This window comes from Verrucosispora sp. WMMA2121 (assembly GCF_027460185.1).
In the GTDB taxonomy this organism is placed as follows: domain Bacteria; phylum Actinomycetota; class Actinomycetes; order Mycobacteriales; family Micromonosporaceae; genus Micromonospora; species Micromonospora palythoicola.
Genome location: NZ_JAPZBH010000004.1, coordinates 1,029,058 through 1,259,743 on the forward strand (window position 1 = coordinate 1,029,058; position 230,686 = coordinate 1,259,743).

At 71.1% G+C, this 230,686-nt stretch carries 208 protein-coding genes, 4 tRNA genes, 5 pseudogenes and 1 riboswitch (2 of these 218 running past the window's edge); of the genes and pseudogenes, 71 read left to right on the plus strand and 146 right to left on the minus strand.

The annotated features are described in order from the left end of the window. On the plus strand, positions 1-756 hold the 3' portion of the coding sequence (locus tag O7605_RS05445; RefSeq protein ID WP_269738186.1) for a GNAT family N-acetyltransferase. The gene continues 300 nt to the left of window position 1, outside the view; the window shows 756 of its 1,056 coding nt (coding positions 301-1,056); its start codon lies beyond the left edge, outside the window; the stop codon is at positions 754-756. A 9-nt stretch (positions 757-765) separates the two neighbouring features. Here O7605_RS05445 and O7605_RS05450 read toward each other — a convergent pair whose 3' ends face one another. The 3 genes from O7605_RS05450 to mshB form a co-directional block, all read right to left on the minus strand. Then, positions 766-1,230, minus strand: coding sequence for a hypothetical protein (locus tag O7605_RS05450; RefSeq protein WP_269738187.1), 465 nt, complete (start codon positions 1,228-1,230; stop codon positions 766-768). Between the two features lie 78 nt (positions 1,231-1,308). Further along, on the minus strand, positions 1,309-1,746 hold the full coding sequence (locus tag O7605_RS05455; RefSeq protein ID WP_269738188.1) for a hypothetical protein: 438 nt from the start codon (positions 1,744-1,746) through the stop codon (positions 1,309-1,311). 14 nt (positions 1,747-1,760) lie between these two features. Next, the gene (mshB, locus tag O7605_RS05460) at positions 1,761-2,720 is read right to left on the minus strand and encodes an N-acetyl-1-D-myo-inositol-2-amino-2-deoxy-alpha-D-glucopyranoside deacetylase (protein ID WP_269738189.1); all 960 of its coding nucleotides are present in this window, start codon (positions 2,718-2,720) and stop codon (positions 1,761-1,763) included. An 86-nt stretch (positions 2,721-2,806) separates the two neighbouring features. Here mshB and O7605_RS05465 point away from each other — a divergent pair, with 86 nt between their 5' ends. The 7 genes from O7605_RS05465 (at position 2,807) to O7605_RS05495 (ending at position 12,721) form a co-directional block, all read left to right on the plus strand. After that, complete coding sequence (locus O7605_RS05465) at positions 2,807-4,954, plus strand: S9 family peptidase (RefSeq protein WP_269738190.1); 2,148 nt, start codon at positions 2,807-2,809, stop codon at positions 4,952-4,954. Between the two features lie 97 nt (positions 4,955-5,051). Next, on the plus strand, positions 5,052-5,600 hold the full coding sequence (locus O7605_RS05470) for a Uma2 family endonuclease (RefSeq protein ID WP_269738724.1): 549 nt from the start codon (positions 5,052-5,054) through the stop codon (positions 5,598-5,600). Between the two features lie 32 nt (positions 5,601-5,632). Next, positions 5,633-7,069, plus strand: a complete 1,437-nt coding sequence (locus O7605_RS05475) for a TldD/PmbA family protein (RefSeq protein WP_269738191.1) — start codon at positions 5,633-5,635, stop codon at positions 7,067-7,069. A 73-nt stretch (positions 7,070-7,142) separates the two neighbouring features. After that, positions 7,143-8,627, plus strand: coding sequence for a TldD/PmbA family protein (locus tag O7605_RS05480; RefSeq protein WP_269738192.1), 1,485 nt, complete (start codon positions 7,143-7,145; stop codon positions 8,625-8,627). Positions 8,628-8,886: 259 nt separating this feature from the next. Further along, positions 8,887-9,693 carry a hypothetical protein gene (locus O7605_RS05485; RefSeq protein ID WP_269738193.1) on the plus strand — a complete coding sequence of 269 codons (807 nt, stop codon included), beginning with the start codon at positions 8,887-8,889 and terminating at the stop codon, positions 9,691-9,693. Between the two features lie 11 nt (positions 9,694-9,704). Further along, positions 9,705-11,651, plus strand: a complete 1,947-nt coding sequence (locus O7605_RS05490; protein WP_269738194.1) for a fumarate reductase/succinate dehydrogenase flavoprotein subunit — start codon at positions 9,705-9,707, stop codon at positions 11,649-11,651. Beyond that, entirely contained in the window at positions 11,651-12,721 is a 1,071-nt protein-coding gene (locus O7605_RS05495) for a succinate dehydrogenase/fumarate reductase iron-sulfur subunit (protein WP_269738195.1), read from the plus strand. The genes O7605_RS05490 and O7605_RS05495 overlap by 1 nt, the downstream gene beginning before the upstream one ends. Positions 12,722-12,862: 141 nt before the next feature. Here the strand turns inward: O7605_RS05495 and O7605_RS05500 are convergent, their stop codons facing one another. Continuing rightward, a complete protein-coding gene (locus O7605_RS05500) occupies positions 12,863-13,306 on the minus strand; it encodes a (deoxy)nucleoside triphosphate pyrophosphohydrolase (protein WP_269738196.1) in 444 nt (147 codons plus the stop codon). A gap of 183 nt (positions 13,307-13,489) precedes the next feature. On the opposite strand from O7605_RS05500, the gene O7605_RS05505 reads away from it, so the two are divergent. The 4 genes from O7605_RS05505 to O7605_RS05520 all read left to right on the plus strand — a co-directional run bounded on the left by O7605_RS05505 (position 13,490) and on the right by O7605_RS05520 (position 15,980). Beyond that, entirely contained in the window at positions 13,490-13,795 is a 306-nt protein-coding gene (locus O7605_RS05505; RefSeq protein WP_099849832.1) for a 4a-hydroxytetrahydrobiopterin dehydratase, read from the plus strand. A gap of 39 nt (positions 13,796-13,834) precedes the next feature. Next, complete coding sequence (locus O7605_RS05510) at positions 13,835-14,197, plus strand: PH domain-containing protein (protein ID WP_093405480.1); 363 nt, start codon at positions 13,835-13,837, stop codon at positions 14,195-14,197. Between the two features lie 237 nt (positions 14,198-14,434). Beyond that, positions 14,435-15,169 carry a class I SAM-dependent methyltransferase gene (locus O7605_RS05515; protein ID WP_269738197.1) on the plus strand — a complete coding sequence of 245 codons (735 nt, stop codon included), beginning with the start codon at positions 14,435-14,437 and terminating at the stop codon, positions 15,167-15,169. Positions 15,170-15,257: 88 nt separating this feature from the next. Further along, the gene (locus O7605_RS05520) at positions 15,258-15,980 is read left to right on the plus strand and encodes a SanA/YdcF family protein (protein WP_443083874.1); all 723 of its coding nucleotides are present in this window, start codon (positions 15,258-15,260) and stop codon (positions 15,978-15,980) included. A 315-nt stretch (positions 15,981-16,295) separates the two neighbouring features. Here the strand turns inward: O7605_RS05520 and O7605_RS05525 are convergent, their stop codons facing one another. The 4 genes from O7605_RS05525 to O7605_RS05540 form a co-directional block, all read right to left on the minus strand. Further along, positions 16,296-16,664, minus strand: coding sequence for a hypothetical protein (locus O7605_RS05525; RefSeq protein WP_269738198.1), 369 nt, complete (start codon positions 16,662-16,664; stop codon positions 16,296-16,298). Between the two features lie 41 nt (positions 16,665-16,705). Continuing rightward, positions 16,706-17,791 carry a redox-regulated ATPase YchF gene (gene ychF / locus O7605_RS05530; RefSeq protein WP_269738199.1) on the minus strand — a complete coding sequence of 362 codons (1,086 nt, stop codon included), beginning with the start codon at positions 17,789-17,791 and terminating at the stop codon, positions 16,706-16,708. 76 nt (positions 17,792-17,867) lie between these two features. Beyond that, entirely contained in the window at positions 17,868-18,869 is a 1,002-nt protein-coding gene (locus O7605_RS05535; RefSeq protein ID WP_269738200.1) for a hypothetical protein, read from the minus strand. Between the two features lie 302 nt (positions 18,870-19,171). Further along, a complete protein-coding gene (locus tag O7605_RS05540; protein WP_269738201.1) occupies positions 19,172-19,657 on the minus strand; it encodes a hypothetical protein in 486 nt (161 codons plus the stop codon). Positions 19,658-19,806: 149 nt separating this feature from the next. Between O7605_RS05540 and O7605_RS05545 the strand changes: the two genes are divergently transcribed. The 5 genes from O7605_RS05545 to valS all read left to right on the plus strand — a co-directional run bounded on the left by O7605_RS05545 (position 19,807) and on the right by valS (position 28,643). Next, positions 19,807-21,225, plus strand: a complete 1,419-nt coding sequence (locus O7605_RS05545) for a DNA-3-methyladenine glycosylase 2 family protein (RefSeq protein ID WP_269738202.1) — start codon at positions 19,807-19,809, stop codon at positions 21,223-21,225. 68 nt (positions 21,226-21,293) lie between these two features. Next, positions 21,294-21,809: a methylated-DNA--[protein]-cysteine S-methyltransferase gene (locus tag O7605_RS05550; protein ID WP_269738203.1), complete on the plus strand. Its 516-nt coding sequence runs from the start codon at positions 21,294-21,296 to the stop codon at positions 21,807-21,809. Positions 21,810-22,277: 468 nt separating this feature from the next. After that, positions 22,278-24,146 carry an ABC transporter ATP-binding protein gene (locus O7605_RS05555; RefSeq protein ID WP_269738204.1) on the plus strand — a complete coding sequence of 623 codons (1,869 nt, stop codon included), beginning with the start codon at positions 22,278-22,280 and terminating at the stop codon, positions 24,144-24,146. Beyond that, positions 24,143-26,020, plus strand: a complete 1,878-nt coding sequence (locus O7605_RS05560) for an ABC transporter ATP-binding protein (RefSeq protein ID WP_269738205.1) — start codon at positions 24,143-24,145, stop codon at positions 26,018-26,020. Before O7605_RS05555 ends, O7605_RS05560 begins: the two co-directional genes overlap by 4 nt. Positions 26,021-26,078: 58 nt before the next feature. Beyond that, positions 26,079-28,643, plus strand: a complete 2,565-nt coding sequence (gene valS, locus O7605_RS05565) for a valine--tRNA ligase (RefSeq protein WP_269738206.1) — start codon at positions 26,079-26,081, stop codon at positions 28,641-28,643. A gap of 95 nt (positions 28,644-28,738) precedes the next feature. Here valS and O7605_RS05570 read toward each other — a convergent pair whose 3' ends face one another. The 4 genes from O7605_RS05570 to O7605_RS05585 are packed head-to-tail and all read right to left on the minus strand — an operon-like array spanning position 28,739 to position 32,184. Continuing rightward, entirely contained in the window at positions 28,739-29,449 is a 711-nt protein-coding gene (locus O7605_RS05570; protein ID WP_269738207.1) for an ABC transporter permease, read from the minus strand. Further along, positions 29,449-30,393, minus strand: coding sequence for an ABC transporter ATP-binding protein (locus O7605_RS05575; protein WP_443083899.1), 945 nt, complete (start codon positions 30,391-30,393; stop codon positions 29,449-29,451). Before O7605_RS05575 ends, O7605_RS05570 begins: the two co-directional genes overlap by 1 nt. 2 nt (positions 30,394-30,395) lie before the next feature. After that, entirely contained in the window at positions 30,396-31,277 is an 882-nt protein-coding gene (locus O7605_RS05580) for an ABC transporter permease (protein WP_269738209.1), read from the minus strand. Next, positions 31,270-32,184 carry an ABC transporter ATP-binding protein gene (locus tag O7605_RS05585; RefSeq protein WP_269738210.1) on the minus strand — a complete coding sequence of 305 codons (915 nt, stop codon included), beginning with the start codon at positions 32,182-32,184 and terminating at the stop codon, positions 31,270-31,272. Before O7605_RS05585 ends, O7605_RS05580 begins: the two co-directional genes overlap by 8 nt. A 221-nt stretch (positions 32,185-32,405) precedes the next feature. Here O7605_RS05585 and O7605_RS05590 point away from each other — a divergent pair, with 221 nt between their 5' ends. From O7605_RS05590 to galT, 5 genes are all read left to right on the plus strand, one after another. Continuing rightward, on the plus strand, positions 32,406-34,001 hold the full coding sequence (locus O7605_RS05590; RefSeq protein WP_269738211.1) for a glycosyltransferase family 2 protein: 1,596 nt from the start codon (positions 32,406-32,408) through the stop codon (positions 33,999-34,001). Between the two features lie 46 nt (positions 34,002-34,047). Beyond that, on the plus strand, positions 34,048-34,620 hold the full coding sequence (locus O7605_RS05595) for a DM13 domain-containing protein (RefSeq protein WP_269738212.1): 573 nt from the start codon (positions 34,048-34,050) through the stop codon (positions 34,618-34,620). Between the two features lie 196 nt (positions 34,621-34,816). Then, positions 34,817-36,346 (plus strand): adenylyl-sulfate kinase, encoded by a 1,530-nt coding sequence (gene cysC / locus O7605_RS05600; RefSeq protein ID WP_269738213.1) that lies wholly within the window; start codon positions 34,817-34,819, stop codon positions 36,344-36,346. 91 nt (positions 36,347-36,437) lie between these two features. Then, the gene (locus O7605_RS05605; RefSeq protein WP_269738214.1) at positions 36,438-37,226 is read left to right on the plus strand and encodes a DeoR/GlpR family DNA-binding transcription regulator; all 789 of its coding nucleotides are present in this window, start codon (positions 36,438-36,440) and stop codon (positions 37,224-37,226) included. Beyond that, the gene (galT, locus tag O7605_RS05610; protein WP_269738215.1) at positions 37,223-38,299 is read left to right on the plus strand and encodes a galactose-1-phosphate uridylyltransferase; all 1,077 of its coding nucleotides are present in this window, start codon (positions 37,223-37,225) and stop codon (positions 38,297-38,299) included. The genes O7605_RS05605 and galT overlap by 4 nt, the downstream gene beginning before the upstream one ends. 343 nt (positions 38,300-38,642) lie before the next feature. On the opposite strand, the gene O7605_RS05615 is transcribed toward galT, so the two are convergent. Together O7605_RS05615 and O7605_RS05620 are read right to left on the minus strand one after the other, a co-directional pair. Beyond that, a complete protein-coding gene (locus O7605_RS05615) occupies positions 38,643-39,860 on the minus strand; it encodes an NADP-dependent isocitrate dehydrogenase (protein ID WP_164447792.1) in 1,218 nt (405 codons plus the stop codon). Positions 39,861-40,044: 184 nt separating this feature from the next. Further along, positions 40,045-40,443 carry a VOC family protein gene (locus tag O7605_RS05620; protein ID WP_269738216.1) on the minus strand — a complete coding sequence of 133 codons (399 nt, stop codon included), beginning with the start codon at positions 40,441-40,443 and terminating at the stop codon, positions 40,045-40,047. Positions 40,444-40,525: 82 nt separating this feature from the next. Between O7605_RS05620 and O7605_RS05625 the strand changes: the two genes are divergently transcribed. Then, on the plus strand, positions 40,526-41,299 hold the full coding sequence (locus tag O7605_RS05625) for a TetR/AcrR family transcriptional regulator (RefSeq protein ID WP_269738217.1): 774 nt from the start codon (positions 40,526-40,528) through the stop codon (positions 41,297-41,299). 68 nt (positions 41,300-41,367) lie between these two features. Here O7605_RS05625 and O7605_RS05630 read toward each other — a convergent pair whose 3' ends face one another. Continuing rightward, entirely contained in the window at positions 41,368-42,318 is a 951-nt protein-coding gene (locus tag O7605_RS05630; RefSeq protein ID WP_269738218.1) for a malate dehydrogenase, read from the minus strand. 80 nt (positions 42,319-42,398) lie between these two features. Then, complete coding sequence (locus O7605_RS05635) at positions 42,399-43,259, minus strand: bifunctional methylenetetrahydrofolate dehydrogenase/methenyltetrahydrofolate cyclohydrolase (protein WP_269738219.1); 861 nt, start codon at positions 43,257-43,259, stop codon at positions 42,399-42,401. A 508-nt stretch (positions 43,260-43,767) separates the two neighbouring features. On the opposite strand from O7605_RS05635, the gene O7605_RS05640 reads away from it, so the two are divergent. From O7605_RS05640 to O7605_RS05665, 6 genes are all read left to right on the plus strand, one after another. After that, a complete protein-coding gene (locus tag O7605_RS05640) occupies positions 43,768-45,372 on the plus strand; it encodes a peptide ABC transporter substrate-binding protein (protein ID WP_269738220.1) in 1,605 nt (534 codons plus the stop codon). A gap of 81 nt (positions 45,373-45,453) precedes the next feature. Further along, positions 45,454-46,392, plus strand: coding sequence for an ABC transporter permease (locus O7605_RS05645; protein ID WP_269738221.1), 939 nt, complete (start codon positions 45,454-45,456; stop codon positions 46,390-46,392). Positions 46,393-46,413: 21 nt separating this feature from the next. Further along, a complete protein-coding gene (locus O7605_RS05650; protein WP_269738222.1) occupies positions 46,414-47,370 on the plus strand; it encodes an ABC transporter permease in 957 nt (318 codons plus the stop codon). A gap of 7 nt (positions 47,371-47,377) precedes the next feature. Further along, on the plus strand, positions 47,378-48,415 hold the full coding sequence (locus O7605_RS05655; protein WP_269738223.1) for an ABC transporter ATP-binding protein: 1,038 nt from the start codon (positions 47,378-47,380) through the stop codon (positions 48,413-48,415). Further along, positions 48,399-49,427 carry an ABC transporter ATP-binding protein gene (locus O7605_RS05660; RefSeq protein WP_269738224.1) on the plus strand — a complete coding sequence of 343 codons (1,029 nt, stop codon included), beginning with the start codon at positions 48,399-48,401 and terminating at the stop codon, positions 49,425-49,427. The genes O7605_RS05655 and O7605_RS05660 overlap by 17 nt, the downstream gene beginning before the upstream one ends. 93 nt (positions 49,428-49,520) lie before the next feature. Continuing rightward, positions 49,521-51,890 (plus strand): putative bifunctional diguanylate cyclase/phosphodiesterase, encoded by a 2,370-nt coding sequence (locus O7605_RS05665; protein ID WP_269738225.1) that lies wholly within the window; start codon positions 49,521-49,523, stop codon positions 51,888-51,890. Between the two features lie 76 nt (positions 51,891-51,966). Here the strand turns inward: O7605_RS05665 and purH are convergent, their stop codons facing one another. Together purH and purN are read right to left on the minus strand one after the other, a co-directional pair. Further along, positions 51,967-53,538 (minus strand): bifunctional phosphoribosylaminoimidazolecarboxamide formyltransferase/IMP cyclohydrolase, encoded by a 1,572-nt coding sequence (purH, locus tag O7605_RS05670; protein ID WP_269738726.1) that lies wholly within the window; start codon positions 53,536-53,538, stop codon positions 51,967-51,969. Positions 53,539-53,541: 3 nt separating this feature from the next. Further along, a pseudogene (gene purN / locus O7605_RS05675) lies at positions 53,542-54,153 on the minus strand (phosphoribosylglycinamide formyltransferase); the annotation flags it as partial. A 154-nt stretch (positions 54,154-54,307) separates the two neighbouring features. Between purN and O7605_RS05680 the strand changes: the two are divergent. Together O7605_RS05680 and O7605_RS05685 are read left to right on the plus strand one after the other, a co-directional pair. Continuing rightward, positions 54,308-54,607 carry a CD225/dispanin family protein gene (locus O7605_RS05680; RefSeq protein WP_269738226.1) on the plus strand — a complete coding sequence of 100 codons (300 nt, stop codon included), beginning with the start codon at positions 54,308-54,310 and terminating at the stop codon, positions 54,605-54,607. A gap of 7 nt (positions 54,608-54,614) precedes the next feature. After that, a complete protein-coding gene (locus O7605_RS05685; RefSeq protein WP_269738227.1) occupies positions 54,615-55,319 on the plus strand; it encodes a DUF4190 domain-containing protein in 705 nt (234 codons plus the stop codon). A gap of 128 nt (positions 55,320-55,447) precedes the next feature. Here the strand turns inward: O7605_RS05685 and O7605_RS05690 are convergent, their stop codons facing one another. Next, entirely contained in the window at positions 55,448-56,740 is a 1,293-nt protein-coding gene (locus O7605_RS05690) for a cell division protein PerM (protein ID WP_269738228.1), read from the minus strand. A gap of 178 nt (positions 56,741-56,918) precedes the next feature. On the opposite strand from O7605_RS05690, the gene O7605_RS05695 reads away from it, so the two are divergent. Then, entirely contained in the window at positions 56,919-57,179 is a 261-nt protein-coding gene (locus O7605_RS05695; RefSeq protein ID WP_269738229.1) for a DUF4190 domain-containing protein, read from the plus strand. Positions 57,180-57,222: 43 nt separating this feature from the next. Here O7605_RS05695 and sucD read toward each other — a convergent pair whose 3' ends face one another. The 3 genes from sucD to O7605_RS05710 all read right to left on the minus strand — a co-directional run bounded on the left by sucD (position 57,223) and on the right by O7605_RS05710 (position 60,216). Beyond that, positions 57,223-58,110: a succinate--CoA ligase subunit alpha gene (gene sucD / locus O7605_RS05700; protein WP_269738230.1), complete on the minus strand. Its 888-nt coding sequence runs from the start codon at positions 58,108-58,110 to the stop codon at positions 57,223-57,225. 3 nt (positions 58,111-58,113) lie between these two features. After that, positions 58,114-59,292, minus strand: coding sequence for an ADP-forming succinate--CoA ligase subunit beta (gene sucC / locus O7605_RS05705; protein WP_269738231.1), 1,179 nt, complete (start codon positions 59,290-59,292; stop codon positions 58,114-58,116). A gap of 519 nt (positions 59,293-59,811) precedes the next feature. Then, positions 59,812-60,216 carry a cobalamin B12-binding domain-containing protein gene (locus tag O7605_RS05710; RefSeq protein ID WP_164447810.1) on the minus strand — a complete coding sequence of 135 codons (405 nt, stop codon included), beginning with the start codon at positions 60,214-60,216 and terminating at the stop codon, positions 59,812-59,814. A 471-nt stretch (positions 60,217-60,687) separates the two neighbouring features. Between O7605_RS05710 and O7605_RS05715 the strand changes: the two genes are divergently transcribed. Both O7605_RS05715 and O7605_RS05720 read left to right on the plus strand, forming a co-directional pair. After that, a complete protein-coding gene (locus O7605_RS05715; RefSeq protein WP_269738232.1) occupies positions 60,688-61,401 on the plus strand; it encodes a M23 family metallopeptidase in 714 nt (237 codons plus the stop codon). 278 nt (positions 61,402-61,679) lie between these two features. After that, positions 61,680-62,462, plus strand: coding sequence for a M23 family metallopeptidase (locus tag O7605_RS05720; protein WP_269738233.1), 783 nt, complete (start codon positions 61,680-61,682; stop codon positions 62,460-62,462). Between the two features lie 18 nt (positions 62,463-62,480). On the opposite strand, the gene pcrA is transcribed toward O7605_RS05720, so the two are convergent. Then, positions 62,481-64,883, minus strand: a complete 2,403-nt coding sequence (gene pcrA, locus O7605_RS05725; protein WP_269738234.1) for a DNA helicase PcrA — start codon at positions 64,881-64,883, stop codon at positions 62,481-62,483. A gap of 283 nt (positions 64,884-65,166) precedes the next feature. On the opposite strand from pcrA, the gene O7605_RS05730 reads away from it, so the two are divergent. Further along, positions 65,167-65,505, plus strand: a complete 339-nt coding sequence (locus O7605_RS05730) for a chorismate mutase (protein ID WP_408631960.1) — start codon at positions 65,167-65,169, stop codon at positions 65,503-65,505. 234 nt (positions 65,506-65,739) lie between these two features. On the opposite strand, the gene O7605_RS05735 is transcribed toward O7605_RS05730, so the two are convergent. The 8 genes from O7605_RS05735 to O7605_RS05770 form a co-directional block, all read right to left on the minus strand. Beyond that, on the minus strand, positions 65,740-66,750 hold the full coding sequence (locus tag O7605_RS05735) for an ABC transporter ATP-binding protein (protein WP_269738235.1): 1,011 nt from the start codon (positions 66,748-66,750) through the stop codon (positions 65,740-65,742). Then, positions 66,743-67,780, minus strand: a complete 1,038-nt coding sequence (locus O7605_RS05740; protein WP_269738236.1) for an ABC transporter ATP-binding protein — start codon at positions 67,778-67,780, stop codon at positions 66,743-66,745. Before O7605_RS05740 ends, O7605_RS05735 begins: the two co-directional genes overlap by 8 nt. An 85-nt stretch (positions 67,781-67,865) precedes the next feature. Next, positions 67,866-68,801 carry an ABC transporter permease gene (locus O7605_RS05745; protein WP_269738237.1) on the minus strand — a complete coding sequence of 312 codons (936 nt, stop codon included), beginning with the start codon at positions 68,799-68,801 and terminating at the stop codon, positions 67,866-67,868. Between the two features lie 72 nt (positions 68,802-68,873). Further along, complete coding sequence (locus O7605_RS05750) at positions 68,874-69,884, minus strand: ABC transporter permease (protein WP_269738238.1); 1,011 nt, start codon at positions 69,882-69,884, stop codon at positions 68,874-68,876. A 100-nt stretch (positions 69,885-69,984) separates the two neighbouring features. Beyond that, entirely contained in the window at positions 69,985-71,622 is a 1,638-nt protein-coding gene (locus tag O7605_RS05755) for a peptide ABC transporter substrate-binding protein (protein WP_269738239.1), read from the minus strand. A gap of 418 nt (positions 71,623-72,040) precedes the next feature. Continuing rightward, on the minus strand, positions 72,041-73,225 hold the full coding sequence (locus tag O7605_RS05760; protein WP_269738240.1) for a thioester domain-containing protein: 1,185 nt from the start codon (positions 73,223-73,225) through the stop codon (positions 72,041-72,043). 177 nt (positions 73,226-73,402) lie between these two features. Next, a complete protein-coding gene (locus tag O7605_RS05765) occupies positions 73,403-74,089 on the minus strand; it encodes a response regulator (RefSeq protein WP_164447933.1) in 687 nt (228 codons plus the stop codon). Next, positions 74,089-75,354: an ATP-binding protein gene (locus tag O7605_RS05770; protein ID WP_269738728.1), complete on the minus strand. Its 1,266-nt coding sequence runs from the start codon at positions 75,352-75,354 to the stop codon at positions 74,089-74,091. The genes O7605_RS05765 and O7605_RS05770 overlap by 1 nt, the downstream gene beginning before the upstream one ends. Before the next feature lie 171 nt (positions 75,355-75,525). On the opposite strand from O7605_RS05770, the gene O7605_RS05775 reads away from it, so the two are divergent. The 3 genes and pseudogenes from O7605_RS05775 (at position 75,526) to O7605_RS05785 (ending at position 79,120) form a co-directional block, all read left to right on the plus strand. Further along, the gene (locus O7605_RS05775; RefSeq protein ID WP_269738241.1) at positions 75,526-77,271 is read left to right on the plus strand and encodes a PspC domain-containing protein; all 1,746 of its coding nucleotides are present in this window, start codon (positions 75,526-75,528) and stop codon (positions 77,269-77,271) included. Further along, positions 77,268-77,450, plus strand: a pseudogene (locus O7605_RS05780) (hypothetical protein); the annotation flags it as partial. The gene O7605_RS05775 and the pseudogene O7605_RS05780, both read left to right, overlap by 4 nt. 422 nt (positions 77,451-77,872) lie before the next feature. After that, complete coding sequence (locus tag O7605_RS05785; protein WP_269738242.1) at positions 77,873-79,120, plus strand: phosphatidylserine decarboxylase; 1,248 nt, start codon at positions 77,873-77,875, stop codon at positions 79,118-79,120. 64 nt (positions 79,121-79,184) lie between these two features. Here O7605_RS05785 and O7605_RS05790 read toward each other — a convergent pair whose 3' ends face one another. The 4 genes from O7605_RS05790 to O7605_RS05805 form a co-directional block, all read right to left on the minus strand. After that, complete coding sequence (locus O7605_RS05790; protein ID WP_269738729.1) at positions 79,185-80,132, minus strand: CDP-alcohol phosphatidyltransferase family protein; 948 nt, start codon at positions 80,130-80,132, stop codon at positions 79,185-79,187. 363 nt (positions 80,133-80,495) lie between these two features. After that, positions 80,496-81,401: an NUDIX hydrolase gene (locus tag O7605_RS05795; protein WP_269738243.1), complete on the minus strand. Its 906-nt coding sequence runs from the start codon at positions 81,399-81,401 to the stop codon at positions 80,496-80,498. A gap of 125 nt (positions 81,402-81,526) precedes the next feature. Then, entirely contained in the window at positions 81,527-82,630 is a 1,104-nt protein-coding gene (locus O7605_RS05800) for an IS30 family transposase (protein WP_269737567.1), read from the minus strand. Positions 82,631-82,743: 113 nt separating this feature from the next. Then, on the minus strand, positions 82,744-83,691 hold the full coding sequence (locus O7605_RS05805) for an NUDIX hydrolase (RefSeq protein WP_269738244.1): 948 nt from the start codon (positions 83,689-83,691) through the stop codon (positions 82,744-82,746). Positions 83,692-83,835: 144 nt separating this feature from the next. Between O7605_RS05805 and O7605_RS05810 the strand changes: the two are divergent. Beyond that, positions 83,836-84,177 (plus strand): annotated as a pseudogene (locus tag O7605_RS05810) (PspC domain-containing protein); the annotation flags it as partial. Positions 84,178-84,399: 222 nt separating this feature from the next. On the opposite strand, the gene guaA reads toward O7605_RS05810, so the two are convergent. Both guaA and O7605_RS05820 read right to left on the minus strand, forming a co-directional pair. After that, on the minus strand, positions 84,400-85,956 hold the full coding sequence (guaA, locus tag O7605_RS05815) for a glutamine-hydrolyzing GMP synthase (RefSeq protein ID WP_269738245.1): 1,557 nt from the start codon (positions 85,954-85,956) through the stop codon (positions 84,400-84,402). A 144-nt stretch (positions 85,957-86,100) separates the two neighbouring features. Beyond that, a complete protein-coding gene (locus tag O7605_RS05820; protein WP_269738246.1) occupies positions 86,101-87,798 on the minus strand; it encodes an FAD-dependent oxidoreductase in 1,698 nt (565 codons plus the stop codon). Positions 87,799-88,011: 213 nt separating this feature from the next. Between O7605_RS05820 and O7605_RS05825 the strand changes: the two genes are divergently transcribed. Further along, positions 88,012-89,124 carry an LCP family protein gene (locus O7605_RS05825; protein WP_269738247.1) on the plus strand — a complete coding sequence of 371 codons (1,113 nt, stop codon included), beginning with the start codon at positions 88,012-88,014 and terminating at the stop codon, positions 89,122-89,124. Between the two features lie 28 nt (positions 89,125-89,152). Here O7605_RS05825 and O7605_RS05830 read toward each other — a convergent pair whose 3' ends face one another. The 3 genes from O7605_RS05830 to guaB form a co-directional block, all read right to left on the minus strand. Beyond that, positions 89,153-90,583 (minus strand): M1 family metallopeptidase, encoded by a 1,431-nt coding sequence (locus O7605_RS05830; RefSeq protein ID WP_443083875.1) that lies wholly within the window; start codon positions 90,581-90,583, stop codon positions 89,153-89,155. 65 nt (positions 90,584-90,648) lie between these two features. Next, complete coding sequence (locus O7605_RS05835) at positions 90,649-91,767, minus strand: GuaB3 family IMP dehydrogenase-related protein (RefSeq protein WP_269738248.1); 1,119 nt, start codon at positions 91,765-91,767, stop codon at positions 90,649-90,651. 37 nt (positions 91,768-91,804) lie between these two features. Continuing rightward, positions 91,805-93,367, minus strand: coding sequence for an IMP dehydrogenase (gene guaB, locus O7605_RS05840; RefSeq protein WP_269738249.1), 1,563 nt, complete (start codon positions 93,365-93,367; stop codon positions 91,805-91,807). A gap of 196 nt (positions 93,368-93,563) precedes the next feature. On the opposite strand from guaB, the gene O7605_RS05845 reads away from it, so the two are divergent. Further along, a complete protein-coding gene (locus O7605_RS05845) occupies positions 93,564-93,974 on the plus strand; it encodes a DUF5319 domain-containing protein (RefSeq protein WP_269738250.1) in 411 nt (136 codons plus the stop codon). A gap of 99 nt (positions 93,975-94,073) precedes the next feature. Here the strand turns inward: O7605_RS05845 and O7605_RS05850 are convergent, their stop codons facing one another. Then, positions 94,074-94,874, minus strand: a complete 801-nt coding sequence (locus tag O7605_RS05850) for a helix-turn-helix transcriptional regulator (RefSeq protein ID WP_269738251.1) — start codon at positions 94,872-94,874, stop codon at positions 94,074-94,076. A 252-nt stretch (positions 94,875-95,126) separates the two neighbouring features. Between O7605_RS05850 and O7605_RS05855 the strand changes: the two genes are divergently transcribed. Further along, the gene (locus O7605_RS05855) at positions 95,127-95,510 is read left to right on the plus strand and encodes a WhiB family transcriptional regulator (RefSeq protein WP_269738252.1); all 384 of its coding nucleotides are present in this window, start codon (positions 95,127-95,129) and stop codon (positions 95,508-95,510) included. A gap of 170 nt (positions 95,511-95,680) precedes the next feature. Here O7605_RS05855 and O7605_RS05860 read toward each other — a convergent pair whose 3' ends face one another. The 3 genes from O7605_RS05860 to groES form a co-directional block, all read right to left on the minus strand. Next, the gene (locus tag O7605_RS05860) at positions 95,681-97,393 is read right to left on the minus strand and encodes a molybdopterin-dependent oxidoreductase (RefSeq protein WP_269738253.1); all 1,713 of its coding nucleotides are present in this window, start codon (positions 97,391-97,393) and stop codon (positions 95,681-95,683) included. A 140-nt stretch (positions 97,394-97,533) separates the two neighbouring features. After that, positions 97,534-99,183: a chaperonin GroEL gene (groL, locus tag O7605_RS05865; protein WP_269738254.1), complete on the minus strand. Its 1,650-nt coding sequence runs from the start codon at positions 99,181-99,183 to the stop codon at positions 97,534-97,536. 72 nt (positions 99,184-99,255) lie between these two features. Beyond that, positions 99,256-99,570 carry a co-chaperone GroES gene (gene groES, locus O7605_RS05870; protein ID WP_089155197.1) on the minus strand — a complete coding sequence of 105 codons (315 nt, stop codon included), beginning with the start codon at positions 99,568-99,570 and terminating at the stop codon, positions 99,256-99,258. A gap of 393 nt (positions 99,571-99,963) precedes the next feature. Between groES and O7605_RS05875 the strand changes: the two genes are divergently transcribed. The 10 genes from O7605_RS05875 (at position 99,964) to O7605_RS05920 (ending at position 110,245) form a co-directional block, all read left to right on the plus strand. Next, entirely contained in the window at positions 99,964-100,764 is an 801-nt protein-coding gene (locus O7605_RS05875; RefSeq protein ID WP_269738255.1) for a helix-turn-helix domain-containing protein, read from the plus strand. Next, a complete protein-coding gene (locus O7605_RS05880) occupies positions 100,755-100,940 on the plus strand; it encodes a DUF397 domain-containing protein (RefSeq protein WP_269738256.1) in 186 nt (61 codons plus the stop codon). The genes O7605_RS05875 and O7605_RS05880 overlap by 10 nt, the downstream gene beginning before the upstream one ends. 211 nt (positions 100,941-101,151) lie before the next feature. Then, entirely contained in the window at positions 101,152-102,453 is a 1,302-nt protein-coding gene (locus tag O7605_RS05885) for a THUMP-like domain-containing protein (RefSeq protein ID WP_269738257.1), read from the plus strand. A gap of 44 nt (positions 102,454-102,497) precedes the next feature. Further along, positions 102,498-102,977, plus strand: a complete 480-nt coding sequence (gene ybaK / locus O7605_RS05890; RefSeq protein ID WP_269738258.1) for a Cys-tRNA(Pro) deacylase — start codon at positions 102,498-102,500, stop codon at positions 102,975-102,977. 213 nt (positions 102,978-103,190) lie between these two features. Continuing rightward, the gene (locus tag O7605_RS05895; protein ID WP_269738259.1) at positions 103,191-104,285 is read left to right on the plus strand and encodes a sugar ABC transporter substrate-binding protein; all 1,095 of its coding nucleotides are present in this window, start codon (positions 103,191-103,193) and stop codon (positions 104,283-104,285) included. A gap of 103 nt (positions 104,286-104,388) precedes the next feature. After that, on the plus strand, positions 104,389-105,207 hold the full coding sequence (locus O7605_RS05900) for an ATP-binding cassette domain-containing protein (protein ID WP_269738260.1): 819 nt from the start codon (positions 104,389-104,391) through the stop codon (positions 105,205-105,207). Then, positions 105,204-106,463: a sugar ABC transporter permease gene (locus O7605_RS05905; protein WP_269738261.1), complete on the plus strand. Its 1,260-nt coding sequence runs from the start codon at positions 105,204-105,206 to the stop codon at positions 106,461-106,463. Before O7605_RS05900 ends, O7605_RS05905 begins: the two co-directional genes overlap by 4 nt. Before the next feature lie 28 nt (positions 106,464-106,491). After that, positions 106,492-107,673 carry an ROK family transcriptional regulator gene (locus O7605_RS05910; protein WP_269738262.1) on the plus strand — a complete coding sequence of 394 codons (1,182 nt, stop codon included), beginning with the start codon at positions 106,492-106,494 and terminating at the stop codon, positions 107,671-107,673. A gap of 142 nt (positions 107,674-107,815) precedes the next feature. Further along, positions 107,816-108,553 (plus strand): DUF4142 domain-containing protein, encoded by a 738-nt coding sequence (locus O7605_RS05915; RefSeq protein WP_269738263.1) that lies wholly within the window; start codon positions 107,816-107,818, stop codon positions 108,551-108,553. 18 nt (positions 108,554-108,571) lie between these two features. Then, on the plus strand, positions 108,572-110,245 hold the full coding sequence (locus O7605_RS05920) for a copper resistance CopC/CopD family protein (RefSeq protein ID WP_269738264.1): 1,674 nt from the start codon (positions 108,572-108,574) through the stop codon (positions 110,243-110,245). Positions 110,246-110,263: 18 nt separating this feature from the next. On the opposite strand, the gene O7605_RS05925 is transcribed toward O7605_RS05920, so the two are convergent. From O7605_RS05925 to O7605_RS05970, 10 genes are all read right to left on the minus strand, one after another. Continuing rightward, complete coding sequence (locus O7605_RS05925; RefSeq protein WP_269738265.1) at positions 110,264-110,518, minus strand: hypothetical protein; 255 nt, start codon at positions 110,516-110,518, stop codon at positions 110,264-110,266. A gap of 13 nt (positions 110,519-110,531) precedes the next feature. After that, the gene (tsaD, locus tag O7605_RS05930; RefSeq protein WP_269738266.1) at positions 110,532-111,578 is read right to left on the minus strand and encodes a tRNA (adenosine(37)-N6)-threonylcarbamoyltransferase complex transferase subunit TsaD; all 1,047 of its coding nucleotides are present in this window, start codon (positions 111,576-111,578) and stop codon (positions 110,532-110,534) included. 8 nt (positions 111,579-111,586) lie between these two features. Further along, complete coding sequence (gene rimI / locus O7605_RS05935; protein WP_269738267.1) at positions 111,587-112,039, minus strand: ribosomal protein S18-alanine N-acetyltransferase; 453 nt, start codon at positions 112,037-112,039, stop codon at positions 111,587-111,589. A 23-nt stretch (positions 112,040-112,062) separates the two neighbouring features. Beyond that, positions 112,063-112,740, minus strand: coding sequence for a tRNA (adenosine(37)-N6)-threonylcarbamoyltransferase complex dimerization subunit type 1 TsaB (tsaB, locus tag O7605_RS05940; protein WP_269738268.1), 678 nt, complete (start codon positions 112,738-112,740; stop codon positions 112,063-112,065). A 143-nt stretch (positions 112,741-112,883) separates the two neighbouring features. Further along, positions 112,884-114,041 carry a glycoside hydrolase family 11 protein gene (locus tag O7605_RS05945; protein WP_269738269.1) on the minus strand — a complete coding sequence of 386 codons (1,158 nt, stop codon included), beginning with the start codon at positions 114,039-114,041 and terminating at the stop codon, positions 112,884-112,886. Positions 114,042-114,354: 313 nt separating this feature from the next. Then, positions 114,355-115,056 (minus strand): uracil-DNA glycosylase, encoded by a 702-nt coding sequence (gene ung / locus O7605_RS05950; RefSeq protein ID WP_269738270.1) that lies wholly within the window; start codon positions 115,054-115,056, stop codon positions 114,355-114,357. A gap of 60 nt (positions 115,057-115,116) precedes the next feature. Further along, positions 115,117-115,614 (minus strand): tRNA (adenosine(37)-N6)-threonylcarbamoyltransferase complex ATPase subunit type 1 TsaE, encoded by a 498-nt coding sequence (gene tsaE, locus O7605_RS05955; protein WP_269738731.1) that lies wholly within the window; start codon positions 115,612-115,614, stop codon positions 115,117-115,119. Then, positions 115,593-116,696, minus strand: a complete 1,104-nt coding sequence (locus tag O7605_RS05960; RefSeq protein ID WP_164447844.1) for an alpha/beta fold hydrolase — start codon at positions 116,694-116,696, stop codon at positions 115,593-115,595. Before O7605_RS05960 ends, tsaE begins: the two co-directional genes overlap by 22 nt. After that, positions 116,693-117,811: an alanine racemase gene (alr, locus tag O7605_RS05965; protein WP_269738271.1), complete on the minus strand. Its 1,119-nt coding sequence runs from the start codon at positions 117,809-117,811 to the stop codon at positions 116,693-116,695. Before alr ends, O7605_RS05960 begins: the two co-directional genes overlap by 4 nt. A 41-nt stretch (positions 117,812-117,852) precedes the next feature. After that, positions 117,853-119,322: an NAD(P)H-hydrate dehydratase gene (locus tag O7605_RS05970; protein ID WP_269738272.1), complete on the minus strand. Its 1,470-nt coding sequence runs from the start codon at positions 119,320-119,322 to the stop codon at positions 117,853-117,855. 195 nt (positions 119,323-119,517) lie between these two features. Between O7605_RS05970 and O7605_RS05975 the strand changes: the two genes are divergently transcribed. Then, entirely contained in the window at positions 119,518-119,814 is a 297-nt protein-coding gene (locus O7605_RS05975; RefSeq protein WP_269738273.1) for a type VII secretion target, read from the plus strand. Then, positions 119,811-121,412, plus strand: a complete 1,602-nt coding sequence (locus O7605_RS05980; protein ID WP_269738274.1) for an alpha/beta hydrolase — start codon at positions 119,811-119,813, stop codon at positions 121,410-121,412. Before O7605_RS05975 ends, O7605_RS05980 begins: the two co-directional genes overlap by 4 nt. Positions 121,413-121,456: 44 nt before the next feature. Here the strand turns inward: O7605_RS05980 and glmS are convergent, their stop codons facing one another. Further along, positions 121,457-123,370 (minus strand): glutamine--fructose-6-phosphate transaminase (isomerizing), encoded by a 1,914-nt coding sequence (gene glmS / locus O7605_RS05985; RefSeq protein ID WP_269738275.1) that lies wholly within the window; start codon positions 123,368-123,370, stop codon positions 121,457-121,459. A gap of 157 nt (positions 123,371-123,527) precedes the next feature. Between glmS and O7605_RS05990 the strand changes: the two genes are divergently transcribed. Next, positions 123,528-124,721 carry a pyridoxal phosphate-dependent aminotransferase gene (locus tag O7605_RS05990; protein ID WP_269738276.1) on the plus strand — a complete coding sequence of 398 codons (1,194 nt, stop codon included), beginning with the start codon at positions 123,528-123,530 and terminating at the stop codon, positions 124,719-124,721. 11 nt (positions 124,722-124,732) lie between these two features. Here O7605_RS05990 and O7605_RS05995 read toward each other — a convergent pair whose 3' ends face one another. The 8 genes from O7605_RS05995 to O7605_RS06030 all read right to left on the minus strand — a co-directional run bounded on the left by O7605_RS05995 (position 124,733) and on the right by O7605_RS06030 (position 131,445). Then, positions 124,733-125,710 (minus strand): hypothetical protein, encoded by a 978-nt coding sequence (locus O7605_RS05995; RefSeq protein ID WP_269738277.1) that lies wholly within the window; start codon positions 125,708-125,710, stop codon positions 124,733-124,735. 280 nt (positions 125,711-125,990) lie between these two features. Then, on the minus strand, positions 125,991-127,343 hold the full coding sequence (gene glmM, locus O7605_RS06000) for a phosphoglucosamine mutase (RefSeq protein WP_269738278.1): 1,353 nt from the start codon (positions 127,341-127,343) through the stop codon (positions 125,991-125,993). A gap of 133 nt (positions 127,344-127,476) precedes the next feature. Then, the gene (gene rpsI / locus O7605_RS06005; RefSeq protein WP_018784602.1) at positions 127,477-127,941 is read right to left on the minus strand and encodes a 30S ribosomal protein S9; all 465 of its coding nucleotides are present in this window, start codon (positions 127,939-127,941) and stop codon (positions 127,477-127,479) included. A 20-nt stretch (positions 127,942-127,961) separates the two neighbouring features. Beyond that, the gene (gene rplM / locus O7605_RS06010) at positions 127,962-128,405 is read right to left on the minus strand and encodes a 50S ribosomal protein L13 (protein WP_093411456.1); all 444 of its coding nucleotides are present in this window, start codon (positions 128,403-128,405) and stop codon (positions 127,962-127,964) included. Positions 128,406-128,614: 209 nt separating this feature from the next. Continuing rightward, positions 128,615-129,982, minus strand: coding sequence for a NarK family nitrate/nitrite MFS transporter (locus tag O7605_RS06015; protein ID WP_269738279.1), 1,368 nt, complete (start codon positions 129,980-129,982; stop codon positions 128,615-128,617). A gap of 107 nt (positions 129,983-130,089) precedes the next feature. Continuing rightward, positions 130,090-130,395, minus strand: a complete 306-nt coding sequence (locus O7605_RS06020; RefSeq protein ID WP_269738280.1) for a type II toxin-antitoxin system PemK/MazF family toxin — start codon at positions 130,393-130,395, stop codon at positions 130,090-130,092. Continuing rightward, complete coding sequence (locus tag O7605_RS06025) at positions 130,373-130,630, minus strand: hypothetical protein (RefSeq protein ID WP_155214581.1); 258 nt, start codon at positions 130,628-130,630, stop codon at positions 130,373-130,375. The genes O7605_RS06020 and O7605_RS06025 overlap by 23 nt, the downstream gene beginning before the upstream one ends. 32 nt (positions 130,631-130,662) lie before the next feature. Next, positions 130,663-131,445 (minus strand): class I SAM-dependent methyltransferase, encoded by a 783-nt coding sequence (locus O7605_RS06030; protein WP_269738281.1) that lies wholly within the window; start codon positions 131,443-131,445, stop codon positions 130,663-130,665. 147 nt (positions 131,446-131,592) lie between these two features. Here O7605_RS06030 and O7605_RS06035 point away from each other — a divergent pair, with 147 nt between their 5' ends. From O7605_RS06035 to O7605_RS06055, 5 genes are read left to right on the plus strand one after another with little or no spacing between them, the layout of a single operon-like run. Further along, the gene (locus O7605_RS06035) at positions 131,593-133,764 is read left to right on the plus strand and encodes a molybdopterin oxidoreductase family protein (protein ID WP_269738282.1); all 2,172 of its coding nucleotides are present in this window, start codon (positions 131,593-131,595) and stop codon (positions 133,762-133,764) included. Further along, a complete protein-coding gene (locus O7605_RS06040) occupies positions 133,761-135,206 on the plus strand; it encodes an FAD-dependent oxidoreductase (protein ID WP_269738283.1) in 1,446 nt (481 codons plus the stop codon). Before O7605_RS06035 ends, O7605_RS06040 begins: the two co-directional genes overlap by 4 nt. After that, complete coding sequence (gene nirB / locus O7605_RS06045; protein ID WP_269738284.1) at positions 135,203-137,725, plus strand: nitrite reductase large subunit NirB; 2,523 nt, start codon at positions 135,203-135,205, stop codon at positions 137,723-137,725. Before O7605_RS06040 ends, nirB begins: the two co-directional genes overlap by 4 nt. Next, positions 137,722-138,069, plus strand: coding sequence for a nitrite reductase small subunit NirD (gene nirD / locus O7605_RS06050; RefSeq protein WP_164447857.1), 348 nt, complete (start codon positions 137,722-137,724; stop codon positions 138,067-138,069). Before nirB ends, nirD begins: the two co-directional genes overlap by 4 nt. After that, complete coding sequence (locus O7605_RS06055; RefSeq protein WP_269738285.1) at positions 138,069-139,157, plus strand: uroporphyrinogen-III synthase; 1,089 nt, start codon at positions 138,069-138,071, stop codon at positions 139,155-139,157. The genes nirD and O7605_RS06055 overlap by 1 nt, the downstream gene beginning before the upstream one ends. A 40-nt stretch (positions 139,158-139,197) precedes the next feature. Here the strand turns inward: O7605_RS06055 and O7605_RS06060 are convergent, their stop codons facing one another. The 4 genes from O7605_RS06060 to O7605_RS06075 are packed head-to-tail and all read right to left on the minus strand — an operon-like array spanning position 139,198 to position 143,706. Continuing rightward, on the minus strand, positions 139,198-139,821 hold the full coding sequence (locus O7605_RS06060; protein WP_203997167.1) for a GTP-binding protein: 624 nt from the start codon (positions 139,819-139,821) through the stop codon (positions 139,198-139,200). Continuing rightward, complete coding sequence (locus tag O7605_RS06065) at positions 139,802-140,164, minus strand: DUF742 domain-containing protein (RefSeq protein ID WP_269738286.1); 363 nt, start codon at positions 140,162-140,164, stop codon at positions 139,802-139,804. Before O7605_RS06065 ends, O7605_RS06060 begins: the two co-directional genes overlap by 20 nt. A gap of 42 nt (positions 140,165-140,206) precedes the next feature. Continuing rightward, the gene (locus tag O7605_RS06070; protein WP_099849649.1) at positions 140,207-140,614 is read right to left on the minus strand and encodes a roadblock/LC7 domain-containing protein; all 408 of its coding nucleotides are present in this window, start codon (positions 140,612-140,614) and stop codon (positions 140,207-140,209) included. Beyond that, positions 140,611-143,706, minus strand: a complete 3,096-nt coding sequence (locus O7605_RS06075) for a sensor histidine kinase (RefSeq protein WP_269738287.1) — start codon at positions 143,704-143,706, stop codon at positions 140,611-140,613. The genes O7605_RS06070 and O7605_RS06075 overlap by 4 nt, the downstream gene beginning before the upstream one ends. 444 nt (positions 143,707-144,150) lie before the next feature. Between O7605_RS06075 and O7605_RS06080 the strand changes: the two genes are divergently transcribed. Next, positions 144,151-145,332: an ABC transporter substrate-binding protein gene (locus O7605_RS06080; protein WP_269738288.1), complete on the plus strand. Its 1,182-nt coding sequence runs from the start codon at positions 144,151-144,153 to the stop codon at positions 145,330-145,332. A gap of 21 nt (positions 145,333-145,353) precedes the next feature. On the opposite strand, the gene O7605_RS06085 is transcribed toward O7605_RS06080, so the two are convergent. Beyond that, a complete protein-coding gene (locus tag O7605_RS06085; RefSeq protein ID WP_269738289.1) occupies positions 145,354-146,214 on the minus strand; it encodes an ABC transporter permease in 861 nt (286 codons plus the stop codon). A gap of 98 nt (positions 146,215-146,312) precedes the next feature. Further along, positions 146,313-147,338 (minus strand): ABC transporter substrate-binding protein, encoded by a 1,026-nt coding sequence (locus O7605_RS06090; RefSeq protein WP_269738290.1) that lies wholly within the window; start codon positions 147,336-147,338, stop codon positions 146,313-146,315. A gap of 268 nt (positions 147,339-147,606) precedes the next feature. On the opposite strand from O7605_RS06090, the gene O7605_RS06095 reads away from it, so the two are divergent. The 4 genes from O7605_RS06095 (at position 147,607) to O7605_RS06110 (ending at position 152,292) form a co-directional block, all read left to right on the plus strand. Continuing rightward, complete coding sequence (locus O7605_RS06095; protein WP_269738291.1) at positions 147,607-148,395, plus strand: ABC transporter ATP-binding protein; 789 nt, start codon at positions 147,607-147,609, stop codon at positions 148,393-148,395. A 97-nt stretch (positions 148,396-148,492) separates the two neighbouring features. Continuing rightward, entirely contained in the window at positions 148,493-149,443 is a 951-nt protein-coding gene (locus O7605_RS06100; protein WP_269738732.1) for an LLM class F420-dependent oxidoreductase, read from the plus strand. Further along, positions 149,440-149,769: a cupin gene (locus O7605_RS06105; RefSeq protein ID WP_269738292.1), complete on the plus strand. Its 330-nt coding sequence runs from the start codon at positions 149,440-149,442 to the stop codon at positions 149,767-149,769. The genes O7605_RS06100 and O7605_RS06105 overlap by 4 nt, the downstream gene beginning before the upstream one ends. Before the next feature lie 78 nt (positions 149,770-149,847). Continuing rightward, positions 149,848-152,292, plus strand: a complete 2,445-nt coding sequence (locus tag O7605_RS06110) for a hypothetical protein (protein ID WP_269738293.1) — start codon at positions 149,848-149,850, stop codon at positions 152,290-152,292. A gap of 144 nt (positions 152,293-152,436) precedes the next feature. Here the strand turns inward: O7605_RS06110 and thiC are convergent, their stop codons facing one another. The 7 genes and pseudogenes from thiC to O7605_RS06145 all read right to left on the minus strand — a co-directional run bounded on the left by thiC (position 152,437) and on the right by O7605_RS06145 (position 158,628). After that, positions 152,437-154,029, minus strand: coding sequence for a phosphomethylpyrimidine synthase ThiC (thiC, locus tag O7605_RS06115; protein WP_269738294.1), 1,593 nt, complete (start codon positions 154,027-154,029; stop codon positions 152,437-152,439). A 14-nt stretch (positions 154,030-154,043) separates the two neighbouring features. Continuing rightward, on the minus strand, positions 154,044-154,832 hold the full coding sequence (thiD, locus tag O7605_RS06120; RefSeq protein WP_164447866.1) for a bifunctional hydroxymethylpyrimidine kinase/phosphomethylpyrimidine kinase: 789 nt from the start codon (positions 154,830-154,832) through the stop codon (positions 154,044-154,046). A gap of 259 nt (positions 154,833-155,091) precedes the next feature. Beyond that, a pseudogene (locus tag O7605_RS06125) lies at positions 155,092-155,776 on the minus strand (thiamine phosphate synthase); the annotation flags it as partial. Positions 155,777-155,847: 71 nt separating this feature from the next. Beyond that, a complete protein-coding gene (locus O7605_RS06130; protein ID WP_269738295.1) occupies positions 155,848-156,630 on the minus strand; it encodes a thiazole synthase in 783 nt (260 codons plus the stop codon). A gap of 5 nt (positions 156,631-156,635) precedes the next feature. Further along, positions 156,636-156,836 (minus strand): sulfur carrier protein ThiS, encoded by a 201-nt coding sequence (gene thiS / locus O7605_RS06135; RefSeq protein ID WP_269738296.1) that lies wholly within the window; start codon positions 156,834-156,836, stop codon positions 156,636-156,638. Then, positions 156,836-158,008, minus strand: a complete 1,173-nt coding sequence (gene thiO, locus O7605_RS06140) for a glycine oxidase ThiO (RefSeq protein ID WP_269738297.1) — start codon at positions 158,006-158,008, stop codon at positions 156,836-156,838. The genes thiS and thiO overlap by 1 nt, the downstream gene beginning before the upstream one ends. Next, the gene (locus O7605_RS06145) at positions 158,002-158,628 is read right to left on the minus strand and encodes a thiamine phosphate synthase (RefSeq protein WP_269738298.1); all 627 of its coding nucleotides are present in this window, start codon (positions 158,626-158,628) and stop codon (positions 158,002-158,004) included. The genes thiO and O7605_RS06145 overlap by 7 nt, the downstream gene beginning before the upstream one ends. Beyond that, a riboswitch (TPP riboswitch) is annotated at positions 158,623-158,732 on the minus strand. It overlaps the preceding gene by 6 nt. Before the next feature lie 352 nt (positions 158,733-159,084). Between O7605_RS06145 and O7605_RS06150 the strand changes: the two genes are divergently transcribed. Together O7605_RS06150 and O7605_RS06155 are read left to right on the plus strand one after the other, a co-directional pair. Beyond that, positions 159,085-163,752, plus strand: coding sequence for a ThuA domain-containing protein (locus O7605_RS06150; protein ID WP_269738299.1), 4,668 nt, complete (start codon positions 159,085-159,087; stop codon positions 163,750-163,752). Positions 163,753-164,041: 289 nt separating this feature from the next. Beyond that, entirely contained in the window at positions 164,042-169,846 is a 5,805-nt protein-coding gene (locus tag O7605_RS06155) for a ThuA domain-containing protein (protein WP_269738300.1), read from the plus strand. 69 nt (positions 169,847-169,915) lie between these two features. Here the strand turns inward: O7605_RS06155 and O7605_RS06160 are convergent, their stop codons facing one another. The 3 genes from O7605_RS06160 to O7605_RS06170 form a co-directional block, all read right to left on the minus strand. Continuing rightward, positions 169,916-170,866 carry an aldo/keto reductase gene (locus O7605_RS06160; RefSeq protein WP_269738733.1) on the minus strand — a complete coding sequence of 317 codons (951 nt, stop codon included), beginning with the start codon at positions 170,864-170,866 and terminating at the stop codon, positions 169,916-169,918. Between the two features lie 67 nt (positions 170,867-170,933). Beyond that, positions 170,934-172,613, minus strand: coding sequence for an ABC-F family ATP-binding cassette domain-containing protein (locus tag O7605_RS06165; protein WP_269738301.1), 1,680 nt, complete (start codon positions 172,611-172,613; stop codon positions 170,934-170,936). A gap of 47 nt (positions 172,614-172,660) precedes the next feature. Beyond that, positions 172,661-173,266 (minus strand): class I SAM-dependent methyltransferase, encoded by a 606-nt coding sequence (locus O7605_RS06170; protein ID WP_269738302.1) that lies wholly within the window; start codon positions 173,264-173,266, stop codon positions 172,661-172,663. Positions 173,267-173,388: 122 nt separating this feature from the next. On the opposite strand from O7605_RS06170, the gene O7605_RS06175 reads away from it, so the two are divergent. After that, complete coding sequence (locus O7605_RS06175) at positions 173,389-174,486, plus strand: hypothetical protein (RefSeq protein ID WP_269738303.1); 1,098 nt, start codon at positions 173,389-173,391, stop codon at positions 174,484-174,486. 34 nt (positions 174,487-174,520) lie between these two features. Here O7605_RS06175 and truA read toward each other — a convergent pair whose 3' ends face one another. The 58 genes and pseudogenes from truA to O7605_RS06465 all read right to left on the minus strand — a co-directional run bounded on the left by truA (position 174,521) and on the right by O7605_RS06465 (position 218,671). Further along, positions 174,521-175,351, minus strand: a complete 831-nt coding sequence (gene truA, locus O7605_RS06180) for a tRNA pseudouridine(38-40) synthase TruA (RefSeq protein ID WP_269738304.1) — start codon at positions 175,349-175,351, stop codon at positions 174,521-174,523. Between the two features lie 88 nt (positions 175,352-175,439). Further along, positions 175,440-176,000 (minus strand): 50S ribosomal protein L17, encoded by a 561-nt coding sequence (rplQ, locus tag O7605_RS06185; protein WP_269738305.1) that lies wholly within the window; start codon positions 175,998-176,000, stop codon positions 175,440-175,442. A gap of 34 nt (positions 176,001-176,034) precedes the next feature. Continuing rightward, positions 176,035-177,057, minus strand: coding sequence for a DNA-directed RNA polymerase subunit alpha (locus O7605_RS06190; RefSeq protein ID WP_013735931.1), 1,023 nt, complete (start codon positions 177,055-177,057; stop codon positions 176,035-176,037). A gap of 96 nt (positions 177,058-177,153) precedes the next feature. After that, on the minus strand, positions 177,154-177,780 hold the full coding sequence (rpsD, locus tag O7605_RS06195; protein ID WP_093403633.1) for a 30S ribosomal protein S4: 627 nt from the start codon (positions 177,778-177,780) through the stop codon (positions 177,154-177,156). Between the two features lie 13 nt (positions 177,781-177,793). Further along, positions 177,794-178,201: a 30S ribosomal protein S11 gene (rpsK, locus tag O7605_RS06200; RefSeq protein ID WP_013288613.1), complete on the minus strand. Its 408-nt coding sequence runs from the start codon at positions 178,199-178,201 to the stop codon at positions 177,794-177,796. Between the two features lie 132 nt (positions 178,202-178,333). Next, entirely contained in the window at positions 178,334-178,714 is a 381-nt protein-coding gene (rpsM, locus tag O7605_RS06205; protein ID WP_093403631.1) for a 30S ribosomal protein S13, read from the minus strand. A gap of 212 nt (positions 178,715-178,926) precedes the next feature. After that, positions 178,927-179,040, minus strand: a complete 114-nt coding sequence (gene rpmJ / locus O7605_RS06210; protein WP_012184307.1) for a 50S ribosomal protein L36 — start codon at positions 179,038-179,040, stop codon at positions 178,927-178,929. 91 nt (positions 179,041-179,131) lie between these two features. Beyond that, on the minus strand, positions 179,132-179,353 hold the full coding sequence (infA, locus tag O7605_RS06215; RefSeq protein WP_007073013.1) for a translation initiation factor IF-1: 222 nt from the start codon (positions 179,351-179,353) through the stop codon (positions 179,132-179,134). A 325-nt stretch (positions 179,354-179,678) separates the two neighbouring features. After that, positions 179,679-180,197 (minus strand): annotated as a pseudogene (locus O7605_RS06220) (DUF1707 SHOCT-like domain-containing protein); the annotation flags it as partial. A 102-nt stretch (positions 180,198-180,299) separates the two neighbouring features. Next, the gene (gene map / locus O7605_RS06225) at positions 180,300-181,151 is read right to left on the minus strand and encodes a type I methionyl aminopeptidase (protein WP_269738307.1); all 852 of its coding nucleotides are present in this window, start codon (positions 181,149-181,151) and stop codon (positions 180,300-180,302) included. Positions 181,152-181,239: 88 nt separating this feature from the next. Further along, entirely contained in the window at positions 181,240-181,893 is a 654-nt protein-coding gene (locus O7605_RS06230; protein ID WP_164447879.1) for an adenylate kinase, read from the minus strand. Next, complete coding sequence (gene secY / locus O7605_RS06235) at positions 181,894-183,216, minus strand: preprotein translocase subunit SecY (protein ID WP_269738308.1); 1,323 nt, start codon at positions 183,214-183,216, stop codon at positions 181,894-181,896. It lies immediately after the preceding gene. Positions 183,217-183,449: 233 nt separating this feature from the next. After that, positions 183,450-183,893 carry a 50S ribosomal protein L15 gene (gene rplO, locus O7605_RS06240; RefSeq protein ID WP_164447881.1) on the minus strand — a complete coding sequence of 148 codons (444 nt, stop codon included), beginning with the start codon at positions 183,891-183,893 and terminating at the stop codon, positions 183,450-183,452. Continuing rightward, positions 183,893-184,075: a 50S ribosomal protein L30 gene (gene rpmD, locus O7605_RS06245; protein ID WP_018784560.1), complete on the minus strand. Its 183-nt coding sequence runs from the start codon at positions 184,073-184,075 to the stop codon at positions 183,893-183,895. The genes rplO and rpmD overlap by 1 nt, the downstream gene beginning before the upstream one ends. Continuing rightward, positions 184,075-184,689 (minus strand): 30S ribosomal protein S5, encoded by a 615-nt coding sequence (gene rpsE / locus O7605_RS06250; RefSeq protein ID WP_093403623.1) that lies wholly within the window; start codon positions 184,687-184,689, stop codon positions 184,075-184,077. The genes rpmD and rpsE overlap by 1 nt, the downstream gene beginning before the upstream one ends. A gap of 34 nt (positions 184,690-184,723) precedes the next feature. Then, entirely contained in the window at positions 184,724-185,113 is a 390-nt protein-coding gene (gene rplR, locus O7605_RS06255; protein WP_269738309.1) for a 50S ribosomal protein L18, read from the minus strand. Beyond that, positions 185,110-185,652, minus strand: coding sequence for a 50S ribosomal protein L6 (gene rplF / locus O7605_RS06260; RefSeq protein WP_093403620.1), 543 nt, complete (start codon positions 185,650-185,652; stop codon positions 185,110-185,112). Before rplF ends, rplR begins: the two co-directional genes overlap by 4 nt. Positions 185,653-185,668: 16 nt before the next feature. Next, positions 185,669-186,076 (minus strand): 30S ribosomal protein S8, encoded by a 408-nt coding sequence (gene rpsH, locus O7605_RS06265; RefSeq protein ID WP_093403619.1) that lies wholly within the window; start codon positions 186,074-186,076, stop codon positions 185,669-185,671. Between the two features lie 97 nt (positions 186,077-186,173). After that, complete coding sequence (locus O7605_RS06270; RefSeq protein ID WP_007073023.1) at positions 186,174-186,359, minus strand: type Z 30S ribosomal protein S14; 186 nt, start codon at positions 186,357-186,359, stop codon at positions 186,174-186,176. Between the two features lies 1 nt (position 186,360). Further along, positions 186,361-186,930: a 50S ribosomal protein L5 gene (gene rplE / locus O7605_RS06275; RefSeq protein ID WP_093403618.1), complete on the minus strand. Its 570-nt coding sequence runs from the start codon at positions 186,928-186,930 to the stop codon at positions 186,361-186,363. Continuing rightward, positions 186,930-187,250: a 50S ribosomal protein L24 gene (rplX, locus tag O7605_RS06280; RefSeq protein ID WP_170863408.1), complete on the minus strand. Its 321-nt coding sequence runs from the start codon at positions 187,248-187,250 to the stop codon at positions 186,930-186,932. The genes rplE and rplX overlap by 1 nt, the downstream gene beginning before the upstream one ends. Continuing rightward, positions 187,247-187,615, minus strand: coding sequence for a 50S ribosomal protein L14 (gene rplN, locus O7605_RS06285; protein ID WP_007073026.1), 369 nt, complete (start codon positions 187,613-187,615; stop codon positions 187,247-187,249). The genes rplX and rplN overlap by 4 nt, the downstream gene beginning before the upstream one ends. 95 nt (positions 187,616-187,710) lie before the next feature. Further along, complete coding sequence (gene rpsQ, locus O7605_RS06290) at positions 187,711-187,989, minus strand: 30S ribosomal protein S17 (protein ID WP_093403616.1); 279 nt, start codon at positions 187,987-187,989, stop codon at positions 187,711-187,713. Further along, positions 187,986-188,222 carry a 50S ribosomal protein L29 gene (rpmC, locus tag O7605_RS06295; RefSeq protein ID WP_007073028.1) on the minus strand — a complete coding sequence of 79 codons (237 nt, stop codon included), beginning with the start codon at positions 188,220-188,222 and terminating at the stop codon, positions 187,986-187,988. The genes rpsQ and rpmC overlap by 4 nt, the downstream gene beginning before the upstream one ends. After that, on the minus strand, positions 188,222-188,647 hold the full coding sequence (gene rplP, locus O7605_RS06300) for a 50S ribosomal protein L16 (protein WP_007465292.1): 426 nt from the start codon (positions 188,645-188,647) through the stop codon (positions 188,222-188,224). The genes rpmC and rplP overlap by 1 nt, the downstream gene beginning before the upstream one ends. Positions 188,648-188,650: 3 nt before the next feature. Then, complete coding sequence (gene rpsC, locus O7605_RS06305; RefSeq protein ID WP_164447882.1) at positions 188,651-189,517, minus strand: 30S ribosomal protein S3; 867 nt, start codon at positions 189,515-189,517, stop codon at positions 188,651-188,653. Next, positions 189,517-189,972: a 50S ribosomal protein L22 gene (gene rplV, locus O7605_RS06310; RefSeq protein WP_164447883.1), complete on the minus strand. Its 456-nt coding sequence runs from the start codon at positions 189,970-189,972 to the stop codon at positions 189,517-189,519. Before rplV ends, rpsC begins: the two co-directional genes overlap by 1 nt. Before the next feature lie 40 nt (positions 189,973-190,012). Further along, positions 190,013-190,294, minus strand: coding sequence for a 30S ribosomal protein S19 (rpsS, locus tag O7605_RS06315; protein ID WP_013735950.1), 282 nt, complete (start codon positions 190,292-190,294; stop codon positions 190,013-190,015). Between the two features lie 12 nt (positions 190,295-190,306). Further along, a complete protein-coding gene (rplB, locus tag O7605_RS06320; protein ID WP_093403613.1) occupies positions 190,307-191,146 on the minus strand; it encodes a 50S ribosomal protein L2 in 840 nt (279 codons plus the stop codon). A gap of 12 nt (positions 191,147-191,158) precedes the next feature. Then, positions 191,159-191,461: a 50S ribosomal protein L23 gene (gene rplW / locus O7605_RS06325; protein ID WP_093403611.1), complete on the minus strand. Its 303-nt coding sequence runs from the start codon at positions 191,459-191,461 to the stop codon at positions 191,159-191,161. After that, positions 191,458-192,108 carry a 50S ribosomal protein L4 gene (rplD, locus tag O7605_RS06330; protein WP_269738310.1) on the minus strand — a complete coding sequence of 217 codons (651 nt, stop codon included), beginning with the start codon at positions 192,106-192,108 and terminating at the stop codon, positions 191,458-191,460. Before rplD ends, rplW begins: the two co-directional genes overlap by 4 nt. Then, positions 192,105-192,770, minus strand: coding sequence for a 50S ribosomal protein L3 (rplC, locus tag O7605_RS06335; RefSeq protein ID WP_164447885.1), 666 nt, complete (start codon positions 192,768-192,770; stop codon positions 192,105-192,107). The genes rplD and rplC overlap by 4 nt, the downstream gene beginning before the upstream one ends. A gap of 11 nt (positions 192,771-192,781) precedes the next feature. Then, on the minus strand, positions 192,782-193,090 hold the full coding sequence (rpsJ, locus tag O7605_RS06340) for a 30S ribosomal protein S10 (protein WP_007073037.1): 309 nt from the start codon (positions 193,088-193,090) through the stop codon (positions 192,782-192,784). Between the two features lie 349 nt (positions 193,091-193,439). Beyond that, a complete protein-coding gene (tuf, locus tag O7605_RS06345; RefSeq protein ID WP_099849588.1) occupies positions 193,440-194,633 on the minus strand; it encodes an elongation factor Tu in 1,194 nt (397 codons plus the stop codon). Positions 194,634-194,856: 223 nt separating this feature from the next. Next, positions 194,857-196,953 (minus strand): elongation factor G, encoded by a 2,097-nt coding sequence (gene fusA / locus O7605_RS06350; protein ID WP_269738311.1) that lies wholly within the window; start codon positions 196,951-196,953, stop codon positions 194,857-194,859. 74 nt (positions 196,954-197,027) lie between these two features. Further along, entirely contained in the window at positions 197,028-197,498 is a 471-nt protein-coding gene (gene rpsG / locus O7605_RS06355; RefSeq protein WP_093403604.1) for a 30S ribosomal protein S7, read from the minus strand. A gap of 1 nt (position 197,499) precedes the next feature. Next, positions 197,500-197,874 (minus strand): 30S ribosomal protein S12, encoded by a 375-nt coding sequence (gene rpsL / locus O7605_RS06360; RefSeq protein ID WP_013735958.1) that lies wholly within the window; start codon positions 197,872-197,874, stop codon positions 197,500-197,502. 474 nt (positions 197,875-198,348) lie between these two features. Further along, positions 198,349-198,720 (minus strand): hypothetical protein, encoded by a 372-nt coding sequence (locus tag O7605_RS06365; protein WP_269738312.1) that lies wholly within the window; start codon positions 198,718-198,720, stop codon positions 198,349-198,351. Between the two features lie 468 nt (positions 198,721-199,188). Continuing rightward, on the minus strand, positions 199,189-199,554 hold the full coding sequence (locus O7605_RS06370) for a hypothetical protein (protein WP_164447888.1): 366 nt from the start codon (positions 199,552-199,554) through the stop codon (positions 199,189-199,191). A 160-nt stretch (positions 199,555-199,714) separates the two neighbouring features. Continuing rightward, the gene (locus tag O7605_RS06375) at positions 199,715-203,602 is read right to left on the minus strand and encodes a DNA-directed RNA polymerase subunit beta' (protein WP_269738734.1); all 3,888 of its coding nucleotides are present in this window, start codon (positions 203,600-203,602) and stop codon (positions 199,715-199,717) included. A gap of 128 nt (positions 203,603-203,730) precedes the next feature. Next, positions 203,731-207,162 (minus strand): DNA-directed RNA polymerase subunit beta, encoded by a 3,432-nt coding sequence (gene rpoB / locus O7605_RS06380; RefSeq protein ID WP_269738313.1) that lies wholly within the window; start codon positions 207,160-207,162, stop codon positions 203,731-203,733. A gap of 568 nt (positions 207,163-207,730) precedes the next feature. Further along, positions 207,731-208,120: a 50S ribosomal protein L7/L12 gene (gene rplL, locus O7605_RS06385; protein ID WP_210829560.1), complete on the minus strand. Its 390-nt coding sequence runs from the start codon at positions 208,118-208,120 to the stop codon at positions 207,731-207,733. 55 nt (positions 208,121-208,175) lie between these two features. Continuing rightward, the gene (rplJ, locus tag O7605_RS06390) at positions 208,176-208,721 is read right to left on the minus strand and encodes a 50S ribosomal protein L10 (protein WP_013735964.1); all 546 of its coding nucleotides are present in this window, start codon (positions 208,719-208,721) and stop codon (positions 208,176-208,178) included. Positions 208,722-209,144: 423 nt separating this feature from the next. Then, positions 209,145-209,834, minus strand: a complete 690-nt coding sequence (locus O7605_RS06395; protein WP_269738314.1) for a hypothetical protein — start codon at positions 209,832-209,834, stop codon at positions 209,145-209,147. Beyond that, the gene (locus tag O7605_RS06400; protein ID WP_269738315.1) at positions 209,831-210,619 is read right to left on the minus strand and encodes an ABC transporter ATP-binding protein; all 789 of its coding nucleotides are present in this window, start codon (positions 210,617-210,619) and stop codon (positions 209,831-209,833) included. Before O7605_RS06400 ends, O7605_RS06395 begins: the two co-directional genes overlap by 4 nt. Positions 210,620-210,693: 74 nt before the next feature. Beyond that, complete coding sequence (rplA, locus tag O7605_RS06405) at positions 210,694-211,410, minus strand: 50S ribosomal protein L1 (RefSeq protein ID WP_093403592.1); 717 nt, start codon at positions 211,408-211,410, stop codon at positions 210,694-210,696. Between the two features lie 83 nt (positions 211,411-211,493). Beyond that, positions 211,494-211,925 carry a 50S ribosomal protein L11 gene (gene rplK / locus O7605_RS06410; RefSeq protein WP_093403591.1) on the minus strand — a complete coding sequence of 144 codons (432 nt, stop codon included), beginning with the start codon at positions 211,923-211,925 and terminating at the stop codon, positions 211,494-211,496. A gap of 197 nt (positions 211,926-212,122) precedes the next feature. Continuing rightward, positions 212,123-212,845 carry a transcription termination/antitermination protein NusG gene (gene nusG / locus O7605_RS06415; RefSeq protein ID WP_269738316.1) on the minus strand — a complete coding sequence of 241 codons (723 nt, stop codon included), beginning with the start codon at positions 212,843-212,845 and terminating at the stop codon, positions 212,123-212,125. A gap of 37 nt (positions 212,846-212,882) precedes the next feature. Further along, complete coding sequence (gene secE, locus O7605_RS06420) at positions 212,883-213,272, minus strand: preprotein translocase subunit SecE (protein WP_269738317.1); 390 nt, start codon at positions 213,270-213,272, stop codon at positions 212,883-212,885. Between the two features lie 211 nt (positions 213,273-213,483). Then, positions 213,484-213,556: transfer RNA gene (locus tag O7605_RS06425), tRNA-Trp, on the minus strand. 126 nt (positions 213,557-213,682) lie between these two features. Continuing rightward, positions 213,683-214,075 (minus strand): MaoC family dehydratase, encoded by a 393-nt coding sequence (locus O7605_RS06430; protein ID WP_269738318.1) that lies wholly within the window; start codon positions 214,073-214,075, stop codon positions 213,683-213,685. A gap of 1 nt (position 214,076) precedes the next feature. Beyond that, the gene (locus tag O7605_RS06435; protein WP_269738319.1) at positions 214,077-214,523 is read right to left on the minus strand and encodes a MaoC family dehydratase N-terminal domain-containing protein; all 447 of its coding nucleotides are present in this window, start codon (positions 214,521-214,523) and stop codon (positions 214,077-214,079) included. A 124-nt stretch (positions 214,524-214,647) separates the two neighbouring features. After that, positions 214,648-214,815 (minus strand): 50S ribosomal protein L33, encoded by a 168-nt coding sequence (gene rpmG, locus O7605_RS06440; RefSeq protein ID WP_093403583.1) that lies wholly within the window; start codon positions 214,813-214,815, stop codon positions 214,648-214,650. A gap of 132 nt (positions 214,816-214,947) precedes the next feature. Further along, positions 214,948-215,020, minus strand: a tRNA-Met gene (locus O7605_RS06445). A 25-nt stretch (positions 215,021-215,045) separates the two neighbouring features. Beyond that, positions 215,046-215,118: transfer RNA gene (locus O7605_RS06450), tRNA-Thr, on the minus strand. 92 nt (positions 215,119-215,210) lie between these two features. Further along, the gene (locus tag O7605_RS06455) at positions 215,211-217,736 is read right to left on the minus strand and encodes a putative bifunctional diguanylate cyclase/phosphodiesterase (RefSeq protein ID WP_269738320.1); all 2,526 of its coding nucleotides are present in this window, start codon (positions 217,734-217,736) and stop codon (positions 215,211-215,213) included. A 46-nt stretch (positions 217,737-217,782) separates the two neighbouring features. Next, on the minus strand, positions 217,783-217,935 hold the full coding sequence (locus O7605_RS06460; protein ID WP_269738321.1) for a hypothetical protein: 153 nt from the start codon (positions 217,933-217,935) through the stop codon (positions 217,783-217,785). 652 nt (positions 217,936-218,587) lie between these two features. After that, positions 218,588-218,671, minus strand: a tRNA-Tyr gene (locus O7605_RS06465). Between the two features lie 148 nt (positions 218,672-218,819). Here O7605_RS06465 and O7605_RS06470 point away from each other — a divergent pair. Further along, positions 218,820-219,314 (plus strand): YajQ family cyclic di-GMP-binding protein, encoded by a 495-nt coding sequence (locus O7605_RS06470; RefSeq protein ID WP_210829654.1) that lies wholly within the window; start codon positions 218,820-218,822, stop codon positions 219,312-219,314. A gap of 18 nt (positions 219,315-219,332) precedes the next feature. On the opposite strand, the gene O7605_RS06475 is transcribed toward O7605_RS06470, so the two are convergent. From O7605_RS06475 to O7605_RS06515, 9 genes are all read right to left on the minus strand, one after another. After that, positions 219,333-219,803, minus strand: a complete 471-nt coding sequence (locus O7605_RS06475; RefSeq protein WP_269738322.1) for a GNAT family N-acetyltransferase — start codon at positions 219,801-219,803, stop codon at positions 219,333-219,335. A gap of 236 nt (positions 219,804-220,039) precedes the next feature. Beyond that, a complete protein-coding gene (locus tag O7605_RS06480; protein WP_269738323.1) occupies positions 220,040-221,299 on the minus strand; it encodes an MFS transporter in 1,260 nt (419 codons plus the stop codon). A gap of 216 nt (positions 221,300-221,515) precedes the next feature. Then, positions 221,516-222,391 carry a zinc metalloprotease HtpX gene (htpX, locus tag O7605_RS06485; protein ID WP_269738324.1) on the minus strand — a complete coding sequence of 292 codons (876 nt, stop codon included), beginning with the start codon at positions 222,389-222,391 and terminating at the stop codon, positions 221,516-221,518. A 116-nt stretch (positions 222,392-222,507) separates the two neighbouring features. Further along, positions 222,508-223,980, minus strand: coding sequence for an NADH-quinone oxidoreductase subunit N (locus O7605_RS06490; RefSeq protein WP_269738325.1), 1,473 nt, complete (start codon positions 223,978-223,980; stop codon positions 222,508-222,510). Positions 223,981-224,002: 22 nt separating this feature from the next. Next, positions 224,003-225,544: a complex I subunit 4 family protein gene (locus O7605_RS06495; protein WP_269738326.1), complete on the minus strand. Its 1,542-nt coding sequence runs from the start codon at positions 225,542-225,544 to the stop codon at positions 224,003-224,005. A gap of 76 nt (positions 225,545-225,620) precedes the next feature. Next, on the minus strand, positions 225,621-227,567 hold the full coding sequence (locus O7605_RS06500) for an NADH-quinone oxidoreductase subunit 5 family protein (RefSeq protein WP_269738327.1): 1,947 nt from the start codon (positions 227,565-227,567) through the stop codon (positions 225,621-225,623). After that, positions 227,564-227,989 (minus strand): NADH-quinone oxidoreductase subunit NuoK, encoded by a 426-nt coding sequence (nuoK, locus tag O7605_RS06505; protein WP_269738328.1) that lies wholly within the window; start codon positions 227,987-227,989, stop codon positions 227,564-227,566. The genes O7605_RS06500 and nuoK overlap by 4 nt, the downstream gene beginning before the upstream one ends. After that, complete coding sequence (locus O7605_RS06510) at positions 227,986-228,522, minus strand: NADH-quinone oxidoreductase subunit J family protein (protein WP_269738329.1); 537 nt, start codon at positions 228,520-228,522, stop codon at positions 227,986-227,988. Before O7605_RS06510 ends, nuoK begins: the two co-directional genes overlap by 4 nt. Next, entirely contained in the window at positions 228,519-229,157 is a 639-nt protein-coding gene (locus O7605_RS06515; protein WP_269738330.1) for a NuoI/complex I 23 kDa subunit family protein, read from the minus strand. The genes O7605_RS06510 and O7605_RS06515 overlap by 4 nt, the downstream gene beginning before the upstream one ends. A gap of 95 nt (positions 229,158-229,252) precedes the next feature. Between O7605_RS06515 and O7605_RS06520 the strand changes: the two genes are divergently transcribed. Both O7605_RS06520 and O7605_RS06525 read left to right on the plus strand, forming a co-directional pair. Continuing rightward, positions 229,253-229,825, plus strand: a complete 573-nt coding sequence (locus O7605_RS06520) for a Uma2 family endonuclease (RefSeq protein WP_269738331.1) — start codon at positions 229,253-229,255, stop codon at positions 229,823-229,825. A 107-nt stretch (positions 229,826-229,932) separates the two neighbouring features. Next, a protein-coding gene (locus O7605_RS06525; protein ID WP_269738332.1) for a glutathione S-transferase family protein crosses the window boundary here: on the plus strand, positions 229,933-230,686 show its 5' portion. Its footprint extends 278 nt past the window's final position; the window shows 754 of its 1,032 coding nt (coding positions 1-754); it begins with the start codon at positions 229,933-229,935; the stop codon falls past the right edge of the window.

A 230,686-nucleotide genomic window follows, 5' to 3' on the forward strand; every position in this document is an offset into this window, starting at 1 on the left:
GCCGACGGCTGGACCGGGCGGGCCAACTCGGCCCTGCCGGTGGGTGATCCGGACCGTCCGCTGCCGGCCGCACTGGACGCGGTGCAGCGCTGGTACGCCGGACACGGCCGCCCGGCCATGGTCAACACGCCGCTGCCGCTGGCCGCGCCGGTCGGTGCCGAACTCGACCGGCGCGGCTGGGGCAGCCGCCCACCGGTGCTGGTGCAGACCGCACCACTCGCCGCCCTCCTCGCGGCCACGTCCGACGAGGCGATTCCCGCAGCGACCGGCGTCCCCGACCCCAGCCGCGACCCGGGTGACACCACCGGCACGGGCCGCCCGGCCGGCCCGGGAGGCACGGCCGACGCGGGAGGCGCAGTGGTCGAGTTGGCCGGCGCGCCGTCAGCGGACTGGCTCGCCGTCGCGGCCGGCCGCAAGGGCGGGCTACCGGACGCCGCCCGGCACGTGCTCACCGCCGTGGACCACATCCGCTTCGCCCACGTGTATCTCGACGGCGGGCTCGTCGCCGTCGGCCGTGGCACCGTGACCGGCCAGGGGCGCTGGCTCGGGTTGTGCCTGGTCGAGGTGCTGCCCGCCGCACGCCGGCAGGGACTCGCCGTCCGGCTGATCCGGGCACTCGCCGACTGGGCCGCCGAGGCCGGTGCGACGGATGCGTTCCTCCAGGTCGAGCAGAGCAACGCCGGCGCGGTCGCGCTCTACCGCAAGCTGGGCTTCACCACCCACCACACCTATCTGACCCGGATCGCGCCGCAGTGACCCCGCCGGTCAACGACGGACCACCCGGCGGGGCTTGGCCGCGGTGGTCTCGGCGTACCGTTGCAGGCTGCGCGAACGGTGGTCGCGGCCGAGGGTGACCAGCAGCAGGTAGCCCAGCATCGCCCCGACGGTGGTCGCCACCAGGTAGAGCCCGATCTGCGCGAAGAACGTACCGCCGCCACCGGCGAACGGGTTGTCGCCCACCAGCAGCGGCCCGACCAGCACGGTCAACCCGACCGCGATGCCGATCGCGGCGGCCACGTCGCCGGCCCAGCGGGCCAACGGACGCCGCGCGCCCCAGACGAATGCCACGCCGGCCAGCAGCAGACCGATCACCACGAACATCCCGAGCGACACCCGGTCGGCGACGGTGTCGTCACCGTCGAAGCCGAACCGGATGACCAGCCGGGCGACCACGTTGACCGCGAACAGTGCGATCGCGAGCACCCCGACCGCACGCCACCGCTGTCCCATCACACGCCTCCCGCCGTACCGCCCGCCCGGATGGCGGGTCTCCTGGCAGGAATATGTACCACCCGTCGCTGAGCGACGTCAGTACCGTCCGGGAGCCGGAGCCGGCGCGAGGATCGACCGGAACGCCATCACCGTGAAGGTCATCGCACCGCCCACCACCAGCGTGAGCCCGACCCAGTTGCCGACGAGCAGGACGTCGCCCTCACTGGTCCGGTCGGCGGCGATCACCATGATCGCCACCCAGGGCAGCGCCGGCAGCGCCACCGCCCAGCGGCGGCCCACGGTCTCGACGGCCAACCAGCTCAACGCGATGTTCGCGGCCACGGCCACGAGTACCGTGACGCCGATCAGGTGCCCGCCGATCCGAAGCGGGGCGAGCAGCAACTCCAGCACCGCGCTCAGCATCGCCGCCACGACGGCGAACCCGCCGCCGGCCACCCGCAGGCCGAGATCCAGCGGACGCCGCCACCTCCGGGCCGGGTGAGGCGGCTGCTGCTCCTGCGGTGCGACCGACATCGCGGCGGGCAGCGTCACCGGTGACCGGCCGGGGTGACCGGTCTACGGCCGGGACCGCCGACGACACCCGGGCGGCCGACCGAGTCCGACGCTGCGACGTCCACCCCGGCGAACAGATCCGACTCCCAGCCGTACGGACCGCTGCCCGCCCCCTTCTCCCCCACCGCCAGGGTGAAGTACTCCACCCCCATGAACTCGGCACCGAAATTGCCGGCGATCGAGTACAGCCAGGAGGTGGCCGGGATCTGAGTGGCGTGGGCGCGCATCGCCGCCTCCTTCGCGGCGTGCTGCTCGGTGGCGTCGATGCGGGCGGCGATCTGCGCGTCCGGCGTGCAGAACGGCAGCTCGGTGGCGTCACCGATGCCGGCGAACGGGTTGTCCGACGCCTCCGCGAAGTGCGTCATGCCGGCCTCCAGCACGCTCTGCGGCATCGCCGTCCAGTAGACCTTCGCCGGCGCGAGCCCCTCGGCGGCGGCCAGCTCCACGGCCCGCATGGTCACCCGGTGCGCCTGGATGTGGTCGGGGTGGCCGTAGAAGCCGTTGTCGTCGTACGTGACCACCACCTGCGGGCGGATCTCCCGGATGATCTCCAACAACTGGCCGGCGGCCTCGTCCAGATCGGCCCCCCAGAAGGCCCGGGGGTGCTCGTTGGTCGACAGGCCCATCATGCCGGAGTCGCGGTAGCGGCCGGCCCCGCCGAGGAAGCGGTGGTCGGTGACGCCGAGTTCGGCGCAGGCGGCGGCCAGCTCGGCGATCCGGTACCCGCCGAGCTGGTCGGCCTCGGCGGCGGCGAGCCCGGCCAGCTCCGGTACGTGGATCTCACCCTCCTCGCCCAGCGTGCAGGTCACCAGGGTGACGTGGGCACCCGTGGCCGCGTAGTGGGCCATCGTCGAGCCGGTGCCGATGGACTCGTCGTCGGGATGCGCGTGGACCAGCAGCAGGCGGCGGTCAGGCAGCGTCGTCACGACGGTCACTCTAACCGGCGGTTCTCGCCCACCGGCCCAGACGCGTCCGCGCAGGTCGCTCACATCGGGCCCGGTACCGGCCTACGATCTGGCCTGTGGACTTTCCCGAGCTGGCCGCCCGCACCCGCAGGTTCAGCCACGGGGCGCCGCGTGCCGTCGCCGTGGCCGAGGACGGTGCCCGGGTGGTCTTCCTACGCTCGGCCGGGCCGGAGGATCCGGCCGACGCGCTGTGGCTGCTGAACGTGGCGACCGGCACCGAACGGCTGGTCGCCGATCCGGGCGCGCTGCTCGGCACCGACGCCGACCCCGACGCGCTGAGCCCGGGGGAACGGGCCCGGCGGGAGCGGCTGCGGTTGAGTGCCTCCGGCATCGGCTCGTACGCCCTCGACGCCACCGGCCGGGTTGCGGTGTTCGCGCTGGCCGGTCGGCTCTTCCGGGCCGACCTGGTGCACGGCGACGTGATCGAGGTGCCCACCGTCGGGCCGGTGCTCGACCCCCGACCGGACCCGAGCGGGCAGCGGCTGGCCTACGTGACCGACGCCGCCGAGGGAGTCCGCCGCGGCGAGCTACGGGTGATCGACAGCGACGGCGCCGACACCATCCTGGCCGGCGAGGACTCCGGCGTGCTCTGGGGGCTGGCCGAGCACATCGCGGCGGAGGAGTTCGGGCGGCACCGCGGCTACTGGTGGGCTCCCGACGGTCGGTCGGTGCTCGCCGCCCGGGTCGACGAGACCCGGCTGCCCCGCTGGCACCTGCACGATCCGGCGCAGCCCGGCAGCCCACCGACAAGTGTCGCGTACCCGGTGGCGGGTGGCCCGAACGCCGAGGTCAGCCTGCACCTGCTCGACCTCGACGGCGGGTGGGTCGACGTGCACTGGGACCGGGAGACCTACCCGTACCTGACCGCGGTGCACTGGGGTGAGGGCGCCCCGCTGATCACCGTGCTGCGCCGCGCCCAGCAGCACGGGTTGGTGCTCGCGATCGACCCGCGTACCGGAGAGACCCAGGTGCACGCCGAGCTGGCCGACCCACGCTGGGTCGAACCGATCCCGGGCACCCCCGCGCACCTGCCCGACGGGCGGGTGCTGGTCGGTGGCGAGCTGGCCCACGACGGGTACGACGCGCGCTGCCTGTTCGCCGACGGCACCCTGCTCACCCCGCCCTCGCTGTACGTGCGCCGGGTGGTCGGCCGGCTGGCCGGCGGCGGCGGTCCGGCGGACCTGCTGGTCGAGGCGAGCGACGGCGAACCGAGCGAACAGCACCTGTTCCGGGTCCGGACCAGCATCGGCGGCGGGGTGGACGCCCGCCGGCTGACCAGCGACGCCGGCTGGCACGTCGGCGCGGTCGGTGGTGGCGTGCTGGTCATCGGCAGCGCCTCGCTGGATCACGCGGGCGTGCGGTGGACGGTGCTCCAGGGAGATCGGGAGGTGGGCACGCTGCGGTCGCTGGCCGCCACGCCCAGCTACTCCCCGCTGCCGCTGCTGGAGCGGGTGACCGACCGGCGGCTCCCCGCCGCGGTGCTCTACCCGGACAACCACGTCACCGGCCGCCGGCTGCCGGTCCTGCTGGACGTCTACGGCGGGCCGGGCCACCAGGAGGTGGTGGCCGCCCGCTCGGCCTGGCTGGAGCGGCAGTGGTGGGCCGACGCCGGTTTCGCGGTGGTCGTCACCGACAACCGGGGCACGCCGGGCATCGCCCCGTCGTACGAGAAGGCCATCCACCGACGGGTCGCCGACGTGGTCCTGCTCGACCAGGTGGAGGCCCTCACCGCGCTCGCCGGCAAGCACCCGGACCTGGACCTGGACCGGGTCGCGGTGCGTGGCTGGTCGTTCGGCGGCTGGCTGGCCGGCCTGGCGGTGCTGCGGCATCCGGAGCTGTTCCGGTGCGGCATCGCCGGTGCGCCGGTCACCGACTGGGCGCTGTACGACACCGCGTACACCGAGCGGTACCTGGGTCTGCCCGCCGACGGGGAGGACGTCTACGCGCACCACTCACTCGTGGAACTGGCCGCCGAGCCGGTCACCGACCCGGCACACGCCCGCCCGCTGCTGCTGGTGCACGGCATGGTCGACGACAACGTGGTGGCGGCGCACACGCTGCGGCTGTCGGCGGCGTTGCTGGCCACCGGCCGGCCGCACTCGGTGCTGCCGCTGACCGGCGCCACCCACATGGCCAGCGGCGGCCTCGCCGAACGCCTCCTCCGCCTCGAACTCGACTTCCTCCGCACCCACCTCGGCACGTGAGCCGCGGCTACGTTCGACGCCGCGCCACTCGCACGAAGGGTGCGACGATGGAGACGACCTGGCAGGCAGGATCCCGCAGAGACGAGCGGAGGTGACCATGACCGTGGCGGTGTTCGACCACGAGGGCCCGTGGACCGAGGAGGAGTACCTCGCCCTCGGCGAGACCTCCCAGCGCGTCGAACTCTTCGACGGGAGCCTGCACGTGACCCCAGCCCCCACCCCACGCCACCAGCGGATATCACGAAAGCTGGGCAACATCCTGGAAGCGGCGGCCGAAGCCGTCGGTTTGGAACTGCTGGAAGCGGTGAACGTTCGGCTGCGACCAGGACGCATTCCGATCCCGGATCTGGTGCTCATCAGACCGGTCAACCTGGACGACCCGTACATCGAGGCAGCCGACGTTCGACTTGTCTGCGAGATCATCTCGCCCGGCAATGCGGCAACGGACAACGTCCTCAAGATGCACTACTACGCCTCCGCCGGCATCGAGTGGTATCTGCTGGTCGAGCAGTCGACCGGCGGGCTCCGCCGCTATCAGCGGCGTGGTTGTCACTACGTCGAGCATCAGGCGGCCAGGCGGGGCGCAGTGCTCGAGCTGAACGCACCCGTCAAGGCGAAGGTCCGCCCCGAGGATCTCGTACCCTGACGGTTGTCAGTCGGCTGGCCTAGGGTCGGGCCATGAGCGAGTTCGGGGTGGCCGAGGTGGCCGTGCAGGCGGCGCTGGACGCGGGCGCCCGCTACGCCGACGTCCGGGTGATGCATCGGCGCTACGAATCGATGTCCGCCCGCAACGGCGAGATCGAGTCACTGACCCAGGACGAGAGCGTCGGCCTGGGTGTCCGCGCGCTTGTCGGTTCGAGCTGGGGCTTCCACGCCGTACCGGAGCTGTCGGACCGGGCCGCGCGCGACGCCGGCCACCGGGCCGCGCGGACCGCGGCGGCCAGTGCGCTGGTCCCGGGCCCGCCCGTCGACCTGGTCGCGGTCGACCCGGTCACGGCGAGCTGGTCCGCGCCCTGCGAGGTGGATCCGCTCGGCGTCTCCCTCGCCGTCAAGGGTGACCTGCTGGTGGCGGCCACCCGCACCATGGCCGAGCACGGTGCCGACCTCGCCGAGGGGCTCTACCAGGTCTGGGACACCGCGAAGTGGTTCGTCTCCAGCGAGGGGCACCGCATCGACCAGCGCATCCGCGAGTGCGGCGGTGGCATCTCGGCCACCTCCGTCGGCGCCGGTGAGACCCAACGCCGGTCCTGGCCGAGCTACCGCGGCCAGTACGGCACCACCGGCTGGGAGCTCGTCGACTCGCTGGAGTTGGGCGCGCACGCGGCGCGGATCGCCGAGGAGTCCCGAGCGCTGCTGACCGCACCGCTCTGCCCCACCGGCGAGACCGACCTGATCCTCGGGGGCGAGCAGCTGGCCCTGCAGATCCACGAGTCGGTCGGGCACGCCATCGAGCTGGACCGGATCCTCGGCTGGGAGGCGGCCTTCGCCGGCACCTCGTGGTTGGATCTCGCGCAGCTCGGCTCGCTGCGCTACGGCTCCGAGCTGATGACCGTCACCATCGACCCGACCATCCCCGGCGCGCTGGGCAGCTTCGGCTACGACGACGAGGGCTCACCGGCGGTCAAGCGCGACGCGGTGCGGGACGGTCGTTGGGTGGGCGTGCTGGCGGGCCGGGACTCGGCGGCCGTCGCGGGCCTGGACCACGGCGGCAGCGTACGCGCCGACGGCTGGGCGCGGCTGCCGATGGTGCGGATGACGAACGTGGGCCTGGAGCCCGGTCCGCACACCCTGGAGGAGATCGTCGCCGCGACCGACAACGGGGTGTTGATGGACGTCAACCGGTCCTGGTCCATCGACGACAAACGGCTGAACTTCCAGTTCGGCTGCGAGATCGGCTGGGAGATCCGCAACGGCCGGCGGGGGCGGATGGTGCGTAACCCGACCTACACCGGCATCGGCCCGCTGTTCTGGCGCTCGATGGACATGCTCTCCTCGGAGACGATCCCGTGGGGCACCCCGAACTGTGGCAAGGGTCAGCCCGGCCAGATCGGGCACACCGGGCACCCGGCGGCCCCGGCCCGCTTCCGCAACGTCCGGGTGGGGGTACGCGCATGACCGGTCGCCGACGGACGACCCGGCGATGCGCGGCGGTGACGCCGGACGGTGTCGCCGACCGCGAGGAGGCGGCGTGAGTGGCGCGCCGGTGCGGGCCGGTGACGCCGAGTTGGACCTCGCCGGCCGGGTGGTGGATCTGGTCACCCGGCTCGCCGGGACGGCCGCCCAGGCGGAGGTGACGGTGGTCCGGGCCGAGTCGGCGTTGACCCGGTTCGCCAACTCGGCGATCCACCAGAACGTGGCCGCCTCCTCCGTTGACGTCCGGCTGCGGGTCCACCTGGCCGGGCGTACCGCCGCCGGCAGCGGGAACGCGGTCACCGCCGACGCGTTGCGCGCGTTGGTGGAGCGGGTGCTGACGGCGGCCCGGTTCACCCCGCCGGATCCGGCCTGGCCGGGACTCACCCCCGCGGCACCGGTGGCGCCCGCGCCGGAATGGGATCCGGCGACCGCCCACGCCGGGCCGGACCAGCGGGCCGCCCTGGTCCGGGCGTTCGTGGCCGCGGCGGGTGGGTTGGTGACCGCGGGCTACTGCCGCACGGGTCACCGGGTCACGGCCTTCGCCAACTCGGCCGGTCACTCGGCGCAGGGGCAGGCGGCCGAGGCGGCGATGGACGGGATAGCCCGGGCCGGCGGTGCGGACGGCACCGCCCGACAGCACGTCGACCGGGTCGCCGATCTCGACGGGGCCGGCCTGGGGCGGCGGGCCGCGGCGAAGGCCCGGGCGGCGGCCCACCCGGTCGAGCTGCCACCCGGGCGCTACCCGGTGGTGCTGGAGCCGGCTGCCGTCGCGGACCTGCTGCAGAATCTGGCCTGGTACGGCTTCAACGGCCGACGGTACGCCGAACGTCAGTCGTTCGCCGTCCCCGGTACGGCCCAGTTCGATCGCGCGGTGACCCTGGTCGACGATCCGTTGGCGGTCTCGGGGCTGCCGTTCGACCTGGAGGGCACCCCGACCCGGGCACTGACCCTGGTGGACGCGGGCACCACCAGGGCCGTCGCCCACGATCGGCGCAGCGCCGCCGAGCTGGGGGTCGCCTCGACCGGGCACGCCTGGGCCGGCGGCGCCACGTTCGGCCCGATTCCGCGCAACCTACGCCTCACCCCGGCCGGCACGGCGGGCGCAGCCGACTCGTCGGGTGCCCTGCTGGCCGGGGGCCATGGGGTGGTCGATCCGGAACCGCCGGCCGCCGCCCTGGTCACCGGCGGCCCGGCGACGGACGGCGCGATCGGGGATCCGGACACCGCCGCCCTGGTCTCCCGGATGGAGCGCGGCCTGCTGGTCAGCGACCTCTGGTACACCCGGGTCCTGGATCCGTTGAGTCTGGTCGTCACCGGCCTGACCCGCAACGGGCTGTGGCTGGTCGAGGACGGTCGGGTGACCCGGGCGGTACGCGATCTGCGCTTCACCGAGTCGTACCCGCGGGCGCTCGCCCCCGGGTCGGTGCTGGAGTTGGGCCGGCGCGCGGTACGCCTGCCGGACCGGACGGACGGCGGCTGGTGGGCGGCGCCGTCGTTGCGGCTGGCCTCGTGGAATTTCACCGGCGGGGCATCCGGCTGACCGTTTGTCGATCTTTTCCGCACGCTCGTATATCGATCTTGACGAGAGGCTTTCCAAAGTGCGGGACACACGGGACACTGCCTTGCGCGGACGGCCCGCCTAGATCGGCGTAACGTGTGTCACTTAGCTGCTCCGGTACGCCGGCGCGGTCGTTGGTGTGCGCATGACGCGACAGGCGGGTGCGGGTTCGCCCGGGTCCGCGTGCCGCCCGTAAGTGTTCCGCCGCCCGTGACAGGGCCCCGTCAGGGAGACGACGCGAATGACATCATCGGCAACGAAACCGCGGGGTGTGCGCGCACGCGCCGCCATCGCGGCGAAGACGTTGCGGACGGACCGTTGGTGGTTTGCCCCGCTGATCACGGTCATCGGGCTCAGCGCGTGGGTAGCGTACGCGACGGTCCGGGTCTTCATGCACGACTTCTACTGGGTCGAGGAGTACCACTACCTGACCCCGTTCTACTCGCCGTGCGTGACGGACCGGTGCCTGCCGGAGGCCGCCCACTTCGGGCAGTACCTGCCCGGCTGGTGGATCATCCCGGACGCCGCGTTCACCCTGCCGTTCCTGCTGCTGTTCCGGCTCACCTGCTACTACTACCGCAAGGCGTACTACCGGTCGTTCTGGCTGTCGCCGCCGGCCTGCGCGGTACCCGACGGTCACGCCTCCTACGGGGGTGAGACCCGGTTCCCGCTGATCGTGCAGAACTCGCACCGGTACTTCTTCTACTTCGCCGCGATCATCTCGCTGATCAACACCTGGGACGCGATCCTGGCCTTCCACAGCCCCGAGGGCTTCGGCTTCGGGCTGGGCAACCTGATCCTGCTCGGCAACGTGGTCATGCTCTGGGCGTACACGATCTCCTGCCACTCCTGCCGGCACATCATCGGCGGGCGACTGAAGAACTTCTCCAAGCATCCCGTCCGCTACCGGGCCTGGGGCTACGTCTCCTGGCTGAACGTCCGGCACATGCAGCTCGCCTGGATCACGCTCGGCACGCTGGCCCTGACCGACTTCTACGTCATGGCCGTCTCCGCTGAGTGGATCTCCGACCTGCGGTTCATCAACTGAGGGCCCCTGACATGACGACCACTACCACTCGCATCGAACGACACCACTACGACGTCGTCGTGATCGGGGCCGGCGGCGCCGGCCTGCGCGCGGCGATCGAGGCGCGGCTGGCCGGCAAGAAGACCGCCATCATCTCCAAGTCGCTGTTCGGCAAGGCGCACACGGTGATGGCCGAGGGCGGCGCCGCCGCGGCCATGGGGAACGTGAACAGCCGGGACAGCTGGCAGGTGCACTTCCGGGACACCATGCGCGGGGGCAAGTTCCTCAACAACTTCCGGATGGCGGAACTGCACGCCAAGGAGTCGCCGCAGCGGATCTGGGAGCTGGAGACCTACGGTGCGCTCTTCGACCGCACCAAGGACGGGAAGATCTCGCAGCGCAACTTCGGTGGCCACGAGTACCCCCGACTGGCCCACGTCGGCGACCGGACCGGTCTGGAGCTGATCCGCACCCTTCAGCAGAAGATCGTCTCGTTGCAGCAGGAGGACAAGCGCGAGCACGGCTCGTACGACGCTCGGATCAAGGTCTTCTCCGAGACCACCATCACCGAACTGCTGCTGGACGGCGACCGCGTCGCCGGCGCCTTCGGCTACTACCGCGAGTCCGGCGAGTTCGTCCTCTTCGAGGCCCCCGCCGTGGTGCTCGCCACCGGCGGCGTCGGCCGGTCCTACAAGGTCACCTCCAACTCCTGGGAGTACACCGGGGACGGTCACGCGTTGGCGCTGCGGGCCGGGGCGACTCTGATCAACATGGAGTTCCTCCAGTTCCACCCGACCGGCATGGTCTGGCCGCCGTCGGTGAAGGGCATCCTGGTCACCGAGTCGGTACGCGGTGACGGTGGCGTCCTGAAGAACTCCGAGGGCAAGCGGTTCATGTTCGACTACGTCCCGGACGTCTTCCGCAAGCAGTACGCGGAGACGCCCGAGGAGGCGGACCGCTGGTACGACGACCCGGACAACAACCGGCGCCCACCGGAGCTGCTGCCCCGCGACGAGGTCGCCCGGGCGATCAACAGCGAGGTCAAGGCCGGTCGGGGTACGCCGGCCGGCGGCGTCTACCTGGACATCGCCTCCCGGTTGCCGGCCGAGGAGATCCGTCGTCGCCTGCCGTCGATGCACCACCAGTTCAAGGGGCTGGCCGACGTCGACATCACCAAGGAGCCGATGGAGGTCGGCCCGACCTGCCACTACGTGATGGGCGGCGTGGAGGTCGACCCGGACAGCGGTGCCGCGTACGGCGCGGTGCGGGGGCTGTTCGCCGCCGGTGAGGTCTCCGGCGGTATGCACGGCTCCAACCGGCTGGGCGGCAACTCCCTGTCCGACCTGCTGGTCTTCGGCAAGCGGGCGGGCGGCCACGCGGCCACCTACGTCGACCAGCTCACCGGCCGGCCCCGGGTGGCGGTGGCCGCGGTGGAGACCGCGGTGGAGACGGCCCTGGCGCCGTTGCAGCGGGACACCGGCGAGAACCCGTACACCCTCCAGCAGGACCTCCAGGCGGTGATGGGGGATCTGGTCGGCATCATCCGGCGGGAGGCCGAGTTGGCGGACGCGCTGGCCCGCCTGGCGGAGCTGCGCGAGCGGGTGGCGAAGGTCAGCGCCTCCGGCGGTCGGCGGTACAACCCGGGCTGGCATCTGGCGCTGGACCTGCGCAACATGCTCGTCGTCTCGGAGTGCACCGCGAAGGCGGCACTGGAGCGTCGCGAGTCGCGCGGCGGGCACACCCGCGAGGACTTCCCCACCATGGATCCGCAGTGGCGGCGGGTCAATCTGGTCTGCTCGCTGGTGGGCGACACCGTCCGGCTGGAGCGCAAGCCGCTGCCGAAGATGCGCTCCGAACTGATCGGCCTGTTCGACCGCGCCGAGCTGGCCAAGTACCTCACCGACGAGGAGCTCACCGAGTTCGACGCCCTCGTCGCCGCCGATGCCGCCGCCGCTGACGTCGAGAAGGAGAACCGCTGATGGGGACGAAGCGCCAGTTCCGGATCTGGCGGGGTGACGCCGAGGGCGGCGACCTGCAGGACTACACGGTCGAGGTCAACGAGGGCGAGGTGGTCCTCGATGTGATCCACCGGTTGCAGGCCACCGACGCGCCTGACCTGGCCTGCCGGTGGAACTGCAAGGCCGGCAAGTGCGGCTCCTGCTCCATGGAGATCAACGGGATGCCCAAGCTCGGCTGCATGACCCGGATGTCGACGTTCGAGGAGAACGAGACGATCACGGTGACCCCGCTGCGGACGTTTCCGGTCATCCGGGACCTGGTCACCGACGTGTCGTTCAACTACGAGAAGGCGCGGGAGACGCCCGCCTTTGCTCCCCCGGCCGATCTGGCTCCCGGCGACTACCGGATGCAGCAGGTCGACGTGGAGCGCTCGCAGGAGTTCCGCAAGTGCATCGAGTGCTTCCTGTGCCAGAACGTCTGCCACGTGATCCGGGACCACGACGAGAACAAGCAGGCGTTCTCCGGACCCCGGTACTTCATCCGGGCCGCGGAACTGGACATGCACCCGCTGGACACGAGGACCGACCGCAAGGACTACGCGCAGACCGAGCAGGGTCTGGGTTTCTGCAACATCACCAAGTGCTGCACCGAGGTCTGCCCCGAGCACATCAAGATCACCGACAACGGGATCATCCCCATGAAGGAACGGGTCGTCGACCGCAGGTACGATCCACTTGTGTGGCTCGGTAGCAAGATCTTCCGGAGGGGTCAGGTGCCTCAGACCAGCGTGACCAGCGGACACTCCCCGGGCGCGGTGCGCTCCAGCGCCGCGGGCGGCGGTGTGCACTCACACGCCGGCGGCTCCCACGACGCCCAGGCCGAGGTGCAGGCCCAGCAGGGCGTCAACTGGCACCGCGAGGTGCCCCACCCGACCGCCCCGGCGGTCGACGCCAGCGGCAAGCTCCCCCTCACGGAGCTGACCTTCGACCGCGCCGCGGCTCCGTCGCCCTTCGGCGACGACGTCACCTTCCCGCTCCCCCCCGAGCACCTGAACTTCGCCCACCCCGACCAAGACAAGCCCAACCACTGACCACCCGAACATCAACGGGGGCCGCGGCATTCGCCGCGGCCCCCGTCCCTTTCCAGCCCACCGCGTGTCGATCATGAAGTTATTGCCTGCGGAAAGCGCTTACCGATGGCAACAACTTCATGATCAGCAGCGAGAGGGGGGTCAGCGGGGGGTGGAGAGGAGGGGGCGGAGGGCGGCGACTATGGGGGCGTCGGCGGGGAGCCAGGTGACGGTGTCCAGGTCGGTGGCGGAGAGCCAGCGCAGGGCGGAGTGTTCGAGGGCCTGAGGCTCGTCGTCGTGCAGGAGGCGGGCGGCGTACACCTTCAGCACCGACCGGCCGTGCGCCATCCGGACGTCACGGCCGATGCGCGCACCGATCTCCACGCGTACGGCCAGTTCCTCGACGCACTCGCGGGCCAACGCGGCCGTCTCGGTCTCACCCGGCTCCACCTTGCCGCCGGGGAACTCCCACATGCCCGCCACCTCGGGCGGGGCGGATCTGGCACAGGCCAGCACCCGTCCGTCCCTGATGATGGCCGCGCCGACGATCACCTTCGGATCGCGCCGTACGGCGTTTCCGCCGCCGTTCGCCCGTTCGGTCCGCACGGCCGTCCAGAGTGCCAGATCAATCGGCGGTTTGGGTAGCGTGGTCGTCCGTCAGGCCAGGAATACCCGGAAGTGTGGGCGTGGACACACCCTCCGTGCGACGTAAGACTAGGGGCACCGACAAAGACACGGGGCGGCGACGATTTGGCCACAAGCCGGCAACGAAGCCTGGGAGGAGCGGTGATGCGTGCGCTGTTCGGCAGTCGAACGAAGCACGACTACCTCAGCGACGCCCTCACCCTACTGTCCGGTTGGACACGTGAGGGTGAGCAGATCCGCCGGACTCTCGTCATCGACGACACGCAACACGCGGCGCTCACCGAGCGGGTGAAGGTGGTCGCCGACGCACTGCATCTGCGCCCGGAGATCAGCCGGCGCGCCGACCACACCCAGATCCGGGTCGGGCACGGCAACGAGCCCCTCTCCGAGGGCGAGGTCCTGCTGGCCGCCCGCATCGAGGACGCCTACCGCGCGGTCACCGAGAGCTGACGGTGCGTCCGCTGGCGTGCGCTGCCTACCGTGGGCGTCATGGCCAACGCGACCTATGACCGCAAGGAACAGTTCCAGCAGATCCAGAGCGGCCTGCTCGACGGTGAACAGATCATCGCCGTCTACGACGCCGTCGGCACCGGCACCGGGTTCATCGGGCTGACCGACCGGCGCGTCATCATCCAGGACCGCTCGTTCGTCGGTAAGAAGTACGCGATCACCAGCATCCCGTACTCGAAGATCACCAGCGTGAGCGTGGTCAGCAACAAGTCCTGGGGCGGCTCGTTCTTCTCCACCGGCGCGATCGCCATCCACGTCGGTACGCACACCTACGAGGTGGAGTTCCGGGGCGACCAGAAGAGCCACCACGTGCACAACGTGATCCTGCACTACATCAGCTGACCGACGCTCCGGGCCGCGCAGCGGAACAGCATCCCGGTGAATTTCAGTTGCCGCCGGCCATCGATGCCGATTGACTCACGAACCAAACCGAGCGAAGGGAGCGACGACATGAGGCACATCACGACGCCCAGGCAGCGAGTAGGCATCGTCAACCCCATCGAATCGAGGCTTCGTGCGTACGTGGGAATCATCGAACAAGGCGCCGTGCGGCGCCGGTAGCAACGACGGAGGCCGCTGATGTCGGTCTTCGACGACCCGGGACACTTCGGCCGACTCTGGGCCGACACCTATGACCTGCCGGGCGGCCTACCCGACCCGGCACCGGCGGTGGAGTTCCTCGCCGAGCTGGCCGGCGACGGCCCGGCGCTGGAACTGGCCATCGGCACCGGTCGGGTCGCCCTTCCGCTGGCCGAACGCGGGATCACCGTGGAGGGGGTGGAGGCGTCACCGGAGATGGTCGCGAAACTGCGGGCCAAGCCCGGTGGTGGCGACATCCCGGTGGCCATCGGCGACATGGCGGACGTGCCGGTGACCGGCCCGTACACCATGGCCTACCTGGTCTTCAACACCCTGTTCAATCTGGTACGCGCCCGGCGGCAGGCGGACTGCTTCCGTAACGTGGCCCGCGTGCTCGCTCCTGGCGGCGCGTTCGTCATCGAGACGTTCGTGCCCGACCCGGCGGGCTTCGACCGGGACGAACAGGTCCAGATACGGGAGGTGACCGAGGACTCGGCCACCATCCGCCTGCACCGGTACGACCGGGAAGCGCAGACGTTCCTCCGGCAGACCATCACGTTCCACTCCGCCGGGGTGCACCTGCACCCGTTCGCGATGCGTTACCTCTGGCCGGAGCAGATCGACGAGCTGGCGGAGCAGGCCGGTCTCCGGCTCGCCGAGCGGTACGCCGACTGGGACCGGTCGCCCTTCGGCCCGGACAGCACCGCACACATCTCGGTGTACCGGCTCGGGTGATCCACGGCGCGGGTACGGCGGTCCTGCTGCCGTACCCGCGCCACAGCGCTCACTGATCGGCTCGCGCCGGGCTGGGATACTGGCCTGCATGCCGATCCGTGCGTCACTGACGGCCAGACTGCGACAGATCCGGGACCGAGGCCGGGGACGTTGGCTGCGGCGGGCCGTGCTGGCCGGAGTGCTCGGTGTGGTGCTGCTGACCGGCGGCGTCTGGGCCAGCGCCACCTGGATCCGCTCCGGCGCGCAGGGACGCTCCTATCCGGTCGCGACGGTGCCCGAGGCACCGGTCGCCCTGGTGCTGGGTACCCGGGTCCGGCCCGACGGCACGCCGGCACCGTTCCTCGCCGCCCGGCTGGAGATCGCTCGCGAGCTGTACGTCACCGGCAAGGTGCAGGCGATCCTGGTCTCCGGCGACAACATGCGCCACGAGTACAACGAGCCTGAGGCGATGCGGCGCTGGCTGGTCGAGCAGGGTGTGCCGGCCGACAAGGTGGTGCTCGACCACGCCGGCTTCGACACGTACGACTCGTGCGCCCGGGCGAAGCGGATCTTCGGGGTGGAGCGGGCGACGGTGGTGACCCAGCAGTTCCACCTGGCCCGCGCCGTCACGGTCTGCCGGCACCTCGGCATCGACGCCAACGGCGTCGGCGACGAGACCGCCCGGGAGCTGAGCCACCGCACCTGGCGGATCAGCTCCGCCCGGGAGTACGGTGCCGGTCTCAAGGCCGCACTGGACGTGCTCTCCCGCCGCGACCCGGTGCATCTCGGCGACCGGGAGACCGGCGTCGACGACGCCCTCAGCACCGGCTGACACCGCCCCCACGGCAGGTCCGGCACACCGGACGGCGTGTGCCGGGCGGTCCGCCGTGCCTACGCCACGAAGCGGGTACGGCGGCGACGGGCGATCAGGTAGGCGGCACCTCCGAGGAGCAACAGCAGTCCACCAACCGCGGTGGGCGTGGCGGTGGGGGGCCGGCCGCGAGGAGTGCGGCGCCGACAGCGCACCGGGCAGAACGAGCCGTGGTCAGGGGAACCCCCGTGGATATCCGTCGATGACCGCGTCACGCTACCCGAGCCGAGTTACGCCGCGCAGAACGCCAGCCGTCTATTCGGGTGGGCCGCGTCGCTACCGCCCCACTGCGGAGCCCACCACGCAGACGACGACAGCGAGCAGCACGAATACCGGAGTGGCGGCGAGCAGCCCGACCCATCGGGCTGGGCGCTGCGGTCGTCGCGCACTGATCAGTCCGAGCATCACCAGGCTGACCACGAGCGACAGCAGGAGCGCCGGAGCCCCGAGGAAGACTCCCGCCATGAGCACTCCGGTACGCGGCGACGCGCAGAAGGTTTCCTGGCAGTCCGGGTCCTGCACGTCGGACAGGCTGTACACGAGCAGAAAGAAGGCGCCCACCGCGGCCGCGTACCACACGATCAGGTGCAGCAGGGCCAGGCCGGGGTTGGTCTTCCAGGGCTTCTGCGGCGTGAACATCGACACCGGTCGAGTGTCCCGCCTCGCTGCGACGCCCGCTGCCCGCCTCAGACGTTGAAGCGGAACTCGACCACGTCGCCGTCCTGCATCACGTACTCCTTGCCCTCGATGCGGACCTTGCCCGCCGCCTTCGCCGCAGCCATCGAACCGGCCTCGACCAGGTCGGCGTAGGAGACCACCTCGGCCTTGATGAAGCCACGCTGGAAGTCGGAGTGGATCACCCCGGCGGCCTCCGGGGCGGTCGCGCCGACCGGCACGGTCCAGGCCCGCGCCTCCTTGGGGCCGGCGGTGAGGTACGTCTGGAGGCCGAGCGTGCGGAATCCCACCCGGACCAGCTGGTCCAGCCCGGGTTCGGACTGCCCGATCGACTCCAGCAGTTCCCGGGCCTCCTCCTCGGGCAGGTCCACCAACTCGGACTCGATCTTGGCATCCATGAAGACCGCCTCGGCCGGTGCCACCAGCGCCTGGAGCTCGTCGAGGAACTGGGCGTTGTTCAGCTCGGCCTCGTCGACGTTGAAGACGTAGAGGAACGGCTTGGTGGTGAGCAGGTGCAGCTCGCGCAGGTGCTCCAGCTCGATGTTGGCTGCCGCCGCACCGGCGTAGAGGGTGGTGCCGTTGTCCAGCACCTCGACCGCGGCCTTCGCGGCGGCCACCGCGGCGGCCCGGTCCTTGCGGAGCTTGGCCTCCTTCTCCAGCCTGGGCAGCGCCTTCTCCAGCGTCTGCAGGTCGGCGAGGATCAGCTCGGTGTTGATCGTCTCGATGTCGTCGGCCGGTGAGACCTTGCCGTCGACGTGCACCACGTTCGGGTCGGAGAAGGCCCGTACCACCTGGCAGATCGCGGCGGCGTCCCGGATGTTGGCCAGGAAGGCGTTGCCCCGTCCCTGACCCTTCGAGGCGCCGCGCACCAGGCCGGCGATGTCGACGAACGACACCGGGGCGGGGATCACCTTCTGCGAGCTGAAGATCTCGGCGAGCTTGTGCAGCCGCTCGTCCGGCAGCCCGACCACGCCGACGTTGGGCTCGATGGTCGCGAACGGGTAGTTCGCGGCGAGCACGTCGTTCTTGGTCAAGGCGTTGAACAGGGTGCTCTTGCCGACGTTGGGCAGGCCGACGATGCCGATGGTGAGACTCACGACGAGCCAGCTTACGCGCTCCGTCGCCGAACCTGGGCAGGCAGCCCCGGCGCGGCCGACGCCGGGGGCGCCATGGTCAGGAGCCGGTCCTGACCAGCCGGAGTTGATCGATCACCGTGGTGGCCAGCTTCCCGTCGCCGGCGGAAAGGGGCAGGTGCCGCAGCGTCAGTCGGTGGGCGCCGGCGGTGAGCCGGACCGTGCCGTGCGACGTCCAGCCGGTCAGCCGGTACCGGGCTGCCGACTCGGCGAACTCGCCAACCGGCCGATCATCGACGAGGTACGTCGTTCTCCCCGCATTCGGTCCGAGCAGGCGAACGTCGAACAGCTCGTAGTCGCCGCCCTCGGGAACGGTGACCGTGACGGTGAATGAATCGTACGGTCGGGCGAAGAAACCCAGTGCGTACCCTTCGGTATAGCCGTAGTGGCAGCAGTCGTTGGTGACCCACAGCTCACAGGCCCGCCCGTCACATGCTCGGCGGGCCGGCGCCCCGCCGACTGTCACCGTCGTCGCAGGCTCATCGACCAACGCCTCCATGTTGAGAGTCACCACGACGCTGGTGGACGGGCTGACCGACGGGGTTGCCGGCGAGGTGGCCGGCGGCCTGACCGGCTGCGCGGCCGCGGGCACGCGGCCCGGGCGAAACAGGGACACTCCGACGGCCAGCAACGCGACCGCGAGAACCGCCGCTCCGACCGTGGCGAGAAGCCACCGCCGTCGGCGCGGCCGCTCGCCCGGCCGGCGCACCTCGACAACCACCCGGCCACTGAACCGGGAACTCTCCTCCGGGGGCGAACCGGCCGAGGACACCAGCGCACGCACCTCGTACCTGCCGGCCGGCACCTCGGCCGGCACGTTCACCGTCACCAGGTACGAGACGGTGCTGTTGGCAGGGACGGCGCGCTGTGGTCGGTCGACGGTGAACCACGACGGTGGCACAGCGTCGTCGGGGGCGAGGCGCAGCACTGCGGTGTCCGGCGTCACACTCGGATTGGAAACCGTGAAGACGATCTCGCCGTGCCCGGCCTGATCGAGGGTGAGGTGTGCGCCGACCGCGTCGACCGTCCAGGCTGTGGTCATGAATCGACTCCGAGAAAGTCCGACAATCGTAGGTGTCTGAACCGTAGAAGAACGAGTCACCAAAGTGACGGCCAGAGTCACATGAACGACCGTCAATTCGACTCCGAGGGCTCCACCTCGACATTTATGCAACTGACCGGGAATGGACAACCAGCCTGTCGGATCAACTACCTGTTTCGTACCGCCGGGACCGCTGGACATCAAAACAAGCGACCGGCGGGAGTTCAGATAAAGATTGTGACGGAAACCGCGACACACGAGATCGCCCGCGCTGCCGTTCCCGTCGGGAGCCGGTGGCGGCGTCAGTCCCGCTCGGCTGGTGCAGGCTGGCGCGGTGGCCCGCTACCCGGCCAGGGCGACACCCGCGGCGCGAGTTCACCCGCGGCGGCGAGCGGCAGCGAGAACCGGTCGGCGGCCACCGGGCTGGCCGCGTACGACTCACGCAGCATCCAGTGGATCTCGTCGGTCGTCCAGCCCAGCGTCGGCCGGGCCGCGATCTCCCGCAGCAGCCGCCGTGCGGCACGGGTGTCGTCGTCGTAGAAGCGCATGCACCAGTGGTGCACCCACATCCCGAGCGCGCGCACCCCGTCCGGTTCGAGCGAGCCGACCAGCCGGCCGCAGGCGGTGTCGCCGAAGGCGCGACCGGGGTCGTCGGCGCGGTCCCGCTCGATGGCACCGACCGCGGCCGGAGCCACGGCGCGCATCCGCCGATAGAAGCGCTCGACGACTGTCGGGTCGGGTGCTGGGTGCTCGTGTCCCGACGCCGCCCGACCCGCCACGCTCACCATTGCCGCACCCTTCTGGAGTTGGTGGCCGCACGCTACCCACCACAACCGACAGTTCCCCTCCCCCTGCCCGCCCTCCCGTGCCGCGAGGCGGAGGGTCTGGTCCGAATTCCGCGAGCCGGGTGGGTGTTGGCAGGCGCATCATCGGTGACGTGGAACTTGACTTCGAGCGGTGCTACCGGGCCGTCGACAGCCGTGACCAGCGGTTCGACGGCTGGTTCTACACCGGCGTGACCTCGACCGGGATCTACTGCCGGCCGTCCTGTCCGGCGATGACCCCGAAGCGGCGTAACGTGCGATTCTTCCCGTCGTCGGCGGCGGCCCAGCGGGCCGGGCTGCGCGCGTGCCGTCGCTGCCGCCCGGACGCCTCCCCCGGCTCACCCCAGTGGGACGTACGGGCCGACGTGGTGGGTCGGGCGATGCGACTGATCGCCGACGGCGTGGTCGACCGTGACGGGGTACCCGGGCTGGCCGCTCGGCTCGGCTACACCGAACGGCACCTGCACCGGATGCTGCGGGCGGAACTCGGCGCGGGGCCGTTGGCACTGGCCAGGGCGCAGCGCGCGCAGACCGCCCGCACCCTGATCGAGACGACCGGGCTGGGGCTGGCCGAGATCGCGTTCGCCGCCGGCTTCGGCAGCGTCCGGCAGTTCAACGACACCGTACGCACGGTGTACGGCGCACCGCCGTCGCAGCTGCGCGCCGGAAGCGGCACACCGGTTGGCGGTGCGGGCACGGTCACCCTGCGGCTGGCGTACCGGCCGCCGCTGCACGCCGCCGCGCTGCTGGACTTCCTCGCCCGGCGCACGCTGCCCGGGGTCGACGAGGTGGTCGACGGGGCGTACCGGCGGGGGCTGCGGTTGCCGCACGGCCCCGGCGAGGCCACCCTGACTCCGGCGACCGACCACGTGGCGGCGACGCTACGCCTGGCCGATCTGCGCGATCTGGCCCCCGCCGTGGCCCGGTGCCGGCGCCTGTTCGACCTGGACGCGGATCCGGTCGCCGTCGACCAGACGCTCGCCGCCGACCCCGCGCTGGCCGCGCCGGTGGCGGCCGAGCCAGGGGTACGCGTTCCCCGCGCGGCGGACGGCTTCGAGATGGCCGTTCGCGCCATCGCCACCCAGCAGGTCTCCCTGGCCTCCGCCCGCACCACCCTCACCCACCTGCTCGACCACACCGGCACCGTTGATCAGCTGCGTGGTTTCGCCACCGCGGAGGAGGTGCTGGGGGTGCCGGATTCGGGGTTCCGGATGCCGGGCGGGCGGCGCGAGACGATCCGGGCGGTGGCGCGGGCGGTCGCGGCCGGTGAGCTCGACCTGGAGCCGGGGGGCGATCGGGAGGAGACGGCGCGTCGACTGACCGCGATTCCGGGCGTCGGCGCGTGGACCGCCGGCTACCTGGCCATGCGCGCGCTCGGCGACCCCGACACGTTCCTCCCCACCGACCTCGCGGTACGTCGCGGGGCCGCCGCCCTCGGCCTCACCGACAATCCCGCAACCCTCGACGGGTACGCCGGCCGCTGGCGTCCCTGGCGGTCGTACGCCGTCATCCGCCTCTGGCGATCGGCGTGAGCCCGGCCGCCCGGCCGCGCCTGGCCCCGATCGGGCAGAGCAGCATCGACGAAACCCTGGAGAGCGACATGAGCAGTACCACCAACATGATCGACAGCACGGTCGTCGACACCCCCGCCGGGCCGTTCACCATTCTCGTCGGTCCCGACGGCGCGGTGCGGGCGTCGGGCTTCACCGCGGACCCGGCGAACCTGCTGCCGCTGGTACACCCGAGTCTGCGCGGTGAGCCGCGACATCGGCCGGACCTCGGCCCGGTCAGCGCGGCCGTCGCCGCCTACCTCGACGGCGATCTGGCCGCGATCGACGACGTTCCGGTCGGACAGCACACCGGCGGGGTGTTCATGGCACACGCCTGGCAGGTGTTGCGCGACGTCAAACCGGGCGCGCCGGTCACCTACACCGGGTACGCCGCCCTGGCCGGCCGTCCCACCGCGGTACGCGCCGCCGCCGCGGCCTGCGCCCGCAACGCCGCCGCCCTCTTCGTCCCCTGCCACCGGGTGCTGCGCACCGACGGCACGCTCGGCGGCTACCGCTGGGGGCTGCCGGTGAAACGCTGGCTCCTCGACCACGAACGCCTCAGCTGATGCGGCGTCCAGCCCGAGTCCGCCAAACTCGAACGCCGCCCAGACCTCGCCGTGGCACCGCCAACGCCTCTTGCCACCGCGCAGAAGGCCCAGCACTCACCCACTGTGATTGTCGCGCTGAGTGGTAGCCACCACGAGATCGCCGCCAGGTCACCGTGTCCCCCTCCACACGCTTTGCTCTGCTTCAACCCACGCAATAGTCGACGACCAGCGCCGCAGCAGAGCGGCGATCCGACCGCCGCCATACGACACAGCGCGGAGAGTAACCGTTGCGTGGGTTGAAGCAGAGCAAAGGAGCCCGATGGCACTTGGTGGACGAGGGCGGCAAGCAACGCATCGTTACGGCCCTGACGAGCTGACAGGCCCGACCGGGGTGACGAGCCAACGGAACTGACGCACCGGCGAACTGGGTGTCTCTGACAACAAGCCGACAGGGGCGTCGCTGCCAGATGCGGCTACCGTCGGGTAGTGGCTGCGGGGAGCGGCGGCGGCCCGGCCGACCGGGGCGAGATCCGTCGACATCCCCTGCGCAACCTCTGGCGGCTGCGCCGCTACCTGCGTCCGCACGCGATCGAGTTCGGTTGGCTGCTGCTGGCCGGGCTGGCCGCCACGGCCGCCGGGATCGCCGTACCCCTGGTCGCGCAGAAGGTGGTCGACGGACCGGTCGCCCGGCGTGACCTGACCGGCCTGTTCCTGCTGGCCGGGCTGGCACTGCTGCTCGGCCTGGCGGAAGCCCTGCTGATCTTCATCCGTCGGTGGGTGCAGTCGTCGTCCTCGGTGGCGATGGAGGCGGCCATCCGCACCGACGTCTACGCCCACCTGCAACGGCTGTCGGCCGGTTTCCACGACCGGTGGCCGTCCGGCCAGTTGCTCTCCCGGATCACCAGCGACCTGTCGGTGCTGCGCCGGTTCCTCTCCTTCGGCCTGTTCTTCCTCGTGCTCAACCTGGTCACCTACCTGGTCGTGGTGGTGCTGCTGATCCGGTTGCACCCCGCGCTGGGCCTGCTGGTGGCCGCCAGCGCGGTGCCGCTGTTCCTGATCGCCCGCCGGTTCGGCCGGCACTACCACGTCGCCTCCCGTCGGATGCAGGACCAGCAGGGCGACGTGGCCACGCTCGTCGAGGAGACCGCGCAGGGCCTGCGCACGATGAAGGCGTACGGGCGCGGGCCGCAGCTGGCCGATCGGTTCGCCGTCGGCACCAAGGCGCTGCACGACACCGGGGTCGGCAAGGGCAGGCTGCTCGCCCGCACCTCCGCGCTGCTCGACCTGGTGCCGAACCTGACCTTGGGCACGGTCCTGGTGGCCGGTGCCGCGGCGGTCGCCGGCGGACGGCTCACCATCGGTCAGCTCGTCGCCTTCGTCAGCCTCCAGCTCATGCTGATCTGGCCGGTGCAGTCGCTGGGCTGGATCATCGCCAACGGGCAGGAGGCGGCCACCGCCGCCGACCGGATCCAGGAGGTGCTGGACACCCGGCCGGCCATCGTCGACCCTCCGATCGCCGTCGCACTGGCCCGCTCGACGGTCCGCGGCCGGCTCCGCTTCGAGGCGGTGACCTTCCGCTATCCGGGCAGCGCCGCCCCGGTGCTGCGCAACCTCGATCTGACCGTCGAGCCCGGCGAGACCATGGCCGTGGTCGGTGCCACCGGCAGCGGCAAGAGCACGCTGTTGTCCCTGGTGCCACGGCTGCACGAGGTGAGCGCCGGCCGCATCACCCTGGACGGGCACGACCTGCGCCAACTGCGGCTGGACTCGCTGCGCGGCCTGGTCGGGGTCGCCTTCGAGGAGCCGACGCTGTTCTCCATGTCGGTGTGGGAGAACCTCACCCTGGGCCGACCCGACGCCGACGAGGACGAGGTCCGGGCCGCCCTGGCACTGGCCCAGGCCGAGTTCGCCCACGACCTGCCGTGGGGGCTGCGTACCCGGCTCGGCGAGCAGGGCCTGTCGCTCTCCGGCGGCCAGCGGCAACGACTCGCCCTGGCCCGCGCGGTGCTGATCCGACCGGCTGTGCTCGTGCTCGACGATCCGCTCTCCGCGCTCGACGTGCACACCGAGGCGCTGGTCGAGTCGGCGCTCAGGCGGGTGCTGCGCGACACCACCGCGCTGCTGGTGGTGCACCGCCCCTCCACCATCGCCCTGGCCGACCGGGTCGCACTGCTGGAGCACGGCCGGATCACCGCCGTCGGCACCCACACCGAACTGCTCGACAGCGTGCCCACCTACCGCGGGCTGCTCTCCGCCGAGCCGGCCGCGACGTCCGAGCCGGCCGCGACGTCGATCGCCGGGACACCCACCTCGGCCGATCCGGCACCCGGCACCCCTCCCCTGGTGCTCTCGTGACCGCCGCGTCAGCCGTGCCGGAGCCACCGCCCGAGGCGGACCCGGCCCACTGGCGCGGGGTGGCACCAGATCCGCACGCCGACCGCAGCCTCGCCGAGGACACCGACCCGTTGGCGGTGGCGCGGCTGCGGGCCCGCAGCCGCGCGCTGCTGGCGGACGTGCTGCGCCCGCACCGGGCCCGGCTGGGCACGGCGGTCGCGCTGCTGTTGACCCAGAACGCGGCGGCCATGTCCGGGCCGTACCTGGTCATGCTCGGCATCGACCGGGCGATCGAGCCGCTGCGGGCCGGCGACCCCGGCCCGCTGATCACCGTGGCCGTCTCGTTCGCCGCCGCCACCGGCATCGAGTACGCGGCCCGGCGCGGCTTCCTCGCCATCTCCGCCCGCATCGGCCAGGCCGTCCTGCTCGACCTGCGCCGCCGGGTGTACGCGCACTTCCTGCACCTGCCGGTGGCGTTCCACGAGCGGTACACGTCAGGGCGGATGATCTCGCGCCTGACCAGTGACATCGACTCGATTGCCGAGCTGGTGGACGGGGGTGTGGAGAGCCTGGTGATGGCCGCTCTGACGATCGTCTCGGTGGCCGGCATCCTGCTCTGGCTGGACCTGCCACTGGCGTCGGTGACCCTGCTCGCCTTCCCGCTGCTGTTCTGGCTGTCCCGCTGGTTCGCCCGGGCCTCGGCCTCCGCGTACCGGCGTACCCGGGAGGCGATGGCCCTCGTCATCGTCCACTTCGTCGAGTCGATGCGCGGTATCCGGGCGGTGCAGGCGTACCGCCGCCAGGCCCGCAACCAGCACATCTTCGACGCGGTGAGCGACGACTACCGGCGGTCCAGCCGGCACGCCTTCCAACTGATCGCGACCTACTCGCCGGGCATCAAGCTGATCGGCAACGTCACCGTCGCGGTGGTGCTCTGCTATGGCGGTGCCCGGGTGCTGGGCGGCGAGACCGGGGTCGGTGTGCTCGCCGCCTTCCTGCTCTACCTGCGTCGGTTCTTCGAGCCGATGCAGGAGCTGAGCCAGTTCTACAACTCACTGCAGTCGGCGACGGCGGCGCTGGAGAAGCTCGCCGGGGTGCTCGACGAGCGGCCCTCGGTCGCCGAACCGACCCGACCCGTGCCGCTGCCCGACGGCCCGGCCCGCGGCGCGGTCCGCTTCCACGCGGTGTCGTTCGGGTACCGCCCGGAGTCGCCGATCCTCACCGGGCTGGACCTCACCGTGCCCGCCGGGCAGACCGTGGCCCTGATCGGGCCGACCGGCGCCGGCAAGTCCACGGTGGCCAAGCTGCTCGCCCGGTTCCACGACCCGGACACCGGCACGGTCACGCTCGGTGGTGTGGATCTTCGTGAGCTGGCCGACGCGGACCTGCGCCGGGCGATGGTGCTGGTCACCCAGGAGACCCACCTGTACGGCGGCACCATCGCCGACAACATCCGCTTCGGCCGTCCGGACGCCGAAGACGCCGCCGTCGAGGCCGCCGCCCGGGCGATCGGCGCGCACGACTTCATCTCGGCGCTGCCCGACGGGTACGCCACCGAGGTGCACCGGCGCGGCGGCCGGCTCTCCGCCGGGCAGCGGCAGTTGGTCGCCTTCGCCCGGGCGTTCCTGGCCGACCCGGCGGTGCTGATCCTCGACGAGGCCACCTCGTCGCTCGACGTGCCGACCGAACGTCTGGTGCAGCGCGCGCTCGGCAGCATCCTGCGGGACCGGACCGCGCTGGTGATCGCGCACCGGCTCTCCACGGTGGAGACCGCCGACCGGGTGCTGGTCCTCGACCGGGGCCGGATCGTCGAGGACGGGCCGCCGGCCGAGCTGATCGCGGGTGGGGGCCGGTACGCCGACCTGCACCGCCAGTGGCGCGACTCGCTGCTCTGACCCGTTCGTGATCAGGTAATGGCGTGCCCGCCGCGGTCGCGGTGCCTAGGATCGGCGAATGACTGATACGGCGAGGACGGCCCGCACCGGCGTCCCCGAGCGTCCGACTCTGGACGGGCTCGAGGAGACCTGGTCGCGCCGCTGGCAGGAGGAGGGCACGTACGCGTTCGACCGCAGCAGGCAGCGGTCGGACGTATACGCGATCGACACCCCGCCGCCGACCGTATCGGGCGAGCTGCACATGGGGCACGTCTTCTCGTACACGCACACCGACCTGATCGCCCGGTTCCAGCGGATGCGCGGCCGGACGGTCTTCTACCCGATCGGCTGGGACGACAACGGGCTGCCCACCGAACGCCGGGTGCAGAACGTGTACGGGGTGCGCTGTGACCCGTCGCTGCCGTACGACCCGGACTGGGCACCGCCGGGTGAGCCGGTCGACGACGCCGCCCGGAGGAACCCGACCCCGATCTCCCGGCGTAACTTCATCGAGCTGTGCGAGCGGCTGACCGTCGCCGACGAGCAGGTCTTCGAGGCGCTGTGGCGGCGGCTCGGCCTGTCGGTGGACTGGTCGTTGATGTACACCACGATCGGACCGGTGGCCCGGGCCACCTCCCAGCGGGCGTTCCTGCGCAACCTGTCCCGGGGCGAGGCCTACCAGGCCGAGGCGCCGACGCTGTGGGACGTCGGTTTCGCCACCGCCGTGGCGCAGGCCGAACTGGAGGACCGGGAACGCCCCGGCGCGTACCACCGGTTGCGCTTCCACGCGCCCGGCGGACGGGAGGTGCTGATCGACACCACCCGGCCGGAGCTGTTGCCGGCCTGCGTCGCGCTGGTCTGCCACCCCGACGACGAGCGGTACGCGGACCTGGTCGGCACGACCGTGCGCACCCCCGTCTTCGGGGTGGAGGTGCCGGTGCGCGCGCACCCGCTGGCGGACCCGGCCAAGGGCACCGGCATCGCGATGGTCTGCACCTTCGGTGACCTGACCGACGTGACCTGGTGGCGGGACCTGGACCTGGACACCCGGGTGGTGATCGGCCGGGACGGCCGGCTGCTGCCGGAGCCACCGGCCGGGGTGCCCGCGCGGCCGTACGCGGCGCTGGCCGGGCAGCCGGTGAACGGTGCCCGACGGACGATCGTCGAGCAGCTGACCGAGGCGGACGACCTGGTCGGCGAGCCGCGCCCGATCAGCCACCCGGTGAAGTTCTACGAGCGGGGCGACCGGCCACTGGAGATCGTCTCGACCCGGCAGTGGTACCTGCGCAACGGTGGCCGCGACACCGACCTGCGGGAGGAACTGCTGGCCCGCGGCCGGGAACTGCGCTGGGTGCCGGAGCACATGCGGCACCGCTACGAGCACTGGGTGGGCGGCCTGACCGGAGACTGGCTGGTCAGTCGGCAACGCTACTTCGGGGTGCCGGTGCCGGTGTGGTACCGGCTCGACGACGCTGGCGAACCGGACTGGGCCCAGCCTCTCACGCCGGCGGAGTCCGCGCTGCCGATCGACCCGTCCGAGGACCCCCCGCCCGGGTACGACGAGTCGCAGCGCGGGGTGCCGGGCGGCTTCGTCGGCGACCCGGACGTGCTGGACACCTGGGCCACCTCGTCGCTGACCCCGCAGATCGTCGGCGGGTGGGAACGGGACCCGGACCTGTACCGGCGGGTCTTCCCGATGGACCTGCGCCCGCAGGGGCACGACATCATCCGTACCTGGCTGTTCGCCACCGTGGTCCGGTCGCACCTGGAGCACGGCGAGCTGCCCTGGCGCACAACGGAGCTGTCCGGCTGGATCCTCGACCCGGACCGCAAGAAGATGTCGAAGTCCAAGGGGAACGTGGTCACCCCGATGGCGCTGCTGGAGCAGCACGGCTCGGACGCGGTGCGGTACTGGTCGGCCAGTGGCAAGCCCGGCACCGACCTGGCTTACGACCCGGCTCAGATCCGGATCGGCCGGCGATTGGCCACCAAGCTGCTCAACGCGTCGAAGTTCGCGCTCGGCCTGGGCGCCGCCGACGCGCTGCGCGCCCCGGCGACCGAACCACTCGACCGGGCCATGCTCGCCGAACTGTCCGAGGTGGTGGCCACCGCGACGACGGCGTTCGAGGGGTACGACCACACGGCCGCGCTCCAGGCCACCGAGTCGTTCTTCTGGCGGTTCTGCGACGACTACATCGAGTTGGTGAAGGAACGCGCCTACGGCAGCGGGGCCGGGGCGGACTCGGCCCGGGCGGCGCTGGCCACCGCGCTGTCGGTGCAGTTGCGGCTGTTCGCGCCGGTGCTGCCGTACGCGACCGAGGAGGTCTGGTCGTGGTGGCGGTACGGCTCGGTGCACCGCGCGCCGTGGCCGACCACGTACGAGGTGGGCCGGACCATCCAGGGTGACGGTGATCCGCGCCTGCTCCGGCTCGCCGCCGACGCGCTGGGGCAGGTCCGCCGGGCCAAGTCCGAGCGGAAGCTGTCGATGAGGGCGGAGGTGCCGTTGGCCGAGGCGCTCGGCCCGGCCGCCCTGCTCGACCAGCTCACACTGGTCATCGACGACCTGCGCGCCGCCGGCCGCATCAACAAGCTCGACCTGCTTCCCGACCGCACCCCCGAACTGGTCATCGCCTGCGCCTTCTGAGGGAGCCGCGCGACATCGGGGAAAGTGCTGCCCAGCGCCCTGGGAGGCAGCACTTTCCCCGAAAGTGCTGCCTCCCGACGCCCGCACCCGATGGGTCAGCTGGTTTCGCCGGCTACCGAGAAGGAACGTAGGCGGTCGATGGAGAGGAAGGTGGCGGCGACGATGATGAGTGCGGTCATCACCGCCGCCACCGGCACGGAGACCGTGGTGGCGAGCAGGTCGGTCGGGGCGAGCCGGTCGGCCAGGGCGATCACGTAGTGCTGGATCGACAGCACCCGGGTGCCGGTGACCACGTTGCTGAGCAGCCCCTCCCAGATCAGCACGTAGACCAGACCGAGCAGCACCGGTCGCCGGGTGAGCAGGCTGGCCGCCACGAACAGCGCCGTGTAGGCCAGCGCACCGACCGACGCGGCGACGGCGAGCGCCACGCCGAGGCGTACCGAATCGGCCAGCAGGCCCGCCGCGAACAGCGGGACCGCGACGGTGACCGCGGTGACCCCGGCCGCGACGGCCAGCTTCGGCAGCACGATCTGCGAGCGCGGCAGTGGCGTGGTGAGCACGTGCACCACCGTGCCGTCGTCGATCTCGGCGCCGAGCACGCCGGTGCCGACGATCAGGGAGACCACCGGCAGCACCACGGCCAACCCGAGGCCGACCAGCACCGGCGGACCCCAGTCCGTGGGTTCGACCCCGAGCCCCCGGGAGAGCACGGCCAAGCCCACCAGGAGCACCGGAAGCGGAAGCAGCAGCAGGAACCGGCGACGCCCGAACAGGCCGCGCACGGTGATCCAGGAGACAGTGGACATCAGGCCTCCACCAGGTAGGAGAAGACGCTCTCCAGGGACTCGTCCTCGGGTACCAGTTGCCGGACCCGGATGCCCCGGGCCAGGGCGACCTTCGGCAGCATCCGGGTGAAGGCGCCGTAGTCACCGGCGCGTACGGTCAGGCCGTCGCGCCCCAGCTCGACCCCGCTCACCGACGTCTCGGCCATCAACGCGACGGCCAGCGCCCGGTCGTCGGTGGAACGGATGGCGAAGACGTGCGGCCGGTTGGTCATCAGCCGCCGGATGGTCCGGAAGTCGCCGGAGGCGGCGAGCCGGCCGGCGACCATCACCTGGACCGTGCCGGAGACCTGCTCGACCTCCTCCAGGATGTGTGAGCTGAACAGGATCGTCCGACCCGCGTCGCCGAGGGAGTGCAGCAGCTCCATCATGTGCAACCGCTGGCGCGGGTCCATGCCGTTGAACGGCTCGTCCAGCAGCAGCACCTGCGGGTCGTGCACCAGCGCCGCCGCCACCCGGGTGCGCTGCCGCATGCCCTTGGAGTAGGTGCCGATGCGGCGGTCCTGGGCGTCGGCCATCTCCACCAGGTCGATGGCGCGGCGGGCCGCGGCCTGCGGATCCGGCAGCTTGTGCAGCTTCGCGGTGGCCAGCACGAACTCGTACGCGGTGAGGAAGCTGTGCACCGCCTCCCGCTCGCTGACCAGACCGAGTCGCCGGTAGACCTCCGGGTTGCGCCAGGTGGGTCGACCGTCCAGGGTCACCGCGCCCCGGGACGGGGTGAGGAAGCCGGCCATCATGTGCAGCAGGGTGGTCTTGCCCGCCCCGTTGGGGCCGAGCAGCCCGGTCACCCCCGGCCCGAGGCTCATGCTCACGTTGTTGACCGCCACCACGTTGCCGTACCAGCGGGAGACGCCGGCCAGGTCGAGGGTGCTGGTGGTGGTGGCCGCCGGTGCGGCGGTGTTCGTCATGGTCATCGTGCGGCCACCTTCTTGTAGCGGGCCAGCAGCAGGGCGACGCAGCCCGCCACGAGCGCGACGGCGGCCAGCGCGTACACCGGGCCGAACGGCCCGAGGTCGAGGTCGGCGGTGTTGGCCTCGGTGACCAGCAGGTCGCGCATCGTCCAGAGGCCGACGCCCTGCACCAGGGTGGGCGGCGAGGCGATGCCGGCGAGCTGGTTCGCCGTCTGCGAGGGCAGGACCGTCAGGATGCCGACGATCGGCGTGGTCATCAGGAACACGGCCACGATCCCGCCGGCGGCGAAGGCCCGCTTGCCGGTCAGCGAGGCGATCAGCAGACCGACCGAGGAGAAGACCACCGCCCACAGCCCGGCGTAGAGCAGCCCGGGCAGCAGGTCCAGCAGTTCGTCCCAGACCGCGCCCATGCCGTCGGCGGTGAAGGCACCGCCGAGGAACATCAGCAGCTGCGGCGCGCCGAGCAGCAGGAAGAGTGCGGTGGCGAGCGCGAGCAGCTTGGCCAGCGGGTAGTCGGCGTGCGGCAGGGGCCGGGAGAAGTACAGCGGCAGCACCCCGCTGCGCATGTCCCGGGAGACCAGTTCGGGCGCGGCCACCGCGACGAAGAAGATGACCAGCCAGCTCATCGCGTCGGCGAACTGGGCGTACGTCATGATCACTTCGCCGATCTGGCTGCGGATCGCGGTCACCGCGGCGGCCACCAGCAGCACGATGCCGACCACCAGCCAGGGAAAAATCTTCGCCTTGGCGCTGCGACCCAGCCCGAAGGCGGTCCGCACCCCGTGCAGGTACAGCGCCCCGAAGACGTGACGGCGACCGAGCCGGGGACCGGTGTAGCGCTGGTAGCCGATGTCGTGGATGACCCCGGTCGGCTCAGACATGGCTGTTCTCCCTCCGGGCGAAGAGTTCGGCCACCCGGTGCCGGCGCTGGTCCAGCCGGTGCAACGGCAGGTCCAGCTCGGCCACCGCACCGAGGATCAGGTCGTAGGTGCCCTGGTCGGCCAGCGGCACCAGCAGCAGCCTGCCTTCCCGGCCGACCGGCAGGTCGAGCGCGGCCAGCCGGGTGGCCAGCGCCTCGGTGCCCTCGCTGACCTCGACCGCGAGCACGTCGGTGGCCGAGGTCATGGCGGCGATGTGGTCGGCCCGCAGCAGCCGCCCGCCCTCGATGGCGACCAGGGTGTCGCAGATCCGCTCGACCTCGCCGAGCAGGTGCGAGCAGACGAGTACGGAGATGCCGAACTCGGTGCCGATCCGCTGTACCAGCGCGAGCATCGCGTCCCGTCCGGCCGGGTCGAGGCCGTTGGTGGGCTCGTCGAGCAGCAGCAGGTCGGGATCGTGCACCAGCGCCTGAGCGAGCTTGACCCGCTGCTTCATGCCGGTGGAGTAGCCGCCCACCGGCCGGTGGCGCTCCTCGTGCAGACCCACGTGGCGCAGCGCCTCGGAGGCCCGTTCCCGGGCGACGGTGCGCGGTAGGCCGCTGATCCGCCCCAGGTGGGTGACCAGTTCGGCGGCGGAGAGATCGGGCGGCAGGCAGTCGTGCTCGGGCATGTAGCCGACCCGGGCCCGCACCGCCGCCGTGTCGGCGGTCGGGTCCAGGCCCAGCACCTGGATTTGGCCGCGGGTGGGAGTGAGCAGGCCGAGCAGCAGCTTGATCAGGGTCGACTTGCCGGCGCCGTTGGCGCCGACCAGACCGACGATCCCTGGTTCCACCGCGACCGTCAGATCGGACAGTGCGGTGACCCCGCCGCCGTAGACCTTCGTCAACGACTCGGTTGCGATCAGTGTCACGTCGCCAGCCTAGAGGTGTCGGACGATCCGCCGCGCTCCGGAAGCAACCCCCGTTTCCCCTGATACCGGCCCACCGCTCCCCCTAGGGAGATCGACCACGTCACGCGCCGGGCTCGACATGATCGGCGGACATCCTGTCCCGCCGCGACGGGTGGTCTGTTACACAATGGACCCCCCGCCGTCCGCCCGGCGCGGCGGCCACACCGGGTGACGGGAGGACCATGACCGCTGGGGCGCTCAAGGTGAGCGTGGTGGTGCCGACGTACAACCCGGGCGAATGTCTCGACCGGCTCGTCGCGTCGTTGCTGCGTCAGTCACTGCCGACGAGCGATTTCGAAGTGATCTTCGTCGACGACGGTTCCACCGACGCCACCCCGGCTCGACTGGACGCGCTGGCCGCGGCCCACCCACACTTCCACGTACTGCACGCCCAGCATTCCGGCTGGCCCTCACGCCCCCGCAACCTGGGTGTGACGCGCGCCAAGGGTGAGTACGTCCAGTTCGTCGACGATGACGACTGGCTCGCCGACGAGGCCCTGGCCCGGTTGTCCGGGTACGCGGCGGAGAACGGGGCGGACGTCGCCATCGGCAGGATCGCCGGCCACGGTCGTTCGGTGCCGCGGGAACTGTTCCGGGTCAACCGGCCCGATGCCAGGCTTGCCGACGCGCCGCTGATGGAGAGCCTGACCTGTCACAAGATGTTCCGCCGGGCGTTCCTGGGCCAGCACGAGCTGCGGTTCCCGGAGGAGGGCCGGAAACGGCTGGAGGATCATCACCTGGTCACCCGGGCCTACCTGCTCTCCCGTCGCACCTGCGTGCTTGCCGACTACACCTGCTACCACCACTCCCGGCGGCCGGGCGGCGACAACCTCACCGCCGCCCGGATGGAACCGGAGGACTACTTCCGAAGCCTGCGCGAGGTCCTCGACATCGTCGAGGCACACACCGAGCCGGGTCCGCTGCGTGACCGGCTGCACCAGCGCTGGTTGCGGATCGAGATGCTCCGCCGGCTGCGTGGCGACCGGCTGCGCACCGCACCTCGTGACTGGGTCGACCAGGTGGTGACGGAGGCGCGGCGGACCATCCGGGAACGCTTCGCGCCGGGGGTGGCCGCCGGGCTGCCGGCGTTGGAGCGAACCATCGCCGGCCTGGTCGAACGGGGCCGGGTCGAGGATCTGTTCCGCATCGCCGAGTGGGAGACCGGCGTCGTGGCGAAGGTCCGACTCAAGACGTACGAGCTGACGGGACACACGCTCGACGTCACCGTCTCCGGTCGGCTGCGCAGCGGTGACCGACCCGTCTCGTACGACCGCACCCCGGACGGTCGGGAGCTGCTGGATCTGCCGGTCGAGGAGGTGCCCGCGGACCTGCTCGACTGCTCGGACGAGCTGCTGGCGGCCACCGACGAGCTGCGCCGGCCCCGGCTCGACGTGGTCGCCCGACGGGTCGTCGACGGCGACGAGTTCTACCTGCCGGTGAGTTTCGACGTGGATCGCGTACCGCATCGCTGGGGTGGGTTGCGCCTGATGTGGCGGGGGCGGGCGAGCATCGACTTCCGTACCCTCGACGGTGGCCGTACCCAGGGCGACTGGATCCTCAAGGCGCGGCTCACCGGTTCCGGGTGCGAGGTCGACGCGACGCTGCCGCTGGCCGTGTCGTGCGCCGCCGACGGTGCCCGACCGGTGGTGCTCGACACGCGGCAGCCGCCGCCACGCCCGGCTCCCCCGCCGGTCAGGACCGGCCCGTGGCAGCGGCTGAAGCGGGCCGTTCGCCGCCGTCTCTCCCGCGGTCCCGGGCGATCGGTTCGCAGTTCGTAAGGTTTGCCGGCTGACACGCCGCGACCAGCCGCGAAAGACTGGAAACATGCTCAGTCGCCTGTTCCGTACCCCGTTGACGTGGATCGCGCTCACCGTCCTGGCCGCCGGCTCGGCCTTCGGCCTGTACTGGTTCCAGCCCTGGAAGCTGCTGACCGACGCCGAGGTGTCCGAACGACTGACGACGGTAGCCACCCCGGCGAACTCCGCCGCACCGACCGGTTCCGCCGTACCGACCGGTTCCGCCGCGCCCGCCTCCCCCGACGCCCCGGCGGCGACGCTGGTCAGCTCCGGCGATTTCGTCAGTCACGAACACGACACCTCCGGCAGCGCGCGCATCGTGCGCACCGCCGACGGGCGGCACCGGCTGGAGTTGGTCGGTCTGAACACCTCCAACGGCCCGGACCTGCGGGTCTGGTTGACCGACCAGCCGGTGATCGAGGGCCGGGACGGGTGGCACGTGTTCGACGACGGCCGCTGGGTCGAGTTGGGACGGCTCAAGGGCAATCGCGGCGACCAGGGCTACGCGATCCCGGACGACGTCAAGCTGACCGACCTGACAAGCGTCTCCATCTGGTGCAAGCGTTTCGCGGTCTCGTTCGGGGCGGCCACCCTGGGCTGAGGTCGCGCGGGTACGACGTCGCACGGAGCGACCGGCGACCGGGCACCGCCTGCTCGGTTGCCGGCCGGGGTGAGCAGTCGATAGACGGGACGACGGGCACCCGTCGGCGCCGGCGGCCCGGCGGACGTGGTGGCGCTCTCGACCGATCGGCGGCCGGCTGCGAAACTGTGTGCCGGTCGCCGGAGTTGGGGGTCTGATGAGCAACGGGTGGGTGCTGCCCGACGAGGTGCTGCGGGAGGCACCGACGTACACGCCGCGTCCCGGTGAGCTCGCGGATCTCGAGCTGCTGCTGATCGGTGCGTACGCGCCGCTGACCGGCTTCATGACCCGGGCCGACCTGGTCTCGGTCAGCCGCCGGGGCCGGCTGGTCGACGGCACCCCGTGGCCGGTCGCCGTCACCCTGCAGGTGCCCACGACGCTGGCGCAGCAGCTAGACCTCACCGACCCGGCCCGTCGGGCCCTGGTGCTCACCGACAGCGAGGGCGCACCGATGGCGGCCCTGGAGGTGGCCGACGTCTGGCCGATCCGCGACGCGGTGGCCGGGGTCGGCGGCACCGTGCGCCGGCTGGGCGACGGCGCTCACGGCCCGTTCCAGCGGTTGCGGCGTACGCCCGAGGAGATCCGCGCGTTGCTGCCGCCGGGTCGGGTGCTCGGGGTGGTCGCCGACCGCCCGCTGCACCGGCCGCAGCTGGCCCAGATCGCGCACGCGGTACGCACCCTGAGCGCCCACCTGTTGATCATGATTCCGGTGGGCGAGGACGGCACCGGCGGACTGCCGCCGGAGGCGCTGGTCCGCAGCGTGTTCGCCGCCCGGGACCGGATGCCTCCGGCGACCCTGGTCGCCGTGCCGTTCTCCCGTCGACGCGACGAGATCAGTGACGCCCTGCTGCTGGCCCGGGTCTCCGCCGCGTACGGCGTCACCCACCTGCTCTCCACCGGCGAGATGCTCTCCGGGGCCGGCCTGCGGGTGCTGGTGCCCCGCGAGCTGGCCTACGACAACCGGGACGGCCAGTGGCGCTGGCGCGACGACATTCCGCCGCGCAACCGGCGACTGGCGCTCAGCCAGGCGGAGATCGAAGACCTGCTGGACCGTGGTTTCCCGCTGCCCGAGTGGCACACCCCTCCGGCGGTGGCCAAGGAGTTGAGTCGGGCCCGGCCGCCCCGGCGGCACCGTGGCCTGGTGGTGTTCCTGACCGGGCTCTCCGGTTCCGGCAAGTCGACCGTCGCCCGGGGGCTCGCCGACGCGCTGCGCGAGGAGGGCGAGCGTACGGTCACGCTGCTCGACGGCGACGTGGTTCGTCGCGAGCTGACCGCCGGGCTGGGCTTCAGCCGGGCCGACCGGGACACGAACGTGCGACGGATCGGATGGGTCGCCGCCGAGATCGCCCGGCACCACGGGATCGGCATCTGCTGCCCGATCGCCCCGTACGCCCAGGCCCGGGCGACCGCCCGGGAGATGGCGGTGGCCGCGGGCGCCGGGTTCGTGCTGGTGCACGTCGCCACGCCACTGGAGGTCTGCGAGAAGCGCGACCGCAAGGGCCTGTACGCCCGGGCCAGGGCGGGACTGCTCACCGGGATGACCGGCATCGACGACCCGTACGAGGAGCCGACCGACGCGGATCTGGTGCTGGACACCACCGATCTGGCCGTCGACGAAGCGGTGCAGCGCGTCCTGCACCACCTGACCGAGACCGGTTGGGTGGAGCCGCGCCTGCCCGCGCTCTGACGCCGGGGATCGCCCTTCCGGTGATCGACTCCGCGCGCTAGTGTTTGTTTCTGTTCGACTGCGTTCGATCATGTGACAACGAGGAGGGTCGATGCTCGCGCGGCAACGCCATACGGCGATCCTCGACCGGGTCCGGGTGACCGGCGGCGTACGCGTCGGCGAGCTGGCCGCCGAGTTCGGCGTCTCCGAGATGACCGTCCGCCGCGACCTGGACCTGCTGCACGAACGTGGGCTGCTCGCCAAGGTGCACGGTGGCGCCACCGTCGCCGGCGCCACCGACGAGCCAGGATTCCAGGCCAAGTCGGTACGCCAGCAGGCCGAGAAGACGGCGATCGCGGCGCGGGCCGCCCAGCTGGTCCGCCCCGGAGCGGCGGTCGCGCTCTCCGCCGGCACCACCACCGCCGAGCTGGCCCGGCATCTGGTCGACGTGCCGGCGCTGACCGTGGTGACCAACTCGCTGCCGGTGGCCGACATCCTGCACGAGCGGGGCCGCGCCGACCAGACGGTGGTGCTGACCGGTGGGGTACGCACTCCCTCCGACGCCCTGGTCGGGCCGCTTGCCGTCGGCGCCGTCCGCACCCTGCACCTCGACCTGCTCTTCCTCGGCGTGCACGGGATAACCGAGCGGACCGGTTTCACCACCCCGAACCTGACCGAGGCCGAGACGAACCGGGCGCTCGTCGCGGCGGCGGACCGGTTGGTGGTGCTCGCCGACCACACCAAGTGGCAGACGGTGGGCATCTCCGCCATCGCCGACCTGGGCACGGCGGATGTGCTGGTCACCGACGACCGGTTGACGCCGCAGGCCCGACGACTGCTCAGCGACCGGGTCGGCGAGCTGATCGTCGTGCCGGTCCCCGACGGCGGGACACCCCGATGAAGCGTACGGCGATCAGCCTGGCCGACGGCCGCGAGCTGATCTACTTCGACGAGCGCGACGACGCCGTCCGGGACCAGCCGGACCGGCGCCCGTTGCCGCCTCCCCCACCCGCCTCCCAACTGCGCTACGACCCGCTCACCGACGAGTGGGTGGCGCTGGCGGTGCACCGGCAGACTCGGACCTTCCTCCCCCCGGCCGACCAGTGCCCGCTGTGCCCCTCGACGGCGGACCGGCTCAGCGAGATCCCGGCCCCGGAGTACGCCGTCGCGGTCTTCGAGAACCGGTTCCCGGCGCTGAGCGAGCGGGTGGTGGCGGAGCCGGCGGCGATCACCCCGTTCACCGCGGCCCGACCGGGGCAGGGGCGCTGCGAGGTGGTCTGCTTCACCGACGACCACGACGCCTCCTTCGCCGCGCTGCCGCCGGGCCGGGTGCGTACCGTGCTGGACGCGCTGGCCGACCGGACCACGGTGCTCGGCAAGCTCCCCGGCGTCGAGCAGGTCTTCTGCTTCGAGAACCGGGGCGTGGAGATCGGGGTGACGCTGCACCACCCGCACGGGCAGATCTACGCGTACCCGTTCATCACCCCCCGGACGCGGTCGCTGCTGGACGCGGCCCGCCGACACGCCGAGCGCACCGGTGGCGGCAATCTCTACGCCGACGTGCTGGCCGCCGAACGCGCCACCGGCGAGCGGGTGGTGGCGGCGAACCAGCACTGGACGGCGTACGTCCCGGCAGCCGCCCGGTGGCCGTTCGAGGTGCACCTCGCGCCGCACCGGGCGGTGCCCGACCTGCCGGCGCTCAGCGACGCGGAACGCGACGCGTTCGGGCCGCTCTACCTGGACCTGCTACGTCGCTTCGACGGGCTGTTCGACACGCCCATGCCCTACATCGCCGCCTGGCACCAGGCACCGGTACGCGTCGGGCGGGAGCTGGGGCATCTGCACCTGCAGCTGTTCAGCGTCCGGCGGGCCGTCGACAAGCTGAAGTACCTGGCCGGCTCGGAGTCGGCCATGGGGGTCTTCATCAACGACATCGCCCCGGAACGGGCCGCCGAGCTACTGCGCGCGGTGTGACGGACGGTCGGCGCAGGGCACCGCGCCGGCCCGCGCCCGGTGTCCTGCGCCGGCCGGGGCTGAGGACAGCAGGGCGCGGGGGGCCCGGGACAGGGCCCCCCGCAGGGAAGGGACGGCTGGCTGTACTCGACAGCCGGGAAGGCTGGCTGCTGGGCACGCGCGTCGCGCGGTGGCGACGGTCAACCTTCCTGGACGGGACTGGCATCTCGTCCACCCAGGTCAACGAGGCGCGCCGGACGAAGTGACGCCGGCTGGCGCGTCCGGTCGCGACACGCCGCCGTTCCGGGATACGCCGAGCCCGCCGGCGCTCGGGCCGGCGGGCTCGGCGTACCGCGGGTGAGCCTCAGGCGGCCAGGCGGCGCGCCAGGTTCTCGTCGAGCGTGTTCATGAACTCGTCGGTGGTCTGCCACGGAGCGTCGCGGGAGATCAGCAGCGCGAGGTCCTTGGTCATCTGGCCGCCCTCGACGGTGTCGACGATGACCTGCTCCAGGGTGTTGGCGAACTCGGTGACCGCCGGGGTGTCGTCCAGCTTGCCCCGGTGGGCCAGGCCCCGGGTCCAGGCGTAGATCGACGCGATCGGGTTGGTCGAGGTCTTCTCGCCCTTCTGCCACTGCCGGTAGTGCCGGGTGACGGTGCCGTGGGCGGCCTCGGCCTCGACGGTGCGACCGTCGGGCGAGAGCAGGACGGAGGTCATCAGGCCGAGCGAGCCGAAGCCCTGCGCGACGGTGTCGGACTGCACGTCACCGTCGTAGTTCTTGCAGGCCCAGACGTAGCCGCCCTCCCACTTGAGCGCGGCGGCGACCATGTCGTCGATCAGCCGGTGCTCGTAGGTGAGCCCGGCGGCGTCGAACTCGGCCTTGAACTCGTTCTCGAACACCTCGGCGAAGATGTCCTTGAACCGCCCGTCGTACGCCTTGAGGATGGTGTTCTTGGTGGACATGTAGACCGGGTAGTTGCGGTCCAGGCCGTAGCGGAACGAGGCGCGGGCGAAGTCCCGGATCGAGTCGTCGTAGTTGTACATGCCCATCGCGATGCCGCCGCCGGGGAAGTTGGCGACCTCCATCTCGACCGGCTCCGAGCCGTCGGCGGGGGTGTAGGTGATGGTCACCGTGCCCGGGCCGGGGACCACGAAGTCGGTGGCCTTGTACTGGTCGCCGTGGGCGTGCCGGCCGATGATGATCGGCTTGGTCCAGCCGGGCACGAGCCGCGGCACGTTGGACATGATGATCGGCTCGCGGAAGACCACGCCGCCGAGGATGTTGCGGATGGTGCCGTTCGGCGACCGCCACATCTTCTTCAGCCCGAATTCCTCCACCCGGGCCTCGTCCGGGGTGATGGTGGCGCACTTGACGCCGACGCCGTGCTCGGCGATGGCGTTGGCGGCGTCGACGGTCACCTGGTCGTCGGTGGCGTCGCGGTGCTGGATCGAGAGGTCGTAGTAGTGCAGGTCGACGTCGAGGTAGGGCAGGATCAGCTGCTCCCGGATCTGCTTCCAGATGATCCGGGTCATCTCGTCGCCGTCGAGCTCCACGACCGGGTTGTTTACCTTGATCTTCGCCATCGGCCGGCGCTCCTCTCGGGTGACATGCTCAAGCAGTACGAGCGTACTGGATCGGCTCGGACGAGGAACGCCGCGCCCGCCGGTCGATCCGCACCGGCGGCGCCGGCGCCACGGACGGGCACCGGGCCCGGGGAGGCAGTACCCCCGCCGGGCCCGGTGCACACCAGCACCCGGACCGACCGGCTCAGTCAGCGACCTCCGGCCCGTGCACCCACTGCACGAGTTGCAGGAGCACCCCGTTGGGATCGATGACCTGGAAGAAGCGCTCACCCCACGGCTCGGTCTGGATCGGGGTGGCGATCGGCACCCCGGCGGCGGTGAGCCGGGCGTACTCGGCGTCGATGTCGTCGACGACGAAGGCGACGAGCACCCCTTCGGCCCGCTGCGTACGCAGGCTTTCCGGCTGGAGACTGGCCAACCCGGTACGCAGGAAGATCAGGTTGAACCCGACGTCGTCCCGGGCCAGCGAGACGAAGCCGTCGGCGGACATCTGCTCGTGGAATCCGAAGTACTGCTTGACGAACGCGGCCGAGGCCGGCACGTCCTCGACGTTCAGCGAGATCGCCGATGCCGTGATCTGCACGCGCACCCCCTGTGCGGAGACAATAACTACGTACATTGTACAACGTACTGCGTACGGCGAGCCGACCTGCGAAGATCGTGGGGTGCCCGACCACCGCACCGGAGGCGGAGACCCCGCTCACACCCTGCGCCTGCTCTGGCGCCAGACCGGCGACGTCCCTCGTCGCGGCCCCCGCCCGGGCCGCTCACTCGACGACATCGTGACCGCCGCGATCGAGCTGGCGGACACCGAAGGGCTGGACGCGGTGACCATGCGCGCGCTCGCCCAGGCCGTCGGCGTCGCGCCGATGACCCTCTACACGTACGTTCCGGGCAAGGCCGAGCTGCTCGACCTGATGCTGGACGCCCTCTACACCGGCATGCCCCGGCCGGACCGCTCCGGCGACCCCTGGCGGGCGCGGGTGGCGGCGGTGGCGGCGGACAACCGGGCCCTCTTCACCGCCCACCCCTGGGCGGCCGAGGTCGCCACCGGCCGCCCGCCGCTCGGGCCGGGCCAGATGGCCAAGTACGAGTACGAGCTGCGTGCCTTCGACGGCACCGGGCTGGACGACGTGGCCCGCGACGCCGCGTTGACCTTCGTCCTCGACTTCGTGCGGGCGGCCGCCCGCTCGGCGGCCGAGTCGCGCTCCGCCCAGCAGGCGAGCGCCTGGACGGACGAACAGTGGTGGACGGCGAACGCGCCCCTGTTGGCGCAGGTGCTCGACGAGCGGCGCTTCCCGACCGCCGTCCGGGTCGGCGCCGCGGCCGGTGCCGCGCAGAACGCCGCATACCACCCCGACCAGGCGTACGAGTTCGGCCTGACCCGCGTCCTCGACGGCCTGACCACCCTGATCGCCACCGCCCAACCGCCGCAATGACCAGGAGGTTCGCCTCTCGGATCAACTGTCCGAGACGCGAACCTCCGGGTCAGCTCCCCTCGTCGGGGTCACATGGACGCGACGTCAGCCTGCTTGGCGCGGACGGCCTCGGCGGCCTTCTTGAGAGCGGCCAGTTCGTCGGCGTCGAGGTCGGTCTCCACCACGCGCTTGACGCCCTGGGCACCGATCTCGGCCTCCACCCCGAGGTAGACACCGGAGATGCCGTACTCGCCGTCCACCCAGGCACAGACCGGCATGACCTCGCCCGAGTCCTCGGCGACGGCCTTCGCCATCCGGGCCGCCGCCGCCGACGGCGCGTAGTACGCCGACCCGGTCTTGAGCAGCGCCACCACCTCGGCGCCACCGTTGCGGGTACGCACGACCAGGTCCTCGATCTGCTCGGCCGGCATCACCTCACGCAGCGGCTTGCCGTTCACACTGCTCTGCGACGGCACCGGAACCATGGTGTCGCCGTGCGAACCCAGGGTGAGCGTCTTCACCGACTTCACCGGTACCTGCAACGCCTCGGCGACGAAGTTGGTGAACCGGGCGGTGTCCAGCATGCCGGCCTGGCCGAGCACCCGGTTGCGCGGGAACTGGGTGGCGATCTGGGCCAACGCGGTCATCTCGTCCAGCGGGTTGGAGACCACGATGACCACGGCGTTCGGTGCGTACTTGGCCACGTTCTCGGCGACCTGGCGGACGATCTTGGCGTTGGTCTCCAGCAGGTCCATCCGGCTCATCCCGGGCTTACGCGGCAGACCGGCGGTGATGACGACCACGTCCGAGCCCTCGATGCCCTCGTAGCCCTCACCGTTCGGGCCGGTGGTGACGCCGACCACCTTGCTCTCGAAGCCCTCCACGGCACGCGACTGGTTGAGGTCGAGAGCGATGCCCGCGGGCTTGCCCTCGATGATGTCGGTGATCACGACGGTGTCGAAGACGTCGTACTCGGCCAGGCGCTGCGCGGTGGTGGAGCCGTAGAACCCGGCCCCGACGACAGTGACCTTCTTACCCATGGTCGTCCCACTCCCTGATACCAGTCGGTTTTCCGGACCGTATCAGCCATCCTGGCACCGATCGGGCCAGGGGCGGACGGTTATGGGCGTTCGGCCCGCTCCACGACGTTCGTGAGCAGCATCGCGCGGGTCATCGGGCCGACACCACCGGGCATCGGCACCAGCTTGCCGGCCACCTCGGCGACGTCCGGGTCCACGTCACCGGTGTAGCGGCCCTTGCCGTCCGCGCCGATCACCCGGGTGATGCCCACGTCGACCACGACGGCACCAGGGGTGACCATGTCCACGGTGAGCAGGCCGGGCACCCCCGCCGCGACGATCACGACGTCGGCGGCCCGGGTGTGCGCGGCCAGGTCCAGCGTGCCGGTGTGGCAGAGGGTGACGGTGGCGTTCTCACTTCGCCGCGTCAGCAGCAACCCAAGCGGGCGCCCGACGGTGTTGCCCCGGCCGACCACGGCCACGTTGGCGCCGCGCAGCGGAACGTCGTGCCGGCGGAGCAGTTCCACGATGCCGCGCGGGGTGCAGGGCAGCGGCGCGTCGTAGCCGAGCACCAGCCGACCCAGGTTGACCGGGTGCAGGCCGTCGGCGTCCTTGTCCGGGTCGATCAGCTCCAGCACCCGCTGCGTGTCCAGGTGCGCCGGCAACGGCAGTTGGACGATGTAGCCGTGGCAGGCGGGATCGGCGTTCAGCTCGGCGAGGACCTGGTCGACCTGTGCCTGGGTGGCGTCGGCCGGCAACTCGCGGCGGATGGAGGCGATCCCGACCTCGGCGCAGTCCCGGTGCTTGCCGTTGACGTACGCCTGGGAGCCCGGGTCGGACCCGACCAGCACCGTGCCGAGCCCTGGCACGGTCCCCCGTTCCGCCAGCGCCTTCACCCGCGCCCGCAACTCGTCCTTGATCTCAGCCGCGGTCGCCTTGCCGTCCAGAAGCGTCGCCGTCACGAGCAGATCGTCTCACGTCCACGGTCACCGGCTCCCCCGACCTCGGCGACCCGACCGGTCGGCCACGGTCGGCACCCGGCGAGCGGCTCGGTGGCCCGGCGTGGTGATGGGGGTGGCGCCTGCCGGGGGCGCCAGCCGGGCCCCGACTACTTATAGTTACGTGGTGTTAATCACCTAGCGTGACGGCTTGTGTGGCGCCGCACAGCGATTCCGGACTGTGGGGCACGAAGGCGCACAATCCGACGATCATGTCGAGTCACCACCAGGCCACCCCAACCTGCCTCCGACGCCACCGAGCCACGTCATACCACCGCACCTCAGAGCAGGTAGACGCGGATTCGCGTAGCACGGACCCAGCAGACCGACAAGACCGGGGGTGGCATTCCGTTACCCCTTCGCAACCACTGCGTTGCCGAGCTGCGGCATTCGACCTACCGTTGCCGGTCGTTGCGCAGCGTCACCCAATGCCGGGCCCGACTGCGCAGCGTAATGGAGATGAGGAGGCTAGATGCGTGTTCGTAGGCTCGCCGCCTGGACCGCCCTCCCGCTCGCGGTGACCCTGGGCCTGGTGGCCTGCGGCTCGGGCGGCGACGGCGGATCCGGCGAGAGCGACCCCAACGCGGCCGTGCGGATCGAGATCGCCGAGCCGCAGCACCTGGTGCCGACAAACACCAACGAGACGAGTGGCTCCCAGGTGCTCGCCGCCCTGTTCAGCCCGCTTGTCGACTACGACGAGGCCCACAAGCCGTACGAGGTGGCCGCCGAGTCGATCACGTCCGAGGACAACACCACCTGGACGGTCAAGCTCAAGGACGGTTACACCTTCCACAACGGCGAGCAGGTGACCGCCGACAACTACGTCGACGCCTGGAACTACGGCGCGTACGCGCCGAACGGGCAGAACTCCAGCTACTTCTTCGAGAAGATCGCCGGCTACGACGACCTGCAGGGTGAGAACCCGAAGGCCGAGACGCTCAGCGGGCTGAAGCAGGTCGACGACCTGACCTTCACCGTCACGCTCTCGCAGCCGTACAGCGAGTTCAAGTCGATGCTCGGCTACACCGCCTTCTACCCGTTGCCGGAGGCCGCGTTCAGCGCTCCCGGCGAGCTGGCCGAGGGCTTCGAGCAGGCGCCGATCGGCCAGGGTCCGTTCAAGATGAAGGGCACCTGGCAGCACGACGCCAAGGTCGAGGTCGAGCGGTACGACGCCTTCCCCGGCGAGCAGCCGAAGGTGGCCGGCGTCGAGTTCCGGATCTACCAGCAGCTCACCGCGGCGTACGCGGACGTGCTGTCGGACAACCTCGACGTGATCAAGACCATCCCGACGGAGAACCTCTCCACCGCCGGCACCGACCTGGGCGACCGCTTCCTGCAGAGCCCGGCGTCCTCGCTGCACTTCCTGGCGTTCCCGACCTTCCAGGAGGAGTTCAGCAACCCGGACGTGCGCAAGGCCATCTCGATGGCGATCGACCGCGAGGAGATCACCCGGTCGATCTTCAAGGACTCGCAGCAGCCGGCCCGCGCGTTCGTCTCCCCGGCCGTCGCCGGCTACCGGGAGAACACCGTCGGCGCCGCGGGTGAGTTCGACCCGGCCAAGGCCAAGTCGCTCTACCAGGCCGCCGGCGGACCGTCGAAGATCACCCTGTCCTACAACGGCGACGGTGGTCACAAGGACTGGATCGACGCCACCTGCAACCAGCTCAAGGCCAACCTGGGCGTGGACTGCGTCGGCAGCGCCGAGCCCAAGTTCGCCGACCTGCTGACCAAGGTCAAGGCCAAGCAGCCGGTGGGCCTGTTCCGGATGGGCTGGATCATGGACTACCCGTCCATGGAGAACTACCTGGGCCCGCTGTACAGCACCAACGGTTCGTCGAACTACTACGGCTACAGCAACCCGGACTTCGACCGGCTGCTCGCCGAGGGCGCCAGCGCCCCCAGCGAGGAGGAGGCGATCAAGAAGTACCAGGAGGCCGAGGACCTGCTGGCCGAGGACCTGCCGGTCGTACCGCTGCGGTTCGGCCAGAACAACTTCGGTCACTCGACGAAGGTCAAGAACGTCGAGATGGATCTCTTCGACCGGGTCAACCTGACCAAGATCGAAGCCATCAGGTAACACCCACGCTTGCGGGTCGGGTCATCGCGAGGTGACCCGACCCGCCACGCGGTTCGCACCTTTTCAGAGAGACTGCCAAGTATGTTCCGCTTCATCGTGCGGCGTCTGCTCCAGATGGTCCTGGCCTTCTTCGGGACCACGCTGATCGTCTACGCGCTGATGTTCGCCGGTCAGGGTGACCCGATCCAGGCGCTCGCCGGCGAGCGCCCGGTCACCGCCGCACAGCGGGCGTACCTCACGGAGAAGTACCACCTGGACGCCACCGGCGTCGGCGGCTTCTTCTACCGGTACTTCGACTACATCTCCAACCTGCTCCGCGGCGACCTGGGCGAGTCGCTCACCGGACGGTCGATCGGCGACATCCTCGCCGCCGCCTGGCCCGTCACCATCAGGTTGGCCCTGATCGCCATCGCGGTCGCGGTCATCTTCGGCGTCACCGCCGGCGTCCTCGCCGGCATCCGGCGGGCCAGCATCTTCGACAACGCCACCCTGCTGCTGACCCTGCTGGTGCTCGGCATCCCGACGATCGTGCTCGCCCCGCTGGCGCAGTACTTCCTGGGCGTCAAGTGGCAGGTCTTCCCGCCCACCGCCGGCGCCGACCCCGACTTCTACGCGCTGCTGCTGCCCGGCATCGTGCTCGGCTCACTCTCCCTGGCCACCGCGCTGCGGCTGACCCGTACCTCGGTGGCCGAGAACCTGCGCGCCGACTACGTACGCACCGCCCGGTCGAAGGGCCTGCCGAACCGGCGGGTGGTCAGCGTGCACGTGCTGCGCAACTCGCTCATCCCGGTGATCACCTTCCTCGGCGTCGAGGTCGGCAACCTGATGAGCGGCGCGATCATCACCGAGGGTGTGTTCAACATTCCCGGCGTCGGCTTCAACCTCTTCCGCGGCATCCGCACCGAGGACGGCCCGCTGGTGGTCGGCATCGTCAGCGTGCTCGTCGTGGTCTACCTGGTCGCCAACCTGGTGGTCGACATCCTGTACGCCGTCCTGGACCCGAGGATCCGCTATGAGTGAGCACAGCGAGGTGGCAGCCGCGTGAGCGACTTCGAGACGGTGGCGGCGTCGGAGAACCAGGCCGCGCGGCGTGGGCCCTCCGGGGAGCCGGGCACGCCGAACCAGGTGGGGCGCCCCCGCAAGCCGCGCAGCCTGGCCGGTGACGCCTGGCGCGACCTGCGCCGCAAGCCGATCTTCTGGATCAGCCTGCTCCTGGTGCTGCTGGTGACCGCGATGGCCGCCGTGCCCGGCCTGTTCACCAGCAACGACCCCGCCGACTGCGTGCTGTCCCGGCAGCACGCGGCGCCCTCCGGCGGAGCCATCTTCGGGTACGACTTCCAGGGCTGCGACACGTACGCCCGGGCGGTCTACGGCGCTCGGGCGTCGCTGCTGGTCGGTGCGCTGAGCGCGCTGTTCACCGGCCTGATCGCGCTGGTCGTGGGGATGCTCGCCGGATACTTCGGCGGCTGGGTCGACGCGGTGCTCTCCCGGGTGATCGACATCGTGCTCGGCATCCCGCTGCTGCTGGCCGCGATCGTCCTGCTCAAGCGCATCGGCAGCGACAGCGCCACGGTACGCGTCGCCGCGGTCATCTTCGTGCTGGCCGTGCTCGGCTGGACCACCGCCGCCCGGGTGGTCCGTTCCTCGGTGATCACCGCCCGGGAGCAGGACTACGTGGCCGCGGCCCGGATGTTGGGGGCCGGCAACGGGCGGATCATGTGGCGGCACATCCTGCCGAACGCGCTCGCCCCGGCCATCGTGGTACTGACCATCGCGCTCGGCTCGTTCATCGCCGCCGAGGCGACGCTGTCCTTCCTCGGCATCGGGCTGCGGGAGCCCACCATCTCCTGGGGCATCGAGATCAACAACGGTCGGGTGCACATGCGGGAGTCGGCGACCCCGCTGGTGGTCCCGTCGACCTTCCTGGCGCTGACCGTCCTGGCCTTCATCATGCTCGGCGACGCGATCCGCGACGCCTTCGACCCGAAGCTCCGGTGATCCCCTCATGAGTCAGCACGCCGTACGGCCGACGCCGGCCTCGCCCACTCCGCCCGGCGGGCACCTGCTGGAGGTGCGCGACCTGCACGTCGAGTTCCGCACCGGCGAGGGTGTGGCCAAGGTGATCAACGGGGTCAGTTACCACCTGGACCCGGGCGAGACGCTCGCGGTGCTGGGCGAGTCCGGCTCCGGCAAGTCCGTCACCGCCCAGGCCATCATGGGCATCCTGGACACCCCGCCGGCACACATCAGCTCGGGCGAGATCCGCTACTCCGGCCGCGACCTGCTCGGCCTGCCGGAGGAGCAGCGCCGGCAGATCCGGGGCAAGGAGATCGCGATGATCTTCCAGGACGCGCTCTCCGCACTGAACCCGGTCTTCCCCGTCGGCTGGCAGATCGGCGAGACGCTACGCCAGCGACTCGGGATGTCCCGCGCGGACGCCCGCCGCCGTTCGGTGGAGCTGATGGACCTGGTGCAGATCCCGGCGGCGGCACGGCGGATCGGGGACTACCCGCACCAGTTCTCCGGCGGCATGCGGCAGCGGGTGATGATCGCGATGGCCCTGGCGATGGAGCCGAAGGTGCTCATCGCGGACGAGCCCACCACCGCGCTGGACGTCACCGTGCAGGCCCAGATCATGGACCTCCTCGCCGACCTGCGGCGGAACCTGGACATGGCGATGATCCTGATCACCCACGACCTCGGTGTGGTCGCCGACGTCGCGGACCGGATCGCGGTCATGTACGCGGGCCGGATCGTCGAGCACGCCGACGTCCGCTCGCTGTATCGGGCGCCCGCCCACCCGTACACCAAGGGTCTGCTGGACTCGATCCCGCGCCTGGACCAACGGGGCGGAAGGCTGTCCACCATCCGTGGCCTGCCACCCAACCTGATGCGCATCCCCAGCGGTTGTCCCTTCCACCCCCGGTGCCCGTACGTGCAGCAGGTCTGTGTGGACGTGGTGCCGCACGACCTGGTCCTCGGCGACGGCCGGACCAGCGCGTGCCACTTCGCCCAGGAGGTACGTGATGACCGCGCCGGCTAGCCCCACCACGGTTCGCGGCGAGACCCTCCTCGACGTCAACCACGTGGTCAAGCATTTCCCGATCACGCAGGGAGTGGTGTTCAAGAAGAAGACCGGTGCGGTCAAGGCCGTCGACGGGGTGAGCTTCCAACTGCGCCGGGGCGAGACGCTGGGCATCGTCGGCGAGTCGGGCTGCGGCAAGTCCACGCTGGCCCGGCTGCTGATGCGGCTGGAGAAACCGACCGCCGGACGCGCCACCCTGGCCGGTCGGGATCTGTTCGCCGCCTCCGGCGGTGAGCTGCGCCGGATCCGACGCAACATGCAGATGGTGATGCAGGATCCGTACACCTCGCTGAACCCACGGATGACCGTCGGCGACATCATCGGCGAGCCGTTCGAGATCCATCCGGAGGCGGCCCCGAAGGGCAGCCGCCAGCGACGGGTCCAGGAACTGCTCGACGTCGTCGGGTTGAACCCGGAACACATCAACCGGTATCCGCACCAGTTCTCCGGCGGTCAACGCCAGCGCATCGGCATCGCCCGCGCGTTGGCGCTGCGGCCCGAGGTGATCGTCTGCGACGAGCCGGTCTCCGCGCTGGACGTCTCCATCCAGGCGCAGGTGATCAACCTGCTGGAGGAGCTTCAGGACGAGTTGGGCCTGTCCTACATCTTCATCGCGCACGACCTGTCGGTGGTGCGGCACATCTCCGACCGGATCGCGGTGATGTACCTGGGCCGGATCGTGGAGATCGGCACCGAGGACGAGATCTACGATCGGGCCACCCACCCGTACACCCAGGCGCTGCTCTCCGCGGCACCGGTGCCGGACCCGGATGCGCGGGGACATCGCAGCATCATCCGGCTGCGTGGTGACGTGCCGAGCCCGGCGGACCCGCCGAGCGGCTGCCACTTCCGTACCAGGTGCTGGAAGGCCCAGGACATCTGCGCCACCCAGGACCCGCAGGCGGTGCCGCGGGCCGCCGACCCGCACCCCTCGGCCTGCCACTTCGCCGAACTCCGCCCGGGACGGTGAGCACGAACCTCCCTCCCCAGTGGATACTGCGGCATCGAAGAGGCACCCGATGACGGATGGCGATCCGGTGCTCACTCACTAGGGTCTACAGCCGTGACGCAGGTGGCGCTACGACCGACGACGGGCCCCACGGTCGGGGCGGCCGCGACGAACAGTCGGATCACCGTGCGGTTCGTGCAGGCCACCGTGGCGGTCGCCGCACTCGGCACCGCCTGGTGCGTCGCGAACTTCACGGTCGGTGCCGGCACCGAGGCGCTGGCGTACCTGTTCGTTCCGGTCGGCGGGGTGTTCGCCGCCGGGTCCGTCGTACACCTGCTCCGCCACGCCGACCTCGACCCGGTCACCCGACGCTTCTGGCGTGCGCTCCTCGTCGCGGCGGTCACCATCACCATCGGGTACGGCTGGCTGGCGCTGGACATGCTGACGCACGCCGCCGAGGCCCGTACCCGAAGCATGCCGTTGCCGGCGGCGGCGTGCGTGGCGATCGGATTCGTCGTCGCCATCTGGGCAGTGGCCCGGGTGCCGGTCGCCGAGACCGGCGGTGTCGAGCGATGGCGCATCCTGCTCGACCGCACGATCGCGTTCCTCGGCTGCGCGGCCCTGCTCTGCTACATCGGGCTGGCCCCGATGCTGACCGCTGACGAGGCGTGGAGCCGGCAGGCGATGGCGCTGGTCGGGCTCGCCTTCCTGGTCGCGGTCGGCGCCGCGACGAAGGTGTCCTTCGTCGCCGGCGGTCCGGTCGACCGGGTCGCCCTGCGGTTCGTCGCGGCCAGCGGCGGCGTCACCGCCGCGATCGTCGCCGTGCTGGCGGTCCGGTACGGGTACGTCGCCGGCATTCCCGCCCAGGCGGTCGTGATGCCGCTGACCCCGGTCTTCTTCACCCTCGGTGTCCGGGCGCAGTGGCGGGCCCGTCTCGGTGTCCGCCGCGATCGGACCCCCAACGGCGTGCTGCTGCCGTACCTGGCGGTGGTGGCGGTCGACGTGCCGCTGCTCGCCGTCGCGTTCGGCGCCCCGCTGACCTGGTCGGTCCGGGTGGTCCTGATCGCCGCCGTGGTGGTGACCGCGCTGGTCAGCGTCCGGCAGTTCATCGCCTATCGGGAGAACGCCCGGCTGCTGCGCAACACCCGTCTCCAGGAGGAGCGCCTGCAGTACGAGGTCAGCCACGACGGCCTCACCGGGCTGGCCAACCGGGCGTTGTTCCGGGACCGGCTCGCGTCCGCACTCACCGCCACGACACCCGCGTCGGTGCTCCTGGTCGACCTGGACGACTTCAAGACCGTCAACGACCTGCTCGGGCACGGCGTCGGTGACCGGCTGCTCGTGTCGGTCGCCGAGTTGCTGCGGGCCGAGGTCGGCGACGACGGCCTGCCGGTACGGGTCGCCGGTGACGAGTTCGCCGTCCTGCTCACCGGCCCGCACGCCGACCCCGAGGAGTTGGCCGGCCGGCTGCTGGCCGCACTCGACCAGCCGATCAGCCAGCACCGCCTGCTGGTGCAGGCCAGCATCGGCATCGCCGACGCCGGGCCCGGAGCCACCGTCGACTCGGTGCTGCGGGACGCCGACGTGGCCATGTACACGGCCAAGCAGCGCGGGAAGGCCAGCTTCGTACGCTACGTGGACGGCATGGGTGAGCCGGTACTGGCGCACATGCAGCTCGGCGGCGAACTGCGGCGGGCCCTGGACGACAACGAGCTACGGGTCGTCTACCAGCCGATCCTGCGGCTCGACGACAACTGGCTGGTCGGGGTGGAGGCGTTGGTCCGCTGGCACCACCCGACGCGCGGGCTCGTCGGACCGGCCGAGTTCATCCCGGCCGCCGAACGGACCGGTCTGATCGTGCCGCTGGGCCGGTTCGTGCTGCGCGAGACGTGCCGCCAGGCGGCGGCGTGGTCCCGGGAGTTCGGGCCGGACGCACTCCGGGAGGCGGGCCTGAACGTCTCCGCCCGGCAACTGCACGATCCCGACTTCGTCTCCGACGTGACCGCCGCGCTGGCCGACAGCGGGCTGCCCTGCGAACGGCTGGTGCTGGAGGTGACCGAGTCGGCGGTGCTGCGCGGTCAACAGGTCTCCCGGACCCTCTTCGAACTCGACCGGATGGGCATCCGCCTCTCCCTCGATGACTTCGGCACCGGCGAGTCGTCGCTGAGTCTGCTGCGGGCCTTCCCCGCCGCGATCGTGAAGCTCGACAAGTCCTTCGTCGACGGTATCGAGATCGACGACGGTCAGGCAGGGGCGTCGGCGGCCCGGCAGGCGGTGGCCCGGGCGGTGATCCAGCTCGCCCACGCCCTCGGCCTGGAGACCGTCGCCGAGGGCGTCGAGAGCGCCGAACAGGTCGCGGTGCTCCGTGCCCTCGGCTACACCCGTGGCCAGGGCTACCACCTGGCCCGACCGATGACCGCCGACGGCATCGCCGGCCTACTGGCTCACCAGCGGCCCGTGACGGCCATCCGACCGCCCACCTGATCCGGCCCAGATCTTGGAAAGTTTCCGTTCCGCGCTCACGGAAATTTTCCAAGATCTCGCATCCGCGATGCGCGCCTCAGTGGGCGAAGTGGCGGGTGGCGGTGAGGTACATGGTGACGTCGGCCTGCTTGCAGGCGGCGATCACCTCCTCGTCGCGGATCGAGCCGCCGGGCTGGACGATCGCCCGGACGCCCGCGTCGAGGAGGATCTGCGGACCGTCGGCGAACGGGAAGAACGCGTCCGAGGCGGCCACCGCGCCGCGCGCCCGCTCGGCACCGGCCCGGCTGACCGCGAGACGAGCCGAATCCACCCGGTTGACCTGCCCCATGCCGACCCCGACCGTGGCGCCGTCATGGGCCAGCAGGATCGCGTTGCTCTTCACCGCGCGTACCGCCCGCCAGGCGAAGGCCAGGTCGGCCAGGGTGGCGTCGTCGGCCGGCTCGCCGGTGGCCAGCCGCCAGGTGCTCGGGTCGTCGCCCTCGGCGTCGACCGCGTCCGGTAGCTGCACCAGCACGCCACCGCTGACCTGCCGCCACTCGGTCGGACGTGACTGGAAGGCGGGCGCACGCAGCAGCCGGATGTTCTTCTTGGCCCGCAGCGTCTCCACCGCACCGGGTTCGTAGCCGGGTGCCACCACGACCTCGGTGAAGATCTCGGCGATCTGCCCGGCCAGCTCGACCGAGACCGGACGGTTGACGGCGATCACCCCACCGAAGGCGGAGACCGGGTCACAGGCGTGCGCCTTGCGGTGTGCCTGCGCCACGTCCGCGCCGACGGCGATCCCGCACGGGTTGGCGTGTTTGATGATGGCCACCGCGGGCTGATCGGCGAAGTCGTTCGCGGCCCGCCAGGCGGCGTCCGCGTCGACGTAGTTGTTGTAGGACATCTCCTTGCCGTGCAACTGCTCGGCCTGGGCCAGCCCGACCGGGCCGGCCGGGTCGGCGTAGAGAGCGGCGCTCTGGTGCGGGTTCTCGCCGTAGCGGAGCACCGACTGCCGGCGCAGCGCCAGACCGGCGAACTCCGGCATGCCGTCGGCGGCCGGGGCCACCGACGAGGCGAACCACTCGGCGACCGCCACGTCGTACTCGGCGATGTCGGCGAAGGCGCGGGCGGCCAACGCCCGGCGCTGCGCCAGGGTGAAGCCGCCGCCGTCGAGCGCGGCCAGCAGCATCGGGTACGCGTCGGGGTCGGTCACCACGGCCACCGAGGCGTGGTTCTTCGCGGCGGCCCGCACCATCGCCGGCCCGCCGATGTCGATCTGCTCGACGCACTCGTCCTGGCCGGCGCCGGAGGCGACGGTGTCCTGGAACGGATACAGGTTGGACACCAGCAGGTCGATCCCGGCGATGCCGTGCTCGTCGAGCTGGGCGGTGTGCGCGCCCTTGCGCAGGTCGGCGAGGAGCCCACCGTGAATCGCCGGGTGCAGGGTCTTCACCCGCCCGTCGAGGATCTCCGGGAAGCCCGTCACCCGCTCCACCGGCGTCACCGGTACCCCGGCGGCCGCGATCGTCGACGCGGTGCTGCCGGTGGAGACGATCTCCACACCGGCCGCGTGCAGCGCCTTGGCCAGGTCGGCCAGGCCGGTCTTGTCGTAGACGCTGACGAGTGCCCGCCGGATCGGGCGACGCCCGTCCTGGATGGAGTTCACGCCGACCATGACCTTTCTTCCAGTTATCGTCCAACCGTCCCGGACCAGCCGGCCCACCTGCTCGACGAGCTGGCTCCGCTCCGCTTCCTTGATGCGTTCGGTGAGCGTGTCGACGTCGTCGTCGTCGCGTACCGGCACCGCCACCTGCGCGACGATCGGGCCGGTGTCCATCCCGGCGTCGACGAAGAAGAGGGTCGCCCCGGTCACCTTGACCCCGTAGGCGAGCGCGTCGCGCGGGCCGTGGATGCCGGGAAACGCCGGCAACAGGGTGTTGTGTGTGTTCAGGTAACGGTCGCCGAAGGCGGCGAGGAAACGCGGACCGACGAGCTTCAGGAACCCGGCCGAGATGACCAGGTCGGGTCGGTGCTCGGCGACCTGGGCGGTGAGCGCGGCGTCCCACCGATCACGGTCCGGGTGGTCCTTCACCCGCTCGACGAAGGTCGGCACCCCCGCGGCGGCGGCCCGGTCCAGGCCCGCGATCCCGTCGCGGTCCGCCCCGACCGCCACCACCCGCGCCCCGTACGCCGGGTCTGCGGTGGCGTCCAGCAGGGCCTGGAGATTGCTGCCGGAGCCGGAGAGGAGGACGACGATACGGGCGGGCTGGTTCACCGGCACACCCTATCCGGCCGCTGGCCGGTGCCCATCCGCTGGGCAGCGCGGCGCGCGTGACCACCGAACTGGCCGAAACCGGGTACGCTGCCGGTCGCTTGGGACCGGCGCATGTCCGGTCCCACACCCGTCAGCGAACAACCGTGAGGAGCACGTCGTCATGCAGCCCGAGTACCAGTCCCAGCCACCGCAGTCGGTCGACAACAACATGACAATGTCGATCGTCGCGATCTTCCTGTTCTGGCCGCTGGCCATTCCGGCGATCATCAACGCCTCGAAGGTCAACCCGCTGCTTCAGCAGGGTGACTACGCCGGCGCACAGGCTGCGGCGGCCGAGTCGAAGAAGTGGTCCAAGTGGGCCCTGATCGTCGGTATCGCCTGGATCGCGATCGTCCTGGTGTGCTGCCTGGGCGGCGGCCTGCTGGGCTCGATGAGCGGCAGCAACGCCAGCGGTCTCTGAGCACCGGATGCAGCCCGGTCAACCCGGTCAGGACCCGTACGGCCAACAGCCGCCGTACGGGGACCCGACCACGCCTCCGCCGGCCAACCCGTACGCGCCACCCCCGGCGAACCCGTACGCGCCACCGGCGGCGAACCCGTACGCCCAGCCGACCGACCCGTACGGTCAGCAACCCCCGGCCGACCCGTACGGTCAGCAACCCCCGGCCGACCCGTACGGTCAGCAACCGGAGGCTCCGCCGCCGGCCTCCCCCGGACCCTACGGTCCGTACGCGCCGCCGGCCGGTCCCCCACCGGCCGCCGGGCAGCCCCCGGCGTACGGACAACCGGGCTACGGACAACCGGCGTACGGGCAACCGGGCTACGGGCAGCCCTACGCCGACCCGTACGGCCCGCAGCCGTACGGCGGCACGCCGATGTACCCGAACGCGGGTTTCACCGGCACGCAGGGACAGCAGAACACCCTCGGCCTGGTCGCGATGATTCTCGGCATCGCCTCGATTCCGTTGAGCTGCTGCTACCTCGGCATCCCGCTCGGGTTGGCCGCCCTCGTGACCGGCTGGCTCGGTAAGCAGAAGGCCGACCAGGGCCTGGCCGGCAACTCCGGTCAGGCCCTCGCCGGCCTGATCTGTGGCGCGGTCGGGCTGCTGCTCGGTCTGCTGCAGATCGTGGTGCTGGCACTGAATGTCGGCGGGTCGGCGCTGTATCCCTGATCAGCAGCCGGCCCACGGTCAGGGGCGTCCCGGCGCGTCCGGGACGCCCCTGACGCGTCAGTGGGCCGATTCTCGACCGCACCACCTCGTGCCAGAACCCGCACACCGTCGCCGTCCGGTGGGGAGGGTCAGGTCGCGGGTCGGGTGAGCCAGCGGGTGGCGGCGGCACCGAGCACTGCGCCGGCGCCGGTGACCAGCAGTGCCGCGAGCCCCACCTGCCAACCGACCGGCCCGACCTGCGCCAGCCGGCCGGCGCCCAGCGGCCCGCCGGACGCCTGCGCCGCCGCGCCGAGCAGCAGACCGGCCACCGGTCCGGCGAGCGCCGCCGGCCCGAGCAGCCGCCGCCACGACAGCGGTGTCCGTTCGGCGGTGGCCAGACGCAGTAGGCGGCGCGCGAGCAACCAACCGGTGGCCATTCCCACGAGGACGGGCAGCGCGAGGACGGTGACCGCGCCGAGCCCGGCCACCGGCCCGCTGGGCAGGCCGGCGAACAACGGCAGCGCCGGTAGCGCGCCGACCGACACCTCGCTGGTGCGTACCGCCGTGTCGGTGCCGACCGCGAAGCCGGGGCCGAGCAGGTAACTGGCCGACCACACGCTGACGTTCGGCGCGTACGCGAGGCTGACCAGGGTGATGCCGACCTGGCCGGCGACCCCGGTTCGATAGGCGCCGATCAGGTCGGCCGCGTCGCCACCACCGGTCGCCACGGCCAGCCCGGCCACGGCAGCGCCCGCGCCGAGCAGCACCAAAGCGGCGACCAGACCGGCACGTACGCCCTCGCGCAGCGGCGTCGGCGTCTGCTCGGCGAAGATCCCCGCCACGCCGGTCGTCCGGGCCGCACCGGCACCGGCGGCGAGGGTGCCGACCGTCACGAGCGTCAGCCCGGCGCGCACCGGCGACACGCCGGGCCCACCGGCTCCGACGAACACGGCGGCGAGCGCTCCCAGCAGCCCGTACGCGACGCCGACGGCAGCGGCGGCGGCGAGCGTACGGCCCGGCGACCGGCCGCCGCGGGCACCGATCGCGCGGCTGGCGTGCACCCCGGCCCGGACCAGCCGCCACATTGCCAACGCCGTCACCGCGAGCGGCGCCAGGCCGAGCGGGCCGGTGGCCGTGACCAGGGGCACCCCGTGCCCGAGGAGCCAACCCGCCGCTCCCGCCCGGGCGGCGTCGGGCAGGCTGCCGGCGTCCTCGCTGAGTTGGAACAGCCACAGCGCCAGCGCCACGGGCAACCAGGTGGTCACGGCCGCTCCGGTGGCGGCGACCAGTGCGGCGACCGCGAGCGGCGCGTGGCTGCGCCCGGCAGGTGCCGCCCGCGGGGCCGGCACCCGGCGCGGCGGGCCGGCCCGGCCGGGTGGCCGGGCACCGGCGCCACGGGCGTCGGTGGCCCGGCGAGGCTGGTCAGGGGTGACAAACGACATCGGCTCTACTCTGGCATGCCGGGCCGGCCCCGGCTGCCCGACACCGCCCGTCGTGTCGGGCAGCGGCGCGCCGAACACCCGAGTTCGTCTGATCCGGCGTGGGCGGGCACCGCCTCATCTAGCCTCGGCACAGGGGCCGTGACCGACGTCGCGGCAGCATGTGACCGGAAGGGGAGTCGTGAACGCTCCGTATCCACCGCCCCCGCCGCCACCCGCCGGCCGGGACCGTACGACCCTCTGGGGCATAATCGGCATCGTCACCGGTGTGCTCTGCTGCGGCATCCTCGGCATCGTCTTCGGCTGGTTGTCGATCCGCGACGCGCGCCGGTACCGCCAGTCGCCGGTGCTCGGCTATGTGGCCATCGGGCTGGGCGTGCTGAACATCGTCGTCAGCCTGATCCTGCAGGCCACCGGCAACTACCCGTACTGGAACCGCTGAGGGGCCGACCTTCCGGTCGGCCCCTCAGCGCGTTTCTCCCGGCTCAGCCCGCGGACATGATCTCGCGCATCAGGTTGGCCGTCTCGGTCGGCGTCTTGCCGACCTTCACGCCCACCGCCTCCAGCGCTGCCTTCTTGGCGTCGGCGGTGCCCGCCGAGCCGGAGATGATCGCGCCGGCATGCCCCATGGTCTTGCCGGGCGGCGCGGTGAACCCGGCGATGTAGCCGACCACCGGCTTGCTGACATTGGCCTTGATGAACTCGGCCGCCCGTTCCTCGGCGTCGCCGCCGATCTCACCGATCATGACGATGGCGTCGGTGTCCGGGTCGGCCTCGAACGCGGCCAGCGCGTCGATGTGCGTCGTCCCGATGATCGGGTCGCCACCGATGCCGACACAGGTCGAGAAGCCGATGTCGCGCAGCTCGTACATCATCTGGTAGGTCAGCGTGCCGCTCTTGCTGACCAGACCGATCCGGCCGGAGCCGGTGATGTCCGCCGGGATGATGCCGGCGTTCGAGGCACCCGGGGAGGCGATGCCGGGGCAGTTCGGGCCGATGATCCGGGTCCGCTCGCCCTTGGCGACGTTGTACGCCCAGAAGGCGGCGGTGTCGTGCACCGGCACCCCCTCGGTGATCACCACGGCCAGCGGGATCTCGGCGTCGATCGCCTCGATGACCGCGGCCTTGGTGAACTGCGGCGGTACGAAGATGACCGTGACGTCCGCGCCGGTGTCCTTCATCGCGTCGGCGACGCCGGCGAAGACCGGCAGTTCGGTGCCGTCGAAGTCGACGGTGGTGCCCGCCTTGCGCGGGTTCACGCCGCCCACCACGTTCGTGCCGGCGGCGAGCATCCGGCGGGTGTGCTTGGAACCCTCGGAACCGGTCATCCCCTGGACGATGACCTTCGAGTCCTTGGTCAGCCAGATAGCCATGTGTCAGACCCCCGCAGCCGCCAGCTCGGCGGCCCGCTCGGCCGCGCCGTCCATGGTGTCGACCCGCTCGATCAGCGGGTTGTTCGCGCCGTCGAGGATCGCCCGACCGGCTTCGGCGTTGTTGCCGTCGAGGCGGACGACGAGCGGCTTGGTGACCTGCTCGCCCCGCTGCTCCAGCAGGTCCAGCGCCTGCACGATGCCGTTGGCGACCGCGTCGCAGGCGGTGATGCCGCCGAAGACGTTGACGAAGACGCTCTTGACCGACGGGTCGGAGAGCACGATCTCCAGACCGTTGGCCATGACCGCGGCGCTCGCGCCGCCGCCGATGTCGAGGAAGTTGGCCGGCTTGACGTTGCCGTGCCGCTCGCCGGCGTAGGCGACCACGTCGAGAGTCGACATGACCAGGCCGGCGCCGTTGCCGATGATGCCGACCTCCCCGTCGAGCTTGACGTAGTTGAGGTCCTTCTCCTTGGCCGCCTGCTCCAGGGGGTCCACCGTCGCCTGGTCGACAAGTGCCTCGTGGTCGGGGTGCCGGAAGCCGGCGTTCTCGTCCAGCGACACCTTGGCGTCCAGCAGCAGCAGCTTGCCCTCGGCGGTCTTGGCCAGCGGGTTCACCTCCACCAGGGTGGCGTCCTCGGCGACGAAGGCCCGCCAAAGGCCGACCGCGACGTCGACGACCTGGTCGGCGACCTCGGCCGGGAAGTTGGCCGCCTCGACGATCTCCCGCGCCTTCGCCTCGTCCACGCCCTTGACGGCGTCGATGGGTGCCTTGACGACCTTCTCCGGGGTCTCGGCGGCGACCTGCTCGATGTCCATGCCGCCGGCGACGCTGGCGATGCAGAGGAACGTGCGGTTCGCCCGATCGAGCAGGTACGAGAAGTAGTACTCCTCGGCCACGTCCGCGGTCACCGTGATCATGACCTTGTGGACGGTGTGACCCTTGATGTCCATGCCAAGGATGTCGGTGGCGCGGGCCACCGTCTCCTCCGCGCCCTCGGCCAGCTTGACGCCGCCCGCCTTGCCTCGTCCGCCGACCTTCACCTGTGCCTTGACGACCACCCGGCCGCCGAGGCGTTCGGCGATCGCGCGGGCCTCCTCCGGGGTCGTGGCGACGCCGCCGGCGAGCACGGGAAGTCCGTGCCGCTCGAACAGGTCCCGCCCCTGGTACTCGTACAGGTCCACGATTGCGCGTCCCGTCCCGTCTCTGCGGCGCACCGTCGCGCCGCCACCAGCGTATGGAAAGAAAACAGTGTGATGCCCGACATCAGTTGAAGTTGACGCAGGCGGTCGAACCCTCGCCACCGCGACCACGCGCCGCCGCCGACCTGACGGTGCGGCCCGCAAGGGGAGGTCGGAAAGGGTTCATTGGGCGCAGCCTAGCGATGCCGGCACCGCCGGCAACCGAGCGGGTGCGTGGTGTGCGGTAATGCACAAACCAGGTCGGCGTCGGGTCACCGGGGGGCACCCGTCAGGGCGCGGACCGGGCCACGTCACCCGTTCGAGCGATCTTGCCCGGGTGGCGGCGGTTCTCGCCGGTCCCGCGTAACCCCGCTGGAGGGGCGTCGTTGAGTCAGGTGTCGGAGCGCTGGAGAGCGCGAAGACGGAAACGGCCGATGCCCTGTCGGTCGAGGGGTGGCGGCGGGGCATCGTGCATAGAGGGGCCGGACGTGTGAGGGGTGCGTCCGGCCCCTCCCCCTGTGCTCAGGCCACCGGCTGGGCGACGTTGTCCCGGACCCACTCCACGATGGACGTGGTGGTGGCGCCCGGGGTGAAGATCTTGGCCACGCCGAGCCGCTCCAACTCCGGCAGGTCAGCCTCCGGGATGATGCCCCCGCCGAAGACGACGATGTCCCGGGCCTGCCGTTCGTCGAGCAGTTCGAGGACCCGGCGGAACAGCGTCATGTGCGCCCCGGAGAGCACCGAGAGACCGACCGCGTCGGCGTCCTCCTGGATCGCGGTCTCCACGATCTGCTCCGGGGTCTGGTGCAGGCCGGTGTAGATGACCTCCATGCCGGCGTCGCGGAGGGCCCGCGCCACCACCTTGGCACCACGGTCGTGGCCGTCCAGGCCCGGCTTGGCGACGACGACCCGAACACGAGAGCTCATCTGGGCATCCCTTTCACCGGCTCCGCGGCATTCACCTGAACGAACGGTAACCCGCCCGACCTCGGCCGGGGAACCGGGGCCGGCAGGACGGGCGGTAAACAGGGGTCGCCGTACGGATTCGCCGCGACCCCCTGCCACGTCACGTGGATACCACTGTGACCTCACGCAGAGGCACGACAGGCGTGGTTGGCGTCAAGCGGGACGCCTCCGCCGATCGGTCACGGTGTGCGACGAACGGAGGATAACGAGGACACTCCACTACACCCGCGAGCCATGACAATCTCGGACGGAAGTGGACAGAAGGTTGCAAGCAATTCGGCGCTCCGGCTTGTGACGGGACTGACGGTTGGCTACCGTGTCCACGGTTGTCATCAGGTCTACGGACGGGTGACGACGCGACCAGCCGACGGACGGTCACCCGATCCGGACGACGGCTGATCCGCATCGGAACCCCGACAACGGAGGGTATGCGTGCGCCAGCGCCTGTCGTCTGAGCCCGATCGATATCGCGGCCGCCGCCGCGTACCCACCCCCCCGCGCAGCCGCTACGCCGCGGTCGTCACCACCGCCTTCGTCGGCGCCGGTGTGGTGGCGCTGGGGGCCAGCGCGATGCCGGACGCCAAGAGCGTCAGCCCTACCGTGCTCGACGAGCTCAAGCAGGCCTCGATCAGCAACCAGGGCGTCGCCGACCGGGCCGACGCCGCCGACCGGGCCTCCCGGGACGGCCGCGATGCCCCGGAGAGCGCCGAGGACACCGGCGTCTGGCTGCTGCCCCTGCAGGGCTACGACTTCAACTCCCCCTACGGCATGCGCTGGGGCAAGCTGCACACCGGCGTCGACCTGGTGGCGCCGGAGGGCACCCCGTACGTCGCGATCCACGAGGGCACCGTCACCAAGGCCGGCTGGTTCGGCGGCTACGGGAACGCCGTGATCGTCCAGCACGCCGACGGCAGCGAAGCCATCTACGGCCACTCCTCCGCGCTCAGCGTGCGCGAGGGGCAGCAGGTCAAGGCCGGTGACCAGCTCGGTCTGGTCGGCAACACCGGTCACTCCTACGGTTCCCACCTGCACCTGGAGATCCATGTCAAGGGGGAGCCACTCGACCCGGTGCCGTGGTTGCAGGAGCGCGGAGTGGACATCAAGCTGCAAGTCGAGGCAATCTACAGCGAGGTAGCCGCGTCCTGACCGGCCGTGACGCCCGTTGACCGCCCGGATCTGTCGATCCGGGCGGTTTCGCGTGGCGGCCGGGACGGGCAAGTGTCCCAGCTCACCCGGGCAACTGTGACGGACGGCACAAGGACCGACCAGGTGCGGACCGGGCAGTCGGGACCAGTCCGGCACGAAGACGGACAGCGACGCCGACCAGTGCCCGCGCCACTCACACCCCCGGTACCCGGTACCGCCCGGACCGACACCAGGATTTCGAGGTCACGTACCACTCGAAGCCAGTGAGGTCCGTACCCGTGCAGGACGACAAGCCCACCCCTACCCGCGAGATCCCCCACGCCCCGGCACGCCACCGTCGACGGCTGAGCCGGCGTTCCCGCCTGCTGGCTGCCGGTGCGGTCGCCCTGGCGGCGCTCGGCGTCGGCGGTGTCGTCCTGACCGACCGCGACGAACGGCCGACCAGCAGCCCGGTCGCCCTGGACGCACAGGCCCGGGCAGCGGCCGCCGAGCGAGCCGACCGGTCGGCTCGCCAGCCCGCCACCTCGGGCAGCCCGTCATCGAGCCCGTCGACGAGCGCCAGCCCCACCGCGAAGCCCACCCCGACGCCGAAGCCGAAGCCGAAGGCGAGCCGGACGGCCACCGTCAAGCCGAAGCCGAAGAAGAGCACGAAGCCGAAGTCGTCCTGGGTCCTGCCGATGTCCGGCGGCGCGGTCACCTCCTGCTACGGGCCCCGGTGGGGCACCCTGCACGCCGGCATCGACTTCGCCATGCCCGCCGGCACCCCGGTGCGCGCCGCCTTCGGCGGCACCGTGACCAAGGCCGGCGACGTCGGCGACGGGTACGGCATCTCGGTGGTCATCGACCACGGCAACGGCTACCTCACCCACTACGCCCACCTGAGCACGGCCAGGGTGAGCGTGGGTGCGAAGGTCAGCACCGGGCAGACCATCGGTCTGGAGGGCTCCACGGGCGACTCCACCGGCCCGCACCTGCACTTCGAGGTGCACCAGGGCCAGCTGTGGAACCAGATCGACCCGGCGCCCTTCCTGCGCGCCCGGGGCATCGACGTGGCCTGCTGACCGCTCCGGCGGGCCGGATCAGATCTTCTCGATCGGGGCGTGGCGCAGCACCAACCACAGCGTCTGGTCACCGAAGTCGATCTGCGCCCGGGCACCCGGGCCGTGCCCCTCCACGGTCACCACCCGGCCGAGACCGTACCGCTGGTGGTTCACCCGGTCCCCGGCGGAGACCTTCGGACCCTGCGGCAGCTCGCTCGCGGTGGCCAACCGGCTGCCGTCCACCCCGAGCTTGCGGGCCAGTTGCACCGCCCGGGGCGTACCGCCGGCAAAACCACCGCGACCGCCGGGCATCCGGTCCGCACGGCCGCCCACGCCGCCACCACCGCCACCCCACGAGGTGTACGACCCCTCGGTCCGCTCCCAGCGGACGAGTTCGGGCGGCAGTTCCTCGACGAACCGGGACGGCGGGTTGTAGGCCGGCTGGCCCCACGCGGAGCGGGTCACCGCCCGGGAGAGGTAGAGCCGCTGCCGGGCACGGGTGATGCCGACGTACGCCAGCCGGCGCTCCTCCTCCAGCTCCCGGGTGTCGCCGAGCGAGCGTAGGTGCGGGAAGACGCCGTCCTCCAGACCGGTCAGGAACACCACCGGGAACTCCAGGCCCTTGGCGGTGTGCAGCGTCATCAGGGTGACCACGCCCTGGTGCTCGGGGTCGTCGGTGGGCACCTGGTCGGCGTCGGCGACCAGGGCGACCTGTTCCAGGAAGCCGGCCAGGGTGGCCCGCTCGCCCTCCGCGCCGGTCGCCTCGATCCGCTCGGTGTACTCGCGGGCGACGCTCACCAGCTCCTGGAGGTTGTCGACCCGGCCGGCGTCCTGCGGGTCGAGGCTCTCCTCCAGCTCGGTCAGGTAACCCGACCGGGTCAGCACCGCCTCCAGCACCTCCTCCGGGGTGCCGTCGACGGCCAGCTCACGGGCGGAGTCGAGCAGCGCCACGAAGTCGGCGATGCCGTTGGCCGCCCGGGTCGAGATGCCCGGCGCGTCACCGGCTCGCCGCAACGCGGCACCGAAGGAGATCCGGTCCCGGCTGGCCAGCGCCTCCACGCAGGCCTCGGCGCGGTCGCCGATGCCCCGGCGCGGGGTGTTGAGGATCCGCCGCAGGCTCACCGTGTCGTCGTCGTTCACCACCGAACGCAGGTAGGCCAGTGCGTCCCGGACCTCCTTGCGCTCGTAGAAGCGCACCCCGCCGACGACCTTGTAGGGCAGACCGAGACGGATGAACACCTCCTCGAAGACCCGGGACTGCGCGTTGGTGCGGTAGAAGACCGCCACGTCGCCCGGCCGGGTCTCCCCGTCGTCGACCAGTCTGTCGATCTCCCGGGCCACCCAGTCCGCCTCGGCGTGCTCGGTGTCGGCGACGTACGCGACGATCGGTTCACCCGCCCCGGCGTCGCTCCACAACCGCTTGGGCTTGCGCGACGTGTTGCGGTCGATCACCGCGTTCGCCGCGTTCAGGATGGTCTGGGTGGAGCGGTAGTTCTGCTCCAGCAGGATGGTGCGGGCGTCGGTGAAGTCGCGCTCGAACTCCAGGATGTTGCGGATCGTCGCGCCCCGGAAGGCGTAGATGGACTGGTCCGCGTCGCCGACCACGCACAGCTCCGCCGGGTCGAGGCCCTCGGTGCCGGAGACCAGCTCCTTAATCAGGATGTACTGCGCGTGGTTGGTGTCCTGGTACTCGTCGACGAGCACGTGCCGGAACCGACGGCGATAGCTCTCCGCGACGTGCGGATGCGACTGGAGCAGGTGCACCGTCGTCATGATCAGGTCGTCGAAGTCGAGCGCGTGGGCCTCGCGCAGCCGCCGCTGGTAGAGGGCGTACGCCTCGGCCAGCGCGCGTTCGTTGGGCCCGCTGGCCCGCGCGGCGAACGTCTCCGGGTCGACCAGCTCGTTCTTCAGGTTCGAGACCTGGGCGGCGAGGCCGCGCGCCGGATAGCGCTTCGGATCGAGGTCGAGTTCCCGGGCGACGAGCTGCATCAGCCGGCGGGAATCGTCGGCGTCGTAGATCGAGAAGGTGGACTTCAGGCCGGCGTGCTCGTGCTCGGCACGCAGGATCCGCACGCAGGCGGAGTGGAACGTGGAGACCCACATCAGCCGGGCCCGCGGACCGACCAGGGCGGTGACCCGGTCCTTCATCTCGCCGGCGGCCTTGTTTGTGAAGGTGATCGCGATGATCTCGCCGGGGTGCACGTCCCGGGCGGCGAGCAGGTACGCGATCCGGTGCGTCAGCACCCGGGTCTTGCCGGACCCGGCGCCGGCCACGATCAGCAGCGGCGAGCCCGCGTGGGTCACCGCGTCCCGCTGCGGGCCGTTGAGCCCCTCCACCAACTGCGCCGGATCGAGGCGGCCGGGCGCGGGCCGGTGGGGTGGCAACGCCCGGGCAGGCTCGGGCTCGGGCGGGGACGCGGGGATGTCGAAGAGAGGATGCATCGCACCGCGAGTCTATGCCGCCGGCCGGACATCCCCCGCCCACGGCACCCACCGACCAGATGTGGGGAAGGGGCGACTTTCCTTGCGTGCCACCCCGGAGGGCGGCATACTCGACAGCGTGTTCGACGAGCGCTTCTACTTTTACTACGGCTCCGGGAGTCCGGCAGCCGTAGGTCGCGCCTGATCGATCAGACCTACGAAATGCCCCGGGCTCTCGGAGCCCGGGGCATTTCGCGTCCCGGGATCCGGGCAACGGGCACCACACCGCGAGAGGTACCCGAAGATGACAGACGTGATGGAGCAGAACGGCGGCGCGAACGGGGCAGGCCCCGCCGGGCCCGAGGTTGGCGCCCCGGCCACCGGCACCGCCGAGCCGGACGCCGCCAGCCGGATCGCCGAGATCCGGGTACGGATCGACGAGATCGACCGAGCGCTCATCGAGTTGTGGCAGGAGCGGGCCGCACTTTCCCGGGAGGTCGGTGCGACCCGGATGGCCTCGGGCGGTACCCGGCTCGTCCTCTCCCGCGAACAGGAGATCCTGGAACGCTTCCGGTCAGCCCTGGGCGCGGACGGCACCCAACTGGCCCTGCTCCTGCTCCGCGCCGGCCGCGGCCCCCTCTGACCCGCCCCACCCACCTCCCGTCCCCCACACCCACCGCGGTCAATACCGTCGATCAAGAAGTTTTCGTCTGGATCCACGCTGTTTCAGACGGAAACTTCTTGATCAACCGGGGTGGGGTGGGTATGGACCGGGGCGCCGGCTGCTGGTGACGGCCGACGCCCCGAATCACTGAGGAGGCACTACCTTCACCGCTGCTTCCGGTACGGATGGACGGGAGCGGCGGCGTCTGTGGGGCTACTCCGACGCGTGCACCACGTCGCGTACCTCGGCGAAGTGGCAGGCGCTCGGGTGACCCGACTTGTCGCGGATCTCCAGCAGCGGCTGCTGCTCGGCGCAGACGTCCTGGGCCTTCCAGCACCGGGTGCGGAATCGGCAGCCCGAGGGCGGGTTGGCCGGCGACGGCACGTCACCGGTCAGCACGATCTGATCCCGGTGCCCGCGCAGCCTCGGATCCGGCACCGGCACCGCCGACAGCAACGCCTGCGTGTACGGGTGGGTCGGATTGTCGTAGATCTCGTCCTCGGTGCCGATCTCGATGATCTTGCCGAGATACATGACCGCGACCCGGTCGGCGATGTGCCGGACCACCGACAGGTCGTGGGCGATGAAGATGTACGACAGCCCGAGCTCCTTCTGGAGCTTCTCCAGCAGGTTGATCACCTGGGCCTGGATGGAGACGTCCAGCGCGGAGACCGGCTCGTCACACAGGATGATCTCCGGGTTGAGCGCCAGCGCCCGGGCGATGCCGATCCGCTGCCGCTGGCCGCCGGAGAACTGGTGCGGGTACCGGGTGATGTGGTCCGGGTTGAGACCGACCAGATCGAGCAGTTCCTGCACCTTGGCCCGTCGCCTGGCCTTCGGCAGCACGTCCGGGTGCACCTCGAAGGGCTCCCCGACGATGTCACCGACGGTCATCCGCGGGTTGAGCGAGGTGTACGGGTCCTGCATCACCAGCTGGATGTTGCGCCGGCCCCGACGTCGCTCCTCGGCGCTGACCTTCGACATGTTCTTGCCCTGCACGAACAGGTCGCCCGAGGTCGGCGTCTCCAGCCCGACCAGCAGCCGGGCCAGCGTCGACTTGCCGCAGCCGGACTCGCCCACGATGCCGAGCGTCTCGCCGCGCCGCAGCTGCAGGTTGACCCCGTCGACCGCCTGAACCGCGCCGTACTGCTTCTTGAAGACGATGCCCCGGGTCAGCGGGAAGTGCTTGACCAGGTCACGGGTTTCCAGCACCACGTCACTCATCACCCTTGACCTCCTTCCAGAAGTGGCAGGCAGCCGTCCGGCTCGGCGACACCTGGTACAGCGGCGGCGCCGGATCCTGCCGGCAGACCTCCTGCGCGTACCCGCACCGGGGGTTGAAGGCGCAGCCCGGCGGGATGTTGGTCAGCATCGGCGGCAGGCCCTTGATCGCGCTGAGCTCGTGACCCTTGAGGTCCAGGCGCGGGATCGACTCCAGCAGACCCTTGGTGTACGGGTGGGCGGGGCTGGCGTAGATGTCGTTCACGCCGGCTTCCTCGATGACCCGACCGGCGTACATCACCGAGATCCGGTCCGCCACGTCGGCCACCACCCCCATGTCGTGGGTGATCAGCACGAGGCCCATGTTCCGTTCCCGCTGCAACTCGGCGAGCAGCGCCATGATCTGCGCCTGCACGGTCACGTCCAGCGCGGTCGTCGGCTCGTCCGCGATCAGCACCTCGGGGTCGAGTGCCAGCGCCATGGCGATCATGACGCGCTGCCGCATGCCACCCGAGAACTGGTGCGGGTAGTCGTTCACCCGCTGCTTGGCGGCCGGGATCTTCACCAGGTCCAGCAGTTCGACGGCCCGGGCCTTGGCGTCCTGGCGGGACATGCCCCGGTGCTTGCGGAACAGCTCGGCGAGCTGGAATCCGACGGTGAAGACCGGGTTCAACGCGGAGAGCGCGTCCTGGAAGATCATCGCGACCCGGTTCGCCCGCACCTTGCGGCGCTCCGACTCCGGCAGCTTGAGCAGGTCGACGCCCCGGTAGAGGATCTCGCCGCCGGTGATGAAGCCGGGCGGAGTGTCCAGGATGCCCATGATCGCCTGAGCGGTCACGCTCTTGCCGCAGCCGGACTCACCGAGGATCGCCCGGGTCTCGCCGGCCCGCAGGTCGAAGCTCACGCCGTTCACGGCGTGCGCGATGCCGTTGCGGGTGCGGAACTCCACGTGCAGGTCCTTGACCTGTAGTGGCAGCGCGTCCGGGTCGACACCCGCCAGCGCCTCCATCTTGACGTTCACATCAGTGCTCATGCCGGCACTCCGCTCGCTCCGTGCCCTCGTGAGGCACCCGTCGCCCTTGGCTGATGATTCGCTCGCTGCGACTCGCTCATCCGACTCACCGGAACTTCGGGTCGAGGGCGTCACGCAGCGCGTCACCCATGAGGATGAAGGACAGCACCGTGCCGACCAGCAGACCACAGGGGAAGAGCAGCAGCCACGGGTCTTCCAGGAAGTAGACCTGGTGCTGGCTGATCATGATGCCCCAGGACTGGGTGGGCGGCTGGAGTCCGACACCGAGGAAGGTCAAGGTGGCCTCGGCGGCGACGAACGAGCCCAGCACGATGGTGGCGTAGACCAGCATCGGTGCGATCGCGTTCGGCAGGATGTGCCGGAACATCAACCGGGAGTTGCGGGCACCGACCGCCTTCGCCGCGTGCACGTAGTCCAGGTCCTTCGACGAGATGACGCTACCCCGGATGATCCGGGCGATGGTCGGCCAGGCCAGCAGGAAGAGCACGGCCGTGATGGTCCAGATGTTCTGCCGCTTGATCACCGTGAGGAACACGATCGCGCCGAGTAGGAACGGCAGCGAGAAGAAGATGTCCATCACCCGGGAGATGACCGCGTCGACCCAGCCGCCGTAGTAGCCGGCGAGCAGGCCGAGTACCCCACCGAACACCACGATGCCGCTGGTCGCCATCACCGCGATCACCATCGACGGGCGGGCACCGTAGATCGCGTGCGAGTAGTAGTCGCAGCCCAGGATGTCGAAGCCGAAGGGATGGTCCCAGCTCGGCGCGACCCGGGTCCGGTCGGTGCTGCACGACCGCGGGTCCTGGCTGGTCCAGAGCTTCGGGAAGAGCGCCATCGACCCGACCGCGAGGATGTAGAGAGAGGCGATCACGAAGACCGGGTCGCGCAGCAACTGTCGTCGGGCGTCCGCCCACAGGCTCGCGTTGCGCTCCTTGCCGCCCGGCGTGTCGGGGGTAGGGCCGTCACCGGCCACCGGCGCACCGCCGACGGCGGAGCCCGCACTCGTCAGGTCACTCATGTCCACACCTCGTTTCGCTGCACCCGGCCATCAGGAACGGTCGGAAGACCTACGTCCGCCACCGTGATCAGGTCACTCATAGCGGATCCTCGGGTCGAGCACGGCGTAGAGCAGGTCGACAAGCAGATTGGCGATCAGGACCACCAGCACCAGCATGGTCACCACGCCCACCACCACCGAGGACTCACCGGTGCGCGCCGACATGGTCACCAGCCGGCCGATGCCCGGCACGTTGAAGATGGTCTCGGTGACGACCGCGCCGGCCATCGCGGCGCCGATGTCGACGCCGAGGAAGGTGATCACGGGGATCAGCGAGTTGCGGAGCGTGTGCACGCCGATGACCCGCTTGTTGGTCAGGCCCTTGGCCTTCGCGGTGCGGACGTAGTCGGCACGGATGTTCTCCATGATGCTGGTCCGGGTGAGCCGAGCCGTGGTGGCCAGCGAGAGCGCGCCGAGCACCATGCCCGGGATCACCAGGCTGGCCAGCGGATAGTCGGGCTTGAAGCCGGGCGTGAAGACGCCGACGGAGATCACGTCGGGAATCCAGTCCTGGCCGCGCAGCACGTTTCCGAACTTGACCCCGACGAACTCCCGGACCACCACGCCCAGCACGAAGATCGGCACCGAGATGACGAAGACCGTGCTGATCTTCACCAGGTAGTCGGTGAAGCTACCGCCACGCAGACCGGCCAGCACACCCGCCGCGATGCCGACGACCGCCTCGAACACGATCGCGATGACCAGCAGCTTGAGGGTGAACGGAATGGCATCGGCGACCAGGTCGGTGACCTCCCGCTGGCGCAGGTTGATGCCGAAGTCGAAGTGGAAGAAGATGTTCTGCAGGCGGTCCAGGAAGAGCCCGAAGCAGGGGTTGCCCCGCTGGTCGAGACAGGGGTCGGCGTAGCCGAGCCGCTCGGTGATCGCCGCGAGCAGCGCGGGATCCGGCGTCCGGTCCCCGAACAGCGCCCGGACCGGGTTCCCGCTGAACTGGACCGCCAGCGAGGTCATGTAGTGCAGTAGGAACATGGTGCCCAGCACGGTGGGGATGAACTGGAGCAACCGTCGAATGACGTAGCGCCCCATGACGGGGTCTCCTCTCGGCGCTGACGTGGCGGCAACGATCACCCTGGTGGGGTAACCGTTGCCGCCACGTCGTATTACGGCAGGATCAGAAGTCCGAAGCTCAGTTCTGCTTCAGCGAAATCGCACCGTAGTCGGCGTCCGAGACGGCGTTCCAGACGAACTGGTCGACGTTCTCGCTGTAGACCGCGCCAACCTTGTTCCACCACATCGGGATGACCGGCAGGTCCTCGCCGAGGATGTCCTCCGCCTGCTGGTACGACGGGATGGCGGCCTGGATCGACTCGGCCGAGTCACCCTGCTTCATCAGGTTGTCGAAGGCCTCGTTCGAGTAGCCCGAGTTGTTGCTGCCGGCACCGGTGCCGTACAGCGGGTAGAGGAAGGTCTCCATGAACGGGTAGTCCGGACCCCAGCCGAGGCGGAACCCACCGGTGAACTTCTTCTGGTCCGCGGTCTCGAGGTACTCGGCGAACTGCAGGTTGACCTTGAGCTCGTAGTCGATGCCCAGGGCCTCCTTGATCTGGTCACCGACCGCCTGCAGCCACAGGTCGTGGCCGGCACCGGCGTTGGCCCACAGGATCAGCTTCTCACCGGCCGGCCAGCCGCCGGCCTCGGCGAGCAGCTGCTTGGCCTTCTCGACGTCCTTGGTGCAGTACTTGCAGACGCCCTCGCGGGCACCCTCGAAGGTCGGGGCCACGTAGCCGGACGCCGGGGTGTACCGGCCGTCGAAGACCGCGTCGACGATCGACTGCCGGTCGATCGACAGCGACAGCGCCTGGCGGATCCGCTTGTCCTTGAAGGTGTCCTGGTACAGCGGCATGCCGACGTAGGTGAAGCTGTCACCCGGCTGCTCGTACATCCGGTCGCCGTACTGCGCCTGGGCCTCCTTGTAGCGGGCCGGGGGCAGGGTGTAGAGCACGTCCAGCTCGCCGGCCTGGAAGGCGGCGTAGCCGGCGTCGATGTCGGCGAAGATCCGGTACTCGATGCGGTCCGGCTTGCCCGGCTCGCCCTTCCAGCTGTCGCTGCGCACCAGGTTGATGGCGACGTTGTGCTGCCAGCTGCCATCGATCTTGTACGGGCCGTTACCGATCGGCTTCTCGTTGCAGGCGGCGATGTCGTCGACGCAGGCCTGGGCCATCGGGAAGAAGCCCGGGTAGCCGATCGTGGTCGGGAAACCGGAGAACGGCGCGTCCAGCTCGACGGTGAAGGTCAGGTCGTCGACCTTCTTGAGACCCGACATGGTCTCGGCGGCCGGCTTCGGAGCCTCCTTCGGGCCCTCGCCGTCCGGGTCGACCGGCGCCACGTCCGCCTTACCGGCGATCCGCTTCATGAAGTAGCCGTTGTTCTGGGCGTTCGGCCCGTAAGCGGCGTAGTTCCACGAGCGGAGGAACGCGTCGGCGTTGACCGGCTCACCGTTGTCGAAGGTGTAGCCGCTCTTGAGCTTGATCGTCCAGAGCTTCTGGTCGGTCGAGTCGACCGACTCGGCCAGGTCCATCTCGACCGCGGAGGTCTCGGCGTTGTACTTGACGAGACCGCGGTACAGCTGGCGGATCACATACAACGACGGCTCGTCGTCGCCGCCGGACGGGGTCAGGAACGCCGGCTCGGCGTTGTACACCCGCAGCGTGCCGCCGGACTCGCCGGCCGGCTCGTTGTTGTCGTCGCCACCGCCGCTACAGGCGGTGGCCAACATGGCGGTGGCGGTCGCCGCGACCGCCACCTTCAGGAATTTCCCGCGCATGGGAGTGCCTCCTCAGGGCGCTCGGCTCACGAGGGGGTTGTGAGGTGCCTGCAACTGTGACACCCGATGCGCCCAGGCGGGAAGGCGTGTTATCAACCCGATACCCGCCCGGGACGGGGCCGACATCGACCCGCGGGCGCCTTCCCGGCACCCCCGACGCATGGTATGAGCTGCTCGTCAACCACATTTCCACGCTCGGCCGGCCATCGGATGACGTGGGGTCGACGCCTCCGCGAACCCGCCGGACCATCGACGTGAACCCCGCCACTATTCGCCGAATGCTACCCGAAAGTATGAGTCTGATTCCAGGCCGACAGCCGATCAACATGGTCGGGCGAAGGACTCGTGCCCCGAACGCGGTCCGACCCCGGAGCCGCTGTGGGATCCGGGGTCGGACGAGATGTCGCGGTGTCGGCGATCAGGCCGTGAAGTGAATCCGGCGACGGCGCAGCACCAGCACGGTGACCGCACCGGCGACCAGGAGCACCAGCCCGGCGGCGATCGCGGTGACGATCGGCGCACCGGTCAGCGGCAGGCCACCGTCGTTGGAGGCCGGCGAGGTGGACGGGGCGGGACTGGCCGGCGACTCCTCGGGAGTGCTCGGCGTCGGCTCCGGCGACGGGGACTCCGTCGGGGTGGACGGCGTCGGCTCCGGCGTCGTCGGCTCGGGGCTCGGCTGCGGCGCCGTGAAGGTGGCCTTCGCCTCGGCGGTCACCGTGGCGCCGGTGCTGCCGCCCAGGATCAGCTTCTGCGCCGCCTTCGCCCCGGTGTACAGGAACACCCGGCCGAAGGAGACCGAGTCGGCGGCGGACGCGGTCACGCCGACCTCGCCGGCTTCCTCGGTCGTGAGCCAGAACTGGCCGCCGTTGTCGGTCGTGGTCACGGGCGCGCCCTCGGCGTTGACCGCCGACCCGCCGGTGACCGCCAGCGTGATCTCACCCGCCGGCCCCTTCACGGTGAACGGGCCGGCCTTCGCACCGACCTGCGCGGTGGCGCTGGTCGGATCGATGCTCAGCTCGGCCTTCGGCTCGGGCTGGTCGGTGGCGTTCGCGATCAGGTAGTCGTGGACCTTCTTGATCACGTCGTACCGCTGCTTGCCGACCAGGCCACGGCCGGCGACCCAGTCGCCGAGCTCGATGCCGTCGCTGAAATGCCAGACGGCGGTCTGGGTGCCGAAGTAGAGCAGGTTGCGGCGGACATTCTCGTTCGTCCCGGCGGGCAGGGTGGCACCGGCGGCGGCCAGCAACGCGGCGGAGTCGGCGTTCGGGTAGCCGTGGGTCAGCACCCACTGCACCTTCGCCAGGTTCTTCACCTGGGACTCGTCCCAGGTGCCCTCCTGGTACTTGCCATCGATCGCGACGTTCGTGTGGTAGTCGATGCAGAAGGCCGGGAGCCGCTTGCCGTCGATCTTGATAGCCAGCGCCGAGGTCCGCTTGACCTTGCCGTCGAGCAGGAGCTTGACGGTGCTGTTCGGCACCGTCTTCGCCACACCGGTGGCCGGGTCCTCGGCGGCGGCAGGGGCGGCGGCACCGAGCGCCAGCGCGCCGCCGGTGACGGCGGCGAGCGCGATCCGCGCCCAGCGCCGTCCTCGTTGTCCGATCATGAGTTTCGTGCACCTCTCGGGCAGGGAGTGACCCGCGTACGCGCGGGCGGCCGGAGTCGCCGTTCCCGCGGGATGAGCGGCATCCGCACGCGGTAAAGGCGAGGGGCATTATCGACCGCGACTTGATCACATGTCACGCCCGACGGCCTGAATAGCCGCTTGTGCCGGAAAGGTCGGTTATACCAGGCGCCGATCGGCCGCCCAGCGGGACAGTTCGTACCGGTTCGACATCTGGAGTTTGCGCAGCACGTTGGAGACGTGCGTCTCGACGGTCTTGATCGAGATGTACAACTCCCGGGCGATCTCCTTGTACGCGTACCCCCGAGCGAGCAGCCGGAGCACCTCGCGTTCCCGGTTGGTCAGCTGGTCCAGCTCCGGATCGGCGACCGGGGCGTCCGGCCGGGCCGCGAAGGCGTCCAGCACGAACCCGGCAAGGCGGGGGCTGAACACCGCGTCGCCGTCGGCCACCCGCCGGATCGCCGCGGCCAGCTCGTCCGGCGAGATGGTCTTGGTGACGTACCCACGTGCACCGGCCCGGATCAACCCGATCACGTCCTCGGCCGCGTCGGAGACGCTGAGCGCCAGGAATCGGACCTCGGGATGGCTGCGGCGCATCGCCTCCAGCACGGCCCGACCACCACCGTCGGGCATGTGCACGTCGAGCAGCACCACGTCCGGCCCGGTGGCCGCGATCCGGCTGACCGCGTCGGCCACCGTGCTCGCCTCCCCCACCACCTCGACGTGCGCGCCGAGTTCGGCGCGTACCCCCGCGCGGAACATGGCGTGGTCGTCGACCAGGAAGACCCGCAGCCGTCCGGGCCCGGTGCCCTCCGGCTCGACCGGTGGTGTCGACTGCTCGGCCATCATCTGTCCCTCTCCGCCGTGGCCGGGTCCCGGGAGATCGGCAGGATCAACCGGACCTCGGTCCCCTCTCCAGGCCGGGAGCGGATCTCCGCCCGGCCACCGTGCCGCTTCATCCGCCCGACGATCGAGCCTCGGACACCGTGCCGATGGTCCTCCACCGTATCCGGGTCGAACCCGACCCCCCGGTCCCGCACGAAAACGCTCACCTGCTCGGGCTCCACCTCGGCGTAGAGCGACACGGTCTGCACCCCGGCGTGCCGGGCGGCGTTCACCAGCGCCTCGCGCGCCGCCGCCACCAGGGCGCCGATCCGCTCGTCGGTCTCCCGGTCGCCCACCACGACCGCCTCCACCGTCATCGCGAAGGTGTCCTCCACCTCGGCCGCGGCCTGTTCCAGCGCGGCGGCGAGGCGTTCGGTGGGTGAGGCGGTGGGCTTGTAGAGCCAGTTGCGCAGCGAGCGCTCCTGACCCCGGGCGAGCCGCTGCACGGTCTTGACGTCGCTGGCGTTGCGCTGGATCAACGCGAGGGTGTGCAGCACCTGGTCGTGCACCATGGCCGCCAGCTCGGCCCGTTCCTGCTCGCGGATGCGGCCCTCGCGCTCCGAGCGAAGCTGGTTCCAGGTGCGCCAGAGCACCGGCGCGGCCACCACCCCGACACCCGCCAGCCCGACCGACGCGAAGATCACTCCGTTGATCACAGCGTCGAGGTTCTGGGCCGGGGAGTAGACCGCGGCCACACCGATGATGCCGACCGCCACCAGCACCCCGCCCCCGACGAAGCGCAGCACGAACGCCCGCCGGTCGCTCTCCTCTATCACCGCGCCGAGCCAGGGCACGGGCATCGACTCGCCCCACTGCCGTCGCCGCTCGGGTGCCGACTGGTGCCAGATCACGCCGGCACCGACCGCGATGATGGCGACCAACCAGCCGGCGGTGCCGGTCGCGCCGACCGAGTCGAAGACCATCACCTGGATCAGCAGCACGCCGAGGCCGATGGCCACGAAGGGCAGCAACTGGCCGACGTCGCGGCGCGGCGGTACGGCGGTGTCACCGGGCCGCAGCGGCACGACCGCCCAGAAGGCCGCGTAGAGCAGCAGACCCAGTCCGCTCAGCCCGAGCAGCACCATGAAGGCGATCCGGACCCGGACCACCGGGACGCCGAGATGCTCGGCGATGCCGGCGGCCACCCCGGCGCCCATCCGGTGCGCCGGAGCGCGGTAGAGGCGGGGTGGTTGACTGCTGCTGCTGATCGCGAGCTCCCTGGTCAGGACGGTCGGGCCGGACGCGAGGCGAGGTTCCCGGCGCCGATCCGATCGTCACACGCGGCGTGGCCGCCCGACCACGGGGACGCCCCCGACATTCGGGCGGGCCGGATCTCAGGGTGGGGTCAGGGTCGCCGCCGGAGGACGCTCGGGCGTCGGGCGCAGCAGGATCGAGGTATGACCGACGACGCTGCCCAGCCGTACCGGCCGGGGCCGACCGAACCGGAGCCGACGCCTCCGGCGGCCACCCGGTCGGCCGTACCCGAATCGCCCGGTGCCGGGGCGGACGGCCCGGCCGTACCGCCCGGCGGGCAAGCGCCCGCCGGCGGAACGGCGTGGGACGACGCACGTCCACCCGTCGCCGCCGCGCCGCCACCCGGCGGAGCGACGGCGTGGGAGAACGCCGCCGCACCACCGTCCGCCGGGCCGGGGGGGCCGGGCGGACCTGGTGGACCTGGTTGGCCGCCCGGCGGGCACGGCGGACCTGGCTGGCCGGGTGGGCCCTCGGGAGGTGGGCCGGGCGGATCCTTCGGGGGCGCCGGCTTCACCTCCCGGTACGGGCTGGTCCGGCCTCGGGAGGGCCGTTACCTGGCCGGCGTCTGTGCTGCCGTCGGCCGGGCCACCAACACCGACCCCGTGCTCTGGCGGGTGCTGCTGGCGGTCCTGGGCTTCTTCGGCGGCGTCGGCATCCTGGTCTACGTCGCCGCCTGGTTGATCATTCCGGGCGAGGGCGACACCGCCTCGCCCATCGAATCCATGCTGGGCCGCGGGCGTTCCAGCATGTCCCCGGTCACGGTGATCATCCTCGGCGTGGTGGTCGCGGTGGGCTTCGGCTTCGTCGTCACCGACGCCTTCCGCGCGGTACTGCTCGGCGCGGCCATCCTGGTCGGCGGGGCGCTGCTGCTGAACCGTCAACAGCGCGAAGCCCGACCCGAGTCGGCCGCACCCGGTGCCGGCGCGCCCGCCAGTCCGCCACCGCCCCCTGGTCCGGTGCCTCCGGTCGGCTATCCAGCTCCGACCGGCTATCAGGCGTACCCGGAATTCGGCCGGACGGCCACCGTCACACCGCCCGCCTTCCACCCCCCCGGCTCGACGTCCGGCGTTCCCTCGCCACCGGCGGGGCCCGGCGGACCTGACGAGCCGACCATGCGGTTGCCGTCGGCTCCGGCATGGCCGACGAGCGCTGCCGCGTCGGGCCCGCCGGTCGCCCAGCCGACCTACCGTCCCCCGTTCGCGCCGCACGGCCCCTACGCCGGTCCGCCGAAGGTGGCTGCGCCACCACCGCCCAAGTCGAAGCCCCCCCGCAAGCCCCGGGAGCGGTCGGCCTTGGGCGCGGTGACCTTCTCGTTGATCTTTGTCGCGTTGGGGCTGGTCGGCGTTCTCGACCTGTTGGACGTCTTCGGGATCGGCGCGTCGGCCTACTTCGCCGCGGCGCTCGCGGTGATCGGGCTCGGCCTGCTCGTGGGGACCTGGTTCGGCCGGGCCCGCTGGCTCATCGCGCTCGGCCTGGTGACCGCCGCCGCCCTGGCGGTGGTGACGGTCGTCGAGTCCTACGACCGGGTCCGCGGCGTGGACGGCGCGGTCACCTGGGCACCGACGAGTCACCGCGACCTCGCCAACCGGTACGAACAGAGTTTCGGCGACGCGGTGCTCGACCTGCGGGCGATCGACTTCAGCCAGCAGGAGACGGAGATCACCGTCGCCGTCAACTTCGGCGAGGCCACCGTGGTGCTGCCACCCAACGTGGACGTCACCGCGGTGACCCGGGTGACCGCCGGTGACGCGAACATCCTCGGCCAGCGGACGCAGGGCATGGACAACCGTCCGGTAGACACCGTCGATCTCGGCCCGGACGGCGCCGGGGGCGGCAAGCTGCGCCTCAACCTGCACGTCAACGCCGGACACATGGAGGTGAGCAGGTGAGGAGTCACCGCACCGACCTGGTCTCGTTCGCCTTCGGGCTGCTCTTCGTCGCCCTGGCCGCCTGGTGGTTGCTCGCCCAGGTGCTCGGTCTCGTGCTGCCACCGGTCGGCTGGTTCCTGGCCGGTGGACTGATCCTGGTCGGCGGGCTCGGCCTGATCGGTGCCCTGCGCTCCAGCCGGTACAACCGCCGGCCGGCACCGACCGATCCCCCTGCCGACACCGGCCAGGACGACTCGGCACGCGACACCAGCGACGATGCGGCCGATCCGCTCCCGGAACGGGCGGACGTCGACACCTCGACGGGTGAGCCGACCCCGGTCAGCTCGGCCGCCCGGACAGCCGAGCCGGAGCCGCCGGAGGACCGCACGCTCGATCTGTTCGGGGCGGCGGAGGAGACGCCACCGTCCGGACGGCAGGGACGCGACGCCTGACCGTGCGTCAGCGGTCGCGCGCCGCCTATGCTGGCCGGTGTGCTCCCGCCAGCGCTGGCCGGCCCGCGCCGCAGGGTGACCCCCGCGGGTCGTCGGCGTGCGCGGGCCGACCGCGCCGCCGGCGGTGACCCTTGCGTCAGTCGCCTCTACCCGTCAGGAGCCCGTTCGAGATGACCCAGTCCCCCGCCGTGCGTACGCCCGACCGTTCCGGTTCGGTCCGCCTCGGCGAGCGCGCCGCCCGTACCCTCGTCTCCGAGCTTGCCCGGATCAACGACCCGAAGACCGCCCTGCTGGTCGGCGCGGCTCCGGAGTCCGCGGTGCTGGCCGCGGCGATCGAAGCGCTGCTGCCCGGCGACACGCTCATCGTGGTACCCGCCGAACGGGTCAGCGCCACCACGCTGCGGGAGCACGTCACCGCCCAGGGCCGCTGGGTCGCCGATCGGGTCCGGGTCGTGGACAGCCTCGCCGAGGCGGAGGCCGCCGCGGTGGTCATCGCCGCCGAGGCGTTCACCGGCACCGCCGAGGAGGCCCGCACCACCATCGGGGCACTTACCAAGTACCTGGCCGACGGCGCGGTGCTCAGCGTCGCCACCGCCGTCGGGCGGACCGCCGGCGCCGCCGCCGAGTTGGACCGGCAGGGCGTGCTGTACGGCGTCGGCAACGACCTGGTGCTGCGCAACAACCCACCGGTACGCGTGTACCGGCTCCGCTTCACTCCGGCCGAGGCCGCCGCGGCGGAGCAGCTCGCGCCCGCCTACCGGCCGTCGAGCGTGCCGCTCAGCCGGGACATGCACATCGACTCCAACGGGGTCGCCGCCGCCGGCATCGCCCTCGGGCTGGCCGCGCTCACCCGACTGGCCCGACCGAAGTCGAAGCTCTGGCTGCTGCCCGCGCTGGCCGCCGCGCCGGTGGCCGCCTTCTTCCGGGATCCGGAACGGGACGTGCCGGAGGATGCGTCGGCCGTGGTGGCCGCCGCCGACGGGCAGGTCCTGTCGGTGCAGCGGCTGACCGACGAACGCTTCGGCGACGGCGAGTTCCTGCGCGTCGCGGTGTTCCTGTCGGTGCTCGACGTGCACGTCAACAGGTCTCCGGTGGCTGGCAAGGTGGTCGACTACTTCGTGGCGGACGGTGGGTTCGTCAACGCGATGAAGCCGGATGCGGAGCACAACGTGGCCGCGTACACGGTGCTGGACACCACCCACGGCACCGTGGTGGTGGCGCAGCGGACCGGCCTGATCGCCCGCCGGATCGTGCAACGTGCTCCGATCGGCGCGCTGCTGGCCCGTGGCGAGCGGTTCGGGCTGATCCGCTTCGGCTCGCGTACCGACGTCTACTTGCCGGCGGAGGCCGCGGAACCGCTGGTCGGGCCGGGCGACAAGGTGATCGGTGGATCGACCGTGATCGCCCGCTGGCGCTGAGTTTCGGACACGGAGACGTCAAGGGCGCCGCGGCCAGGCCGCGGCGCCCTTTCGCAGGTACGGGTCAGACGACGGTGCGGCGCTGGCGCAACCAGAGCACTGGACCGCTGATCAGGTACCCGACCACGATGAGCCCGAAGGTGAGCCGGACGTCGATCAGGGCGCCGACCACCGGCGCGAGCCAGACCCACGGCGGCAGCTTGACCAGCCGGGCGAGCTTGGCGTACGGGAAGCTGCTGACCATGGTGAAGGCGAGCAGAGCCACCCCGGCGATCTGCACCGCCCCCGGCACCGGCATGCCGATCACCACCATCAGGGCGAGCACGGCGGCGGCCATCGTGGTGGGTACGCCGGAGAAGAACCGTCCGTCGTTGGGCGAGACGTTGAATCGCGCCAGCCGGATGGCGGCGCAGGCGGCGACGAGCGCGGCGGCCACCGCGGCGGCGGCCGTCGGCGCGGAACCGGCCAACGAGGCGTAGACCACCACGGGGGCGGCTAGGCCGAAGGAGCACATGTCGGCCAGCGAGTCCATCTGGGCACCGAACGGGCTGGACACCCCGAGCTTGCGGGCCAGCGCGCCGTCCAGGCCGTCGAACGCGACGCAGGCGATCAGGAGGAACGCGGCCAGTCGCACCTCGCCCTGCATGGCGACGAAGATCGCGTTGATGCCGAGCAGCAGGCTGGCCAGGGTGCACGCGTTGACCAGAGCGAACTTCATCCGCCGGGCCGGTGTCCGCTCGCCCGGCAGCAGCGGTGCCGGCGTCGCTGTCGACGCGGCCGACACCGGAGTCGGCGCGACGGGTGGGTTGACCGTGACCGGGCCGACCAGCGGGGCGACCGGGGCGATGGTCTCCATCCCGGTGCGGTGGAACCGCCTCAGGCCGTACCGGCGGCGCGGGCGGTCCTGGTACCGGGGCTCGGGCAACACGTCGGTCGCGCCGTGCAGTTCTGCATCTCGGCGGCCGACGCGAACCAGCAGGACCTGGCGGGCGAGGGTGCCGCTGCGACGCAGCGGGCCCGTCCAGCTTCGCCCTGCGGGACGCGGGCTGTCAGTCGTACGACGCCGGCGCCATGGGGCTCTCGGCACGTTTCCTCCATCACCGGATCGGCTTACCGCCATGTGGCGGGCGTCCGGCTGTCTCGTGCCGGACCTTCCTGGCCCGGCAGCCGTTTTGCGGAGTACACCATCGCACAGGGGGTGGGGGAATGGCGATAGCTGCCGGCGGTACTTATATCTCCTTTAACCGCGCGAACCGCCGTCTTATTCCCATCCGGGACACGATCGCCCGTTTTCTACGCCTGCCCTGCCTCGACTGTACCGGAGGTCGTCCGTCCCGGCTCGGTGGTGAGATCGAAGCGGCCGGGCCACAACGGGTCACCTCGACGAGTCCAGGGCAATGACGGCGATCTCAGTCAGCGGAAGGTTGCGCAGCTCAGCGGGGGTGAACCAGGCGGCGCGGGCGGTGGAGCCGCCGGCCGTCTCGGTCACCGCCGGTTCGGTCGGCACGTCCACCTCCACCCGGTAGACGACCCGGATGCCGTGCCAGTCGAGGGGGTACCCCTCCGGCCCCAGTGCCGCCGGGTTGTGCAGGTTGTCCACCCCGATCAGCTCGGTCACCCGGCCCAGTTGGCCGGACTCCTCGACCAGCTCCCGTGACAACGCGGTGACGGGTTGTTCGCCGTGATCGGTACCTCCGCCGGGCAGGTGCCATCGCCCGGCACCGGGATAGCCCTCGGCGATCATGGTCAGCAACACCCGTCCGTCCGGATCGGTGACCACTCCGTACGCCCCGAAGCGCTGCCGGCGGTCGCCGGCGGGGCCGGGGAACGGCTCCCGGCGGCGCAGGGCACCGGCCGGCAGCGGGACGACCGGCAGACCGACGGCCTCGGCGGTGAACGGCAGCAGCGGCAGCTCGGCCGCCTCGTCCAGGGTCAGCCAACGAGCCAGGTCGGTGCTGCCGTCACGCTCGGCACGCAGCCGCCCACCCAGCACGGTCAGGTCGAACAGCATCCGATCGGTGTGCAGGGCGACCCCGAGTTCCGGGTACGGCACCACGTCCGCGACGACCGCCCGCAGCCCGGTCGCCTCGACGGTCAGCCCGGTCTCCTCGGCGACCTCGCGGACCACCGCGTGCGCGGGATGTTCGGCGTGCTCCAGCCCACCACCGGGCAGCGACCAGACCCCGGGAAAGTCCGCCGACGCGGAGCCACGCACCAGCAACACCCGCCGCTCGGTGTCCCGCAGGACCCCGTACGCCCCCACCCGCCGCACCCGCTCCATCCGCTCCACAACCCCAAGCCCCCGTCCCACCCCGCGCCCGCGCCGCCCGCGCCCCGCACAACCACGCCGATCATGAAGTTATCGCCCTCGCCAAGCGGCTTGGGGTCAAGGGGTGAGTGCAATCGTTAGGGAGCGATGAGGTGCGCGAGGCGTTGGGCTGGGGTGTCCCAGTCCAGCGTTTCGCGGGGTCGGGTGTTGAGTTCGTGGGCGACCTCGTCCAGGCCGGTCTGGTCGATGGTGCGGAAGTCGTAGCTGCTTTTGGGGAAGTACTGGCGCAGTAGGCCGTTGGTGTTTTCGTTGCTGCCGCGTTGCCAGGGGCTGTGGGGGTCGCAGAAGTAGACCGGGCAGCCGGTGGCGACGGTGAATCTCGGGTGGGTGGCCATCTCGGTGCCTTGGTCCCAGGTCAGCGACCGGCGCAGGTGTGCCGGCATCCGGGTGGCCAGGGTGGTGAGCACGGCGATGACGGCTTCGCTGTCACGGCCGTTGGGTAGGGCGCCGAGCATCACGTAGCGGGTGCTGCGTTCGACCAGCGTCACGATCGCCGAGGCGCCGGCCTTGCCGATGACCAGGTCACCTTCCCAGTGCCCGGGCACGGCCCGGTCAGCGGCCTCCGCGGGCCGGGTGCTGATGTGCAGATCCCCGATCCAGGGCCGCCGGCGACGGGCGGCACCCGCGGCGCGTGACTGCGGGCGCCGCTGGGTACGACCCGAACGCAGCGCCACCTGCCGACCCAACTCCGCGCGCAGGTTGCCCCGCGACTGCACGTAGATCGCCTGGTAGATCGTCTCGTGGGACACCTGTGACTCCGGACGGTCGGCGTACGTGGCCCGCAACCACGCGGCGATCTGCTTCGGAGACCACCTACGCGCCAGTTTCCCCGCCACCGTGTGCCGCAGCCGCGTGCCCGGCCGAAGCTTCGACGCCTGCGGCCGCCGCCGAGCCGCGTCAGCCCGCCGCTGCGCCCACTGCGCCTGATACCCCCACCGATACGGCCGACGAGCCCGCCCGGGCGGCAACGACCGCCCGAGCGGATTCTTCGTCCCGTGCCGCGCACTGTGATACCGCGCGACCTCCCGCGACACCGTGCACACCGGCACGCCTAACAGCCCCGCGATCTGCGAGATCGTTCGCCCCGACCCCCACAAATGCTCCAACACCTGCCGATGCCCGAACGTCACCACACCCGGCCTGGCCACCAACACCTCCAGCACAACCAAGATCAGTTGCACTGAACCCTAGAATCCGCCCGGCGTGTCGGAACAATAACTTCATGATCGGCGCGTGCGGGCATGCGTGCATGCGTGCGTGGGCCGGGGGGTGGGTGAGGGTGGGGTGGGGTGGGTCAGGTTAGGTGGGCGGCTTGGACGGCTTCGGCGGTGACCTCGGTGAGGCGGTCGGTGGGCAGGGCGCCGAGTTCCTCCCGGGCGAACCAGCGGGCCTCGCAGGTGGAGCCGCCGACGTCGCCGACGGTGGGCGGAGCCGGCTGGTCCACCACCACCCGGTAGAAGGCCCGCACCCCGTGCCAGTCGATGGGGTAGCCCTCGGGACCGAGCGAGGCGGCATCCCGATGACTGGCCACCCCGAGCAAACCGACGAGCCGCCCGGTCTGCCCGGTCTCCTCGACCAGCTCCCGGATCAGCGCCGCGCTCGGCTGCTCACCGTAGTCGGTACCGCCGCCGGGCAGGTGCCAGCAGCCGGCGCCCGGGTAGCCGTCGGAGACCCGGGTCAGCAGCACCCGCCCCTCCGGGTCGGTCACCACGGCGTACGCGGCGAAGCGCTGCGCCCGGTGCAGCCCGTCCGGGCCGGGTACCGCGTAGAAGGAGGGGAACTCCGGCGGCTCGTCCGGCACGATGTCCGCCGAGGAGGCCGGCAGCCCGAGAGCGCGGGCGGTGAACGAACGCAGCGGCAACCTCGCCGCCTCGTCCCGCGTGAACCAGCGGGCCAGGTCGGTGGGCCGGTCGACCCGGTCGGAGAGCGAGCCGCCCCGCACCGACACCCGGTAGACCAACCGGTCGGTGTGGATGGTGATGCCTCGCTCCGGCAGCGCCCGCATGTCGGCCAGCACGTCGTGCAGGCCGGCGACGGCCACCGACAGGCCGGTCTCGGCGGCGGTCTCGCGGACGACGGTGTGGTGCGGGTCCTCGCCGTGGTCGACCGCCCCGCCGGGCAGGGACCACGTGCCGGGGGTGCCGGAGCGCTCCGATGCGCGGACCAGCAACACTCGGTCTACGGAATCAACACAGACTGCGTATGCCGCGATCCTGCGCAGCGGCTCCAGCATGGTGGTCACGGAGCCAAATTCTCCCCGCCACCGGTTACCGACGCGGAAAAGAGTCGGATTCCTGACTGATGGCTCGCCCCTGAGAGCCGGTTCAGGGTAGGGATCCGGGCGGTCACCGAGGTCGATACGCTGCGCGACGAGGACCGTGGAGACATGACTTCCACACCTCACGCTCCGTACCGGCAACTGCGCCGCCCCACCACCGACCGGATGATCGCCGGGGTGGCCAGCGGACTCGGCCGCTACTTCGCCGTCGACCCCACCCTGGTCCGGGTGGCCTTCGCCGTCGTCACGCTGGTGACCGGCGGGATCGCCGCCCTGGCGTACCCGATCATGTGGTTCCTGATGCCCGAGGAGCCGGCCGGCGCACCCGCCTGGCCGCACCCGACGCCCGGCGCACCACACGGACCCGCCGGCGCGCCGCCCCAGCCGGCCGCCACACCGCACCCCGCCTGGCCGTTCCCCGGGCCGACCGGCCCGGTGCCGCACGCCGGACCGCCGGCACCGACCGCCTGGCCCCCGGCGGCCAGCCCGCCCGCGCCGCCGCCCGCACCGGTCCAGCACCCCGACGCCTCGTCCGGCTCGGCGCCAACCGACGCCGAAGCGGCCCATCCGGAGACCACGCCGGAGACCGGGACGACGCCGGAGCCGGCACCGCGATCGGCGCCGCAGCCACCGGCGTGAGGCACCGTCAGCGCACCAGGACGGGGCACGGCGTCACTCCCATTCGATGGTGCCCGGGGGCTTGCTGGTGACGTCCAGCACCACCCGGTTCACCTCGGCCACCTCGTTGGTGATCCGGGTGGAGATCCGGGCGATCACGTCGTAGGGCAACCGCGACCAGTCGGCGGTCATCGCGTCCTCGCTGGAGACCGGGCGCAGCACCACGGGATGCCCGTAGCTGCGCCCGTCACCCTGCACGCCGACGCTGCGCACGTCGGCCAGGAGCACCACCGGGAACTGCCAGACACCCCGGTCGAGGCCGGCGGCGCTGAGTTCCTGGCGGGCGATGAAGTCGGCCCGGCGGAGCACGTCGAGCCGCTCGCGGTCGACCGCCCCGATGATCCGGATGGCCAGACCGGGGCCGGGGAACGGGTGCCGCCAGACCATCGCCTCCGGCAACCCGAGCTGGAGGCCGAGCGTACGGACCTCGTCCTTGAACAGCGTGCGCAGCGGCTCCACCAGGGCGAACTTCAGATCCTCGGGCAGCCCGCCGACGTTGTGGTGGCTCTTGATGTTCGCGGTGCCGGTGCCGCCGCCGGACTCGACCACGTCGGGGTAGAGGGTGCCCTGCACCAGGAACTCGACATCGCCGTGCGAGGCGATCTCCCGGGCGGCGGCCTCGAAGACCCGGATGAACTCGCGGCCGATGATCTTGCGTTTCTGCTCCGGGTCGGTCACCCCGGCCAGCGCACCGAGGAAGCGGTCGGCCGCGTCGACCACCTTGAGCTTGATGCCGGTCGCCGCGACGTAGTCCTTCTCCACCTGCTCGGCCTCGCCCGCCCGCAGCAGCCCGTGATCGACGAAGACGCAGGTGAGCTGGTCGCCGACGGCCTTGTGGACCAGTGCGGCGGCGACCGCCGAGTCCACTCCGCCACTCAGACCGCAGATCACCTCCTTCTCGCCGACCTGCTCGCGGATCCGGGCCACCTGCTCGTCGATGATGTTCTCGGCCGTCCAGGTCGGCTCGATCCCGGCGATCTCGTAGAGGAAGCGGGTGAGCATCTCCTGCCCGTGCGCGGTGTGCCCCACCTCCGGGTGGAACTGCACGCCGGCCCGCCGCCCGGCCACGTCCTCGAAAGCGGCGACCGGCGCGCCGGCCGACTCGGCGGTCACCGTGAAGCCCGCCGGCGCCTCGGTCACGCAGTCGCCGTGACTCATCCACACCGGCAGGTCGGCCGGCAGATCCCGCAGGAGTACGCCGGGGTCGAGCAGTCGGGGACGCAGCGGGGTGCCGCCGTACTCGCGGCTGCCGGTGCGCGCCACCGTGCCGCCGAGGGAGCGGGCCATCGCCTGGAAGCCGTAGCAGATGCCGAAGACCGGCACGCCCGCGGTGAACAGCCCGTCGTCGACCTGCGGAGCGCCCGGCTCGTAGACGCTGGCCGGACCGCCGGAGAGGATGATCGCGGCGGGATCGCGGGCCAGCATCTCGGCCACGGGCATGGTGTGCGGAACGATCTCGGAGTAGACCTTCGCCTCACGCACCCGACGCGCGATCAGCTGGGCGTACTGGGCTCCGAAGTCGACCACGAGGACAGGACGCGGCAGGCTCATAGCCGGCAATCCTACCCAGCGTGACGCCCTCTCCCCGCCCGCCCCTTGCCCACCGCGCAACCCGCCGATCATGCAGTCGCGGCAGGTGATTCGCCACGTTCTGCGCTCTTTGTCAGGTGCCACAACTGCATGATCGCGGGGCGGTCAGGGGTGGCGGAGGGCGGCGGGGGCGTGTGGCGGGACGGCGGGGTGGTGTGGGGGGACCGGAGGGAGGGGGCGGTACGGGGTGCCGGGGGCGGGGCGGGGGTCGGGGTCACCCTTGTTGGGCCAGAGGGACAGGGCGCGCTCGGCCTGGGCGGTGATGGTGAGCGACGGGTTGACACCCAGGTTGGCGGAGACGGCGGCGCCGTCGACGACGTGCAGGCCGGGGTGGCCGTGCACCCGGTGGTAGGGGTCGATCACCCCGTCGGCGGCGGTGGCACCGATCACCGCTCCGCCCAGGATGTGCGCGGTCACCGGGATGTCGAACGGCTCGGTCAGCGCGCCGCCCGGCGTACCGTCGATCTCCTCGGCGAGCAGCCGGACCGCCTCGTTGCCCGCCGGGATCCAGGTCGGGTTGGGCGGGCCGTGACCCGGACCGGAGACGAGCCGGCGGCCGAGCGGCCCGCGCCGCATCCGGAGGGCGAGCGAGTTGTCGGTCGACTGCATGACCAGGGCGATCACCGTACGCTCCGACCAGCGGCGGACGGAGAGCATCCGGGCGGCCACCCGCGGCTGCCGGAGCAGTTGCCCGAGCCACCGGCGCAGCCGGCGCGGCCCGCCGTCGACCAGCAGCGACTGGAGCAGCCCCATCGCGTTCGAACCCCGGCCGTAGCGGACCGGCTCGACGTGGGTCTGCGGATCCGGGTGGAACGAGCTGGTGATGGCGACCCCCTGGGTGAAGTCCACGCCACGCTTGCGGGCCCGCCGGTGCGGCACCGAGGCGCCGAGGATCGCCTCCGAGTTGGTCCGGGTCAGCTCGCCGAGGCGGGGTGAGAGGCCGGGCAGATGGCCACGGTCCCGCATCTCGTGCAGCAGCCGCTGGGTGCCCAGCGCACCGGCCGCGAAGACCACCTGGTCGGCGTGCACCACCTGCCGCCGTCGGCGCAGCCAGGCACCGGTACGTTCGGTCTCCACCTGGTAACCACCGTCGACCGGCCGGACCGCGCGGACAGTGGTCAACGGATGTACCCGGACACCGAGCCGCTCGGCCAGCCACAGATAGTTCTTGACGAGCGTGTTCTTGGCTCCGACCCGGCAGCCGGTCATGCAGGCGCCGCAGTGGGTGCAGCCGGTACGCTCCGGGCCGGCCCCGCCGAAGTACGGGTCGGTGACCCGCTCGCGCGGCCGGCCCAGGTGCACACCGACCGGGGTGGCGTGGAAGGTGTGCCCCACTCCCATCCGCTCGGCGACCCGCCGCATCGCCCGGTCCGCTCCGGTGGTGATCGGGTACGTGGTCGCTCCGAGCATCCGCTTGGCCTGGTCGTAGTGGGGGGCGAGTTCGGCCCGCCAGTCGGCGAGGTGCCGCCACTGCGGGTCGTCGTAGAAGGCGTCAAGCGGTTCGTAGAGCGTGTTGGCGTAGACGAGTGAGCCACCACCGACGCCCGCGCCGGAGAGCACCAGCACGCCGCCGCCGGCTCGCCGGTCGGCCGCCCGGAGCAGGGTGATCCGCTGGAGGCCGAAACAACCCAGCCTCGGTGCCCACAGGAAGCGCCGCAGCCGCCACGACGTCCGCGGGAACTCGTCGTCGGCGAACCGTCGGCCCGCCTCCAGGACACCGACCGAGTAGCCCTTCTCGGCCAGCCGCAACGCGGCGACGCTGCCGCCGAAACCGGACCCGATGACCACCACGTCGTACCGCATGGACGCATCATTACTTGCGAGTAGCTCTCGCGCCAGGACCCTGTTCCGCGCGATCATGCTCCGCACCGCGTCACTCTCGCCCGACCGGGACGCAACCATGAGCCCGGTTCAGCGCGTTGGACCGGTATCGACCCAGGGCGAGCGTCGAAGTCCGCCGTCGGTGACCTCAGCGGTCGGGCAGGGACTTCGACGGACGGCCCAAGGAGGCGGGGGATGATGCTCGGAGCAGACCGGAGACGGTTGACGTTGGCGCTGGCCGGCCTGGTCACGCTCGCGGTGGTCGCGGTGATCGGCGTGGTGGTGGCGCGTACCGTCAGCGACGACCCCCGGACGCCGACCGCCGCCACCGGCGGCCCGAGCGCCTCGCCCAGTCCCAGCGCCAGCCCGAGCCCGAGCCCGCCACCGGGTGCCGACATCACCGGCCCGCTCAACCTGCTGCTGGTCGGGGTCGACACCCGGGTGAGCGTGCCCGGCTGGGAGCCGCACGCCGACGCGGTACTCGTGTTGCACGTGCCGGCCGGGCTGTCCAAGGCCTACCTCTTCTCTCTCCCCCGCGACCTGGTGGTGGAGATTCCGGCCTACAAACCCGCCGGCTACCCGGGCGGGCGGACCAAGCTCACGCACGCGATGAGCTACGGCAGCCGGGTGCCGGACCGTCCCAAGCGACCCGACCCCGCGCAGGGGTACGAGCTGCTGCGCCGCACGGTCAGCGAGTACACCGGTCTGCGTATCGACGCGGGGGCGGTGCTCACCTTCGGTGGCTTCGACGAGTTGGTCGACAGCCTGGGTGGCGTGGACATCCGCGTCGACCAGCGGGTCGTCTCCCGGCACCGGCAGCCCGACGGCAAGCACCGGGAGCCGGGCCCCGGAGTGGGCGGCTACGTCGGGCCGCAGATGGTCTACGAACCCGGCGAACGGCACCTCAACGGCTGGCAGGCGCTCGACTACGCCCGCCAGCGTTACCTGCCCGGTGGCGACTACGCCCGGCAGCGCCACCACCAGCAGCTGATCCGGGCGCTGCTCGGGAAGATCCTCGACCAGGACCTGGCCCGGCAGCCCGAACGGGTCGAACAGGTGGTCACGGCGCTCGGCGACGCGCTGCTCTACGTCGGCGGCCGGCGGATCGTGGACTTCGCGTACGCCCTCGGCTCGTTGTCGCCGCGGGCGGTCACGCTGGTCGGGCTGCCCGGGGCGTCGGTGGGCCGGGGCAACGCCTACCGGGGTGAGGAACTGACCTCCGTCGGCCGCCGCTTCCTCACCCAACTGCGCGCCGGCAAGGCCGACGCCTTCCTGGCCGACAATCCGAAACTCAAGGTCAAGAGCTGACCGGAACGACCGTAGACGGGGTCTCCGGTCAGGGCTGGCCGGGTGCGGCGGTGCCGGTCAGCCAGGCGTCGAAGAACTGTCCCAGCTCGCGGCCGGAGACCCGTTCGGCCAGGGCGACGAAGTCGGCGGTGGTGGCGGTGCCGTTCCGGCGCTCGCTGGTCCACGTCCGCAGGATCTCGAAGAAGGCGTCGTCGCCGACGGTACGCCGCAGCGCGTGCACGGTGAGCGCCCCGCGCTTGTAGACGGCGGTGCTGAACATCTGCCCGGGGCCGGGATCGAGGGTGCGCCGGGACCAGTCGGTGGCCGCGTACTGGATCTCGAAGTTGCGTTGGGCGCTGCGCCCGCCGTCGTGCTCCTCCCACAGCCACTCGGCGTAACTGGCGAAGCCCTCGTTGAGCCAGATGTCGCCCCAGCGGGCCAGCGCCACACTGTTGCCGAACCACTGGTGAGCCAGTTCGTGGGCGACCACGCTGTAGTTCGGCTCGCCGCCCCGGAAGAACCCCGGTCCGTAGACCGGCCGGGACTGGGTCTCCAGCGCGTATCCGATCCGACCGTCGGAGACCACCACGCCGCCGTACGACTCGAAGGGGTACGGCCCGAAGCGGGTGGTCAGGAAGTCGGCGATCTCGCCGGTGCGGGCCAGCGAGGTGGCGGCCGGCCCGGTCACCGGGAGCCTGTCCGGTACGGCGGTGACCATGGGCTTGCCGGCGTGTTCCTCGCTGCGCACCCGGTAGTCGCCGATCACGAGCGTGGTCAGGTAGCTCGCCATCGGTGAGCGCTCGGCCCAGCGCCAGGTGGTCCAGCCGTCGGCGCTGGTCCGCTCCCCCGGCACTCCGTTGCTGAGCGCGGCGAGCCCGTCCGGGACGGTCACCTCGAGGTCGTAGGTGGCCTTGTCCGACGGGTGGTCGTTGACCGGGAACCAGGTGGCCGCCGAGTGCGGTTGGCCGAGGGCGATCGCACCGTTGTCGGTGTGCTGGAAGCCGCCACTGCCGAGCACGCCGTCGGCGTCCGCCTCGGGTACGCCGCCATAGTCGACGTCCACCGTGAACCGGCTGCCGGCGTCGAGCCCTCGGGCCGGGGTGACCACCAGTTCGCCGTCGTCGCGCCGGTGCTCGGCCGACGCGCCGTCCACGGTCACCGAACCGACCTGCAACCCGGACAGGTCCAGGTTGAACCGGGACAGCCCGTGGGTCGCGGTCGCGGTGATCTCGGCGCTGCCGGTGAGCCGGTCGTCAGCCGGGTCGTAGCGCACCACGAGCCGGTAGTGGTCGACGTCGTATCCGCCGTTGCCGCTGCCCGGCACGTACGGGTCGCCGAGATCGACGCTGCCCGCCCGGAAGCCGCCCGGCTCCGCCGCGTCCCGGTCTCCGATCCCGCTGATCAGCACCACCGCCGCCACCACGGCAGCGGCCACCGCCGCCGCGCCGGCCCCCCACCACCTGCCAACCCTGCTGCTCACCAGCCCGAGCCTACTGCCGCCCGCACCGTCGATCATGGAGGTGCGGCACGTGGCGGAACGAGCGGTCAGCGGTCGAGGACCAGGCCGACCTTCTGGAACTCCTTGAGGTCGCGGTAGCCGCACTTGGCCATGGCGCGGCGGAGGCCGCCGAAGAGGTTGAGCTGACCGTCCGGCTCGTCGGCGGGGCCGAAGAGGAGGCGCTCCATGGAGCCGATGGGCTCACCGGCGGTCTCGAAGGCGCCGCGGGGCAGCGACGGGTGGCTGGCCGCCGAGTGCCACCAGGACCCGCCGGCCGGCGCCTCCTCGCACAGTGAGAGCGGCTCGCCGAGCATCACCGCGTCGGCGCCGCAGCCGAGTGCCTTGGCGATGTCACCGGAGGTCCGGATGTCGCCGTCGGCGATGAGGTGCACGTACCGCCCGCCGGTCTCGTCGAGGTAGTCGCGTCGGGCCGCGGCGGCGTCGGCGATCGCGGTGGCCATCGGCACCCGGATGCCGAGCACCGACTCGGTGGTGGACCACTCGTCCCCGCCGATACCGATGATCACACCGGCCGCGCCGGTGCGCATCAGGTGCAGAGCCGTCTTGTAGTCGGTGCACCCGCCGACGACGACCGGGAGGTCGAGGTCGGCGATGAACTCCTTGAGGTTGAGCGGTTCGTCGGTGGTCGACACGTGCTCGGCCGAGACGATGGTGCCCTGGATGACCAGGATGTCGACGCCCGCGTCGAGGATGACCGGCGCCAGCGCCAGCGTGTGCTGCGGCGACACCCGCACCGCCACCGTGCCCCCGCCGTCACGCAGCTCACGGACCCGCTCGGTGATCAGATCCGGGCGGATCGGCTCGGCGTACACCTCCTGGAGCCGCTTGGTGGCGCGGGCGTCCTCGTCGAGACCGCCGAGTTCCTCGAGCACCTTGCTCGGGTTCTCGTAGCGGGTCCACAGCCCTTCGACGTTGAGTACGCCGAGCCCGCCGAGCTGACCGAGCCGCACCGCGGAGGCCGGGCTCATCGTCGCGTCCGAGGGGTGCCCGACGCACGGAATGCCGAACTGGTACGCGTCGAGCTGCCACCCGGTGGAGACGTCGTCGACGTCGCGGGTCCGGCGGGACGGCACGATGGCGATGTCGTCCAGGTGGTAGCCGCGCTGCGCGGTCTTGCCCAGCCCGATCTCGACCACGTCACGCATGGGGCACTCCAGATGTCTTCGGGGGTGGTGGGAGGGGTCAGCGGGTGTGGTAGTTGGGCGCTTCGACGGTCATCTGGATGTCGTGCGGGTGGCTCTCCTTGAGCCCGGCCGCGGTGATCCGGATGAGCTGTCCCCGTTGGTGCAGCTCGGGGATGCTCTCCGCGCCCGCGTACCCCATCGCCAGCCGCAGGCCACCGACCAGCTGATGGGCCACCCGGGCCAGCGGCCCACGGTACGGCACCTGACCCTCGACGCCCTCCGGGACCAGCTTCTCGTCGCTCGTGACGTCCTGCTGGAAGTAGCGGTCCTTGGAGTACGACTTGGCCTGCCCCCGGGACTGCATGGCGCCGAGCGACCCCATGCCGCGGTACGCCTTGAACTGCTTGCCGTTGACGAAGATCAGCTCGCCGGGGCTCTCCTCGCAGCCGGCCAGCAGGCTGCCGAGCATCACCGTGTCCGCGCCGGCGACAAGAGCCTTGGCGATGTCGCCGGAGTACTGGATGCCGCCGTCGCCGATGACCGGTACACCGGCCGGGCGGGCCGCCCGGGCGGCTTCCATGATCGCCGTGATCTGCGGGACGCCGACGCCCGCCACGATCCGGGTGGTGCAGATGGCACCCGGGCCGACACCCACCTTCACACCGTCGGCTCCGGCCTCGACCAGCGCCCTGGTGCCGGCGTAGGTCGCCACGTTGCCGCCGACGATGTCGACCGTGACGTCCTTCTTGAGCCGGCTGACCATCTCCAGCACCGCGCGCTGGTGGCCGTGGGCGGTGTCCACGATGATGACGTCGACACCGGCGTCGACGAGCGCCCGGGCGCGCTTGTACGCGTCCTCGCCGACACCGATGGCCGCCGCCACCCGCAGCCGTCCCGCCTCGTCCTTGGTGGCGCTCGGGTACTGCTCGCTCTTGGTGAAGTCCTTGACGGTGATCAACCCGCGCAGCTTGCCGGAGTCGTCGACGATCGGCAGCTTCTCGACCTTGTGCTGGCGCAGCAGGCCGAGCGCCTCGTCCTTGCTCACCCCGACCGGGGCGGTGACCAGCGGCGCCCTGGTCATGATCTCGCGGACCGGCATGGCCGGGTCGGAGACGAAGCGCATGTCCCGGTTGGTGACGATGCCCACCAGCTGCCCCTGGGCGTCCACCACCGGCACCCCCGAGATGCGGTAGCGCCCGCAGAGCTGGTCGACCTCGCGCAGCGTGTCGTCCGGGCTCGCGGTCACCGGATTGGTGATCATGCCGGACTCGGACCGCTTCACCAGGTCGACCTGGAGCGCCTGGTCCTCCACCGAGAGATTGCGGTGCAGCACCCCGATGCCACCCTGGCGGGCCATCGCGATCGCCATCCGGGCCTCGGTGACCGTGTCCATCGCGCTGGACAGCAGCGGGATGGCGAGCGAGACGTTGCGCGTCAACCGGGTGATCGTGTTGACCCGGCTCGGTACCACGTCGGACTCGCCCGGCTGGAGCAACACGTCGTCGAAGGTCAACCCCAGCGGCACCACCCTGGCCGAACCGGCGGGCAGCTCGGGCAGATGGCCGCCCAGCTCGCCGCCCTCGACGCCGGCGGAACGGTCGGTACGGGGCGAATTCTCCACGATTGCTCTCCTGAGCTGCTTGAACCGGGCTTCAGCGAGGTGGCACGGTGGGCACCGGCGAACGCCGGGCGAGGGTGCGTCAGCCTCATCGTACCCACTGAAGCTTTGTCCCTTGAACCGCGCGGGGCCGGCACCGGTGACGGCTCGCGCGACCGGGGGACAGGCGTCGACCGTGGCAGGGGACTACGGTGAGGGGGTGCACGACGATCCCATCGACCCGTTCACCGGCGACCCGACCGATCCGGCGGCCGACCTGGACGCCTCCGACGACGACGCGCCGCTGGACCCACTGACCGACGTCGAGCGCCAGGACGTGCTTGAGGACCTCGCCGACCTGGAGATCTACCAGGCGCTGCTCGCGCCGATCGGCGTACGCGGGCTGGTCATCGAGTGTGAGGACTGCCGGGAACCGCACTACTTCGACTGGGACCTGCTCCGGGGCAACCTGCGGCACCTGCTCAGCTCCGGGCGGCCACGGGTGCACGAGCCGGCCTACGATCCCGACCCGGACCACTACGTCACGTGGGACTACGCCCGCGGCTACGCCGACGGCGTGCACGACACCCTCAGCGAAGGCACCGAGGACGAGCCCGGCGCGGAGCGCTGACCGGCCACCGCAGCTCAGCCCGGCCGGGCCGACCCGCCCGGCGGACTCGGCCTGCCCGGCTTGACCGGCCGGCACGGCCGGACCGATCCGGCCGACCAGCTACGCGACCAGTCCGGCCCGGAATCCGGCGGCCACGGCGTGCGCCCGGTCGCGGGCACCGAGCTTGCGGAACAGCCGCCGGGCGTGGGTTTTCACGGTGTCCTCGGAGACGAACAGTTCCCGCCCGATCTCGGCGTTGCTCTTGCCCTCGGCCATGCCGAGCAGCACCTGCAGCTCCCGTTCGGTGAGGCCGATCACGGACCGGTCGGTCCGCGCGGGCGACGCGGGCTTGTCCGGCTCGGACTCGGCACCAGACTCGGCGGGATCGTCGCCCCGCTGCACCGGCACCACCGCCGGGCCGCCCGCCGCGTCCGTACCCGGCCAGGCGGTCGGCGCCTCGCCGGCCGTGCGTCCCCCGGGTGCCGGGCGGGCCGGGCTGCCGACCGCCGCGGCGTCGCGGGCGGGATCAGCGATCCGGTGCCGGTTGGCCCGACCGGGCGCGGCCAGCAGCAGCAGCGCCTTGGCGACGGCGCTGGTCAGATCCTGGTCGACCCCCTGGATCAGCCCGCGTGCCCCAGCGCCGATGGTCGCCGCCGCCGCCTCGGACTCCTCGGCACCGAGCAGCAGGACGGCGGCCTGCGGGGCGCGGGCCAGCACCCGCCGGACGAAGCCGACGCTGTCCGGGCGGGTGAGCGCGGTGTCGGCGAGCACCACATCGGCCGGACGCTCGGCCAGCCGCAACATCACCTCGGGGTCGGAGACCGCCGTCCGGACGGCACCCGACAATCCCAACCGCGCTGCCGCGGAGGTCAGGTGCTGCGCCGCGAGCGGCGTTCGAACGCACACGAGAACGGTACGCACAGGCATCTCCTCTCCGCTGACGAGCAGACCATGAGCAGCCCTGGTCGGGAGGAGGTTCCGGGCAATCCTCCCAACTTTTCCGACAGATAGGGCATATGCCGCAATCCGTTGGATGTTTTGGATCAAAGACGTGTGAGGCGTGGGGCACCAGGGTAGGGAGGGGCGAGGCCGGGAACGGTGCGCCTGCGCGGCCCGCCGCCCGGACAACCGGCCACAAGCGTCTCGCGGTGCCGCGCGAGAGGAGGGGTGCTGATGTCGAACGTACGTAGACTGCCCGGACCGATCATCGACCTTTGGGACTGGCAGCGGCTCGGTGCCTGCCGAGGCCGCGACAGCGCCCAGTTCTTCCACCCGGACGGTGAGCGGGGCTCGTCCCGGTTGCGCCGGGAGTCCTCCGCCAAGGCCGTGTGCCGTGCCTGCCCGGTCCGCGCCGAGTGCGCCGCGCACGCCCTCGCGGTACGCGAGCCGTACGGCGTGTGGGGTGGCTTCAGTGAGTCCGAGCGGCTACGGCTGCTCGCGGTCGGCTGGGAGGACCTCGCCGACCGACACCAGACCCGCGTCGACATCAACCGACTGGAGGCCCGGCTGGGCAGCTCGCACCGGTCGACGGTGCCTGTCCAGCGCAACGTCGCCTGACCAGACCGCACCACCGACGCCGCGTCCCGACCCGGGCGCGGCGTCGCCCTGTCCCACCACTGCCCCACCCCATGCCGGTTGATCATGAGGTTGTTGTCATCGACACGCCGGCGGGGTGACAACAACTTCATGATCAACCGCCGCAGGGTGGGGGCGGGCGGGAGAGGGGGTCAGGTGACGGTGAGCGTGACGGAGTGCCAGCCGGTCGCGCCGTCCGGCGCGACATCGCGTGGCTCACCGGTCTGGGTCTCGCCGGTGCTGTCCGTCGCCCGTACCTGAAGGGTGTGCTCGCCCGGGGTGGCCGGCCACTGCCACGACCACTGCACCCAGGTGTCCACCGAGACGGTCGGTGCCAGTTGGGCCTGCTGCCAGGGCCCCTCGTCGACGCGGACCTCGACGCGGTCGATGCCCCGGTGCTGCGCCCAGGCGACGCCGGCGACCGTCACCGGGCCGGCGGCTGGGCGGTTACGCGGGCGGGGCGTGTCGATCCGCGACTGCGTCTTCACCGGCCCCTGCGCCGACCAACCCCGGGGCACCCAGTACGCGTCGAAATCGGCGAAGCTGGTCAACTCCAGTTCGGTGATCCACTTGCACGCCGACACGTAGCCGTAGAGACCCGGCACCACCATCCGGACCGGGAAGCCGTGCTGGACCGGCAGCGGCTCCCCGTTCATGCCGACGGCGAGCAACGCGTCCCGCCCGTCGCGCAGCACCGCGGTCGGGGTGCCGCAGGTCCAACCGTCGACCGAGCGCCCGACCACCTGGTCGGCACCGTCCAGCGGCCCCACCTCGTCGAGCAGTTCCCGGATCGGTACGCCGAGCCAGCGCGCGTTGCCGATCAGGTCGCCGCCGACCTCGTTGGAGACGCAGGCCAGCGTCACGTACCGCTCCACCATCGGCCGGGCGAGCAGATCGGCATAGCTCAGCGTGACCGGGTTGCGGACCCGGCCGTGAATGCGCAGGCGCCAGGTCTCCGGGTCGACCTGCGGCACCACCAGCGCGGTGTCGATCCGGTAGAAGCTCCGGTTGGAGGTGACGTAGCTGGCCAGGCCGGGCTGGGCCAGGTCGGCGCCGGCCGGCACCGGCGGCGCGGCGGAGACCGGGGCCGGCAGCGTGATCGCCTCGCGGGCCGCCGACACCCCCTGACGGCCGGCGAGCCAGCGGCCGGCGACTCCCCCGACGGCGGCCACCCCGAGGACGGTGCCGACACCGGTGAGAAACCGCCGCCGCGAGTCCGGGTCGACCCGCCGCCCCGGACTCGCCGGACCCGATGGACCGCCGGAGGCCGGCGGACTTCCCGGGACCGACGGAGTGCCGGCCGACGCGGTCGGGTCGGTCGCCGGCCCGTCGGGGACCCCGGCAGTTCCGACCGCATTCGGGTCCGGCACGGCCGGACCAGTCACCGACGGCGGGCCGGCCGACGTCGGTGGGGACCAGGGCCAGGGGTCGAGTTCCAGTGGGCCGGCGACGAACGCCCAGAGCGCCACCCCGCCAACCGCCGCGCCGAGCAGCGACGGCAGCACGTCGGCGGCGTCCGCACCGGCGCGGGTCAGGGCCGCCGCCGCGCCGATCCCGCCGAAGACGACGATGCCGGCCAGGCCCACCGTCAGCCGCCGGGCGGCCAGCATGCCGATCAGGGCGGCGAAGCCGCCGAGCAGCAGCGCCGTACCGACCAGCAGAGCGATCTTGTCGTACGTGCCGAAGACCTCGATGCCGAACCGCTTGACCGGCTCGGGTGCGGTGTCCACCACGAGACCGCCGACCGCCACGAGCGGGGACGACCGGGGGCCGGTCAGGGCGGCAACCAGTTCGGCGGTGCCGATGGCCGCCGCGGCGGCGGCGACGCCGGCCAGGGCGGCGAACCGGGGTGACGTGCTGCTCACCCGCCCAGTGTTTCCCACCGACCAACGGTCCGGTAGTCGACGTCCGCGTTCGTAACCTCTCGTCACCGGTACGCCGACTCAAAGCACGTGGGGCGCACCGTCTCGTCGACGGTGCGCCCCACGTCCGGCGTACGGCAGGCTCAGAAGCCCGGGCCGTGCTGGTGGCTGTGACCGTGGCCGTGCGAGTGGCCGTGGCCACCCGCGGCGGGCTCCGGCTCAGCCGGCTTCTCCACCACGAGGCTTTCGGTGGTGAGCAGCAGACCGGCGATCGACGCGGCGTTGGTGACCGCGTTACGGGTCACCTTCACCGGGTCGATGATGCCGGACTTGGTCAGGTCGACGTACTCGCCGACGGCGGCGTCGAGACCGTGACCCCAGTCGCTGCCGGTGACCTTCTGCACGACGACGTAGCCGTCGTGACCGGCGTTCTGGGCGATCCAGCGCAGCGGCTCGACAAGTGCCTTACGCACGATCGACACGCCGACCTTCTCGTCACCGGTGAAGCCGAGGTCGTCGTCGAGCACCGGCAGAATCTGCGCCAGGGCGGCACCGCCGCCGGGCACCGTACCCTCCTCGACCGCGGCCTTGGTCGCGGCGATGGCGTCCTCGATGCGGTGCTTGCGCTCCTTCATCTCGACCTCGGTGGCCGCGCCGACCTTGACCACCGCGATCCCGCCGGAGAGCTTGGCCAGCCGCTCGGCGAGCTTCTCCCGGTCCCACTCGGAGTCCGAGGCCTCTATCTCCTTGCGGATCTGCGCGACCCGGTCGGTCACCTCGCTGGCCTGGCCACCACCATCGACGATCGTGGTGTTCTCCTTGTCGACCACGATGCGCCGGGCGCTGCCCAGCACCTCCAGGCCGACCTGGTCGAGCTTGTAACCCAGCTCCGGGGCGACCAGCTCGGCGCCGGTGAGGATCGCCATGTCCTGGAGCATCGCCTTGCGCCGGTCGCCGAAACCGGGCGCCTTGACCGCGCAGACCTTGATGGTCTTGCGGATCGCGTTGACCACCAGGGTGGACAGCGCCTGACCCTCCACGTCCTCGGCGATGATGAGCAGCGGCTTGTTGTTCTGGAGGACCTTCTCCAGCAGCGGCAGCAGCTCCTCGATCGCGGAGATCTTCTGCGTGGTGATCAGGATGTACGCGTCCTCCAGGACGGACTCCTGCGACTCCGCGTCGGTGACGAAGTTCGGCGAGATGAAGCCCTTGTCGAACTGGAGGCCCTCGGTGACGTCCAGCTCGGTGTGCAGGGCCGAGCCCTCCTCGACGGTGATCACACCGTCGCGGCCGACCTTCTCCATCGCCTCGGCGATCAGCTCACCGATGGTGGCGTCCTGCGCCGAGATCGTGGCGACGTGCGCCACCGACTTCTTGTCGGAGACCTCGACGGCCTTGTCGAGCAGCGCCTCGGAGACCTTGGTGGCGGCGGCGTCGATGCCGCGCTTGAGGCCGGCCGGGTTGGCGCCCGCGGTGACGTTGCGCAGGCCCTCGCGGACCATGGCCTGGGCGAGCACGGTCGCGGTGGTGGTCCCGTCGCCGGCGACGTCGTTGGTCTTGGTCGCCACCTCCTTGACCAGCTGCGCGCCGAGGTTCTCGTACGGGTTGGTGAGCTCGATCTCCTTGGCGATGGTCACACCATCGTTGGTGATCGTCGGCGCACCGAATTTCTTGTCGAGGACGACGTTGCGCCCGCGCGGCCCGAGGGTGACCTTGACCGCGTCAGCGAGCGCGTTGACACCGTGCTCCAGCAGGTGCCGGGCGTCGTCCGAGAAGCTCAGGATCTTCGCCATGAATGTCCCTTCGAAGCGACGTTGCCCCGGCCCGGCGAGCCGGACCGGGGCAACGACACTGATCGGTCTGTCTTACTTCTCGATGACCGCGAGGACGTCGCGGGCGGAGAGCACCAGGTACTCCTCGCCGGCGTACTTGACCTCGGTGCCGCCGTACTTCGAGTAGAGAACGGTGTCGCCGACGGAGACGTCGATCGGCACGCGGTTGCCCTTGTCGTCGATCCGGCCCGGGCCGACAGCGAGGACGGTGCCCTCCTGCGGCTTCTCCTTGGCGGTGTCGGGGATCACGATGCCCGAGGCGGTGGTGGTCTCGGCCTCGTTCGCCTGGACCACGATGCGGTCCTCGAGCGGCTTGATCGCAACCTTGGTCGCGGTAGTCACGGGCATACCCTCCTGGGGTACTTGGTTTCGTTGCCGATCGGCATGCCGACCGGCGTCAATCTGCCACATGCCACCGGGCGGGGCCGTCGTCGCGGGTGCCGGTCCGCCTGGCGTTCAACCCCCGGACACCAGGGCCCGAAGGTTGGCACCCTCAGGGTGAGAGTGCTAATCGCAGGTTATTCCTCGGCTAGCACTCCGTCAAGGAGAGTGCCAATCCGCCGCCCTCGTGTCGCCGCTTGACCGCCCTCGTGTCGCCGCTCCGCCGCACCCCCGTCGCCACTTCTTCCACACTCCTCCGACGCCGTTCGCCAGCGTTCACCGCAACACGCCGACAGTCACTTCCCCGCCGAGCACCCGACCCTTACTCTCCGGCGCTATTACGTCACGGAGGGCGGACAGATGGCGGACGTACCAACCCTGGGGTTCCTGCGCGACCAGCTGCGCCGGGCCCGCAAGGTGCGCGGGCTCAGCCAGGAGGAGCTGAGCAAGATGATCAACTATTCGACGTCGGCGGTGAGCGCGATGGAGATCGGCCCGAACCAGCTCAGCGCCGACTACCTGGCCCGGGTCGACAAGGTGCTGGAGACCGGTGGTCTCTTCATCGGGATGCTGGAGCTGATCCGGCTGCACGCCGAGCCGGACTGGTTCCGGCCGTGGGGCGAGATCGAGCGGGAGGCCGTCGCGCTGCGCTGGTACGACCCGGCCGTGGTGCCCGGCCTGCTCCAGACCGAGGCGTACGCCCGGGCGATGCTCCGGGCCGGTCCGCCGTTGACCGATGAGCAGATCGAGAAGCGGGTGCTGGCCCGGATGGCCCGGCAGGAGGTGCTCGCCCGCGAGGAGCCACCACAGCTCGTCGCGGTGCTCGACGAGCAGGTGCTGCGCCGGCAGGTCGGTGAGCGCGCGACCATGCGCGAGCAGTTGGAGCACCTGCGCACCCTCGCCGACCGCCCGCACGTCCAGGTGCGGGTCGTGCCGGCCGAGACCCCGTGGTACGGCGGGCTTGCCGGGCCGTTCGTGCTGGCCCGGCTGGCCGACGGCACCGAGGTGGCGCACCTGGACAGCCAGCTCCGGGGGCACACAGTGGACAGCCCGAACGACCTTGCCAGCCTGGGGCGACGTTGGGAGACTGTGGCCGGTGAGGCGCTGCCGCGCCGGCAGACCGCCCGCCTGATCGAGGAAGTGGCGAAGTCATGGACCTGATCCGCGCCGCCTGGCGCAAGTCCTCCCGCAGCAATCAGAATGGCGGCGCCTGCGTCGAGGTCGCCGACAACCTGCCCGGCCTGGTCGCCGTCCGCGACAGCAAGGACCCGGCCGGCCCGGTGCTCGCCTTCACCCCCGCCGCCTGGCGCGCCTTCATCACCACCCACACCCGCTAGACCCGACATACCGCAAGTCGCGACCGGCCGGCCCGGTGCTCGCCCCCACCCCACCGCCGAGCCCGGTCGGCCGCACATTGATCTTTTGCACTTCGGTGACTCGGACATCGGCGTGTCGACTCACTGACGTGCAGACGATCACGCCGCGCCCCGGCGGGCGCCGGCCTCAGGGCACGTGGGTCAGGCTGGTGGAGCTCGGGAGAATGGGCGGGTGGATCTGGAGCAGTTCGGCGCGTTGCGTACGCCCGAGGGGTCGGCCGCGCTCGACTCGGCGGGCCGGGTGGCCGGCGGCGATCCGCTGGTCGCGGCGGCGGCGCTGCGTTCGGCCGGGGTGCCGGCCGGGCTCGCGGCGGCGGCGCTAACCCAGGCGGAGCTGCGCCGCCGGGCGACCGGCAAGTTCGGGCCGGCGGCGGCCGGCATGTTCTTCACCCGGCCGGGGCTGGAGCAGGCGACCCGGCGGGTCGTCGCCGACCGGCGGGCGCGGCGGCTGCGCGCCGCCGGGGTGACCACGCTGGCCGACCTGGGCTGCGGGCTCGGTGCCGACGCGCTCGCCGCCGCCCGCGCCGGCATCCGGGTGTACGCGGTGGAGGCCGACCCGCTCACCGCCGCGCTGGCCGAGGCGAACGCGCGGGCCGCCGGACTGGCCGACCTGGTCACCGTCGAGTGTGGCGACGCGACCGCGTTCGACGTGAGCCGGGTCGAGGCGGTCTTCTGCGACCCGGCCCGCCGCCGGGCCGGCACCGGCCGCCGGATCTTCGACCCGAACTCGTACTCGCCGCCGTGGGACTTCGTGACCGGGCTGGCCGAGCGGGTGCCGCGCACGGTGGTGAAGGTCGCGCCGGGGATCGACCACACGCTGATCCCGCCCGGTGCGGAGGCGGAGTGGGTGAGCGTCGACGGCGACCTGGTCGAGGCGGCCCTCTGGTGCGGCGAACTGGCCGAGGTCTCCCGCCGGGCGACCGTGCTGAAGGAGGACGCCTCCGGTGGTGTAGCGGCCCCCGCCGATCACCAGGCCGGCGGTGGGGCCCATCACCCGGCCGGCGGCGGGACGTACCGCCCCGACGGCCTGGCGGAACACCAGCTGACCGGAACGGGGGCGCGCGAGGCACCGGTCGGGGCAGTGCGGCGCTTCCTGTACGACCCCGATCCGGCGGTGGTGCGCGCGCACCTGGTGGCCGAGCTGGCCGTCGACCTGGACGCCACCCTCGCCGACCCGAGCATCGCCTACCTCTACGCCGACGCGGCTCGGCGCACGCCGTACGCCCGCTGCCTGGAGGTGACCGACGTGCTGCCGTTCTCCCTCAAGCGGCTGCGAACGCTGCTGCGGGATCGCCGGGTGGGCCGGGTGGAGATCCTCAAGCGCGGCTCCGCGCTGGAGCCCGAGCGGCTCCGGCGCGACCTACGGCTGGCCGGCGACCAGCCGGCGAGCCTGGTGCTCACCCGGGTCGCCACCGCCCCGACGGTCCTGGTCTGCCGCCCGGTGGCACGAACCGGAGCCGGCACCACCGGCTGAGAAGGCGCTGGCTCGGGCGTCGGACCGGGGCTACCTTGGCGGACATGGCGGGACGTGGCACCCCGGCGACCGTGCTGCTGGCGAAGCGGAAGGTCGACCATCGCACCCATCCGTACGACGTCTCGCCCGACGAGCCCGACTATGGCGCGCTGGTCGCCGCCGCGCTCGCGGTGGCCCCGGAGCGGGTCTTCAAGACCCTGGTCACCGAGGTCGACGGGGCGCTGACGGTGGCGGTGGTGCCGGTCACCGGCGATCTCGACCTCAAGGCGCTCGCGGCGGCCGTGGGCGGTAAGCGGGCCGCGCTTGCCGAGCGCACGGCGGCCGAGCGGGCCACCGGGTACGTACGCGGCGGCATCAGCCCCCTGGGCCAGCGGCGACGCCTGCCCACGGTCGTCGACGTCTCGGCCCTGGCGCATCCGACGGTGTACGTCTCCGCCGGCCGCCGAGGGCTTCAGGTGGAACTGGCCCCGGCCGACCTGGCCACCCTCACCGATGCCCGGTTCGCTCCCCTCGCGAGCGCCTGACCGCCGCGGTGCCGCCCCACCGGCGGACCCGGACACCAGGGTCGTCGCCGGCACGGTGGCGACGAGGTGTCGCTGGCGTTGCTGAATTGTTACCGCCGACAACAAACTCGTGACCGGCGCACCCTTGTGCTGCCGTTGTGGCGCGGAATACGTTGCCGGGCACAACAAAACAAAACACCGACACCCTTCCCCACCCTCGAAAGGACCCTGCACATGCGCAAGGGCTTCCTCGCAGTCGGCACCGTGGGCCTGCTGGCCCTCGGCAGCCTGACGGCCTGTGGCGACGAGTCCGGCGGCGACCAGGCCGGCTCCGACGTGACCCCGAAGATCGGCGTGATCCTGCCGGACAGCAAGTCCTCCGCCCGCTGGGAGGGCGCCGACCGCAAGTTCCTCCAGGCCGCCTTCGAGGCCGCCGGCGTCGAGTACGACATCCAGAACGCCCAGGGTGACAAGACCCAGTTCCAGACCATCGCCGACCAGATGATCACGAGCGGCGTCACCGCGCTGATGATCGTGAACCTGGACTCCGGCACCGGCAAGGCCGTCCTCGACAAGGCCAAGTCGCAGGGCGTCGCCACCATCGACTACGACCGCCTCACCCTCGGCGGCTCGGCGGAGTACTACGTCAGCTTCGACAACGAGGCCGTCGGCAAGCTCCAGGGCGAGGGTCTGGTCAAGTGCCTGACCGACCAGAAGGCCGAGAAGCCGGTCGTGGCGTACCTGAACGGTTCGCCGACCGACAACAACGCCACCCTGTTCAAGAACGGCTACGACTCGATCCTCAAGCCCAAGTTCGACGCGAACGAGTACGTCAAGGGCCCGGACCAGTCCGTGCCGGACTGGGACAACGCCCAAGCCGCCACGATCTTCGAGCAGATGCTCACCCAGACCGGCGGCAAGATCGACGGTGTGCTGGCCGCCAACGACGGCCTCGGCAACGCCGCCATCTCGGTGCTGAAGAAGAACCGGCTCAACGGCAAGGTCCCGGTGACCGGCCAGGACGCCACCACCCAGGGCCTGCAGAACATCCTCGCCGGCGACCAGTGCATGACCGTCTACAAGGCCGTCAAGCAGGAGGCCGACGCCGCCGCCGAGCTGGCCATCGCGCTGGCCAAGGGCGAGCGCAAGGAGACCGGCCAGACCGTCAAGGACCCGGAGGGCAACCGTGACGTCCCCGCCGTCCTGCTCACCCCGCAGGCGATCTACAAGGACAACGTCAAGGACGTCATCGCCGACGGATTCGTGACCAAGGAAGAGGTCTGCAGCGGCAACTTCGCCGAGCTCTGCACCGAAGCGGGCATCAGCTGACCTCACCCGCCTAGGCGCCGCCGCCCGGCACGGTAACCCCGTGCCGGGCGGCGTGCCGCCGCTGGACGGGCCCCGATCTCCCTCCGCGACAAAGGAGAACCCCGTGTCCGCGACCCCTCTGCTGGAGCTACGCGGGATCGACAAGAGTTTCGGTCCCGTCCAGGTCCTACGCGATGTCGCCTTCGCCGCCTATCCGGGCGAGGTCACCGCGCTGGTCGGTGACAACGGCGCCGGCAAGTCGACCCTGGTCAAGTGCATCAGCGGCATCTACCCGACCGACGCCGGGCAGTTCGTCTTCGACGGCCGGCCGGTGAACATCCACAGCCCACGCGACGCCGCGGCGCTCGGCATCGAGGTCGTCTACCAGGACCTCGCGCTCTGCGACAACCTCGACATCGTGCAGAACATGTTCCTCGGCCGCGAGAAGCGCAGCGGCATCGTGCTCGACGAGCCGACCATGGAACAGATGGCGGCCGAGACCCTCGCCGGGCTGTCCGTACGCACCGTCAAGTCGCTACGCCAGCAGGTCTCCAGCCTCTCCGGCGGCCAGCGTCAGACGGTGGCGATCGCCAAGGCGGTGCTCTGGAACAGCAAGCTGGTGATCCTGGACGAGCCGACCGCCGCGCTCGGCGTCGCGCAGACCGCCCAGGTGCTCGAACTGGTCCGGCGACTGGCCGACAACGGTCTGGCCGTCGTGCTCATCTCGCACAACATGAACGACGTCTTCGCCGTCTCCGACCGGATCGCCGCGCTCTACCTCGGCCAGATGGTCGCCCAGGTGAAGACCACCGACATCACTCACGCGCAGGTGGTCGAGCTGATCACCGCCGGTCGCTCCGGCGGGCTCGGGCTCACCGGCGAACCGGCCACCAACGGCAACGGCGCGGCGCCGGCCGGCAGCACCACGGGAGGCGTCTCATGAGCACCACCGCCGTCAAGCAGGAGGGGCCGGCCGCCGTCGCGTCGACGCCCTCCGTCGGCAGCCACGTCCGCGACTACTGGCGACGGGTACGCGGCGGCGACATCGGCGCCCTGCCCGCCGTCCTCGGCCTGCTCGTCCTCTGCACGGTCTTCTCGATCCTGCGGCCCTCGTTCCTCAGCGCCGGGAACTTCGCCAACCTGTTCACCCAGGGCGCGGCGGTCACCCTGATCGCGATGGGCCTGGTCTTCGTCCTGCTGCTGGGTGAGATCGACCTGTCGGCCGGCTTCGCCAGCGGCGTCTGCGCGGCGGTGCTGGCCAACGTGGTGACCGTCCTCGGATATCCCTGGTACGTCGCGGTGGCCGCCGCCGTGCTCACCGGCATGGTGATCGGTACGATCCTCGGCCTCCTGGTCGCCAAGATCGGCATTCCGTCCTTCGTGGTCACCCTGGCCGGCTTCCTGGCCTTCCAGGGCGTGGTCCTGCTGCTCATGGAGGAAGGCCGCAACATCTCGGTGCGCGACTCGGTGCTGGTGGCGATCGCCAACCGCAACCTGCCGCCGCTGCTCGGCTGGGCGCTCGCCGCCGTGGCCGTCGCCGGGTACGCCGCCGTGCAGCTGCTGCGCTACCGCAACCGCGCCGCGCGGGGCCTGGTCACCGACCCGATGACGGTGGTGCTCGCCCGGATCGGCGGGCTGGCGGTCATCCTCGGTCTGGCGGTCTACATGCTCAACCTGGAGCGCAGCCGCAACGTGCTGATCAGCTCGCTCAAGGGCGTGCCGATCGTGGTGCCGATCATCGCCGTGCTGCTCATCATCGGAACCTTCGTACTGCACCGCACCAGCTACGGCCGGCACATCTACGCGGTCGGCGGCAACAAGGAAGCCGCCCGCCGGGCCGGCATCAACGTGGACCGGATCCGCATCTCGGTCTTCGTCATCTGCTCCACCATGGCCGCGATCGGCGGCATCGTGGCCGCCAGCCGGGCCAACTCGGTCGACCCGAACACCGGCGGCAGCAACGTGCTGCTCTACGCCGTGGGCGCGGCGGTGATCGGTGGTACCAGCCTCTTCGGCGGCAAGGGCCGGGTGCTGGACGCGGTGCTCGGCGGCGCGGTGGTCGCGGTGATCGACAACGGCATGGGCCTGATGGGCTACAGCTCGGGCGTCAAGTACGTGGTCACCGGCGTGGTCCTGCTCCTGGCGGCCAGCGTCGACGCGCTGTCGCGCCGGCGAGCCGCCGCCAGCGGTAGTCGCTGATCCGCTGCACCGAAGGTAGTCACAACCGATGCGCGTGGGACCGAGCCAGGACGAGATTCGTCGACAGAATCTTGGTGCCCTGCTGCGCTACGTGCACGTGCACGGTGCCACCACACGGGCGGAACTGACCACCGCGCTGGGGTTGAACCGGAGCACCATCGGCGCGCTCACCGCCGACCTCGCCGCGGCCGGCCTGGTGACTGAGGGGGCGCCGAAGGAAACCGGCCGGGCCGGACGACCGTCGCTGGTCGTCCGGCCCGAGTCGGACCGGATCTTCGCGTACGCGTACAGCATCGAGGTGGACCGGCTGCGGGCCGCGCGGGTCGGGCTCGGCGGCGCGGTGATCGACCGCCGGGAGCTGGACCGCCCCCGCGGCCTCACCGCCGCCGAGGCCGCACCGCTGCTGGCCGGTGCCGTCAAGGAGATGCGGCAGGCGCTGCCGGAGGACGCCGTCTGCGTCGGTGCCGGCGTGGCGGTCTGCGGGATGGTCCGCCGCGACGACGGGCTGGTCCGGCTCGGTCCCACCACCGGTTGGGTGGACGAACCGATCGGCACCGCGCTCGGTACGGAACTCGGGGTCGACGTGCCGGTCACGGTCGGGAACGTGGCCGACGTGGCCGCCTTCGCCGAGCACGCCCGGGGCGCGGCGGCCGGCTGCGACAACGTCATCTACCTGTACGGCGACGTCGGCGTCGGCGCCGGGATCATCGCCGCCGGTCGGCGGCTGACCGGGCACGGCGGCTACAGCGGCGAGGTCGGGCACATGGTGGTGGTCCGCGACGGGGCCCGCTGCGAGTGCGGCAACCGTGGATGCTGGGAGACCGAGATCGGCGAGCACGGGCTGCTCCGGGCCGCCGGCCGTTCCGACGCCCGGGGCCGGGAGGCGATGCTCGCGGTCTTCGACGCCGCCGACCGCGGGGACGCCCAGGCCCAGATCGCGGTACGCCAGGCCGGTGACTGGCTCGGCTTCGGCGTCGCCAACCTGGTGAACATCTTCAACCCGGAGATGGTCATCTTCGGCGGCACCATGCGCGACCTCTACCTGGCCGCCGCCGCCCAGGTGCGCAGCCGGCTGAACTCCAACGGGCTGCCGGCCTGCCTGGAGCACGTCCGGCTGCGTACGCCGAAGCTCGGCGAGGACGCTCCCCTGGTCGGCGCGGCCGAACTCGCCTTCGACCGGCTGCTCGCCGATCCGCTCGACGTCAGCTGACCTCCAGTTCCAGATTTCGCGAACCGGTTTCGCCATCCGCTGAACTGATCGGCCGCACAATCCGTACCAGGTTGCGGACGGCCGACGGGTGCGGACGTCCGACGCTCAACGATCGGTTCTCGTCCGAGGAGGCGCCGCAGACATGGCACCGCTGGATTCCGCTCGTCGCCGGCAGGGCAACCGGTCCCGTCGCTTGGCGGTGCTGCTCACCACGATCGTCGCAGCTCTCGTCGTCCTGCCCGGCGTGGCGTTGGCCGCGCCCGCCGCCCAGCAACTCGCCGCCGCCGACCAGGCCCTGCTCGACGGCGTGCGGCTGGCCGGTCTGTGGGAGATGCCGGCCGGGCAGATGGCCGCCGAGAAGGGTCAGTCCCGGGTGGTCCGCGAGGTCGGCGCCGAGATCGCCCGGCAGCACGAGGAGCTTGACCGGATCACCGTCGAGGCGGCCAACAAGCTGGGTGCGGTCATCCCCAACGCGCCGACCGCCGAGCAGCAGGGCTGGCTCACCGAGATGAAGGACGCCCGGGGCGCCCGCTTCGACCAGATCTTCGTCACCCGGCTCCGGGTCGCCCACGGCAAGATCTTCCCGGTCATCGGCGCGGTGCGGGCCAGTACCCGCAACGAGGTGATCCGGGACCTGGCCAACTCGGCCAACACGTTCGTCGGCGACCACATGCGGATGCTGGAGAGCACCGGCCTGGTCCGCTACGCCGAGCTGCCGCCCGCCGCGCTGCCGGCACCGGGCAACGACGGACTGCTCGCCGCCGCGCAGGCCAACACCGGCCCGCAGATCGGCGTCAGCAACACGCTCATCTGGGCGATCTTCCTCGGCGCCCTGGGTACCGGCGGCTTCCTCACGTACCGCATGTTCCGTCGTAGCTGACCGCCACCGCGCCGATCGATGACCGCCCGCACCCGAGCCGCTGCCCTGCTCGGGCTGGTGCTCACCGCGCTGTGCGCCGCCCTGGGCCCCGCCGGGCCAGCGGCGGCGCACGCCGTGGTGGTCGCCACCACCCCGCAGCGCGACGAGGTGCTCGGGTACGCGCCGCGCGAGGTGCTGGTGACCTTCAGCGAGACCATCGCCGTGGTTCCCGGCCGGGTGCAGGTCCTCGCCCCCGACGGCAAGCGGATCAACGTCGGCGAGCCCGAGGTCCGGGACCGGACCGTCCGGATCACGCTGCGGCCCTCGGACCGTCCGCTCGGCACCTACCTGGTCAGCTACCGGGTCATCTCGGCGGACAGTCACCCGGTGGCGGGCAGCTTCACCTTCGCCGCCGGAGCACCGTCGGCGACCCCGCCGGAGCCGGCCCTGGCGGAGTCCGAGTCGCCGGCCGGGGTGCTGGTCCCGGCCGCGAAGTACCTCGGATACCTGGGGCTGCTCCTGGCGGTCGGCCCGCCACTGCTCGCGGCCACCATGTGGCCCCGCCGCCGCTCCCGTCGAGGCGCCACGGCCACCGCGCTGGTCGGGCTCGGTCTGATCGCCGCCGGCACCGTCGGCACCTGGGTCGGGCAGGCCGCCCAGGTGGTGGGTGCGCCGGTCGGGCAGCTCTCCCCGGCCGACCTGCGGGCCGTCGCCGACAGCGACGTCGGAGTGGTGCTGGCCGTACGGCTCGCGCTGGTGGGGCTGGCCGCGATCCTGCTGCCGGCGGTGCTGCGGGGCGCTGTCGACCGATCGCCGGCCGGTCCCGGCGTCGCCGGGCGGGTACGCGGTTGGGCACTGGCGGCCGTCGGCCTGGCCGGGTTCGTCACCTGGCCGCTGGCCGGGCATCCGGTCGCCTCGCCGCTGCCGCCGGTGAGCATCGCCCTGGGCACCCTGCACGTCGCCGGGGTGAGCGCCTGGTTGGGTGGACTGTTCGCGCTCACCGTGTTCCTGCTCCGGGGCACCCACCGGCGGGTGCTCGCCCGGATCCTGCCGGCCTGGTCCCGGCTGGCCACCCTCGCGGTGGCCTGGCTGGTCGCCGCCGGCCTCGGTCAGGCCGTGATCGAACTCGGCCGGCCCGCCGCCCTGTGGGGCAGCGCGTACGGTCGTCTGCTGCTGGCCAAGGCGGCGCTGCTGGCCGGGGTGCTGGCGGTGGCGGCCGGGCAACGCCGACTGGTCAGGCGACGGGTCGCGGCGGACCGGCCCCGGTGGGTCGCCCGGGCGGCCGGCGTGGAACTCGCCGTGACGGCGGTGGTGCTGGCCCTGACGGCGGTGCTGGTGCAGACCCCGCCCGGCCGGTCCGTCGGCACCGCCGCCGACGGGGTGAGCCGGGAGGGCGTCGCGCAGTCGCTCACCACCGACCTGTTCACCCTGCAGTTCGACATCTACCCGGCGGTCGCCGGCACCACGAACAGCCTGCACGCCTACGTCTACACCCCGCAGGCGAAGGAGTTGCCGGTGGCGGAGTGGACGGTCACCGCCGCCCTGCCGGAGGCCGGCATCGAGCCGATCACCGTCGACGTCTTCGCGCTGGAGCCGCACCACGGCAGCGCCGAGATCCACTTCCCGGTCGCCGGTGACTGGACGTTGCGGGTCAGCGCCCGGACCAGTGAGATCGACCGTTCCACCGCCACCACCACCGTGACGATCCGCTGACCCGACCTGGGTGACGCCTCAGCGGTCGACCTGGGTGAAGTCCCAGGAATGCGGCTGTCGGGCGAGCAGCATGACCGGCGGGTCGGGCAGCGGCCGAGGGCTGCTGCGCCACTTGGAGATCACCACGACCCGGTGGTCGGTGGAGGAGAAGACCTCGCTGGCCACGTGCAGCGGGTCGTGTTCGAACTCCGGCAGCGCGCTGTCGCAGACCCAGGTGATCAGGTCGGCGAGCGCGTACGGCTCCGCCCGCGCCTCCCACATCCGTACGATCACGTCGCCGTCCCCCTCAGACGCTGACCGTGGTCAGCGGCATGGCCGAATCCGCGGGCAGGTCGAGCCGGCTCGGCGCGACACCCGAGGCGACCAGGTGCGAACCGAGGGCCGCCACCATCGCGCCGTTGTCGGTGCACAGGCCGGGCCGGGGCACCCGGACCCGGATGCCGTGCCGGGCGGCCCGCTGCTCGGCCATCGCCCGCAACCGCGAGTTGGCCGCCACTCCCCCGCCGATCACCAGGGTCCGCACACCCTGGCCACGGCAGGCGTCCAGCGCCTTGTTGACGAGTACGTCGCAGACCGCCTCCTGAAAGGACGCGGCGACGTCCGGGACCGGGACCGGCTCGCCGGCCCGCTGGCGCGCCTCCACCCACCGGGCCACCGCGGTCTTCAACCCGGAGAAGGAGAAGTCGTGGCGGTGCGCGACGAGATCCTTGGCGGCGGTCAGGCCACGCGGGAAGGCGATCGCCGCCGGGTCGCCGGTCCGGGCCTCCCGGTCGATGTATGGTCCACCGGGGAAGGGCAGGCCGAGCAGCCGGGCCACCTTGTCGAACGCCTCGCCGGCCGCGTCGTCGATGGTGGCGCCCAGCGGGGTGACGCCCCCGGCCAGGTCGTCGACCAACAGCAGCGACGAGTGGCCGCCGGAGACCAGCAGCGCGATCGCCGGCTCGGGCAGCGGGCCGTGCTCCAGTGTGTCCACCGCGACGTGCGCGGCGAGATGGTTGACCCCGTAGACCGGCTTCTCGGCGGCGACCGCGTACCCCTTGGCGGCGGCCACCCCGACCAGCAGCGCGCCGGCCAGGCCCGGCCCGGCGGTGACCGCGATCGCGTCCACGTCGGCGAGCGTCACGCCCGCCTCGGTCAACGCCCGCCGCATCGTCGGCACGATGGCCTCCAGGTGCGCCCGGCTGGCCACCTCCGGGACGACCCCACCGAACCGGGCGTGCTGGTCCACGCTGGACGCGAGCGCGTCCGCGAGCAGGGTGTGCCCGCGCACGACACCGACGCCGGTCTCGTCGCACGAGGTCTCGATGCCGAGGATCAGTGGTTCGTCAGCCATGGCAGGTCTCAGTCCTGGGTGCGCTGCATCACCAGCGCGTCGGTGTTGCTCGGTTGGTAGTAGCCGCGCCGCACGCCGATCGGCTCGAAACCGTACGTCGCGTAGAGCCGCTGGGCCGGCGCGTTGTCGGCGGCGACCTCCAGCAGCACGGCGCGTACCCGGAGCCGGGTGGTCTCGGCGAGCAGCGCCTCCAGCAGCAGTCGGCCGATCCCCCGGCGCTGGACGTTCCGCCGGACCGCGATGTTCTGCACCCATGCCTCGTCGGGCGGGGCGACCGCGAGCCCGGCGTAACCGAGCACCGCGCCCTCGCCGTCGGTCGCGACCCGGTAGAAATGCCCGTGGGCCAACTCGTTCCAGAACATCGGCGCCGACCACTGCTCGGCGCCGAAGAGGTCCGCCTCGATCGGCAACACCTCGTCGATGTGCCACCAGCGGAACCGGCCGAGGCGCACCTCGCTCACCACACGACCGCTCTGCCCGCGGCTCACGGCAGGACCGGTTTGCGCGCGGTCGCCGCCACCGCGTCCGGGCGACGCAGGTAGAGCGGCGTCAACGGATCACCGGGCGCGCCGGTGCGGATCCGCTCGGCGGCCAGGGTGGCCAGCGCGGTCGCGTCCGGGTAGCGCGGCTCGGGTCGCAGCGGCAACCCGAGGGCATCGGCGTACCGGTGTGCGCCATCGCCGACCACGACGGTGACGGCCAACGCGCGGGCCCGCTCGGCGGCCACCGCGGGCGCGCCGACCTCCGGCCCGACCAGGCGCTGGCCGGCGCCGTCGTAGACCGCCCAGTAGATTTCCCGGCGCCGCGCGTCGCTCGCCGCCAGCACCGGCTCACCGGCCGCCGCCGGGTGGCCGATCGCGTCCAGCGAGCAGACACCGTACGCGGGGATGTCGAGCACCTGGGACATGGTGGCGGCGGTGACCAGCCCCACCCGCAGCCCGGTGAACGGCCCCGGGCCGACCCCGGCGACGATCGCGTGCAGGTCGGCCGGCCGGGCGGCGACGTCGGCGAGCACCGCGTCGACCTGCGGGGCGAGCAGTTCGCCGTGCGCCCGAGCGTCGACGGTGCACCGGTGCGCCCGGGGCGTGACGCCACTCGCGGTGACCTCGACGAGCGCCGCGGTCACCGCCGGGGTCGAGCTGTCCACCACCAGTACGAGCACAATGACCCAGCCTAGCCGTATTGCCTCCGGCCCTTGGACGCCCGCCCGCCATCGCCGCCGGATCGTAGCGCTCGCGCGCACTGCTGCGGTTCTCAAGGAGGCACGGGGCCAGGCGCGTCAGCGCCTGGCCCCGCGGCGACCGATCAGTTGCGTCGGCTCCACTGCTGGTTTGCTCCACCCCAGCAGCTGTACAGCTGAATCGCCGCCCCGTTACCGGTGCCACCGGCGTCGAGGCACAACCCGGACTGCACTCCGGTGATCGTGCCGTTCGAGTTGATGTTCCACTGCTGGTTCGCGCCGCTGTGGCAGTCGTACAACTGGATCCGGGTGCCGTTGCTCGTGCTGGAGTTCGGCACGTCCAGGCACTTGCCGTTCACCGTCAGCTGCCTGCCCGAGGTGTGGGTGAACCGCTGGTTCGAGCCACCGTGGCAGTCGTACAACTGGATCTGGGTGCCGTTGCTCGTGCTGGAGTTCGGCACGTCCAGGCACCGGCCGGACTGCTGACCGACGATCATCTGGCCGGACCCGCCACCGGGCGGCGGGTTGCTCGGCGGCGGGTTGCTCGGCGGCGGGTTCGAGCCCCCGCCTTCGGAGAGGGTGATGTCCGAACTGCCCTGGCTCTGGTAACCCTCGGTGGCCATGATCTGGTAGTAGTGGTTGCCCAGGTTCAGGCCGACGCGGGCCCAGGCGTCGAAGTGGTTGGCGGTGGTGATGGTCCCGCTGCTGCGCTTCTGCTGCCGGACACTCCAGTACTGGTAGAACGTCTGGGTGCCGTCGATCGACGGGGCGTTGACCCGCTGGCTGCGCAGGATGTCGTAGGTGCCCCCGTCGGTGGTGACGCTGCCCAGCCGGGTCGCGCCGCTGCTCGGGTTGTAGCTACCGAAGTTCTCGACGATGTAGTACTCGACCAGCGGACTGCGGGTCCAGCCGTACAACGCGAGGTAGCTGTTGTTGTTACCCGGGTTGTAACTGCCCGAGTAGCTGATCGTACGGCGGGTGCCCGGGTTCCAACCCTTGCCACCGACCCAGTTGTTGGTGCTCCTGCTCCACGAACTGGAGTAGCGGCCGTTCTCGCGCAACACCATGCAGGCGTCGCCGCTGTCCTTCCAGAACGAGAAGAAGAACCCGTTGTGGGTACCTTCCGTGTTCGAGCAGACCTGCCGGTCGGCCTCGGCCTGGGCGGGGCTGGCCGAGATCGCGACGGTGCCGGTGGTGGCCAACACCGCGGCGAAGGCGGCGGCAGCCAGCATTCTGACGCGGCCGCGTCGGTGACTCTTACGGTGTGTGGGGACTTCGTTCATGGTGGTGGGCTTCTCCTTGCGAGAGGCGGCGTGACGTAATCGGCGGGGTGCGTGTGGTAGAGGGACGGTCACCACGCGTCGAGGCCGCGCCATGTTGTACGAATTGCCGGACTGTCGGTTGTGGGTGCTCCACTGCTGCCTTACGTTGCCGCTGACCCCCAGACTTGAAGATGTAAGCCAGCATCTATGTTTCCGATATCGTTATCCAACGACCGACGTCAGTCAAGAAGTGTCGTCCGACCGGCTCCACGACCAACCAGGCGGATGCCGCCATCTGGTACGTACGGGCGACGTGGCGGCAGGAGCACACGGCTCAGCCGGCCGAGCGCTCCCAGTCGATGGTGGGCAGGCCGGCGTCGGCGAGCGCCTTGTTGGCGGCGCTGAACGGGCGGCTGCCGAGGAAACCGCGGGGATTCATCGGGCTGGGGTGCCCGGCCTCCAGGACCACGTGCCGCGGGTTGCCGACCAGCGCCGCCTTCTTGCGGGCGTACCCGCCCCAGAGCAGGAACACCACCCGCGACTCCAGGGTGTCGAGTGCCCGGATGGTCGCGTCGGTGAACTCCTCCCAGCCCCGGTTGGCGTGTGACCCGGGCGTGCCCTGGCGCACGGTCAGCACCGAGTTGAGCAGCAGCACACCCTGCGCCGCCCAGCCGTCGAGGGTGCCGCTGCGCGGCTTCGGCACACCCAGATCCTCGCCCAGCTCCTTGAAGACGTTGCGCAGCGACGGCGGCACCGACACACCCTCGCGCACGCTGAAACTGAGCCCGTGGGCCTGGCCGGCGCGGTGGTAGGGGTCCTGCCCGAGGATCAGCACCCGGCAGGCCGACGGCGGGCAGAGCCGATAGGCCGAGAACAGATCCGCCACCGGCGGGAAGACCGGGCCGGCGGCGTACTCCGCGGCGACGAACTCACTCAGCGCGGACATCCGCGCCGGGTCGAGATGAGGCGTCAGCACCGCCCGCCACTCGTCGGGCAGCAGCGCCAGCAGGTCGAGAGCGGGGGTGTCGTCGGGCATCGGCAACCTCTCACCGGTCGGAACGTCTGCGGGCACTGTAGGCACCGGGTACGACAGCGCTCAGCCCAGGGCGGACAGGCGCTCCGCCCAGTCGCCGCCGACCGGCTCCAGCTCCGCCGTGCGGGTGTCGTCGTCGTGCCGGTGCAGGCGGATCCGCAGATGAGCGGCGGCCAGTTGCTCGACCAGGCCCTCGCCCCACTCGACCACGGTCACCGACTCGTCGACGGAGGCGTCCAGGTCGAGGTCGTCGATCTCGGCCCGGGGATCGCCCGCGTCACCCAACCGGTACGCGTCGGCGTGCACCAGCGCCACACCCCGCCCGCTCGCCGGGTCCGGGCGGTGCACCCGGGCGATCACGAAGGTCGGTGAGGTGATGTCACCGAGCACCCCGAGGCCGGCGCCGATTCCCCGGGTCAGCGCGGTCTTGCCGGCGCCCAACGGGCCGGTGAGCAGCACCAGGTCACCGGGGCGCAGCAACCCGGCCAGCCGTTGCCCGAAGGCGTACGTGTCCGCGACCGTCGGCAGCACGAACCCGGTCACGGGCCGTCCCGCCCGCAGCTGTCGAGGAAACGGAGCAACGCGGCGTTCACCTCGTCGGCGTGCTCCAGCATCACCACGTGACCGCTGTCGGGGATCCTGACGAACTCGGCGTGCGGCAGCCGCCGGACGATCTCCTCAGAGTGGGTCAGCGGTGTGATCATGTCCTTGTCTCCGACGATCACCAGCACCGGCGTGCCGGCCAGCGCGGCCAGCGCCGGGAACCGGGAGTGGGTCGCCAGGGTACGCAGGTAGCGGGTCACCGTGTCGGCGGAGGTACGGGAGTTCATCTCCTCCACGTACGACACCAGCGCCGGGCTGGGCGACCGGGTGCCGAAGCCGTACCTGCGGGTCAGCAACCAGGCCACGTTCGTGGTCGAGCGGCGGGCCCGGTCGATGACCGCCCCGCCGTACCGGGTGACGTTGCCCGCCATGTAGAGCACCGGCGCACCCACCCGGCCCAGCAGGGCGGGCGCGACCAGCTTCGTTTCGGCCAGCAGCCCGCCCGAGGTGGCCATCAGCACGGTACCCACCACCCGGTCGCCGAACATCTCCGGATACAGCTCGGCCAGGGCCATGATGGTCATGCCACCCATCGAGTGGCCGACGAGCACCAGGGGCCCCTCCGGAGCCGCCTCGTCGATCACCCGGCGCAGCGTACGGCCGAGCGCGGTCAGGTCGTACTCGCCGCTCTCCAGTCGCCCCGACCGGCCGTGCCCCGGCTGGTCGTACGCGACGATCCGGTGCTCGCCCCGCTCGGCGAGCAGCTTGCGTTGGAAGTGGAAGGTGCCCATGTCCAGGCAGAAGCCGTGCACCAGCAGCACGGTCGGGTTGCCGTCGACCGGCCGGGTCGGCTCGACCACCTCGACGTGGATGTCGGTGCCGTCGGGCATCTCCAGCCGGTACGCCTCGTCGTACCGCTGGTCACCGAAGACCTCGTCGGCGTACGCGTCGGTGGGGTCCGCCTTCAACCGACGGACCAGGGCGCGTTCCGTGGCGACCCCGGCGGCCAGCCCGGCCGCGGCCACCCCCAGCGCCGCACCGACCAGACCGGCGGCCTTCCCGGCGGTGGTCCGGGGGCGTGGGATGCGCAGACCGGTCATGTCCGATCGCCGTCGTAGACGCGCGGGACCCGGGTGCTGCCGAACCGGGTGACGATCTCGTAGTTGATGGTGCCGACCGCCTCGGCCCAGTCGTCGGCCGTGGGCGCTCCCTCGGCCCCGTCACCGAACAGGATCGCCACGTCGCCGGCGGCCACCGGATCGTCGCCGCAGTCGAGCACGAACTGGTCCATGCAGACCCGGCCGGAGATGGTCCGCCGGGCGCCGGCGAGCTGCACCGGGCCACGGTTCGAGGCGTGCCGGGGCACCCCGTCGGCGTAGCCGAGCGGCACCACGGCGAGGTTCGCCTCGCGTTCGGTCGTGTAGGTGTGGCCGTAGGAGACGCCCGCACCGGCCGGCACCCGCTTGGTCAGCATCACCCGCGCACGGGCGGTCATCGCCGGCCGCAACCCGTACGTCTCGCCCGCCACCGGGGAGAGGCCGTAGACGGACAGCCCCGGACGGACCAGGTCGAAGTGGGTGTCCGGCCGGGTCAGCGTGGCCGCCGAGTTGGCCAGGTGCCGGTAGCGCGGGCGTAGCCCGGCCCGCTCGACCATGGCCAGGCCCTCGTGGAAGACCGCCAACTGCCGGTCGGTGGTCGGGTGACCGGGCAGGTCGGCGTAGACGAAGTGGCTCCACACCCCGACCACCTCGACCAGCCCGTCGGCCTGTGCCTTGGCGGCGGCGTCGAGCAGGGCCGGCCAGTCGGCGACCGTCGCACCACCCCGGGACAGGCCAGTGTCGATCTTCAGGTGCAGTCGGGCGGGCCGCCCGACCGTCCGGCTCGCCTCCCGCATCTCGTCGAGCTGCGACAGGCTCGCCACGCCCAGGTCGACGCCGGCGGTCACGCCGGTGTGCAGGGGCAGCCCGGGGGCGAGCAGCCAGGCCAGCACCGGGGCGTCGATGCCGGCGGCGCGCAGCGTCAGCGCCTCGTCCAGGGTGCAGACGCCGAGCCAGTCCGCTCCCGCGTCGAGTGCGGCCCGGGCCGCCGGGACCATGCCGTGGCCGTAGCCGTCGCCCTTGACCACCGCCATCAGTTCCGCGCTGGTGCCGGCGCGGAGCCGGTCCACGTTCTCCCGGATCGCATCAAGGTCGACACGTACCTCGGCCTGCCACATGCCCCCACCCTACTTTCCGCGCTGATCACCACGGCGGGGACTCAGGGCAGCCGCGCCACCACCGGACGCAGCGCGACGGCGACGTCCGGCGCGGTCACCGGGCCACCGCGGGCCGCTTCCCGGCCGGCCAGCCCGTGCAGGTACGCCGCTGCCGCCGCGGCCCGCTCGGCCGGCAACCCCGACGCGAGCAACGAGCCGAGCAGTCCGGCCAACACGTCGCCGGTGCCTCCGGTGGCCAGCGCGGGGGTGCCGGTCGGATTGACGTACGCCCGCCCGTCCGGCGTACCGACCACCGTGCGGTCCCCCTTGAGCAGCACCACCGCGTTCATCCAGGCGGCCAGTCGAAGCGTGGCGGCGACCCGGTCGGCACCCGGCTCCTCCCCGCAGAGCCGGGTGAACTCCCGGTCGTGCGGCGTGACCACGATCGGCGCGTCCCGTCGCCGGAGCTGCTCCGCCAGGGAGCCGTCGACGAGCAGGGTCAGCGCGTCGGCGTCCAGCACCACCGGCACCGGGGCGGCGAGCACGGTCCGCAGCTCGGTCGCCGCCCGCTCGTCGGTGCCGAGTCCCGACCCGCACACCCAGGCCTGCACCCGGCCGGCGTCGGCGACCCGGCCGGTGGCGATCACCGAGGGATGCTCGCGGACCACCTCCTCCCGGGCACCCCCGGCGTAGCGGACCAGGCCGGTCGGACCGGCGAGTGCCCCGCCGACGGAGAGCACCGCCGCGCCCGGGTACGTCGCCGAGCCGGTGGCCACCCCGACCACACCCCGGGTGTACTTCTCCGAGGCGGGTCCGAGCCGCGGGTACCAGTCGGCCACGTCCGACCATTCCAGGACCTGCCACGCGGGGCTGCCACGCAACCACGGCGTCAAGCCGATGTCGACGAGGTCCACCTCGCCCGCCAGCGCGGCGGCGGGTCCGACCGCCAGGGCCGGCTTCAGGGCTCCGAAGGCCACCGTCACGTCGGCGCGCACCGCGTTCGGACGGCCGGACGGCGTCAACGGCACCGCCCCGGTGTCCACCGCGACACCGCTCGGCACATCCACCGCCACCACCGTCGCCCGCTCGCCGTCCCGCCCCCGGTGCCGCAGCAGGCTCGCCGCCAACTGCTCGGCGGTCTCCCGCAGGCCACCGCGACCGCCGATGCCGACGATCCCGTCGAGCACCACGTCCACCACGGCCGGCGGTCGCGACACGACCCGTCCCCCGGCGGCACGCAGCGCGGCCAGCCCTTCGGCGTGCACCCGATCCGGGTTGAGCGGCAACGCCGACACGGCGGCACCGCGCCGGGCCAGCCGGGCACCGGCGTACAGCGCGTCGCCGCCGTTGTCACCGGAGCCGACGAGCAGCAGCACCGGCGCGGCGTACACCCCGCCCCGCCCGGCGAGCAGCAACGCGCAGCGGCGGGCCAGCCCGGCGGCGGCGCGTTGCATGAGCGTGCCGGGCGGCACGGTGGCCATCAGGGCGGCCTCCGCCGCGCGTACGTCCGCCACCCGCCAGACCGGTCTCATTCCGCACCCCGTTTCCCGATCACCCGGCCAACCCTACCGGCGCGGCGGCCGCAAGATAGCCGTCGGCAGCGCCCGCGGCAACGCCTGTGGACGAACCAGGGGTACGCCGGCCGCCGGCTGTCCACAGGGCACGACCGTCGACACCGTCACCGCCTAGCGTCGTCGGCGTCGTGTCGACGCCAGGTGGGAGGAACGATGGCCGAGGAGACGTTGGCCGTCCGGCCGGAACTGCTGCACCGGGTGGGTCGGTCGCTGGGTGACACCAGCTACCGGCTGGCGCACGGGATGTCCGGTGGGCGAGGGCTGAGCGCGCCGGCCCGGGAATGGTCGACGGCGCGGGCGCTCGCCGGCCTGGAGTCGGCCGTGCACACCTGGTCCGGTCGGCTCGCCGCCCGGATCGCCGAGACCGGCGACGCGGTGCGCGCCGCCGCCGGGGCGTACGAGTCGGTGGACGCCAGGGCCGCCGCCCGGCTCTCCGTCCTGCCCCGATGAGCGCACCCGGGCCGGTTGTCGGCTACGCCCAGCTCTCCACGGTCGATCCGGCCGCGTGGCGGGCCACCGGATCGAGCTGGGCCGGCCTGGCCGGCGTGGCCGGTCGGCGGGCCGGCGAACTCACCGACAGCGGCACCGCCCTGCGCACCGGCTGGTCCGGCAGTGCCGCCGGGTCGGCCGGTGCTCGGCTGACCGGGCTGCGCGAGGAACTGGTCGCACTGGTTCCGGCCGCGATCGAGACCGATCAGGTGCTGGCCGAGTTCGCCGCGCGGTTGGTGGCTGCCCGGGCCCGGCTGACGGCGGCCGTCACGTTGGCCGCCACCACCGGTGTGCTCATCGACCGGCGGGGCGGCGTACGCGCCGATCCCGCCCGGGTGGCGTCCGCCGGCACCGGCCCGGCGGTGGCGCAGGTGGCCTCGGCCCTGCGGGACGCCCTCGACCTGGCCGCCACGGCCGACGGGGAGGCCACGACGCGCCTCGCCCGGCTGACCGAGGCCGCCGGCGCCGGCTGGACGGCCCGGCCACCGTCGTACCGGCCGCCCCCGGACGCCGAGCCCGGTGCGGTGCGGCGCTGGTGGGCCGGGCTCACCCCGGCCGAGCGGCGCTGGTTGGTGGTGCACGAGCCGGAGCTGACCGGGCGGCTCGACGGGGTGCCGGCCGAGGCCCGTGACCAGGCCAACCGGCTGCTGCTCACAGCCCGGCGCGCGACCCTCGTCGAACGGTGGGAGCAGTTGCTGGCCCGGGTGCCCCGGGGCCCGTTGGAGGCGGCCGGGCTGCGTGGTGTCGAGGCCGCGCTGTCCGGGCTGGACGCACTCGTCGCCCGGCTGGAGTCGACCCAGCAGCCGCGGGCGTACCTGCTGGGTCTGGACGTCAGCGGCGAGGGACGGGCGGTGGTGGCGCTGGGCAACCCGGACCGGGCCACCGACGTGCTCACCTATGTACCCGGGATGACCGCCGGGCTCGACGACGCCACCGGCGAGTTGGGCCGGGCGGCGCGGGTGCTGGCCCGTGGCGCCGAACTCGCCCCGGAGACGCAGACCTCGGCGGTGCTCTGGTTGGGTTACGACGCCCCGGATTTCCTGCACGAGGCGGCCTGGGACGGGCAGGCCCGCGCGGCCGGGGAGGCACTGCACCGGTTCCAGGACGGTCTGCGGGCCACCCACGACGGCCCGCCGGCCCGGCAGACCGTGCTCGGGCACAGCTACGGTTCGTTGGTGGTGGGCACCGCCGCCCGCGACCACGGCCTCGCCGCGGACGCGTTGGTCTTCGTCGGCTCACCCGGGGTCGGCGTGACGCACGCGGCCGAGCTGGGCGTGCCGACCGGGCAGGTGTGGGCCAGCACCGCACCGGACGACGTGATCCGGCTGACCCGCCCGCCGGACCAGCTCGCCCTGCGGGCCGCGCTCAGCTCCTCCCCGGTCGGCATGATCGCCGGCTGGCTGGCCGGGCCGAGCGACGAACGGTGGTTCGGCCGCGATCCGGCCGAGCCGGGCTTCGGCGGTCGGACGTTCCCCAGCGGCCGGTACGGCCACACCGGCTACTGGCATCCGGACAATCCGGCGCTGGACGGCATGGCCCGGGTCATGCTGGGGCGCTGAGACCGGTACCGGCGGCCGGGGGGCCGCCGGTGACCGGTCGCCGCCTACTCCACGGTGACGGACTTGGCGAGGTTGCGGGGTTGGTCGACGTCGTGTCCCCGGGCGGCGGCGATCTCGGCCGCGAACACCTGCAACGGCACGGTGGTCACCAGCGGCGCGAGCAGCGTCGGGGTACGCGGCACGTGGATCAGGTGATCGGCGTAGCGGACCACCGACTCGTCGCCCTCCTCGGCGATGACGATGGTGCGGGCGCCCCGCGCGCGTACCTCCTGGATGTTGGAGACGACCTTGTCGTGCAGCATGCCCCGACCCACCGGAGAGGGAACGATGCAGATCACCGGGGTGCCCTCGTCGATGAGCGAGATCGGGCCGTGCTTCAGCTCACCGGCGGCGAAGCCCTCGGCGTGCATGTACGCCAGTTCCTTGAGCTTCAGCGCGCCCTCCAGCGCCACCGGGTAGCCGACGTGCCGGCCGATGAACAGCACCGTCGACTCGGCACGCAGCTCGCGGGCCAGCTCGCGGACCGGCTCGATCCGCCCGAGCAGCTCGCGCAGCTTGTCCGGCACCTGGTGGAGCTGGTCGACCACGGCCGCCACCTCGTCGGCGTACTTGACCCCGCGCACCTGGGCCAGGTGCAGCCCGATCAGGTAGCAGGCGATGACCTGGGTGAGGAACGCCTTGGTGGAGGCGACGGCGATCTCCGGCCCGCCGTGGGTGTAGAGCACCGCGTCGGACTCCCGGGGGATGGTGGAGCCGTTGGTGTTGCAGATGGCCAGCACCCGGGCCTTCTGCTCCTTGGCGTGCCGCAGCGCCATCAGGGTGTCCATGGTCTCGCCGGACTGCGAGATCACCACGATCAGGGTGGACCGGTCCAGCACCGGGTCGCGGTAGCGGAACTCGCTGGCCAGCTCCACCTCGCAGGGAATCCGGGTCCAGTGCTCGATGGCGTACTTGGCCACCATGCCGGCGTGGTAGGAGGTGCCGCAGGCGACGATGAAGATCTTGTCGACGTCCCGCAGGTCCTGGTCGCTGAGCCGGACCTCGTCGAGCATGATCTCGCCGGTCTCGGTCAACCGTCCGAGCAGCGTGTCGGCGACCGCCTGCGGTTGCTCCTCGATCTCCTTGAGCATGAACCAGTCGTAGCCGCCCTTCTCGGCGGCCGAGGAGTCCCAGTCGATGTGGAAGTCCTTGCCGCTGGCCGGCTGCCCCTCGAAGTCGGTGATCTCGATGCTCTCGGCCGTGATCAGCACGATCTGGTCCTGGCCCAGCTCGACCGCGTCCCTGGTGTGCTCGATGAACGCCGCGACGTCACTGGCGAGGTAGTTCTCCCCGTCGCCCCGCCCGACGACAAGTGGTGAGTTGCGGCGGGCACCGACCACCGCGCCGGGGATCGCCGAGTCGACGGCGAGCAGCGTGAAGGCACCCTCCAGCCGCTGGCAGACCACCCGCATCGCGGCGGTCAACAGCTGGGGCCCGTCCGGCTGACCCGCCGCACGCAGGTCGGTCAGGGCGGCGGAGAGCAGGTGCGCGGCGCACTCGGTGTCGGTGTCGCTGGTGAAGCTGACACCCTCGTCCTCCAGCTCGGCACGGAGCTTGGCGAAGTTCTCGATGATGCCGTTGTGGATCACCGCGACCCGCCCGTCGGGTGACAGGTGCGGATGGGCGTTGCGGTCGGTGGGGCCGCCGTGGGTGGCCCACCGGGTGTGTCCGATGCCGGTGGTGCCGTCGCCGATGCCGATCGGGCTCGCTCCGCAGCCGGCCGGGTCCTCGGCCGCCCGCTCGGAGAGCACCTTCTCCAGGTTCGCCAGCTTGCCGGCCTTCTTCTCGGTCAACAGCGTCCCGTCGCAGACGACGGCGACGCCGGCCGAGTCGTAGCCGCGGTACTCCAACCGCCGCAAGCCGTCGAGCACGATGCCGAGCGCCGGTCGGGCACCGGTGTAACCCACGATTCCACACATGGGTCGCAGCCTAACCAGTTTCGCTCACGATGTCTGCTCGAAACAGGGGTAAACAATCACTTAATTTGAGCGATCCGGCGATCGTGGCGATCGGAGCGACAAAGCACGCGCTCGAGTGGCGGGCGGGTCGGCTCGCCACACCCGTACCCTGACGGGCGTGACGAGCCGCGATATCGACCCGCTGGTGGCCCGGATGCGCCCGTTCGGGACGACGATCTTCGCCGAGATGTCCGCTCTCGCGCTGCGTACCGGCGCGGTGAACCTCGGGCAGGGTTTCCCGGACACCGACGGCCCGCCCGAGATGCTCGCCGCCGCGGCGCAGGCCCTCAACGCCGGCCGCAACCAGTACCCGCCCGGCCCCGGCATCCCCGAGCTACGGACGGCCGTGGCGGCGCACCAGCGCCGCTTCTGGGGTCTGGAGTACGACCCGGACGGCGAGGTGGTGGTGACCGCCGGCGCCACCGAGGCCGTCGCCGCGGCCATCCTCGCCCTCTGCGAAGCCGGCGACGAGGTGGTCTGCTTCGAGCCCTACTACGACTCGTACGCCGCCTCGATCGCCCTGGCCGGCGCGGTCCGGCGGCCGGTCACCCTGCGTCCCCAGACCGACGGGCGGTACGCCTTCGACCCCGACGACCTGCGGAACGCGTTCAGCGCCCGGACCCGGCTGGTGCTGCTCAACTCGCCGCACAACCCGACCGGCAAGGTGTTCACCCCGGACGAGCTGACCCTGGTCGCCGAACTCTGCCAGGAGCACGGCGCGTACGCGGTCACCGACGAGGTGTACGAGCACTTGGCCTTCACCGACGCCGCCAGCGGGCACCTGCCGCTGGCCACGCTGCCCGGGATGCGTGAGCGCACCCTGCGGATCTCCTCGGCCGGCAAGACCTTCTCCTGCACCGGCTGGAAGGTGGGCTGGGCCAGCGGGCCGGCGGCGCTGGTGTCGGCGCTGCTGCGGGTCAAGCAGTTCCTCACCTACGTCAACGCCGCACCCCTGCAACCCGCGGTGGCGGTGGCACTCGCCCTGCCCGACGACTACTTCACCGCCTTCCGAGCCGATCTGCAGGTCCGCCGCGACCAACTGATCGACGGGCTGAGCGCGGCCGGGTTCGACGTGCTCACCCCGGAGGGCACGTACTTCGTCACCGCCGACATCACCGCTCTCGGCGGCACCGACGGCGTCGACTTCTGCCGTACGCTGCCCGAGCGGTCCGGTGTGGTGGCGGTACCCACCCAGGTCTTCTACGACGACCCCGAGGCCGGTCGGCGGCTGATCCGGTTCGCCTTCTGCAAACGCCCCGAGGTGCTGGCCGAGGCGGTCACCCGGCTGCGCCGACTGCCCGAGGTCCGGTGACCGACGCGCCGTCAGCCCGGACCGTGGGCCGGGCGGGTTTCGGCCGGCACCGCGACGGCCGGTGACCGTGCGGCCCGGGCCCGCCGCCGCGCCGCCGACCAGGCGAGCACCATCGCGACGAGGAACAGCGCGGGCGCCATCTGCGCCAGTTCGGCGGCGGACCGGACGTCGTGGATGACCGCGAGGTAGCGGGCGCGTTCGGCGGCATCCTGCCAATCCTCCGGATCCACCCCGAGGTAGTCGTGGACCAGGAAGAGCGCGAAGGCCGCCGGCACCCCGACCAGCACCAGTGGTAGCCGCCCCCGGGTCGACCGGCGCAGCGCCATCCACCAGGTCAGGGCGGCCAGGGCCACGGTGCCGACCACGACGAGCACCGATGGGGCGCCGAAGGTGGGCCACCAGGCGTTGCGCCGGTCCAGCTCGCTCGCGGTGGCGCCGTACACGGTGACCCAGGGCAGTGCGATGCCGGCGAGCAGCGCGATAGTGCCGGCCGACGCGACGACGACCCGGCCGGAGCCCGGCCACCAGCTGGTCAGCACGACCGCGGCGAGGGTCGCGACGGCGAGCACCGCGCACGCCAGGCCCGGGGTGCCGTAGCCGAACCAGATGGACCCGTAGTCCGGTTCCAGGACGGGCACCAGCCGGCGGACGACCTCGGCCCAGCGGGCGGCACCCTCGTCCGGTCCCGACGACAGGTGGTAGGCGGCACCGACCAGAACCGTGGACATGGCCAGCAGGGCAGCGCCCGCCGCGACGGCGGCTGCCCGCCCCGCGTACCCGGGTAACACCGCCGAGGCAATTGCCAGCAGCATCAGCGGCACCAGCACGAGCAGGTACGCCCAGCCCCACCCGTCGATTTCGGTGACGGCCAGCCCGGTGGTCGATTCCTGCTGGACGAGCGAGTTTCCTCTGGTGCTGCCCAGCACTCTGAGCGTCATCTCGGACCACGGCGCCGCCACGGAACCGACGGCCAGCCCCAGCGCGATCATGATCGAAATCAGGCGACCCCAGCGGGCGCCGAGCCAGCTCTGCGGTGTGCCGGGCGGCGGCACTGCCGGCACGAGGCCGGGCCGGCCGACAGCACCAGGCGGATCCGGATAGGACACACTCACCCCCGTAAAACACGCATCCGCCCTTCGGCGGCCGGACGCTATCGTTCCACGGCACGCGACCTGATGGGGAGAGGCACCCGCCCCAATGGACGCCTTCGACCACGTGCAGGCCTGCGGCACGGGTGCACCGGCCACGGCCTCACTGGCCGCCGTGGGATCAGGCCGGGCTGGCGGTGCGGACGTGGGCGGCGATGCGCTCGGCGACCTCGCGGGCGGTCTGCTCGGTGGCGGCCTCGACCATCACCCGGACCAGCGGTTCGGTACCCGACGGGCGCAGCAGTACCCGGCCGGTCTCGCCCAGCTCGGCCTCGGCCCGCTCGACCTCGGCGCGTACCGCCGGTGCGGCGGCGCCGACGGTGCGGTCACCGACCGGCACGTTGATCAGCACCTGCGGCAGCCTGGTGACCACGCTGGCGAGCTCGGCCAGGGGACGACCGGTGGCCGCGATCCGGGCCATCAGGTGCAGCCCGGTGAGCACGCCGTCGCCGGTGGTCGCGTACGCCGGCATGACGATGTGCCCGCTCTGCTCGCCGCCGAGGGCGAGCCCGGAGGCCCGCAGTTCCTCCAGCACGTACCGGTCACCGACCTTGGTCTCGACCAGTCGGATGCCCGCCGCGGACATGGCCAGGCGCAGACCGAGGTTGCTCATCACGGTGGCGACCAGGGTGTCCCCGGTCAGCGTGCCGGCCTCCCGCATGGCCAGCGCCAGGATCGCCATCACCTGGTCGCCGTCGACCTCCTCGCCGTCGGCGCTCACCGCCACGCACCGGTCGGCGTCACCGTCGTGCGCGATGCCGAGATGCGCCCCGTGTTCCACCACCGCCTCGCGCAGCGCCTCGATGTGGTTGGAGCCGCACTCGTCGTTGATGTTGAGCCCGTCCGGCTCGGCGTTGATCGCGATGACCTCGGCACCGGCCTCCCGGTAGACCGCCGGGGCCACCTCGGCGGCGGCGCCGTTGGCGCAGTCGACCACGACCTTGATTCCGTCGAGGCGGTGGGGAGCCGTTCCGGCGACGTGCTGCACGTAGTGGCTCGCGCCGTCGAGCAGGTCGTGCACCCGGCCCACTCCCGCGCCGACCGGACGCTGCCAGGCGGTGGTGGCGTTGGCCTCGATGGCCGCCTCGATCCGCATCTCGATCTCGTCGGGCAGCTTGTGCCCGCCGGCGGCGAACAGCTTGATCCCGTTGTCCGGCATCGGATTGTGCGAGGCCGACAGCATCACGCCGAGGTCCGCCTTGGCCTCCGCGGTGAGGAACGCCACCGCCGGGGTGGGCAGCACGCCGACCCTGATCACCGTCGCGCCCGCGCTGGTCAGGCCGGCCACCACGGCAGCCTCGAGCATCTCGCCGCTGGCCCGGGTGTCCCGGCCCACCACGGCCAGTGGGGCGCGGCCACGATCCGACTCGGCGAGGGTGTGGGCGGCCGCGACGGCCACCGAGAGCGCCAACTCCGGGGTGAGGTCGGCGTTCGCCCGCCCGCGTACGCCGTCCGTGCCGAACAACCGGCCCATACCCACAACCTCCGATGAACTGCCGATGCTAGGAGAAACGCCTTGTCGTGCGGCAACGGAAACGGCCGGCCCACCTCCCCGTCGAGGGGAGGCGGACCGGCCGTCCGTCAGAAGTACAAGGTGCGGCTGGAGATCAGCGCTTCGAGTACTGGGGAGCCTTACGGGCCTTCTTGAGGCCGTACTTCTTGCTCTCCTTGACCCGGGCGTCCCGGGTCAGGAAACCGGCCTTCTTCAGCGCCGGGCGGTCGTCGGGCTCGCTGACGATCAGCGCCCGGGCGATGGCCAGCCGCAGCGCACCGGCCTGGCCGGTGGTGCCGCCGCCGCGCAGGTTGGCGATGACGTCGAACGCCTCGGGCTTCTCGGCGGTCACCAGCGGATCCTTGATCAGCTGCTGGTGCACCTTGCTCGGGAAGTACGCCTCCAGGTCACGCCCGTTGCAGGTGATCTTGCCGGTGCCCGGCACGATGCGCACCCGGACGATGGCCTCCTTGCGCCGACCCACGGTCTGGATCGGGCGGTCACCACGAGGCGCGCGCGCGACGGGCGCCGGCGCCTCGGTGGCCTCAGGGGCGACCTCGGTGGCGGTGATGTCGGTCATGCTGCTTCCTTCGCCCGCGCTCACTGCGCGATCTGCTTGATCTCGAACGGCACCGGCTGCTGCGCGCCGTGCGGGTGCTCGGCACCGGCGTAGACCTTCAGCTTCTTGATGAGCTGACGGCCGAGCTTGTTGTGCGGGAGCATCCCCTTCACCGCCAGCTCGATGGCCCGCTCGGGGCGCTTGGCCAGCAGCTCCTCGTAGCCGACCTGCTTCAGGCCACCCGGGTAACCGGAGTGCCGGTAAGCGATCTTCTGCTGGCGCTTGTTGCCGGTCAGCGCGACCTTGCCCGCGTTCACGACGACGACGAAGTCGCCCGTGTCGACGTGCGGCGCGAAAGTCGGCTTGTGCTTGCCCCGCAGCAGCGTGGCGGCGTGGGTGGCCAGGCGGCCCAGCACGACATCAGAGGCGTCGATGACGTGCCACTGACGCTCGATCTCACCCGGCTTCGGGCTGTACGTACGCACAGGTCTACCTTGTCTCGTCGTCGGTCTGGGGTAGCGCGCCGAGGTGACCAGGACATCCCAGCCGGACCAGCGCGCACGAACGACCAAGCGTACCTCAGGCGGCACGCCCACAGATGTCGTACAACAGCAGGCAACGATACCCGCAGCCCCGCCGGCCGGTCAAAACGGGGTCCGACCGGCGGGGCGCGCGGAGGCCGACATGACGGTCGTCACACCCCGGCGCGCGCCATCCGACTGCCGGGACGTAGGTACGCGACCCAGGTGATCACGAGCAGCACCAGGAAGAATCCCACGTAGAAGCGCAACGCCGGCTGGATGCCCCCGTAGGTCGACCGGGCCCAGGCGTAACAGATCGGCACCAGGAAACCGCCGAAGGCACCGACCGCGGAGATGATGCCCAGGGCCCCGGCCGCCTGCCGGCGCATCGCCAGCATGATCTCCGGCGTGCCGCCCCGCTCCTCGCCCTTGACCTGGAAGATCCTGCTGATCATCCGGTAGGTCGAGCCGTTGCCCACGCCGGTGGCCACGAAGAGCAGCAGGAACGCCACGAAGAACAGGCCCATGTTGCGCTGCTCGACCGACCAGAGCGCGCCCAGGGCACCGACCGCCATCAACACGAAGCTGGCCACCGTGACCCGGGCCCCACCGACGACGTCGGAGAGGCGGCCGCCGAACGGCCGGCAGAGCGAGCCCACTCCCGCACCGAGGAACGCCCAGGCCAGTGCCACGTCCGGCCGGCCGAACACCGAGTTGAGCAGGGTGGGGAAGGCAGCCGAGTAGCCGATGAACGAGCCGAAGGTGCCGATGTAGAGCAGCGACATGATCCAGGTGTCGCGGTGCCGCAGCGACGACCAGACCGGCCGCACGTCGGCCTTCGCCTCGACCAGATTGTCCATGAACAGGTACGCGCAGACGGCCGCGATCACCGCCAGCGGGATGTACATCAGACCGGCCCGGGCCAGCGCGAGTCCGCCGCCCAGCACGATCACCTGAGGCACCACGAACTGCACGACGGCCACCCCGATGTTGCCGCCGGCGGCGTTGAGCCCCAACGCCCACCCCTTCTCCCGCTCCGGATAGAAGAAGGAGATGTTGGCCATGCTGGAGGCGAAGTTGCCACCGCCGAACCCGGCCGTGGCGGCGATCAGCAGCAACGGCACGAAGCCGATCTCCGGATGCTCGACCGCCCAGGCCAGCCCGGCACAGGGCACGATCAGCAGCAGCGCGGAGATGACGGTCCAGTTGCGCCCGCCGAAGACCGGCACGGCGAAGGTGTACGGCAGGCGCAGCAGCGCGCCGACCCCGCTAGGCACAGCGGTCAACCAGAGCGCCTGGCTGGTGGTCAGCTGCCATCCGGCGTCGCCGAGCCGGACGACGACGATGCTCCAGAGCAACCACACGGAGAAGCCGATGTGCTCCGCGAAGATCGACCAGATCAGGTTGCGCTGGGCGACACCGCGACCGATCCGCCGCCAGAAGGCCGGATCCTCCGGTGCCCAGTGCCCGATCCACCGACCTGGTCGGCGGTCCAGGCTCTCCTCTTCGATTACCGTCGGCTGCTCGCTCGTGGTGGTCATGCCGCAGAAGCTAGGGAGCCGCCGTTACCGCGGCGTTCGCCGTTCGGGTCGGCCCGGCAACGGGGATCGCACCACGTGCCGACGACGGCGGTGAGGAACGGGTCGACTCAGAGCTGCTGGAGAATCCGCAACGCCCGGTCCACCCGCCGCATCGTCTCCGCGTCGGCGACGTCCACGCACTCGGTGAACCATTTCTTCATCGGCGAGGAGATCCGGTCCGGCATCACCATCCGGTCACCCATCGACACCGCCAGTGGCGAGTCGCGCAGCAGCGCCGTCTCCACCACCTCGGTCACGATCACGATTGGCACCGCCGTGGAATTGTAGACATCGGAACTGATCACCAGACCGAGGCGCTCCCGGGCCCCTTCGATCCGCCAGACCTCGCCCCTACGCAGCACGCGGTGGACCACCGAAGAGCAGATCGTCGACCATGCCGACCTCCTGGGCATCGGCCAGCGAGGCGGATTCCAGATCCAGCCCGGCTCGCCCGACCGCGGCGGCGTGCGCGGCGAAGACCTCGCGCAGCGCCTTCTCCCGGGCCGCCTGGTCCATCCAGGCGGAGAGCGAGAGCCCTTCCCGTTTGGCGAACCGCCGGGCGTCCGCGATCGTCTCGTCAGCGAACGACAGAGTCACCTTGGCTGTCATACCGACAGACTACCCACTGGTATGACTCTCAGTCATCCCGGCGTGCCGCCCGCGGCAGCCCGGAGATGCCCGTGTCCCCGCTGTCGAGCTGATGGCGCGGACGGATCGTCGACGGTTCCGCCGGGCGCGTGGCCGCCGATGACGGCGAAGCGCCACGCCTTGAAGAAGCAGTCCACGTCCACCAGGCCCGCCTCGGTCAGCCAGCCGCACTGCTGATCCACAGGTGCGGGGCGGTCGTAGGCCATCCGCTGCCCGGCAGCGGCGATCTCGGCGGCGTCGGAACCGAGCGCCGCGACCTGCGCCAGCCAGACGTCGTGGTATCGCCGGTCCAACTCCGGGGTCGGGCCCGCCACCTGCTCGGCGTTGACGAAGACTCCGCCGGGCACCAACGCCGCCGCCGCCCGACGGTAGAGGTCGCGCTTGGCGGGATCGTCCAAGTGGTGAATGGCCAGCGCGCTGACCACCGCGTCGTACCGCCCGGCGGGCAGCGGATCGACCAGGTCGGCGACCACCACCCGGTGCGCGACGCCCCGGCCGGCCAACCGCTCGGCGGCGCCGGCCAGCATCTGTGGCGCGGCGTCCACCAGGGTCAGCCGCACGCCGGGCACGGCGGCGGAGAGCAGCGACGACAGCAGACCGGTCCCGGCGCCGAGATCGAGCACCTCGGGCGTACGCCCGGCGGTCAGGGCGGCCCGCAACGGTGGCGCGGCCACCTCGACGGCCGTGGTGTAGAACGCGTCGTAGCAGGGCACCAGCCTGCGGCGGGCGGCGTCGTAGCCGCCCGCCGCCGCGTCGAACGTTTTGGCCACGCTCATGACAGCCTCCCATATAGCAGGATTCTCGTTCCACATTGTAGACCTCGCGAGCCGGCTCTCAGCCGCGGTGCGGTGTGAGCGGCTCTTGACAGGACCGAAACAAACGGGACGCGGACCGGAAACTGCCCAACGGCACGCTTTGCCGACATGACAGACGGTGCACGGCCGGCGACGCGACCGGGGCGCGGGCCCCGGGAGGTGGCGACCCACTGCCCGTACTGCGCCCTCCAGTGCGGCATGGTCCTGCGCGAGGAGGACGAGGCGGTAAGCGTGCTACCTCGCCAGTTCCCCACCAACCGGGGCGGCCTCTGCCAGAAGGGCTGGACCGCGCCGGAGCTGCTCAGCCACCCGGAACGGTTGACCAGTCCCCTGCTGCGCGACCCGGCCACCGGCGAGCTGCGCCCGGCCACCTGGGAAGCCGCGCTGGACCGGATCACCACCGGCCTTCGCGACGTGCAGGAGCGGCACGGCCGCGACGCGGTCGCCGTCTTCGGCGGCGGCGGGCTCACCAACGAGAAGGCGTACGCGTTGGGCCGGTTCGCCCGGGTGGCACTGGGCACCCGGCACATCGACTACAACGGACGGTTCTGCATGTCCTCGGCCGCGGCCGCCGGCATGCGGGCCTTCGGCGTGGACCGGGGACTGCCGTTCCCGCTGTCCGACCTGGGGCGGGCCGACACCCTGCTGCTGGTCGGGGCGAACCCGGCGGAGACCATGCCGCCGCTGGTGCGCTGGCTGACCGAGCACCGGGAGCGCGGCGGCAAGCTGATCGTGATCGACCCACGGGTGACCGCCACCGCCCGGCAGGCCGACCTGCACCTGCAACCGCTGCCCGGCACCGACCTGGCGGTGGCCAACGCGCTGCTGCACATCGCCCTGACCGAGGGGTACGTCGACGGTGACTACGTCGCCACCCGCACCACCGGGTTCACCCAGGTGCGCCGCACCGTGGCGGGCTGGTGGCCGGCCCGCGCCGAAGCGCTCTCCGGGGTACCCGTGGCCGACCTGGAGGAGACCGCACGCGCCCTCGGCACCGCCGAACGGGCGATCATCCTCACCGCCCGCGGCGCCGAGCAGCACGCCAAGGGCGTGGACACCGTCACCGGCTTCGTCAACCTCGCCCTCGCGCTCGGTCTGCCCGGCCGCCCCGGCTCCGGCTACGGCTGCCTGACCGGGCAGGGCAACGGCCAGGGTGGCCGGGAGCACGGGCAGAAGGCCGATCAGCTCCCCGGGTACCGCAAGATCGACGACCTGGAGGCCCGCGCCCACGTCGCGCGGGTCTGGGGGGTGCCCGCCGACGAGCTGCCCGGGCCGGGCGTGCCGGCGTACCAGCTGCTCGACTCGCTCGGCACCGACCAGGGGCCCCGGGCGCTGCTGGTGTTCGGCTCGAACCCGGTGGTCTCCGCACCCCGGGCCGCCCGGGTCGAGGGTCGTCTGCGCGACCTGGATCTGCTGGTCGTCGCCGACTTCCTGCTCTCCGAGACGGCGGCGCTGGCTGACGTGGTGCTGCCCACCGCCCAGTGGGCCGAGGAGGACGGCACGATGACCAACCTGGAAGGGCGGGTGCTGCGCCGCCGGGCGCTCCGTCCGCCTCCGGCGGGCGTCCGCACCGACCTGGAGATCCTGGCCGCCCTCTCCGCCCGGCTGCGCGGGTCGACACCGGCTGATCGCCCGGTGCGCGAGCGGCCCACCGACTCGACGGCGGGCGGCCGACCGAGCGAGGCGGAGGCGGCGGACCCGCGCGTGGTCTTCGCCGAGCTGCGCCGAGCCTCGGCCGGCGGCATCGCCGACTACGCCGGGATCAGCTGGGACCGGATCGACGCCTCGGACGGCGTCTTCTGGCCGTGCCCCGACGACGACGGGCCCGATTCCCCCCGACTGTTCACCGAGCGCTTCGCCACTCCCGACGGGCTGGCCCGGTTCCACCCGGTGGAGCACCGGCCGGCGGCCGAGGAGGTCTGCGCCGACTATCCGCTGCACTTCACCACCGGCCGGGTGCTCGCGCAGTACCAGTCCGGCACTCAGACGCGCCGGGTAGCCGCGCTGCGGCGGGCCGCACCCGAGGCGTTCGTGGAGCTGCATCCGGATCTCGCCGAGCGGCTGGGCGTCACCGACGGCGAGCCGGTACGGGTGCTCTCGCGACGCGGCGAGTTCCAGGCACCGGCCCGGCTGAGCCCGGGCATCCGGGCGGACACCGTCTTCGCGCCGTTCCACTGGGGTGGGCCGGCCCGGGCGAACTCCGTCACCAACGACGCCGTCGACCCGGTCTCCGGGATGCCGGAGTTCAAGATCTGCGCGGTACGGGTGGAGCGGGCATGACCGGGCACAGCGAACGGGTCGTGGTGGTCGGCAACGGGATGGCCGGCGCCCGGGTGGCGGCGGAACTGCACGCCCGGGGCGAGGACCTGAAGGTGACCGTGCTCGGCGCGGAACCGCACCCCGCGTACAACCGGATCATGCTGTCCACCCTGCTCACCGGCAAGATCGGCGAGTCGGACGTGGAGTTGGCAGAGGTCGCCGGACGCGGCGTCGACCTGCGCACCGGGGTGACGGTCAACGCGATCGACCGGGCCACCGGCCAGGTACGCACCGACGACGGCGACCGGATCCCCTACGACCACCTGGTCCTCGCCACCGGCAGCCGGGCGGTGGTGCCCGCGCTGCCCGGGCTCGACCCGGAGCACCTGCCGGAACGGGTGATCCCGTTCCGCACCCTGGACGACTGCCGACGCATCCTCGCCCTCACCGGCACCGCCCGGCGCGCCCTGGTGCTCGGTGGCGGGCTGCTCGGCCTGGAGGCCGCCCGTGGGCTGGCGCTGCGCGGGCTTGACGTGGGCGTGGTGCACCGGGTGCCGTACCTGATGGACCGTCAACTCGACCCGGCCGCCGGCGCCATGCTCGCCGGCACCCTCGCCGGTCTCGGTGTGACCACCCACGTGGCGGTGGAGCCGACCGCCGTACGAGCCGACGCCGCAGGGGTACGGCTGGAGTTGTCCGACGGTCGCTCGCTCGACGCCGACCTGCTGGTACTCGCCTGCGGCGTACGCCCCGACACCGCCCTCGCCACCGCGGCCGGCCTGGCCGTGGACCGGGGGGTGCTGGTCGACGACCGGCTGCGCACCAGCGACCGGCGGATCTCCGCGATCGGCGACTGCGCGCAGCACGACGGCACGCTCACCGGCCTGGTGGCACCGGCCTGGGCACAGGCGCGGGTGGTGGCCCAGTTGGTGACCGGGCAGGACCCGCAGGCCCGGTACCGGCCGCGACCGGTGGTCACCCGGCTCAAAGCGGCCGGTATCGACCTCGCCGCGATGGGTGACCCGACGGGTGGTCCCGGCGAGGAGCTGACCTTCGCCGACCCGGCCCGAGGCACGTACGCCCGGCTGCGCATCCACGACGAACGGTTGGCCGCCGCGATCCTGCTCGGCGACAACCCCTCGGTCGGCACGGTGATCCAACTGTTCGACCGTGGTCACCCGGTGCCCACCGACCGGCGGGCGCTGCTGCTCGGCCGCGCCGTCGGCGGGGCCGTCGCGGCACCCGCCGCGTCACCGGCGCTGATGCCGGACGCGGCCACGGTCTGCCAGTGCAACACGGTGAGCAAGGGCGCCCTCGTGCGCTGCTGGCGGGACGGAGCCCGCACGGTCGACGCCGTGGTCGCGGCGACCCGGGCCGGCACCGGTTGCGGCAGCTGCCGCGACGCGGTCGCCGGCATCGTCGACTGGTTGTCCAGAACGGATCCCGTGGAGGTGGGGCGATGACCGGCGGCAACGTGGTCGTCATCGGCAACGGCATGGTCGGCCAGCGGTTCGTGGACGCGCTGCGGGCCCGCGACCCACAGGGGCTGTGGCGGGTCACGGTGCTCGCCGAGGAGAGCCGCCCGGCGTACGACCGGGTGCGGCTCTCGGCGTACTTCGACGGCGCCGACGAGCAGGACCTGAACCTGCACACCGCGCACGACGGCGTCCAGTTGCGCCTCGGCGAGCCGGCCACCGGCGTGGACCGGGACCGGCGGGTGGTCACCACGACCACCGGCGAGCACCCGTACGACGTGCTGGTGTTCGCCACCGGGTCGTACCCGTTCGTGCCGCCGGTGCCGGGGTCGGACCTGGCCGGCGTCTTCGTCTATCGCACGCTCGACGATCTCGCGGCCATCCGCCGGTACGCCAAGGACCGCCGCACCGGCGCGGTGATCGGCGGCGGGCTGCTCGGACTGGAGGCGGCGAACGCGCTGCGCCTGCTCGGGCTGACCACGAGCGTGGTGGAGTTCGCCCCACGGCTGATGCCGGTGCAGGTGGACACCGCCGGTGGCGCGATGCTCCGGCGCTACGTCGAGGACCTGGACGTGGCCTGCCACCTGGGCGTGGCGACCACCGCGCTGCGGCCGGACGCGGACGGAGCGGTGGCCGCCCTGGAACTCGCCGACGGCGCGGTGCTCGACGCCGACCTGGTGGTGGTGGCCGCCGGCATCCGGCCCCGCGACGAGCTGGCCCGGGCAGCCGGGCTCGACATCGGTCCACGCGGCGGGGTCCTGGTCGACGCCGCCTGCCGGAGCACGGACGAGCGGATCTACGCGGTCGGCGAGTGCGCGGCGGTCGACGGCACCTGCTACGGCCTGGTCGCCCCCGGTTACGCGATGGCCGAGGTGGTGGCCGACCGGCTGGTCGGTGGTGCCGCCACCTTCCCCGGTGCGGACACCGCCACCAAGCTCAAGCTGCTCGGCGTCGACGTCGCCTCGTTCGGCGACGCGCACGGTGCGACGCCCGGCTGCCTGGACGTCACCTGGACCGACCCGGCCGCTCGGGTGTACGCCAAACTCGTCCTCTCCGACGACGCGTCGACGCTGCTCGGCGGGGTGTTGGTCGGCGACGCCAGCGCGTATCCGACGCTGCGCGCCAGTGTCGGCGGGCCGCTGCCGGCCGCACCGCTGGCCCTGCTGGCCGGCGACGACGCGGTGGGCGCCACGGCGGGCACGCTGCCCGCGACCGCCCAGGTCTGCTCCTGTAACGCGGTGACCCGGGGCGACATCGACACGGCCATCGCCGACGGCTGCGCCGACGTGGCCGCCCTGAAGGCCTGCACCCGGGCCGGGACGAGCTGCGGTTCCTGCGTACCGATGCTGAAGCAGTTGCTCGACGCGGCCGGCGTGGTCCAGTCGAAGGCGCTCTGCGAGCACTTCGACGTCAGCCGGCAGGAGCTGTTCGACATCGTCCGGGTACGCGGCATCCGGACGTTCTCCCGGCTGATCGCCGAGCACGGCCGGGGGCGCGGCTGTGACATCTGCAAACCGGTCGTCGCTTCGATCCTGGCCTCGCTCGGCTCCGGCCACATCCTCGACGGCGAGCAGGCCTCGTTGCAGGACACCAACGACCACTTCCTGGCGAACCTGCAACGCGACGGCAGCTACTCGGTGGTGCCCCGGATACCGGGCGGGGAGATCACCCCGGAGAAGCTGATCGTCATCGGCGAGGTGGCCCGCGACTTCAACCTCTACACGAAGATCACCGGTGGGCAGCGGATCGACCTGTTCGGCGCCCGGGTCGACCAGCTACCGCAGATCTGGCGCCGACTGGTGGACGCCGGGTTCGAGTCCGGGCACGCGTACGGCAAGGCGCTGCGCACGGTGAAGTCCTGCGTCGGCTCCACCTGGTGCCGCTACGGCGTGCAGGACTCGGTCGGCCTGGCCGTCGCCCTGGAGCTGCGCTACCGGGGCCTCCGCGCCCCGCACAAGATCAAATCTGCGGTCTCCGGCTGCGCGCGGGAATGCGCCGAGGCCCGCAGCAAGGACTTCGGTGTGATCGCCACGGAAACCGGTTGGAACCTCTACGTCGGCGGCAACGGTGGCTTCCGGCCCCGGCACGCCGACCTGTTCGCCACCGACCTGTCCACCGAAACGCTCGTCACGCTGATCGACAGGTTCCTGATGTACTACATCCGCACCGCCGACCGGCTGCAACGCACCGCCGCCTGGATCGAGGCGATGGACGGCGGCCTGGACCACCTCCGGGCGGTGATCGTGGACGACTCGCTCGGTCTCTGCGCCGAGCTCGACGCCGCGATGGCCCGGCACGTGCGGTCCTACTCGGACGAGTGGCGCGACGTGCTGGCCGACGCGGACCGGCTGCGCCGGTTCACCTCCTTCGTCAACGCGCCGGAGGTGCCCGACCCGTCGATCACCTTCGTCACCGAACGCGGACAACCGGTACCCGTCGGTGGGCATCCGTCCGGCGCGCAGGGCCGTCAACCGGTCGCGCTCGGCCTGCCGGAGGTGCGCCGATGACCGCCGCGACGGCACTGGGCTGGGTCACCGTCTGCCCGCTGGATCGCCTGGACCGGGACCGGGGCGTCGCCGCCCTGGTCGCCGGGGTGCAGGTGGCGATCTTCCGGACCGCGGACGGGCTGTACGCGATCGACAACCTCGACCCGGTCTCCGGGGCGTACGTGCTCTCCCGCGGCATCGTGGGCAGTCGGGGCGAGGTACCGACGGTCGCGTCGCCGCTGCACAAGCAGGTGTACGACCTGCGCACGGGGGATTGTCTCGACCTGCCGGGCGTTTCGGTCGCTCGGCACCAGATCCGTTGCCACAACGGCATGGTCGAGGTGCGGCTGCGACAGGAGGGCTGATGCGCGAGGAACTGGCCGGCTTCACCATCGGGGTGACCGCCGACCGGCGGCGAGACGAACTCGCCGCGCTGCTCCAACGGCGGGGCGCCCGGGTGGTGCTCGCCCCCGCCCTGCGGATCGTGCCGCTCGCGGACGACACCGAGCTGCGCGAGGCCACCCGTGCCTGCCTGGAACGGCCGCCCGACATTCTGATGGCCAACACCGGCATCGGGATGCGCGGCTGGCTGGAGGCCGCCGAGGGCTGGGGGCTCGCGGAGCCGCTGCGCGGGATCCTCGGTGACGCGTACGTGGTGGCCCGGGGCCCGAAGGCCCGCGGGGCGATCCGGGCGGCCGGTCTGTACGACCAGTGGTCACCGGCCTCGGAGAGCTGCGACGAGGTGGTCGATCACCTACGTCGACGGGGGGTGTCCGGTCAGGTGATCGCCATGCAGCTGCACGGCGAGCGGCAACCGGAGTGCACCCGCGCACTGGAGGAGGCCGGCGCCACGGTGATCGAGATTCCGGTCTACCGCTGGGCCCCACCGACCGATCCGGCGCCGCTGCACCGGCTGGTCGACCTGGTGGCGGGGCGGCTGGTCGACGCGGTCACCTTCACCTCGGCACCGGCGGTGGAGGCGCTGCTGCGTGCCTCCGGCGATCGCACCGAGGCGGTGCTGGACGCGCTGCGTACGGACGTGCTGGCCAGCTGCGTCGGACAGGTCACCGCCGAGCCGCTGGTCCGGCGCGGGGTGCCGGTGAGCGCGCCGAGCCGGGCCCGGCTCGGCGCGCTGGTCCGCACCATCGTCGACGAACTGCCCCGCCGTACGGTGACCATCAAGGTCGCCGGGCATCTGCTCACCCTGCGCGGTCACGCGGCGGTGGTCGACGGCGAGTTGCGACCGTTGGCCCCGGCGCCGATGGCGGTGCTGCGGGCGCTGGCGCAGACGCCGGGCCGGGTGCTGTCGCGTACCGCCCTGCTGCGGACGCTGCCGCGCGGGGCCGACGAGCACGCGGTGGAGATGGCGGTGGCCCGGCTGCGGGCCGGCCTGAAGGCGCCGCGGGTCGTGCAGACGGTGGTCAAGCGGGGCTACCGCCTGCGCGTCGACTGAGCCCGCCGGCCCGGCCGCGACCGGGCCGGCGGGTCACCGCCTATCCGACCGGGGTCGGGAAGCCGCGGTCGTGCTCGGCCTGCAGCCGCGCCATGGCGTGCTCGACGACGGTCACCAGGACCCGTTTGACCGACTCGCGCTGCCGGGCGTCGGTCATCACCAACGGCACGTCCGGCGAGATGGCCAACGCCTCGCGCACCTCGTCCAGCTCGTACTGGGGTGCGCCGTCGAACCGGTTGAGCGCGACCACGTACGGCAGGTTGCGGTTCTCGAAGTAGTCGAGCGGGGCGAACGCGTCGGTGATCCGGCGGGTGTCCACCAGCACCGCGGCGCCCACCGCACCTCGGATGATCTCGTCCCACATGAACCAGAACCGGGTCTGCCCAGGCGTGCCGAAGAGGTACAGGATCAGATCCTGCGCCATGGTGATCCGGCCGAAGTCCATGGCGACCGTGGTGGTCTCCTTGCCCGGCACCTTGGACGGGTCGTCGATGCCGACGCCGGCCGAGGTCATCACCGCCTCGGTGGTCAGCGGTGTGATCTCGGAGATCGCACCGACCAGCGTGGTCTTGCCGACACCGAAGCCACCCGCGACGACGATCTTCGCGGAGATGATTCCCCGGCTCTGGCGGGCCCCGGCGGGGTCATAGCTCGCGAAGTCCACTCAGCACCCTTCCCAGCATTTCCATCCGCTCCTCGAAACCTGTGGCGGGAGCGGCCGTCTGTAGCGTCAGCAGGCCCTCGGCCACCATGTCGGCGACCAGCACCCGGGCGACACCCAGCGGTAGCCGGGTGTACGCGGCGATCTCCGCCAGCGACTCGGGCCGGCCCTCGCAGACCGTGGCGATGCGATGCTTGTCGTGCCCGGCGAACCGTGATTCGGCGATCTGCGTGGGGCTGGCCACCAGCACCGCCTCCAGGGCGATGTCCTGCAACGGCTCGGTCCTGCCCCGGGTGACCGCGTACGGCCGCACCAGCGCACCCCGTGGGTCACGCTGCCGATCCATCCGCGATCACCTCCTCCGCCTTCCGCCGGTCCGGCGCACCGGTTACGACCGCACCGCGTCCCGGGGCAGCGGCACCAGCGCCGCACCGACCCGTTCCACGAGCAGTGCCATCTCGTAGCCCACCTGGCCGACGTCGCAGCTACGCGCCGCGAGCACCGCCATCGACGACCCGTCACTGATGGACATCAGGAACAGGTAGCCACTGTCCATTTCGATAACTGTCTGCAGGACCCCGCCGGCGCTGAACATCCGGGCGGCACCCTCGGTCAGGCTCACCACGCCGGAGGTGATCGCGGCGAGCTGATCCGCCCGATCCGTCGGCAGGTCCCGGGAGGAGGCGAGCAACAGCCCGTCCGCGGACACCGCCACGACGTGGGCGATGCCGGCCACGCTGTCGGCGAAGTTGCTGAGCAGCCAACCCATGTCCTGTATGGCCGCTGGCCTGTTCATCGGCTCGTCTCCTTGATCGAGGTGCTGTTCTGACTCGCTCCAGCCGTCCGACCACGCTGGACACCACGGTGGTACGCCGACAGCAGACCGCGTACCTCGTCGGGGGTCCGGCGGCCGTGCTCACGCCCGCGCGGCTCGATGCCGCCGGGCACGAGTTGTGCCTGGGGCACCCGCTTGGGCAGCCCCGACCGGGTCGTGCCGGCGGGGGTGGGCTCGGCCGCCCGGCTGGCCCGTGACCAGCCCTCGTCGGCCGCCGTCCGCCAGGCGTCGTCCTCCGGCTGGCCGGTTTCGGGCTGCCGGGCGGGCGGCGGTGGCGCGGACGGCGGTGGTGGCGCGGGCGAGGTCGGCGGCGCGCTCGGCGCCGGACCAGCCGTGCTGGCGGACGAGGAAGTGTACGACGGTGGCGGCGCGGGTGTCGCGGCGGCGGCCGCACCCGGCGTGCGGGTGGGCAACGGACTCCGTCCCCTGGTCGGCTCGACAGCGGGCGCCGGTGGGCTGGCGACCGCCTGCGGGGCCGGTTCGTCGAACTGCGGCCGGCTGAAGATCGTGGTGACGTCGTTGCCGTGCGAGCGGAACCAGACCGCCTCCATCTCGCGGAAGATCGGCGAATCGGAGGACTGCTCGGGTGGCACGGTGATCGGGCGCGTCGGGGGTGGTGCGGTCGCGGCCAGGCTGGCACCGAGCCCACGGAACCCGGAGCCGTCGGCATCGCCGCCACCGGCGTGCTGACCGGCGGCCGGAGCGAATCCCGCCGACGCGGTGCCGCCCGCACCCGCGACCGGTCCCACCGGTAGGCCGGGATCGGCGTGCTGGCCGTGGTTGCCGGCGCCCCGGTGCGACAGCGGGTCGAGGGTGGGCTGCGCAACCGTCGGTGAACCCGCGTTGAACCCGTTGAAGGCCGGCGGCGGTGTACGGGTCGGCGGCGGGTCGGCGGGGGCCGACTCCGTTCCCGGCCAGGGCGTGCCGGTGCCCGTACCGTTGTGCCACCGGTCGACCAGGGTCGCGGTGGTGCCGCGGCCGGTGACGCCGGCCGGATCGCCGCGGCCGACCGAGGCGAGCGGGTTCTGCTCGACCGCGAGCGGCTGCCGGGGTCGGGTGATCGCCTGGTCGCGACCGCGCAGGCTGGGCAGCACCACGGTGGCGGCGGGCAGGGTGACCTGTGCGACGGTGCCGCCCTCGACGTTGCGACGCAGCTCGACCCGGATGCCGTAGCGGGCCGCGAGCCGGCTCACCACCGCCAGACCCATCAGGCGGAACGCCGCGACGTCGACCGCGGAGGGCGCGGCGAGCCGGCGGTTGAGCGAGTCCAACTGCTCGTCGGTGAGGCCGAGACCACGGTCCTCGATCTGGATGAGCACGTAGTCCCGAATGCGCCGTCCGTCGGCCACCACGGTGGTGTTGGGCGGCGAGAAACGGGTGGCGTTGTCGAGCAGCTCGGCCACCAGCCGCACCACGTCGTTCACCGCGTGGGCCGCCACGGACACGTCGGTGTCGACGGTGCCGAACTCGATCCGGTTGTAGAGCTCCACCTCGGACTGCGCGGCCCGCAGCACGTCCACGAGCAGGGCGTCGTCGCGGCGCGGCACGGCCGAGTCGGCCCCGGCCAGCACGAGCAGGTTCTCGTCGTTGCGGCGCATCCGGGTGGCGAGGTGGTCGAGTTCGAACAGCTGCGCGAGCCGCTTCGGGTCCTCCTCACCGCGCTCGATCGCGTCCAGCTCGCCGATCATACGGTCGACCAGGGTCTGACTGCGTCGGGCCAGGTTGAGGAACATCGCCGAGACACTGGTCCGCAGGGCCGCCTGTTCGGCCGCGACCCGGACCGCCTCCCGGTGCACGACGTTGAAGGCCAGGGCGACCTGCCCCACCTCGTCGCGGTTGTTGAGCTGTATCGGGTCACGTACCTCGCGAACGATCTCGTCGACGCTGCCGTCGCTGACGTTGCCCATTCCCTGCAGCCGCCGCACCGCCTCCGGCAGGTCGTGGTTGGCCACCGAGAGCGCGCCCTCCCGCAGCCGGCGCAGGGAGTGGTTGAGCGAGCGGGCCAGCACCACGGCCAGGGTCACCGCGATGATCAGGGTGAGCAGCACCAGGGTGGTCTCGACGACAGCCTGCCGGATGACGTCCGAGCGGGCCTGCTCGGCCTGGGCCAGCAGGCGGTTCTCCAGCTCGATCTCGGCCCACCGCATCAGCTCGTTCACCGCGCCGATCGCCGCCGTGGCCTCCTGGGCGGTGAACGGCGCACGCTGGTTGACCGACCGGCTGAGGTCGGTGGCGATCCGGTCGGCCAGCACCACCGCGTCACCGGAGACGGTGCTCTCGACCAGGGCACGCTGTACCGGGTCGGCGGCGAGCGAGAAGGCCACCAGCGCCTCCTGCTGCCCGGTGAGAGTGGCCACGAAGGTGGAGAACTGCTCGTTGTCCAGCCGGCCGGCACTGAGTGCCGTGAAGGCGACCGCCTCCTCCTCGGCGACGGCCGCCTTGGCCCGGGCGAAGGCGGCGACCGCCCGCCGGGTGTCACCGACCTCCTCGCCGCCGGGCAACTGGGCCAGCCCGTCGCCGTAGGCGACCAGGTCGTCGAGGACCACGCCGTAGCGCAGCACCGCCTCGGCGACCTCCATCTGCTGGCGGGCGAGCACCTCCTGCCGGGTGCCGTCGAGGGTGTCCAGGTGCGCGTCGATGGCCGCGAGCCGGTCGCGGATCGCCGCCGGCGCGTCGCCCACCCGGGCCCGCTCCGCGCGGTACTCGTCGATCCGCTGCTGGGTCTCGCGGACCCGCAGGTTGTACGCGTCGGCCCGCTGTTGCGGTGCGGCGAGGTAGGCCGCCGCCGCCATCCGTTCGGCGTGCAGGTCGTTCGCCAGCGCGGAGACGTCGATGGACAGCGCCGTGAGGGCGCGGGACTGGCTCGCGTCGTAGGCGCCTTCGCCGACGGAGACCAGTCGGACCGTGGCCAGTGCGATGACCGCCGCCACCGGAACCACCAGGATCAGCGCCAGCTTGGACCGGATCCGGGCGTCGCGCAGCCGGGGCAGCCGACCGCCACTCCGCTGCGCGGCGTCACCACTGGCGGGCAGGGTCGTCGGTCCGGTGCTCACGACATCGCCTCCGTCGTTTTCTTCCCGCCAGAACCGCCGACCCAGGGGCCGAGCGACAGCCGGCGCCACGCGCGGCACGGCCGCGATTTCATCAGACGAGATCGTGTTTGGGAAGCCGCAGGAGGGCAGGAAACGGTCGGACGGCACGCAACCCGTGATCCGGTCAACTAATACCTACATTTCCACAGCACCCTGAACAGGGCATGTAACTCCAGAGTGGCCACGCGTGTCGCCACAGTGAGCATTTGAAAACATTTGGTTACACCAGCATGTGGGATCGGTGTCCCGAAACGCCTTCGCTGACCCGCTTGACCGCAGCGCCCGGCATTGGCAAGGTTTTGCAGGCTTCGCGCACACGGTACGGCAGAGCCGTCTCATTATCCACAGAGGACGGATGAGCCGCCGGTGACCGGGCCCCGCCCGTGCCGCATCAGGAGGACCCAGTTGACCCCGATCCGCTCCGCGACCGCCACGGCGCTCGTGTCGACCCTGCTCGCCACCACCCTCGTCGGCTGCCAGTTCGGCGGGGAGGAGCAGGACACGAGCCCGATCGTGATCGCCGCCGACCTGGAACTCTCCGGTGCCTCGGCCGGTGTCGGCGAGGCGTACCGACAGGCCCTGGAACTGAAGCGCGATCAGTTGAACGCCTCGGGCGCACTCAACGGCCGTACGGTCGAACTATTGTTCAAGGACAACCGCTCCGACGCCAGTGAGTCACTGCGCAACATCGTCGACTTCAGCAACGACAAACGGGTCACCGCCATCATCATGGGCGGCTGCAACGAATGCGCCCTCGGTGCGGTGCGCACGGTCAATGAGAACCAGATCCCGACCGTGGCACTCGCGGCGGCCGGTGCCGTGGTGAACCCGGTCGCGGACCGCCGCTACATGTTCAAACTGGCCCCAAACGCCGACGACAACGCCGCGGCCCTCACCGTCGAACTGCGCCGCCGCAACATCGACACGGTCGGCCTCCTGCGCAGCGACGACGCCTACGGCCAGGAGGGTGCCGCCGCACTGCGCCGCGAGTTCGACAAGGTCGACATCCGGGTGCTGGCCGAGGCGTCCGTCCGCGGCACCGACACGGAACTGGACGGGCAGGCCGGCCGGCTGACCGGCGCCGATCCCGACGCCCTGGTCATCTGGACCCCACCGGAGCAGGCGATGCTCGCCGCCAGCGCGGTCGATCGGGCCGACTACACCGGCGCCCTGTTCCTCGACGCCTCGGCCGCCGGCGACCTCTTCCTCGGCGAGGCCGCCCGGTCGGCCGAACGGGCCACCCTGGTCTTCACCCAGACGATGGTGATCGACGACGTGATCGCCACCACCCCCGCGAAGGCCGCCCGCCGTCAGTGGTTTCAGGACTACACCGCCCGGTACGGCGGCTACCACGGCTCTGCCTCGTTCGCCGCGGACGCCATCCAGCTCATCGCCGACGCGGAGCTGCGGGCCGGCGGCCCCGCCGGCGAGGTCGACCGGAAACGCCTCCGCGACGTGCTGGAGACGTCCCAGCTGGACGGCCTGTCCGGTCCGATCCGGATGACGCCGGACAACCACTCCGGGCTGATGCCGCAGGCGCTGACCACCCTGATCGCCCGCAACGGGCGGTGGCGGCTGGCCGGCTGATCTCCTGAGTGGCTGGTGTGGTCAGCGGCTGGAGGTGGTCTCCCGCAGCCAGGGCAGGCTGCGCCGCTCGATGAGCACCAGCGCGGCGTAGAGCACGATGCTGACCAGGGCGACCAGGATGATCGCGGCCCACGCGGTAGCGGTGTCGCCGATGCCGGCGTACTGCTGGATGACGTAACCGAGACCACCCTCGCCGGCCTGGAACTCGCCGATCACGGCACCGATCGCGGCGAGCGGCATGGCGACCTTGAGGCCCACGAAGATCTGCGGGAGCGCGGCGGGAAAGCGGACCTTGCGGAACGCCTGCCAACGGGAGGCGTTCCAGGACCGCACCAGTTCGGCGAGTTCGGCCGGCGTGGTGGTCAGCCCGGTGGCGGTGGACAGCACGATCGGGAAGAAGCAGAGCAGGAAGACCATGGTGAGGATCGGCTTCTGACCCCAGCCGAGCGCCACCACCAGCAGCGGCCCCAGGGTGATCTTGGGCACGGCGTTGACCGCGACCAGCAGCGGGGTGAACATCCGCTCGACCGTCCGGGAGGCCGCCAGCGCCAGGCCGATCAGCACCCCGGCCACCGCGGAGAGGGCGAAGCCGAGCAGGATCTCGCCGGTGGTGGCGACGGTGTGCTCCAACAGTCGGGCCGGCCGAGCGGAGAACGCCGTGAGCACGTCACCGGGTGGCGGCAGGGCGGCCGGGTGGATCAGCTCCAGCCGGGCCACCAGCCACCAGCCACCGAGTGCGAACAGCAACCCGGCGACCGGTAGCAGCGCGGCCATGGTGCCCGAGCGCAGGTCTCCCGCTCGCCACCGTCGGCCACCCGGTGCGGCCGGGGACTGCTCGGCCGCGAGCGTCGCCTCCGGCTGCCGTGGACGGACGTCGGTCATCGGATCCTCCTGCGTTCGGCGCATCGTCACGGGCGGGGAGCGGAGTACGCCGCACCGACGAACGCGGTGCGGCGTACTCCGTGCGGTACCGAGCGGCCTCAGGCCTTCGGTGCCAGGTTGAAGTCGATGATCTGGTCGGGGGTGAGGTCCGACTTGAGGGCGCCGGCGCCACGCAGGATCGCGATGCTCTTGGCGACCCGGCCGCTGTCCAGCGTGCCCAGTGCGGTGCCGGAGTTGCTGGAACGGACGTAGCCGGCCATCAACTGCAGCTCGGCGGCCGCCGCGGCGGGCACGACCGCCTCGGCGTTCTTGGCCAGGATCTCGGCCGCCTCCTGCGGGTTCGCCAAGGCGTACTCCAGGCCCTTGAGCAGCGCCTCGGTGAACTTCTTGACCTGCTCGGGCTTCTCGGTGGCGTACTGCTTGGAGGTGATCAGCACGTTGCCGTAGAGGTCCTGCATCACGTTGCTGTACGGCAGCATGACGGCCTCCTTCTTGGTCACCGCCTCGATGGTCGGCTGACCGACCACGAACTGCCCGATGCCGTCGACCGAACCGGAGGCCAGCGTGCCCATCAGGGTCTGCGCCTCGCCGTTGACCCACTTCACCTTGGTGTAGTCGATGCCGGCCATCCGGGCGTAGGTCGGGAACAGGTTGCGGACCACCGAGCCGGGCGTGTCGGCGAGAGTCTTGCCCTCCAGGTCCTTCGGGGTGGTGATGCCCGTGCCGTCCACGGTGGCGATGGCCGCCATGGTGCGCTGCTGGATCGCGGCCACCGCGACGAAGTCCTTGGCGTCACCGTTGCCGAGCTGGAGGAGTCCACCGGTCAGGTCGATCGGGCCGAAGTGCGCCTGACCGCCGACGACCGTCTGGATCACGGAGCCGGTGCCCTGCCCCGGCTTGATCTCGACTTCGAAGCCGGCGTCCTTGAAGTAGCCCTTCTCCTTGGCCACCCAGGCGTAGGCGTCGCGCCCGAAGTTGCCGAACGAGGTGAGGTACGTCACCTGCTCCAGGGACGAGCCGAGGTCGTTGCCGTCCGCGTCGTCCGAGCCGCTGCTGCACGCGGAGACCAGGGCGAGCGCGGTGGCCATCGTGGCCGCGGCGACCGTACGGGTCAGCCTTCTCATCAGTGCACCTTGTCCTTTCCAACCGGGGCCTCGGGGCCGCCGGAAGGGAGTTGTCGGGGCGGCACCGGCAGCCGGATGGAAGCCGACACCGCGTATCGAGGGGGACTCTCGCGGGCACAGCGTACGAGAACCCCACCTTTGCGACGCCAGGCGTACCGGGTTGCGGAACGGATACAAAGTGATGTCCACCCCGGACGGTGCGATACGGAACGCAGGCCGATAGCCTTTGCCCGTTCCTGACTTTCCACTCAGGGGAGGCCCGTCGGCGATGATCCGACTCTCCGAGGTGTCGCGCACCTTCGACGGCCGCGCCGGCCGGGTCGAGGCGTTGCGGGGCATCGACCTCGACGTCGCCGAGGGTGAGTTCGTCGCGGTACTCGGCCGCTCCGGGTGCGGCAAGTCCACGCTGCTGCGGCTGATCTCGGGCCTGATCCCGGTCACCTCCGGCGAGGTCACCGTCGCCGGCAAGCCGGTCACCGGACCGCGCCGGGACATCGCCATGCTGTTCCAGCGGCCGGCCCTGCTGCCGTGGCGCAGCGTGTTGGACAACGTCCTGCTGCCGGTGGAGATCTTCGGCTGGAAGCGGGCCGCCCACCGGGACCGGGCGCGGGACCTGCTCGAGGTGGCCGGGTTGTCCGGCTTCGAGAAGCGGCTGCCGCACGAGCTGTCCGGTGGCATGCAGCAACGGGTCGCGCTGTGCCGGTCGCTGATCGGCGACCCCCGGGTGATGTTGATGGACGAACCCTTCTCCGCGCTCGACGCGCTCACCCGTGAGGAACTCGCCGGCGAACTCCAGCGGGTGCACATGCGCAACGGCGCGACCGTCGTCTTCGTCACCCACTCCATCGACGAGGCGGTGCTGCTCGCCGACCGGGTGGTGGTGCTGAGCCCACGCCCCGGCCGGGTCCGCAAGGTCGTCGAGGTGACCATTCCGCGCCCGCGCACCCTGGGCCGCAACGCCCATCTCGCCGACGTCGCCCGGGTCAGTGCCGACCTGCACGAACTGCTGATGGAACGCGAACAGCCGGCGGGAGCCGGTACGGAGGTGGCGCGATGAGCGAGCGGAGCGAGCGAATCATTCGGCGCAGCGCCGTGGTGCCTCGTCGCGGCGCCGAGCGAAGCGAGGTGGCGCGATGAGCGAGCGCAGCGAGCGAATGCGGGTGGCTGTCTTCACGGAACCGCACCGTGGCGCCACCTACGACGACCAGCTCCGCTTCGCCCGCCTCGCCGAGGAGGGTGGCTTCGACGCCTTCCTCCGCGCCGACCACTACCAGGCCATGGGCGACGAACCGGCCCTGCCCGGTCCGACCGACGCCTGGCTGACCCTGGCGGCGCTCGCCCGGGAAACCAGCCGAATCCGGCTGGGCACCCTGGTCACCTCGGCGACGTTCCGGCTGCCCGGTCCACTCGCGGTGATGGTGGCTCAGGTCGACCAGATGAGCGGCGGTCGGGTCGAGCTGGGCATCGGCGCCGGCTGGTACGCCCGGGAGCACATCTCGTACGGCATCCCGTTCCCCGGCACCAGTGAACGATTCGACCGGCTCGCGGAACAGCTCGAAGTGATCACCGGGCTGTGGCGCACCCCGTCCGGCGAAACGTTCAGCTACGTCGGGGACCACTACCGGCTCACCGATTCGCCGGCCCTGCCCAAGCCGGTGCAGAGCCCGGGCCCTCCGGTGATCGTCGGGGGGCGCGGTCCCAAGCGCACCCCCGAGCTCGCCGCCCGCTACGCCGACGAGTTCAACGTCCCCTTCACCAGCGTCGAACAGGCTCGCGAGGCGTACGAGCGGGTTCAGGAGGCGAGTGAGCGGGTCGACCGCGCCGGCGGCGGGCGCCGGCCGCTGACGCTCTCCGCCGGCATCGTGGTGGCGATCGGGCGTACCGACAGCGAGGCCCGACGGCGAGCGGCGCCGCTGCACGTCAAGAGCGCCCTTCCGCCGGAGGATCCGGTGGTCGGCTCACCGCGGCAGCTGGTCGACCGGATCGGCGAGTTCGCCGCGATCGGCACCACCCGGGTGCATCTACGCCTGATCGACCTCACCGACCTGGACCACCTGGAGCTGATCGCCGCCGAGGTGCTCCCCAACCTGGACGGAACCCGATGACCGAGCTGCCACCCGACGTTCCCACGCCCGACTCCGAAGCCGGGCTCGGCCCGGTGGGCCAGGAGATCGTCTTCGACAACGACCGGGTGAGGGTCTGGCACATCCGGCTGGAGCCCGGTGAGCGCCAGCCGCTGCACCGGCACGACCTTCCCTATCTGGTGGTGGCCGTCCAGGGCGCGAAGAACGTCGTGCAGACGGTCGATGGTGTCAAGATCGACGCTGACGAGCCGACCGGCGGGGTGGTCTATCGCGATCCGGGTGCGGTGCACATGCTCACCAACGTCGGCGACACGACATACCTGGCCCGGCTGGTCGAGCTCAAGTAGACCCGCCGCGAGCAGGTCGTACGTCCGTACACGGCGTGCCGGTGGCGATCGGTGGCGACGGACCGTAACGTGCCGGTCATGGCCCATCGGACATCGAGCCGACTACTGTTCACCGCGTTCGGCGTCAGCCTGCTTGCCGGCGCCGGTCAGCTCGGCCTCGCCTTCGGCTTCGGCATCGTCCGGCTCACCGGAAGCTTCACCGGCGCGAGCATCAACCAGTGGCCGGCCCAGCTCGTCTGGGCCGGCTGGTTCGCCACGAACGCCGCCGTGATCGGCGCCGTGCTCACCGAGCGGCTGGCCCGCCATGGTGGGCAGCTCACCGGCACCCCCCGGCAACTGGCCGTCGCGGGCAGCGCCGCCCTGGGTGCCACGGTCGTGGCGCCGCTGTGCATGCAGCCGGCCCGCAACGCGGAACTCGTCTCGGTCGACCCGGTATGGGCCGTGGCCATCTGCGCCGGCCTCGGCGCGGTGGTCGGCGCCGGTGCCGCGCTGGCTGTCCTGGTCCGACCGCCGCTCGCCTGGAACATGGCAGCGGTGGCCGCGACGGTCTGGTTCCTCGCGTTACTGTCCGTGATTCCGTCGTTGGGGGCGAGCGGACCGCTGACCCCGGTACGCCTCGGCGTGCTGGAGCCGGCCTGGCTCGCCGCCGGCACCGCGCAGCAACTGGCGCTGCTGATCCTTCCGCTGGTGACCCTGCTGGCCGGCGCGGTGACCGCGACGGTGGCCCGGTGGCGTGGCCATCCCCCACTGGTCAGCGGGCCCAGTGGGGTCGCCGGACCGGTGCTGGTGGCCTTCGCCTACCTGGCCGCCGGTCCGGGCGACACGAGCGACCGGTACCAGTTGACCCCTTACTACGCCGCGCTGATCGCGGTGGTGGTCGGCGCACTCGGCTCGGCCGCCGCAGCCCTGCTGCCCTGGCCGGCCACCGGCGGGCTCGCCCACCGGACCGCCGCACCCACCGGTGGGACCGCCATCGAACCGACCGCCATCCTGCAACCGTTGCCGACGACCCCCGCGCTGCCCGGGTCGGCCGGCGCACCGGCCGACCCGGCGGCCGGCCCGGCACGCCCGGTCGTGGTGGTCGACGGCGGCACCGAGGCCCACCGGCCCACCGGTGCACCCCACTCCGACGGCGCGCCCCGGGGCGTCGTCACGCCGGACGGCTCACCGCCGCACTGGCACTGGCCGATCGCGCACACCGAGCCGTCCGCCGTCACGACCACGCCGACCGCCGCCGGTGCGGTGGGACGCCACCCGGCCGCCGGCACCGCACCGACGACAGCCGAGCCGAAGAACGGCAACGGCGGGCAGCCGCCCGACGGCGGGCCCTCCGCCGACAGCGCACGCACCGACCGCACCGGCCCGGCTGATGCCGGTGTCCCGCGTGCCGGTGACGCCGCTGGCCGAGCCGACGCCGCCGGGCGAGCAGGCGACGCCGCAAGCCGAACCGACGCTGCCGAGCGAGCAGGCGACGCCGCAAGCCGAACCGACGCTGCCGAGCGAGCAGGCGAAGCCCCGCGGCGAACCGCAGCCGGCGAGCCAACACAGAGCGGCAAGCCAACACAGAGCGGCAAGCCAGCACAGAGCGGCAAGCCAGCACAGAGCGGCAAGCCAGCACAGAGCGGCAAGCCAGCACAGAGCGACGCGCCAGCACAGAGCGACGAGCCTGCACAGAGCGACGAGCCTGCACAGAGCGACGAGCCTGCACAGAGCGACGAGCCTGCACAGCGCGGCGAGCCTGCACAGCGCGGCGAGCCGGTGGGTGAGACCGCCGGGTCGGTGTTGGACGGGCAGCCGGTAGCGGAGAGCGACGGACAGCCCGGAGCGTCGACTGAGCCGGCGCCGGTGGGCGACGGCAGCGACCTGCCCCAGGCGGCACCCAGCACCGTGGAGGCCGAGGCACCGGTCGCTTCCCGTGGTAGGACCCCGACGCCCCGCACCCCCACGCCCCGGGCACCGGCCCCGTCGGTGGACCCGGCCCCCGCGACGACGCAGGCCGCGCCGATCGCCGAGCCAACGCCAACGCCAACGCCAACGCCAACGCCAACGCCAACGCCAACGGATGATGCCGGCGGTCGATCGGCGGCGGAGGCGCCGCCCGAGGCGCCGACGCGATCACGGCAGCGGTTCGGCTCGCCCGATCTCACCCGGGCCACGGTCGGGCCCGAGGTGCCGTCGACTCCGGGCGGCCGGGCGCTCCCCGACACCCCGGAGGTCTCCATCGAGCCGGCGGCCACCGCCCGTGACCTCACGGCCGCCTTCACGAAGCCGCCCGCCGTCCGGGCCGAGGACGTCCAGCCGGACGGCGAAGCGGAAAAGGGCCGACGTGGACTGTTCCGACGCGGCAGGTCCCGGTCCGCGGAGCATGCCGCGACCGGGCAGGACGAACCGCTGCCGGCTCAGGACGAGGAGTACGTCGACTGGGTCGCCGGGCTCAGCCGACCGCTCGACGACGACGAGGCGACCCCACCGAAGGGCCCACGTCGCTCCCTGCGGTCGACGGGTCGGCACCACCGACGCTGAGAGCCCGCCGGTCACACCGTCCACAGCGTCCGCATTCAGCGTCGGTAACCGCAAGGGGCGGTTGAAGGGCGGCGCCTCATGTCCGGGTGACATGGTTACGTCACACCGGACATGAGGCACTCAGGGCTTACCCGTCCCGACCGGTCAGGCCAGCGGCAGATAGACCCGTCCGCCGGAGGCGACGAACTCGTCGGACTTGTCCTGCATGCCGCGGGCGGCGTACTCCTTCAGGTCCTGTGTGATCTTCATGGAGCAGAACTTCGGCCCGCACATCGAGCAGAAGTGCGCCGTCTTCGCCGGCTCGGCGGGCAGCGTCGCGTCGTGGTACGACCGCGCGGTCTCCGGGTCCAGCGAGAGGTTGAACTGGTCCTCCCAGCGGAACTCGAACCGCGCCTTCGACAGCGCGTCGTCCCATGCCTGCGCCCCCGGATGTCCCTTCGCCAGGTCGGCCGCGTGCGCCGCGATCTTGTACGCGATCACCCCGGCCTTCACGTCGTCCCGGTCGGGCAGTCCGAGGTGCTCCTTGGGCGTGACGTAACAGAGCATCGCGGTGCCGAACATGCCGATCATCGCGGCTCCGATGGCCGAGGTGATGTGGTCGTACGCGGGCGCGATGTCGGTGGTCAGCGGACCGAGCGTGTAGAACGGCGCCTGGTGGCACCACTCCTGCTGAAGGTCGACGTTCTCCTTGATCTTGTGCATCGGCACGTGACCGGGCCCCTCGATCATCACCTGCACGTCGTACTCCCAGGCGACCCTCGTCAGCTCGCCGAGAGTACGCAGCTCCGCGAACTGTGCCTCGTCGTTGGCGTCCGCGATCGAGCCGGGTCGCAGACCGTCACCGAGAGAGAAGGTCACGTCGTAGCGGGCCAGGATCTCGCACAGCTCCCGGAAGTTGGTGTAGAGGAAGTTCTCCTCGTGATGCGCCAGGCACCAGGCCGCCATGATCGAACCGCCCCGTGACACGATGCCGGTGACCCGGTCCACCGCCAACGGCACGTACGGCAGCAGCACACCGGCGTGCACCGTCATGTAGTCCACGCCCTGCTCGGCCTGCTCGATGACGGTGTCCCGGAACACCTCCCAGCTCAGCTTCACCGGATCACCGCCGACCTTCTCCAGCGCCTGGTAGATCGGCACCGTGCCGATCGGCACCGGGGAGTTGCGCACGATCGCCTCGCGAGTCTCGTGGATCCGCTTGCCGGTGGACAGGTCCATCACCGTGTCCGCGCCCCACCGGGTGGCCCAGGTGAGCTTCTCCACCTCCTCGGCCACCGACGAGGTCACCGCCGAGGTGCCGATGTTCGCGTTGACCTTGACCAGGAACGCCTTGCCGATGATCGCCGGCTCGCATTCCGGGTGGTTGATGTTGAGCGGCAGCACTGCCCGGCCGGCCGCGATCTCGTCCCGGACGAACTCCGGTGCCATCCCCTCCCGGATCGCCACGAACTCCATCTCCGGCGTGACCACACCGGCGCGGGCGTACGCGAGCTGCGTCGGCCGCCTGCCGTCCGCGCCGGCCAGTGGGGTTCCGCCACCGCGTACCGGCGCCACGTCGGCCCGCTCGGCGATCCACGGTCCCCGCAACGGTGCCAGCCCGACCTCCGGATCAGCGCCCGGACCGGAGGTGTCGTAGAGCCGTACCGGTGGGTTGTCCCCGGTCAGCTCCACCTCCGCGAACGGCACCCGGATGTCCGGCCGTGATCCCTCGACGTACACCTTGCGACGTGTCTGCATGACAGCCTCCCTGTTCAGGCGGACCAGCCGAAGTGGTCCATCGGCCCACGGCCCGCGCCCAGCTCCCAGTCCCGCGCGCCGGTCAGCGCCCGGGTCACGTACTCCTTGGCGGCCTCGACCGCCGCCGGCACCGGATCGCCCAGCGCGAGCCGCACCGTCACGGCCGCCGAGAACGAGCAACCGGTGCCGTGGGTGTGCCGGGTCGGCACCCGCGGGGCACGCAGCACCGTCGTCCCCTCCGGGCCGTGCAGCACGTCCACCGCCTCCGCACCGGCGTCCACGTCGCCGCCGGTGACGATCACCCATTCCGGTCCACCGGCAGCCAGGGCCCGCGCCGCCGCGGTCATCTCCGCCACGTCGGTCACCGCCGTCCCGGTGAGCGCGGCGGCCTCCGCGCTGTTCGGTGTGGCCACCCGGGCGTACGGCAGCAACCGCTCCACCGCCTCCACCACGCCGAGCCGGTGCCCGCTGGTGGCCACCAGGACCGGGTCGACGACCAGCTGCGGTAGCCGACCGGCCGCCGCCGCGTCGGCGATCGCGGCCGCCACGGCCGGGGTGCCCAGCATCCCGGTCTTGACCGCCCGCACCGCGAAGTCCGACAGCACACTGTCGAGCTGGTCGGTGACCAGGTGTGGGGGCAGCGGCAGCACCGCGTCCACGCCCCGGGTGTTCTGCGCGGTGACCGCCGTCAGCACACTCGTGCCGTACGCGCCGAGCGCGGCGAAGACCTTCAGGTCGGCCTGGATGCCGGCGCCGCCACCGGAGTCGGAACCGGCGACGGTGAGGACGGTGGTTGGGGTCACGGCAGTTCCTCTTGGTCTGGGGTTGTCTGGTGGTTGCGGTTGGGGGCTGCGGCCGACCGTGCCCACTCCGGGCGGTCAGGCTTGATCCCTGCGTGGGCACGGTCGGCCGCAGCCCCGTCGTGGTCATTCCCCGCCAGAACGTGCCGGGTTGGGGGGCTCGGGGTCGTCTGGGCCTGGTGAGCGGGGGGCTCCTGATCCGTCGTGGACGACCCCGCCCGGACGCGCCGATCTGGAGCGTGCGGGGTGGTCGTGGCGTGGCAGGCGGCGGTAAGGGCGGCGGCGGTCTGTTGTGGGTCGTGGGCGCGCATGATGGCGCCGAGGACGGCCACACCGCAGGCGCCGGCCTGGACGCAGGCGTGTACCTGGGCGGGGGTCTCGATGCCGCCGAGGGCCAGGGCGGGCACGGGGCTCCGCCGGATCAGCTCGGCCAGCCCTTCGGAACGCAGGGGTGGGCCGTAGCCCGGCTTGGTCCGGGTGGGAAAGACCGGCGAGAGGGTGACGTAGTCCTCAGTGGTGAGCCGACGCAGTTCCGCGACGTCGTGACAGGAGCGGCCGACCAGGTCGGCGGGGGGCGGTGGGTACGGGCCGGCCGCCGGCAGGTGCAGCGCGACCGGCGACCGGCCGGCTCCGGTGGCGCCGGCCCGGATGCCGGGACAAGCATCGGTGCTGTCGGCACCGGGTGTGTCGGCGGTGACGCCGAGCGCATCGCGATCGGGATCGCCGTGGTCGGTCAGCGGGTCGGGGCCGGAGACGATCAGGGTTCCGCCCGCCTCGGTCAGGATCGACCGCAGCTCGGCGGCGAGGGCCAGGCGCTCGACGCGCGGCAGCTCCTTCTCCCGTAGCACCACCCACCGCACTCCCCCGGCCACGGCCGCCGCCACCACCTCCACCAGCGGCCTCCGCGCCACCCGCCGATCCGTGAGCAGCACGACCCCCGACGGCATTTGGATCTTGGTGCGAACCGGCCCTCGGAGGGGCGCCCCCGGGCCAAGATCCACGAGATCAGTCAGCGCGGTCACAGGTCGGGGCGGCCTTCGTCGGGGGTGGAGGCGAGGGCGTGGAAGCGGCGGGGGATGCGGCCGGCGCCACGGGCGAGGTGGCCGGCGGCGATCGCGTACCGCATCGCGGTGGCCATCGCCACCGGGTCGGCGGCCCGGGTCACCGCGCTGGCCAACAGCACCCCGTCGCAGCCCAGCTCCATGGCCAGCGCCGCGTCGGAGGCGGTGCCGATGCCCGCGTCCAGGATCACCGGCACGGCGACGTCCTGCCGGATGAGCCGGATGTGGTGCGGATTGTTGATCCCCAGGCCGGATCCGATCGGCGCACCGGCCGGCATCACCGCCGCGCAGCCGACGTCGGCCAGCCGCCGCGCCAGCACCGGATCGTCGGAGGTGTACGGCAGCACGGTGAACCCGTCGTCGACCAGTTCCTCGGCGGCGCGCAGCAGCTCCACCCCGTCGGGCAGCAGCGTCCGCTCGTCGCCGATCACCTCCAGCTTGACCCAGTCGGTCTCGAACGCGTCCCGGGCCAGCCGGGCCACCTTCACCGCCTCGCCCGCCGTGTAGCAGCCGGCCGTGTTGGGCAGCAGCCGTACGCCACACCGGTCGAGCAGGTCCAGCAGACCGCCGGAACCGCCGGGCACCGTCTCCACCCGGCGCAACGCCAGGGTGACCAGCTCGGTGCCGGACGCCCGGATCGCCTGTTCCAGTACGTGCAGGTTGGCCGCCCCGCCGGTACCGAGGATCAGCCGGGAGGTGAACCGCACCCCGCCCAGTTCGAAGCCGGTCGACTCGTCCATCCGGTTCACCCGCCCTGGGCGGCGCTGAGCACCTCGACCCGGTCACCGCCGCACAGCACCGTCGCCGGCCAGCCGGTACGCGGCACCACCTCACCGTTGACCGCCACCGCCACCCCACGCTGCTGGCCGGTGACGTCGCGGACCAGGTCGGCCACCGTCAACCCGTCCGGCAGGCTGCGGTCGGCACCGTTCACCGTCAGTTCCATCAGTCGTCCTCCGTCGGGTGCGGGAAAGAGCGAGCGGCCGTCGCGCCCACGACGGCCGACGGGTCGGCGAACCGGTCCGGCCGGAAGGGGGCGAGCAGGGCGTGGGCGCTGCCGTCGCCGGTGATCAAGTCGGTGATCAGGTCCGCGGTGACCGGGGTGAGCACGATTCCGTGCCGGTGATGACCGGCGGCCACCAGCACGTCCGGGTGGCCCGGCATCGGCCCCAGGATCGGGGCGTTGTCCGGCGTGCCGGGGCGCAGCCCCGCCAGCGTCTCCACCAGGTCGTACTCGGCGATCTCGGGCAGCAGGTCGACGGCGGCCCGCAGCAGCCGCAGCACCGCTCCGGCGCAGATGCCCAGGTCGGAGCGCTCCTCGACGGTCGCGCCGACGACCACCTCGCCGCTGTCCCGGGGCACCAGGTAGACATGCTCGCCGTCGGCGTACCCCCGGATCACGTGCCGGAAGCCTGGCGGCCCGCCGTCCGGCGCACGCAACCGCAGCACCTGTCCCTTCACCGGACGGACCGGCAGGCCGGTCAGGGCCGCGACGCCGCAGCCGGCGGCGACCACCGTCACGCCGGCCGTGACGTCGGACAGCCGCCGCACCGGCGCGGCTACCAGCACCGCGCCCGCCCGTTCCGCCGCCAGCCGCAGCGCCGGCACCAGCCGGCGCGGGTCGACCTGGTGGTCGGTGGCGGCGAGTGCGCCGCCGCGCACCCGGGGTGCCAGCGCCGGCTCGCGCTCGCGCAGCTGCGACGGGCGCAGCGGCGTCACCGGCAACCCCAGCCCCTGTTGGTACGCCCAGAGCCGACGTGCCTCGGCGAGGTCGTCGGCGGTCAGCCCGACCATCAGGGTGCCCTCGGTCCGGTAGCCGATGTCGGTGCCGGTCGCCTCGGTCAGTTCGGCGGCGAACCCGGGCCAGCGGCCGGCCGACTCGGTCAGCAGGGCGGTCAGCTCCCGCTCGCCGAAGTACGCCTCGGCGACCGGCGCCAGCATGCCGGCGGCCACGTGCGAGGCACCCGATCCGGGCGCCGGATCGTGCACGACCACCCGTAGCCCGCGCGCCGCGCACCGCCAGGCGACCGCCCACCCGATCGGCCCGCCACCCACGACGGCCACATCGGGCCGGCGCCGCGGCACCGGACCGGTGGTGGCGGGTCGCCCGGTCAACACGTCAGCGCCCGGACCAGCTCGGCGGCGGCGCGGGCGGGATCGCTGGCTCCGGAGAGCGCACCCACCACCGCCACCCCGTACGCGCCGGCGGCCCGTAACTCGGGCACGTCCGCCGCCGTCACCCCGCCGATGGCGATCACCGGCACGTCGACCGCCTCGACCACCGCCCGGACACCGGTCACACCGATCGGCGGTGGCAGCCCCTCCTTGGTGGCGGTGACCCGGCACGGGCCCACGCCCAGATAGCTGGCTCCGGCGGTGACCGCCGCGAGCGCGCTCGCCGGTTCCCGGGCGGTGGCACCCAGCACCGCGGCCGGGCCGAGCACCTTCCGGGCCGCCGCCACGGGCAGATCGTCGGCGCCGACGTGACCACCGGCGGCGTCGGTCCCCAGGGCCACGTGCAGCCGGTCGTTGACCAGGCAGGGCACCTGGTACGGCGCGCAGCGGGCGAGCACCTGCCGGGTCAGCTCGTACGCCTGCCGGTCGGTCGCGGTGTCCTCGACCCGGACCTGCACCACCAGTTCGGTGTGGGCCACCGGTAGCACGGCGCGGAGCACGGCGAGCGGGTCCCGCCCGGGTCGGGTGTCGGTGATCAGATGCAGTCGTCCCAGGGACGGCACGGCAACACTCCTCCCTGCGCCGGCATTACCCGGATCAGGTTCGACGGTCGGGGGCTCTCAGCCCCCCTCTCAGCCCGGTACACCGGGCTCCCGTGGGTTCGTTGGGTGTCACCGTACGTCGTTTCGTCGGCTCCGCCAAGCCCGTCCCGCGCCGCCACCGGCGGCGCGGGCCACCCGGTCAGGCCGACCCGCAACTGCCTCTCGAACGGACTCGCGGCAGCACGGCGGCCGGAAAAAGGCCGGATATACAGCGACTCACACCAATAGAAAATGACCCCGTTACCAAAACGTTACAAGGCTCCACCTTGCTCGAAACTAGATTCACTGACGCAAATTGAAGTGATCGGATCGGCTGAGTCGGCATCCAGACCTCGCTCGTCAGGTATGGGCGGTCGGACCGACGGGAGTGACCACCGTCGTGCACTCCGAACCGTCCCACGGACAGAGGAGATCCTCGTGCCCCGACCCAGTCGGCGGCGAGCCCCGCTCGCCGCAGTGACCGTGGCGCTACTCGCCTTCACACTCATCCTGACCGCCGCACCGGCCCCGATCGCCGATCCCGCCGCCGCGCGGGCCGCCCGTCCCGCCGTCGCCGCGGCGGCGGAGCCCTACGCCGTCCTGGTCTTCTCCAAGACCGCCGGGTTCCGGCACGACTCGATCCCGGCCGGCATCAACGCGATCCAGCAACTCGGCACGGCGAACGGGTTCACCGTCACCACCACCGAGGACAGCGCCGCCTTCACCGACACCAACCTCGCCAGGTTCAAGGCGGTCATCTGGTTGTCCACCACCGGCGACGTGCTCAACGCCAGCCAGCAGGCGGCCTTCGAGCGCTACATCCGCGCCGGTGGCGGGTACGTCGGCGTGCACGCCGCGTCCGACACCGAGTACGACTGGGCCTGGTACGGCCAACTGGTCGGTGCCTACTTCAACAGCCACCCGGCCAACCAGACGGCCACGGTGAAGGTCGAGGACACCACCCACGAGTCGACCCGGCACCTGCCGGAGCGGTGGTCCCGGTTCGACGAGTGGTACAACTTCCGCACCAACCCCCGCGCCCGCCAGGTGCAGGTGCTGGCCTCGCTCGACGAGCGCAGCTACAGCCCGGGCAGCGGCGCGATGGGGCAGGACCACCCGATCGCCTGGTGCCAGAACTTCGACGGTGGACGGTCCTGGTACACCGGGGGCGGGCACACCCAGGAGTCCTTCACCAACGCCGAGTTCCGGCAGCACCTGCTCGGTGGTATCCAGACCGCGGCCGGGGTGGTGCACGCCGACTGCGGTGCCGGCCGAGCCGCCAGCTTCGAGAAGGTGACGCTGGACAGCAACACCAGCAACCCGATGGAGCTGGACATCGCGCCCGACGGCCGGGTCTTCTACATCGAACGCGACGGCCGGGTGCAGATCATCAAGCCGGACACCGGCCAGACCGTCACCGCGCTGCGGCTGAGCGTCTTCGCCGGCAACGAGGACGGCCTGCTGGGCATCCGCCTCGACCCCGACTTCGCCAGCAACGGGTGGGTCTGGCTCTACTACGCCCCCAGCGCGGGCGGTTCCCGCAACAACCTGTCCCGGTTCACCGTCACCGGTGACACGATCAACCCGTCCAGCGAGCGGGTCGTGCTGGAGGTGCCCACGCAGCGCAACACCTGCTGCCACATGGGCGGGACGATGACCTTCGACTCCGCCGGCAACCTGTACCTGGCCACCGGGGACAACACCAACCCCTTCGAATCCGGTGGCTACAGCCCGTTGGACGAGCGCTCCGGCCGGGCGGACTACGACTCGCAGCGCACCGCCGGTAACACCAACGACCTGCGCGGCAAGGTGCTCCGGATCCGGCCGCAGGCCGACGGCACGTACACCATTCCGGCCGGAAACCTCTTCGCACCGGGCACCGCGCGGACCAGGCCGGAGATCTACGCGATGGGCCTGCGCAACCCGTTCCGGATCGGCATCGACCCGGCCACCAACGTGCTCTACGTCGCCGACTACGGCCCGGACGCCACCACCACGAACGCGAACCGGGGCCCGGAGGGCCTGGTGGAGTGGAACATCGTCGACCGGCCCGGCAACTTCGGCTGGCCGTACTGCCACGGCAACAACCAGGCGTACAACGACTACCAGTTCCCGTCCGGCCCGAGCGGGGCGAAGTTCAACTGCTCCGCGCCGGTGAACAACTCTCCCAACAACACCGGTCTGACCAACCTGCCGGCGGCCATCCCGGCCACGGTCGACTACGGCTACGGCGGCAACAGCCGTTTCCCGGAGATCGGCGGCGGCGGAGCGCCGATGGCCGGTCCGGTCTACCGGTTCGACCCGACCATCTCGTCGTCCCGCCAGTGGCCGGCGTACTTCGACGGCAAGGCCATGTTCGGCGAGTGGAACCAGTCGCGGATGTACACGATGCAGGTCACCCGGGACGGCAAGTCCCTCGTCGACATCAACCGGATCCTCGACCAGATGACCTTCGTCCGGCCGATGGACTTCGAGTTCGGCCCCGACGGCGCGCTGTACCTGATCGAGTGGGGCAGCGGCTTCGGCGGCAACAACGACAACTCCGGCGTCTACCGCATCGACTACACCGCCGGTGCCCGCGCCCCGATCGCGGTCGCCTCGGCGAACCCCACCTCCGGAGCGCCACCGCTGGCGGTCACCTTCTCCAGCGCCGGCTCACGCGACCCCGACGGCGGAGCACTGACCTACGCCTGGACGTTCGGCGACGGCGGCACCTCCACCCAGGCCAACCCGACCCACACGTACGCCCAGTCCGGCAGCTACACCGCGCAACTGCGGGTGACCAACCCGGCGGGGCGGAGCGCGGTGGCGAACGTGCCGATCACCGTCGGCAACACGGCACCGACCGTGACCATCGAGTTCCCGCCGGACGGTGGCTTCTTCGGCTGGGGTGACCAGGTCGCCTACACCATCAAGGTCACCGACCCCGAGGACGGGACGATCGACTGCGACGAGGTCGAACTCCAGGTTCTGCTCGGCCACGACGAGCACGCGCACCCGCTGGAGCGGCACACCGGCTGCACCGGCACCGTGCAGACCCAGCTCGCCGACGGCCACGGGGCGGAGGCGAACGTCTTCACCGTCCTGGAGGCGACCTACACCGACCAGGGTGGAGCCGACGGAGCCGAGCCGCAGACCGGCCGGGCGCTGGTGGTCCTCCAGCCCAAGCGCAAGGAGGCCGAGTACTACTCCGCCACCGGACGGGTGGCGGGTGCCACCGGGGGCGGCACCGCCGGGGTGGAGCGGGAGACCACCGGTGACACCGCCGGCGGTGGACAGAACATCGGCTTCATCGAGGACGGCGACTGGTGGTCGGTCAGTCCGGCCAGCCTGACCGGCCTCACCTCGATCCGGTTCCGGGTCGCCTCGGCCACTTCCGGTGGCCGGATCGAGGTCCGCGCCGCAGCCGCGGACGGACCGCTGATCACCACCGCCGCCGTGACCGGCACCGGAGGGTGGCAGACGTACACCGACGTCACCGCGCAGATACCCAACGGCGCCGCGGCGGAGGGCGCGTTGTACTTCGTCGCCCGGGATCCGAACGGCGGCTCCGGCACCCTGTTCAACGTCAACTGGATGGACTTCGTCGGTCCCGGGGTGAGCGGCAACGCCCCGCCGACGGTCACCGCCTCGGCCACCCCGACCAGCGGGACCGGCCCGTTGGCGGTGACCTTCACCGGTACGGCGACCGACCCGGACGGGGACACCCCCCTGACGTACGCCTGGGACTTCGGCGACGGGGCGACCGCGAGCACGCTCAACGCCAGCCACACCTACACCACGCCGGGCAGCTACACCGCCACCCTGACGGTCACCGACAGCCGGGGTGCGCGAGGGCAGGCCAGCGTGCCGGTCCGGGTCGACGGGGCGGGCAACCCCTGCCAGGCCGAGCCGGGACCACAGCGGTCCGACGAGTTCACCGGCAGTTCGCTGGATCGTCAGCGGTGGACGGGCGTGGTGCGCGGGACCGAGTCGTACTCCCTCACCGACGGTTCACTTCGGCTGCCCACCGCGGCGGGTGACCTTTACGGCACCCGCAACGACGCCACCAACCTGGTGCTCCAGCCCGCACCCAGCGGTGCCTGGCAGGCGACCACCCGGGTCACCGTGCCGGTCCGGGCCGACTATCAGCAGGCCGGTCTGCTCGTCTACGGCAACGACGACAACTACGCCAAGCTGGACCTGGTCTACGGTGGCAACCGGAAGGTCGAGTTCATCCGGGAGACCGCCGGCACCCCGCGCAACGAGGGGGCCGACGCCACGGCCGCGCCCACCGGTGACACCATCCATCTGCGACTGACCAGCGACGGGACGAACCTGACCGCCGCCTACTCGACCGACGGGCAGACCTTCACCGCGGTCGGCCGGTCCGCCGCGTTGGCCGGGATCAGCAACCCCCGGATCGGTCTCTTCGCCCTCAACGGCGGCACCACCGCGCCGGTGGTGAACGCCCAGTTCGACTGGATCCGGATCACCCCGGAGGCCACCACGGGCGCCGTCACGCCGTCCGACGAGTTCACCGGCACCAGCCTGGAGAAGTGCCGGTGGAACGCCGTCGTACGGGAGGACACGACCCGGTACCGGGTGACCGACGGCGCGCTGCGCATCGACGTGCCGAACGGTGACATCTACGGCACCGGCAACACCGGGCCGACGAACTTCATCCTCCAGAACAGCCCGGCCGGGAACTGGACCATGCAGACCCGGGTCGACGGCAGCCTGTTCAACGAGCAGTACCAGCAGGCGGGCCTGCTGGTGTACGCCGACGACGACAACTACCTGAAGTTCGACTACGTGACGGACAACGCGGCCGGCCAGACGGTCTCTCGACGGATCGAGTTCCGCAGCGAGGTCGGCGGGGTGGTGCAGAGTACGCAGCCCCAGGCGACCGGCCTGACCCAGGGCATCTGGCACCTGCGGCTGGCACGCAGCGGAAACACCTTCACCGCCGCGTACTCGGCCGACGGCACGACGTGGACGACCCTGCAGACGTTGACGAGCACCGCGGTCGGGACGACCCCGAGGGTGGGCCTGTTCACTCTCGGCGCCAACCAGACCGCCTCGAAGACGGCCGCGTTCGACTACTTCCGGCTCACGCCCGGGTAGTTCGCCCGGCTCGCCGATCCACATCCGCCGGCCCGCACCTCTGTCCGAGGTGCGGGCCGGCGCTCGTAGCGGTTTGGGCAGGCTGTACGGGAATGTCGCTTGCGTTTACCGAAACGTTATCCATTGAAGTCTTGCCATTAATCGTTCTAGCGGAACTAATTTGTTCAGCGACTCGACATAAATGCTGGCCCGGCCCCCTTCGGCAAGGTGTCCGGACCGGCTCCATCAGGGACGGTCTTCGGCGGGCCGACCCCGTGACCCCTGTCCAGCAAGGACAAAGGAGACCGGAGTGCCCCGAACACCTCGTGCCCGCGCACCCCTGACCGCCGCCGTTCTCTCCCTCGGCCTCGCCGCGAGCATGCTCTTCGCGGCTCCGGCCGCCCAGGCCGCGCCCGCCCCCGTCGCCCAGGCGGCTCCGGAGGCCGCCGCCGAGACGTTCTCGGTGCTGGTCTTCTCCAAGACCGCCGGCTTCCGCCACGCCTCGATCCCCACCGGCATCGCCGCCATCCAGGAACTGGGCGTCGAGCACGGCTTCACCGTCGACACCACTGAGGACGGTGCCGCGTTCACCGACGCCAACCTCGCTCAGTACCGGGCGGTCATCTGGCTCTCCACCACCGGAGACGTGCTGACCGCCGACCAGCAGGCGGCGTTCGAGCGCTACATCCAGGCCGGTGGCGGCTACGCGGGCATCCACGCCGCCGCCGACACCGAGTACAACTGGGCCTGGTACGGCGAACTGGTGGGGGCGTACTTCAACAGTCACCCGGCCAACCAGCAGGCCACGGTCAAGGTGGAGGACCCGGCTCACCCCTCCACCGCCCACCTGCCGGGACGCTGGTCCAGGTTCGACGAGTGGTACAACTACCGCACCAACCCGCGCGGTTCGGTGCACGTGCTGGCCACCCTCGACGAGACCAGCTACAACCCCGGCTCCGGCGCGATGGGGCACGACCACCCGATCGCCTGGTGCCAGGACTACGACGGCGGCCGGGCCTGGTACACCGGCGGCGGCCACACCGACGAGTCGTACGCCGAACCGGAGTTCCGCACCCACCTGCTCGGCGGCATCCGCACCGCCGCCGGGATCCAGGGCGCCGACTGCGGGGCGTCGCTGACCGCCAGCTTCGAGAAGGTGACGCTGGACAGCAACACCAGCAACCCGATGGAGCTGGACATCGCGCCCGACGGCCGGGTCTTCTACATCGAACGCGACGGCCGGGTGCAGATCGTCAAGCCGGACACCGGCAACACGGTCACCGCGATCGACCTCGACGTCTTCACCGGCAACGAGGACGGCCTGATCGGCATCCGGCTCGACCCGGACTTCGCCACCAACAACTGGGTGTACCTCTACTACGCCCCGAACGACGGCGTGGCACGCAACCTGCTCTCCCGGTTCACGGTGAGCGGTGACTCGATCGACGCGGCCACCGAGGAGGTCGTGCTCCAGGTCGACACCCAGCGCAACACCTGCTGCCACGCCGGCGGCACCATGACGTTCGACTCCGACGGCAACCTCTACCTGGCCACCGGAGACAACACGAACCCGTTCTCGTCGGACGCGTACACCCCGATCGACGAGCGGCCCGGACGCGCCGACTACGACGCGCAGCGCACCTCCGGCAACACCAACGACCTGCGCGGCAAGGTGATCCGGATCCACCCGGAGGACGACGGGACGTACACCATCCCGGAGGGCAACCTCTTCCCGCCGGGTACGGCGCAGACCCGGCCCGAGATCTACGCGATGGGCTTCCGCAACCCGTTCCGGATCGGCATCGACCCGGCCACCGACACCCTCTACGTCGCCGACTACGGCCCCGACGCCTCGTCGGACAACCCGAACCGTGGGCCCGAGGGCCTCGTGGAGTGGAACATCGTCGCCGAACCGGGCAACTACGGCTGGCCGTACTGCACGGGCACCAACGAGGCGTACAACGACTACCAGTTCCCCTCCGGCCCGAGCGGTCCGAAGTTCGACTGCGCCGCCGTGGTGAACAACTCGCCGAACAACACCGGCCTGACCAACCTGCCGCCGGCCATCCCGGCCACCGTCGACTACGGCTACGGCGGTGACCCGCGTTACCCCGAGATCGGTGGCGGTGGCGCGCCGATGGGCGGCCCGGTCTACCGGTACGACGCCGACCTCGACTCGGACCGCAAGTGGCCGGCGTACTACGACGGCAAGGCGCTGCTCGGCGAGTGGAACCAGTCGAAGATGTACACGATGCAGGTCTCCGCCGACGGCACCGAGCTGATCGACATCAACCAGTTGCTCACCGGGATGTCCTTCATCCGCCCGATGGACTTCGAGTTCGGTCCGGACGGCGCGATGTACCTGATCGAGTGGGGCAGCGGCTTCGGCGGCAACAACGACAACTCCGGCGTCTACCGGATCGACTACATCGCCGGTGACCGGGCGCCGATCGCGGTGGCCAACGCCGAGCCCACCTCCGGGCAGGCACCGCTGGAGGTCACCTTCTCCAGCGCCGGCTCGCGCGACCCCGACGGGGGCGCGCTCACCTACGCCTGGACGTTCGGCGACGGTGGCACCTCCACCGAGGCCAACCCCACCCACACGTACGCCGAGCCGGGCAACTACACCGCCCAGCTCACCGTCACCAACCCCAAGGGCCGTACGGCGGTGGCGAACGTGCCGATCACCGTCGGCAACACCGCGCCGACCGTGGAGATCGAGTTCCCGCCGGACGGTGGCTTCTTCGACTGGGGCGACCAGGTCAAGTACACGATCACGGTCACCGACCCGGAGGACGGCGAGATCGACTGTGCCGACGTCCAGCTCCAGGTCCTGCTCGGCCACGACGAGCACGCCCACCCGCTGGAGCAGCACACCGGCTGCACCGGCACGGTGCAGACCCAGCTCGCCGCCGGGCACGGTGCCGAGGCGAACGTCTTCACCGTCCTGGAGGCCACCTACACCGACCAGGGCGGCTCCGGTGACGCCGACCCGCTGACCGGCCGGGACATCGAGATCCTCCAGCCCAAGCGCAAGCAGGCCGAGTACTTCACCGCTACCGGCCGGACCGAGGACGGCACCGGCGGCGGCGACCCCGGCGTGGTGCGCGAGACCGGCGGCGACTCCGCCGGCGGCGGCCAGAACATCGGCGCCATCGAGGACGGCGACTGGTGGTCGGTCGTACCCGCCGACCTGACCGGGATCGACGAGATCCGGTTCCGGGTCGCGTCGGCGACCAGCGGCGGCGTGATCGAGGTCCGTGCCGGCGCGGTCGACGGTCCGGTGGTCGCCTCGGCGACCGTGCCGGGCACCGGTGACTGGCAGACCTACACCGACGTCACCGCACCGGTGACCGGTGCGGCGAGCGGTTCGCTGTACTTCGTCGCCCAGGATCCGGCGGGCGGCGCGGGGTCACTGTTCAACGTCAACTGGGCGGACTTCGTCGGTAGGGGCGTCACCGACAACGCGCCGCCGGCGGTCACCGCGACCGCCACGCCGGCCACCGGCACCGCACCGCTCACCATCGCGTTCGGCGGCACCGCCACCGACCCCGAGGGTGACACCCCGCTGACGTACGAGTGGGACTTCGGTGACGGCGGCACGGCGGACACCCTCCAGGCCGAGCACACGTACAACGCACCCGGCAACTTCACCGCCACCCTGACGGTGACCGACAGCCGTGGTGCCCGGTCGTACGCGACCGTCCCGGTCCGGGTCGACTCGCCGAACACGTCGTGCCTCGGGGCACGTTCGGACGACTTCGACGGCGACACGCTCGACCGCGACCGGTGGACCAGCGTGGTGCGGGAGAACCAGCTCCTGTCCGTCTCCGACGGCGCGCTGCGACTTCCCACCGGGGTCGGTGACCTGTACGGCAGCCGTAACGACGCCACCAACCTGGTGCTCCAGCCGGCACCGTCGGGCGCCTGGCAGGCGACCACCAAGGTCACCCTGCCGGTGACGGCGAACTACCAGCAGGCCGGCCTGCTGGTCTACGGCGACGACGAGAACTACGCCAAGGTGGACCTGCTCTACAACGGCAGCCGGCGGGTGGAGTTCATCCGGGAGACCGCCGGCACCCCGCGCAACGAGGGTGCCGACAGCACCGACGCACCGGCGGGTGACACCGTCTACCTGCGGGTGAGCAGCGACGGCACCAGCCTCACCGCCGCGCTCTCGGCCGACGGACAGACCTTCACCCCGGTCGGTCGCTCCGCCGCGTTGGAGGGCATCGAGAACCCACGGATCGGCCTGTTCGCCCTCAACGGCGGCACCGACGCGCCCGTGGTGGACGCCGCGTTCGACTGGTTCCAGGTGATACCGGACGAGCCGGCCGGCCCGGTCGACCCGTCCGACGAGTTCACCGGCATCTCGCTGGACAAGTGCCGGTGGAACGCGATCCTCCGGGAGGACCTGAGCGCCTACCGGATCAGCGGTGGCTCGTTGCACATCGACGTGCCCAACGGTGACATCTACGGCACCAACAACACCGGGCCGACGAACTTCATCCTCCAGAACGCGCCGAGCGGCGACTGGACGATGGAGACGAAGATCGACGGCAGTCTGCTGGACGAGCAGTACCAGCAGGCCGGCCTGATCGTGTACGGCGACGACGACAACTACCTGAAGTTCGACTTCGTGGTGGACAACCAGGCCGGCCAGCCGGTGTCCCGGCGGATCGAGCTGCGCAGCGAGATCGACGGGACGATCCAGGATCCACAGCCGGGTGCGGAGGGCCTGACCTCGGCCGAGTGGTATCTGCGGCTGGCCCGCGCCGGTGACACCTTCACCGGCTCGTACTCGGCCGACGGCACCACCTGGACGGCCCTGACCGAGCTGACCAACGCGGCCGTGGGGGCCACCCCGAAGGTGGGCGTGTTCACCCTCAGCGGCAACCAGACCGCCTCGAAGCCGGCGTCGTTCGACTACTTCCGGTTCTCCACCGAGGCCGGACCGGACGACGACACCGCGCCGATCACCACGGCCGAGGTGTCCGGCACCCCGGTCGAGGGTTGGCTCACCGGTCCGGCGACGGTCACCCTGACCGCCGTCGACGAGGACGGTGGCAGCGGAGTGGCGCGCACCGAGTACCAGCTCGATGACGCCACCGACTGGACCGCATACACCGCACCGGTGCCGGTGACCGGGGACGGCGAGCACGAGTTGCGGTTCCGTTCCGTCGACGAGGCCGGCAACGTGGAGGAGACGAAAGCGGTCACCGTCCGCATCGACGCCACCGCGCCGGTCAGCACCGCGACGTTCGCCCCGGCGAACGACGAGGGCTGGCACGACGGGACCGTCCCGGTGGTGCTCACCTCGACCGACGCCGGTTCCGGCGTGGCGCTGCTGGAGTGGTCGCTGGACGGTGGCGACTGGACGCCGTACACCGAGCCGGTCGAGATCAGTGGCGACGGGGACCACGAACTGCTCTACCGGGCCACCGACACCGCCGGCAACGCCGAGTCGCTGAAGGCGGCGGTGGTACGCATCGACGGCACCAAGCCGACGCTGCTGGTCTCCGGCATCGCCGACGGCCAGCTCTACGGCGACAGCCAGGACGTCCGGGTGTCCTGGCAGGCGGTCGACCCGACCTCGGGCATCGCGACCGTGGTCGGTCAGCTCGACGACCGTCCCTACGTCAGTGGCACCCTCCAGGCGATGTACGAGCTGCCGCTGGGCCTGCACGAGCTGACCGTCACGGCGACCGACAAGGCGGGCAACGCCACCACCACGTCGGTCCGCTTCTTCGTCACCACCTCGTTCCGGGACATGCAGAACCTGCTGGACCGGTTCAAGGCGACGGGCCGGCTCACCAACAAGGCGTACAACCAGTTGTCGAAGCGGCTCTCCAACGCCCGTACGGCGGAGGCGGAAGGCAACGACCGACGGGCGATCAACCAGCTCACCGCGTTCCGGACGTTGGCCGGCGACGCCGAACTGGTTGGCGAGGCGGAGATCCGGGACGTGCTGATCCGGGACGCCGACGCCATGATCGTCCGGCTCGGTGGCGCGGCCAGCAAGGCGGGCGTACGGGCCAACGACGGCGAGTCCGTCAAGGGTGCCGGCCGCCTCGGCGACGACCCCACCCGCCTGGCCCCGGGGCGTCGCCTCTGACCGACAGTTCCAGGTGTGCACACAGGGCCCCGTCCGGCAGCCGCCGGGCGGGGCCCCGCCACGTTCCGGTCAGCTGTCGAGGACCGTGCGCAGTGCCTTCAGGTCGTCCTCGGTGGGGTGCCAGGCGCCGGCTTCGGCGTTGGCGCGTACCTGCTCCGGTGTGGTCGCGCCGGCGATGACCGAGGTGACCGCCGGTTGGGCGGCCAGCCCACCGATCGCCACGTGCAGCATCGGCACACCCCGCTGCGCGGCGTACGCCTCGATGCCCTCGATGGTGTCCCAGTCGGCGGCGGCGAGCCGTTGGGCGTACCGGCCGCCGCCGGCCAGGCGACTGCCGGCGGGCGGCGCCTCATCCCGCTTGTACTTGCCGGTGAGCAGCCCGTTGGCCAGCGGGAAGAACGGCAGCATGCCCAACCCGAACCGGTCGCAGGCCGGCAGCACCTCGATCTCGGCGTCCCGGTTGAGCAGGCTGTAATGGTTCTGGGCGCTGACGAAGCGGGTGAGTCCCCGACTCCTCGCCGTCCAGTCGGCGTCGGCGATCTGCCAGCCGGCGAAGTTCGAGTTGCCGAGGTACCGCACCTTGCCGGCGCGGACCAGGTCGTCCAGCGCGGACAGCGTCTCGTCGATCGGGGTGCCCGGGTCCGGCTCGTGGAACTGGTACAGGTCGATGTGGTCGGTGTCCAGCCGACGCAGCGACGCCTCGACCGCCCGGACCAGGTACCGCCGCGAGCCGCGTACCCCGAAGTCTCGTCCGTTGCTGCCGGCCATCGACATACCGAACTTGGTCGCCAGCACCACCTCGTCGCGGCGGCCCTTGAGCGCCGCGCCGAGCTGCGCCTCCGAGGCGCCGTGCGGCTCGCCGTAGATGTCGGCGGTGTCGAAGAAGTTGATCCCGACGTCGAGGGCCGCGTCGACCACCGCGCGCGTGCCGTCCGGGTCGAGTTTGCGGCCGAAGTTGTTGCAGCCGATCCCTACGACGGACACCACGAGCCCGGAGTCGCCCAACCGGCGATAGGTCATCTCACTCACCAGATCACCATATGTCGCCCGGTCAGGTGGTCGCAGGGCCGACCGCGGCCGCCACGGGTCAGGCCACGTCCCAGACCGGCTCGTCGGTCTCGACCACCTCACCGTCGCCCCGGAAAAGCAGGAACCGGTCGAAGGTACGGGTGAACCAGCGGTCGTGGGTGACCGCCACCACCGTGCCGGAGAACGCGGTGAGCCCGGCCTCCAGCGCCTCGGCCGAGGCCAGGTCGAGGTTGTCGGTGGGCTCGTCCAGCAGCAGCATGGTCGCGCCGGACAGCTCCAGCAGCAGCACCAGAAAGCGGGCCTGCTGCCCGCCGGAGAGGGTGCCGAAGCGCTGGTCACCCTGCCCCGCCAGCTCGTACCGGGACAGCGCCGCCATGGCCGCGTGCCGATCCATGCCGGCCCGGTGCTCGTCGCCGCGCCAGAGAATCTCCACGAGCGTCCGCGTCATCAGTTCCGGCCGGTCGTGGGTCTGGGAGAAGTGGCCGGGTCGGACCCGCGCGCCGAGCCGGGCCACCCCGTCGTGCGCCACCGGGGCCAGCGCCGCCGCGCCGTCGACCGGGCCGTTCGCCGGGTCCGGGTCCGTGCCGCCCCGGGCCAGCAGCCGCAGGAAATGCGACTTGCCGGTGCCGTTGGCGCCGAGCACCGCGAGCCGGTCGCCGTACCACAGCTCCAGGTCGAACGGATAGGTCAGGCCGTCCAGCTCCAGTTGCTCGCACACCAACGCGCGCTTGCCGGTCCGTCCACCGGCCAGCCGCATCCGGATGTCCTGCTCCTTCGGCGGTACGGGCGGCGGCCCGGCCTCCTCGAACTTGCGCAACCGGGTCTGTGCCGCCTGGTAACGCGAGGCCATCCCGTCGTTGTACGCGGCCTTCTGCTTGTACATCAGCATCAGCTCGCGCAGCTTCTGGTGCTCCTCGTCCCACCGTTTGCGTTGCTCGTCGAGGCGGGCGTGGCGGGCCACCCGTGCCGCGTGCCAGCTGGCGAAGCCGCCCGGGTGCACCCAGGCGCTGCCGCCCTCCACCGCGACCACCCGGTCGGCGGTGTGCGCCAGCAGCTCCCGGTCGTGCGAGACGTAGAGCACCGACTTGGCCGACTCCCGCAGCCGCGCCTCCAACCAGCGCTTGCCGGGCACGTCGAGGAAGTTGTCCGGCTCGTCGAGGAGCAGCACCTCGTCGGGACCGCGCAGCAGCAGTTCCAGGGCGAAGCGCTTCTGCTGCCCGCCGGAGAGGGTCCGGACCGGGCGCTGCCGGGCGGCGTCCCAGGGCAGGTCGAGGACGATGGTGGCGACGGTGTCGAAGAGCACCTCGGCGTCGTACCCGCCGGTCTCGCCCCAGGCCGCCAACGCGTCGGCGTACGCCAGCTGGGCCTTGCCGGCGGCGCTGCTGTACTTGCCGCGCAGCTCGGCCTCGCGCATGGCCGCCTCGGTCTCGGCCAGCCGGCGACCGGCGTCGCGCAGCGGCGGTGGCGCGAGTGACAGGGCCAGGTCGGCAAGCGTCGACTCGTCACCGATCATGCCGATGAACTGGCGCATGACGCCCAGTCCACCGGTGCGCGCGATCGCGCCGGTCCGTACCGGCAGGTCACCGGCGACCATCCGCAGCAACGTCGTCTTGCCCGCACCGTTCGGCCCGACCAGCGCCACCTTGGCGCCCTCACCGACCCGGAACGACACGTCGGCGAAGAGTTCCCGCCCGTCGGGCAGCACATGCCCGACCGCCGCCACGTCCACGTATCCCACGCGGGCATCCTGCCCGAGCCGGCCCGGCGAGCCAACCGATTACCCGGTCAGCGGGTGACGCGCAACACCCGGAATCCCTTCTGACTGGCCTGTCGAGCCACCTGCCAGCCCTGCTCAATCAGCCAACGCTGCAACGAGTCACCGCCGAGGTGGCGGGCCACCACGAGCCAGGCCACCCCGTCCGGAGCGAGCCGGGGCAGCCAGCGCGACAGCAGCTGGTGCAGCTCGTCCTTGCCGATCCGGATCGGCGGGTTGGACCAAATCTGCGCGAAACGGAGGTCGGCGGGCACCTCCTCGGGTGCGCTCACCCGTACCCGGTCGGACAGCCCGAGCCGGGCGGCGTTCTCGGTCGTCAGCTGCCGGGCCCGCTCGTTCACGTCCACCGCCCAGGTCGTCGCCGTCACCGCGACGGTGGCGAGTACGCAGGTGATCGGGCCGAACCCGCAGCCGAGATCGAGCAGATCGCCGGTGGCCGCGGCATCCGGCAGTTCGGCCTTGCGCAGCAGCACCGCGGTGCCCGGGTCGAGACGGGTGGCCGAGAAGACTCCGGCCGCCGAGGCCAGGGTGTAGTCGCGGCCCGCGACGGTGAACTGCACCTCGCGCGCCTGGGCGGGCGCGTTCGGCTCGACGGTGAAGTAGTGGTCCCCGGTCACGCGGGACATTCTCGCACCGAGTGGGGATCGGGCCGACGGTGCGGCGGTCGCTCCGACACGTTCATCAACCACGTTTCCGCAAAATACCTACTAAAGGGATAAACATCCCTACTCTGGACGACATGGTGTATCGGTACGACTCCGCTGAGGACGCACACGTCCCGTACCGGGACGACGAGCCCGAGGCCGCTTCGCCCGGCCCGCCGCCCCCGGCCGGGCCGTCCCCGTCGCGCTTCCCCACTCCGTCGCTGGCCCGTCCGAACCAGCTCATTCTGCCGTCGTCGGCGCCGCCACGGGAGGCGTTCCCCGCCATGCAGCAGGAGCCGGCACCACGGTACGACCCGGTGCCGCCCGGGTTCGACGAACCGGCGCCGGTCGGCGTGGCGGAGGCACCGCCGGACCCGGGCACGACGGCCGTCGCGCCGCCGCCCCGCCGAAGTGGCGGTCGCGCGTGGCAGGTGCTGGTCGGCGGCGCCGCGGCGTTGGTGCTGCTCGCCCTCTGCGGGCTCACCGCCGCGACCCTGTTGGACGGTCGGACCCTGATCGGTCAACAGGCCGCGCCCAGCGCCGCACCGGACACCACCCGCGGCACGGTGCCCGCCGAGGCCAGTGACCTCGACTCCCGGGACACCGACCAGGCGCCACTCACCGCCCGCGAGGTCTTCCCCGCCAGCACGCTGACCGTCGGCGACGGCGAGAACGACTACGAGGTGCTCCGCACCCAGTCCAGCGCCAGTTGCGCGGTGGCCGCCACCGGCGAGGTCTCGGAACTGCTGGTCCGGCTCGGCTGCAACCAGGTCGTCCGGGCCACCCTCCGCGCACCCGACGGCGACCACCTGGTCACCACGGGACTGTTCAACCTCACCGACCGGTCCAGCGCCGAGCGGGCCCGGGACCGGATCCGCCAACTGCTCGACGAGCGACAGGGCCGCTTCCGCGGCATGGCGGCGGGGGACGGCACCGAGGTCGTCGCCACCGCACCGGCCCGGGTCGGCTGGCAGGTCCGCGGTCACTACATCGCCTACGCGGTGGTCGCCCGCACCGACGGCGCCACCATCCGCTCCGGAGACACCGGCGTCCGCGAGATCCTGTTCGACATGCTCGAGCAGCACCTCAACCAGGGCGTGCTGGAGCGGCGGGCCGAAGGCGGCACGGCCAGCCAACCGACCGAGGGCCCCACCGACGACACCGGCAGCCAGGACGAGTCCACCGAGGACTGACCGGCCACCGACGACGGGAGGCGCGGCCGGTGGCTCAACTCTCGGCAGGTACCCGCAGCCGTCGGGTCGCCTCGGCCCGGCGCGCGTACTCGGCGGGATCGTCCGGGTAGCCGACCGCCACCAGGGTCAGCCCGTGCGCCGGCGCCACGGTCACCTCGCTGGCCCGCTCCCGACGGGTCAGCAGGTCGGCCGGCCACCGGACCGGTCGACGACCGTCGCCGGCGACCAGCATGGCGCCGACCAGGCTACGGACCATCGCCTGACAGAACGCGTCGGCCTGCACGGTGGCGACCAGGATCCCATCGGCGTCCCGCCGCCAGTCCAGCCTGGTCACCTCCCGCAAGGTGGTGGCGTTCTCCTTGCGCCGGCAGTACGCGGCGAAGTCGTGCTCCCCCACCAGCCCGGCCGCCGCGGCGGCGAGCCGGTCGAGGTCGAGCGCCCGGGGCCAGGCCAGGGTCTCGTGCCGGCGCAGCGGGTCAGCACCCCAGGGCGCGTCGGTCACCCGGTACTCGTAGCGGCGGAAGGTCGCCGAGAATCGGGCGTCGAAGCTGGCCGGCACCGCACCCATCGCCCGGACCCGCACATCGGTCGGCAGCAGCCGGGCCAGCCGGCGCAGCAGCCGCCCCTCGTGCGCCCGCCAGACATCGACGGGCAGGTCCAGGTGACAGACCTGCCCGCTGGCGTGCACCCCCGCGTCGGTGCGGCCGGCGACGGTCAGGCTGGCCGCGACACCGGTCCCGAGCACCAGATCCAGCGCCTCGACGAGCACTCCCGCGACCGTACGCCGCCCTGGCTGGGCGGCCCAGCCGGAGAAGGCCGTGCCGTCGTACGCGACGTCCAGTCGCACCCGGGTGCGCTCGTCCACGTGGTACCTCCTCGACGAATCGGGCCCGGCACCCCCGTGGGGATGCCGGGCCCGACAACGGCCTCAGGGCCTGTTCAACCGGCCTTGGTCAGGCCTTGCCTTCCTCGGTGGCCAGGTCGCTGTCCTCGCGGGCAGCGGCGGTGTCACCGGAGGCCGACTGCGGCGGCTCGGCGTCCTGGTCGGCCGACCGGGTCGCGGGGGCCTCGTCGGCCGGTGCCAGCGCCTCGACCTTGTCCTGCTGGGCGGCCTTGCGCCCGGCGGTCTTCTTGTTCGCCTTCGGCTCGGCGACCTGAAGCTCCTCGACCAGCTCGATGATCGCCATCGGAGCGGCGTCACCCTTGCGCGGACCGGTCTTCACGATCCGGGTGTAGCCGCCGCTGCGGTTGGCGTACCGCGGCGCGATCTGGTCGAACAGGGCGTAGACCACGTCCTTGTCCTTGACCACGGTCAGCACCCGCCGACGCGACGCGAGGTCGCCCCGCTTGGCCTTGGTGATCAGCTGCTCGGCGAGCGGACGCAGCCGCCGGGCCTTGGTCTCGGTGGTCTGGATCTTGCCGTGCTGGAACAGCGCGGTGGCCAGGTTGGCCAGCATCAGCCGCTCGTGCGCGGGGCTGCCGCCGAGGCGGGGGCCCTTGGTGGGCGTGGGCATGCTTGGTGCTCCTCAGGTGTGGCGGCAGCGCGGACTAGAGCTGCTCGGTCTCGCGGTAGTCGTCGGTGTCGTAGTCGGCCTCGCCGAAGGCGTCCACGACGTGCGCCGGGTCGAAGTTCGGAGCCGAGTCCTTCAGCCCGAGACCCATCCCGGCGAGCTTCATCTTGACCTCGTCGATCGACTTCTGACCGAAGTTCCTTATATCGAGGAGGTCGGCCTCGGTACGCCCGATGAGCTCACCAACGGAGTTGATGCCCTCGCGCTTGAGGCAGTTGTAGGAGCGGACGGTCAGGTCCAGCTCCTCGATCGGCAGGGCCAGGTCCGCCGCCAGCTGCGCGTCCTGCGGTGACGGGCCGATGTCGATGCCCTCGGCCGTCTCGTCCAGCTCACGGGCCAACCCGAACAGCTCCACCAGCGTCGAACCGGCCGAGGCCAGTGCGGTGCGGGGGCCCATGGACGGCTTGGTCTCGACATCGATGATCAGCCGGTCGAAGTCCGTCCGCTGCTCGACCCGGGTCGCCTCGACCCGGTAGGTGACCTTGAGCACCGGCGAGTAGATCGAGTCGACCGGGATCCGGCCGATCTCCGCGCCCGCCTGCTTGTTCTGCGCCGCCGTGACGTAGCCACGCCCCCGCTCGACGGTCAGCTCCATGTCGAGCCGGCCCTTGCCGTTGAGGGTGGCCAGCTTCAGGTCCGGGTTGTGCACCGAGACGCCGGCCGGCGGCTGGATGTCACCCGCGGTCACGTCGCCCGGTCCCTGCTTGCGCAGGTACATGCTGACCGGCTCGTCGTGCTCGGAGCTGACGCACAGCTCCTTGATGTTCATGACGAGCTCGACCACGTCCTCCTTGACCCCGGGGATCGTGGTGAACTCGTGCAGCACACCGTCGATCTTGATCGAGGTGACGGCCGCACCCGGGATCGACGACAGCAGCGTACGCCGCAGCGAGTTGCCCAGGGTGTAGCCGAAGCCCGGCTCCAGCGGCTCGATGGTGAACCGGGACCGGGTCTCGTTGATCGACTCCTCGGAGAGGGTCGGTCGCTGGCTGATGAGCATGTCTTCTCTTCTCTTCCGGGGCGCCCGCCATATGACGCCCACGACACAAACTGTTCCGGTGGTCCGCCCGGCCGGGCGGACCACCGCAACGAGCTCCTACTTGGAGTAGAGCTCGACGATCAGCTGCTCCTGGACCTGGGTGTCGATCACCTGTCGGGCCGGGAGCGAGTGCACCAGGACCTTCATCTGGCTGGGGATCGCCTCCAGCCACGCCGGAACGGTCTTGGAGCCGGCCTCGGCCTGGGCCACGATGAACGGGGTGAGCTCCTTGCTCTTGCCCCGGACCTCGATGATGTCGTGCTCCTTGACGCGGTACGACGGGATGTCGACCTTCTTGCCGTTCACCGTGAAGTGACCGTGCTTGACCAGCTGACGGGCCATGTCCCGGGACTTGGCGTAGCCGGCCCGGTAGACCACGTTGTCCAGCCGCGACTCGAGGATCTGCAGCAGCACCTCGCCGGTCTTGGCCTTCTTGCTCACGGCCTCCTCGTAGTAGCCGCGGAACTGCTTCTCCAGCACGCCGTACACGCGACGGGCCTTCTGCTTCTCACGGAGCTGGAGCAGGTACTCCGTCTCCTTCGTGCGGCCGCGGCCGTGCTGCCCGGGCGGGAACGGCCGGGACTCGAACGGGCACTTCGGACCATCGCACTTGCTGCCCTTGAGGAACAGCTTCATCTTCTCCCGCCGGCAACGGCGGCAGTCAGCACCGGTGTAACGAGCCATCTCTCTCTACCTCTCAGACCCGACGACGCTTCGGCGGACGGCACCCGTTGTGCGGCTGCGGGGTGACGTCGGAGATCTGCCCGACCTCGAGGCCCACGGCCTGCAGCGAACGGATCGCGGTCTCCCGGCCGGAGCCGGGGCCCTTGACGAACACGTCGACCTTGCGCATGCCGTGCTCCATGGCCCGACGCGCGGCGGCCTCGGCGGCCAGCTGCGCGGCGAACGGAGTCGACTTGCGGGAGCCCTTGAAGCCCACCTGGCCGGACGAGGCCCAGGAGATGACGGCACCAGTCGGATCGGTGATCGAGACGATGGTGTTGTTGAAGGTGCTCTTGATGTGCGCCTGCCCGTGGGCGACGTTCTTGCGTTCCTTGCGCCGGACCTTCTTTACGGCGGCTCCGGCACGAGCCTTCGGTGGCATAAGTCTGTGCGCTCCTGAATAAGGTTCTCGATCGGATCTGGCTGTTAGCCCCGTTGATCAGGTAGACACCGGTTCCAGTTGGAGCCCGCCCTACCTCGACGGAGAACGACCAGCATTCCGGTTTAAGAACTATTACTTCTTGCCGGGCTTCTTCTTGCCGGCGACAGTCCGCTTCGGGCCCTTGCGGGTCCGCGCGTTGGTCTTGGTCCGCTGGCCACGCACGGGCAGGCCCCGGCGGTGCCGGATGCCGGCGTAGCAGCCGATCTCGACCTTGCGGCGGATATCAGCGGCGACCTCGCGGCGCAGGTCGCCTTCAACCTTGTAGTTGGCCTCGATGTGGTTCCGGAGCTGGACCAGCTCCTCGTCCGTGAGGTCCCGAACGCGCTTGTCCGGCGAGATGCCGGTGGCGCTGAGCGTCTCCAGGGCGCGGGTGCGGCCCACGCCGAAGATGTAGGTGAGCGCGATCTCCATCCGCTTCTCGCGGGGAAGGTCGACGCCGACTAGACGTGCCATGTGCGGGCGTACTCCTCGTGGTGTGCTGGCGAAGGTGTGGACCCGTCCCACCCCGCTACCGGCCGTCCCTGTCCCTCCGGCGCCAATGGCGCCGGCGACCGGGATCGGTCGCTGCCCGAGCGGGCCCCGGCCTTCGACCGGGGGTCAACCACGATTGAGTACGCGCTGCGCACCGCTCGCGGCTGGGACGAGCATGTGATGTGTGGGCTGGTTCAGCCCTGGCGCTGCTTGTGGCGCGGGTCGGTGCAGATGACCATGACCCGGCCGTGCCGGCGGATCACCCGGCACTTGTTGCAGATCCTCTTGACGCTCGGCTTGACCTTCACGGTTGCCTTACTTCCCATCTGGCCCGGCATCGCGAGGCGCGAGACCGGACGTCGAAGACGGACACGGGACGTTTCCCGGCCGTCGTCAGGCTTACTTGTAGCGGTAGACGATGCGCCCGCGGGTCAGGTCGTACGGCGAGAGCTCGACGACGACCCGATCCTCCGGCAGGATGCGGATGTAGTGCTGCCGCATCTTGCCGCTGATGTGAGCCAGCACCTTGTGGCCGTTGGCGAGCTCCACCCGGAACATGGCGTTCGGCAGGGGCTCGATGACCCGACCTTCGATCTCGATGGCTCCGTCTTTTTTCGGCATGTCCTCCGCTGTCCTGACGTCGGTTGCTCCGGACGGCTCACAACGTCTTACACGGGGGCTTGACCAAGATCAGGCTTCCCGCGCCAGCCGCGGCTCCGCGGCCCACCGAAGCGCTGGTGGGCATGGCGGAGTGGACGCTGCGCGCCGATCAGAAAGTGTACGCCCGCCTGCACGTCGTCGCCAAACCGACCGGCCACCTGGGCTCGACCGGGTCCAGGAAACCGGACGTTCAGCCCACATCGCCCCGGTCAGGGCCCTGGTCGGGCTCGCGCACCGGGGCGCCGGTGGCTGGGTCGGGCTCGGTGCTCGCCGCCGGACCGATGGCATCCGGCTGCTGCCGGCCCAGGGCCTTACGTTCACGCTTGAGCGCCCGCTTGTCGGCCTTCCGCCGCCGGCGACGCTCCCGCTCGGCCGCCCACCGCGCGGGCTCACCGCTGGCCAGCCCGGTGACGGTACGCACCAGCACGACCGCGCCCCACGGACCCGCGACCCAGCCCGGCCAGAAGTAGAGCGCCTCCCCGGCCGCCAGTGACGTGACGGCCCAGACGGCCACCACGATCCCGACCACCTTGAGCCAGGGTTCCCAGACCTCGGCCAGCCAGCGCGCGGTCAGCCCGCGCCCGGCCTCGGCCGGCACCGGGACGCTCGCGCCCCGAGGCTCCGGCAGCTCCGCACCGAGGGGCGCCGGCAGGTCACCGACGAGAGCATCCAGTTCGGCGTACGTGCGGGCGGCATAGGCCCGCTGCAACCGGTCGTCGTACTCGTGCAGGTCGAGTCGCCCCTCGTCGAGGGCGACCCGGAGGCGGTCGGCGACGGCCTGCCGGTCGGAGTCCGCTGCCCGCATCGCGTCCCGCTCGTCCATGCCGGCAAGCATGCCATCGCTGGGCCAGCGCCGCCCTGTCGCCGTCGCGCCGCGGCAGCCGTCGGCACCGCCGCCGCTGCCGCGTCAGGCGGTCGGCGTGGTGCTCGGCTGGCGAGCGGTGACCAGGTCGCCGAGGCGGGCTCGACCGCCGTCGAACGCGGTGAGCACCCACACCCCGTCCGGTAGCAGGGCCATGCTGTGCTCGACGTGCGCGGCCCGGGAGCCGTCGCGGGTGACGACGGTCCAGCCGTCGGCGAGCTCCGCGGTACGCGGCGAACCCATCGTGATCATCGGCTCGATGGCCAGCGCCAGCCCCGGCACCAGCCGGGGCCCCTTGCCCGGCCGGCCGTGGTTGAGCACGTGCGGATCCTGGTGCATCTCGGTGCCGATGCCGTGGCCGCCGTAGCCGTCGACGATGCCGTAACGCCCCGCCTTGCGTACCGCGCGCTCCACCGCGTGCGAGATGTCGGTCAGTCGACCCTTGCCGCTGGCGGCACCGCGCGCGGCTGCGGCGATGCCCGCCCACATCGCGTCCTCGGCGACCTCGGCCATCCGCAGCAGCGCCGGGTCGACCTCGCCCACGCCGACCGTGATCGCCGCATCGCCGTGCCATCCGTCGAGCACCGCGCCGCAGTCGATCGAGATCAGGTCGCCGTCGGCGAGGACCTGCTCCGGCGACGGGATCGCGTGCACGATCTGCTCGTTCACCGAGGAGCAGATCGACGCCGGAAAGCCGTGGTAGCCCTTGAACGACGGAACCGCTCCCGCCGCACGGATCGTCGTCTCGGCGATCGCGTCCAGGTCGGCGGTGCTCACGCCGGGAGCGACCGCCTCCCGCATCCGGCGCAGCGCCTCGGCGACCACGAGGCCGGCGGCACGCATCTTCTCGATCTGCTCAGGGGTCTTCAGCTGGATGTCCAGCTGGGGACGACGCATGGAGGCGCTACCTTTCGTTGCCGAAGCAGCGGGGTACGACCCGCGTACCCCGCTGTCCGCACTCTATCCGGCCGGCAGCCGGCCGACCTCAGCCCCCGTACGAGCGAAGAGCGTCGATGGCGCGGACCGTGACGTCCTCCACCGGGCCGGTGGCGTCGATGCCGACCAGCTTGCCCTGCGCGCCGTAGTAGTCCACGAGCGGCGCGGTCTTCTCGGCGTACTCCCGCAGCCGCGCGGCGATGGTCTCCGGCTTGTCGTCGTCCCGCTGGAACAGCTCCGCACCGCACCGGTCGCAGATGCCCTCCCGGCTGGTCGGATCGAACTCGACGTGCCAGATCTTGCCGCAGCCCCGGCAGGTGCGCCGGCCGGAGAGCCGCCGGATCACCTCGTCGTCGTCGACGACCAGTTCGAGCACGATGTCCAGCGCGGTGCCGAGATCGGCGAGGAGCTTGTCCAGTGCGGCGGCCTGCGGGGTGGTCCGGGGAAACCCGTCGAGCAGGAAACCCTCGGCGGCGTCGGGCTCAGCGAGTCGGTCGCGCACCATGTTGATGGTGACCTCGTCCGGCACCAGCTTGCCGGCGTCCATGTACCGCTTGGCCTCGACGCCGAGCGGGGTGCCCTGGGACACGTTGGCCCGGAAGATGTCGCCGGTCGAGATCTTCGGCACGGACAGGTGCGCGGCGATGAACTCCGCCTGTGTGCCCTTGCCCGCACCCGGCGGGCCCACCAGAACCAGTCTCATCTACCGCAGGAACCCTTCGTAGTTCCGCTGCATCAGTTGACTCTCGATCTGCTTGCTCGTCTCCAGAGCCACGCCGACCATGATGAGCACAGCGGTACCACCGAACGGGAAGTTGAGGTACTGCTGCCGGTCGAGCCAGATGAAGAAGAAGTTCGGCAGGATCGAGATGATCGCGAGGTACAGCGCACCCGGCAGGGTGATGCGGCTGAGGATGAAGTCCAGGTAGTCGGCGGTCGGCTTACCGGGGCGGATGCCCGGCACGAAGCCGCCGTACTTCTTCATGTTGTCCGCGACCTCGGTCGGGTTGAACGTGATCGAGACGTAGAAGTACGTGAAGAAGATGATCAGCAGGAAGTAGACCGCGATGTAGATCGGGCTGGTCGGGTCGACCAGGTTGTTCTGGATCCACGCCTGGGTCTTGCCCGGGTCGTTCTGGTCGAAGAACTGCAACGCCAGCTGCGGCAGGTAGAGCAGCGAGGAGCCGAAGATGACCGGGATCACACCCGCCTGGTTGACCTTCAGCGGGATGTAGGTCGAGGTGCCGCCGTACATCCGCCGGCCGATCATGCGCTTGGCGTACTGCACCGGGATGCGGCGCTGCGCCTGCTCGATGAAGGTGACCGCGGTGATGACCACCAGCACCAAGGCGATGACGAGCATGAACTTCCACCAGCCCTGGCTCTCCTTGATCCGCCAGCCCTCGCTGGGCAGCCGGGCCGCGATCGAGGTGAAGATCAGGACGGACATGCCGTTGCCGACGCCGCGGTCGGTGATCAGCTCACCGAGCCACATGACCATGCCGGTGCCGGCGGTCATCGTCATCACCAGGATGGACAGGGTCAGCCAGTCCGGGATGCCGGTGCCGGTCGGGATGATCTCCTCGTTGCACTGGTTGTTGAACAGCTGCCCGGAGCGGGCCAGCGCCACGAACGCCGAGGCCTGGAGGACACCCAGCCCCAGCGTCAGGTAGCGGGTGTACTGGGTGATCTTCGCCTGGCCGGCCTGGCCCTCCTTGCGGAGCTGCTCCAGCCGGGGAATGACCACCGTGAGCAGCTGCAGGATGATCGACGCGGTGATGTAGGGCATGATGCCCAGCGCGAAGATCGACAGCTGCAGCAGCGCGCCGCCGGAGAAGAGGTCGAGCAGGTTCAGGACGCCAGTCGAGCCCTCGATGGACTCCAGGCACTTCTGCACGTTGCCGTACGAGACGCCCGGGCTGGGCACCGTGGCGCCGAGCCGGTAGATCGCGATGATGCCGACTGTGAACAGCAGCTTCTTGCGCAGGTCAGGCGTACGGAACGCACTGAGAAAGGCGGACAGCAACTTCTTCCTCCTGCGCGAGGCGGGCCGCCGGTCGTCCCTGGCGGGTCGGGGTGGGTTCCGGGCAAGTGCCCGATATCCATGGCTGGGAAGGGACTCTAACAGCCCGATCCCGGTCCGGGCAGATGTGCCCGGCTACATAAACCGAATCCGATGTTACCGGGCGGACAGGCCCGTTGTAGACCATGGCGCCCGCCAGCTGGGATCAACTGGCGGGCGCCATGGGTGAAACAGCCCTACAGCTCGGTGACCGAACCACCGGCAGCGGTGATCTTCTCCTTGGCCGACGCGCTGAACGCGTGCGCCGACACCTGAAGCGCCACCCCGCCGAGGTCCCCGGTGCCGAGAACCTTCACCGGCTGTCCCTTGCGGACCGCGCCGGCCTCGACCAGTTCGGTCGGGCCGACCTGGCCACCGTTGGGGAACAGCTCGGCCAGGCGGTCCAGGTTGACGACCTGGAAGACCACCTTGAACTTGTTCTTGAAGCCCTTCAGCTTCGGCAGGCGCATGTGAATGGGCATCTGCCCACCCTCGAACGCCGCCGAGATGTTCTTCCGGGCCTTCGAACCCTTGGTACCGCGACCGGCGGTCTTGCCCTTGGAGCCTTCACCGCGACCCACACGGGTCTTCGCGGTCTTGGCACCCGGCGCCGGACGCAGGTGATGGACCTTGATCGTCATTACTCGACCTCCTCGACCTTCACGAGGTGGTTGACCGTGAAGATCATGCCGCGAATCTCGGGCCGGTCCTCCTTGACCACCACGTCATTGATCCGCTTGAGACCGAGCGAACGCAGCGACTCCCGCTGGTTGCGCTTGGTCCCGATCTCGGAACGGACCTGGGTGACCTTGAGACGTGCCATCAGGACGCCACCTCCGCCCGCGAGGCCAGCATGGCCGCCGGCGCGACGTCCTCCACCGGCAGGCCCCGCCGCGCGGCCACGGCCTCCGGGGACTCCAGCCCCTTCAGCGCGGCCACGGTGGCGTGCACGATGTTGATCGGGTTCGACGAGCCCAGGCTCTTGGAGAGCACGTCGTGGATGCCCGCGCACTCCAGCACGGCACGGACCGGTCCACCGGCGATGACACCCGTACCGGCGGAGGCCGGCTTGAGCAGCACCACCCCGGCGGCGTCCTCGCCCGTGACCGGGTGCGGGATCGAGGAACCGATCCGCGGCACCTTGAAGAAGTGCTTCTTGGCCTCCTCGACGCCCTTGGCGATCGCCGCGGGCACCTCCTTGGCCTTTCCGTAGCCCACGCCGACGGTGCCGTCGCCGTCGCCCACGATCACCAGGGCGGTGAAGCTGAAGCGACGACCACCCTTCACGACCTTGGCGACGCGGTTGATCGCGACGACCCGCTCGAGGTGCGGGGTCTTCTCGGCGGGCGCGTTTCCGCGGCCGCCCTCACGGCGGTTGTCGCGGCGACCACCCTCGTTGCCACCGGACCCGCCGCCACGGCGCTGTTGACCTGGCATCAGCAGCCTTCCTTCTCTCTCGTGACGGGGATTGTCAGAACTCGAGCCCGGCTTCGCGGGCGGCGGCGGCGAGCGCGGCTACCCGCCCCGCGTACCGGTTGCCGCCGCGGTCGAAGACGACCTTGGAGATGCCCGCGGCCTTGGCCCGCTCGGCCAGCAGCGTGCCGACCTTGCCAGCCAGGGCGCTCTTGTCGCCCTCCGTGCCGCGCACCGAGGCGTCCAGGGTCGAGGCCGACGCCAAGGTGTGACCCTTGGTGTCGTCCACGATCTGGGCGACGATGTGCCGCAGCGAACGGGTGACCACCAGGCGGGGACGCGCGGCGGTGCCGCTGACGTTCTTGCGCACTCGGAAGTGCCGCCGCGCCCGCCCGACGGCACGCTTGGCGGCGACGCCGCGGCGGCGCTTGAGCAGCGTGGCGCTCACTTCTTACCTGCCTTTCCGGCCTTGCGTCGGATGACTTCGCCCTGGTACTTCACGCCCTTGCCCTTGTAGGGCTCCGGCGGGCGGATCTTCCGGATGTTGGCGGCGACCTCACCGACGAGCTGCTTGTCGATGCCGGCCACGTGGAACAGTGTCGGCCGCTCCACCGTGAAGGTGATGCCCTCGGGCGCCTGCACCTGCACCGGGTGCGAGAACCCGAGCGCGAACTCCAGGTCCTTGCCCTTGGCGGTGACCCGGTAACCGGTGCCGGCGATCTCCAGGCTCTTACGGTAGCCCTCGGTGACCCCGACGATCATGTTGGCGACCAGGGTACGGCTCAGGCCGTGCAGTTCCTTGGCCTTGCGCTCGTCGTTCGGGCGGTTGACGCTCAACTGCCCGTCCTCGGCCCGCTCGATGGTGATCGGCTCGGCCAGGGTGTGCGACAGCTCGCCCTTGGGGCCCTTGACCTTGACGGTCCGGCCGTCGATCGTCACGTCGACTCCGGATGGCACCGGGATCGACTTACGTCCAATACGCGACATTTCTACCTGTCTCCCGTTACCAGACGAAGGCGAGGACTTCCCCGCCAACGCTCCGCTTGCGGGCCTGCCGGTCGGTGAGCAGTCCCTGGGACGTCGAAATGATCGCCACGCCCAGCCCACCGAGCACCCGGGGGAGCCCGTCCGACTTGGCGTACACCCGCAGACCGGGCTTGGAGACGCGCTTGATGCCGGCCAGGCTCCGCTCCCGGTTCTGGCCGTACTTCAGCTCGACGACCAGTCGCTTGCCGACGGCACCCTCCTCGGGCTCCTCGACTGCCCAGGTGGCGATGTAACCCTCGGACTTGAGGACCTCGGCGATGTTCGCCTTGATCTTCGAGTACGGCATCGTCACCCGGTCGTGGTACGCCTGGTTGGCGTTACGCAGACGCGTGAGCATGTCTGCGATCGGGTCGGTCATCGTCATGAAAACTCGTCAACCTTTCTCGCCGGGGTTCCCGCGACACGTCGCAGGCCTACGGCGAAGAGACAGTCCAGCTGACGCGCCGCAGCGCGCCGGACTATTACCAGGAAGCCTTGGACACGCCGGGCAGCTCACCGCGGTGGGCCATCTCCCGGATGCACACCCGGCAGAGCCCGAACTTGCGGTAGACCGCCTTGGGACGCCCGCACCGCTGGCAGCGGGTGTACGCGCGAACCGAGAACTTCGGCTTCGCGGCCGCCTTGAGGATCAGCGCCTTCTTGGCCATCTCAGTTCTCCTTGAACGGGAAGCCCAGGAGCTTCAACAGCGCCCGGCCCTCGTCGTCGGTCGTGGCGGTCGTGACCACCGTGATGTCCATGCCCCGCTGGCGATCGATCTTGTCCTGGTCGATCTCGTGGAACACCGACTGCTCGGTCAGACCGAACGTGTAGTTGCCGTGCCCGTCGAGCTTGCGCCCGTCCAGGCCGCGGAAGTCGCGGATACGCGGCAGCGCGATGGACAGCAGCCGGTCCAGGAACTCCCACATCCGGTCGCCGCGCAGGGTCACCTTCGCGCCGATCGGCATGCCCTCCCGCAGCTTGAACTGCGCGATGGACTTCGTCGCCCGCCGGACCTGCGGCTTCTGGCCGGTGATGGTGGCCAGGTCACGGACCGCACCGTCGATGAGCTTGGCGTCCCGGGCGGCCTCGCCCACACCCATGTTCACGACGATCTTGACCAGCCGCGGCACCTGCATCGGGTTGCCGTACTCGTACTGCTCGCGCAGCTGAGCGATGATCTCGTTGCGGTACCGCTCCTTGAGGCGCGGCATGGTCTTGGTTTCGGTAGCCGTGGTCATCACAGGTCCTTACCGGTGCTACGCGCGATGCGGACCTTCTGGCCGTTCTCGTCGATCCGGTAGCCGACGCGGGTCGGCTTGCCGTCGGAGTCCACGACCATCACGTTCGAGACGTGGATCGGGGCCTCCTGGGTGACGATGCCACCGGTCTTGGCGCCACGCTGGGTGGTGCTGATGCGAGTGTGCTTCTTGATCCGGTTCACGCCCTCGACCAGGACCTTGTCCTGCCGCGGGTAGGCCGCGATGACCTTGCCCTTGGCACCCTTGTCCTTGCCGGCGATGACGACGACCGTGTCGCCCTTCTTGACCTTCACGGTCACAACACCTCCGGCGCGAGAGAGATGATCTTCATGAACCGCTTGTCCCGCAGCTCGCGGCCGACCGGGCCGAAGATGCGGGTACCGCGCGGGTCCCCACCGTCCTTGATGATGACGGCGGCGTTCTCGTCGAAGCGGATGTACGAACCGTCCGGCCGCCGCTTCTCCTTGGCGGTGCGGACGACGACAGCCTTGACCACGTCGCCCTTCTTCACACCGGCACCCGGGATCGCGTCCTTGACGGTGGCCACGATGACGTCGCCGATGCTCGCGTAGCGCCGACCGGAGCCACCGAGAACCCGGATGCACAGGATCTCCCGGGCACCCGTGTTGTCGGCGACGCGCAGTCGCGACTCCTGCTGAATCACGTCTATCTCCTATGTCTGCCGGTTCTCCGGCCGCCGGGGCGGCCGGAGCCTGGCGGAACCTGCGCCCGACCGTCCCGGCCGAGCTCGAGCCTTCGCTACTTGGCCTTCTCGAGGATCTCCACGAGCCGCCACCGCTTGGTGGCGGAGAGCGGCCGGGTCTCCATGATCAGGACGCGGTCGCCGATGCCGGCGGAGTTCTGCTCGTCGTGGACCTTGAGCTTGCTGGTCCGGCGCATGATCTTGCCGTACAGCGCGTGCTTGACTCGGTCCTCGACCTCGACCACGACGGTCTTTTCCATCTTGTCGCTGACCACGAGGCCCTCGCGGACCTTACGGCGGCCCCGCGGCTTGGTGGGGGTCGTGTTCTCGCTCATGAAGCAGTCACCTCAGTCGGCGCGGCCGAGAGCCCCAGCTCACGCTCACGCATGATCGTGTAGATCCGGGCGATCTCCCGACGGATGACCTGCAGCCGCCGGTTGTTGTCCAGCTGCCCGGTTGCGGCCTGCACGCGGAGGTTGAACAGCTCCGCCTTGGCCTCACGCAGCTTCGTGACCAGCTCCTCCTCGGAGAGCTCACGCAGCTCGGAGGCCTTAACGCCCGCTGCCATCAGGATTCACCCACTTCGCGCGTAACAATGCGGCACTTCATCGGGAGCTTGTGGATCGCGCGACGCATCGCCTCTCGCGCGATCTGCTCGTTCGGGAAGGACATCTCGAAGAGGACCCGCCCGGGCTTGACGTTCGCGACCCACCACTCGGGCGAGCCCTTACCGGAACCCATCCGGGTTTCCGCCGGCTTCTTGGTGAGGGCCTGGTCCGGGAAGATGGTGATCCAGACCTTGCCGCCACGCTTGATGTGGCGGGTCATCGCGATACGCGCCGACTCGATCTGCCGGTTGGTCACGTACGCCGGCTCCAGAGCCTGGATCCCGAACTCGCCGAACACCACCCGGTTGCCGCCCTTGGACGCGCCGCTGCGGTCCGGGTGGTGCGGCTTGCGGAAGCCCTTCGGGGGCTTGCGCGGCATCAGCATCTGTCAGCCCTCCTGCTGCGTTTCTGCCGGAGCCGAAGCCGCGGCCGCGACAGCAGCGCTGTCGACCGGCTCGCCGCTCGGCGTCTCAGCCTGCTGCGCGACGGTCGTCGCGGCAGCCCGGCCGGCCTCGGTGCCACCGGAGGTCGTGCCGGACGAACCCGACCGACCACGGCGCGGCCGCTCGGGCCGGTCACCGCGCTCCCGGCGCGGGCGCGACGGAGCCTCGGCCGGAGCCTCCCGACCCGGCACCGCGTCGCCCTTGTAGATCCAGACCTTCACGCCGATGCGGCCGAAGGTGGTACGGGCCTCGAAGAAGCCGTACTCGATGTTGGCCCGCAGCGTGTGCAGCGGAACCCGACCCTCGCGGTAGAACTCCGTCCGGCTCATCTCGGCGCCGCCGAGGCGACCCGAGACCTGCACCCGGATGCCCTTGCACATCGGGTTCTTCATCGCCGACTGCATCGCCTTACGCATCGCGCGACGGAAGCTGACCCGGCTGGAGAGCTGCTCGGCGACGCCCTGGGCGACCAGCTGCGCGTCCGACTCGGGGTTCTTCACCTCGATGATGTTCAGCTGCACCTGCTTGCCGGTGAGCTTCTCCAACTCGCCGCGGATCCGGTCGGCCTCGGCGCCCTTACGGCCGATGACGATGCCCGGCCGCGCGGTGTGGATGTCGACCCGGACCCGGTCGCGGGTGCGCTCGATGTCGACCTTGGAAATGCCGGCGCGCTCCAGCCCCTTGGACATCATCCGGCGGATCTTGACATCCTCGCCGATGTAGTCCTTGTAGAGCTTGTCCGCGAACCAGCGGGACTTCCAGTCGGTCGAGATGCCGAGCCGGAACCCGTGCGGGTGAACCTTCTGACCCATTACTCGGCGCCCTCCGTGTTGCTCTGCGTCTCGGCCGGCGCGGTCTGCTTCGCCGGAGCCGCCTTGTTCGCCGACTTCCTCGGCGCGGCCGGCGCGACCGCCTCGACCGCCACGGTGATGTGGCAGGTGCGCTTGCGGATCCGGTACGCCCGGCCCTGCGCCCGTGGCTGGAACCGCTTCATCGTCGGGCCCTCGTCCACGAACGCCTCGCTGACGAGCAGCGCGTCGGGGTCCAGCCGCTCGTTGTTCTCCGCGTTGGCGATCGCGCTCGCGAGCACCTTGTACACCTGCTCGCTCGCAGCCTGCGGCGCGAACTGCAGCACCGTGAGCGCCTCCTTCGCGGGCAGGCCGCGGACGAGGTTGACCACCCGGCGCGCCTTCATCGGCGAGATGCGCACGTACCGCGCAACCGCCCGCGCGCCCGGAAGCACCGGAGCGTCGCCCTTTCCTGGCATCGCTGTAACCCCTTGATCCTCTATCCGTATGCCCGCGGCGTCAGCGCCGGCGGCTCTTCCGGTCGTCCTTTTCGTGACCCTTGAACGTGCGGGTCAGCGCGAACTCGCCGAGCTTGTGCCCGACCATCGCCTCGGTCACGAACACCGGGACGTGCTTGCGTCCGTCGTGCACGGCGATCGTGTGCCCGAGCATCTCCGGGATGATCGTCGAGCGGCGCGACCAGGTCTTGATGACGTTCTTCGAGCCCTTCTCGTTCTGCGTCTCCACCTTCTTGAGCAGGTGGTCGTCGATGAACGGGCCCTTCTTCAGGCTGCGAGGCATGTCTTATCTCCCTCAGCCGCGCTTACGCGTGGCGTAGCGACGGCGGACGATCAGCCGGTCACTCGGCTGGCCCTTACGACGGGTGCGGCCCTCGGGCTTACCCTGCGGGTTGACCGGGTGGCGACCACCGGAGGTCTTGCCCTCACCACCACCGTGCGGGTGGTCGACCGGGTTCATGGCGACACCACGGACGGTCGGGCGCTTGCCCTTCCAGCGCATCCGGCCGGCCTTACCCCAGTTGATGTTCGACTGGTCGGCGTTGCCGATCTCACCGACGCTGGCGCGGCAGCGCACGTCCACCCGCCGGATCTCACCGGACGGCATACGCAGGGTCGCGTACGCGCCCTCCCGGCCGAGCAGCTGGATGCCGACGCCGGCCGAGCGGGCCAGCTTGGCGCCACCGCCCGGACGCAGTTCCACGTTGTGGATCGTGGTACCGACCGGGATGTTGCGCAGCGGCAGGTTGTTGCCCGGCTTGATGTCGGCACTCGGACCCGACTCGACCGTGTCGCCCTGCTTCAGGTCCTTCGGCGCGATGATGTAACGCTTCTCGCCGTCGGCGTAGTGCAGCAGCGCGATCCGCGCGGTGCGGTTCGGGTCGTACTCGATGTGCGCGACCTTGGCCGGCACGCCGTCCTTGTCGACCCGCTTGAAGTCGATCAGCCGGTACTGCCGCTTGTGGCCGCCACCCTGGTGACGAGCGGTGATCCGGCCGTGCACGTTCCGGCCGCCCTTCTTGGGCAGCGGGACCAGCAGCGACTTCTCGGGAGTCGACCGGGTGATCTCGGCGAAGTCGGCGACGCTGGAGCCACGCCGGCCCGGCGTCGTCGGCTTGTACTTACGGATAGCCATTGTCTACACCCCTCAGCTGACCGGGCCGCCGAAGGCCTCGATGCGGTCGCCCTCAGCCAGCTTCACCATCGCCCGCTTGGTGTCCTTGCGCTTGCCGAACCCGGTACGGGTCCGCTTGCGCTTGCCCTCGCGGTTGAGCGTGTTGACCGTCAGGACACGGACGTTGAAGATCTGCTCGATAGCGATCTTGATCGCGGTCTTGTTCGCGTCCGGGTGCACCAGGAAGGTGTACCAGTTGCGGTTCAGCTCGCTGTAGCTCTTCTCCGAGACGACCGGCGCGACGATGATGTCGCGCGGATCGGCGATCGTGCTCACTTGCCACCCTCCTCGGTGGTCTCGGCCGGGACGCCCAGGAACTCGTCCAGGGCCTCCTTGGTGAAGACCACGTCGTCGGCCACCAGCACGTCGTACGTGTTGAGCTGGCCGGCTTCGATCAGGTGCACCCGCGGCTCGTTGCGCAGCGACACCCAGTTCAGCTCGTCGGTGCTGCTCAGCACGACCAGCACCCGCCGGGCGGTGGTCAGCTTGGCGAGCGCGGCCAGCGCGGCCTTGGTCGACGGCTTCTCGCCCGAGACGAACGCCTCGACGACGTGCACCTGCCCGGCGCGCGCCCGGTCCGACAGGGCGCCACGCAGCGCGGCGGCCTTCATCTTCTTCGGGGTGCGCTGGCTGTAGTCGCGCGGCACCGGGCCGTGGACCACGCCACCGCCGGCGAACTGCGGCGCGCGGATCGAGCCCTGGCGGGCCCGACCGGTGCCCTTCTGCTTGTAGGGCTTCTTGCCGCCGCCGGCGACCTCGCCCCGGGTCTTGGTCTTGTGGGTGCCCTGCCGGGCGGCGGCCAACTGCGCCACGACGACCTGGTGCATCAGCGCGATGTTGGCCTGCGCGTCGAAGATGTCGGCGGGCAGCTCGACCGAGCCGGTCTTGGTGCCCTCTGAGTTGAGGACGTCAACGGTGGTCACTTGCCCGCACCGCCCTTCTTCGCCTTGGCCTTGGCCGCGGTACGGACCAGGACCAGCGCGCCCTTGGGGCCGGGGATGGCGCCACGGACGAGCAGGAGATTGTTCTCGGTGTCGACCGCCTGGACGGTCAGGTTCTGCACGGTGTAGCGCACGCCGCCCATGCGGCCGGCCATCCGGGTGCCCTTGAAGACGCGACCCGGGGTGGCGCAGGCGCCGATCGAGCCCGGCGAGCGGTGCTTGCGCTCGACACCGTGGCTGGCGCGCAGACCGTGGAAGCCGTGCCGCTTCATCGGGCCGGCGTAGCCCTTGCCCTTGGTCTTGCCGGTCACGTCGATCGAGACACCGGCCGGGAACTCCTCGACCGTGACCTCCTGGCCGAGCGAGTAGTCCGCGGCGTCGCTGGTACGCAGCTCGACGATGTGCCGGCGCGGCGCCACGTCGGCCTTGGCGTAGTGACCACGCAGCGGCTTCTTGGCCTTGCGCGGGTCGATCGTCCCGTACGCCAGCTGGACCGCGGAGTAACCGTCCTTGTCGGCGTCACGAACCTGGGTGATGACGCAGGGGCCGGCCTGAACCACGGTCACCGGGACAACGCGGTTGTTGTCCCAGACCTGGGTCATGCCGAGCTTCGCGCCCAGGATCCCCTTAACTTGCCTGTCCATGTGTCCGGTCCCTACAGCTTGATCTCGATGTCGACGCCAGCCGGCAGGTCGAGGCGCATGAGCGAGTCGACCGTCTTCGGGGTCGGGTCGATGATGTCGATCAGTCGCTTGTGCGTACGCATCTCGAAGTGCTCGCGCGAGTCCTTGTACTTGTGCGGCGAGCGGATGACGCAGAAACGGTTGATCTCCGTGGGCAGCGGCACCGGGCCCGCGACCTGCGCCCCGGTACGCGTCACCGTCTCGACGATCTTCCGAGCCGAGGAGTCGACGACCTCGTGGTCATAGGCCTTGAGCCGGATGCGGATCTTCTGTCCCGCCATGGTGGCTTCTGTTCCTTCTCTCGATGCCGCTGTGTTGCGGGTGCCTGTACCGGCTGGCACAGACCCTCTTCGCCCACCCCCGCGGTCGGGCGTGTCGCGCCCTGGGGCCAGGCTCCGCCCCGGGATACCGGAGCGATCCTGACCGCGGTGGGTCCGGGCGCCGGTCGCACTGAGGCGACCTGAACGCCGCGCGAGGGTGGTTGGCGGACGGGCCGCCAACCACCCCACGCCCGACTGCTCTGCCTACCCGGAGGTTCAGCGGAAGCCGAACACGGGCGGCGAACTGTCGTTACGCAACCTGACTAGTATGCCGCACGACCGGCGGCGGGTCTAATCGGGGTTACCCAGCTCACTTGATGATCTTGGTGACGCGACCAGCGCCGACCGTACGGCCACCCTCCCGGATCGCGAACTTGAGGTTGTCCTCCATCGCGATGGGCTGGATCAGCTTCACGGTCATCGTGGTGTTGTCGCCCGGCATGACCATCTCGGTGCCCTCGGGGAGGGTGACGACACCGGTGACGTCCGTGGTCCGGAAGTAGAACTGCGGACGGTAGTTCTGGAAGAACGGGGTGTGCCGGCCGCCCTCCTCCTTGGAGAGGATGTAGACCGTCGCCTCGAACTCCGTGTGCGGGGTGCTGGTGCCCGGCTTGACGACCACCATGCCGCGCTCGACGTCCTCGCGCTTGATGCCGCGCAGCAGCAGACCGACGTTCTCACCCGCGCGGGCCTCGTCGAGCAGCTTGCGGAACATCTCGATGCCGGTGCAGACCGTCTTCTGCGACTTCTCGCGGATACCGACGATCTCCACCTCCTCGTTCGGCTTGAGCACGCCGCGCTCCGCGCGGCCGGTGACGACCGTGCCACGACCGGTGATCGTGAAGACGTCCTCGATCGGCATCAGGAACGGCTTCTCGGTCTCGCGCTCCGGCTGCGGGATCGCGGTGTCGACCGCGTTCATCAGCTCCAGCAGGCGACCGGTCCACTCCGGGTCGCCCTCCAGGGCCTTGAGCGCCGAGACGCGCACGACCGGCAGGTCGTCACCCGGGTACTCCTGGGCCGAGAGCAGCTCGCGGACCTCGAGCTCGACGAGCTCCAGGAGCTCCTCGTCGTCGACCATGTCGCTCTTGTTCAGCGCCACGACGATGTACGGCACGCCGACCTGGCGGGCCAGCAGCACGTGCTCGCGGGTCTGCGGCATCGGGCCGTCGGTCGCCGCAACCACCAGGATCGCGCCGTCCATCTGGGCGGCACCGGTGATCATGTTCTTGATGTAGTCGGCGTGACCGGGGCAGTCGACGTGCGCGTAGTGCCGCGCCTCGGTCTGGTACTCGACGTGCGCGATCGAGATCGTGATGCCGCGAGCCTTCTCCTCGGGCGCCTTGTCGATCTCGTCGAACGGCGTGTACGGGTTCAGGTCCGGGTACTGGTCGTGCAGGACCTTGGTGATGGCCGCCGTCAGCGTCGTCTTACCGTGGTCGATGTGACCAATGGTGCCGATGTTGACGTGCGGCTTAGTCCGCTCGAACTTCGCCTTCGCCACTGGTGTCCTCCTGTGGACTTCTTGGTTCGTTCGCCCCGGTGCGCCAGGAGTGGCGCTTAGGACTCTGTCGACAGCCTTTCCGGCCTGACGGCCGGAGAGCTTTGTGGGTTCTGCGGCGATGAAGCCTACAGGCCCGGAATTCACACAATCCGACCGAGGTGGTCGCGGTCGGGGAATTCCTCCCGCGACCACCGTCGGATCATCCGATCACGTCAGGTGAGCGTCACTCACCCGTCGCCTTGGCGATGATCTCCTTCGCCACGCTCTGCGGCACTTCGGCGTAGGAGTCGAACTGCATGCTGTAGCTAGCCCGGCCCTGGGTCTTCGACCGCAGGTCGCCGACGTAGCCGAACATCTCCGACAACGGCACCAGCGCACGGACGACACGGGCGCCGCTGCGCTCCTCCATCGCCTGGATGATGCCGCGTCGGGAGTTGAGGTCGCCGATGACGTCACCCATGTTCTCCTCGGGAGTGGTGACCTCAACAGCCATCATCGGCTCGAGCAGCGCGGGATCGGCCTTGCGGGCCGCGTCCTTCATCACCATCGAGCCGGCGATCTTGAATGCCATCTCGGACGAGTCGACCTCGTGGTACTGGCCGTCCAGCAGCGTCAGCTTGACACCGACCAGCGGGAAGCCGGCGAGAACGCCGTACTGCATCGCGTCCTGCGCGCCCGCGTCCACGGAAGGAATGAACTCCCGGGGGATGCGGCCACCGGTGACGGCGTTGGCGAACTCGTAGGTCGGCGAGTCGTTGCCCAGCGGCAGCGGCTCCAGGCTGACGATCACCCGGGCGTACTGGCCGGAACCACCCGTCTGCTTCTTGTGGGTGTACTCGACCTTCTCCACCGCGCGGCGGATGGTCTCACGGTACGCCACCTGCGGCTTACCGATGTTCGCCTCGACGTTGAACTCGCGGCGCATCCGGTCGACCAGGATGTCCAGGTGCAGCTCGCCCATGCCGGAGATGACCGTCTGGCCGGTCTGGTCGTCCAGCTTGACGCGGAAGGTCGGGTCCTCCTCGGCCAGCCGCTGGATGGCGGTGCTGAGCTTCTCCTGGTCAGCCTTGGTCTTCGGCTCGATGGCCACCTCGATGACCGGCTCCGGGAAGGTCATCGACTCCAGGATGACCGGATTCGCCGGGTCACACAGGGTGTCACCGGTGGTGGTCTGCTTCAGGCCCTGCACCGCGATGATGTCGCCGGCCTTGGCGGAGCTGCGCTCCTCCCGCTTGTTGGCGTGCATCTGGTAGATCTTGCCGACCCGCTCCTTGCGGTCCTTGGTGGAGTTGACCACCTGGGACCCGGACTCGACCACGCCGGAGTAGACCCGGACGTAGGTGAGCTTGCCGAGGTGCTTGTCGGTCTGGATCTTGAACGCCAGGCCGGAGAAGGGCTCCGAGGTGGACGGCTTACGCTGCATCGGCGTCTCACCGTCGGTCGCCGTACCCTCGATCGCCGGGATGTCCAGCGGCGACGGCAGGTAGTCGATGACGGCGTCGAGCATGGGCTGCACGCCCTTGTTCTTGAACGCCGAGCCGCAGAGCACCGGGTTCGCCTTGCTGGCGATGGTGGCCCGCCGGATGGCGGCCTTGATCTCCGCGACGGAGATCTCCTCGCCCTCCAGGTACTTCTCCATCACCGAGTCGTCGACGTCGGCCAGGGTCTCCATCAGCTTCTCGCGCCACTCGGCCGCGGAGTCGGCCAGGTCGGCCGGGATCTCCTCGATCGCGTAATCCTCACCCTTCTGGGTCTCCCCGCGCCAGGTGAGGGCGCGCATGTTGACCAGGTCGACGACGCCGATGTGGTCTCCCTCGAGCCCGATCGGAATCTGGAGCACCAGCGGGGTGGCGTTCAGCCGGTCGATCATCATCTGCACGCAGCGGAAGAAGTCGGCACCGGTCCGGTCGAGCTTGTTGACGAAGCACATCCGCGGGACGTTGTACTTGTCCGCCTGACGCCAGACGTTCTCCGTCTGCGGCTCCACGCCGGCCACGCCGTCGTAGACCGCGACCGCACCGTCCAGCACCCGCAACGACCGCTCCACCTCGACCGTGAAGTCGACGTGGCCGGGCGTGTCGATGATCTGGATCGTGTGGCCCTTCCACTCGCACTTCGTGGCGGCGGAAGTGATGGTGATACCGCGCTCCTGCTCCTGCTCCATCCAGTCCATGACGGCGGCGCCCTCGTGGACCTCACCGATCTTGTACGTGATACCGGTGTAAAACAGGATTCGCTCGGTGGTAGTGGTCTTACCGGCATCGATGTGCGCCATGATGCCGATGTTGCGTACGTTGGCGAGCGCGTCTGCGGCGGCCACTTCAATCCCTACTTATCGTCGTCTCGACACAACTGGTGGCGGTCCCGGCACCGGATGGCGCCGGGACCAGGGTGTTACCAGCGGTAGTGCGCGAAGGCCTTGTTGGACTCGGCCATCTTGTGCGTGTCCTCGCGCCGCTTGACGGCGGCACCGAGGCCGTTGCTCGCGTCCAGCAGCTCGTTCATCAGCCGCTCGATCATCGTCTTCTCCCGCCGGGCGCGGGCGTAGGTCACCAGCCAGCGCAGGCCCAGCGTGGTCGCCCGAGCCGGCCGCACCTCGACCGGAACCTGGTAGGTCGCGCCACCGACCCGGCGGCTGCGCACCTCGAGGGTCGGCTTGACGTTGTCCATGGCGCGCTTGAGGGTGACGACCGGGTCGGTACCGGACTTCTCCCGGCAGCCCTCCAGGGCGGCGTAGACGACGCGCTCGGCGAGCTGACGCTTGCCGCGCAGCAGGATCTTGTTCACCAGCTGCGTGACCAGCGGCGAGTTGTACACCGGGTCAGCGACCAGCGGTCGCCGCGGAGCAGGTCCCTTACGCGGCATGTCAGCTCTTCTCCTTCTTCGCGCCGTAACGGCTGCGCGCCTGCTTGCGGTTACGGACACCCTGGGTGTCCAGCGAGCCGCGAACGATCTTGTAACGCACACCGGGGAGGTCCTTCACCCGGCCACCACGCACGAGCACGATCGAGTGCTCCTGCAGGTTGTGCCCGACACCGGGGATGTAGGCGGTCACCTCGACCTGGCTGCTGAGCTTGACCCGGGCGACCTTGCGCAGCGCCGAGTTCGGCTTCTTCGGGGTGGTGGTGTACACCCGGGTGCACACGCCCCGACGCTGAGGGGATCCCTTGAGCGCGGGGGTCTTGGTCTTGGTGGTCTTCGCCTGGCGGCCCTTTCGGACCAACTGCTGAATGGTGGGCACCGGGTTTCTCCGCTCCCTTCGGCCGCTGCTGGCGACCGCGCCGTCTGCCGTAGCCGATCTCGTGACCGACTCTCCTACATTCCGACCAGGGCCACCTCACGGAGGTCCCGGCACCCGCGGTCGGGCGTGTCGCCAAACTCACGGTTCCCGTCCGGCGCTCACGCGCAGACCGGGGTTTGTCACCGGCACACGGATCGCCGCAGGCCGGATCTTTGGCTCAGTCGTGGTGCGATCCGGATGTCGGAACGCCGGCTCCAGCGCACGCACGAGTTGCCCGGGCTGGCCCGGGCACAAGGGGAAAGAGTACCTACCACAGCCGCGCAGGTCAAAACGGAAGACCTGCCGGACGTCACACCGCTTGCCGGCTGGCTCCTGTCGACCACCCGCCCGTGATGGGCACCTACGGACACAAGTGTACCGGCTCCGCCGGAAACCGGCCCGCGAGCCCCCGAGCCGGCCCCTCGCCGCCCCTGCTCAGGCCAGCGCCAACACCAGCGCCAGCCCCAACCCCACCAGGCAGAGCAGCAGTCCGGTCCCGCCGCAACTGATCCCCGCGATGGCCAGACCACGGCCGGTGAAGCGGACCGCTGGCGGCGGTGCCGGACGTCGGATCTGCCGCATGCCGAGCAGGCCCGCCACCACGGCGCCCGCGCCCGTGAGGCCACCCAGCGCGGCGAAGGCACCCGCCGCCCAGGCCCCGTTCGCCCCTCCCCCGATCGCGCCGAAGCAGATGACCAGAACCGACACCAGGATCGAAGTGATGCCCGCCACCAACGAGCCGACCGCCAGGCCCGAGGCGACCGGGGGCACGTCGAGATGCACCACCGCGAACGGGGTCCCCGGCACCGGTTCGACCCGCTTCGGCGGTCGAGGACGCTCCTGCGGCGGTGGTGGCGGCGGCTGCCCCCAGCCCGAGCCACCGGCGGGCCATGCCGGCGCCGACGGTCCGGGCGTCGGTCCGAAGGCTGGCGGGCCGGCGGCCGGAGGCCCGAAGGACACGGGAGCGGGCGGTGCCGAGCCAGGCGGCGGCCCGAAGGGCGGCGAACCAGGCGGCGGCCCGAAAGGCGAGCCGGTGGCTGATGGGGAGGTCGGCGGAACGGTCTGCTCCGGTTCGGGCCGGGCCCATCCGGTCAGGTCGGCCTCCGGGCGCCCGGTGGCGGGCTGAGCGGCTTCGCCGCCCTCGGGACGCGCCGGTTCCGTCACGGGATCCTCCTTGTCGGGCAGCGTCCCCGCACCGCGCGACGGACACCGGTCAGGCTACCGTCGGCAGTCAGCCCGTCGGTGCGGGGCGCGGCGACCCGTGGTCGTGCCGGGTCAGTCGACGTTGGGCGCGAAGTCCTGCCCGTACGGCGCCTCGGCGAGCCGGATGATCCCGATCACCAACGCCACCACCAGGCTGACCGCGACCAGCACCAGGCCCGTCCAGGCCAGCCGCTCGCCGCGACGCAGCCAGGCCGCACCGGTCAGGAAACCCGCCGAGGCGTACGCCTCGCGACGCGCCTGTCGAGCCAGGTGCAGGGCCACCGTGGCCGGCACCACGCCACCGATCAGCAGCCCCGTCAGAGCCGCCATCAGACCGAGGGCGAAGACCGCCCGGGCCTTGGTCGCCCGGACCGGATCCGGATCCAGCGGGTGACGCGGTGCCGACGCGAGGGGCGCCGATCCGGGTGCGATCGTCATGACCACATGATGCCCCCCCGTCGACGGGCGTCCGCGTCGTACCCGCAGCACGAACCGGACCCGCGGCGCGGGAAGGTCCCCCACCGCGCCCACGGACACCCCGAAAACACGAGGAGGCCCCGGCGCAGGCGCGCCGGGGCCTCCCATGTCACCGCACGGTCTAGCGGTACGACCCGAAGTCGAAGTCGTCCAGCGGGACCGCCTGGCCACTGGCCGGTCCGAAGCCGTAGTCGGTCTCCGGGTAGCCGGTCATCGAGTAGACCTTGGCCTTCGCCTCCTCGGTCGGCTCGACCCGGACGTTGCGGTACTTGCTGATGCCGGTACCGGCCGGGATGAGCTTACCGATGATCACGTTCTCCTTGAGACCGATGAGCGAGTCGCTACGGGCGTGGATCGCCGCGTCGGTCAGCACCCGGGTGGTCTCCTGGAAGGAGGCCGCCGAGAGCCAGGAGTCGGTGGCCAGCGAGGCCTTCGTGATGCCCATCAGCACCGGACGACCGGCGGCGGGCTCGCCACCCTCGCCGACGAGCCGGCGGTTCTCCGACTCGAACAGCGCCCGGTCGACAAGCACGCCCGGCAGGAACTCGGTCGAGCCGGAGTCGATGACCGTCACCCGCTTGAGCATCTGACGGATGATGATCTCGATGTGCTTGTCGTGGATGAGCACACCCTGCGAGCGGTAGACCTCCTGGACCTCCTGGGTCAGGTGGACCTGGACCGCCCGCGGGCCGAGGATGCGCAGCAGCTCGTGCGGGTCGATGGTGCCCTCGGTGAGCTTCTCGCCGACCTCGACGTGGTCGCCGTCGTGCGCCCGCAGCCGGACCCGCTTCGAGATCTTGTCGTAGACGATCTCGTCGCTGCCGTCGTCCGGGATGACCACGATCTTGCGCGACCGCTCGCCGTCCTCGATCCGGATCCGGCCGGGGGTGTCGGCGATGGGCGCCTTACCCTTCGGGATCCGGGCCTCGAAGATCTCCTGGACACGGGGCAGACCCTGGGTGATGTCCTCACCCGCGACACCACCGGTGTGGAAGGTACGCATCGTCAGCTGCGTACCCGGCTCACCGATGGACTGGGCGGCGATGATGCCGACCGCCTCGCCGACGTCGACGATCTTGCCGGTCGGCAGCGAACGGCCGTAGCACGCACCGCAGACGCCCAGCTTCGACTCGCAGGTGAGCACGCTGCGCACCCGGACCGTCTCGACCCCGGCGGCGACGATCCGGTCGACCAGGATCGAGTTGATGTCCGCGCCCCGCTCGGCCACGACGGTGCCGTCCGGCCCCTTGATGTCGTCGGCCAGGGTACGGGCGTGCACGCTGGTCTCCGCGTGCTCGTGCACCACGAGCCGGCCGTCGAGCTGCTGACCGACCTGCATCGGGATGGCCCGGTCGGTGCCGCAGTCCTCCTCGCGGATGATGACGTCCTGCGAGACGTCCACCAGACGCCGGGTCAGGTAACCCGAGTCGGCGGTACGCAGGGCGGTGTCCGCGAGACCCTTACGGGCACCGTGGGTGGAGATGAAGTACTCCAGCACGGACAGACCCTCCCGGTAGCTGGCCTTGATCGGCCGGGGGATGATCTCGCCCTTCGGGTTGGCCACCAGACCACGGATCGCCGCGATCTGCCGGAGCTGGAGCAGGTTACCGCGAGCACCCGAGTTGATCATCTTCCACAGCGGGTTCTCCTGCGGCAGCGCGGTGTCCATCTCCTTGGCGACCTCGTTCGTCGCCTTGGTCCAGATCTCGATGAGCTCGCCGCGACGCTCCTCGGCGGTCATCAGACCACGCTGGTACTGCTTGTCGATCCGGTCGGCTTCCTTCTCGTACCGCTCCAGGATCTCCCGCTTGCGCGGCGGAGCGATGACGTCCTCCATGCCGATGGTCACGCCGGACCAGGTGGCCCAGTGGAAACCGGCCTCCTTGAGCCCGTCGAGGGTGGCCGCCAGGGCCACCTTCGGGAACCGCTCGGCGAGGTCGTTGACGATCGCGGAGAGCTGACCCTTGCGGATCTCGTAGTTCACGAACCGGTAGCCCTGCGGCAGGGTCTCGTTGAACAGCACCCGACCGAGGGTGGTCTCCACCGTCAGCGGCTCGCCCGGCACCCAGCCCTCGGGCGCGGTCCACGGCTGACCACCGGCGCCGTTGTCCACCTCGACGACGTCCCGCAGCCGGATCTTCACCGGCGCCTGCAGGTGCAGCTCGCCGTTGTCGTACGCCATCCGCGCCTCGGCGTCCGAGCTGAACGCCCGGCCCTCGCCACGCTCACCGGCGGTGAGGTGGGTCAGGTGGTAGAGCCCGATGACCATGTCCTGGGTGGGCATGGTGACCGGCTTGCCGTCGGCCGGCTTGAGGATGTTGTTCGACGACAGCATCAGGATCCGCGCCTCGGCCTGGGCCTCGGCGGACAGCGGCACGTGCACCGCCATCTGGTCACCGTCGAAGTCGGCGTTGAACGCGGTGCAGACCAGCGGGTGGATCTGGATGGCCTTGCCCTCGACCAGCTGCGGCTCGAAGGCCTGGATGCCGAGTCGGTGCAGGGTCGGTGCCCGGTTGAGCAGCACCGGGTGCTCGCCGATGACCTCTTCCAGCACGTCCCACACGACCGGCCGCTGCCGCTCGACCATCCGCTTGGCGGACTTGATGTTCTGCGCGTGGTTGAGGTCGACCAGCCGCTTCATCACGAACGGCTTGAACAGTTCCAGCGCCATCTGCTTGGGCAGGCCGCACTGGTGCAGCTTGAGCTTCGGGCCGACCACGATGACCGAACGGCCGGAGTAGTCGACGCGCTTGCCGAGCAGGTTCTGGCGGAACCGGCCCTGCTTGCCCTTGAGCATGTCGGACAGCGACTTGAGTGGACGGTTACCCGGGCCGGTGACCGGCCGGCCGCGACGGCCGTTGTCGAACAGCGCGTCGACGGCCTCCTGCAGCATCCGCTTCTCGTTGTTGACGATGATCTCGGGCGCGCCGAGGTCGATCAGTCGCTTGAGCCGGTTGTTCCGGTTGATGACCCGACGGTAGAGGTCGTTCAGGTCGCTGGTGGCGAAACGGCCACCGTCGAGCTGCACCATCGGGCGCAGGTCCGGCGGGATGACCGGTACGCAGTCCAGCACCATGCCGAGCGGCGAGTTACGGGTGTTCTGGAACGCCGCGACGACCTTGAGCCGCTTGAGCGCCCGGATCTTCCGCTGCCCCTTACCGGTGCGGATGGTCTCCCGCAGGTTCTCGGCCTCGGCCTCCAGGTCCATGTTCTGCACCAGGGCCTTGATCGCCTCGGCACCCATGCCACCGGTGAAGTACTCACCGAACCGGTCGCGCAGCTCACGGTAGAGCAGCTCGTCGGTGACCAGCTGCTTCGGATCCAGCTTGCGGAACGTGTCCAGCACCTCGTCCAGGCGGTCGATCTCGCGCTGGGCCCGGTCGCGGATCTGGCGCATCTCGCGCTCTCCGCCCTCCTTGACCTTGCGCCGGACGTCCGCCTTCGCGCCCTCGGCCTCCAACTCGGCCAGGTCGGCCTCGAGCTTGGCCGCCCGCTTCTCGATCTCCGAGTCGCGGCTGTTCTCCGACTGCCGCTTCTCGGCCAGGATCTCGTTCTCGATGGTCGAGAGGTCACGGTGACGCGCTTCGGCGTCAACGCTCGTCACGACGTACGAGGCGAAGTAAATGATCTTTTCGAGGTCCTTCGGGGCGAGGTCCAGCAGGTAGCCCAGCCGGCTCGGCACGCCCTTGAAGTACCAGATGTGGGTCACCGGGGCGGCCAGCTCGATGTGGCCCATCCGCTCACGGCGGACCTTCGAGCGGGTCACCTCGACGCCGCAGCGCTCGCAGATGATGCCCTTGAACCGGACCCGCTTGTACTTACCGCAGTAGCACTCCCAGTCCCGCTGCGGACCGAAGATCTTCTCGCAGAAGAGCCCGTCCTTCTCCGGCTTGAGGGTGCGGTAGTTGATCGTCTCGGGCTTCTTGACCTCGCCGTGCGACCACTGACGAATGTCGTCCGCGGTCGCCAGCCCAATTCGCAACTCGTCGAAAAAGTTGACGTCGAGCACGTTCAAATCCCTCACACGTCGCTTGGTGCGTCAGCAGCTCACCGGGTTTTGGTTTCGGGGCGGGGTGACCCACGAAGGGATCAAGCCTGACCGCCCGGAGTGGGTCGCCCCGCCCCGAAACCCCAACGTCACACTTCCTCGACCGAGCTCGGCTCGCGCCGGGACAGGTCGATACCCAGTTCCTCCGCGGCCCGGAACACCTCGTCGTCGGTCTCGCGCATCTCAAGGGCCACACCGTCGCTGGACAGCACCTCGACATTGAGGCACAGCGACTGCAGCTCCTTGAGCAGCACCTTGAACGACTCCGGGATGCCCGGCTCCGGGATGTTCTCGCCCTTGACGATGGCCTCGTAGACCTTCACCCGGCCGAGGACATCGTCGGACTTGATCGTCAGCAGCTCCTGCAGCGCGTACGCGGCACCGTATGCCTGCATCGCCCAGCACTCCATCTCACCGAAGCGCTGACCACCGAACTGCGCCTTACCACCCAGCGGCTGCTGCGTGATCATCGAGTACGGGCCGGTCGACCGAGCGTGAATCTTGTCGTCGACCAGGTGGTTGAGCTTCAGGATGTAGATGTAGCCGACGGCGATCGGGTCGGGCAGCGGCTCACCGGAGCGACCGTCGAACAACTGCGCCTTGCCGGAGGAACCGATCAGCTGCCGACCGTCCCGGTTGGGCAGGGTCGAGGCGAGCAGACCGGAGATCTCCTCCTCGCGGGCACCGTCGAAGACCGGGGTGGCGACGTTGGTGTCCGGCTCCGAGGAGTCGGCACCGATGCCCTGGAGCTGCCGCTTCCACTCGGCATCGTCACCCTCGACCTGCCAACCCGTCTTGGCCACCCAGCCCAGGTGAGTCTCCAGCACCTGGCCGATGTTCATCCGGCTCGGCACACCCAGCGGGTTGAGCACGATGTCGACCGGGGTGCCATCCTCCAGGAACGGCATGTCCTCGACCGGCAGGATCTTGGAGATGACGCCCTTGTTGCCGTGCCGGCCGGCGAGCTTGTCACCGTCCTGGATCTTCCGCTTCTGGGCGACGTAGACCCGGACCAGCTCGTTGACGCCCGGGGGCAACTCGTCGCCGTCCTCCCGGGAGAAGGTACGTACGCCGATGACCGTGCCGGTCTCGCCGTGCGGCACCTTCAGGGAGGTGTCCCGGACCTCGCGCGCCTTCTCGCCGAAGATCGCCCGAAGCAGTCGCTCCTCCGGGGTCAGCTCGGTCTCGCCCTTGGGCGTGACCTTGCCGACCAGGATGTCGCCGGGGACGACCTCGGCGCCGATCCGGATGATCCCGCGCTCGTCCAGGTCGGCGAGCATCTCCTCGCTGACGTTCGGAATGTCGCGGGTGATCTCCTCCGGGCCGAGCTTGGTGTCCCGCGCGTCGACCTCGTGCTCCTCGATGTGGATCGAGGTGAGCACGTCCTGCTGGACGAGGCGCTGCGACAGGATGATCGCGTCCTCGTAGTTGTGCCCCTCCCAGGTCATGAACGCCACGAGCAGGTTTCGCCCGAGCGCCATCTCGCCCTCGTCGGTGCACGGACCGTCGGCGATGACCTGGCCGGCCTCGACCCGGTCGCCCTCGAAGACGACCGGCTTCTGGTTGACGCAGGAGCCGGCGTTGGAGCGGCGGAACTTGTGCAGCAGGTACGTCCGGCGGTGACCGTCGTCCTGGTGGACGGTGATGTAGTCGGCGCAGAGGTCCTCGACCACGCCACCGACCTCGGCCACGACCACGTCACCGGCGTCAACGGCGGCACGGTACTCCATGCCGGTACCGACCAACGGGGACTCGGCCTTGACCAGCGGCACCGCCTGACGCTGCATGTTCGCGCCCATCAGGGCCCGGTTCGCGTCGTCGTGCTCCAGGAACGGAATCATCGCGGTCGCGACCGAGGTCATCTGCCGCGGTGACACGTCCATGTAGTCCACGGCGGCCGGCGGGACGTCCTCGGTCTCGCCGCCCTTACGCCGGACCAGGACGCGGTCCTCGGCGAACGAGCCGTCGGCCCGCAGCGGGGCGTTGGCCTGCGCCTTGACGAACCGGTCCTCCTCGTCCGCGGTCAGGTAGTCGATCTGGTCGGTGACCCGACCGTCGATGACCTTCCGGTACGGCGTCTCGATGAAGCCGAACGGGTTGACCCGGGCGAAGGTGGACAGCGCACCGATCAGGCCGATGTTCGGGCCTTCCGGCGTCTCGATCGGGCACATCCGGCCGTAGTGGGACGGGTGCACGTCGCGGACCTCGAAGCCGGCCCGCTCCCGGGACAGACCACCGGGGCCGAGCGCGCTCAGCCGCCGCCGGTGGGTCAGGCCCGCCAGCGGGTTGGTCTGGTCCATGAACTGGGACAGCTGCGAGGTGCCGAAGAACTCCCGGATCGCGGCGACGACCGGTCGGATGTTGATCAGGGTCTGCGGCGTGATCGCCTCGACGTCCTGGGTGGTCATCCGCTCCCGGACGACCCGCTCCATCCGGGACAGGCCGACCCGAACCTGGTTCTGGATCAGCTCGCCCACGGTACGCAGCCGCCGGTTGCCGAAGTGGTCGATGTCGTCGGCCTCGTAGCTCTCCTCACCGGCGTGCAGCCGGCAGAGGTACTCCACGGTGGCGACGATGTCGTCCTCGGTCAGCGTGCCGGTGGTGATCGGCACGTCCAGCTCGAGCTTCTTGTTGAACTTGTATCGACCGACCTTGGCTACGTCGTACCGCTTCGGGTTGAAGAAGAGGTTGTCGAGCAGGGTCTGGGCGTTCTCGCGGGTCGGCGGCTCGCCAGGGCGCAGCTTGCGGTAGATGTCGAGTAGCGCCTCGTCCTGGCCGGCGATGTGGTCCTTCTCGAGCGTGGTCATCATCAGCTCGGACCAGCCGAACTTCTCACGGATCTGCTCGGCCGACCATCCGATGGCCTTGAGCAGCACCGTGACGGCCTGCCGACGCTTACGGTCGATGCGAACGCCGACCGTGTCGCGCTTGTCGATGTCGAACTCCAGCCAGGCACCCCGGCTCGGGATGACCTTGACGCTGGAGAGGTCGCGGTCGGAGGTCTTGTCCGGCTGCTTGTCGAAGTACACGCCCGGCGAGCGGACGAGCTGGCTGACCACGACGCGCTCGGTGCCGTTGATGATGAAGGTGCCCTTCGGCGTCATCATCGGGAAGTCACCCATGAACACCGTCTGGCTCTTGATCTCGCCGGTGGTGTTGTTGGTGAACTCCGCGGTCACGAACAGTGGCGCGCAGTAGGTCAGGTCCTTCTCCTTGCACTCCTCGATCGAGGCCTTGACCTCGTCGAAGCGCGGCGCCGAGAAGGAAAGCGACATGGTGCCGGAAAAGTCCTCAATGGGACTGATCTCGTCGAGGATCTCCGCGAGACCCGAGCGTGCGTGCGGGTCGTCCGCCGACCGGCCCTGCCAAGCCTCGTTGCCGACGAGCCAGTCGAAGGACTCGTTCTGAATGGCGAGGAGGTTGGGGACCTCGAGGTGTTCGGTGATCCGACCGAAGGAAACTCGGCGGGGAGCGAATGCGCTCGACGTACGACTGGTCTTCGCAGGGCGGGAAGCTGCCAAGATGCGTCCTTCCGAGGACCGGTGCTGCAGAACGGCTGGTACGCGTGCACTCCAATGACCCCACCAGAAAACATCCACAAACGGACATTTCCGAGCAGGGGTCAAGTCGGAAGGCAGCGCAAACTAGCAGTGTAGCCGAGAGGCTAACCGCTGTCCAGCCCACCCCGCAGGTTGTCGCGGAACGCGCCTCGGGACCCCTCGAACGGGTCGAACCGGGCCGCTCGGAACGCAACGTCCCTGCCGGGCCGCTCGGGTCTGCGTGGCGAGTGGAGCTGCCGCTGCATTACCCGCGCGGTGGCCGTCGCAAGCGCGGAAGGTCTTGCAGATGTCAGCGTGCCTGGCAGTCCAGGGCCGCGTCAAGGGCTCCGGTCGGCATCGGCCCTCTTTCCCACCCGCGGGCGAGCCCGCCGGCTCCGGTCGACGCGCCGCGAACCTGGCTCGACACCCTGCTCATGCCGGGTGCGCCGGCCCACGAACACGGCGGGCGGCGATCCACTGTCGGATCGCCGCCCGCCGCGACGTGCGGTGCCCGGTTCATGCGAGCCGGGACGGCCAGGTGGGACTCAGGTCACTTGAGGGTGACCTTGGCGCCCTCACCCTCGAGCTTGGCCTTGGCCTTGTCCGCGGTCTCCTTGTTGACCTTCTCCAGGACCGGCTTCGGAGCGGCCTCGACCAGGTCCTTGGCCTCCTTGAGGCCCAGGCCGGTCAGCTCACGCACGACCTTGATGACCTGGATCTTCTTGCCGCCGTCAGCGTCGAGGATGACGTCGAACTCGTCCTTCTCCGGCTCGGCCTCGGCAGCGGCACCACCGGTGGCCGGACCCGCCATCATCATCGCGGCCGGGGCGGCGGCGGTGACCTCGAAGGTCTCCTCGAACTGCTTCACGAACTCGGAGAGCTCGATCAGCGTCATCTCCTTGAACGCGTCGAGCAGCTCGTCGGTGCTGAGCTTCGCCATGTCTGGCGTCCTTTCCTAATGGTTCAAACTAAGAACGTGGTGCGTCGGCGCGGCCTCAGGCCGCCTCGGCGCCTTCCTTCTCGCGCTTGTCCTGCAGGGCGGCCGCCAGGCGGGCGGTCTTCGACAGCGGGGCCTGGAACAGGGCCGCGGCCTTGCTCAGGTTGCCCTTCATCGCGCCGGCCAGCTTGGCCAGCAGCACCTCGCGGGACTCCAGGTCGGCGAGCTTCGTGACCTCGGCCGCGGAAATGGCCTTGCCCTCGAAGACACCGCCCTTGATGACGAGCTTCGGGTTGGCCTTCGCGAAGTCGCGAAGGCCCTTCGCCGCCTCGACGACGTCGCCCGAAACGAAAGTCAGCGCGGTAGGACCGGTGAACAGCTCGTCAAGGCCGGAGATGCCCGCGTCCGCCGCGGCACGCTTCGCCAGCGTGTTCTTGGCGACCGTGTAGCTGGTCTCCTTGCCGAGTGAGCGCCGCAGCTGGGTGAGCTGGGAAACCGTCAGACCGCGGTACTCGGTCAGCACGGTGGCACCCGCGCTGCGGAAGCTCTCGGTCAGCTCTGCGACGGCCGTGGCCTTGTCGGCCCGGATCGGCTTGTCCGCCATGTCCCTCCTCTCTCGTTACTCGAGGCTGGTCACCGTCGCAGGCGAGCGCCTGTGACGGAGCGGAGGTGTCGCGGCAACAGAAAAGCCCCGGCGCAGGGCGCCCGGGGCGAGGACGGCGGGAATCACCTGGTCGGCGGACCACATGACGCTGCCGATGTCGCTTGCCGCCCTACGCGGGTCGCCCGTCGTCGCGGGACCTTCGACCGTGCCCGGGGCACGGTGACCAGCGGTCTCTGGGTGGAACTTCGCGACCAAGGCTACGCGACACCCGCGCTGACCACCAAATCGCCCCCGGGACCGGCCCGGCGGCGGCAACGGCCGTCACCCGGCCGACGGTTCGATCTGCCCGTGCGTCCAGGTCGCTGGCTGGCTGCGGTCGCCCCCTTGTCCGGCTCGACCGGCGACCACGAGCACGACCATGCCCTAGGCGCACCGGGTGCGGGCCCGGGCGTAGCCGGTCAACGCCACCGCCGCCCAGGCCAGCGCCCACATGGTCAGCAGCAACGCAGTCGACCCGGGCAACGGGCCGACCAACGCCCTGGCGGTGGGTAGCAGCGGTGGCGCCAGCCACGGCGCGACCGACCCCGAGAGACCGAGCACCAGTACACCGACCGCACCGATAGTGAGCACCGCCACACCGTAGCCGGCGCTTCGGGTGATCACCCGGCTGGCCAGCGCGCCGAGCGCCACAGCCGCCGGCAGCGCGAGCAGGTGCGCCCAGAGACCGAGCGTCACGCCTGCGGAAACCGACCGGTCACCGGGCAGGCTGGGAGCGGCGACCCCGCCGAACAACCAGGGAAAGACCAGGGCGACCGCCACCAGACCAAGGCCAGCCACCACCGCGGCGACCAGCCCGGCCACCTGCTCCCGGGCCGGGCCGACCGCGACCAGAGCCAGGCGACGCTGCACGTCCGGCTCCACGTCCAGCAGGATCTTGGTCTGCCAGGCCAGCACCGGGAAGAGCACCACGGCCGACACTCCGTACGCCTCCGCCGGCTGGGCCCGGCCGCCGCCGTAGAGGATGCCGAGGGTGAGCAGGCCGGCCAGGACCGGCGCCAACGCCCGTCCGGTACGCAGGAAGCCGGCGAGCCGGAATCGCACCAACGCGGTCACCGGGCCACCTCGGACGACGATCCCGCTCCCGGTCCGGTGGCCTCGGGCGGTGCGCTCTGGCCGCGTACCCGCAGGACGTGGTGGCCCTCGGCGCGCAGGCGGGCGACGGTGGCCGGCAGCTGTCCCACCGGAACCTCCAGCTCGACCACCGCGACCGCCGCCTCGCCCGACGGTGCCCGCTCGACCACCGCACCGTCGGCCACCAACCACTCCCGAGCGCCGGGCAGCCGGACCGTCTCCCCTCGGTGATCGCTGACCAGCACCGACCCGCCGTCAGCCAGCACCTCGTCGACCAGTTGCGGAACCAGTTCCCGCGCTGCGGCGTCCAGGCCCTCCCAGGGCTCGTCGAGGACGAGCAGGCCGGGCGGACGCAGCACGGCCTGGGCCAGGCCGACCTTCTGGGCGGTGCCCTTCGACAGCTGAGCCAGCCGTACCGTGCGGAACGGGCCGAGGCCGAGTCGGTCGACCCAGCGTCGCACCGTCGGTTCCGTCGCGGCCGGGGACAGGCCGGCGATCCGGGCCATCGCGGTGAGATAGCCGTCGACCGTGAACGGCTGCTCGGCCGGGAAGCGCTCCGATACCCAGCCCACGACCGCCGGGCGGTCGAGCACCCGCCCCCGGGACGGCCGCAGGACTCCGGCGGCGAGCTGGAGCAGCGTCGACTTGCCGGCCCCGTTGCGGCCCCGTACCACCACCGCCTCGCCCGCCGGCACGCGCACCGTCACCTGCCGCAGCACCCACGGACCGCGCCGGTGATACCGCAGCCCGACGTCCTCCAGCCACATGCCGCGAGCCTGCCACAGCCGACAGACGAACGCGGCCCCGCCAGGAGTGGCGGGGCCGCGTCGGTGCGTCGTGCTCAGCTGTCGGCCGAGCCTTCCTGCAGGTTCTTCACCACGTTCGGGTCGACCGGTACGCCCGGCCCCATGGTGGTGGTGAGGGTGACCTTCTTGAGGTACTTGCCCTTCGCGGCCGACGGCTTGGCCCGCAGCACCTCGTCGAGGACGGCCGCGTAGTTGTCGACCAGCTGGGCCTCGGAGAACGAGGCCTTACCGATGATCAGGTGCAGGTTCGAGTGCTTGTCCACCCGGAAGGTGATCTTCCCGCCCTTGATGTCCGACACGGCCTTGGTGACGTCCATGGTCACCGTGCCGGTCTTCGGGTTCGGCATCAGACCGCGCGGGCCCAGGATCCGCGCGATCCGACCGATCTTGGCCATCTGGTCGGGCGTGGCGATCGCCGCGTCGAAGTCCAGCCAACCACCCTGGATCCGGGCGACCAGCTCGTCGGTGCCCACCTCGTCGGCACCGGCGGCGACGGCCTCCTCGGCCTTCGCACCGGCCGCGAAGACGATCACGCGGGCGGTCTTACCGGTGCCGTGCGGCAGGTTGACCGTGCCGCGGACCATCTGGTCCGCCTTGCGGGGATCGACGCCGAGGCGCATCGCGACCTCGACCGTGGCGTCGAACTTGGTGGCGGTGCTCTCCTTGGCCAGCTTGACGGCCTCGACGGGGGTGTAGAGCTTCGACTTGTCGATGGCCTCGGCGGCCTTGCGGTAACTCTTGCTGCGCTGCATGTTCTGTCTACTCCTGTGGTCTCTGGCGGGCCGCGGTGCTCGCGCGCCCTCCCACGATCCGTACGGGTCGGTGGTGGCCGACGTCAGTCGGTGACGTTCAGGCCCATCGACCGGGCGGTGCCGGCGATGATCTTCTCAGCCTGGTCGAGGTCGTTGGCGTTGAGGTCGGCCATCTTCTTCTCGGCGATCTCCCGCAGCTGGGCGCGGGTCACCGAACCGACCTTCTGCGTGTGCGGGACGCCCGAGCCCTTCTGCACACCGGCGGCCTTGATCAGCAGCCGGGCGGCGGGCGGGGTCTTCAGCACGAAGGTGAAGGACCGGTCCTCGTACACGCTGATCTCGGCGGGGACGATGTCGCCCCGCTGCGACTCGGTCTGCGCGTTGTACGACTTGCAGAACTCCATGATGTTCACGCCGTGCTGGCCGAGCGCGGGACCGACCGGCGGCGCCGGAGTGGCCTGGCCCGCCGGCAGCTGAAGCGTGAACGTCTTGACGAGCTTCTTCTTCGGAGGCATGTCTCTTCCTGGGGCTTGGAACTGGGAAAGGTTCACACGACACCGCCGTCGGCGCGCGCACGGTCAGCGCGCATGCGACGGCGGCGACGTTCTAGGGTAGCGCAGACCTGGATCCCGGCAGCCACGGAGGTGCGCCGGGCGGGTGAACCGGACGAACGACGACCGGCGGCGGTTGCCCGCCGCCGGCAGTCGACAAATCAGATCTTGGCGACCTGGTTGAAGTTCAGCTCCACCGGCGTCTCCCGGCCGAAGATCGACACCAGCACCTTGAGCTTCTGCTGGTCGGCGTTGATCTCGCTGATCGTGGCCGGTAGGGAGGCGAAGGCGCCGTCGGTGACCGTGACCGAGTCGCCGACCTCGAAGTCGAGGACCTTGACCTCCGGCTTGGCCTTCTTCTGCTCGGTCTCGACGGCCGGCGCCAGCCACTTGAGCACCTCGTCGAGGCTGAGCGGTGCCGGACGATCGGCCCGGTCGGTTGCGCCGACGAAGCCGGTGACCCCGGGAGTGTTCCGTACGCAGGAGTAGGACTCCGCGGTCAGCTCCATCCGGACGAGGATGTAGCCGGGGAAGACCTTGGCCTGCACCTGGGCGCGCTTGCCGTTCTTGACCTCGACCTCTTCCCGGGTCGGCACCTCGACCTGGTAGATGTAGTCCTCCATGTCGAGGGACGTGATCCGGGTCTCGAGGTTGGTCTTGACCTTGTTCTCGTAACCGGCGTACGAGTGCACCACGTACCAGTCGCCCGGTGCGTAGCGCAGCTTCTGCCGCAGCTCCGCGACCGGGTCGAAGTCCTCCTCGGGAGCGGGCTCGGTCATGGTGAACTCCGGCTCGTTGGCGGCCTCGACCGACTCGTCACCAGCCGCCGTCGCCACCGCGGACTGCTCGTCCGTGGTCTCGGCGGTCTCGTCGTACTCAGGCACGCTTGCTCACTTCCGTCACTATCGCACGTTCAGCCGGTCAGCTGGGGTTGCCGAAGACCCACAACACGCCCTTGGCGAAGCCGTAGTCCAGGACAGCCACGATCGTCAGCATCACCGTGACGAACGCGATCACCACTGCCGTGTAGGTCAGCAGTTCCTTGCGGGTCGGCCAGATGACCTTACGCAGTTCGGCCACGACCTCGCGGATGAAACGCGCGATGCGACCGAACAGGCCCACCTTGTCGGCGTCGGTACGCGTCTTGCGGCCGTCGGCGGAATCCGCCCGCGCCCGCGAACGGGTGGCGGTGCCACCTCGCGAAACCGGCTCGTCCGCGTCGGCGGCGTCATCCTCGGCGCTGTCGTTGACGACCTCGTCGTTCAGGCGCTCGTCGTCGGCGTCCTCGCCGCGCCGCTTGTTGTCGGCCACTTCGCCCTCCGTCGCGGGATGTCGGTGTCGCACGCGGGGCGCGTGCGCGGCGCTTGGTCACGCCGGCCGGACCAACCGTCCCGGGACGGGCCGCGGCCGGCGGATCAACCGGAAGGGCCCGATGCCTCGGAACCTCCCCGCCGATGCCACCACCACGGGCCGGACGCCACCAGAAGGCGGCGCGACCCACGGAACGGTCAGGCCTGAGGCGCAGGGGTGACAGGACTTGAACCTGCAGCCTGCGGTTTTGGAGACCGCTGCTCTGCCAATTGAGCTACACCCCTGTGCGGCAACGCTCGCCCCACCCGGCCACACGGCCAGGCAGGGGTCACTTGCCCCACGGCGGACCAGTGTACGGGTACCGACCCGACTTTCCCAACCGGTCTACCCGACGCGCCGCCCGGTGCCGGTCAGCCGGCCCTGCGCACGGTGGCCCGCGCCTGCGAGAGCACCTTCTCACCGAGGCAGGTGGCGGTCACATCCAGCCTGGTCAGACCCGTGTCGGTCACCTCACGGACGACCGCGGTCACCACGATCTCGGTGCCGGCGTCGTCGTCGGGGACCACCACCGGGCGGGTGAACCGCACGCCGAAGTCGACCACCGCGTCGGGCGAGCCGGCCCAGGCGGTGACCGCCCGGCCGACGAGCGCCATGGTGAACATGCCGTGGGCGATCACACCGGGCAGCCCCACCTTTGTGGCGAACCGGTCGCTCCAGTGGATCGGGTTGAAGTCGCCCGAGGCACCGGCGTATTGGACCAGGTCCGCCCGGGTCACCCGGAACGTCTGGGTAGGCAGCTCCATGTCAGGCCTCCCCGCGTACGACGAGCTTGGACCAGACCGCGACCACCGGTTCCCCGGCGGTCGTGCTGACGTCGGTCCGGGTGGTCAGGAACTCGTGGCCACCACGGCTGGTGATGTCCTCGACAGTGTTGACACAGACCAGCTCGTCGCCGGCCACCACCGGCCGGGTGTACGCGAACCGCTGGTCACCGTGGACCACCCGGCTGTAGTCGATGCCGAGCGCGGGGTCCTCGATCAGCTGACGGCTGGCGGCCATGGTGATCACCACCGGGAACGTCGGCGGCGCGACCACGTCCGGGTGGCCCAGCGCGCGGGCGGCCTGCGGATCGTGGTGGGCGGGATCGGTGGCGCCGATCGCCGTCGCGAACTCGCGGATCTTCTCTCGGCCCACCTGATAGGGGGCGGTCGGCGGATAGGTCCGACCGACGAAGGACTGGTCCAGGGGCATGCCGCGAACCTACACGCAGAGCACGATCGCCGATCCGAGCGGTCGACGTCGGCTCAAGCCGCGCCGTCCGTACGAACCGGCGATCATGACGGATGCTGATCCGGGCCGATCGGCCCGGACGGGTTCAGCGCGTCTCGCGGTGCAGGGTGTGCCGCCCGTCCCGGGGGCAGAACTTCTTCAGCTCGATGCGGTCCGGGTCGTTACGGCGGTTCTTGCGCGTGATGTAGTTGCGCTCCTTGCACTCCACACACGCCAAAGTGATCTTCGGCCGGACATCGGTCGCCTTCGCCACGGCGGAGTGCCTTCCTCGATAACGGATACAACTACGGCGCTAAAGCGTACGCGCCACCTGGGCGGACACGCAAAGCGGGCGCCTGTGGCGCCCGTCCCACCGACCACCGGAAATGTCCGGGGCGGACGAGAGTAGCGGTGGCCGGACTTGAACCGGCGACACAGCGATTATGAGCCGCTTGCTCTGCCATCTGAGCTACACCGCCGCGGTGGGCCCAGCCGGACCCTCTGAGCCCCCTTACGGAATCGAACCGTAGACCTTCTCCTTACCATGGAGACGCTCTGCCGACTGAGCTAAGGGGGCCTGCGCGATCACTCGGTGCTCGCGCAGAGGTAAGAGTACACGGCCCGGTCGTACTGGTGAAATCGGATCCCCAGGTACGCGGTACGCCCAGCTCAGGGCACCACGCGCAGTCTCGGAAGCTCGCTGCTGGAGATCGACTCCGGGTCGATCTGGGCACCGAACCACGCCTCCAGGCGTTCGAACGGCAACGGGCGGCTGAACAGGAACCCCTGGCCGACCTCGCAGCCGATGTCCTGGAGCAACTCCAGGGTCAGCTCGCTCTCCACACCCTCGGCCACCACGGTGAGACCGAACTGCTGGGAGAGGGTGACCACGGCGTTGACGATCGCCAGATCCCCCGGGTCGGTGGCCATGCCCTGTACGAAGGAGTGGTCCACCTTCACCTCGTGCACCGGCAGGCGACGCAGGTGGGCCAGCGAGGAGCTGCCGGTGCCGAAGTCGTCCACCGAGAGCCGTACCCCGAGATCACGCAGGCGACGCAGGGTCGGGATCGGGCGCTCCGTGCCGTCCAGCACGCCGGCTTCCGGGATCTCCAGGGTCAGCAGCTGGGCCGGCACCCCGTACTCCTCAAGCAGTTCCCGGACCTGTTCCGGGAAGTGCTGGTCGAGAAGCGTACGCGCGGAGAGGTTGACCGCGACGGCGAGCGACTGGCCGCCGTGCGCCCAGTCCCGGCTGTGCCGCAGCCCTTCCCGGAGCACGAACTCGGTGAGCCGGCCGAGCTGACCGGTGTGCTCGGCCACGGCGACGAAGTCCGCCGGGGAGACCGAGCCGTGCGTCGGATGCTCCCACCGGGCCAGGCACTCGACCCCGAGGAGCCGGCGGTCCCGCAGCGTCACCTTGGGCTGGTAGTAGACCTCCAGCTCGCCGTTGTCGAGGGCGTTGCGCAGATCCCCGGCGAGCCCGAGCCGGTGCAGCGACCGCGACTCCAACGCCGGCGTGTACAGCTGCACGCTGCCCGGAACCGCCTTGGCCGCCGTCGCGGCCACGTCCACCCGTTGCAGCAGGGTCGCCGGTGCGTCGCCGTGATCCGGGTGTACGGCAACCCCGACCGCGGTGTCCACGTCCAGCGTGAGCGAGTCGAAGACCATCTCGTCGCGGATCTGTTCCCGCAGCTGACTGGCGAGCTCGACCGCCGCCTCGGCACTCTCCAGCCGCAGCGTCACCAGGAACTCGTCGCCACCGGCCCGCCCGACCAGCGCGGCCGACGGCACACAGCCACGTAGCCGATCGGCCACCTCGATGAGGACCTTGTCCCCCGCCGCGTGACCGAGAGACTCGTTGACCTGGCGCAACCGATCGACGTCGAAGAGCAGCAACGCGACCACCTCGCCGGGAGCCCGGATCCGGACCGCCTCGGCCAGCGCGGCGAGAGCACGGCGGCGGTTGGGCAGCTTCGTCAGCGCATCGTGGTACGCGTCGTGCCGCAGCCGGTCGACCAGACGGGAATTCTCCAGCGCGACGGCGGCGTGCGCGGCGACCGTCTCGAAGACGGGAACGTCGGCCGGGGCGAAGTTGCCCACATCGCTGAGGCGGTTCACCACCTCGATCGTGCCGATGACCACCTGCCCGGAGCGCAGCGGTACGGCGATGACGTCCTTGACCTGCCGACGGGCCAATTCACGGCGTAGTTCCAGGTCACCGCCGAGCACCCGGCCAGACGTCAGCGTCTGGCCGGATTCCAGCGTGCGCTGACGGATCAGCACGGGGGTCTGCGCCACATCCAGCAGACCCTGGTCGTCCAGCCGGGCAGTGAGCAGCACCTCCGGGTGGCGGCCCTGAGCCGGCAGCCACAGAGTCGCGTACTCGGCCTGCATCAGGGCTCGGATCCGGCCCAGCAGGATGTCGGCGAGGCTTCCCTCCGCGCCCGCGCTGGCCATCGCGCGGGTCAGTTCGTACATGTCGCCAAGGGTGCGGTGTTGCCGTAGAAAGCGCGAATAGGAGCCATAGAGCAGCGCACCCGCGATGGTGATCGCACCCAGCAGAAGGATCGACCACATGGTGCTGGCCAGGGCGATGAGGATCAGTAGCCCGACCGCGAGATTCAAGGCCGCGGTAAGGAACACCTGGACCGCCGTACCGGCCGTCTCCCGGGAGCCCTGCCAACCCTGCAGCAGGGTGATCACGCCAACCACCGCGGCCAGGCTGATCAGACTGTTCGCCGTGATGGCGCCGAAAAGAACCGCCCAGGTCGCGGGACCGACACCGTCGAGCGGCGCGGCCCCAGCGACGACGAGCCCTGCCACCGACACGGCGGCGGCGTCGCGGGCCACGTTGAACCACAGCTTCGGCGGTGAGTACCGCCGGTAGGCCTGGGTGATGACGGCCGCCACGGTCGCGATCGTCACCACGAGCACCGGGGTGAGACTGAAGAACGCCAGAACCAGAGGTATCTCGGTGAGGGTGACGACGACAGCCTGTCGCCGGACCACGAAGCTCAGGGTGGGAATCCCGGCCACGATCATCACGACGAGCAACAACGCCGCCAGGAGCAGATCGCGCTCGCCGATCTCCGCCGAGAAAGCCAACAGGACGGTGCTCAGCACAGCAAGCACGGCCAGGGGAGCCGTGATCAGCCAGGCACTCGCTATCGGGCGTCTAGGCGCCTCTCTAGCCGGCACGCAAAGTTCCCCTAACCGCTAGGGCCGGCGCGGCGTGACGTACGAGTCAGTCTGCGTTCGGGACGGCAGCCTCGTGAAGCGCAGGCGCCCCCCACTCGATGCCGTTCGCGGCCTCCGGGGTCACACCCCACTCGATGCCGAGCCCCCACTCGATGCCGGACAACCGCATCTCGGCTGACCCGATCAGCGCGGTGCTCACGGCGGCAAGTACAGCGGTCGCCGCGATCGCGGCGAACAGTCGACCACTCCTTCGACGAGACATCGGGAGGACTCCTGCCTTCGGGGGGTGTAGCGACGGGCACGCCGATCGTGCCACAGCCTGGGCAGCCGGGAAAGCGGACGATCGGGCATGCCCCAGCCCCCGTACGTGCGATCCGCCGTCGTCGGCTGATCGCAGGGCCACTCGCGTCGCAGCAAGGCGTCGGTGGATGCGCAAAACGACAAGCCTCGCGATCAAGGATTACCGGTCGCTAATTCGCGAACCGGTAATCCGCCTGTACGCGCCCCTACCCACTCTTACCGCTGCGCGGCCGCTGGTCAACGGTCAAACAGTCACGAAGTTGGCGTACACCCGACACCGACGGCGACAGAGACGGATGTCGACCAACCGGCACTCGTGGCCGAGGGCTCGACGCAATCCGGCGCGACGACGAGTCACCGCAGGGGGCGAAGCGCGCCCGCCCCTCGGAGGAGAAGAAGACCGTCACATCACCCACCGAGCAAAGAGAGACATCGACTGATCGCTCGTTCGCCGGCATCTGTCACACGTGTTGGCCTCAGCCGGACCGAGCTAGCTCAACGAAAACGACCCCCGATCAGCATCTCTGCTGTTCAGGGGCCGTTGTCGCACCTGGTGGCGGGTAGAGGATTCGAACCTCTGTAGCTTTCGCGACGGATTTACAGTCCGCTCCCATTGGCCGCTCGGGCAACCCGCCAGGGCGTACCCCCGCACCGTGGCGCGGCGGCGGAAGCAAGGATAGCGGCTCCACCCGCTGCCGCCGCAACCGGGTACCGTCAGGGGTCGTACCCCTGGGCAACCAGGGCCAAAGGATCACAAACCAGCCGGACAGCAGGAGCATGAGTATGGCAGCGAACCCGTCGTTCGACATCGTGAGCAAGGTCGACCGCCAGGAGGTCGACAACGCTCTCCGGCAGGCGGAGAAGGAGCTCGGGACGCGGTTCGACTTTCGGGGCACGGGCGCGGAGATCTCCTGGTCGGGTGAGGAGGCGATCAGCCTCCAGGCGGAGACCGAGGAGCGGGTCCGGGCCGCGTTGGACGTGTTCAAGGAGAAGCTGGTCAAGCGGAACATCTCGCTGAAGTCGCTGGACGCGGGCGACCCGCGCCCCTCCGGCAAGGTTTTCAAGCTGGACGCCAAGGTGATCCAGGGCATCGACCAGGACAAGGCCAAGGCGATCAGCAAGAAGATCCGGGACGAGGGCCCCAAGGGCGTGCAGGCTCAGATCCAGGGCGACCAGCTGCGGGTCACCGGCAAGAAGCGGGACGACCTTCAGGCGGTCATCGCGCTGCTCAAGGCCGAGGACTTCGGCGTGGCCCTCCAGTTCACCAACTACCGCTAGAGCCGTACGCGACCGGGGTTAATCGCCGGGCCGGTGCCGCAGCCAGAGGTACGGCACGGGTTGGTCCCGGTTCCACTCATCCGCCTGATCCGACGGCACGGGCTCGAAGCCGGCGGCGGTGTAGCACCGCAATGCCGGCGCGTTGTCGGGGTGCAACCGCATCAGCACCGCCGGGTGATGATCCCGGGCCAGGTTGGTGAGCAGGGCGACCATCCGACGGCCCAGGCCCCGGCCGCGCAGCGCCGGGGCCACGATGAGACGGGCCAACTCCACCTCGGCCTCGTCGTCGTCGAGCCACAGTTCGCCGTACCCGGCTGGCTCTCCGTCCACGAGCGCCAGGTACGCCAGCACGTCTGGCTCGGTTCGCCAGCGCTCGACGTCGTCCGCTGTCACTCGGTCGCGGGAGCACCAGCGGCGGCTCTCCTCGGCAGAGGTCGCCCATCTCGCCACGACGGCCGGATGGGTCGGGCCCACCGCGGTCAGCTCCATGACTCGCCTCCTCGGCACGCGAGGCTACCGCCCGCCCGCGGTCGGAGGTACGGGTTTTGTCGACGGCCGGGTGCGACCCGACCGATCGGGCAGGGCAGCCGTCGGACCGGGGTCAACGGGTGAAGATCAACAGTAGGACGACCGTGAGGATCGCGCTGACCAGGATCGAGCCGAGACAGCCGATCCGGTTGGAGAAGAAGAGGAACATCCCGCCGTCGTACCCGTGTTGGCACGGGTCAGGCCGAGACGGGCCGTTCGGCCCGGAGGGCGGTGGCCTCCGCGCGGGCGATGGGGCCGGCCGGCAGCGCGGCGACCGCCGCTCCGACGGCGACCGCGGCCCCGGCGAACAGGAAGGCCCACGGCACCCCACCGGCATGGTCGACGATCAGCCCGGAGACAGCGCCGCCGACCGCGCTCGCACCGACCGACATGGTCACCACCCAGGTGTACGCCTCGTTCAGCATGCCGGTCGGCGATATTCGCCCGACCAGGGTGTTCTCCAGGGTCAGCGCGGGAGCGATGGCGGCTCCGCCGAACAGCAGGGCGGCGCCCAGCGCACCCGGCGTGGGCATCACGGCGAAAACGGCGAAGCTGCCGGCGAGTACGGCGAGCAGCCAGGCGAACAGGCGGGTCATGTTGCGGGCCGGCCGGCGGACCCCGAACCAGAATCCGCCGATCGCGCTGCCGATCCCCCAGACGGCCAGCAGCAGGCCGGCGAGGCCGTTCGGGTCGTCGGAGTTGTAGCGGGTGGCGAAGGCCGGGACGGTCACGCCCGCCGCCCCGAAGGCGATGCCGATGCTGGCCACGCAGAGCAGCAGGGCCGGGAAGCCGGCGACCCGGAGCGGACCGAGGCCACGGGCGTGGTGCTCCCGGGAGTGCGGACGCCAGCCGCGCATGGCCTGACCGAGCGCCACCGAGAGGGTGCCGATCAGGGTCACCACCGCGGCACCGATCAGCGCCGCACCGGCGTCGGCGACCAGCACGAACCCGGCCACCAGCAGGGGACCGAGCACGAAGACGATCTCGAACAGGGTGGTCTCGGCGGCGAGCGCGGTGTTGCGCAGGTGGTACCGGCCGGAGTCGACGTTCGTCAGGCCGTTCCACGCGCCCCGGATCGCGGCGGTCATCGGCGGGTACGTCCCACCGGCCATCGCCGAGGCGAGCAGCACCAGCGCGAAGGGGGCGGCGTCGGCGCGGGCCGCCCAGAGCAGCCCGATCAGGGCGAGCGGATGGGCGATCGCGGTGCCGAGCAGCACCGGGGTGGGACCGATCCGGTCGGCGATCCGACCGGCCACCGGGCTCAGCGCGGCCCCGGAGAGGGCGTAGCAGCCGCCGGCCGCGGCGGCCAACGAGTAGCGTCCGGTGACTCCTTCGACGACGAGCAGCAGCGCGAGTGGCGTCATGCCGATCCCGAGTCGTCCGATGATGCCGGTGACCAGCAGGGTCGGTGCGCCTGGAATCTGCCAGACAGCCAGATACCGACGCAGCCCAGCCACAGCGGACCTCCCCGAGATGTAATGAGCAAGACTCGGTTAGACCCTAACGCCCGGCCCGCGGCAGCCCACCCGGTCCGCCCCTGTGGCGGCGCTCACCCATCCCCGGGCGAGACGGCGCCGCCCGCGCCAGGCGGGCCAGGCGCGGGCGGCGACGGTGTCGATCGGGCGGCGGTCGCGTGCCGGACCAGGAGCCGGCGGACCAGGTGCCGGGGTGGGTCAGCGCTGGTGACGCACGGGGCCCAGTTGGCTCGCCAACTGCTCCAGCCGGGCCACCCGCTGCTCCATCGGCGGGTGGGTGGCGAAGAGCGCGGCCACCCCGCCACCCCGGAACGGGTTGGCAATCATGAGGTGGGCGGTGCTGGTGAGCTGCCCCTCGGCCGGCAACGGCCGCCGCTGGGCACCCATGTGGATCTTCCGTAGGGCGCTGGCCAGGGCGAGCGGATCGCGGGTGAGTTCGGCACCCGAGGCGTCCGCCTGGAACTCGCGACTGCGGCTGATCGCCAGTTGGATGACGGTGGCCGCGATCGGCCCCAGGATGATGGTGAGCAGCAGAACCAGCGGGTTGGGGCCGTCCTCGTCGCTGTTTCCGCCCAGCGGGATGAACAGGGCGAGGTTCGCCAGCATGGTGATGATCCCGGCCAGGCCGGCGGCCACGCTGGAAATGAGGATGTCCCGGTTGTAGACGTGCGACAGCTCGTGACCGATGACGCCCCGCAGCTCGCGATAGTCGAGCAGTTCGACGATCCCCTGCGTGACGCAGACGGCCGCGTTCTGCGGGTTGCGTCCGGTGGCGAACGCGTTCGGCTGGGCGGTCGGGCTCACGTAGAGCCGGGGCATCGGCTGCCGTGCCTCGGCGGCCAACTCCCGAACCATGCGGTACAGCTCGGGGAACTGTGCCGCGCTGACCGGTTGTGCCCGCATCGAGCGCAGTGCCAGCTTGTCGGAGTAGAAGTACGTGACGCCGTTCATCACCAGCGACACGAGTACGGCGATGACCAGACCGCCACTGCCGCCGAACCAGTAACCCACCGCCAGGATCAGCGAGGTGAGCAGGCCGAGCAGCGCGGCGGTCTTCAGACGGTTGTGGTGCACGATCACTCCTTCGGTGCACGGATGCCGGGATCCGCTGACCGGTACAACACCCCGGTACCCGTCAACCATCCGTCTCATGACTGAGAGTTACCTGAGTGGCCGAGGGGAGGCGGGCCTCAGCCTCCGGCGAGATCGAGCACGATCTGCGGTGCGAACCCGACGACCAGCGCCACCACGGTGGCCACCGCGAGCGCGGCAGCCACCGCCCGGGCGGGTCGGGCGACAGGGGCCGTGACGTCTCCGGTCGGGGCGTAGAGCAGCGCGGCGGCCCGCAGGTAGTAGGCCAGGCCGAGGACCGCGTTGACCGCCACCACCAGGGCGAGCCAGCCGGCGTCACCGCCGAGCAGCGACCGGACCACCGTCACCTTGGCGAACAGCCCGGCCAGGCCGGGTGGCACGCCGGCGAGGCCGATCAGCGCGAACGCCAGGCCGGCACCGACCCACGGGTGCCGGCGGGCCGCGCCGCGCAGGTCGTCGAGGCTGCCGCCGTCCGCACCGGCCGGGCGCAGCGCCACCACCCCGGCGAAGGCGGCCAGTTCCAGCAGCACGAAGAAGACGGCGTACGCCAGGGCGGCGGCGTACGCGGCGGTGCGGGCGTCCGCCTCGGCGGCCAGGGCCAGCGCCCCGAGCGGGGCGAGGATGTAGCCGGCCTGGGCCACCGAGGACCAGGCGAGCAGTCGCACCGTGCGCCGCTGCCGCAGCGCCACCAGGTTGCCGACGGTCATCGTCAGTGCGGCCACCAGGGCCAGCACCGGTCCGGTCACCTCCGGCGGCAGCGCGTGGCGCACCACCGCCAGCAACGCGATCACCCCGCCGAGCTTCGACGCGGTCGACAGGTACGCGGCCACCGGCAGTGGTGCCCCGTCGTAGGTGGCCGGCGCCCAGGCGTGGAACGGCACCGCCGCCACCTTGAACGCCAGTCCGGCCACCACGAGCGTCACCGCGACCGTGGTCAGCGGCAGGTCGAGCAGCGCCTCGTCGGCGAGGAGGGTGCCCAGCCGTTCCAGGTGCAGCCCGCCGGTGACCGCGTAGAGCAGCGCGGCGCCGAGCAGGGTCAGCGTGGTGGCCACCACGCTGACCACGAAGAAGGTCACCGCCGCCTCGGCGCTGGCCAGGCTGCCCCGGCGCAGACCGACCAGGACGTACAGCGGCAGGGTGAGCACCTCCACCGCCACGATCAGGGTGATCAGGTCGCCGGCCGCGCCGAGCACCACGCCACCGGTCATCGAGCAGGCGAGCAGGAAGCAGTACTCCCCCACCGGGGTGTTCCCGGCCCGCAACAGCGGCCCGGACAACGCCAGCACCCCGAGGACCAGCAACGCCACCAACGCCGCGACCAGGGCCGCCCGGCCACCGAAGAGGTACGAGCAGTCGGCGCCGACGCAGAACGTACGTCGCTCGGCCCCCGAGCCGACCGCCGCCGCCCCGATCGCGGTGGCGACCGCCCCGGTGACCGCCGTGACCACGGTGGCCCGCGGCCGGGCCGCCAGCAGGTCCACCAGCAGCACCAGCACCGCCGTCCCGGCGGCCAGGTACGCCGGCAGCAGCGCCACGTGGTCGACGGCCTGCACCAGGCTCGACTCGCTCATCGCGCCACCTCGCTGCGCTCGCTCATCGCGCCACCACCCCCACCAGGGCCTCGACCGGAGCTTCGGCGACGCCCAGCACCAGCGTCGGGGCCAACCCGACGGCCAGTGCGAGCAGCACCAGTGGCACCCAGGCGACCAGTTCGGCACGAGCCAGGCCGGGACCGAGCGCGGCGACCACCGGAGTGGGCTCGCCGTGGGTGACCCGCCGCAGCATCCGCAGCAGGTACGCCGCCGTCAGTGCGCCGCCGATCGCGGCCAGCACCGCCAGTGTGGTCCAGAGCGCGCCACCAGACTCGACGGCGGCGACCACGGCGAACGCCTCGCCCCAGAAGCCGGCCAGTCCGGGCAGTCCCAGCGAGGCGACCGCCGCGAACGCGAGCAGCCCAGACAGGCGCGGGGCGGTCTCCCGCAGCCCGGACAGCTCGGTGAGCGCGCCGGTGTGGGTACGGTCCTTGATCGCGCCGGCCAGGAAGAACAGCAGACCGGTGATGATGCCGTGGGCGACGTTGCCGATCAGCGCCGCCTGGATGCCGGTGGCGGTCAGGGTGGCGACGCCCAGCAGGACGAAGCCCATGTGCCCGACGCTGGAGTACGCGATCAACCGTTTCAGTTCCGTCTGGGCCAGGCAGACCAGCGAGCCGATCAGGATGGCGGCGACGGCGAGCACACCGAGCACCGGCGCGGCCCACCGGGCGCCCTCGGGGGCCACCCCGACGGCGACCCGGATCAGGCCGTACGTGCCCATCTTGAGCAGCACCCCGGCGAGCAGCACGCTGCCGACGGTGGGTGCCTGGGTATGCGCGTCGGGCAGCCACGAGTGCAGCGGCCACAGCGGACTCTTCACCGCGAAGGCCAACGCGAGCAGGGTGAAGGCGGCGAGCTGCGTGGCGCGGGACAGCTCCGTGCCGCCGGTCAGCGCCACGATGTCGGCGGTGCCGGCGGCGGCCACCACGACGTACACGCCGACCAGCAGCAGCACCGAGCCGAACAGGGTGTAGAGGGCGAACTTCCGCCCGGCCCGCCGCCGCGCGTCCAGCGACACCGGGTCCGTGCCGTCGCCGCCCCAGCCGACGATGATCGCGTACATCGGCAGCAGGACGACCTCGAAGAAGAGGAAGAACAACACCAGGTCGAGGGCGAGGAAGGTACCCAGGATGCCGACCTCGACCACCAGCAGCAGCGCCACCAGGGCCCGACCGCTGCCACCACCCGGCACCCGCCAGAGGCTGTATCCGCAGCACAACAGCGTGAGCAGGGCGGTGAGCACCACCAACGGCCAGGAGATGCCGTCCACGCCCAGATGGAAGCGCAGGTCCAGTCCCGGCACCCAGGGCAGGTCGACCGCGTGCCAGGGACGCACCACGCCTGCGGCATCCGGCGGCGCGTACGCCGACCAGCCGGCCGCCCGCCCGCCGAGCAGCGCCACCGCCACGACGAGGGTTAGCGCGGCGGCCACGGTGCCCACGATCCGGGCCGCCCGATCGCGGGGGGTGGCCGCCACCGCCAGCGCGCCGAGCGCCGGCACCGCGAGCACCGCCACCAGTAGGAACTCCCCGGCGCTCATGCCGGCCCTCCGCTGCGCTGCGGGACGGCACGAGGCACCGAAACGCCGAACCGATGATTCACTCGCTGACGCTCGCTCATGCCGTCGCTCCGATCAGGGCCGCGGCCAGACCGATCAGCAGCGCGCCGGCCAGCACCGCGGTGGCAGCCCGGGGCAACGCCGCCCGGTGCAGGACGCCCAGGCCGCCGCCGAGAGCGCGGGCGGCGCGTCCGGTGCCGGTAACCGCACCGTCCACCACCCGTTCGTCGGTGGCGCGCGCCATCCGCGCCACCGACGTCGTCGGTCGTACGACGAGGGTGTGTTGGACGTCGTCCAGCCGGAACGCGCGGGCGAAGACCGGCCGCAGCGGACCCAGCGCCGCCGCCGGATCGGCGGTGCGGTCCCGTCGCCAGCCGGCCCACGCCAGTCCGGCGCCGATCACGAGCAGTGCCAGCGGCAGCAGCACGGTCGGGGTGAGGTGGATCAGCCCGTCCGCCGGCATCAGATCCGACATGGCGTCGGACCCGATCGGCGGAGCGGACTGCAGGTGGCGGGAGAACCAGCCCGGAAAGCCGGCCAGGCCGAGCAGGGCCGCCGGTACGGTCAACGCCAGCACCGGCCAGCGGAGTACCGCCGGCGGGTCATGCGGCTGGGGCAGCGGGGTGCGGGTGGTGCCGAAGAAGGTGCGCAGCAGCAGCCGGGTGGCGTACCAGGCGGTGACGGCGACACCGACAAGCGCGGCGAGCCAGACCAGCCAACCCAGCCAGGCCGGTGCCGGTCCGTCGCCGTGCAGGGCGGCCTGCTCGGCGGCGGCGAGCACGCCCTCCTTGCTCCAGAAGCCGGACAGCGGCGGTACGCCGGCCAACGCGCCGAGCCCGACGAGCGTGCACCAGAAGGTCACCGGCATGTCGCGCCGCAGCCCACCCATCCGGGACATCAGCGTGGTGCCGACCGCGTGGATCACGGCACCGGCGGCGAGGAACAGCAGCGCCTTGAACGCCGCGTGGGTGAGCAGGTGGAACAGGGCGGCCGGTGGGGAACCGACGGCGAGCGCGCCGGTCATGTAGCCGATCTGCGAGACCGTCGACCAGGCGAGCACCCGCTTGATGTCGTCCTGCGCGGTGGCGGCCAGCGCGCCGAGCAGCAGGGTCACCGAGGCCAGCACGCCGAGCACGACGAGCGCGGTGGGCGTGGCCTCGAACAGCGGCCACAGTTGGGTTACCGCGTACACGCCGGCGGCGACCATGGTCGCGGCGTGGATCAGCGCGGAGATCGGGGTCGGGCCGGCCATCGCGTCGGGCAGCCAGGTGTGCAGCGGGAACTGGGCGCTCTTGCCGGCCACCCCGGCGAGCAGCAGCAGGCAGGCGGCGGTGAGGGTGGTGGTGCCGTGGTCGTGGGCGAGCACGTCGGCGATCCGGAAGCTGCCCGCCGAGACGCCGAGCAGGGCGATGCCGAGCAGGAACCCGACGTCGCCGACCCGGGTGACCAGGAACGCCTTCATCGCGGCGGCCGGTGCCTCCGGCAGCCGCCGGTCGTGGGCGATGAGCAGGTACGAGCAGAGGCCCATCACCTCCCAGCCGACCAGCAGCAGGATCAGGTCTCCGGAGATCACCACCAGCAGCATGGCGGCGGTGAAGAGGCTGACCTGTGCCGCGTACGGCGGGTAACGGTGGTCGGGCTCCTCGGGCGGCCCCTGCCGGAGGTAGCCGGTCGAGTAGATCTGCACGGCCAGGGCGACCGCGGTGACCGCGACGGCGACCAGGGCGGCGGCGCCGTCGAGGCGTACCCCGAGGGTGACGGTGAGCCCACCCAGCTCGATCCAGGTGGTCGAGGACTCGGCCGGGCCGTCCAGGGTGACCAGCAGGGCCACCGCCAGGGCGAGGGCACCGCTCGCGCCGGCGATGCCGAGGGCGGCGGCCAGGCGGCGGGCCGTCGCCTCGCCGATGGCCCCACCCCGCGGCGATGGTGGCAGCAGCAGGCCGGTCAGACCGGCGGTCACCGGTACGAGCGGCAGCAGTGCGCCCAGCAGCGTCGTGGTGTTCACCGCTGGCCCTCCGGTTCGTCACCGGAAACGTGTCGACCGTCCGGGCCGGCAGCGATCGGGCCGGCTCCGGTGGGAGCGATCGGGCCGGCAGCGACCGGCACGGGCTCGTCGGCCGGACGCTCGGCCAGCGGGATCTCGTCGACGGTGACGCTGGCCCGCATCCGGTAGAGCTGGAGGACGATCGCCAACCCGACCCCGATCTCGGCGGCGGCCAGCACGATCACGAAGAGCGCGAAGACCTGCCCGCCGTGCGGCAGCACCGCCTTCGCCGTGGTGTCGGCGGTGACCAGGATCAGGTTCACCGCGTTGAGCATCAACTCGACGGCCATCAGCACCAGCACCGCGTTGCGCCGCCGCAGCACGCCGTAGACGCCGAGGCCGAACAGGAGCGCGGCGGTGACGTACGGGATGACGGGTCTCACCGCGACCGCCCCCGATCACCCGGCGCGGCGTCCCCGGTGGCGCCGATGTCGGGGCGGGACAGCACGATGGCGCCGACGAGCGCGGAGAGCAGCAGCACCGACAGCACCTCGAAGGGCAGCACCCAACTGCCGAAGACCTGTTCACCAAGGCGCTCGGCGGTGCCCGCCTCGGGTAGCTCCACCGCCGTCCAGCGGTACGCGTCGACGAGCAGCGCCGCCAACCCGAGCCCGGCCCCACCGCCGATCAACGCGGCCGGCCAGCCGGGGCGGTCCAGATCGTCGGAGGCGCCGATCGGGGCGCGGGTCAGCATCACGGCGAACAACAGCAGCACCACGACCGCGCCGACGTAGATCAGCACCTGTACCCAGGCGACCAGTTCGGCGGCGAGCACCAGGTACATGCCGGCCACCGCGCCGAGGCAGACCACCAGGTAGAGCCCGGCGCGGACCAGGTGCCGGGTGGCCACCACCAGCGCCGCCGAGCCGACCGCCACCGCGCCGAGGGCGAGCAGCAGCACGTCCACCCCGGTCACGCGGGCGTGCCTTCGTCGTCGGCGGCGCGGGGTGGCGCGGGCCGGCGCTCGGGGCGTACCGCCGGGGTGGTCGGGCGGGCGGCGGGCGCGGCCGGGACGGCCGCCTTGCGCGCGGCGGCGGTCTCCTCCTTGGCCGGTTCGCCGTTCGGGTCGTGGGCCGGTGGCGGCGGCACCGTGGCCATCCACTCGCCCAGGTGGTCCTTGTCATGCAGCAGGTCCTTGATGTCGTACTCGGCGTACTCGAACTCCGGCGACCAGTAGAGCGCGTCGAAGGGGCAGACCTCGATGCAGATGCCGCAGTACATGCAGAGCGAGAAGTCGATGTCGAAGCGGTCGAGCACGTTGCGCTGCCGGGCCCGGGCCGCCCCCGGCACCGCCACCTCCTCCTTGTGCGAGTCGATGTAGATGCACCAGTCCGGACACTCGCGGGCGCAGAGCATGCAGACCGTGCAGTTCTCCTCCAGCAGCGCGATCACCCCGCGCGACCGAGGCGGCAGCTCGGGGGCGACGTCCGGGTACTGCGCCGTGGTGGCGCGTTTCGTCATCGTCTTCAACGTGACGGCGAGCCCCTTGACCAGGCCGCTGCCGGGCAGGCCGGTCGCCTCGCTTCGCTCGCGCTCGCTCATGCCGAACATCCTGCCCTGTGAGCACGGCGTGCGCGACCACCCCCCGGAGGTAGCCGGTAGTACGGTGGCTGCGGGGAAAACGACGCACCGGAAAGGACCCGTCGATGACCGCCGCGCTGCACGACGACCACCTGGCGCCGGGCGAGTGGACGACGGACGCCCTCGACCGCCTGCCCGACGACGGACGCCGCCGTGAACTCCTGGACGGCCAACTGATCGTGTCGCCCTCCCTCACGCGACTGCACCAATCCATCGCAATGCTGCTCGGCGCCGCCTTGCAGGAGACCTGCCCCGCCGAGTTCGACGTCACCCAGGGGGTGTCGGTGCGGATGTCCCGCAGCCGATCCCTCATTCCCGACCTGCTGGTCACCGAGCTGGATGCGGCTGCCCGCAACCCCTCCTCCTACCTGCCGAGCGAGGTTCTGCTGGTGGTGGAGATCGTCTCGGAGCGGACCCGCAGCATCGACCGGGTGCTCAAGCCGGCGCTCTACGCCGAGGCGGACATTCCCTTCTTCTGGCGGATCGAGACCGAGACGGGGATCGTGGTGCACGCCCACCGGCTCGACCCGGTCAAACGCGTCTACGTCGAGCACGCCCGGATGAGCGACGGCATCCTGCTGGCCGACCCGTGGGAGATGGACATCCCGCTCGACCGGATCACCCCTCGGTCACGCTGAGCGGGCCACGCCGGCCCGGCTCCCGCCCGCCGCCCGGTCACCGGGCCGGTCGGATGAAGATCCGCCATGATGGGGTGCGGACGTGACGGGCACACCCTGGGGGCGACATGGGCGAGGACGGTAAGGGCACCGGCGGCAAGTACGTCGAGCCGGGTGAGTTCAAGCGGGACCAGAACTACATCACCAGCCGGATCACCGCCGACGGACGGGACGGCTATCCGGTCGAGCCGGGTCGCTACCGGCTGGTGGTCAGCCGCGCCTGCCCGTGGGCCAACCGGCTGATCATCGTGCGGCGACTGCTGGGCCTGGAGGACGCCATCTCGATGGGCGTCGCCGGTCCGACGCACGACGCGCGGAGCTGGACGTTCGATCTCGACCCGGACGGGCGGGACCCGGTGCTCGGCATCGAGCGCATCCAGGAGGCGTACTTCGCCCGCTACCCGGACTATCCCCGGGGCATCACCGTGCCGGCCCTCGTGGACGTGCCCACCGGTCAGGTGGTGACCAACGACTACGCCCAGATGAGCCTGGACCTGTCCACCGAGTGGACCGCGTACCACCGGCCCGGTGCGCCGCAGCTCTACCCGGAACACCTGCGCGCCGAGATCGACGAGGTCAACGCGGTGGTCTTCGCCGACGTCAACAACGGCGTCTACCGGTGTGGCTTCGCCGGCAGCCAGGAGGCGTACGAGCGGGCGTACCGGCGGCTGTTCGACCGGCTGGACTGGCTCAGTGAGCGACTGACCGGGCAGCGTTACCTGGTCGGCGACACGATCACCGAGGCCGACGTACGGCTGTTCACCACGCTGGTCCGCTTCGACCCGGTCTACCACGGCCACTTCAAGTGCAACCGGCAGAAGC

Coding starts and splice junctions, on each gene's coding strand:
- O7605_RS05450 (WP_269738187.1), bottom strand. CDS start 1,230: ATGGGACAGCGGTGGCGTGCGGTCGGGGTGCTCGCGATCGCACTGTTC.
- O7605_RS05455 (WP_269738188.1), bottom strand. CDS start 1,746: ATGTCGGTCGCACCGCAGGAGCAGCAGCCGCCTCACCCGGCCCGGAGG.
- O7605_RS05470 (WP_269738724.1), top strand. CDS start 5,052: ATGACCGTGGCGGTGTTCGACCACGAGGGCCCGTGGACCGAGGAGGAG.
- O7605_RS05475 (WP_269738191.1), top strand. CDS start 5,633: ATGAGCGAGTTCGGGGTGGCCGAGGTGGCCGTGCAGGCGGCGCTGGAC.
- O7605_RS05485 (WP_269738193.1), top strand. CDS start 8,887: ATGACATCATCGGCAACGAAACCGCGGGGTGTGCGCGCACGCGCCGCC.
- O7605_RS05490 (WP_269738194.1), top strand. CDS start 9,705: ATGACGACCACTACCACTCGCATCGAACGACACCACTACGACGTCGTC.
- O7605_RS05495 (WP_269738195.1), top strand. CDS start 11,651: ATGGGGACGAAGCGCCAGTTCCGGATCTGGCGGGGTGACGCCGAGGGC.
- O7605_RS05505 (WP_099849832.1), top strand. CDS start 13,490: ATGCGTGCGCTGTTCGGCAGTCGAACGAAGCACGACTACCTCAGCGAC.
- O7605_RS05510 (WP_093405480.1), top strand. CDS start 13,835: ATGGCCAACGCGACCTATGACCGCAAGGAACAGTTCCAGCAGATCCAG.
- O7605_RS05515 (WP_269738197.1), top strand. CDS start 14,435: ATGTCGGTCTTCGACGACCCGGGACACTTCGGCCGACTCTGGGCCGAC.
- O7605_RS05520 (WP_443083874.1), top strand. CDS start 15,258: ATGCCGATCCGTGCGTCACTGACGGCCAGACTGCGACAGATCCGGGAC.
- O7605_RS05535 (WP_269738200.1), bottom strand. CDS start 18,869: ATGACCACAGCCTGGACGGTCGACGCGGTCGGCGCACACCTCACCCTC.
- O7605_RS05540 (WP_269738201.1), bottom strand. CDS start 19,657: ATGGTGAGCGTGGCGGGTCGGGCGGCGTCGGGACACGAGCACCCAGCA.
- O7605_RS05550 (WP_269738203.1), top strand. CDS start 21,294: ATGAGCAGTACCACCAACATGATCGACAGCACGGTCGTCGACACCCCC.
- valS (WP_269738206.1), top strand. CDS start 26,079: ATGACTGATACGGCGAGGACGGCCCGCACCGGCGTCCCCGAGCGTCCG.
- O7605_RS05570 (WP_269738207.1), bottom strand. CDS start 29,449: ATGTCCACTGTCTCCTGGATCACCGTGCGCGGCCTGTTCGGGCGTCGC.
- O7605_RS05575 (WP_443083899.1), bottom strand. CDS start 30,393: ATGACGAACACCGCCGCACCGGCGGCCACCACCACCAGCACCCTCGAC.
- O7605_RS05580 (WP_269738209.1), bottom strand. CDS start 31,277: ATGTCTGAGCCGACCGGGGTCATCCACGACATCGGCTACCAGCGCTAC.
- O7605_RS05590 (WP_269738211.1), top strand. CDS start 32,406: ATGACCGCTGGGGCGCTCAAGGTGAGCGTGGTGGTGCCGACGTACAAC.
- O7605_RS05595 (WP_269738212.1), top strand. CDS start 34,048: ATGCTCAGTCGCCTGTTCCGTACCCCGTTGACGTGGATCGCGCTCACC.
- cysC (WP_269738213.1), top strand. CDS start 34,817: ATGAGCAACGGGTGGGTGCTGCCCGACGAGGTGCTGCGGGAGGCACCG.
- O7605_RS05605 (WP_269738214.1), top strand. CDS start 36,438: ATGCTCGCGCGGCAACGCCATACGGCGATCCTCGACCGGGTCCGGGTG.
- galT (WP_269738215.1), top strand. CDS start 37,223: ATGAAGCGTACGGCGATCAGCCTGGCCGACGGCCGCGAGCTGATCTAC.
- O7605_RS05615 (WP_164447792.1), bottom strand. CDS start 39,860: ATGGCGAAGATCAAGGTAAACAACCCGGTCGTGGAGCTCGACGGCGAC.
- O7605_RS05630 (WP_269738218.1), bottom strand. CDS start 42,318: ATGGGTAAGAAGGTCACTGTCGTCGGGGCCGGGTTCTACGGCTCCACC.
- O7605_RS05640 (WP_269738220.1), top strand. CDS start 43,768: ATGCGTGTTCGTAGGCTCGCCGCCTGGACCGCCCTCCCGCTCGCGGTG.
- O7605_RS05645 (WP_269738221.1), top strand. CDS start 45,454: ATGTTCCGCTTCATCGTGCGGCGTCTGCTCCAGATGGTCCTGGCCTTC.
- O7605_RS05655 (WP_269738223.1), top strand. CDS start 47,378: ATGAGTCAGCACGCCGTACGGCCGACGCCGGCCTCGCCCACTCCGCCC.
- O7605_RS05660 (WP_269738224.1), top strand. CDS start 48,399: ATGACCGCGCCGGCTAGCCCCACCACGGTTCGCGGCGAGACCCTCCTC.
- O7605_RS05680 (WP_269738226.1), top strand. CDS start 54,308: ATGCAGCCCGAGTACCAGTCCCAGCCACCGCAGTCGGTCGACAACAAC.
- O7605_RS05685 (WP_269738227.1), top strand. CDS start 54,615: ATGCAGCCCGGTCAACCCGGTCAGGACCCGTACGGCCAACAGCCGCCG.
- O7605_RS05690 (WP_269738228.1), bottom strand. CDS start 56,740: ATGTCGTTTGTCACCCCTGACCAGCCTCGCCGGGCCACCGACGCCCGT.
- sucD (WP_269738230.1), bottom strand. CDS start 58,110: ATGGCTATCTGGCTGACCAAGGACTCGAAGGTCATCGTCCAGGGGATG.
- O7605_RS05710 (WP_164447810.1), bottom strand. CDS start 60,216: ATGAGCTCTCGTGTTCGGGTCGTCGTCGCCAAGCCGGGCCTGGACGGC.
- pcrA (WP_269738234.1), bottom strand. CDS start 64,883: ATGCATCCTCTCTTCGACATCCCCGCGTCCCCGCCCGAGCCCGAGCCT.
- O7605_RS05730 (WP_408631960.1), top strand. CDS start 65,167: ATGACAGACGTGATGGAGCAGAACGGCGGCGCGAACGGGGCAGGCCCC.
- O7605_RS05735 (WP_269738235.1), bottom strand. CDS start 66,750: ATGAGTGACGTGGTGCTGGAAACCCGTGACCTGGTCAAGCACTTCCCG.
- O7605_RS05740 (WP_269738236.1), bottom strand. CDS start 67,780: ATGAGCACTGATGTGAACGTCAAGATGGAGGCGCTGGCGGGTGTCGAC.
- O7605_RS05745 (WP_269738237.1), bottom strand. CDS start 68,801: ATGAGTGACCTGACGAGTGCGGGCTCCGCCGTCGGCGGTGCGCCGGTG.
- O7605_RS05750 (WP_269738238.1), bottom strand. CDS start 69,884: ATGGGGCGCTACGTCATTCGACGGTTGCTCCAGTTCATCCCCACCGTG.
- O7605_RS05755 (WP_269738239.1), bottom strand. CDS start 71,622: ATGCGCGGGAAATTCCTGAAGGTGGCGGTCGCGGCGACCGCCACCGCC.
- O7605_RS05760 (WP_269738240.1), bottom strand. CDS start 73,225: ATGATCGGACAACGAGGACGGCGCTGGGCGCGGATCGCGCTCGCCGCC.
- O7605_RS05765 (WP_164447933.1), bottom strand. CDS start 74,089: ATGGCCGAGCAGTCGACACCACCGGTCGAGCCGGAGGGCACCGGGCCC.
- O7605_RS05775 (WP_269738241.1), top strand. CDS start 75,526: ATGACCGACGACGCTGCCCAGCCGTACCGGCCGGGGCCGACCGAACCG.
- O7605_RS05785 (WP_269738242.1), top strand. CDS start 77,873: ATGACCCAGTCCCCCGCCGTGCGTACGCCCGACCGTTCCGGTTCGGTC.
- O7605_RS05795 (WP_269738243.1), bottom strand. CDS start 81,401: ATGGAGCGGGTGCGGCGGGTGGGGGCGTACGGGGTCCTGCGGGACACC.
- guaA (WP_269738245.1), bottom strand. CDS start 85,956: ATGAGCCTGCCGCGTCCTGTCCTCGTGGTCGACTTCGGAGCCCAGTAC.
- O7605_RS05820 (WP_269738246.1), bottom strand. CDS start 87,798: ATGCGGTACGACGTGGTGGTCATCGGGTCCGGTTTCGGCGGCAGCGTC.
- O7605_RS05825 (WP_269738247.1), top strand. CDS start 88,012: ATGATGCTCGGAGCAGACCGGAGACGGTTGACGTTGGCGCTGGCCGGC.
- O7605_RS05835 (WP_269738248.1), bottom strand. CDS start 91,767: ATGCGTGACGTGGTCGAGATCGGGCTGGGCAAGACCGCGCAGCGCGGC.
- O7605_RS05855 (WP_269738252.1), top strand. CDS start 95,127: ATGTCGAACGTACGTAGACTGCCCGGACCGATCATCGACCTTTGGGAC.
- groL (WP_269738254.1), bottom strand. CDS start 99,183: ATGGCGAAGATCCTGAGCTTCTCGGACGACGCCCGGCACCTGCTGGAG.
- groES (WP_089155197.1), bottom strand. CDS start 99,570: ATGCCCGTGACTACCGCGACCAAGGTTGCGATCAAGCCGCTCGAGGAC.
- O7605_RS05875 (WP_269738255.1), top strand. CDS start 99,964: ATGGCGGACGTACCAACCCTGGGGTTCCTGCGCGACCAGCTGCGCCGG.
- O7605_RS05880 (WP_269738256.1), top strand. CDS start 100,755: ATGGACCTGATCCGCGCCGCCTGGCGCAAGTCCTCCCGCAGCAATCAG.
- ybaK (WP_269738258.1), top strand. CDS start 102,498: ATGGCGGGACGTGGCACCCCGGCGACCGTGCTGCTGGCGAAGCGGAAG.
- O7605_RS05895 (WP_269738259.1), top strand. CDS start 103,191: ATGCGCAAGGGCTTCCTCGCAGTCGGCACCGTGGGCCTGCTGGCCCTC.
- O7605_RS05905 (WP_269738261.1), top strand. CDS start 105,204: ATGAGCACCACCGCCGTCAAGCAGGAGGGGCCGGCCGCCGTCGCGTCG.
- O7605_RS05910 (WP_269738262.1), top strand. CDS start 106,492: ATGCGCGTGGGACCGAGCCAGGACGAGATTCGTCGACAGAATCTTGGT.
- O7605_RS05915 (WP_269738263.1), top strand. CDS start 107,816: ATGGCACCGCTGGATTCCGCTCGTCGCCGGCAGGGCAACCGGTCCCGT.
- O7605_RS05920 (WP_269738264.1), top strand. CDS start 108,572: ATGACCGCCCGCACCCGAGCCGCTGCCCTGCTCGGGCTGGTGCTCACC.
- tsaD (WP_269738266.1), bottom strand. CDS start 111,578: ATGGCTGACGAACCACTGATCCTCGGCATCGAGACCTCGTGCGACGAG.
- O7605_RS05945 (WP_269738269.1), bottom strand. CDS start 114,041: ATGAACGAAGTCCCCACACACCGTAAGAGTCACCGACGCGGCCGCGTC.
- ung (WP_269738270.1), bottom strand. CDS start 115,056: ATGCCCGACGACACCCCCGCTCTCGACCTGCTGGCGCTGCTGCCCGAC.
- O7605_RS05960 (WP_164447844.1), bottom strand. CDS start 116,696: ATGACCGGTCTGCGCATCCCACGCCCCCGGACCACCGCCGGGAAGGCC.
- alr (WP_269738271.1), bottom strand. CDS start 117,811: ATGTGGCAGGCCGAGGTACGTGTCGACCTTGATGCGATCCGGGAGAAC.
- O7605_RS05970 (WP_269738272.1), bottom strand. CDS start 119,322: ATGAGACCGGTCTGGCGGGTGGCGGACGTACGCGCGGCGGAGGCCGCC.
- O7605_RS05975 (WP_269738273.1), top strand. CDS start 119,518: ATGGCCGAGGAGACGTTGGCCGTCCGGCCGGAACTGCTGCACCGGGTG.
- O7605_RS05980 (WP_269738274.1), top strand. CDS start 119,811: ATGAGCGCACCCGGGCCGGTTGTCGGCTACGCCCAGCTCTCCACGGTC.
- glmS (WP_269738275.1), bottom strand. CDS start 123,370: ATGTGTGGAATCGTGGGTTACACCGGTGCCCGACCGGCGCTCGGCATC.
- O7605_RS05995 (WP_269738277.1), bottom strand. CDS start 125,710: ATGATCGCGCTGGGGCTGGCCGTCGGTTCCGTGGCGGCGCCGTGGTCC.
- glmM (WP_269738278.1), bottom strand. CDS start 127,343: ATGGGCCGGTTGTTCGGCACGGACGGCGTACGCGGGCGGGCGAACGCC.
- rpsI (WP_018784602.1), bottom strand. CDS start 127,941: ATGACCGACATCACCGCCACCGAGGTCGCCCCTGAGGCCACCGAGGCG.
- O7605_RS06015 (WP_269738279.1), bottom strand. CDS start 129,982: ATGACCACCACGAGCGAGCAGCCGACGGTAATCGAAGAGGAGAGCCTG.
- O7605_RS06025 (WP_155214581.1), bottom strand. CDS start 130,630: ATGACAGCCAAGGTGACTCTGTCGTTCGCTGACGAGACGATCGCGGAC.
- O7605_RS06030 (WP_269738281.1), bottom strand. CDS start 131,445: ATGAGCGTGGCCAAAACGTTCGACGCGGCGGCGGGCGGCTACGACGCC.
- O7605_RS06035 (WP_269738282.1), top strand. CDS start 131,593: ATGACAGACGGTGCACGGCCGGCGACGCGACCGGGGCGCGGGCCCCGG.
- O7605_RS06040 (WP_269738283.1), top strand. CDS start 133,761: ATGACCGGGCACAGCGAACGGGTCGTGGTGGTCGGCAACGGGATGGCC.
- nirB (WP_269738284.1), top strand. CDS start 135,203: ATGACCGGCGGCAACGTGGTCGTCATCGGCAACGGCATGGTCGGCCAG.
- nirD (WP_164447857.1), top strand. CDS start 137,722: ATGACCGCCGCGACGGCACTGGGCTGGGTCACCGTCTGCCCGCTGGAT.
- O7605_RS06055 (WP_269738285.1), top strand. CDS start 138,069: ATGCGCGAGGAACTGGCCGGCTTCACCATCGGGGTGACCGCCGACCGG.
- O7605_RS06065 (WP_269738286.1), bottom strand. CDS start 140,164: ATGGATCGGCAGCGTGACCCACGGGGTGCGCTGGTGCGGCCGTACGCG.
- O7605_RS06070 (WP_099849649.1), bottom strand. CDS start 140,614: ATGAACAGGCCAGCGGCCATACAGGACATGGGTTGGCTGCTCAGCAAC.
- O7605_RS06085 (WP_269738289.1), bottom strand. CDS start 146,214: ATGACCGACGTCCGTCCACGGCAGCCGGAGGCGACGCTCGCGGCCGAG.
- O7605_RS06090 (WP_269738290.1), bottom strand. CDS start 147,338: ATGAGAAGGCTGACCCGTACGGTCGCCGCGGCCACGATGGCCACCGCG.
- O7605_RS06095 (WP_269738291.1), top strand. CDS start 147,607: ATGATCCGACTCTCCGAGGTGTCGCGCACCTTCGACGGCCGCGCCGGC.
- O7605_RS06100 (WP_269738732.1), top strand. CDS start 148,493: ATGCGGGTGGCTGTCTTCACGGAACCGCACCGTGGCGCCACCTACGAC.
- O7605_RS06105 (WP_269738292.1), top strand. CDS start 149,440: ATGACCGAGCTGCCACCCGACGTTCCCACGCCCGACTCCGAAGCCGGG.
- O7605_RS06110 (WP_269738293.1), top strand. CDS start 149,848: ATGGCCCATCGGACATCGAGCCGACTACTGTTCACCGCGTTCGGCGTC.
- thiC (WP_269738294.1), bottom strand. CDS start 154,029: ATGCAGACACGTCGCAAGGTGTACGTCGAGGGATCACGGCCGGACATC.
- O7605_RS06130 (WP_269738295.1), bottom strand. CDS start 156,630: ATGGACGAGTCGACCGGCTTCGAACTGGGCGGGGTGCGGTTCACCTCC.
- thiS (WP_269738296.1), bottom strand. CDS start 156,836: ATGGAACTGACGGTGAACGGTGCCGACCGCAGCCTGCCGGACGGGTTG.
- O7605_RS06160 (WP_269738733.1), bottom strand. CDS start 170,866: ATGACCTATCGCCGGTTGGGCGACTCCGGGCTCGTGGTGTCCGTCGTA.
- O7605_RS06175 (WP_269738303.1), top strand. CDS start 173,389: ATGGTGTATCGGTACGACTCCGCTGAGGACGCACACGTCCCGTACCGG.
- rplQ (WP_269738305.1), bottom strand. CDS start 176,000: ATGCCCACGCCCACCAAGGGCCCCCGCCTCGGCGGCAGCCCCGCGCAC.
- O7605_RS06190 (WP_013735931.1), bottom strand. CDS start 177,057: ATGCTCATCAGCCAGCGACCGACCCTCTCCGAGGAGTCGATCAACGAG.
- rpsD (WP_093403633.1), bottom strand. CDS start 177,780: ATGGCTCGTTACACCGGTGCTGACTGCCGCCGTTGCCGGCGGGAGAAG.
- rpsK (WP_013288613.1), bottom strand. CDS start 178,201: ATGCCACCGAAGGCTCGTGCCGGAGCCGCCGTAAAGAAGGTCCGGCGC.
- rpsM (WP_093403631.1), bottom strand. CDS start 178,714: ATGGCACGTCTAGTCGGCGTCGACCTTCCCCGCGAGAAGCGGATGGAG.
- infA (WP_007073013.1), bottom strand. CDS start 179,353: ATGCCGAAAAAAGACGGAGCCATCGAGATCGAAGGTCGGGTCATCGAG.
- map (WP_269738307.1), bottom strand. CDS start 181,151: ATGCGTCGTCCCCAGCTGGACATCCAGCTGAAGACCCCTGAGCAGATC.
- O7605_RS06230 (WP_164447879.1), bottom strand. CDS start 181,893: ATGAGACTGGTTCTGGTGGGCCCGCCGGGTGCGGGCAAGGGCACACAG.
- rplO (WP_164447881.1), bottom strand. CDS start 183,893: ATGACGATCAAGGTCCATCACCTGCGTCCGGCGCCGGGTGCCAAGACC.
- rpmD (WP_018784560.1), bottom strand. CDS start 184,075: ATGGCACGTCTCAAGGTCACCCAGGTCCGTTCCGAGATCGGGACCAAG.
- rpsE (WP_093403623.1), bottom strand. CDS start 184,689: ATGCCAGGTCAACAGCGCCGTGGCGGCGGGTCCGGTGGCAACGAGGGT.
- rplF (WP_093403620.1), bottom strand. CDS start 185,652: ATGTCGCGTATTGGACGTAAGTCGATCCCGGTGCCATCCGGAGTCGAC.
- rpsH (WP_093403619.1), bottom strand. CDS start 186,076: ATGACGATGACCGACCCGATCGCAGACATGCTCACGCGTCTGCGTAAC.
- O7605_RS06270 (WP_007073023.1), bottom strand. CDS start 186,359: ATGGCCAAGAAGGCGCTGATCCTCAAGGCGGCCGCGAAGCCGAAGTTC.
- rplE (WP_093403618.1), bottom strand. CDS start 186,930: ATGACCACGGCTACCGAAACCAAGACCATGCCGCGCCTCAAGGAGCGG.
- rpsQ (WP_093403616.1), bottom strand. CDS start 187,989: ATGAGCGAGAACACGACCCCCACCAAGCCGCGGGGCCGCCGTAAGGTC.
- rpmC (WP_007073028.1), bottom strand. CDS start 188,222: ATGGCAGCGGGCGTTAAGGCCTCCGAGCTGCGTGAGCTCTCCGAGGAG.
- rplP (WP_007465292.1), bottom strand. CDS start 188,647: ATGCTGATGCCGCGCAAGCCCCCGAAGGGCTTCCGCAAGCCGCACCAC.
- rpsC (WP_164447882.1), bottom strand. CDS start 189,517: ATGGGTCAGAAGGTTCACCCGCACGGGTTCCGGCTCGGCATCTCGACC.
- rplV (WP_164447883.1), bottom strand. CDS start 189,972: ATGCCAGGAAAGGGCGACGCTCCGGTGCTTCCGGGCGCGCGGGCGGTT.
- rpsS (WP_013735950.1), bottom strand. CDS start 190,294: ATGCCTCGCAGCCTGAAGAAGGGCCCGTTCATCGACGACCACCTGCTC.
- rplB (WP_093403613.1), bottom strand. CDS start 191,146: ATGGCTATCCGTAAGTACAAGCCGACGACGCCGGGCCGGCGTGGCTCC.
- rplC (WP_164447885.1), bottom strand. CDS start 192,770: ATGGACAGGCAAGTTAAGGGGATCCTGGGCGCGAAGCTCGGCATGACC.
- rpsJ (WP_007073037.1), bottom strand. CDS start 193,090: ATGGCGGGACAGAAGATCCGCATCCGGCTCAAGGCCTATGACCACGAG.
- rpsG (WP_093403604.1), bottom strand. CDS start 197,498: ATGCCGCGTAAGGGACCTGCTCCGCGGCGACCGCTGGTCGCTGACCCG.
- O7605_RS06370 (WP_164447888.1), bottom strand. CDS start 199,554: ATGACGATCGCACCCGGATCGGCGCCCCTCGCGTCGGCACCGCGTCAC.
- rplL (WP_210829560.1), bottom strand. CDS start 208,120: ATGGCGAAGCTCAGCACCGACGAGCTGCTCGACGCGTTCAAGGAGATG.
- rplJ (WP_013735964.1), bottom strand. CDS start 208,721: ATGGCGGACAAGCCGATCCGGGCCGACAAGGCCACGGCCGTCGCAGAG.
- O7605_RS06400 (WP_269738315.1), bottom strand. CDS start 210,619: ATGTGGCTGGAGGACGTCGGGCTGCGGTATCACCGGCGCGGTCCGTGG.
- rplA (WP_093403592.1), bottom strand. CDS start 211,410: ATGCAGCGCAGCAAGAGTTACCGCAAGGCCGCCGAGGCCATCGACAAG.
- rplK (WP_093403591.1), bottom strand. CDS start 211,925: ATGCCTCCGAAGAAGAAGCTCGTCAAGACGTTCACGCTTCAGCTGCCG.
- O7605_RS06430 (WP_269738318.1), bottom strand. CDS start 214,075: ATGGAGCTGCCTACCCAGACGTTCCGGGTGACCCGGGCGGACCTGGTC.
- O7605_RS06435 (WP_269738319.1), bottom strand. CDS start 214,523: ATGCCCCTGGACCAGTCCTTCGTCGGTCGGACCTATCCGCCGACCGCC.
- O7605_RS06470 (WP_210829654.1), top strand. CDS start 218,820: ATGGCAGCGAACCCGTCGTTCGACATCGTGAGCAAGGTCGACCGCCAG.
- O7605_RS06475 (WP_269738322.1), bottom strand. CDS start 219,803: ATGGAGCTGACCGCGGTGGGCCCGACCCATCCGGCCGTCGTGGCGAGA.
- O7605_RS06490 (WP_269738325.1), bottom strand. CDS start 223,980: ATGAGCGAGTCGAGCCTGGTGCAGGCCGTCGACCACGTGGCGCTGCTG.
- O7605_RS06495 (WP_269738326.1), bottom strand. CDS start 225,544: ATGAGCGCCGGGGAGTTCCTACTGGTGGCGGTGCTCGCGGTGCCGGCG.
- O7605_RS06515 (WP_269738330.1), bottom strand. CDS start 229,157: ATGTTCGGCATGAGCGAGCGCGAGCGAAGCGAGGCGACCGGCCTGCCC.
- O7605_RS06520 (WP_269738331.1), top strand. CDS start 229,253: ATGACCGCCGCGCTGCACGACGACCACCTGGCGCCGGGCGAGTGGACG.